The organism is Solidesulfovibrio carbinoliphilus subsp. oakridgensis, assembly GCF_000177215.2.
Taxonomy (GTDB): domain Bacteria; phylum Desulfobacterota; class Desulfovibrionia; order Desulfovibrionales; family Desulfovibrionaceae; genus Solidesulfovibrio; species Solidesulfovibrio carbinoliphilus.
In genome coordinates this window covers 1-227,799 of record NZ_CM001368.1, presented here as the reverse complement: position 1 = coordinate 227,799, position 227,799 = coordinate 1, and the positions used below count along the sequence as shown (strand labels likewise).

General features: G+C 67.5%; 194 protein-coding genes, 2 tRNA genes and 1 pseudogene (1 of these 197 only partly in view). 81 read left to right on the top strand and 116 right to left on the bottom strand.

Going from position 1 to position 227,799, the window contains the following annotated elements; all coding sequences use genetic code 11:
* Positions 1-250, bottom strand: partial view of a hypothetical protein gene (locus DFW101_RS00970; protein ID WP_009179666.1) — the 5' portion only. Its footprint begins 125 nt before the window's first position; only the first 250 of its 375 coding nucleotides appear in the window; the start codon lies at positions 248-250; the stop codon falls past the left edge of the window.
* 221 nt (positions 251-471) lie between these two features.
* On the opposite strand from DFW101_RS00970, the gene gatB reads away from it, so the two are divergent.
* The 4 genes from gatB (at position 472) to der (ending at position 5,704) form a co-directional block, all read left to right on the top strand.
* Complete coding sequence (gene gatB / locus DFW101_RS00965) at positions 472-1,902, top strand: Asp-tRNA(Asn)/Glu-tRNA(Gln) amidotransferase subunit GatB (protein WP_009179665.1); 1,431 nt, start codon at positions 472-474, stop codon at positions 1,900-1,902.
* 128 nt (positions 1,903-2,030) lie between these two features.
* The gene (gene mtnA / locus DFW101_RS00960; RefSeq protein WP_009179664.1) at positions 2,031-3,083 is read left to right on the top strand and encodes an S-methyl-5-thioribose-1-phosphate isomerase; all 1,053 of its coding nucleotides are present in this window, start codon (positions 2,031-2,033) and stop codon (positions 3,081-3,083) included.
* A gap of 42 nt (positions 3,084-3,125) precedes the next feature.
* Positions 3,126-3,917: a sulfide-dependent adenosine diphosphate thiazole synthase gene (locus tag DFW101_RS00955; RefSeq protein WP_009179663.1), complete on the top strand. Its 792-nt coding sequence runs from the start codon at positions 3,126-3,128 to the stop codon at positions 3,915-3,917.
* Between the two features lie 452 nt (positions 3,918-4,369).
* Positions 4,370-5,704, top strand: a complete 1,335-nt coding sequence (gene der, locus DFW101_RS00950) for a ribosome biogenesis GTPase Der (protein ID WP_009179662.1) — start codon at positions 4,370-4,372, stop codon at positions 5,702-5,704.
* A 268-nt stretch (positions 5,705-5,972) separates the two neighbouring features.
* On the opposite strand, the gene DFW101_RS00945 is transcribed toward der, so the two are convergent.
* Positions 5,973-7,733, bottom strand: a complete 1,761-nt coding sequence (locus DFW101_RS00945; protein WP_009179661.1) for an ARMT1-like domain-containing protein — start codon at positions 7,731-7,733, stop codon at positions 5,973-5,975.
* Positions 7,730-8,593, bottom strand: coding sequence for an NAD(+)/NADH kinase (locus tag DFW101_RS00940; protein WP_009179660.1), 864 nt, complete (start codon positions 8,591-8,593; stop codon positions 7,730-7,732). Before DFW101_RS00940 ends, DFW101_RS00945 begins: the two co-directional genes overlap by 4 nt.
* Positions 8,594-8,780: 187 nt before the next feature.
* Between DFW101_RS00940 and DFW101_RS00935 the strand changes: the two genes are divergently transcribed.
* A complete protein-coding gene (locus tag DFW101_RS00935) occupies positions 8,781-9,200 on the top strand; it encodes a DVU0524 family FlgM-associated protein (RefSeq protein WP_043642605.1) in 420 nt (139 codons plus the stop codon).
* Between the two features lie 60 nt (positions 9,201-9,260).
* Positions 9,261-9,578, top strand: a complete 318-nt coding sequence (gene flgM / locus DFW101_RS00930; RefSeq protein ID WP_009179658.1) for a flagellar biosynthesis anti-sigma factor FlgM — start codon at positions 9,261-9,263, stop codon at positions 9,576-9,578.
* Between the two features lie 100 nt (positions 9,579-9,678).
* On the opposite strand, the gene fliW is transcribed toward flgM, so the two are convergent.
* The 11 genes from fliW to flgF form a co-directional block, all read right to left on the bottom strand.
* Positions 9,679-10,134 (bottom strand): flagellar assembly protein FliW, encoded by a 456-nt coding sequence (fliW, locus tag DFW101_RS00925; RefSeq protein ID WP_009179657.1) that lies wholly within the window; start codon positions 10,132-10,134, stop codon positions 9,679-9,681.
* Positions 10,110-10,349: a carbon storage regulator CsrA gene (gene csrA, locus DFW101_RS00920; protein ID WP_009108947.1), complete on the bottom strand. Its 240-nt coding sequence runs from the start codon at positions 10,347-10,349 to the stop codon at positions 10,110-10,112. The genes fliW and csrA overlap by 25 nt, the downstream gene beginning before the upstream one ends.
* 119 nt (positions 10,350-10,468) lie before the next feature.
* A complete protein-coding gene (gene flgL, locus DFW101_RS00915; RefSeq protein WP_009179656.1) occupies positions 10,469-12,025 on the bottom strand; it encodes a flagellar hook-associated protein FlgL in 1,557 nt (518 codons plus the stop codon).
* A 13-nt stretch (positions 12,026-12,038) separates the two neighbouring features.
* Positions 12,039-14,168, bottom strand: coding sequence for a flagellar hook-associated protein FlgK (flgK, locus tag DFW101_RS00910; RefSeq protein ID WP_009179655.1), 2,130 nt, complete (start codon positions 14,166-14,168; stop codon positions 12,039-12,041).
* Entirely contained in the window at positions 14,168-14,644 is a 477-nt protein-coding gene (gene flgN, locus DFW101_RS00905) for a flagellar export chaperone FlgN (protein WP_009179654.1), read from the bottom strand. Before flgN ends, flgK begins: the two co-directional genes overlap by 1 nt.
* Positions 14,645-14,680: 36 nt before the next feature.
* Complete coding sequence (locus DFW101_RS00900; RefSeq protein WP_009179653.1) at positions 14,681-15,721, bottom strand: peptidoglycan DD-metalloendopeptidase family protein; 1,041 nt, start codon at positions 15,719-15,721, stop codon at positions 14,681-14,683.
* A 2-nt stretch (positions 15,722-15,723) separates the two neighbouring features.
* A complete protein-coding gene (locus tag DFW101_RS00895; RefSeq protein ID WP_009179652.1) occupies positions 15,724-16,884 on the bottom strand; it encodes a flagellar basal body P-ring protein FlgI in 1,161 nt (386 codons plus the stop codon).
* 25 nt (positions 16,885-16,909) lie between these two features.
* Positions 16,910-17,635, bottom strand: a complete 726-nt coding sequence (locus DFW101_RS00890; RefSeq protein ID WP_009179651.1) for a flagellar basal body L-ring protein FlgH — start codon at positions 17,633-17,635, stop codon at positions 16,910-16,912.
* Between the two features lie 66 nt (positions 17,636-17,701).
* Entirely contained in the window at positions 17,702-18,679 is a 978-nt protein-coding gene (gene flgA / locus DFW101_RS00885; protein WP_009179650.1) for a flagellar basal body P-ring formation chaperone FlgA, read from the bottom strand.
* A 27-nt stretch (positions 18,680-18,706) separates the two neighbouring features.
* Positions 18,707-19,489: a flagellar basal-body rod protein FlgG gene (flgG, locus tag DFW101_RS00880; RefSeq protein ID WP_009179649.1), complete on the bottom strand. Its 783-nt coding sequence runs from the start codon at positions 19,487-19,489 to the stop codon at positions 18,707-18,709.
* A gap of 25 nt (positions 19,490-19,514) precedes the next feature.
* Positions 19,515-20,297, bottom strand: coding sequence for a flagellar basal-body rod protein FlgF (gene flgF, locus DFW101_RS00875; protein WP_009179648.1), 783 nt, complete (start codon positions 20,295-20,297; stop codon positions 19,515-19,517).
* Positions 20,298-20,546: 249 nt separating this feature from the next.
* On the opposite strand from flgF, the gene DFW101_RS00870 reads away from it, so the two are divergent.
* From DFW101_RS00870 to DFW101_RS00815, 13 genes are all read left to right on the top strand, one after another.
* Positions 20,547-20,622: transfer RNA gene (locus tag DFW101_RS00870), tRNA-Gly, on the top strand.
* An 85-nt stretch (positions 20,623-20,707) separates the two neighbouring features.
* Positions 20,708-21,253 (top strand): ribosome maturation factor RimP, encoded by a 546-nt coding sequence (locus DFW101_RS00865; protein ID WP_009179647.1) that lies wholly within the window; start codon positions 20,708-20,710, stop codon positions 21,251-21,253.
* A gap of 17 nt (positions 21,254-21,270) precedes the next feature.
* Positions 21,271-22,761: a transcription termination factor NusA gene (gene nusA / locus DFW101_RS00860; RefSeq protein WP_009179646.1), complete on the top strand. Its 1,491-nt coding sequence runs from the start codon at positions 21,271-21,273 to the stop codon at positions 22,759-22,761.
* A complete protein-coding gene (locus DFW101_RS18830; protein ID WP_009108959.1) occupies positions 22,758-23,009 on the top strand; it encodes a YlxR family protein in 252 nt (83 codons plus the stop codon). Before nusA ends, DFW101_RS18830 begins: the two co-directional genes overlap by 4 nt.
* The gene (gene infB / locus DFW101_RS00855) at positions 23,002-25,974 is read left to right on the top strand and encodes a translation initiation factor IF-2 (protein WP_009179645.1); all 2,973 of its coding nucleotides are present in this window, start codon (positions 23,002-23,004) and stop codon (positions 25,972-25,974) included. Before DFW101_RS18830 ends, infB begins: the two co-directional genes overlap by 8 nt.
* Before the next feature lie 96 nt (positions 25,975-26,070).
* Positions 26,071-26,358 (top strand): DUF503 domain-containing protein, encoded by a 288-nt coding sequence (locus DFW101_RS00850; RefSeq protein ID WP_009179644.1) that lies wholly within the window; start codon positions 26,071-26,073, stop codon positions 26,356-26,358.
* Positions 26,359-26,374: 16 nt separating this feature from the next.
* Positions 26,375-26,710, top strand: coding sequence for a 30S ribosome-binding factor RbfA (rbfA, locus tag DFW101_RS00845; RefSeq protein WP_009179643.1), 336 nt, complete (start codon positions 26,375-26,377; stop codon positions 26,708-26,710).
* Positions 26,691-27,665, top strand: a complete 975-nt coding sequence (locus tag DFW101_RS00840) for a DHH family phosphoesterase (RefSeq protein WP_009179642.1) — start codon at positions 26,691-26,693, stop codon at positions 27,663-27,665. The genes rbfA and DFW101_RS00840 overlap by 20 nt, the downstream gene beginning before the upstream one ends.
* Positions 27,655-28,638, top strand: coding sequence for a tRNA pseudouridine(55) synthase TruB (gene truB / locus DFW101_RS00835; protein ID WP_009179641.1), 984 nt, complete (start codon positions 27,655-27,657; stop codon positions 28,636-28,638). Before DFW101_RS00840 ends, truB begins: the two co-directional genes overlap by 11 nt.
* Positions 28,639-28,642: 4 nt before the next feature.
* Positions 28,643-28,912 (top strand): 30S ribosomal protein S15, encoded by a 270-nt coding sequence (gene rpsO, locus DFW101_RS00830; protein WP_009179640.1) that lies wholly within the window; start codon positions 28,643-28,645, stop codon positions 28,910-28,912.
* Positions 28,913-29,076: 164 nt separating this feature from the next.
* A complete protein-coding gene (gene pnp, locus DFW101_RS00825; protein ID WP_009179639.1) occupies positions 29,077-31,365 on the top strand; it encodes a polyribonucleotide nucleotidyltransferase in 2,289 nt (762 codons plus the stop codon).
* Between the two features lie 261 nt (positions 31,366-31,626).
* Positions 31,627-32,061 (top strand): MarR family winged helix-turn-helix transcriptional regulator, encoded by a 435-nt coding sequence (locus DFW101_RS00820; RefSeq protein WP_043642602.1) that lies wholly within the window; start codon positions 31,627-31,629, stop codon positions 32,059-32,061.
* 44 nt (positions 32,062-32,105) lie between these two features.
* Positions 32,106-33,242 (top strand): epoxyqueuosine reductase, encoded by a 1,137-nt coding sequence (locus DFW101_RS00815; protein ID WP_009179637.1) that lies wholly within the window; start codon positions 32,106-32,108, stop codon positions 33,240-33,242.
* 76 nt (positions 33,243-33,318) lie between these two features.
* Here the strand turns inward: DFW101_RS00815 and DFW101_RS00810 are convergent, their stop codons facing one another.
* From DFW101_RS00810 to DFW101_RS00790, 5 genes are all read right to left on the bottom strand, one after another.
* On the bottom strand, positions 33,319-34,068 hold the full coding sequence (locus DFW101_RS00810) for a hypothetical protein (RefSeq protein WP_009179636.1): 750 nt from the start codon (positions 34,066-34,068) through the stop codon (positions 33,319-33,321).
* Positions 34,069-34,196: 128 nt separating this feature from the next.
* Positions 34,197-35,063 (bottom strand): AmmeMemoRadiSam system protein B, encoded by an 867-nt coding sequence (gene amrB, locus DFW101_RS00805; RefSeq protein ID WP_009179635.1) that lies wholly within the window; start codon positions 35,061-35,063, stop codon positions 34,197-34,199.
* Positions 35,064-35,233: 170 nt separating this feature from the next.
* Positions 35,234-38,209, bottom strand: coding sequence for a tetratricopeptide repeat protein (locus tag DFW101_RS00800; protein ID WP_232286116.1), 2,976 nt, complete (start codon positions 38,207-38,209; stop codon positions 35,234-35,236).
* Between the two features lie 170 nt (positions 38,210-38,379).
* Positions 38,380-39,393, bottom strand: a complete 1,014-nt coding sequence (locus DFW101_RS00795; RefSeq protein ID WP_009179633.1) for a sigma-54 interaction domain-containing protein — start codon at positions 39,391-39,393, stop codon at positions 38,380-38,382.
* Positions 39,394-39,597: 204 nt separating this feature from the next.
* Positions 39,598-39,963, bottom strand: coding sequence for a flagellar basal body rod C-terminal domain-containing protein (locus DFW101_RS00790; RefSeq protein ID WP_009179632.1), 366 nt, complete (start codon positions 39,961-39,963; stop codon positions 39,598-39,600).
* A gap of 128 nt (positions 39,964-40,091) precedes the next feature.
* Between DFW101_RS00790 and DFW101_RS00785 the strand changes: the two genes are divergently transcribed.
* Positions 40,092-40,652: a hypothetical protein gene (locus DFW101_RS00785; protein WP_009179631.1), complete on the top strand. Its 561-nt coding sequence runs from the start codon at positions 40,092-40,094 to the stop codon at positions 40,650-40,652.
* Between the two features lie 213 nt (positions 40,653-40,865).
* Here DFW101_RS00785 and DFW101_RS00780 read toward each other — a convergent pair whose 3' ends face one another.
* From DFW101_RS00780 to DFW101_RS00765, 4 genes are all read right to left on the bottom strand, one after another.
* Positions 40,866-42,851, bottom strand: coding sequence for a PAS domain-containing sensor histidine kinase (locus DFW101_RS00780; protein ID WP_009179630.1), 1,986 nt, complete (start codon positions 42,849-42,851; stop codon positions 40,866-40,868).
* Between the two features lie 187 nt (positions 42,852-43,038).
* A complete protein-coding gene (folE2, locus tag DFW101_RS00775; protein WP_009108976.1) occupies positions 43,039-43,830 on the bottom strand; it encodes a GTP cyclohydrolase FolE2 in 792 nt (263 codons plus the stop codon).
* A 308-nt stretch (positions 43,831-44,138) separates the two neighbouring features.
* Positions 44,139-44,558, bottom strand: a complete 420-nt coding sequence (gene nikR / locus DFW101_RS00770) for a nickel-responsive transcriptional regulator NikR (protein WP_009179629.1) — start codon at positions 44,556-44,558, stop codon at positions 44,139-44,141.
* Positions 44,559-44,570: 12 nt separating this feature from the next.
* Positions 44,571-45,266 (bottom strand): class I SAM-dependent methyltransferase, encoded by a 696-nt coding sequence (locus DFW101_RS00765; RefSeq protein ID WP_009179628.1) that lies wholly within the window; start codon positions 45,264-45,266, stop codon positions 44,571-44,573.
* Positions 45,267-45,492: 226 nt separating this feature from the next.
* On the opposite strand from DFW101_RS00765, the gene gcvH reads away from it, so the two are divergent.
* The 6 genes from gcvH (at position 45,493) to DFW101_RS00735 (ending at position 51,793) form a co-directional block, all read left to right on the top strand.
* Complete coding sequence (gene gcvH / locus DFW101_RS00760; protein WP_009179627.1) at positions 45,493-45,867, top strand: glycine cleavage system protein GcvH; 375 nt, start codon at positions 45,493-45,495, stop codon at positions 45,865-45,867.
* Between the two features lie 12 nt (positions 45,868-45,879).
* Positions 45,880-47,211: an aminomethyl-transferring glycine dehydrogenase subunit GcvPA gene (gene gcvPA, locus DFW101_RS00755; RefSeq protein WP_009179626.1), complete on the top strand. Its 1,332-nt coding sequence runs from the start codon at positions 45,880-45,882 to the stop codon at positions 47,209-47,211.
* Positions 47,208-48,656, top strand: a complete 1,449-nt coding sequence (gcvPB, locus tag DFW101_RS00750) for an aminomethyl-transferring glycine dehydrogenase subunit GcvPB (RefSeq protein WP_009179625.1) — start codon at positions 47,208-47,210, stop codon at positions 48,654-48,656. Before gcvPA ends, gcvPB begins: the two co-directional genes overlap by 4 nt.
* On the top strand, positions 48,646-50,031 hold the full coding sequence (locus DFW101_RS00745; RefSeq protein ID WP_009179624.1) for a dihydrolipoyl dehydrogenase family protein: 1,386 nt from the start codon (positions 48,646-48,648) through the stop codon (positions 50,029-50,031). The genes gcvPB and DFW101_RS00745 overlap by 11 nt, the downstream gene beginning before the upstream one ends.
* A gap of 129 nt (positions 50,032-50,160) precedes the next feature.
* On the top strand, positions 50,161-51,006 hold the full coding sequence (locus DFW101_RS00740; protein ID WP_232286114.1) for an L-2-amino-thiazoline-4-carboxylic acid hydrolase: 846 nt from the start codon (positions 50,161-50,163) through the stop codon (positions 51,004-51,006).
* Positions 51,007-51,199: 193 nt separating this feature from the next.
* The gene (locus DFW101_RS00735; protein ID WP_009179622.1) at positions 51,200-51,793 is read left to right on the top strand and encodes a Maf family protein; all 594 of its coding nucleotides are present in this window, start codon (positions 51,200-51,202) and stop codon (positions 51,791-51,793) included.
* Here DFW101_RS00735 and DFW101_RS00730 read toward each other — a convergent pair.
* Positions 51,790-52,629, bottom strand: a complete 840-nt coding sequence (locus tag DFW101_RS00730) for a DMT family transporter (protein ID WP_009179621.1) — start codon at positions 52,627-52,629, stop codon at positions 51,790-51,792. The genes DFW101_RS00735 and DFW101_RS00730 overlap by 4 nt on opposite strands.
* Positions 52,630-52,736: 107 nt before the next feature.
* Here DFW101_RS00730 and DFW101_RS00725 point away from each other — a divergent pair, with 107 nt between their 5' ends.
* The 3 genes from DFW101_RS00725 to DFW101_RS00715 all read left to right on the top strand — a co-directional run bounded on the left by DFW101_RS00725 (position 52,737) and on the right by DFW101_RS00715 (position 55,568).
* Positions 52,737-53,285 carry a class IV adenylate cyclase gene (locus DFW101_RS00725; RefSeq protein ID WP_009179620.1) on the top strand — a complete coding sequence of 183 codons (549 nt, stop codon included), beginning with the start codon at positions 52,737-52,739 and terminating at the stop codon, positions 53,283-53,285.
* Between the two features lie 288 nt (positions 53,286-53,573).
* Positions 53,574-53,891: a hypothetical protein gene (locus tag DFW101_RS00720; protein ID WP_009108988.1), complete on the top strand. Its 318-nt coding sequence runs from the start codon at positions 53,574-53,576 to the stop codon at positions 53,889-53,891.
* 159 nt (positions 53,892-54,050) lie between these two features.
* Positions 54,051-55,568, top strand: coding sequence for a sigma-54-dependent Fis family transcriptional regulator (locus tag DFW101_RS00715; protein ID WP_009179619.1), 1,518 nt, complete (start codon positions 54,051-54,053; stop codon positions 55,566-55,568).
* A gap of 89 nt (positions 55,569-55,657) precedes the next feature.
* On the opposite strand, the gene DFW101_RS00710 is transcribed toward DFW101_RS00715, so the two are convergent.
* The 3 genes from DFW101_RS00710 to DFW101_RS00700 form a co-directional block, all read right to left on the bottom strand.
* A complete protein-coding gene (locus tag DFW101_RS00710) occupies positions 55,658-56,419 on the bottom strand; it encodes a DUF6125 family protein (protein ID WP_009179618.1) in 762 nt (253 codons plus the stop codon).
* 322 nt (positions 56,420-56,741) lie between these two features.
* Entirely contained in the window at positions 56,742-58,559 is a 1,818-nt protein-coding gene (locus tag DFW101_RS00705) for a methyl-accepting chemotaxis protein (protein WP_232286113.1), read from the bottom strand.
* Positions 58,560-58,633: 74 nt separating this feature from the next.
* Positions 58,634-58,927 carry a hypothetical protein gene (locus DFW101_RS00700; RefSeq protein ID WP_009179616.1) on the bottom strand — a complete coding sequence of 98 codons (294 nt, stop codon included), beginning with the start codon at positions 58,925-58,927 and terminating at the stop codon, positions 58,634-58,636.
* A 156-nt stretch (positions 58,928-59,083) separates the two neighbouring features.
* Here DFW101_RS00700 and DFW101_RS00695 point away from each other — a divergent pair, with 156 nt between their 5' ends.
* From DFW101_RS00695 to DFW101_RS00665, 8 genes are all read left to right on the top strand, one after another.
* On the top strand, positions 59,084-59,548 hold the full coding sequence (locus DFW101_RS00695; RefSeq protein ID WP_009179615.1) for a phosphatidylglycerophosphatase A family protein: 465 nt from the start codon (positions 59,084-59,086) through the stop codon (positions 59,546-59,548).
* Between the two features lie 63 nt (positions 59,549-59,611).
* A complete protein-coding gene (thiL, locus tag DFW101_RS00690; protein WP_009179614.1) occupies positions 59,612-60,574 on the top strand; it encodes a thiamine-phosphate kinase in 963 nt (320 codons plus the stop codon).
* A gap of 2 nt (positions 60,575-60,576) precedes the next feature.
* On the top strand, positions 60,577-60,753 hold the full coding sequence (locus DFW101_RS19355) for a hypothetical protein (RefSeq protein ID WP_009179613.1): 177 nt from the start codon (positions 60,577-60,579) through the stop codon (positions 60,751-60,753).
* 12 nt (positions 60,754-60,765) lie between these two features.
* Positions 60,766-61,173 (top strand): tRNA (N6-threonylcarbamoyladenosine(37)-N6)-methyltransferase TrmO, encoded by a 408-nt coding sequence (gene tsaA / locus DFW101_RS00685; protein ID WP_009179612.1) that lies wholly within the window; start codon positions 60,766-60,768, stop codon positions 61,171-61,173.
* A gap of 124 nt (positions 61,174-61,297) precedes the next feature.
* Positions 61,298-61,558 (top strand): hypothetical protein, encoded by a 261-nt coding sequence (locus tag DFW101_RS00680; RefSeq protein WP_009179611.1) that lies wholly within the window; start codon positions 61,298-61,300, stop codon positions 61,556-61,558.
* A gap of 61 nt (positions 61,559-61,619) precedes the next feature.
* A complete protein-coding gene (locus DFW101_RS00675) occupies positions 61,620-62,975 on the top strand; it encodes a YihY/virulence factor BrkB family protein (RefSeq protein WP_009179610.1) in 1,356 nt (451 codons plus the stop codon).
* A 73-nt stretch (positions 62,976-63,048) separates the two neighbouring features.
* Positions 63,049-63,852, top strand: coding sequence for a sulfite exporter TauE/SafE family protein (locus tag DFW101_RS00670; protein ID WP_009179609.1), 804 nt, complete (start codon positions 63,049-63,051; stop codon positions 63,850-63,852).
* Positions 63,853-63,873: 21 nt separating this feature from the next.
* Positions 63,874-65,118 carry a NupC/NupG family nucleoside CNT transporter gene (locus tag DFW101_RS00665; protein WP_009179608.1) on the top strand — a complete coding sequence of 415 codons (1,245 nt, stop codon included), beginning with the start codon at positions 63,874-63,876 and terminating at the stop codon, positions 65,116-65,118.
* Here the strand turns inward: DFW101_RS00665 and DFW101_RS00660 are convergent.
* The 3 genes from DFW101_RS00660 to DFW101_RS00650 all read right to left on the bottom strand — a co-directional run bounded on the left by DFW101_RS00660 (position 65,115) and on the right by DFW101_RS00650 (position 67,631).
* The gene (locus tag DFW101_RS00660; protein WP_009179607.1) at positions 65,115-65,723 is read right to left on the bottom strand and encodes a PHP domain-containing protein; all 609 of its coding nucleotides are present in this window, start codon (positions 65,721-65,723) and stop codon (positions 65,115-65,117) included. The two genes, DFW101_RS00665 and DFW101_RS00660, sit on opposite strands and share 4 nt — an antisense overlap.
* A 183-nt stretch (positions 65,724-65,906) precedes the next feature.
* Positions 65,907-66,587 carry an ion channel gene (locus DFW101_RS00655; protein ID WP_009179606.1) on the bottom strand — a complete coding sequence of 227 codons (681 nt, stop codon included), beginning with the start codon at positions 66,585-66,587 and terminating at the stop codon, positions 65,907-65,909.
* 54 nt (positions 66,588-66,641) lie between these two features.
* Positions 66,642-67,631, bottom strand: a complete 990-nt coding sequence (locus DFW101_RS00650; RefSeq protein ID WP_009179605.1) for an HD-GYP domain-containing protein — start codon at positions 67,629-67,631, stop codon at positions 66,642-66,644.
* Positions 67,632-67,819: 188 nt separating this feature from the next.
* Here DFW101_RS00650 and DFW101_RS00645 point away from each other — a divergent pair, with 188 nt between their 5' ends.
* Together DFW101_RS00645 and DFW101_RS00640 are read left to right on the top strand one after the other, a co-directional pair.
* Positions 67,820-68,485: an SOS response-associated peptidase gene (locus DFW101_RS00645; protein ID WP_009179604.1), complete on the top strand. Its 666-nt coding sequence runs from the start codon at positions 67,820-67,822 to the stop codon at positions 68,483-68,485.
* Between the two features lie 52 nt (positions 68,486-68,537).
* A complete protein-coding gene (locus DFW101_RS00640; RefSeq protein ID WP_043642597.1) occupies positions 68,538-69,638 on the top strand; it encodes a beta/alpha barrel domain-containing protein in 1,101 nt (366 codons plus the stop codon).
* Between the two features lie 16 nt (positions 69,639-69,654).
* On the opposite strand, the gene recQ is transcribed toward DFW101_RS00640, so the two are convergent.
* The 19 genes and pseudogenes from recQ to DFW101_RS00550 all read right to left on the bottom strand — a co-directional run bounded on the left by recQ (position 69,655) and on the right by DFW101_RS00550 (position 95,361).
* The gene (recQ, locus tag DFW101_RS00635; protein WP_009179602.1) at positions 69,655-71,913 is read right to left on the bottom strand and encodes a DNA helicase RecQ; all 2,259 of its coding nucleotides are present in this window, start codon (positions 71,911-71,913) and stop codon (positions 69,655-69,657) included.
* A 97-nt stretch (positions 71,914-72,010) separates the two neighbouring features.
* Entirely contained in the window at positions 72,011-73,237 is a 1,227-nt protein-coding gene (locus DFW101_RS00630; RefSeq protein WP_009179601.1) for a glycosyltransferase family 4 protein, read from the bottom strand.
* Positions 73,234-74,358, bottom strand: coding sequence for a glycosyltransferase family 4 protein (locus DFW101_RS00625; protein WP_009179600.1), 1,125 nt, complete (start codon positions 74,356-74,358; stop codon positions 73,234-73,236). Before DFW101_RS00625 ends, DFW101_RS00630 begins: the two co-directional genes overlap by 4 nt.
* A 3-nt stretch (positions 74,359-74,361) precedes the next feature.
* A complete protein-coding gene (locus tag DFW101_RS00620; protein ID WP_009179599.1) occupies positions 74,362-77,265 on the bottom strand; it encodes a glycosyltransferase in 2,904 nt (967 codons plus the stop codon).
* Positions 77,262-78,470 carry a glycosyltransferase gene (locus DFW101_RS00615; protein ID WP_009179598.1) on the bottom strand — a complete coding sequence of 403 codons (1,209 nt, stop codon included), beginning with the start codon at positions 78,468-78,470 and terminating at the stop codon, positions 77,262-77,264. Before DFW101_RS00615 ends, DFW101_RS00620 begins: the two co-directional genes overlap by 4 nt.
* On the bottom strand, positions 78,467-79,462 hold the full coding sequence (locus DFW101_RS00610) for a GNAT family N-acetyltransferase (RefSeq protein WP_009179597.1): 996 nt from the start codon (positions 79,460-79,462) through the stop codon (positions 78,467-78,469). The genes DFW101_RS00615 and DFW101_RS00610 overlap by 4 nt, the downstream gene beginning before the upstream one ends.
* 1 nt (position 79,463) lies before the next feature.
* Entirely contained in the window at positions 79,464-80,498 is a 1,035-nt protein-coding gene (locus DFW101_RS00605; RefSeq protein WP_009179596.1) for a polysaccharide deacetylase family protein, read from the bottom strand.
* Complete coding sequence (locus DFW101_RS00600; protein ID WP_009179595.1) at positions 80,495-83,308, bottom strand: glycosyltransferase; 2,814 nt, start codon at positions 83,306-83,308, stop codon at positions 80,495-80,497. The genes DFW101_RS00605 and DFW101_RS00600 overlap by 4 nt, the downstream gene beginning before the upstream one ends.
* Positions 83,305-84,897, bottom strand: coding sequence for a PBS lyase (locus DFW101_RS00595; protein WP_009179594.1), 1,593 nt, complete (start codon positions 84,895-84,897; stop codon positions 83,305-83,307). The genes DFW101_RS00600 and DFW101_RS00595 overlap by 4 nt, the downstream gene beginning before the upstream one ends.
* Complete coding sequence (locus DFW101_RS00590) at positions 84,894-86,282, bottom strand: glycosyltransferase (protein WP_009179593.1); 1,389 nt, start codon at positions 86,280-86,282, stop codon at positions 84,894-84,896. Before DFW101_RS00590 ends, DFW101_RS00595 begins: the two co-directional genes overlap by 4 nt.
* Positions 86,279-87,514 carry a glycosyltransferase family 4 protein gene (locus tag DFW101_RS00585; RefSeq protein WP_009179592.1) on the bottom strand — a complete coding sequence of 412 codons (1,236 nt, stop codon included), beginning with the start codon at positions 87,512-87,514 and terminating at the stop codon, positions 86,279-86,281. The genes DFW101_RS00590 and DFW101_RS00585 overlap by 4 nt, the downstream gene beginning before the upstream one ends.
* Positions 87,511-88,836 (bottom strand): glycosyltransferase family 4 protein, encoded by a 1,326-nt coding sequence (locus DFW101_RS00580; protein ID WP_009179591.1) that lies wholly within the window; start codon positions 88,834-88,836, stop codon positions 87,511-87,513. The genes DFW101_RS00585 and DFW101_RS00580 overlap by 4 nt, the downstream gene beginning before the upstream one ends.
* Before the next feature lie 12 nt (positions 88,837-88,848).
* Positions 88,849-89,871 carry a polysaccharide deacetylase family protein gene (locus DFW101_RS00575; protein WP_009179590.1) on the bottom strand — a complete coding sequence of 341 codons (1,023 nt, stop codon included), beginning with the start codon at positions 89,869-89,871 and terminating at the stop codon, positions 88,849-88,851.
* Positions 89,872-89,896: 25 nt separating this feature from the next.
* Positions 89,897-90,946 (bottom strand): GNAT family N-acetyltransferase, encoded by a 1,050-nt coding sequence (locus tag DFW101_RS00570; RefSeq protein ID WP_009179589.1) that lies wholly within the window; start codon positions 90,944-90,946, stop codon positions 89,897-89,899.
* A 34-nt stretch (positions 90,947-90,980) separates the two neighbouring features.
* On the bottom strand, positions 90,981-91,628 hold the full coding sequence (locus DFW101_RS20260) for a Wzt carbohydrate-binding domain-containing protein (RefSeq protein WP_419187168.1): 648 nt from the start codon (positions 91,626-91,628) through the stop codon (positions 90,981-90,983).
* Between the two features lie 57 nt (positions 91,629-91,685).
* A pseudogene (locus tag DFW101_RS20255) lies at positions 91,686-92,060 on the bottom strand (ABC transporter ATP-binding protein); the annotation flags it as partial.
* A 169-nt stretch (positions 92,061-92,229) separates the two neighbouring features.
* Positions 92,230-93,054, bottom strand: a complete 825-nt coding sequence (locus tag DFW101_RS00560; protein ID WP_009179587.1) for an ABC transporter permease — start codon at positions 93,052-93,054, stop codon at positions 92,230-92,232.
* A 13-nt stretch (positions 93,055-93,067) separates the two neighbouring features.
* Entirely contained in the window at positions 93,068-94,099 is a 1,032-nt protein-coding gene (locus DFW101_RS00555; RefSeq protein WP_009179586.1) for a FemAB family XrtA/PEP-CTERM system-associated protein, read from the bottom strand.
* Between the two features lie 5 nt (positions 94,100-94,104).
* On the bottom strand, positions 94,105-95,361 hold the full coding sequence (locus DFW101_RS00550; RefSeq protein WP_009179585.1) for a TIGR03087 family PEP-CTERM/XrtA system glycosyltransferase: 1,257 nt from the start codon (positions 95,359-95,361) through the stop codon (positions 94,105-94,107).
* Between the two features lie 645 nt (positions 95,362-96,006).
* Between DFW101_RS00550 and DFW101_RS00545 the strand changes: the two genes are divergently transcribed.
* Positions 96,007-96,978, top strand: coding sequence for an NAD-dependent epimerase/dehydratase family protein (locus DFW101_RS00545; RefSeq protein WP_009179584.1), 972 nt, complete (start codon positions 96,007-96,009; stop codon positions 96,976-96,978).
* Positions 96,979-97,096: 118 nt separating this feature from the next.
* On the opposite strand, the gene DFW101_RS00540 is transcribed toward DFW101_RS00545, so the two are convergent.
* From DFW101_RS00540 to DFW101_RS00480, 13 genes are all read right to left on the bottom strand, one after another.
* The gene (locus tag DFW101_RS00540; protein ID WP_009179583.1) at positions 97,097-98,257 is read right to left on the bottom strand and encodes a glycosyltransferase family 4 protein; all 1,161 of its coding nucleotides are present in this window, start codon (positions 98,255-98,257) and stop codon (positions 97,097-97,099) included.
* Positions 98,247-99,275 carry a right-handed parallel beta-helix repeat-containing protein gene (locus tag DFW101_RS00535; RefSeq protein ID WP_009179582.1) on the bottom strand — a complete coding sequence of 343 codons (1,029 nt, stop codon included), beginning with the start codon at positions 99,273-99,275 and terminating at the stop codon, positions 98,247-98,249. The genes DFW101_RS00540 and DFW101_RS00535 overlap by 11 nt, the downstream gene beginning before the upstream one ends.
* Complete coding sequence (locus DFW101_RS00530; RefSeq protein ID WP_009179581.1) at positions 99,220-100,446, bottom strand: glycosyltransferase; 1,227 nt, start codon at positions 100,444-100,446, stop codon at positions 99,220-99,222. Before DFW101_RS00530 ends, DFW101_RS00535 begins: the two co-directional genes overlap by 56 nt.
* Positions 100,447-100,454: 8 nt before the next feature.
* The gene (locus DFW101_RS00525; RefSeq protein WP_009179580.1) at positions 100,455-101,225 is read right to left on the bottom strand and encodes a class I SAM-dependent methyltransferase; all 771 of its coding nucleotides are present in this window, start codon (positions 101,223-101,225) and stop codon (positions 100,455-100,457) included.
* On the bottom strand, positions 101,222-102,631 hold the full coding sequence (locus DFW101_RS00520) for an O-antigen ligase family protein (RefSeq protein WP_009179579.1): 1,410 nt from the start codon (positions 102,629-102,631) through the stop codon (positions 101,222-101,224). The genes DFW101_RS00525 and DFW101_RS00520 overlap by 4 nt, the downstream gene beginning before the upstream one ends.
* A 37-nt stretch (positions 102,632-102,668) precedes the next feature.
* On the bottom strand, positions 102,669-103,580 hold the full coding sequence (locus DFW101_RS00515; RefSeq protein WP_009179578.1) for an XrtA system polysaccharide deacetylase: 912 nt from the start codon (positions 103,578-103,580) through the stop codon (positions 102,669-102,671).
* A gap of 7 nt (positions 103,581-103,587) precedes the next feature.
* Positions 103,588-104,805 carry a porin family protein gene (locus DFW101_RS00510; protein ID WP_009179577.1) on the bottom strand — a complete coding sequence of 406 codons (1,218 nt, stop codon included), beginning with the start codon at positions 104,803-104,805 and terminating at the stop codon, positions 103,588-103,590.
* Positions 104,806-104,884: 79 nt separating this feature from the next.
* Positions 104,885-106,108 (bottom strand): XrtA/PEP-CTERM system-associated ATPase, encoded by a 1,224-nt coding sequence (locus DFW101_RS00505; RefSeq protein WP_009179576.1) that lies wholly within the window; start codon positions 106,106-106,108, stop codon positions 104,885-104,887.
* 17 nt (positions 106,109-106,125) lie between these two features.
* Positions 106,126-106,947, bottom strand: a complete 822-nt coding sequence (locus tag DFW101_RS00500; protein WP_009179575.1) for an XrtA-associated tyrosine autokinase — start codon at positions 106,945-106,947, stop codon at positions 106,126-106,128.
* 99 nt (positions 106,948-107,046) lie between these two features.
* A complete protein-coding gene (locus DFW101_RS00495) occupies positions 107,047-108,549 on the bottom strand; it encodes an XrtA system polysaccharide chain length determinant (protein ID WP_009179574.1) in 1,503 nt (500 codons plus the stop codon).
* 17 nt (positions 108,550-108,566) lie between these two features.
* Complete coding sequence (locus DFW101_RS00490) at positions 108,567-109,367, bottom strand: polysaccharide biosynthesis/export family protein (protein ID WP_009179573.1); 801 nt, start codon at positions 109,365-109,367, stop codon at positions 108,567-108,569.
* Positions 109,368-109,720: 353 nt separating this feature from the next.
* Positions 109,721-111,082: a TIGR03013 family XrtA/PEP-CTERM system glycosyltransferase gene (locus tag DFW101_RS00485; protein ID WP_419187123.1), complete on the bottom strand. Its 1,362-nt coding sequence runs from the start codon at positions 111,080-111,082 to the stop codon at positions 109,721-109,723.
* A gap of 51 nt (positions 111,083-111,133) precedes the next feature.
* Positions 111,134-113,731 carry a tetratricopeptide repeat protein gene (locus DFW101_RS00480; RefSeq protein WP_009179571.1) on the bottom strand — a complete coding sequence of 866 codons (2,598 nt, stop codon included), beginning with the start codon at positions 113,729-113,731 and terminating at the stop codon, positions 111,134-111,136.
* A gap of 311 nt (positions 113,732-114,042) precedes the next feature.
* Between DFW101_RS00480 and DFW101_RS00475 the strand changes: the two genes are divergently transcribed.
* Positions 114,043-114,846: a class I SAM-dependent methyltransferase gene (locus DFW101_RS00475; RefSeq protein ID WP_009179570.1), complete on the top strand. Its 804-nt coding sequence runs from the start codon at positions 114,043-114,045 to the stop codon at positions 114,844-114,846.
* Positions 114,847-114,903: 57 nt separating this feature from the next.
* On the opposite strand, the gene prsR is transcribed toward DFW101_RS00475, so the two are convergent.
* From prsR to DFW101_RS00450, 5 genes are all read right to left on the bottom strand, one after another.
* A complete protein-coding gene (gene prsR / locus DFW101_RS00470; protein WP_009179569.1) occupies positions 114,904-116,289 on the bottom strand; it encodes a PEP-CTERM-box response regulator transcription factor in 1,386 nt (461 codons plus the stop codon).
* A gap of 17 nt (positions 116,290-116,306) precedes the next feature.
* Complete coding sequence (gene prsK, locus DFW101_RS00465) at positions 116,307-118,340, bottom strand: XrtA/PEP-CTERM system histidine kinase PrsK (protein WP_009179568.1); 2,034 nt, start codon at positions 118,338-118,340, stop codon at positions 116,307-116,309.
* A 17-nt stretch (positions 118,341-118,357) separates the two neighbouring features.
* Entirely contained in the window at positions 118,358-118,993 is a 636-nt protein-coding gene (locus DFW101_RS00460) for an exosortase C-terminal domain/associated protein EpsI (protein WP_009179567.1), read from the bottom strand.
* Positions 118,990-119,886 carry an exosortase A gene (xrtA, locus tag DFW101_RS00455; protein ID WP_009179566.1) on the bottom strand — a complete coding sequence of 299 codons (897 nt, stop codon included), beginning with the start codon at positions 119,884-119,886 and terminating at the stop codon, positions 118,990-118,992. Before xrtA ends, DFW101_RS00460 begins: the two co-directional genes overlap by 4 nt.
* A gap of 685 nt (positions 119,887-120,571) precedes the next feature.
* A complete protein-coding gene (locus DFW101_RS00450; protein WP_009179565.1) occupies positions 120,572-121,237 on the bottom strand; it encodes a response regulator in 666 nt (221 codons plus the stop codon).
* 420 nt (positions 121,238-121,657) lie between these two features.
* On the opposite strand from DFW101_RS00450, the gene DFW101_RS00445 reads away from it, so the two are divergent.
* Entirely contained in the window at positions 121,658-122,458 is an 801-nt protein-coding gene (locus tag DFW101_RS00445; protein ID WP_009179564.1) for a 2-amino-3,7-dideoxy-D-threo-hept-6-ulosonate synthase, read from the top strand.
* Between the two features lie 135 nt (positions 122,459-122,593).
* Here the strand turns inward: DFW101_RS00445 and bioD are convergent, their stop codons facing one another.
* Both bioD and bioA read right to left on the bottom strand, forming a co-directional pair.
* Positions 122,594-123,211, bottom strand: a complete 618-nt coding sequence (bioD, locus tag DFW101_RS00440) for a dethiobiotin synthase (protein ID WP_009179563.1) — start codon at positions 123,209-123,211, stop codon at positions 122,594-122,596.
* Positions 123,208-124,551, bottom strand: coding sequence for an adenosylmethionine--8-amino-7-oxononanoate transaminase (bioA, locus tag DFW101_RS00435; protein WP_232286111.1), 1,344 nt, complete (start codon positions 124,549-124,551; stop codon positions 123,208-123,210). The genes bioD and bioA overlap by 4 nt, the downstream gene beginning before the upstream one ends.
* Here bioA and bioF point away from each other — a divergent pair.
* From bioF to DFW101_RS00420, 3 genes are read left to right on the top strand one after another with little or no spacing between them, the layout of a single operon-like run.
* A complete protein-coding gene (gene bioF / locus DFW101_RS00430) occupies positions 124,550-125,728 on the top strand; it encodes an 8-amino-7-oxononanoate synthase (protein ID WP_009179561.1) in 1,179 nt (392 codons plus the stop codon). The two genes, bioA and bioF, sit on opposite strands and share 2 nt — an antisense overlap.
* A complete protein-coding gene (locus tag DFW101_RS00425) occupies positions 125,725-126,339 on the top strand; it encodes an alpha/beta fold hydrolase domain-containing protein (RefSeq protein WP_009179560.1) in 615 nt (204 codons plus the stop codon). Before bioF ends, DFW101_RS00425 begins: the two co-directional genes overlap by 4 nt.
* Positions 126,336-127,094: a methyltransferase domain-containing protein gene (locus DFW101_RS00420; protein WP_009179559.1), complete on the top strand. Its 759-nt coding sequence runs from the start codon at positions 126,336-126,338 to the stop codon at positions 127,092-127,094. Before DFW101_RS00425 ends, DFW101_RS00420 begins: the two co-directional genes overlap by 4 nt.
* On the opposite strand, the gene DFW101_RS00415 is transcribed toward DFW101_RS00420, so the two are convergent.
* Entirely contained in the window at positions 127,095-127,529 is a 435-nt protein-coding gene (locus DFW101_RS00415) for a hypothetical protein (RefSeq protein ID WP_009179558.1), read from the bottom strand.
* Between the two features lie 131 nt (positions 127,530-127,660).
* On the opposite strand from DFW101_RS00415, the gene DFW101_RS00410 reads away from it, so the two are divergent.
* Entirely contained in the window at positions 127,661-129,079 is a 1,419-nt protein-coding gene (locus DFW101_RS00410) for a sigma-54-dependent transcriptional regulator (protein WP_009179557.1), read from the top strand.
* A 165-nt stretch (positions 129,080-129,244) separates the two neighbouring features.
* Here DFW101_RS00410 and alr read toward each other — a convergent pair whose 3' ends face one another.
* Positions 129,245-130,366: an alanine racemase gene (gene alr / locus DFW101_RS00405; protein WP_009179556.1), complete on the bottom strand. Its 1,122-nt coding sequence runs from the start codon at positions 130,364-130,366 to the stop codon at positions 129,245-129,247.
* Between the two features lie 111 nt (positions 130,367-130,477).
* Between alr and mutL the strand changes: the two genes are divergently transcribed.
* The 3 genes from mutL (at position 130,478) to hisF (ending at position 134,097) form a co-directional block, all read left to right on the top strand.
* Positions 130,478-132,445, top strand: a complete 1,968-nt coding sequence (gene mutL / locus DFW101_RS00400) for a DNA mismatch repair endonuclease MutL (protein ID WP_009179555.1) — start codon at positions 130,478-130,480, stop codon at positions 132,443-132,445.
* Between the two features lie 239 nt (positions 132,446-132,684).
* The gene (hisH, locus tag DFW101_RS00395; protein ID WP_009179554.1) at positions 132,685-133,314 is read left to right on the top strand and encodes an imidazole glycerol phosphate synthase subunit HisH; all 630 of its coding nucleotides are present in this window, start codon (positions 132,685-132,687) and stop codon (positions 133,312-133,314) included.
* A gap of 3 nt (positions 133,315-133,317) precedes the next feature.
* Positions 133,318-134,097: an imidazole glycerol phosphate synthase subunit HisF gene (gene hisF / locus DFW101_RS00390; protein ID WP_009179553.1), complete on the top strand. Its 780-nt coding sequence runs from the start codon at positions 133,318-133,320 to the stop codon at positions 134,095-134,097.
* A 263-nt stretch (positions 134,098-134,360) separates the two neighbouring features.
* Here hisF and moaC read toward each other — a convergent pair whose 3' ends face one another.
* The 15 genes from moaC to DFW101_RS00315 all read right to left on the bottom strand — a co-directional run bounded on the left by moaC (position 134,361) and on the right by DFW101_RS00315 (position 154,498).
* A complete protein-coding gene (gene moaC, locus DFW101_RS00385) occupies positions 134,361-134,870 on the bottom strand; it encodes a cyclic pyranopterin monophosphate synthase MoaC (protein WP_009179552.1) in 510 nt (169 codons plus the stop codon).
* 6 nt (positions 134,871-134,876) lie between these two features.
* Positions 134,877-135,293 (bottom strand): tetratricopeptide repeat protein, encoded by a 417-nt coding sequence (locus DFW101_RS00380; protein WP_009179551.1) that lies wholly within the window; start codon positions 135,291-135,293, stop codon positions 134,877-134,879.
* Position 135,294: 1 nt separating this feature from the next.
* Positions 135,295-136,404, bottom strand: coding sequence for a molecular chaperone DnaJ (gene dnaJ / locus DFW101_RS00375; RefSeq protein ID WP_009179550.1), 1,110 nt, complete (start codon positions 136,402-136,404; stop codon positions 135,295-135,297).
* A 9-nt stretch (positions 136,405-136,413) separates the two neighbouring features.
* A complete protein-coding gene (gene rpoZ, locus DFW101_RS00370; protein ID WP_009109062.1) occupies positions 136,414-136,638 on the bottom strand; it encodes a DNA-directed RNA polymerase subunit omega in 225 nt (74 codons plus the stop codon).
* A gap of 145 nt (positions 136,639-136,783) precedes the next feature.
* Complete coding sequence (locus DFW101_RS00365) at positions 136,784-138,184, bottom strand: PP2C family protein-serine/threonine phosphatase (protein WP_009179549.1); 1,401 nt, start codon at positions 138,182-138,184, stop codon at positions 136,784-136,786.
* Between the two features lie 12 nt (positions 138,185-138,196).
* On the bottom strand, positions 138,197-140,155 hold the full coding sequence (locus tag DFW101_RS00360; RefSeq protein ID WP_009179548.1) for an OPT family oligopeptide transporter: 1,959 nt from the start codon (positions 140,153-140,155) through the stop codon (positions 138,197-138,199).
* Positions 140,156-140,263: 108 nt separating this feature from the next.
* Positions 140,264-142,330, bottom strand: a complete 2,067-nt coding sequence (locus tag DFW101_RS00355; protein ID WP_009179547.1) for a DUF6785 family protein — start codon at positions 142,328-142,330, stop codon at positions 140,264-140,266.
* Positions 142,327-147,504, bottom strand: coding sequence for an FtsX-like permease family protein (locus tag DFW101_RS00350; protein ID WP_009179546.1), 5,178 nt, complete (start codon positions 147,502-147,504; stop codon positions 142,327-142,329). Before DFW101_RS00350 ends, DFW101_RS00355 begins: the two co-directional genes overlap by 4 nt.
* A 6-nt stretch (positions 147,505-147,510) precedes the next feature.
* On the bottom strand, positions 147,511-148,251 hold the full coding sequence (locus tag DFW101_RS00345) for an ABC transporter ATP-binding protein (RefSeq protein ID WP_009179545.1): 741 nt from the start codon (positions 148,249-148,251) through the stop codon (positions 147,511-147,513).
* 53 nt (positions 148,252-148,304) lie between these two features.
* Positions 148,305-148,955, bottom strand: coding sequence for an ABC transporter permease (locus DFW101_RS00340; protein WP_232286109.1), 651 nt, complete (start codon positions 148,953-148,955; stop codon positions 148,305-148,307).
* 283 nt (positions 148,956-149,238) lie between these two features.
* Positions 149,239-150,600 carry a sigma-54-dependent transcriptional regulator gene (locus tag DFW101_RS00335; RefSeq protein ID WP_009179543.1) on the bottom strand — a complete coding sequence of 454 codons (1,362 nt, stop codon included), beginning with the start codon at positions 150,598-150,600 and terminating at the stop codon, positions 149,239-149,241.
* A gap of 30 nt (positions 150,601-150,630) precedes the next feature.
* On the bottom strand, positions 150,631-151,257 hold the full coding sequence (locus DFW101_RS00330; RefSeq protein WP_009179542.1) for a hypothetical protein: 627 nt from the start codon (positions 151,255-151,257) through the stop codon (positions 150,631-150,633).
* Position 151,258: 1 nt separating this feature from the next.
* Positions 151,259-152,713 carry a HAMP domain-containing sensor histidine kinase gene (locus tag DFW101_RS00325; protein WP_009179541.1) on the bottom strand — a complete coding sequence of 485 codons (1,455 nt, stop codon included), beginning with the start codon at positions 152,711-152,713 and terminating at the stop codon, positions 151,259-151,261.
* 66 nt (positions 152,714-152,779) lie between these two features.
* A complete protein-coding gene (locus DFW101_RS00320) occupies positions 152,780-153,283 on the bottom strand; it encodes a PH domain-containing protein (protein WP_009179540.1) in 504 nt (167 codons plus the stop codon).
* 138 nt (positions 153,284-153,421) lie between these two features.
* Entirely contained in the window at positions 153,422-154,498 is a 1,077-nt protein-coding gene (locus DFW101_RS00315) for a rhomboid family intramembrane serine protease (protein WP_009179539.1), read from the bottom strand.
* 142 nt (positions 154,499-154,640) lie between these two features.
* Between DFW101_RS00315 and DFW101_RS00310 the strand changes: the two genes are divergently transcribed.
* A complete protein-coding gene (locus tag DFW101_RS00310) occupies positions 154,641-155,855 on the top strand; it encodes an AI-2E family transporter (RefSeq protein WP_009179538.1) in 1,215 nt (404 codons plus the stop codon).
* Between the two features lie 323 nt (positions 155,856-156,178).
* Here the strand turns inward: DFW101_RS00310 and DFW101_RS00305 are convergent, their stop codons facing one another.
* From DFW101_RS00305 to DFW101_RS00250, 12 genes are all read right to left on the bottom strand, one after another.
* On the bottom strand, positions 156,179-156,394 hold the full coding sequence (locus DFW101_RS00305) for a rubredoxin (RefSeq protein ID WP_009179537.1): 216 nt from the start codon (positions 156,392-156,394) through the stop codon (positions 156,179-156,181).
* A gap of 43 nt (positions 156,395-156,437) precedes the next feature.
* On the bottom strand, positions 156,438-156,932 hold the full coding sequence (locus DFW101_RS00300; RefSeq protein WP_009179536.1) for a rubrerythrin family protein: 495 nt from the start codon (positions 156,930-156,932) through the stop codon (positions 156,438-156,440).
* Positions 156,929-157,393, bottom strand: coding sequence for a Fur family transcriptional regulator (locus tag DFW101_RS00295; protein ID WP_009179535.1), 465 nt, complete (start codon positions 157,391-157,393; stop codon positions 156,929-156,931). Before DFW101_RS00295 ends, DFW101_RS00300 begins: the two co-directional genes overlap by 4 nt.
* Before the next feature lie 84 nt (positions 157,394-157,477).
* On the bottom strand, positions 157,478-158,227 hold the full coding sequence (locus DFW101_RS00290) for a 3'-5' exonuclease (protein ID WP_009179534.1): 750 nt from the start codon (positions 158,225-158,227) through the stop codon (positions 157,478-157,480).
* Positions 158,224-160,230, bottom strand: a complete 2,007-nt coding sequence (locus tag DFW101_RS00285) for a putative nucleotidyltransferase substrate binding domain-containing protein (RefSeq protein ID WP_009179533.1) — start codon at positions 160,228-160,230, stop codon at positions 158,224-158,226. The genes DFW101_RS00290 and DFW101_RS00285 overlap by 4 nt, the downstream gene beginning before the upstream one ends.
* Positions 160,231-160,241: 11 nt before the next feature.
* Positions 160,242-161,333: a DUF294 nucleotidyltransferase-like domain-containing protein gene (locus tag DFW101_RS00280; RefSeq protein ID WP_009179532.1), complete on the bottom strand. Its 1,092-nt coding sequence runs from the start codon at positions 161,331-161,333 to the stop codon at positions 160,242-160,244.
* 94 nt (positions 161,334-161,427) lie between these two features.
* Positions 161,428-162,975, bottom strand: a complete 1,548-nt coding sequence (locus DFW101_RS00275; protein WP_009179531.1) for a sodium:solute symporter family transporter — start codon at positions 162,973-162,975, stop codon at positions 161,428-161,430.
* Entirely contained in the window at positions 162,972-163,283 is a 312-nt protein-coding gene (locus DFW101_RS00270; RefSeq protein WP_009179530.1) for a DUF485 domain-containing protein, read from the bottom strand. The genes DFW101_RS00275 and DFW101_RS00270 overlap by 4 nt, the downstream gene beginning before the upstream one ends.
* A gap of 335 nt (positions 163,284-163,618) precedes the next feature.
* Positions 163,619-163,972: a hypothetical protein gene (locus tag DFW101_RS00265; RefSeq protein WP_009179529.1), complete on the bottom strand. Its 354-nt coding sequence runs from the start codon at positions 163,970-163,972 to the stop codon at positions 163,619-163,621.
* Between the two features lie 171 nt (positions 163,973-164,143).
* Positions 164,144-164,959 (bottom strand): potassium channel family protein, encoded by an 816-nt coding sequence (locus DFW101_RS00260; protein WP_009179528.1) that lies wholly within the window; start codon positions 164,957-164,959, stop codon positions 164,144-164,146.
* A 212-nt stretch (positions 164,960-165,171) separates the two neighbouring features.
* Positions 165,172-166,824, bottom strand: a complete 1,653-nt coding sequence (locus DFW101_RS00255) for an AMP-binding protein (RefSeq protein ID WP_009179527.1) — start codon at positions 166,822-166,824, stop codon at positions 165,172-165,174.
* A gap of 22 nt (positions 166,825-166,846) precedes the next feature.
* Positions 166,847-167,407, bottom strand: coding sequence for a helix-turn-helix domain-containing protein (locus DFW101_RS00250; protein WP_009179526.1), 561 nt, complete (start codon positions 167,405-167,407; stop codon positions 166,847-166,849).
* A gap of 200 nt (positions 167,408-167,607) precedes the next feature.
* On the opposite strand from DFW101_RS00250, the gene DFW101_RS00245 reads away from it, so the two are divergent.
* Positions 167,608-168,186 (top strand): helix-turn-helix domain-containing protein, encoded by a 579-nt coding sequence (locus DFW101_RS00245; protein WP_009179525.1) that lies wholly within the window; start codon positions 167,608-167,610, stop codon positions 168,184-168,186.
* Between the two features lie 14 nt (positions 168,187-168,200).
* Entirely contained in the window at positions 168,201-169,874 is a 1,674-nt protein-coding gene (locus DFW101_RS00240) for an AMP-binding protein (protein WP_009179524.1), read from the top strand.
* A 253-nt stretch (positions 169,875-170,127) separates the two neighbouring features.
* Here DFW101_RS00240 and DFW101_RS18825 read toward each other — a convergent pair whose 3' ends face one another.
* From DFW101_RS18825 to DFW101_RS00215, 6 genes are all read right to left on the bottom strand, one after another.
* Positions 170,128-171,300, bottom strand: a complete 1,173-nt coding sequence (locus tag DFW101_RS18825; protein WP_009179523.1) for an integrase core domain-containing protein — start codon at positions 171,298-171,300, stop codon at positions 170,128-170,130.
* 127 nt (positions 171,301-171,427) lie between these two features.
* Positions 171,428-171,841: a MarR family winged helix-turn-helix transcriptional regulator gene (locus DFW101_RS00235; protein WP_009179522.1), complete on the bottom strand. Its 414-nt coding sequence runs from the start codon at positions 171,839-171,841 to the stop codon at positions 171,428-171,430.
* 7 nt (positions 171,842-171,848) lie between these two features.
* Positions 171,849-173,756, bottom strand: coding sequence for a heavy metal translocating P-type ATPase (locus DFW101_RS00230; protein WP_009179521.1), 1,908 nt, complete (start codon positions 173,754-173,756; stop codon positions 171,849-171,851).
* A 302-nt stretch (positions 173,757-174,058) separates the two neighbouring features.
* Entirely contained in the window at positions 174,059-175,075 is a 1,017-nt protein-coding gene (gap, locus tag DFW101_RS00225) for a type I glyceraldehyde-3-phosphate dehydrogenase (protein ID WP_009179520.1), read from the bottom strand.
* A gap of 15 nt (positions 175,076-175,090) precedes the next feature.
* Positions 175,091-175,651 carry a GAF domain-containing protein gene (locus DFW101_RS00220; protein WP_009179519.1) on the bottom strand — a complete coding sequence of 187 codons (561 nt, stop codon included), beginning with the start codon at positions 175,649-175,651 and terminating at the stop codon, positions 175,091-175,093.
* Positions 175,652-175,818: 167 nt separating this feature from the next.
* Positions 175,819-176,889, bottom strand: coding sequence for a GGDEF domain-containing protein (locus DFW101_RS00215; RefSeq protein ID WP_009179518.1), 1,071 nt, complete (start codon positions 176,887-176,889; stop codon positions 175,819-175,821).
* Between the two features lie 231 nt (positions 176,890-177,120).
* On the opposite strand from DFW101_RS00215, the gene dksA reads away from it, so the two are divergent.
* From dksA to ybeY, 5 genes are all read left to right on the top strand, one after another.
* Positions 177,121-177,483 (top strand): RNA polymerase-binding protein DksA, encoded by a 363-nt coding sequence (gene dksA / locus DFW101_RS00210; protein ID WP_009179517.1) that lies wholly within the window; start codon positions 177,121-177,123, stop codon positions 177,481-177,483.
* Positions 177,484-177,576: 93 nt separating this feature from the next.
* Entirely contained in the window at positions 177,577-179,115 is a 1,539-nt protein-coding gene (locus tag DFW101_RS00205; protein WP_009179516.1) for an NFACT RNA binding domain-containing protein, read from the top strand.
* 94 nt (positions 179,116-179,209) lie between these two features.
* A complete protein-coding gene (locus tag DFW101_RS00200; RefSeq protein ID WP_009179515.1) occupies positions 179,210-180,196 on the top strand; it encodes a PhoH family protein in 987 nt (328 codons plus the stop codon).
* Positions 180,159-182,474 carry an HD family phosphohydrolase gene (locus tag DFW101_RS00195; protein WP_009179514.1) on the top strand — a complete coding sequence of 772 codons (2,316 nt, stop codon included), beginning with the start codon at positions 180,159-180,161 and terminating at the stop codon, positions 182,472-182,474. The genes DFW101_RS00200 and DFW101_RS00195 overlap by 38 nt, the downstream gene beginning before the upstream one ends.
* Positions 182,471-182,902, top strand: a complete 432-nt coding sequence (ybeY, locus tag DFW101_RS00190) for an rRNA maturation RNase YbeY (protein ID WP_009179513.1) — start codon at positions 182,471-182,473, stop codon at positions 182,900-182,902. Before DFW101_RS00195 ends, ybeY begins: the two co-directional genes overlap by 4 nt.
* Before the next feature lie 31 nt (positions 182,903-182,933).
* On the opposite strand, the gene DFW101_RS00185 is transcribed toward ybeY, so the two are convergent.
* Positions 182,934-184,571, bottom strand: a complete 1,638-nt coding sequence (locus DFW101_RS00185) for a PAS domain-containing sensor histidine kinase (protein WP_009179512.1) — start codon at positions 184,569-184,571, stop codon at positions 182,934-182,936.
* Positions 184,572-184,744: 173 nt separating this feature from the next.
* On the opposite strand from DFW101_RS00185, the gene DFW101_RS00180 reads away from it, so the two are divergent.
* Entirely contained in the window at positions 184,745-185,077 is a 333-nt protein-coding gene (locus DFW101_RS00180) for a hypothetical protein (protein ID WP_009179511.1), read from the top strand.
* A gap of 93 nt (positions 185,078-185,170) precedes the next feature.
* Here DFW101_RS00180 and DFW101_RS00175 read toward each other — a convergent pair whose 3' ends face one another.
* From DFW101_RS00175 to DFW101_RS00155, 5 genes are all read right to left on the bottom strand, one after another.
* A complete protein-coding gene (locus DFW101_RS00175) occupies positions 185,171-187,285 on the bottom strand; it encodes an ATP-grasp domain-containing protein (RefSeq protein ID WP_009179510.1) in 2,115 nt (704 codons plus the stop codon).
* A 116-nt stretch (positions 187,286-187,401) separates the two neighbouring features.
* A complete protein-coding gene (locus tag DFW101_RS00170) occupies positions 187,402-188,046 on the bottom strand; it encodes a 2-oxoacid:acceptor oxidoreductase family protein (RefSeq protein ID WP_009179509.1) in 645 nt (214 codons plus the stop codon).
* On the bottom strand, positions 188,043-188,879 hold the full coding sequence (locus DFW101_RS00165; RefSeq protein WP_009179508.1) for a 2-oxoacid:ferredoxin oxidoreductase subunit beta: 837 nt from the start codon (positions 188,877-188,879) through the stop codon (positions 188,043-188,045). The genes DFW101_RS00170 and DFW101_RS00165 overlap by 4 nt, the downstream gene beginning before the upstream one ends.
* 1 nt (position 188,880) lies before the next feature.
* Positions 188,881-190,026: a 2-oxoacid:acceptor oxidoreductase subunit alpha gene (locus DFW101_RS00160; protein ID WP_009179507.1), complete on the bottom strand. Its 1,146-nt coding sequence runs from the start codon at positions 190,024-190,026 to the stop codon at positions 188,881-188,883.
* Positions 190,023-190,412, bottom strand: coding sequence for a 4Fe-4S dicluster domain-containing protein (locus DFW101_RS00155; RefSeq protein ID WP_009179506.1), 390 nt, complete (start codon positions 190,410-190,412; stop codon positions 190,023-190,025). The genes DFW101_RS00160 and DFW101_RS00155 overlap by 4 nt, the downstream gene beginning before the upstream one ends.
* Positions 190,413-190,562: 150 nt before the next feature.
* Here DFW101_RS00155 and DFW101_RS00150 point away from each other — a divergent pair, with 150 nt between their 5' ends.
* Positions 190,563-191,171, top strand: a complete 609-nt coding sequence (locus DFW101_RS00150; protein ID WP_009179505.1) for a peptidylprolyl isomerase — start codon at positions 190,563-190,565, stop codon at positions 191,169-191,171.
* A 92-nt stretch (positions 191,172-191,263) separates the two neighbouring features.
* Here the strand turns inward: DFW101_RS00150 and DFW101_RS00145 are convergent, their stop codons facing one another.
* Entirely contained in the window at positions 191,264-192,499 is a 1,236-nt protein-coding gene (locus tag DFW101_RS00145) for an ISL3 family transposase (protein ID WP_009179504.1), read from the bottom strand.
* Positions 192,500-192,680: 181 nt separating this feature from the next.
* Between DFW101_RS00145 and DFW101_RS00140 the strand changes: the two genes are divergently transcribed.
* The 21 genes from DFW101_RS00140 (at position 192,681) to DFW101_RS00040 (ending at position 219,812) form a co-directional block, all read left to right on the top strand.
* Positions 192,681-192,757: transfer RNA gene (locus DFW101_RS00140), tRNA-Arg, on the top strand.
* A gap of 177 nt (positions 192,758-192,934) precedes the next feature.
* Complete coding sequence (locus DFW101_RS19350; RefSeq protein ID WP_157137604.1) at positions 192,935-194,818, top strand: hypothetical protein; 1,884 nt, start codon at positions 192,935-192,937, stop codon at positions 194,816-194,818.
* A gap of 191 nt (positions 194,819-195,009) precedes the next feature.
* Positions 195,010-196,137 carry a PQQ-dependent sugar dehydrogenase gene (locus DFW101_RS00130; RefSeq protein WP_009179502.1) on the top strand — a complete coding sequence of 376 codons (1,128 nt, stop codon included), beginning with the start codon at positions 195,010-195,012 and terminating at the stop codon, positions 196,135-196,137.
* A gap of 215 nt (positions 196,138-196,352) precedes the next feature.
* Complete coding sequence (locus DFW101_RS00125) at positions 196,353-199,775, top strand: trifunctional glycoside hydrolase family 18/polysaccharide deacetylase/glycosyltransferase family 2 protein (protein ID WP_009179501.1); 3,423 nt, start codon at positions 196,353-196,355, stop codon at positions 199,773-199,775.
* A 218-nt stretch (positions 199,776-199,993) separates the two neighbouring features.
* Entirely contained in the window at positions 199,994-200,620 is a 627-nt protein-coding gene (locus tag DFW101_RS00120; RefSeq protein ID WP_009179500.1) for a (2Fe-2S)-binding protein, read from the top strand.
* 5 nt (positions 200,621-200,625) lie between these two features.
* Positions 200,626-203,133, top strand: coding sequence for a xanthine dehydrogenase family protein molybdopterin-binding subunit (locus DFW101_RS00115; protein WP_009179499.1), 2,508 nt, complete (start codon positions 200,626-200,628; stop codon positions 203,131-203,133).
* Positions 203,134-203,172: 39 nt separating this feature from the next.
* On the top strand, positions 203,173-204,177 hold the full coding sequence (locus DFW101_RS00110; RefSeq protein ID WP_009179498.1) for an FAD binding domain-containing protein: 1,005 nt from the start codon (positions 203,173-203,175) through the stop codon (positions 204,175-204,177).
* Complete coding sequence (locus tag DFW101_RS00105) at positions 204,174-204,980, top strand: cytochrome b/b6 domain-containing protein (RefSeq protein ID WP_009179497.1); 807 nt, start codon at positions 204,174-204,176, stop codon at positions 204,978-204,980. Before DFW101_RS00110 ends, DFW101_RS00105 begins: the two co-directional genes overlap by 4 nt.
* Positions 204,977-205,477 (top strand): hypothetical protein, encoded by a 501-nt coding sequence (locus DFW101_RS00100; protein WP_009179496.1) that lies wholly within the window; start codon positions 204,977-204,979, stop codon positions 205,475-205,477. The genes DFW101_RS00105 and DFW101_RS00100 overlap by 4 nt, the downstream gene beginning before the upstream one ends.
* On the top strand, positions 205,401-206,060 hold the full coding sequence (locus tag DFW101_RS18820) for an AraC family transcriptional regulator (RefSeq protein ID WP_083838465.1): 660 nt from the start codon (positions 205,401-205,403) through the stop codon (positions 206,058-206,060). Before DFW101_RS00100 ends, DFW101_RS18820 begins: the two co-directional genes overlap by 77 nt.
* A 214-nt stretch (positions 206,061-206,274) precedes the next feature.
* On the top strand, positions 206,275-206,730 hold the full coding sequence (locus tag DFW101_RS00090; protein ID WP_009179493.1) for a CreA family protein: 456 nt from the start codon (positions 206,275-206,277) through the stop codon (positions 206,728-206,730).
* Between the two features lie 122 nt (positions 206,731-206,852).
* Positions 206,853-209,627, top strand: a complete 2,775-nt coding sequence (locus DFW101_RS00085) for a PAS domain S-box protein (protein WP_009179492.1) — start codon at positions 206,853-206,855, stop codon at positions 209,625-209,627.
* Positions 209,628-209,972: 345 nt separating this feature from the next.
* Positions 209,973-211,340: a C4-dicarboxylate transporter DctA gene (dctA, locus tag DFW101_RS00080; protein WP_009179491.1), complete on the top strand. Its 1,368-nt coding sequence runs from the start codon at positions 209,973-209,975 to the stop codon at positions 211,338-211,340.
* Positions 211,341-211,356: 16 nt separating this feature from the next.
* The gene (locus tag DFW101_RS00075) at positions 211,357-212,016 is read left to right on the top strand and encodes a succinate dehydrogenase/fumarate reductase transmembrane subunit (protein ID WP_009179490.1); all 660 of its coding nucleotides are present in this window, start codon (positions 211,357-211,359) and stop codon (positions 212,014-212,016) included.
* Between the two features lie 10 nt (positions 212,017-212,026).
* A complete protein-coding gene (locus tag DFW101_RS00070; RefSeq protein ID WP_009179489.1) occupies positions 212,027-213,853 on the top strand; it encodes a fumarate reductase flavoprotein subunit in 1,827 nt (608 codons plus the stop codon).
* 125 nt (positions 213,854-213,978) lie between these two features.
* Positions 213,979-214,734, top strand: a complete 756-nt coding sequence (locus tag DFW101_RS00065; protein WP_009179488.1) for a fumarate reductase iron-sulfur subunit — start codon at positions 213,979-213,981, stop codon at positions 214,732-214,734.
* A 1-nt stretch (position 214,735) separates the two neighbouring features.
* A complete protein-coding gene (locus tag DFW101_RS00060) occupies positions 214,736-215,575 on the top strand; it encodes a fumarate hydratase (RefSeq protein WP_009179487.1) in 840 nt (279 codons plus the stop codon).
* Positions 215,575-216,117 carry a Fe-S-containing hydro-lyase gene (locus DFW101_RS00055; protein WP_009179486.1) on the top strand — a complete coding sequence of 181 codons (543 nt, stop codon included), beginning with the start codon at positions 215,575-215,577 and terminating at the stop codon, positions 216,115-216,117. Before DFW101_RS00060 ends, DFW101_RS00055 begins: the two co-directional genes overlap by 1 nt.
* 35 nt (positions 216,118-216,152) lie before the next feature.
* Positions 216,153-217,007 carry a sulfide/dihydroorotate dehydrogenase-like FAD/NAD-binding protein gene (locus DFW101_RS00050; RefSeq protein ID WP_009179485.1) on the top strand — a complete coding sequence of 285 codons (855 nt, stop codon included), beginning with the start codon at positions 216,153-216,155 and terminating at the stop codon, positions 217,005-217,007.
* On the top strand, positions 216,985-218,463 hold the full coding sequence (gene gltA / locus DFW101_RS00045) for an NADPH-dependent glutamate synthase (RefSeq protein ID WP_009179484.1): 1,479 nt from the start codon (positions 216,985-216,987) through the stop codon (positions 218,461-218,463). The genes DFW101_RS00050 and gltA overlap by 23 nt, the downstream gene beginning before the upstream one ends.
* Positions 218,464-218,492: 29 nt before the next feature.
* Positions 218,493-219,812 carry a malic enzyme-like NAD(P)-binding protein gene (locus tag DFW101_RS00040; protein WP_009179483.1) on the top strand — a complete coding sequence of 440 codons (1,320 nt, stop codon included), beginning with the start codon at positions 218,493-218,495 and terminating at the stop codon, positions 219,810-219,812.
* A gap of 231 nt (positions 219,813-220,043) precedes the next feature.
* On the opposite strand, the gene DFW101_RS00035 is transcribed toward DFW101_RS00040, so the two are convergent.
* From DFW101_RS00035 to DFW101_RS00020, 4 genes are all read right to left on the bottom strand, one after another.
* A complete protein-coding gene (locus DFW101_RS00035; protein WP_009179482.1) occupies positions 220,044-220,349 on the bottom strand; it encodes a hypothetical protein in 306 nt (101 codons plus the stop codon).
* Positions 220,350-220,372: 23 nt separating this feature from the next.
* The gene (locus DFW101_RS00030) at positions 220,373-221,290 is read right to left on the bottom strand and encodes a universal stress protein (protein ID WP_009179481.1); all 918 of its coding nucleotides are present in this window, start codon (positions 221,288-221,290) and stop codon (positions 220,373-220,375) included.
* 227 nt (positions 221,291-221,517) lie between these two features.
* Entirely contained in the window at positions 221,518-222,558 is a 1,041-nt protein-coding gene (locus DFW101_RS00025; RefSeq protein ID WP_009179480.1) for a sulfite exporter TauE/SafE family protein, read from the bottom strand.
* 110 nt (positions 222,559-222,668) lie between these two features.
* A complete protein-coding gene (locus DFW101_RS00020; RefSeq protein WP_009179479.1) occupies positions 222,669-223,472 on the bottom strand; it encodes a universal stress protein in 804 nt (267 codons plus the stop codon).
* 353 nt (positions 223,473-223,825) lie between these two features.
* Here DFW101_RS00020 and DFW101_RS00015 point away from each other — a divergent pair, with 353 nt between their 5' ends.
* Positions 223,826-225,892, top strand: coding sequence for a S16 family serine protease (locus DFW101_RS00015; protein WP_009179478.1), 2,067 nt, complete (start codon positions 223,826-223,828; stop codon positions 225,890-225,892).
* Between the two features lie 279 nt (positions 225,893-226,171).
* Here DFW101_RS00015 and DFW101_RS00010 read toward each other — a convergent pair whose 3' ends face one another.
* Positions 226,172-227,533 (bottom strand): chromosomal replication initiator protein DnaA, encoded by a 1,362-nt coding sequence (locus DFW101_RS00010; RefSeq protein WP_009179477.1) that lies wholly within the window; start codon positions 227,531-227,533, stop codon positions 226,172-226,174.
* Between the last annotated feature and the right edge of the window lie 266 nt (positions 227,534-227,799).

Here is a 227,799-nt window from a genome sequence, read left to right as displayed (position 1 = left end):
CCTCGGCCGCGCCGGCCGCCTGCCTGGCCAGGCGCTCGGTCTCGGCGGCGTTGACCGCCCGGATGCCCTCGCGATACTCGCTTTCAACCTTGTGCAGCTCCCGCTGCAAGGTGTTGGGCAGCATGGCCTCATACTCCTGGGCCATGGCCACGGCCGGTTGCAAACCGACCAAGGCTCCGGAAAAAAGCAGTCCGGAGACAACACACGCGACGCCGATGCCGCGACCCGTCGACAAAAGGAAACTGCCCATGGCATGCCTCGTCTTGGTAAAAGTGCCGCCCGGCGGGCCCCTCGATGCGGGCCAGTCCCAGGCGCCATCCTTTTAGCCCCCCGCTTCCAGAAAAACAACCACTTGGGACCAATCCCCCGGCCCAGGCGCGCCATTGACCCCCCTGCCGGAAGCAGGGTACACCCCCCGTCGGAAATTTCGCGGCGCGCCAGGACAGGAGCTGCCGTGCGAAGGAGCGTTTCATGGCCAGGTACGAGACCGTCATCGGCATCGAGGTGCACGCGCAGCTGAAAACTGCCAGCAAGATCTTCTGCGGCTGTTCCACCCGCTTCGGCAACGAGCCCAACGAAAACGTCTGCCCGGTCTGCGCCGGCATGCCCGGCGTGCTGCCGGTCTTAAACGCCACGGCCGTGGAGTACGCCGCCAAGATGGGTCTGGCCACGGGATGCGTCGTCAACCCGGTTTCGGTCTTCGCCCGCAAGAACTATTTCTATCCGGACCTGCCCAAGGGCTACCAGATCTCCCAGTACGAGCAGCCCATCTGCGAGCACGGCCACATCGACATCACCGTGGGCGGCGCGGCCAAGCGCATCGGCATCACCCGCATCCACATGGAAGAGGACGCCGGGAAAAACATCCACAGCGTGGCCGAGGGGGTCAGCTACGTGGACCTGAACCGGGCCTGCGTGCCGCTGATCGAGATCGTGTCCGAGCCGGACATGCGCAACGCCGAAGAGGTCGTGGCTTATCTCAAAGCCCTGCGCGCCATCCTGGTCTACCTCGACATCTGCGACGGCAACATGGAAGAGGGCTCGTTTCGCTGCGACGCCAACGTGAGCCTGCGCCCGGTCGGACGGGAGGCCTTTGGCACGCGCACGGAACTCAAAAACTTAAACAGCTTCCGCCACGTCCAAAAGGCCATCGAATACGAGGTGAACCGGCAGGCCGACGTCCTCGACGACGGCGGAGCCGTCATCCAGGAAACCCGGCTTTACGACGCCGGCAAAAACGTCACCGTGTCCATGCGCGGCAAGGAAGAGGCCAACGACTACCGCTACTTTCCGGACCCGGATCTGGTGCCGCTCTCCCTCGACCCGGTCCTGCTCGCCCGCTGGCAGGACGAGCTGCCGGAGCTGCCCGTGGCCCGCCGGGACCGCTTCGTCACGGCCCTTGGCCTGTCCGAATACGACGCCGAGGTCCTGACCGCCGAACGCGACATGGCCGATTATTTCGAGGCGACCCTGGCCGCCGGGGCCGACCCCAAAAAGGCGGCCAACTGGGTCCAGACCGAGCTCTTGCGCGAACTGAACCAAGCCGGCATCGCCGCCCGGGACTGCAAACTCACGCCCGACAAGCTGGCCGGGCTCATGCGCCTCGTGGACGAGGGCGCCATCTCCGGCAAGATCGCCAAGCAGATCTTCCCGGACCTGTGCGCCACGGGCCTTGACCCGGCCGCCTACGTGCGCGACAAGGGGCTGGTCCAGATTTCCGACTCCGGGGCTCTGGAATCGGCCGTGGACGCGGTCATCGCCGCCAATCCGGCCGAGGCCGAGGCCTACCGGGGCGGCAAGACCAAGCTCATGGGATTTTTCGTCGGCCAGATCATGAAGGCCACCAAGGGACAGGCCAATCCGGGCCTGGTCAACGAACTGCTGCGCAAAAAGCTGGGATAAGGAAAGCCCGGGAGGCCCCACCTCTCCTCCTGCGCCCTCCCCCCGAGGGGGAATCGTTCCCCCGGCCGCCCCGCTTTGGCGGGTCGGCGTGGAACCGTGTTTCGCACCCGGATGACGGATACCGCACAATGACCGACCATATCGCCTTTTCCGCCGACAGGCATGCCCTGATCCTCCTCGACCAACGCTTCCTCCCGGACCGGGAGGAGTATTTCGTGTGCCGCAACACTGCCGACACGGTCTACGCCCTCCAGACCATGGTGGTGCGCGGGGCCCCGGCCATCGGCGTCACCGCGGCCTACGGCTGCTACCTGGCCGCCCGCGAGGCGGCCGAGGCCGCCGCTTCCGACGGCGCCTGGAAGGACCGCCTGGCCGCCCTTCTCACCGAACTGGAAGAGGCGCGGCCGACAGCCGTCAACCTGCGCTGGGCCGTCTCCCGCCTGCGCGGCCAGTGGCAGGCCATGAGCGATCCCTCCCTGGACGCCCTGGCCTCGGCCTGGCTCTGCACGGCCCAGGACATGCACGCCGAGGACATCGAAATCAACAAGGCCATGGGCAAAAACGGCGCCGATTGCATCGCCGACGGCGACACGGTCATGACCCACTGCAACGCCGGGGCCCTGGCCACGGCCGGCTACGGCACGGCCCTTGGCGTCATCCGCGCCGCCTTCGAGCAGGGCAAGCGCATCCGGGTCATCGCCAACGAGACGCGGCCCTTTCTCCAGGGTGCGCGCTTGACGGCCTACGAGCTGTCCAAGGAAGGCATCCCGGTCACGGTCGCCTGCGACAACGCCGTCGGCCACCTCATGAAGCAGGGCATGGTGCAAAAGGTCGTGGTCGGCGCGGACCGGATCGCGGCCAACGGCGACGCGGCCAACAAGATCGGCACCTACACCGTGGCCCTCATCGCCAAGGCCCACGGCGTGCCCTTCTACGTGGCCGCCCCGGCCTCGACCTTCGACCTCTCCCTGGCCTCGGGCGACCTGATCCCCATCGAGAACCGCACCCCCCGCGAAGTCACCCACGTGGGCGAGCACCGCATCATCCCGGAGAACGTGCCGGTCTACAACTATGCCTTCGACGTGACCCCGGCCGACCTCATCAGTGGCATCATCACGGAAAAAGGCGTGTTGACCGCGCCCTATGCCGCGTCCATCCGCGCCGCCATCGGCGGGAAATAACCCATAAACCCTTTCAGGCCGCACGCAGCAAAGGACCTTTTCATGCCTCTGGACGAACGCATCATCACCGAAGCCATTTTCGACGAATATGCCCTCAAGTTCAAATCGAGCCTCGACCTCGACGTCGCCATCGTCGGCGGCGGTCCTTCGGGCCTGACCGCCGCCCGGCTCCTGGCCGCGGACGGCTTCAACGTCGCCCTGTTCGAACGCAAGCTGTCCCTTGGCGGCGGCATGTGGGGCGGCGGCATGCTGTACAACATCATCGTCGTGCAGGAAGAGAGCGTGCACCTCCTGACCGATGTCGGCATTCCGGTCAAACGCTACAAGGACAACTACTTCACGGCCGACGCCGTGACCGCGACCACCGCGCTCGCCGCCGCAGCCTGCCTGGCCGGGGCCAAGGTCTTCAACTGCCTCTCGGTCGAGGACGTGGTCCTGCGCGAAGTGGACGGCGCCAAGCAGGTGACCGGTCTTGTCGTCAACTCCTCGCCCGTGGAGATGGCCGGCCTGCACGTGGATCCCATCGTCCTTGGCTGCAAATATCTGGTCGAGGCCACGGGCCACGCCGTCGAGGTCTTAAAGACCCTCGTGCGCAAAAACGACGTGAAGCTCAACACCCCGTCCGGCAAGATCGAGGGCGAGCAGTCCATGTGGGCCGAGGTGGCCGAGACCAACACCGTCACCAACACCCGCGAGATCTTCCCGGGCGTGTACGTGGCCGGCATGGCCGCCAACGCCAGCTTCGGCTCCTACCGTATGGGCCCCATCTTCGGCGGCATGCTGCTGTCGGGCGAAAAGGTCGCGGCCGACATCGCCAAGAAGCTGCGGGGATAGAGGGAAGATTAAGAGGCCTCCGGCGGGGTCCGGGGCTCTGCCCCGGACCCCGCCGGGGGGGATCATCCCCCCCGGCCCCCCCGAAAGGGGGAAGTCGGAGAACCGCGACGCCGGTTGCCTGGTGGCTTCCTGCCGTCGTTTTTTTCTGTCCGGCTGGCCGCATTTTTGGTGAACGGGCCGACTGTTGCGGTCATGCGCGGCGCGGCCCCACAGAGACCCCTTGCGTCGCGGACGCGACTGTGTTTTTCTACCGAACGGGCGTGAAGACGCCCGGGGCTTTTTATATTGGTTGACAAGCGCCGCTCCTCATGATCCTGTGGCGGGTTCGCGTCCGTTGACGTGGCCTTGGTTCGCGTCCTCCGGCGTCCCCGACGTCCGGCGGCCCGCACGCGGATACGGCCAATCCGGACCTCCCGCTCGCACTTCATCCCCGTCGAGGAGACAACATACCCATGCCCCCTATCGTGGCTATCGTCGGACGGCCGAACGTCGGCAAGTCCACCCTTTTCAACCGGCTGGCCAAGCGCCCCAAGGCCATCACCCACGACCGTCCGGGCGTCACCCGCGACCGTCTGGAAGCGACCGTGGAGCTCGACGACCGGATCGTCACCCTGATCGACACCGGCGGCATGGACTTCGACGCCCCCGAGGGCCTGGAGCGCCAGATCGTGGTCCAGGCCGAAATCGCGCTCAATATGGCCGACGTGGTCCTTTTTCTCGTGGACGGCAAGGCCGGCCGCACCGCCCTGGACGACGAAATGGCCGAGCGCCTGCGCCGCACCGACAAGCCGGTGGTGGTGGCGGTCAACAAGGTCGATGGCGCGGAAAAGATCAACGCCCTGACCAACGACTTCCACGCCTGGGGCTTCGCCATGATGCCCATTTCCGCGGCCCACGGCCACGGCGTGAACGATCTGGCCGGGGCACTGGCCGAACTTTTGCCCGAGGTTTCCGAGAACAAGGACGAGCCCCGGGCCGAGCCCGTGGAGGCCGGCATCCGGCTGGCCGTGCTCGGCCGGCCCAACGCCGGCAAGTCCTCGCTGGTCAACGCCCTTTTGGGCGAGGATCGGATGATCGTCAGCGAGGTGCCCGGCACCACCCGCGACGCCGTGGACGTGGCCGTCATCCGCAACGGCCGGCGCTACGTGTTCGTGGACACGGCCGGCGTCAGGAAGCGCACCCGCATCACCGACGGCGTGGAGCGCTACAGCGTCAACAAGGCCCTCGGCAGCGCCAAGCGGGCCGACGTGGCCGTGGTGGTGGTCGACGCCACCGGCGGCGTCGGCGTCCAGGACAAGCGGCTCATTTCCTACCTGGACAAGGAGCGCACACCCTTTCTGGTCGCGGTCAACAAGGTGGACCTCGTTGCCCAGCAGGACATGCTGACCCTCAAAAAGGACATCGAGGAAGAGCTGCGCATGTGTTCCCACGTGCCGGTGCTCTACCTTTCCGCCGCCAAGGGCAAGGGCGTCGCCAAGGTCCTGCCCCTGGCCGAGACAATCTGGAAGGAGTGTGGCATCCGCGTCGGCACGGGCGCCCTCAACCGAGCCATGCGCGAGGTCCTCGACAAGCACCAGCCGCCCCTGGTCAACGGCCGGCGGGCCAAGTTCTACTACCTGACCCAGGCGGCCACGCCGCCCCCGACCTTCGTCTTTTTCGTCAGCGATACCGAGCGGGTCCGCGATTCCTACGCCAAGTACCTGGAAAACGCCCTGCGCAAGCTCTTCAAGATCAGCATGGCCCCGGTCAAGGTCGTCTGCCGGGCCAGCCACAAGCCCAAGGAATAGAAGATGCCTCCGGCGGCCGGGAGGGGGTCACCCCCTCCCGGACCTTCCCGTCCCAAAACAGGAGCATCCAGCAAAGGCCGGCCACACGTCCCCCTCAGCCTTCCAAGCAAAAGACTCCCCATCCCTTTCGCCCGCTCCCGGGATGAAGACACGCCAGCGTGCGACCACGACCACGGGTCCTCTCGCCGCCCCTGGCCCCGCACACCCCGTTCGGGTGGGTCTGGGAGGGGGTGCCCCCTCCCAGCCGCCGGAGGCATCTTATCCTTTCTTACCGGCACTCGATGCCGGCGTCGCAGAACTTGCCGACGCCGTACTCGCGGCGGCGGAAGAACTTCTCCGGGTCCGGGCCGATGATCTGGAGCTCGGGCTGGCGGGACTGCATGGAAAGCGCGATGTGCATCTCCTTGGTGCAGCCCGTGGAAAAGGTGGCGTCCTTGCCGGACCAGGCCGGCGGCACCTTGCGCCCCAGGAGTTCGAAGCTTTTTTCGATGTCGAAGTGGGTCTGAAACCGCCACACGTCGATCAGCCCGCTGCGCTGCACCTTCTCCCACATGAACATCAGGTCGTCGGCGTCCATGCCCTCTTCGAAGTGCTCGGCCGGGTTGATGACGTAGGTCTCGGACAGCTTCTCGCGGAGATAGGCCACAAAGGCCGTGACAAGGCCGATGGCCGTCTTGGTCTGGCCCGGGATGGAGCCGATGACCGCGCTGTAGAACATGACCGACTTGCCGGCGGCCTTGGCCGCGCGCATGCCGCTTATGATCTCCTCGGCCTTGGCCATGATGTCGGCTTCGGTGAAGGACCGGGCGCCCGGGGCCCGGGGCTTGAAATCCAGGCGCAGGCCGGCGGCCGGGTCGCTGTAAAACGAGGCCACGTCCCGGGTGAAAAGGTGGCGCGTCTCGATCAGCCGCCGATGGTTGAGGATGCCTTTGGCCATGACCAGATCGGCCTCTTTCCAGGCCCTGGCGAAGGTGACCGAGACCCGGTAGAGGTTCAGGCGCTCGCGCGTGCCGTCGGAGATGACGGTGAGCGGGTTTTCGCGCATGACCTGGAGCAGGCCGTTTTTGCCGATGCGGGCGTCGGCCAGGAAATGCGACCCGGCCAGGGCGGCGTCGAGGACCGGATCGCCGTCCGCGTCCCAGATGGTCGGGGCGTCGTAGTAGAAACCGTCCTTGAGGGCCACGATCACCCGGTGCCCCAGGCGCAGGAGCGTGCGCACGGCGAGCAGGTCGAAGACGATGCCCCCGGCCGCGTCCGGCAGAAAAAGGATCTTGAGCGGCCCGCCCCGCCTGGGGTCGAGCAGCCCGGCCAGACGTTCGAACTCCTCGGGAAAATGGGTCAGGGCGGCGTCCAGGTCCTCGCGGCCCGGAACCTTCCCCTCCCCTTCCCAGATGGCGGACATGGAACCGAGGACCAGCAGGCGCTTTAATTCCAGCATGTCCAGGGCGAAGCGCAGTTCCGGAATGGCCCGGCAACCGGGCAGCTCGGCCGGGCAGGCGTAGAGCATTTCCGTGAATGCCGTGCCCTGGATGAAGGCCTGGGCCCGGCGGTTCATGAGCCGCTTGCGCTCCCGGTGGGGGTCGTCGAGCCCGGACTGGGTCAGGAAGATGGTGCACAGCCGCTTGGCCAGGCGCGACGGGATGAGCGTCGGCGCGACCAGCGCCTGACGGTACTTGAGTTCGCACAGGATGCGGATCTTCTGCCCGGTGTAGGCGTCCGGCACGTAGGCGTCGATGAGCCGGCCGATGCGGGCCAGGCGCTCGTTGTACTCGGCCACGACCATGGGATCGGCCCGTTCGCTGACCAGATGGGAGAACATGGTGTCCGAGCAGGGCACGTAGATCTCTTCCGGACCGAGGGCCACCATGAACCGCAGCTGCTCCGGGGAGGCGTTTTTCTCCGGCGCGATGGCGTGGTCCAGGTTGTTTTCGGTCATGAAATGCAGGAGCCAGGCGTCCTGGACCGGGTCCGAGCCGTAGCGCGGAGCAGGGCCGGGAGCGGGCGGAGAGGCGGCGGGAATCCGGGTCATGGCTTGTTGATGAATCCCTTGAGGCGCAGGCGGCCGAAGTAGCTGTCCTTGGCCCGCTTGGCCAGTTTGAGGCTGCGGGTGGATTTCCTGACCACCACCACGTCGTTGTCGTCCAGGGGAAAAAGCTCCTGCCCGTCGCAGGTGAGGTACATGTTGGTCTCCGGAGCCGACAGGGCGAGCCGGACCGGCGAATCGGCCGGCACCACCACCGGCTTGAAATCGCTCAGAAACGGGCAGATCGGCACCACGCACAGGACGTCCAGGCCCGGATAGATGAGCGGGCCGCCGGCCGAGACGCAGTAGGCCGTGGACCCGGTCGGGGTGGAGACGACCACACCGTCGGCCCGCAGCGTGCAGACGTCGGCGTCGCCGAGCGTCACCTTGAAGGCGGCCAGCCGGGCCATGGCCCCCCGGCTGATGACGGCGTCATTGAGCGCCGTCGTGGTGTAGACGGTCTCGCTTCCCCGGATGACCGACACCTCGATCATGATGCGCCGGGCCTCGATGAAGCCGTTCTCCAGGATTTCGGCCAGTACTTCCCGCCAATTGTCGGGCCCGGCCGAGGTCATGAAGCCGACCCGGCCGAGGTTGATGCCGAAAAAGGGGATGCCGTCGGCCGCGCGTTGGCGGGCGGCCGAGAGCATGGTGCCGTCGCCGCCGAGGATGAGCGCCAGTTGCGGCGGCCCGGTCACCACCGTGCCGACCGGGACCACGGCCGTGGGGCCCTCGGGGATATTCTCCCGCAAAAGGACGGTGATGCCCCGCGCGGCCAGCCAGTCGGCCACGGTCCAGGCCATGCCCCGGACCTGTTCGTGGTCGGCCTTGTAAATGATGAGAATGGTTTTGATGTCGCGGTGCATGCTGGGTTCCGTTGCGGGTTTATCCCCTTCCGGCGCGAGGAGGAAGGGTCTTATAAGGCAAAGCCGGAGCCGGCACAAGAAAGACCCGGGCTTGGGGGCCGCCCCTTTGGCGTGGATTTTTTTCGAGGAAGGCCCTAAAGGTATGGTCTTAGCGTCCGATAAGTGCCGTGAGAAGGAGTTATACGCCGTGACCGCCCTCCCCTACCAGGTCCGCGCCATGCTGCGCACCTACGGACGGCAGGTGACCACGGCCAGGCGCCTGGCCCGCTACCGACGCTCGCTCGTGGCCGCCGAGGCCGAGGACGACGTCCGGATCTCCCGGGAGGCCAAACGCCGGGAACTGGTCGGCCGGGTGGCGGCGGAGATCGTGGAAAACTGCCTTGTGACCGGATCGGACACGCCGGTGGTGGAGGAGATCAAGGCCGAACTGGAAGAGGAACTCGGATTCCCGCTCCTTTTCGCCTATCCTCCGGAAGACCAGGAGATGCGCATTTTCATAGTCCGCGACGAAAGCGCGCCCGAGGAACTGACCGGAGAGGTCAAGGCCGCGACATTCAAGCGGTTATGGGAATTGGCCCTGGAAAAAGTAGACGAGACAATGCTCTAAATTTCGGTCCCCCCGCTGCCGATAGGTATGATGCGACGGAGAATGCGGGAGGGGGTAGCCATGGACATCAAGACGGTACTGGGCATCAACCAATCCTACGGCCAAAGCCGGGTCGGCCGGGGCGAAGCCGGCGAGACGGCTGGCGCCGGACGCGGCAAGAGTGCCGAATCCGGCGGCGCCGTCGGCTCCGACCGGGTGACCCTGTCCGACGGCGCCAAGCTGGTCTCCCTGGCCGCCAGCCAGGCCAAGGACGCCCCGGAGGTGCGCTCGGACCGGGTGGCCGCCCTCAAGGCCCAGGTGGATGCCGGCACCTACCAGCCGGACTCCAAAAAGATCGCGGAAAAAATGCTGACCATGGAGTCGGACCTGTTCGGCTAGAACCGATCCGCCTTCCCGGCAAAAAAGCCTTCCAGGCCGGCAACCGGTCTGGAAGGCTTTTCTTTTTGCGGGGACCCGACGGCGGGGGCCGGCCGGGCGCTTATTTCCTGGTCGGGACCATGCCCGGCGTGTAGTGGGCCGGGTAGCGGGAGTCGGTCTGGGGGATTTGCAGGCCGATGCGGGCCTCGTTGTTGAGCACGATGGGGCCGCTCAGATTGAGGGTGGTCCGCTCGGGCATGCCCTGGGGAATGGTCACGGTCACGAGGAGGGTGGCCTGTTCCCGGGTTTCGATGCCGAGAAGCCGCCGGTCGGCGTCGCCGATGACGACCTCGTATTCGGTCATGAAACTGTAGGGATCGGCCACGAGCAGGCCGAGCTTGGGATCATCGAGGCTTTGCAGGACCAGAAACGGCGATTCCTCGCGTACCTGGATCAGGGTGAATTCCCGGTGGCCCATGAAACCGATCAGACCCCGTGGAAAGGTCAGCACGCGGTCCTCGGGCAGACTCATGCGCCCAAGGCGCGTTTCCACTACTCGTTCGTTTTTTTTGGCCATAACTTCGCCGCTGCCAGGACATCGGAATCCGAGGCGCAAAGCGCCTGCCGATTCTGCTCGAGCACCCGCAGATAAACCTCTTCGCGATACACCTGCATATCGTCGGGCACTTCGAGGCCGATTTTGATCTGCTTGCCCTGGACGCCAAGGACAGTGATCTTGATGTGGTCGCCGAGGTGCAGGCTCTCGCCCGGCCTTCGGGTCAAAATGAGCATGAACGCCCACGCCCCCAATTAGTGTTCCGGGCGGGAAAAATTCCGTCTTCGCGCCCTGTTAGGATGGGTCTTACGCGGCGGGGGCACCCCTTGTCAACGGGTGGGCGGCCGCCGGCCATCTAAATGTAGCTGACCAGCGACAGATTCATGACCATGCTCGAGGACTTGAGCACGGCCTGGTAGGCCAGCTCCTGCTCGGAAAGCTTGGTGATGAGCGTGGTCAGGTCCGCGTCCTCCACCTTGCTCAAGGTGGTGGTGGAATTCTCCGCCAGGGTGTCGACCATGGTCCCGGCCGAGGTGACCCGGTTTTCCTTGGCGCCGACCGAGGCCGCGGTGGTCAGGATCTGCTGCTGGGAGGCGGTCAGGTTGTCGAGGGCCTCCTGGCAGCCGGCCTGGTTGTTGGTTTCCAGGTAGCCGACCAGCTTGCCCACGGTCTCGAACAGGTTGGCGGCGTCGGAACCGTTGAAGGTGGCGGCCTGGTTGAGCTTGACGTTCGCCGGCGGCGGAGTCGGGTTGGCGACCGTTTTTTCGTAGATGCCGCCGAAGATGTCCTTGCCGACCCCGTTGACCACGACCGAATCGGTCGGGGAAATGGCCAGGCTGATATCGGTCGTGCTCGGCTGGATGAAGAACTGGTCGCCGTCAGCCGGGGTGCCGGAGAGGGTCAGGACCCCGCCGGGAACGGACAGGGACGTCGGCGGCCCGGGCAGGCCGGACTTGTTGCCGGTCATCCAGCTCGTGCCGCCGTCGGTGCTGTAGGAATAGGAATAAGTGGGCCCGCTGGTGGTGTCGTCGACACGGACCATGACGTTGCCGGAAAAAGTGCCCTCGGCCGACGCGACGACGGCATTGTTGGCGCTGGTCACCGCGATGTCTTCTTTGGTGTTGCCCTGATAGTAGGCCGCCGGACGAATCCACAGCCAGGTGCCGCTCGAATCCTCGTGGTTGGCGCTGGCTTTCGCGGCGGCCAGCGCTCCGTCCGACATGGTCAGGTTGACGCCGCCCATTTGGAGGGTTTGCGTCCCGGCCGCGGGCGTGGCCGAATAGGTGCCGGCGGTCCAGGTCTGGCCGCCATCGGCAGTGTACTCGAAGGCGGGCGGGCTGGCCGTGGTGTCGGTGAACTGCACGAGCACGGTCGAGTCGGTGTCGCCCTCGACGGTGTAGCCGGGGTTCGGCCAGGCGGCCAGGGCCGTGTCGAAGGCGGTGTCGTTGGAGGTCATGCCGAGTCCTTCGGTAAAGGCCTCGGTGTCGGTCTTCTGGCCCGCGAACAGCGAGTTGCCGCTGTAGGTGGTGTTGGCCTGGGAGATGAGCTGCTGGAAATACTGCCTGACGGCCGAGGCGATCTCGCCCCGGTTCTCGTCCGTGATCGTGCCGGTGGCCCCCTGCTCGGCGTAGCCCTTGATGGTGGTAATGAGCGTGCTGACCGAAGTGAGCGTGCTGTCGGCCTGGTTGAGCCAGCCGTTGGCCGTGGTGATGTTGCGCTTGTACTGGCCGAGCTGGTCGATGTCGGCCCGCGTATTGAGCACCGTCACCGCGCCGTTGGGGTCGTCGGAGGGGGCGTTGATGCGCTTTTGGGTGGAGGCCTGGTTGTTGGTCTCCATCAGCCGGGACAGGGCGGCGTTGTTCTGGCTGATGACGTTGCCGTAGATGAGCTGCTGGGTGACGCGCATGGCCATGGGGACCTCCGGGCTAGTTTTTCAGCCCAAGCACCGTCTCCATCAGCTGGTCGGCCGTGCTGATGAGCTTGGCCGCGGCCTGATAGGAGTGCTGAAACTTGATCATGTTCGTCAATTCCTCGTCCAGGTTGACGCCCGAGGCAGACAGCTGGGCCGCGTCGAGTTGGGCGGCCAGGGTGCTCTGGTAGGAGGCCTGGTACGAGGCGTTGGCCGTATCCGAGCCGATCTTGCCGACCAGGCCGCTGTAGTATTCGCCGAGGGTCTGGCTGACCGGAGCCTGGCCGGTCACGTAAAAGGAGATGTCCTTGTCCTCGAGGGCCGCGAGGGCCTTGGCCGTGGTGTTGTCGCCCGAGGCCAGCAGGCCGTCGGCGCCCACATGGCCGACGCAGACCTTGTTGGTGTCGCTGGCCACGACGCTGTTGACCGCCACATCCCCGGCCGTGGATCCGGTCAGGAGCGTGTTGACGCCAAGAGCGGCCAGGGCCCCGGAGGAATCGTCGCCGAACCGGAAACTGCTGCCCGTGGCCGAGGCGATCGAAAGCCGGCCGTTGACCACCGAGGCGGTCAGGTAGGTCGGCGAAAAGGCGGTGTTGATCGAGGCCACGATGTCGTCCAGGGAATCGTGGGCGAGATCGCCCGTATCGACCTGGATGGCCGCCTGGATCGGCTCGCCGGTCGCGGCGTCCGTGGCCAGCTTCCCGTCGGCGTCGTAGACGTACATCATGAAGGACCCGGCTTCCAGGCGGTCGCCGAAGGCCAGGCCGGCCCCGGCGCTCGACAGGGCGGCCGTGGAATCGTTGACGCTGTAGCTTCCCTGGACCTCGGTGAAGGGGGTCAGGCCCGCGCCCTGGGAGTGGATGCGGTTGACTTCCCAGACCAGGGACTTGGCCATGGCGTCGAGGGTCTTCTGGTAGCTGCCGAGTTCCTCGTCGCGGAAAAGAAAGGTGCCGGTCAGCGAGCCGCCGGTCAGGCGCGAGGGGTTGTCCGTGCCGTCGCCGTACTGCTGGGGGGTGACGTTCACCGGCGTGCCGGCCGTGGTGTACCAGTACAGGGCCTTTTTGGGGACCAGGGTGAAGGTGTCGCCCTCCTCCAGGGTGCCCGTGGCGTCGGTCGGATCGGTGGTCGAGCCGAACCAGACGTCGAGGTCGCCGACCTTGACCTTGCCGGTGTCGCCGTCGGCCTGGAAGGTGGCGACAGTGCCGTCGTCGTTGGTCAGCCAGGTCTTGCCGCCGTCAAGCGACGCCTCGAAAGTCGCGCCGCCGACGCCGCCGAGGCCGCCGCTCGTCTTCACCCGGAGCGTATATTCGGACGTGTCGCTGCCTTCGTAATAGGCCTGGACGTCGGAGCCGGCCGTGATCGAGTCACTGGAGAGCTGGCGCACGGTCTTGCCCTGCTCGTACTTGAATTCGTAGGACACCATGCCGTCGACGATGGTCTGGCCGGCATTGGTGTTGACCGTGAGGTTGCCCCGGCCGTTGTCGATGACGTTGACGTCGACCAGGGCCGAGAGCTCGCGGATCTTCTTGTCGCGGGCATCGTAGAGGCCGTTTGGGATATTCTGGCCGTCGACCTGGGTCGAGTTGATCTGCTTGTTGAGGTCCGCGATGTCCTTGGCCAGCTGGTTGACGGTTTCGACGTCGGCGGCGATGGCCTGGTCGGCCTGGCTCCGGAGCTGTTCGATGGAGGAGGACATGGACCGGTAGAGGCCAAGGAGCGTGTTGGTGTCGTCGAGCATGGTCTGGCGCGTGGCCGCGCTGTCCGTGTTGCCCGTCAGATCGCCCCAGTCGCCGAACAGGTTCGACAGGGAGGCGTTCACGCCTTTGCTGTTGGACTCGTTGACCAGGTTCTGCATGCTGGACAGGCCCGCGTACAGGGTCTGGAACCGGTCCCGGGCCGTGCCCCGCTGCAGGTACTGGGCCTCGATGAACTGGTCGTGGGAGCGGACCACCTCCTGGGCCACCACGCCCGAACCGAGCTGTCCGGCCGAGCCGCTGACGTAGCTCCCGTCCTTGGTGATGAGGGTCTGCTTGCTGTAGCCCTCGGTGTCGACGTTGGCGATGTTGTTGCCCGTGACCTGCAGGGCGGCCTGGGACGTGGACAGGGCCGAACGCCCGATGGACAGGAGGGAGCTCAGGCTCGACATCAGAGCCTCCCGCTAAAAAGGCTGGCCCCGGGCGCGGCCCGGCCGATGCGGCCCTTGGCTCCGTAGACGGTCTTTTTGGGAATGAGCAGATTCTGGAGGTTGTCCAGGCTGCTTTTGGTCACGTCGTAGAGACCAAGGGCCATGGCGTAGTTGCGGCCGGCCTGCTTGGCGCACCGCTGCTCGGTGGCGTCGATGCCGGCAAAGAGCTTGCCCGCCTGTTCGGCCTGCTCCGGGGAAAACCGGCCGATGACGTCGGCCAGGCGCTTCGCCGCCGGATCCAGGGCCGCGTACAGGGCGTGCAGGGAGCGGCGCTCGGTGGCCAGCTGGCGCAACAGCTCCTGGATGGAAAATTCGATGGAGGCCACGCCGCCGGGGTTGCGGGCCGTCAGGTGGGAAAATTCTTCCTTTTGCAGGACTTCCAGAAGCATCACGGCCCGCTGCTGCCGCAGGAGATTGGAAAGAATTCTCACGATCATGGCCGTTTCCCCTTCATCACAAACGATTACGGCTGTTTACATCACACCTTGAAGCAGTCCCGACCCGGCCAGCAGGGTTTCCGGGTCCACCGTCTCGCCGCCCCGGCGCAGCTCGAAGTGTAGATGCGGCCCGGTGGAACGCCCGGTGCTGCCTACCTCTGCAATTTTTCCGCCAGCCGCGACGGTCTCGCCGGCCTTGACGGAATAACCGCGCAAGTGCCCGTAAACACTCTTCCATCCTCCCGGATGCTCGATCTCGACCACGTTGCCGTAGCCCCCCTTGGTGCCGGCAAAAACGACCGTGCCGTCCCAGCAGGCCGAGACCTGGCTGCCGCTGGTGGCCGCGATGTCCATGCCCGCGTGCCAGGCCCGCTTGCCCTTGAAGGGATCGCTGCGCCAGCCGTACTCCGAGGTGATGTCCCCCGTGACCGGGGCGCTTAAGGGCACGGCGGCCTGGGCCTGGGCCGCGGCCGGGTCCACGGGCGTCGCGGTCGCCGGGGCATGGGAGGCGGCCAGGGCATCGACGCCGGGCCGGGCCAGGGCCGTGGCCAGGCTCGGATCGGCGGCCGCCGCCCCGTCGTCATCCTCGTCATCCTCGGAAAGGCCGGCGGCGCCGGCCTTACCGGACGCGGCCAGGGCGGGATCGGCATGGCCGGCCTGGCCGGCCGGGATGTGGGCGGGCGCCAGCCGGTTGGCCGGCACGATGTCGCCCTTTCCGGCCACACCCTCGTCCTGGCCGAGGACCTTGCCCTTCAGCTGCCGGTACATCATATCGGCCAGGCCGATGCCGCCGTCGGCCGCCATCTTGTCGCTCATGGCCTTGTCGAACATGGAATAGTACTGGTCCTCGTATTGGCCGTGGAGGATGCCGTCCTTGGGCACGGTGGCCCGCATCTTGGCGAAAAGCTGGGAAATGAAGACCGATTCGAAACCCTGGCAGGCCTCGCGCAGCTTGGCTTCCTTGGTCTTGCCGCCGGCCAGGCTCTTTTGCAGGGCGTCCACGCGCAGCTTCTGCGCGACGTCGTCCTGCATGGCCGCGGTGGCGGCCAGATCGCCCATGCCGTCCGGGAGGCTCACGGCTAGTTGACCTCCAGGTCGGCGGCCAGGGCCCCGGACGATTCCAGGGTCCGCAGGATGCTGATGAGGTCCCGGGGCGTGGCGCCGAGGGCGTTTAAGCCCTCGACCAGTTCCTGCAACGTCGCGCCCTCGATCATCTTGAGCTTTCTGTTCTCCTCGTTGACCCCGATGTTGGTCTGGGGCGTGACCACGGTCTGGCCGCCCGAGAACGGCAGGGGCTGGGACACGTCGGCCGATTCCTGGACCTGGATCTGGAGGTTGCCGTGGGTGACGGCCACAGGCGAGATCTGGACGTTCTGGCCAAGGACGACGGTGCCGGTCTTCTCGTCCACCACCACCCGGGCCCGGCTGTCGGGCGTCACCTCGATGTTCTCGATGGCGGCCATGAGCGGGGTCAGGTTGCCCTGGTTTTCCGGGGCCACGGCCAGCCGGATGGTGCCGGCGTCCACGGCCGTGGCCATGGCCGCGCCCATGGTCTCGTTGACCCGCTTGGCCACCCGGGTGGCGGTGGAGAAATCGGGATTGCGCAGGGAAAGCGTCAGGTCGGTCTGGTCGTTGAACGAGAAGGCGACGGCCCGCTCCACATTGGCCCCGCCCGGCAGAATGCCGACGGTGGTGATGTTCTTGGACACCGACGCCCCGGCCCCCTGGGCCGACACGCCGCCGACCAGGACCGAGCCCTGGGCGATGGCGTAGATGTTGCCGTCAACGCCCTTTAACGGCGTGACGAGCAGGACCCCGCCAAGCAGGCTCGTGGAGTCGCCAAGGGAGGAGACCGTAACGTCGATGCGGCTGCCCGGCTTGGCCGAGACCGGCATCTGGGCCGTGACCATGACCGCAGCCACGTTTTTGGGCTTGAGCGTCGCCCGGTCCACGCGCACGCCCATCTTGTCCAGCATGTTGAAGATGGACTGGACCGTGAAGTCCGAGCCGCGCTGGTCGCCCGTGCCCGAAAGCCCGACCACCAGGCCGTAGCCGACGAGCTGGTTTTTGCGCATGCCGGAGACGCTCGCGATGTCCTTGATGCGGGCGCCGTGGGCCGGCCGGGCCAGGCAGAAAAGGATCGCCGCCAGAACCAGCAGGCTCGTCAGAAAAATGACCGCCGGGTCGGGCTTGGCCAGGACGCCCTGGCGGCCGGCATCGCATGCGTGACGTGGGTGCATGTCCATACGCTCCCTGGAAAATCCCTTAAAACGGCCAGACGTTGTCGAGGATGCGGGTCAGCCAGCCGCTCTTCTGGCGGTCGGCCAGGTCGCCCTCGCCGTAGTATTCGATCTGGCAGTCGGCCAGCTGGGTCGAGGGCACGGTGTTGTCCGGGCCGACGTCGATGGGCCGCACGAGTCCCCGGACCACGATGATCTGGTTTTCGTTGTTGACGCGCGTCTGCCTGGCCCCTTCGACCTGCATGACGCCGCCGGGCAGGATGTTGACGATGCGGCAGCCGATGGCCGCGGTCACGGCCGACTCGCGCTTGGTCTCGCCCTTGCTCTGGAACTTTTCGGCCGTGTTGGTGCTGACCATGGGATCGGAGCCGACCAGGCCCTTCATGCCGAAATTGGGGCCGCCGAGCTGGCCGGACAGGTTGCCGGCCAGGTCCTTGTTGCCGAAGTAGCTGCCGACGCCAAGGACGTTGCTCGCGGTCTTGTCGTTTTTGGTCTCGGCCTTGAGGTCGGACTTGGAGGTGTCCACGATGTTGATGGTCAGGATGTCGCCAATGCGCCGGGCCCGGGTGTCGTCGAAAAGAAAAGTGGGCTGGTTCTGGCTGAAGACCGAGCCCGGATTTTCGGCCGGCGGCGGGGCCTTGGCCACGGTCGGCGTGACCTGCGGCATGGGCGCGGCCTTTTTCGAGGCCGGGGCGCAGGCAGCCAGGGAACATCCGGCCAATACCAGGAGAAAAAGTGTGTTGCGTTTCATTTCGGTTCCATCCTTTGGGCTCGGGGCGCTCATGCCGGACACATCCCTGTGGCCGGCCCCATCCGGCTACTGCACCACCACCGTGGACCTGTCCCGGACGATCCCGGTGATTTCCCGGGTGCTTTTGGGGTTTTTGACCGTGATCCTGCCGCCCGGGGCCCCGTCGCTCAAGGCCTCGCCAAGGAGGGTCAGGCGCAGGGACCGGCCCTCGTAGACCACCTTGACCTGATCGCCCCGAAGGACCAGCGGCATGGGCTCCATCTCGTCGGCCATGATGACCTGGCCCGCGCCGACCCCCCGCCTGGCCCGCCACTGGCTGTCGCCGGGCTCGAAAATCCGGCCCTTGATTCCGGCCATGTTGCGGCGTTCGTACACGTAGGCGCTCTGTTCCACGGCAGCTCCGTCCTTGGGCATGATCGGTTTGATGGCCACGGGCACGCGGGCGAAATATTCGACCACGGCTTCCGCCGGGACCTGTTGCAATATCCTTGCCCCGGAGCCGGCGACCACGAACTTGAACGGCATTTTTCCGGCGCCGGCCTCCCCGGCCTCGACCGTCACGCCCGTGGACTGGTCATCGACAAAAAGGTGGTCCGGCACGGACACCGACACCAGCCTGGCCTCGGGTCCAAGGGCCGCGATCTTCGGCGTCAAGGTTTCGACGGCCATGGCCCGAAGCTCCTCGCCCGGGACCACCCTGCCCCCGCGCATGAGGGTCAGCTGGTTTGGCAGGACGTATTCCACGGGCGCGTCGCGCAGGTAGTAGCGCAGGCCCTCCAGGACCTTGGAAGCGGCGATGACCGTCTGCTTGCCCACGGTCTCCGGGGAATACCACAGCGGCGTGGCCCCGAGCGCGGCCCAGGCCTCGGCCGGGAACTCGCCCTGGGGCGAGGCGATTTCGGACAAGAGCACCCGTTCGCCCGCGGCCGTGGCCGCCTCCCTGACGGAGAGCCGCCACAGGGCGGCCCCGGCCGGCCAGGCGGCCAGGAACACGGACAGACACATGACGGCGGCGAGCGCCGAGCGGAGCATGCGGCGTTTCATGGCGTTCTCCTGGGTCCCGGGGTCCGGTTACCGCTTCACGTTGACGGCGGTCTGAAGCATGCCGTCGGCCGTGGTGATGGCCTTGGAGTTGGCCTCGTAGGCCCGTTGGCCGACGATGAGCCCGACCATTTCGTCCACGAGCTCCACGTTTGACATCTCGAGAAACCCCTGGGCCAGGGTGCCGGCATTCTGGTCGCCGGGGGTCACTTCCTGGGCGTCGCCCGAGGCCTGGGTGGTGGAATAGAGGTTTCTGCCCTCGGCGGTCAGGCCGGGGCTGTTGATGAAGGTATAAAGCGGGATGTCGGTCTCCCCTTGCGCGGCCCCGTTCTGGTCGAGGCAGGACAGGTGGCCGTTTTCCGTGATGGTGATGGACTTGGTGCCGGCCGGCACGGAAAAGGCCGGCTGGAGCGGATAGCCGTTGGCCGTGACGATGGTGCCGTCCTGGTTGAGCTTGAACGAGCCGGCCCGGGTGTAGAGGTCGCGGCCGTTGACGTCGACCTTGAAAAAGCCCTCGCCCTGGATGGCGATGTCGAGCTGGTTGCCGGTGTTTTGCAGGTCGCCCTGGGTGAAGAACTTGTGGACCGTCGTCGGCTTGACGCCAAGGCCGACCTGCAGGCCCGTGGGCAGGCGGTTGCCGCCCACGGTCTCGGTGCCGGCCACCTGCTGGGTCTGGTACATCAGGTCCTCGAACTCGGCCCGGCTCTTCTTGAAGCCGACCGTGTTCACGTTGGCCAGGTTGTTGGACATGGTGTCTATCTGCATCTGCATGGCCACCATGCCGGTGGTGGCCGTCCAAAGGGAACGCATCATGATGTTCTTCCTCCCTTACGCCTTGCTATTTTTCCGTGCCCATGCGGATGGCCTTGGTGTCGAGCTCGTTCGAGTTGGTCATGACCTTCTGGTAGGCCTCGAAGGTCCGCTGGGTTTCGATCATGGTGACCATCTCCTCCACCACCTCGACATTGGGTTTTTCCAGGTAGCCCTGGGCCACCTGGGTGGTGCCGCCCTCGGCCGGGCCTTCCTGGACGGTGGCACCGTCCGCGGCCGTGTAGAGGTTGGCCCCGTATTTCCGGAGGGCGTCGGGGTTTTGCACATTGACCACGTCGATTTGCGCCACCTGGCCGCCGTCGACGTAGACCGCGCCCGTGGCGTCGACCGAAAAGCTCCGCCCGTCCGGGATCTGGATGGGGCCGCCGTTGCCGAGGACCGGGTAGTCCTGGTCGGTGACGAGCATGCCCTGGGAGGAGCGGTGGAAGGCGCCGTTTCGGGTGTAGTAGGTGCCGCCGGCGTTCGAGACCTTGAAGAATCCCGGCCCCTGGATGGCCAGGTCGAGCGGATTGCCGGTCAGCTGGAGCGCGCCCTGGGAGAAGTCGATGGTCTGCATGGCCAGGCGCGGCTTGGCGATCAAATCGGCCCGGGGAAAGATCTCCTTCTCGCGGAGGTCGCCGCGCGGGTCGACATGGTAGTCGTGGGCGTAGCGCTTGAAGGTGTCCTCGAAGGCCACCCGGTCGCGCTTGTAGCCGGTGGTGTTGATGTTCGCCAAATTATTGGCGGACAAATTCAGGCGCGTTTCCGTGGACAAGGCCCCGAACAGGGCGCTGTACATGCTCATTTCCATGGGACGCAGTCCTCCTCGGCCCGGGCTTTGCAACATGCGGGCCAGGGGGAGGCGGCGGCCGGGGACAGGGCCGTGGCCGCCCCGGCCGGCGCACGGCGTGTTTGACAATCCGGCGAAACAGGGATCTACTCCCAATCCCCGCCACAGCCGGAAGCGTCGGGAGCCGCCCTGGCCCGGGCTTGGTTTTTTCCTCAGCCCGCCCAACTTGTCTTGACAAATGCGGGTGAAGTGGTATTTCCTTCCATTCGAGCGGGCGTAGCTCAGCTGGTAGAGTACAAGCTTCCCAAGCTTGGTGTCGCGAGTTCGATCCTCGTCGCCCGCTCCAAAACCTGAGTCTCCCAACCGAACGGTTGTCGTGACAAGGTGGGCCTGACGATCGGTCCACTTTTTTTTTGCTGACAAAGGACGCCATGCACCGAACACACGTCGTGCCGGATAAAATACGGGAGCTCATCTCCCCCTTCCTCGCCTCCATGGGCCTTGTGGTCTGGGGTGTGGAACTGGCTGCGTCGGGCCATCGCCAGTTGGTGCGCCTTTACCTCGACTTGGCCGCGGATACGCCGCGTACGCCCGAGCGCCGGGGCGTGACCATCGACGAGTGCGCCCGGGCCAGCCGGCACCTGGCTACGCTGCTGGAGATGGAAGACCTCTTCCACGATCCCTATGTCCTGGAAGTCTCCTCGCCGGGCCTCGGACGGCGCTTTTTCGAGCCGGCCCAGCTTCCCGCCTACGTCGGCCAGGTCATCGAGGCCAAGCTGACCGTGCCCCGCGACGGCCGCAAGCGGTTTAAGGGGGTGCTGACGGCGGTCGAGGGCGAACGCGTCACCATACTGGTCGACGCGGCCCCCGAAGCCTTCCCGCTTTCGTTTGATTTTGAAGAGGCGGAAAAAGTCCGCCTCATCCACGCCTTTGACGCCATTTCCGAAGGAGGGGCCGGGGACGACGCGTCGTCCTGAGCCTCGGAGGTAACCCCATGACGGAACTGAAAAAAGCTATCGATCAGATCAGCAAGGACCGGGGCATAGACCGTGACCTGCTGGTCGATACCCTGGAGGAAGCCGTCCGCTCGTCCGTGATCCGCAAATACGGCGAAAACCTCGACGTCGAGGTCAGCTACAACGACGAGCAGGGTGAGATCGAAGTCTACCAGTTCAAAGTCGTGGTGGAAGACGACGACGTGGCCGATCCGGCCGCCGAGATCTGCCTGGCCGACGCCCGGGCCATCGACCCCAACGTGGCCCTGGAAGACGAGATGGGCTTCAAGCTCACGGTCGAGGACCTCGGGCGCATCGCGGCCCAGTCCGCCAAGCAGGTGATCATCCAGCGCATGCGCGACGCCGAGCAGGAGATCATCTACGAGGAATACAAGGACAGGAAGGGCGAGATCATTTCCGGCATCATCCAGCGCCGCGACCGGTCGGGCTGGATCATCAACCTCGGCCGCACCGAGGCCCTTTTGCCCAAGGAAGAGCAGATCCCGCGCGAGCGCTACAAGCGCGGCGACCGGGTCCAGGCCTATATCATCGAGGTCCTGCCTTCCGGCCGCGGCCCCCAGATCATCGTGTCGCGCACCCACGCCGACTACATGAAGGCCCTTTTCGCCCGCGAGGTGCCGGAAGTCTCCGACGGCACGGTCAAGATCGTGGGCGTGGCCCGCGATCCCGGCTCCCGGGCCAAGGTGGCGGTCATCTCCAAGGACCGGGACGTGGATCCGGTCGGCGCCTGCGTCGGCATCCGGGGTTCGCGCATCCAGAACATCGTGCAGGAACTGCGCGGCGAGCGGATCGACATCGTGGTCTGGAATCCGGAAATCGCCACCTACGCCGCCAACGCCCTGTCCCCGGCCCGGGTCACCCGGATTTCCGTGGACGAGGACGACAAGGCCCTCGAGGTGGTGGTCACCGACGACCAGCTCAATCTGGCCATCGGCCGCAAGGGACAAAACGTCAAGCTGGCGGCCAAGCTTCTTGGCTGGAAGATCGACATTTTCACCGAATCCCGCTTCCGCGAGGTCAACGCGTCCAAGAAGTTCCTGGAGCAGTTGGCGAGCGTGGCCGAGATTCCGGTGGACAACATCATCTCCGCCGGCTTCGAGTCCATGGAACAGCTGGCCGACGCGCCCGACGAAGCCATCGACGCCATAAGCGGCATGACGCCGTCCAAACGCAACGACCTGCGCGCGGCCCTCAAGCTCATGGGCGTGGTGGCCACCCGGGACGCGGCGGCGGAAGGCGAGGACGCCGAGGCGTCGGAAGCACAAGACGCCGAGGCATCGGAAGCGCAAGACGTCGAGGCGACCGATGGACAAGGCGCCGAAGCGGCGGATGGACAGGACGCCGAGGCGGATGGACAAGACGCCGCGCCGGCCGTCCCCCAGGACGTCGAAACGGCAGACCCCCAGGATATTTCCAAGGAAGGCGACGACGCCGCACCGCATACCCCGGAGACGGATACCACCCGATGACGCAACACGATACGCCGGGACGTCCCGCCATTCCCACGCGCATGTGCGTGATCTGCCGCACCCGTTTTTCCAAGAGCGACCTGCTGCGCCACGTGGCCGCGCCCGGTGACAGACAATGCCTCGTGCCCGATCCCCGGGCCCACATGCCCGGACGGGGGCACTATCTCTGCGCCAACCCCGCATGCGCCGAGAAATTTTCGAAATACTCCGGGCGGTCCAGGCGCCGGAGGGGGGGTCAAGGTGAATAAGATCAGAATCAAGGACATTACCAAGGATCTGGGCGTCGGCAACAAAGAGATGCTCCAAATCCTGCGCGAGCTCGGCATCCAGGTCAAAAGCCAGATGGGCACGCTCTCCGACGAGGAAGCGAGCCAGGTTCGGGCCCGGGTGCGCCAGGGCGACTCCGGCCGCGCCCAGATCATCGACACCGAGGTCCAACCCGGCGTCATCGTCCGCCGCCGCAAGGCCGCCCCGCCCCCGCCCCCCCAGGCGACGGCCGCCCCCGTGACTCCGGAACCCGAGGCCGCGGCCGAGGCGACACCCGTGGCCAGCCACGAGGCGATGCCCGTCGACAGCCCGGAACCCGAAACGGCGCCGGAAACGGCGTCCGTGGCCGAGGAGCCCGTGGCCGCGAAACCGGCCTCGCAAGCAGAGGCTCCGGCCGCCCGGCCCGTCATCATGGAAACCGCCCGGGTCATCCGGCCGGCCCATGTCCCGGCGCCGGAAAAAGCGCCCGAGCCCGCCCCGGCCGAAGAACCGGTCGCTCCGGCCCCGGAAGCCGCCGAGGAGAAAACCGCCGCTCCCGAGCGCGCGGAAGACGCCTCCGCCCCGGCCGAAACGGCCGCTCCCGAGGCCCCGGCAGCGGCCGAAGCCCAGGCCGGCGAACCGACCGGAGCAACCGGGGACACGACCGCCCCGGTCGCCGCCGACGCAGCCGGTGAAGCCGCCGCCCCGACGGACCAGGCCCAGGCCGACGCCGCGGCCGACCGCCGCCGCAAGCCTCGGCGGCCCGAGCCGACCGCACCCAAGGTCCGCATCATTTCCATGCCCGATCCGAAAAAGGAGCCGACCCCCGCTCCCCGTCCGGCCGGACGCGAGGCCCCGCGTCCGGGCGCCCGTCCGGCTCCCGGCGGCGCGCCCCGGTTCACGCCCGGCGGCGCGCCGGGCGGCGCTCCCCGCCCGGCCGGCCGGCCCGTGCCCGGGGCACCCCCGGCACCGACCGACGACGCCAAGAAGCGCAAGAAAGACCGTCGGGTCGTCGAGTTCACGCCCCAGAGCGCCGAAGAGGAAGCCCGCCGCAAGGGCGGCCTCGGCGCCGGCAAGGGCGGCGGCAAGAAGAAGCCCGGCGACGTCCAGGACCGCACCGGCGGCCGCATGGGCGGCAAATTCAAGCGCAAGAAAAATCGCGACGACTTCCTCCAGACCAAGGTCGACGCCGGTGCCCAGCCCATGAAGCAGGCCAAGCGCAAGATCCGCATGGAAGAGACCATCCGCGTCTCGGACCTGGCCAAGCAGATGGGAGCCAAGGCCCAGGACCTGATCAAGGTCCTGCTCGGCCTCGGGGCCCTCGTCACCATCAACCAGTCCCTGGACGTGGAAACCGCGACCCTGGCCGCGTCGGAATTCGGCTTCGAGGTCGAGAAGTTCGGCTTCTCCGAGGACGCCTACCTGATCGCGGCCGAGGCGGACAAGCCGGAAGACTTGAAGCCCCGTCCCCCGGTCGTCACCATCATGGGCCACGTCGACCACGGCAAGACGTCGCTTTTGGACGCCATCCGCTTCTCCAACGTGGTGTCCGGCGAGGCCGGCGGCATCACCCAGCACATCGGCGCCTACCACGTGTCCACGGCCCGGGGCGACATCGTCTTCCTCGACACCCCCGGTCACGAGGCCTTCACCGCCATGCGCGCCCGCGGCGCCCAGGTGACCGACATCGTGGTCCTGGTCGTGGCCGCCGACGACGGCGTCATGGACCAGACCCGCGAGGCGGTCAACCACTCCCGGGCCGCCGGCGTGCCCATCGTGGTCGCGGTCAACAAGATCGACAAGCCCGACGCCAACCCGGACCGGGTCAAGCGCGAACTGGGCGAACTCGGCCTTGTGCCCGAGGAATGGGGCGGCGAGACCATTTTCGCCAACGTCTCGGCCAAGCAGAAAATCGGCCTCGACGAACTGCTCGAAATGATCCTGTTGCAGGCCGAAGTGCTGCAGCTCAAGGCCAACCCGGACAAGCTGGCCCGGGGCCATATCGTCGAGGCGCGCCTCGACAAGGGCCGCGGCCCCGTGGCCACGGTGCTCATCCAGGAAGGCACCCTGCACCAGGGCGACGCCTTTGTCTGCGGCGTCTTCTCCGGCCGCGTGCGGGCCGTGTTCGACGACCAGGGCAAGAAGATCAAGGAAGCCGGACCGGCCATCCCGGTCGAGGTCCAGGGCTTCGAGGGCGTGCCCGAGGCCGGCGACGAGTTCGTCGGACTCGAGGACGACAAGGTCGCCCGCCGCATTGCCGACGCCCGCTCCATCAAACAGCGCGAACGCGAACTCGGCAAGGCCTCCAAGGTGACCCTCGAGACCTTCCTGGCCAGCAAGCCCGACGCCGAAGCCCAGACGCTCAACCTGGTGCTGAAAACCGACGTCCAGGGTTCCCTTGAGGCGATTTCCGACGCCGTCAACAAGCTGTCCACGGAAAAGGTCAAGGTCAACATCATCCACACGGGTGCCGGGGCCATCACCGAGTCCGACATCCTGCTGGCCTCGGCCTCCCAGGCCATCATCATCGGCTTCAACGTCCGGCCGACCATCAAGGTCAAGGAAATGGCCGAGCGCGAGAGCGTTGACATCCGCTTCTACGACATCATCTACAAGCTGGTCAGCGAGATCAAGGACGCCATGTCCGGCATGCTCGCCCCGCTGATCCGCGAGCAGTATCTCGGCCAGGCCGAGGTCCGCGACACCTTCAGCGTGCCGAAGGTCGGCATGGTGGCCGGTTGCGGCGTGCTCGACGGCAAGCTGACCCGAAATGCCGGGGTGCGGCTTGTGCGCGACGGCGTGGTGGTCTACACCGGCAAGCTGGCTTCGCTTCGCCGCTTCAAGGACGATGTCAAGGAAGTCACCAAGGGTTATGAATGCGGCGTGGGACTTGAAAACTACAACGACATCAAGGTCGGCGACGTGATCGAGGCCTTCGAGTCGGTGGAAGAGAAAGCCACGCTGTAACGGACGATACGGTGCGGGGGGCGGCCCACGCCCCCCGTTTCCGAAGCCGGCCGGCCAGCCGGCCAGGCACCCCCCGGCGACGGGGGAAGGCACACCATGGTCGTAGGCGTCCTCACGCTCCAATTCGCCCTCCACGGCAACGACTCCCTCAAGGGCAAGCGCCGCGTGGCCCAGAGCCTCAAACGGAAGCTTCGCAACAAATTCAACGTGGCCGCGGCCGAGACCGCCATGCAGGAATCCCTGGACACCCTTGTCCTTGCCGCCGTCACCATTTCCGCCGACGCCACCTATGCCCGGGGCCTGCTCCAGAAGGCCCTCAACATGGTCGTGGCCACGGCCGAGGCCGAACTCGTGGACGACGACATCGAGATACTCACGCTTTGAACCACCGGAACAGTCTATGAAGCGCCCCGAATCACGCCGGTCCACGAAACTTGCCGACCAGATCGCCCGCGAAATGGCCACGGCCCTCCTTGAGGACGTCCAGGACCCCCGCCTGGAACTCGTCACCATTTCCGGCGTGGCCCTCAATGCCGATATGTCCATCGCCCGGGTCTATTACACGTTAAGCGGCGACGAGGCCCGGATGGCCGCGGCGGCCAAGGGCCTCGAACAGGCCAAGGGTTTTTTGCGCACCCTCCTTGGCCAACGGTTGCGCATGAAGTTCGTGCCCGAACTGCGCTTCGCCCGCGACACCTACCTTGAGGACATGGTCTATGCCCACCCCGAGGCATGAGATCGTCCGCCGCATCCGGGAAGGCCGGACCTTCCTGGTGGCCGCCCACGCCTCGCCGGACGGCGACGCCCTGGGCTCCACCGCGGCCATGGGCTTTGTCCTCGAGGCGCTCGGCAAGACGTTCACCCTTTTAAACGACTCGCCGGTGCCGCCCCAGTACGGCTGGATGGAGCTGCCCGGACCGCTTTTGGCCGCCCCGGCCTCCGACGACTACGACCTGGCCATCGTCCTCGACTGCGGCGACGCCCCGCGCCTGGGCAGGCTCCGGGACATCCTCGATCCGGCCCGCATGGCCGTCATCGACCACCACCTCGGCAACCCGGGATTCGGGGCCGTCAACTGGGTTTCGCCCGGCCACTGCGCCACGGGCGAGATGGTGGCCCTGCTCGCCAAGGACCTTGGCGTGCCGCTTACCGGCCCCCTGGCCGAGGCCCTCTATACGGCCATGGCCACGGACACGGGCTTTTTCAGCTTCAGCGGCACCACGGCCACCTGCATGGAACTCGGAGCCGAGCTCATCCGGGGCGGGCTCGACGTGGGCGCGACCGGGGCCCGCATCAAGAACCAGTGGACTGTCGGCCGGGTGCGGTTGTGGTCCGAGGCCCTGGGCGAGCTTTCCCTGCGTGACCATGGACAGGTCGGCCTGATCAGGGTATCGCAGGAAATGCTCAAGCGGGCCGGAGCCGGCCCCGAGGACTGCGAGGGGCTTATCAACAACGCCCTGCGCATCAAGGGCGTGGACGCGGCCATCCTGGTGCGCGAACTGCCGGCCGGCGGGCTCAAATTTTCCCTGCGTTCGGTCGGCGCGGTCGACATCCAGGCCGTGGCCGCCGCGTTCGGCGGGGGCGGCCACAAAAACGCCGCCGGCGGCACGCTGTCCCTGCCCCTGGCCGAGGCCGAGGACGTCCTGGCCGCAGCCGTGGCCCAGGCCGTGGAGGCTGTCCGTGGGGCGTAGGAAGATTTCGGCCTGCCAGCTCCACGGGGTGCTGGTCCTCAACAAACCGAGCGGGCCCACGTCCAACGCTTGCCTGACGGCCATAAAAAGGCTCGGCCAGTCGAAGATCGGCCATGCCGGGACGCTCGATCCCCTGGCCGCCGGGGTGCTGGTCGTGCTCCTTGGCGAGGCGACCAAGATCGCGCCCTATGTGATGGAAGGCGAGAAGACCTATCTCGGCGGCCTCTGCCTCGGGCAGACCACGGACACCTACGACATCCAGGGGGCCGTGACGGCCGAGGCTCCGTGGGAGCACGTCACTCCCGAGCTCCTGGCCGAGGCCGTTGCGGCCTGGACCGGGGAGACGAGCCAGGAAGTGCCGGCCTATTCGGCGGCCAAACACCAGGGACGGCCCCTCTACGAACTGGCCCGAAAGGGCCTGGACGTTCCGGTCAAGCACAAGGAAATTTCCGTTTTCGACGCGCGGATCGTGACGAACGAACCGCCGTCGGCGACTTTCCGGGTTCGGGTCTCTTCAGGCGTCTATATACGCTCCCTGGTCCACAGCTTGGGGAAGCGACTTGGATGCGGCGCCGTCATGACCGCCCTGACCCGGGAAGCAAGCCGTCCCTTCGACCTGACGCAGGCGCACGACTTGGCCGACATCCTGGACGCCCCGGGAACGCTGCCCGATCGGATCATTCCCATCGAGGCGGCGCTTCCCCACTGGCCGACGGTGTCGCTGACGGCCGCCGAGGCCGCCCTGGTGCGCCAGGGCGTGCGCGTTCCCGCCGACCCGGCCCTGCCGGCCGGCACGAACGCCCTGCTGACGGACGAGGCGAAAAGGCCCCTGGCCCTGGCCAGGGCCGAAGGAACGGACGGCGGGCGCAGCAGGTGGGCCATCGTGCGCGGTCTCTTCGGCGACCCGCAACCGGCCCGGCCCGGCGGACAGACCGTCCCCGAGCGAACATCCACCCCCAACTCTGGAGGATAGCGCTGTGGTTATGACTGCCGAAGACAAGGCACAGGTCATCACGGATCACAAAAAGCACGAAGGCGACACCGGTTCCCCCGAGGTCCAGGTCGCCCTGCTGACGTCGCGCATCACCTACCTGACCGGGCATTTCAAGTCCCACCCCAAGGACTACCATTCCCGGACCGGTCTTTTGAAGCTCGTCGGCCAGCGCCGCAAACTTTTAAACTACCTGAAGAAGAAGGACGTGCAACGCTATCGCGATCTGATCGCGAAGCTTGGCCTTCGCAAGTAGGACGTCGAATCGGGGGCCGGTCCTTGGGGCCGGCCCCCTCCTTCCCGCGCATGCATTATGCGCGCCCGCTCTCGGGACGCACGTCCCGGCAGCCGTCGCGCCTGCTGCATGTCGGGAGGGTCGGCCACCATACTCTGCCCATCCCTTTCTCCAGCGAGGTGTCCATGACAATGTCTTTTGATCCCATTCGTCTCGAAACCACCGTCGGCGGCAATGCCATCATCCTGGAAACCGGCCGCCTGGCCAACCAGGCAGACGGCGCCGTCTGGATCCAGTCCGGCGGCACGGTCGTCCTGGTCACGGCCTGCACCCAGGCCCTGGCCGAGGAAAAAGGCTTTTTCCCGCTGGTCGTCGACTACCAGGAAATGTCCTACGCCGCCGGCCGCATCCCGGGCTCGTATTTCCGCCGCGAGATCGGCCGCCCGTCCGAGCGCGAAGTGCTCGTGTGCCGGCTGATCGACCGTCCCTGCCGGCCGCTGTTCCCCAAGGGCTTCCGCGACGAGGTCCAGATCATCGCCACGGTCCTGTCGGCCGACGGCCAGGTCGAGCCGGACGTCCTGGCCCTGACCGCCGCCTCCACGGCCCTGCACATTTCGAAGATCCCCTTCCACGGCCCCATCGCCGGCGGCCGGGTGGGGTATATCGACGGCCAGTTCGTGCTGAACCCGACCGTGCCCATGATCAACGCCGGGGCCGTGCTCAACCTGACCTTCGCCGCCTCGCGCGACGCCGTGGTCATGGTCGAGGGCGGCGGCCGCTTCGTTTCCGAAGACCTGCTGGCCGACGCCCTGGAATGGGGGCACAAGGCCGTGCAGCCGCTCCTCGACCTTCAGGAGGAGATGCGGGAAAAGGCCGGCAAGCCCAAGATCGCCTTCACCCCGCCGGCTCCCAACGAGGAGCTTGAGGCCGTGGTGCGTCAGGCGGCCGAAGCAGGCCTCAAGGAAGCTTTCACCATCAAGGACAAGATGCCCCGCCGCGATGCCCGGCGCGCTGTCAAGCAGGCCGTCATGGCCGCCGTGGTCGAAGCCTTCCCGGACCAGCCCACCTACAAGATGAAGGCCGGCGAAGTCCTTGAGGCCATGGAGAAAAAGCTCCTGCGCGCCCTTATCAAGGAAACCGGCATCCGCCTCGACGGCCGCGACACCAAGTCGGTTCGCCCGATCGGCATCCAGGTCGGCGTCCTGCCCCGGACCCACGGATCCACGTTGTTCGCCCGGGGCGAGACCAAGGCCCTTTGCGTGGCCACGCTCGGTTCCACCGGGGACGAGCAGAAGATCGAGACGCTTAACGGCGAAACGTACAAGCGTTTCATGCTCCACTACAACTTCCCGCCCTACTGCGTCGGTGAAGTGAAAATGCTTCGCGGCCCGTCGCGCCGGGATATCGGCCACGGCGCCCTGGCCGAGCGTTCCGTCCTGCCGGTCCTGCCCGGTCCGGAGGAATTCCCGTTCACCATGCGCGTGGTCTCCCAGGTCATGGAGTCCAACGGCTCCTCGTCCATGGCTTCGGTCTGCGGCGCGTCGCTCGCCCTTATGGACGCGGGCGTGCCCATCAAGCAGCCGGTCGCGGGCATCGCCATGGGTCTGATCAAGGAAGGCGACGACTTCCTGATCCTGACCGACATCCTCGGCGACGAGGACGCCATGGGCGACATGGACTTCAAGGTGGCCGGCACCGCCGACGGCATCACCGGCATCCAGATGGACATCAAAATCACGGGCATCCCCCAGGCCGTCATGCGCCAGGCCCTCAACCAGGCCAAGGAAGCCCGCCTGCACATCCTCGGCCGCATGGCCGAAGTGCTGGCCGCCCCCCGGCCCGAACTGTCGCCCCTGGCCCCGCAGCTGGCCGTGGTGCACATCAATCCGGAAAAGATCCGTGAAGTGATCGGACCCGGCGGCAAGAACATCAAGGCCATCACGGCCGAAACCGGCGCCTCCATCGACATCGAGGACACGGGCAAGATCTCGATTTTCGCCCCGACCCTCGAATCCATGGAAAAGGCCCGGGCCCGGGTCGAGTACTACGACCAGCACGCCGACGTCGGCGCCAACTACAAGGGCAAGGTCAAAAAGATCATCGACTGCGGCGTCATCGTCGAGATCCTGCCCGGCCTCGAAGGTCTCGTGCACGTCTCCCAGCTCGACATCGAGCGGGTCGAGAGCCCCTTTGACGTGGTCAAGATGGGCCAGGAGCTGGAGGTCAAGGTTCTGGAACAGGAACCCTCCGGCCGTATCCGCCTGTCGCGCAAGGCCGTCATGAATGAAGAAAAGGGCATCGCCTTCGACCCGGCCGACTACGCCAAGACCGGCGGCCCCGGACGCGGCGGCGATCGCGGCGGACGTGGCTTCGACCGCGGCGGCGACCGCCGGGGCGGCTACGACCGCGACCGCGGCGGCGACCGTGGCGGACGCGGCGGCGACCGCGGGGGTGATCGCGGCGGACGCAGCTAGGGAATCGGGGCTCCGCCCCGAACCCCGCCAGGGCCCTGCCCTGGACCCGCCGGGGGGATGATCCCCCCGGACCCCCTCGACGGGGGTGGGCCATCCGCGCCGCGCGCCTTGGTATCGCTTTATGGGGGGCCTTCCTTGGGGGAGGTCCCCTTTTTTATGGCCAAGTCCTGGAGGGGAGGGGAAGGGCTTGACGCGTCGGCCGGTGGCCTCATAGGATACGTGCATATGCACGAATCGTCGCCGACAGCCAACGGGAAGCCCATGAACGCAACCACTCCCCTGCTCTCCCCCTGCCACTGTGCCAAACTGCGCCGGGCCACCCGGGCCGTCACCCGCCTCTACGACGAGCGGCTGGCCCCAAGCGGCCTGGCCGTCACCCAGTATTCGCTCCTGCGCGCCCTCTCCCGGCTGGAACCGGCCACGGCCGGGGACCTCGGCGCGGCCATGGGCCTGGACCGCACGACCCTGGTCCGAAACCTGAAGGTCCTGTCCGACCGGGACTTGGTGGCCGCGAGCCCGGATCCGGCCGACGGCCGCGTCCGGCACCTGCGCCTGACCGAGGCCGGACGTCTGGCCCTCGCAAAGGCCGAGCCCCTATGGCGGACGGCCCAGGCCGAACTGGAAGACCGCCTCGGCCGCCCCGGCCTGGACGGGCTGGCCGCCGTCCTGGCCGGGCTCCAGACTTTCGGCGGCTGATTTTTTTTGCCGAAAAGTGTGTACCTACACTCAAAGGAGCCTTCATGTCCCTGACCGAGAACATCAAGGAATACGCCCTGGACATCGGCTACGCCGCCGTCGGCTTCACAGCGGCCGACGCCTTTGCGGACTACCGGGCCGAGCTTTCGGCCCGAAACGACCAGTATGATTTCCTCATGAAGCGTCCGGCCGGTCCCTTTGCCGGGGCCGAGCCCCGGACGCTTATGCCCGGGGCCCGCTCCATCGTGGTCGTGGCCTACGACTTCGGCTGCACGGCCTTTCCCGAAAGCTTGGTCGGCGTCATCGGCCGCATCTACCAGGCCCGGTGCTACACCCCGCCGCCAAACCGCCTCCACGGCGCGCGCCGGGAGCTTCTGGCCTCGTTTCTGCGGCAAAACGGCTGCGCCGTGGGCCAGGGCTTCATGGTCCCGCTGCGGCCGGCAGCCACAAGGGCCGGGGTGGCGACCGTCGGCCGCAACACCTTCGCCTATGCGGCCAGGGCCGGCTCGTTCATCTGTCTCGAAGCCTTTGTGGTGGACGCGGAACTGGCCTGCGACGCGCCGACGGAAAGGGTCAATTGTCCGCCCAACTGTCGGGCCTGTATCGACGCCTGCCCGACCGGTGCCCTGTACGAGCCGCTCCACATGAACCCCAGGCGCTGCATCACCTTCAATACCTGCTTTGCCAGGGACGGCCTCGGCCCGGGCGTGTCCGACTCCATCCCCCACGACATCCGCGAGGCGATGAGCACCCGCGTCCACGGCTGCGACGCCTGCCAGGAGGCCTGCCCCCGAAACCGGGCGCGCCTGGAGGCCAAGCTGCCCGAAGACCCGTTTCTCGAACGCCACGCCCGGGAGTTCTCCTTGAATCGGATGGTCAACATGGACGAGGCGTATTTCGAAACCACGGCCCAGCTCCTCCTGTACAACTACATCCGCGAGAAAAAATACCACCAGCGAAACGCGGCCATCGCCCTCGGCAATCTTGGCGACAGGGCCGCCGTGCCGGACTTGCGCCAGGCCCTTGGCGACCCCGAGGCCGTGGTCCGGGAACACGCGGCCTGGGCTCTCGGCAAGATTGGCGGAACGGAAGCCAAGCGGGCCCTGGAAGGAGCCCGGGGAACCGAGCCCGTGGCCCTGGTCGCGGCCGCCATCGAAGAGGCGCTGGCCCGGTCGGCCTAGCACCGGCCGCCAAAGGAAAACCGGCCCACGGGACTTGCCCGGGGCCGGTTTGAAGGCGCGTTCGCCCGGGAGGCCGCTACCAGGCCGGGTTGCTGACCGGCACGATGAAGGTCTGGGCCTGGTTGTCCACGCGAAGGACCACCCGGACCGAGTGGATGCCGGCGTTGATCGGGAAGTAGAGGTAGCCCGGGACCAGCGCGCCCGGGGCGATGGGGGCCGGCCGCCAGGCGTAGGTCGCCATCTCCTGGTAGAGCGAGGCCCGGTACTGCTCCATGGACGGCCGCTGGGACAGGGCCGCGCCGCCGAGGGCCCCGGCGCCGGCGCCGATGAGGGCCCCAGGCCCGGCGCCCCAGCCGTGGTTGAAGCCCGAGCCGATCAACGCCCCAAGGCCCGCGCCGACGGCCGCGCCGGTCAGGCCTCCGACAATGGCCGCCTCGGCGCTCTTCTTGTAGGCCGTGGAGGCGAACACCACCTCGGCCGCCTGCTCCATGGCGTACGGCGGGTATTCCGCGCCGCCCGCGCCGATGCCCCGGCACTCCTCGGCGTAGATGACGGGGTAGCGGCCCGAATGGTTGTTGACCAGGAGCAGGACCGGCAGGAGGCCGGCCTCGTTGTAGTTGATGCCTTGCCCCTGCCAGACGTAGCGCATGGCGCCGATGTCCCACTCGGCCGTACGCACGGCGCCGGGCAGGGAGGCCGGGTTGACGACGTTGGTCATCTGCGGCCGGGGCGGCGTGTAGACCGCGCAGGAGGCCAGCAGGCAGACCAGCAGGACCAGGGACAGGGCCATCCGGCCGACGGAAGGGACGATTGCGGTGTGTTTCATACGACCTCTTCGTGGTATGCGCGCCCCCCTTGCGGAGCGGGCGCGGTGCATTCCTACCGGCACAGCCGGATCGAGTCCATGGCCTGGCGCAAGGTTGCCCCGGCCGCTTGCGGTTGGTGGTCGCGGGGTCAGCGCACCAGGATTCCGGCGTATCCCACGACCTGGTTGTAGTCGCCGCTGGCCTCGCCCGAGGTGGCATAGGCGGCCAGGACCGCCTCCCGCGCCCCAAGGGCTTTGGCCAGATACAGGCCAAGCACCATGGGCAGCACCCCGCACATGGTGATGCCGGCCTCCCGCACCACCCGGTAGAGCCCGTCCGGGTCCAGGGCCAGGACGCGGTCCAGGGCCAGGGCGTCCCGCCGCTTGGCCGTCTCGTGGGGCACGTAGTGGCTCATGTCCGAACTGACCACGAGGGAGACCGGTTCGGACCGCTGCCCGAGCACCCCGGCCATGGTCCCGGCCACCTGCCGCAGGACGTCGGGATCGGGCTCGGCCACGGCAATGGGCACAATGCGCACGGCCGGGTTTTTGACGCACAGAAACGGCAGCAGCACCTCCAGGGAATGCTCTTCCAGGTGGGCGGCCGCATCCGGCGACAGCCGCGCCTCGGCGCGCAGGAGGTCCCGGGCCAGGTCGGCCGCCACCGGCACGTCGCAGCCCGGCACGGCCCAGGCCCCGGACGGCCACACGGCCAGCCGTTTGCCGCGCCCGGTGTGGTTGGGGCCCAAAAGCAGCACCGTGCCGGCGAGCCGGGCCGCGCCAAGGGTCCGGCCGGCCACGGAACCGCTGTAGACGTAGCCGGCGTGGGGAACCATGGCCAGAAGCGTCGGTCCGTCGGCCTCGGCCGGGACCTCGGCCTCGGCCAGAAAGGCTCCGGCCTCCCGGCGCAGCGCGGGCGCGGCGCCAGGGTAGAACCGGCCCGCGACCACGGGCTGGCGGCTTTGGAATTCAAGGGACTCCAGGGATTCCTCGGAACCGGTCGTCTGGCGGGACATGGCGTCACCTTCCTTCGGCTCCCTGGGGCGTCCCCGGACCGCCCGGGCCACGTGACAAGGGGCCAGCCTGGACAATCTAGCCTGTTTCCGGCCGCGTTGACAAGAGCGGGGCAGCCTGCCCGGCCTGCCGGCCTCCGGCTTTCCGGGGTGGATTCGGAGGGAAGGCGGGGCTACTGGGCCTGGGTCAGGGCGTTGAGGCGATTTTGCAGGCCGTTCGTGGCCAGATCCGAGGCGGCCATCCGGCCGTAGAAGGAGTCGGGCGCGCTGTCGCGCATGGCGGAGAGGGTCTTGCGCCAGCCGTCCATGTCGCCCATGGCCCGCTGGATGGCGGCGGTTCGCAGGCGATTGCTGGCCCAGTCGTCGTCGCCCTCCTTGCACAGGGCCGCATAGTCCTCGGCCCAGCGCAGGGCTTTGGAAAACTGGCCAAGCCCGCGCGTGGATTCGACCAGGATGTTGAGCGAGGCCTTCAGCTTGTCCGGGTCCTTGCCCGATTCCCGGAAGAGAAACGCGGCCTCCCCGGCGTACAGCTCGGCCTTTTCCAGCTCCTTTCTGGCCATGGCCTCCTTGGCCATGAAATACAGGGCATAGCACCGCTTGCCGGCCTCCAGGGCCTGGTCGCCGGCCAGCTTGCGCCAGATCTGCCGGGCCCGGTCCGCATCGCCGAGGTTCTCCAGGGCATCGGCCACGGCGAACTCCAGGTTGCGGCGCTGGCTCGGGCCGAACTTCCAGCCCTGGACCTTGCGCGCCAGCTCCACGATCTCGCGCCAGTTCCGCTCGTCCTGGTAGATGGACATGGCCATGGCCAGGGCCATGCTGCCGTTGTCGTTCTCCCGGGGGCCAAGAAACGGCAAGGCCTCGGCCAGGGCCTGCCGGGTCTGGCCGGTCCGCAGGTAGGCCAGCGCCAGTCCGAGCCGCGTCTGCTCCGACAGCATGCCCCGGTTGGCGGCCAGGATCGGATTGTCCTTATAGGCCGCGACCAGCCGCTCGTAGTCCTTGTGGGCAATGAGGTCCCCGGCCATCTTCTCGAAGGCCGTGACCGCCACTTCCTCGGCCTTGGGGGCCAGTTCGTTTTTCGGGTAGCGTTCCAGGAACCGGGCCGCGGATTTGAGGCTCTCGGGATAGTTCTGGCGGTAGAGCTGCCACATGGCCAGCTTGATCTGGGCCAGGGGGGCCAGCGGGCTGTTGGGGTGGTCGCGGATGATGCCCTCGTAGATGTCGTCCGGGCTGCCGTACTGGGGCTTGTCGAACAGCGAGAACATCTCGGAGATGGTCGGCTGGTCGTGGACGCCCTGCTCGGCCAGCCGCATCTTGGAAATGAGCCCGCCTTCCTCGTTGGGATAGTCCTTGACGGCCATGTTGTAGAAATCGACCGCCGCCGGCCGGTTGCCGAGCTTGGCGTAGATGTCGCCCAGCCGGGCCAGGACCAGGTCGGCGTCCTTGACCTTGGGGGTCATGTTGTAAAAGGTCAGGTAGTCGTCGCGGGCTTTTTTAACGTCCCCGTTCCTGTAGGCGATGTCGCCGTCGATGCGCAAAATTCCCGGGAATTCGACGTAGTAGCGCGGCCACCGCTTGCCGATGTAGTCCGCGATCTGGGCCGCCTCCTTGTAGCGGCCGAGCTTGACCAGGGTCTTGGCTAGGCCCATGGCCCCCTCGCGCACGTACTTGCTCTCCGGGAACTTCTCGATCAGCCCCTGGTATTCCTCGGCCGCCTTCTTGTAGTCGCCCCGGTCGAAATAGTATTCGCCCCAGTAGAAGTTGATGAGCGGCACATTGGCGTCGGCCGGGTACTTCTTGGTCAGCACGTTGAAATAGCCCTTGGCCTCGGGCAGGTTGCCGACGCGCAGGTTCAGCATGCCGAGGTGGAGCAGGGCTTCGGGCACGCGGTAGGAATTGGTGTCCGTGTTGATGGCTTCCTGGAGCGCGCCCTGGATCTCGTCGTAGTGGGCGGCCGGCTCGTCCTTGTACATGTCGACCAGGACCCCGGCCAGGGAATGGAGCACTTCCTCGCGCAGGTCCTTGGCCAGATCCTTTTTGTTCTTGAGATCGGTCATCATGGTGCGGGCGGCCCCGAAGTTGCCGGCCAGCTTCTCGGCCTGGGCGGCGACGAGGGTGTTGGCGTCGTGGTCCTCCTCCTTGGCCGGCGGGGTGGCGGCCTCGGCCCCGGTTGCCGATGCGGCGGGCGGCAAAGCGTCGGCGGCGCTCCCGATTGGAGCCACAGGGGGAGCGGCCGCCGCCTTGCCCTCGGCCTTGGCCACGGCCCGCGGCGCGGGCGGGGGCGGGCTGACGGCTCCCCGGGCCCCGCCGGCGTCGGCCACGGCCGGCGGGATCGGCGGCAATTTGACGCGGTATTCCCCCGCCCCGCCGCCGGCTCCGGCTGCGGCCCCGGAAGGAGACGCAACGGGCGCGTCCCCCGTGGCTGCCGCCGCCCGGACATCGCCCGGGGCGGCGGCATCCAGGCCGGCCGGCCGCAGGATCGGCGCCTTGTCCGCCGCCACGTTCATGGCCGAGGCCCGCAGCGAATACGGCACCGCGTAAAACGGTTCCTTGGCCCCGTCGGCCTTGGCCGGCGGCGCGGCCGGGCCCGTGGCCGGATTTCCGGCAAGGGCCGGCGGCAGGGGCGGCAGTTCCAGGGGGCCGGGCTTGTTGTTTTGCGGGGTGACGGGCAGGGTCACGGCCGAGGCCGGTTTGGCGGCCGCCTCGGCCGGCGGCCAGGTGGTGTTCTGGCCGGGCGCGCCGGCCGGGGGCGTCCAGTTGGCCCCGGCCGGATCGCGGTACACCTGGAGCTTCAGTTCCTTCTCGCCCTGGGGCCAGCCCACGAAGCCGAAGGCGTCGGTCTTAAGGCGCACCACCACGTTGTCCCCGGCCACGGCCATGGCGTCGATCAGCCGCGAGGAGCGGAAATCCACGTCTTCGGGCGGTTGCTCCCCGTCGAGGGCCCCGGGCGGAAACGTCAGGGTGATCTCGGCCGGGCCGGTGCGGGCCATGGTCGGCGAGGCGCCGGGCTTGGAGAAATCGAGGATCAGCGAGTCCATGTCCGGCCGGGTGACCGAGGACACGGTCAGGGCCTCGGCCGGGCCGGCCGTGAGGACGGCGAGCAGGGCCGCCGCGAGGAGACGCCGGATGCCGGCGCAAAAGAGGGAGCTCACGCCGCTTCGCATTGCAAGGAACATGCTAGTGTCGCGCTCTCGAAATTCGTGCATACGAATTTCGAGAGTAACATATTTAAATAATTATTTTTTTCTAAAAAATATCAACCTATTTTTTAGCGAACGCCACACTAGGGCGGCAAGCGGCCGGGCCGACGCCGTCCGGCCGGTCATTCCCCGGCCATGTTGCGCTTTTTGAGCTTCTCGATCAGCGTGGTCCGCTTGATGCCGAGGAGCTCGGCAGCCTGGTTTTTGACACCGCCGGCCCGCTCCAGGGCCTCTACCAGCAGCTTCTCCTCCATGGCGTCGAGAAATTCCTTGAGTCCCATGGCCCGTTCCGTCAGGTCGGACAGGCGCGGCCAGCGGAATCCGGCCGTGGCGCAGGCGGACGGGGCCACGGGCAGGGACACGCCGGCGGTGTCGAGGATCTTGCGGGGCAGGTCGACCGGCCCGATGACCTCGTGTTCGCACAGGATCGAGAGCCGCTCCATGAAGTTTTCGAGTTCGCGCACGTTGCCCGGCCACGGGTAGGAGAGGACGAGCCTCTGGGCCTCGGAGGAGAAGGTCAGCGGGGTGCGGCCTTTCTGGCGGCAGAACCGGCGCAGGAAATGCTCGGCCAGAAGCAGCACGTCGTCGCCCCGCTCCCGAAGCGGCGGCAGGTGGAGCGGGATGACATTCAGGCGGTAGTAGAGGTCCTCGCGGAACCGGCCGGCCTGGACCTCGGTCTCGAGATCCCGGTTGGTGGCAGCCACGATGCGGACGTCGGCCTTGAGGGTCTTGCCGCCGCCGACCCGCTCGAACTCCTTTTCCTGGAGGGCGCGCAGGATCTTGACCTGCAGGCTGAGATCCATTTCGCCGATCTCGTCCAGAAAGATGGTGCCGCCTTCGGCCAGCTCGAACCGCCCCTGCCGGGTGCGGATGGCCGAGGTGAAGGCCCCTTTTTCGTGGCCGAAGAGTTCGCTTTCGAGGAGTTCGCGGGGGATGGCCCCGCAGTTGACCGGTACGAAAGGCTTGCCGGCCCGGCGGCTGTTGGCATGCAGGGCCCGCACGAGCAGTTCCTTGCCCGTGCCGGATTCACCCGTCACGAGCACCGTGCTGTCGGTCGGGGCCACCTTGCCGAGCACCCGAAAGACCTCGTCCAGACACGGGCTCTGGCCTACCATGCCGGAAAGGTTCAGTTCCATCTGGCCTCCGGAAAAAAGCCGCATTCCTGGCGGGTTCCCGAACTTTATAGCTTCACCCGGAGGCTGTCAATTTCCTGACGGAAAAGACACATAAATAACGCGGGCCCCCGCATCCCGGGCCGGGGCCTCAGGAACGCCCCGGAGCCGGCCCCTGCGGCACGGAGACCGACACCCCGGAAAGGGGCGCGACCAGGAAAAAACGGGCTAGATCCGCAGGTCGAGCAGCGTGCCGGCCATGTCGTCGGCCGTGCGGATGACGGCCGCATTGGCCTCGAAGGTCCGGGACGCGAGGGTCATGGACACGACCTGGCCGGCCAGGTCCACGTCGCTCACGGCGGCCAGGTCCACGCCGGGCCGGGCCGGCCCGCCCTCGGCAGGCAATCCGGCCGGCGGGGCGTCCGGGGCGATGTCCGCCACCCGCACGCCCTGCCCGTCCGGGCCGGTCTCGAGGCGGGCCTCCCTGGACCGGTAGCCGTCGGTAGCGGCGTTGGCCACGTTGTTGGCGGCAACGGCCATGGTCGTGCCCATGGCGCTTAAGGCCGACTGGGCTATGGAAAGGGCGTCGGTCATGGCCCACCTTCCTTGGCGGCGATGGCTGGAGAGGTTTTGACGGTAGCGCAGCCCGGTCCGGCCGGCAAGGGCCGGGAAAGGGACGGCCCCGCGGTTGAAGGGGCCGGGGCGGCATGCTAGAGGCGGGCATGCGCCTTTTCGCCCTCCTCCTGGCGGCCGCCCTTTTGTGCGGCTGCAACGAACCGACGCTCACGCGCTATGTGGACAAGCGGTATCTGTTCAGCTTCGTGCCGCCCCGGGGCTGGCGGGTGACGGCCGAGCAGACCCCCTCGTGCCTGACCTCGGTTTCCGCCGGAAACGGCGCATGCGGCTTTTACGTCTGCGTGAGCGAACGGCCGGAGGACTTCCTGCCGACAACCTCGGATTTCGCCAACTGCGAGCTGGTCAAGGACTATGTGGCGGAAAAGCTCAAGGGGTACGGCGTCCAGTGCAAGCCGTCCCTGCTCCAGGGCCGGCGCACCTACGACGCCATCTACCTGCGCAACGTGGCCGACGCGGCCGGCGCGGTCAGATTCCAGCTCGTGCGCCAGACGTTTCTTGCCCGGGGCCGGCTCCTTTACACCATCACGTCCTACGTCTTCGGCCATTCGGAAGCGGAACTCAAAGCCGCCACCTCGCCCTGCGACGACGACATCCTGCGCTCGGAAGGCACCTTCTTCCTGCACCAGCCCCCGACCCGGAACGACTGAGCCGTCCCGCCTCCCTGTCCTTCAGGCGGACTTCGAAACAAGGCCCTTCAATACTTCTCTTCCTTGAAATATTCCCCTCTCGAGGCCTTCCCAAAAATCGGGCGGTGCGGAAAAACCGCCGGCGTTGCGACGGCCATCCGCGGCGGACTTCCACGGGCCAAGCCCTTTGGCCGCCGGAGGCTTTCCCCCCGCTCGTTTCCATGCCCCTCTTTTCTAGTCGGCCACGCCGGTCGGCCCTTGCGGCCGGGCGGCGGCCTCCCTCTCGCGCTTGAGGCTGACCTCGAGGACCTCGCCGAGCTGCTCGATGGTGTGCGGCTTGGCCAGGTAGTCGTTCATACCCAGGCGCAAAAACCGCTCCCGGTCCTTTTCGCTGGCATAGGCGGTGAGCGCCACGATGGGGATGCGCTTGCTGACCCCGGGCACCTCGCCGTTTCGAATGTGGTGCGTGCATTCGATGCCGTCCATGACCGGCATCTGGATGTCCATGAGGATGAGATCCACCGGTTCCCGGGCCAGGACGGAGAGGGCCTCCTGGCCGTTTGTCGCCTCGAGGGCCTTGTAGCCGAGCTTGGTCAGGGTCCGGCCGGTGGTCAGGCGGTTGATGCGCTCGTCCTCGACCAGAAGCACGGTGTACCCGGCCGGGAAGAACACCGGGTCCTCGCTGGCGTAGACGACCGTCTCACCGAGGCATTCGTAGTCCGGCAGGGCGAAGGGAACGGTAAAATAAAAGGTGCTGCCGCACTTGGGCGCGCTTTTGACCCAGATCTGGCCGCCGAGCATCTCGACCAGATGCCGGGCGATGCTAAGGCCCAGGCCCGCCCCGCTGACCCGCTTGGTCAGATAGTGCTCGGCCAGTTCGAAATCCTCGAAAATCTTGCTTTGCAGGTCCTTCGAGATGCCGATGCCGGTGTCGCGGACCATGAAAAGGAGCGTGCAGTAGTGGGGGGCAAAGGCTACCCGGCTGGTGGAGATTTTCTTGACCCGGATCTCGATGGAGCCCGCTCCGGTGCATTTGAGGGCATTGTCCACCAGGTTCGACAGGATCTGGCGCAACCGGAACACGTCCCCCACCAGCCGGTGGGGGATGCGGGGATCGACGGTCGTCACGAACCGGATGTCTTTCACCTTGGCCCGGACCGAATAGCTCCTGACCAGGGCGGCGAGCAGGTCGCGGGCATCGCACACCGAGAGCACGGGCTCGATGGCCGCGGCGTCGATGTCGGCCAATTCCAGAACGTTGTTGACGATCGACAGCAGGCGTTTGCCCGAGTCCTCCACGATGCCCCACAGTTCTTCCTGGTCCTCGCCGCTGCCGCCCTGCAAGGCGAGCTGGGTGGCCCCGATGATGCCGTTTAGGGGCGTGCGCAGCTCGTGGGTGATGTTGCCGAGAAACTGCGACTTGGCCTGGCTGGCGGAAAAAACCAGCTCCTTTTCCTTTCGCAGCTGGCTTTCGGTTTCCTTGAGCGCGGTGATGTCCCGGGAGTAGCTGGCCATGTAGATGACGCGGCCCGAGTCGTCGGCAATGGGGCACAGGCTGATCAGGTAATAGCGGTTCTCCTGCCGCTCCTCGTAACACAGGAGCTCGTTGCGGCGGGCCGCCTCCAGGAGGTGGGCCCGCCGCTCCTCGGCCAGTTCGGCCGCCATGTAGCGGTAAAGGCTGGCCCCGATCAGGGCGTCCACGGTCTGGCCGCGCCGCCGGGCCGCCTCCTCGTTCAGGATCAGGATGTAGCCGTCGAGGTCGGACAGGATGATGGAATCGTGGGTGGCGTCGAGCAGGGCCTTGAAGATGGCCTGGTTTTCCGAAAGCAGGTGTTGGGACAGAACGAGCTTGGTCACGTCCTCGCGGATGACGATGCCGCCGGTCACGACCCCGTCCTCCAGGATGGGAATGCCCCGGATGTTCTGGTAGGCCGACTGGCCGCCGCTGCACTCGTCGGTGTAGACGGCTTCCAGATGGATGGTGCGGCCCGACAGGATGGACTGTATGTCTTCCGCGATGCCGGCCGACACGATGCCAGGCAGGCACTGGAGCTTTTTGCCGAGAAAAAATTCCAGGTCGCGCTTGCCCCTGGCGAAATTGGCCAGATGCCACTCATTGACGAAGGTGATGACGCCCGAGGCGTCTATCGTCATGATGGACACCGGCGCAAACTGGAGTATCTGCTCGCAATTGGCGGCAATCAGGCCTTGGCCGAACATGGGATATCCTTAACCGGGCCGCCAACGCCCCGCAAGGGGATTGGCCGTCACCATCGCCTTATTCGCAGCCCGATCTCCGGCCGCCCGTTGCCCCGGCCGGAAATTCCTCCACCAGCCTGTCGATATCGTCCGACCCAACAGGAGGCGGATATATGCGAAAAACCGATCGACTCCAAGCGAAAACAGGTCAGGCGGCCGGCGGCGGCCCATTGCGGCCCTCGATGCCGGCAAAGGCGCTGTGGTTGTGGATGGACTCGAAACTTTCCACCTCCACCCGGTACCAGGTCACCTTGGGGTGGGCGGCCAGGGCGCTGGCCACCCGCCGGGCCACGTCCTCCACAAAGGTCGGATTGGCAAAGGCCTGCTCGGTGACGTGCTTCTCGTCCTCGCGCTTTAAAAGCGCGTAGACCGGCGACGATCCGGCGGCCTCGGCCATCTCGATCAGCTCCTCCAGCCAGACGAACCCGGAAAACCGGCAGCGGATGGACACCACCGCCCGCTGGCTGTGGGCCCCCTGGTCGGAGATGGCCAGCGAACACGGGCAGACCGTCATGACCGGCACCTCGACCCCAAGGGTCTGCCGGAACTTCTCGCCCTCGAATTCGCCGGACACCTGGCAGACGTAGTCCATGAGCGAGGCCGCGCCGGAGGATGGCGAGGACTTGGCCAGAAAATAGGGAAAGGTCAGGGTCATGTGGGCGTTTTCCGCCTCCAGGCGGGCGCGCACGTCCGAAAGGAGGGCCCGGAACGAAACCAGATCCAGTTCGCCGGTAAACCCCGACAGGGCCTCCACGAACCGGCTCATGTGCGTGCCCTTGAACCGGGCCGGCAGGTCCACGGACAGCTCGACCTCGGCCACGGTGTGCTGCCGTCCCTTGCTCGCCCGGTCGCGCACGGAAAGCGGCAGCCGGAAATTCTTGATGCCGACCCGGTCCACGGCAATGGCCACGTCGGGCGGCCCGCTTTGGATGTCTCGCATGGTGGGATGTGCCTCCGGCGGCCGGGGCTCTGCCCCGGACCCCGCCGGGGGGAATGATTCCCCCCGGCCCCCCCCGATGGATTGAGGGGTTTGGGGAGGTCGTCAGTACGTTTTGACGCCCCGCCCTGTAAAGGGAAAGAAAAAGGGCAACAAAATCAATCTGCCAACCCGAAAATGTCCGTTGCCATCCGTTTCCGGGGCCTCATCGGCACGTGGGCGGAAGTCCCATCCCCCCCTCCAGGGGGTTCGGGGGGGATGATCCCCCCCCGATGGGGAGGGTTTGGGAGGGGCGACGCCCCTCCCAACTCTTAAACGATCTCCTGGCCGGTGGTGGCCAGGGTCAGCTTGCCGTATTTGACGCCGCGCGTGGAGATGAGCTTCTGGGAGAGCTTTTGCACGGCTTCGCCCGGCCCTTTGAGGGTCAGTGCCTCCAGGCAGTTGTTGTGGTCGAGGTGCACGTGCATGGAGCACAGGATCACGTCGTGGTCGTCGTGCTGGATCTCGATCAGCCGCTGGGCCAGGTCGGAGGTGTGGTGGTCGTAGACCAGCGTCAGGACGCCGGCCACCTCCTTGTCGGACTGCTCCCACTCCTTTTGCACCAGCACCCCCCGGATGAGGTCCCGGATGGCTTCGGAACGGGTCTGATAGCTTTTTTCGTCGCAAAGCGCGTCAAATTTCTCCAAAAGCTCGGAATTGAGCGAAACGCCGAAGCGGATGGTCTGGCCCATGCGCCCTCCTGGTTAGAGACGGATCTCGTAAAGGCTCACCGTACTGCGGTACGTGGAAAAAGACACGGATTCCTCGTGCAGCTTGGCCACCCGGAAGCCGTCGGCGGCCAGCCGGCCCCAGACGGGCTGGGAGACCTGCCGCCACGGCTCGGACAGCCAGATGCGTCCGCCGGGCGCGAGGAGGGTGCGGAAAAGCGGCACAAGGGGCTCGTAAAAACGGTTCTCGTAGAGGATGTCGCTGCCCCAGATGACGTCGAAGGCGGCCGGGACGAAGCACGGCCGCCGCCAGTCCATGACGGCCAGGTCCACGGCCAGGCCGTTCGTCCGGGCATTGCGGGCCGCGTGGGCCAGGGCCGCCTCCTCGTAATCCACGGCCGCGACCCGGGCCCCGGCCGCCGCCCCGGCCAGGGCCGAGAGCCCCATGCCGCAGCCGAGGTCCAGGCACCGCCGGCCGATGATATCGCCCGCGCGGGCCGTCAGCCAGGCGGAAAGAAGGAGGCTTGCCGGCCAGATTTCGGCCCAGTACGGCATGTGCTCGTCCGCGCCGAAATGCTCCTGGCCAAGGCTCTCCCACAACGCCTCCATGTCCTGGTCCCGGCAAAGCGTGAACTCGCGGTCCGCGATCCGCAGCCGCAACCGTCCCGCAATCCAGTCCGGCGGCGTGGATGTGGCGGCCAGAAGCGGTGTGGAGGCATGTTTGACAGGCACGTAAAACTCCCTGACGGATCAAAAGCGCGATTTGGCGCATCAAGCGTGTTACCGCGAAAGGGCAAACCGCGCAACCCGGAGATACGGCCGACGATTGTTCGGTATGGTGAGCGGGCGGACGCCGGCCCCGGCTTGCCCGACGCCACGCAAAGGGGTATTTGAGGCCAGCCCGCCGTCCGCCGGACGGCCAAGGCAAAGAGCAGCCTATCATCGAGGGAGACGCGCCATGCAAAAGGACCTTCTCTACACCAAAACCCACGAATGGGTCCGGGTCGAGGATGCCATCGCCGTGATCGGCATCACCGATTTCGCCCAGGAACAGCTCGGCGACATCACGTATGTGGAACTGCCGGCCGTCGGCACGGTGCTCGAAGCCGGCCAGGAAATGGGTTCGGTCGAATCCGTCAAGGCCGCCAGCGAACTCTACTGCCCGGTCTCCGGCGAAGTCGTGGCCATAAACGAGGAGCTCGAAGCCACCCCGGAGAAGGTCAACACCGACCCCTTCGGCGAGGGCTGGATGCTTCGGGTGCGCCTGTCGGCCGAGCCGGCGGGGCTCCTCTCGCCCGAGGAATACGAGGAAATCGCCAAGGCCGAGCATTAATCCGGAGACGCCATGCCCTATATTCCCCACACCCCGGACGAAGTCCGGGCCATGCTCGACGTCATCGGCGTCAGGAATGTGGCCGACCTTTTCGCCGACATCCCCGAGGATCTGCGCCCGAAGAGCTTCGACCTGCCCCGGGGCGCCACGGAAATGGCCGTTCGCGAGACCATGGAGCGCCTGGCCGAAAAGAACCGCACCGACATGGTCAGCTTCCTCGGCGGCGGCTTCTACGACCACTACGTGCCGGCCGCCTCGGACCTGCTCCTTTCGCGCGGGGAATTCTACACCGCCTACACGCCGTACCAGCCCGAGGCGTCCCAGGGCACCCTCCAGGCCATCTTCGAATTCCAGACCGCCGCCTGCCGCCTGCTCGACATGGAGTGCGCCAACGCCGGGGTCTACGACGGCGGCACGGCCCTGTACGAGGCCCTCATGATGGCCGTGCGCCACACCCGGCGCCGCAAGGTGGTGGTCAGCGAGACGGTCAGCCCCATCTACCGCATCGTGCTGGCCACCTACACCAAAAACCTCCACCTGGAGCTCGTCACCGTGCCCCACGCCGAAGGCCTGGACGACATGGCGGCCCTCGGCGCGGCCCTGGACGACAAGACGGCGGCGGTCGTGGTGCAAAACCCGAACTTTCTCGGCCAGATCCAGGATTTCACCGAGCTTTTCGCCAAGGCCGCCACGGCCGGAGCCGTGTCCGTGCTGTCGTGCTACCCGGTGCTCCAGACCGTGCTCAAGACCCCCGGCGCCATGGGCGCGGACATCGCCACGGCCGAGGGCCAGAGCCTCGGGCTGCCGCTCTCCTTCGGCGGGCCGTATCTTGGCATCATGACCTGCAAAAAATCGCTTGTCCGCCAGATGCCCGGCCGCATCGCCGGCCGCACCAGGGACGCCGCCGGCCGCACGGGCTACGTCCTGACCTTGCAGGCCCGGGAGCAGCACATCCGCCGCCAGAAGGCCACGTCCAACATCTGCTCCAACCAGGCCCTTTGCGCCCTGCGGGCGCTCATAAACGTCTGCCTGACCGGCGACGAGGGCCTGGCGCGCCAGGCCGCCCTGTCCATCGAGAACGCCCACTACGCGGCCATGAAGCTGGCCGCCATCCCGGGCGTGCGGCTCTTAAACGACGCGCCGTTTGGCAACGAGTTCACCGCCGTCTTCCCGGTCAACGCCAAGCTCGCGGCCCGAAAGCTCATGGACGAGGGCATCATTCCGGGCTTTCCGCTCGGCCGCTACTACCAGGGCATGCAAAACGCCCTACTCATCTGCTGCACCGAAAAGCACGGCCGCGCCGACATCGACCGTCTGGCCCGGCGGCTGGGGAAAATCCTATGAGCACCGTTTTTTCCAAATCCAGGCCCGGCCGCGAAGGCGTGTGGCCGGACGCGCCCAAGACCGAGCCCCTGGACTTCATCCCGGGCAACCTCCTGCGCGGTGGCAAAAGCCGGCTGCCCTCCCTGTCCGAGCTCGACGTGGTGCGCCATTTCACCGGCCTTTCCCGCAAGAACTTCGGGGTGGACTCCAACTTCTATCCGCTGGGGTCGTGCACCATGAAGTACAACCCCAAGTTCACCGAGGAAGTGGCCGCCCTGCCGGGGTTCGCGAGGCTCCATCCGCTCACGCCCCAGCTGCCGGGCGGCGGCGACATGACGGCCGGGGCCCTCGAGGTCATGTACGAGACCGAGCGGATGCTCGGCGAGATCACGGGCATGGCCGCCTTCACCCTCCATCCCATGGCCGGGGCCCACGGCGAACTGACCGGCGCCCTCATGATCGCCGCCTACCACGCGGACCGGGGCAACAAGAAGACCAAGATCATCTGTCCGGACTCGGCCCACGGCACCAATCCGGCCTCGGCCCACATCGCCGGGTTCGAGGTGGTCACCATCGAGTCCAAGGACGGCATCATCGACCCGGCCGCCCTGGCCGCGGCCATTGACGACGAGACGGCCGGCGTCATGATGACCGTGCCGAACACGCTTGGCCTGTTCGAGGCCCACCTGCCCGAGATCGTGGCCCTTTGCCGCAAGGTCGACGCGCTGCTCTACTACGACGGCGCGAACCTGAACGCCATCCTCGGCAAGCTTCGGGTCGGGGACGCCGGCTTCGACGTGGTGCACCTCAATCTCCACAAGACCTTTGCCACGCCCCACGGCGGCGGCGGCCCGGGCGCCGGGCCGGTCGGGGTGTCGGAAAAGCTCATCCCCTACCTCCCCATTTCCCGGGTGGAAAAGGACGAGGCCGGCCGGTATTCGCTCAGCTACGACCACCCCAAGTCCATCGGCTACGTGGCCCCTTTCTACGGCAACTTCGGCATCGTGCTGCGGGCCTACGCCTACATGCTGCGCCTGGGGCGCGAGGGGCTGGTCCGGGTGTCGGAAGCGGCGGTCCTGGCCGCCAACTACCTGCGAAAGCGGCTCGACGCGGCCATCGAGGTCCCCTACGACCGGATCTGCATGCACGAGTTCGTGGCCTCGGCCGCCACGCTCGCGGCCACGAAAAACGTCCGGGCCCTGGACATCGCCAAGGCGCTCCTCGATCGCGGCTACCACGCCCCGACCATCTACTTCCCGCTCATCGTCAAGGAAGCGCTCATGATCGAGCCGACCGAGACCGAGAGCAAGGACACGCTCGACGCCTTCGTGGACGATCTGCTCGCCATCCTGGCCCTGGCCGAGACCGATCCCGAGGCCGTGCGCGCCTGCCCGACCACCCTGCCCGTCGGCCGGCTGGACGAGACCTACGCCGCCCGGGCCATGGAGATCACCGATGACCTCTAGCCCGGCCAAACGCCTCGTGGTGGTCGGCTCCGGGCCCGGCGGCTACGAAGCGGCCCTTACCGGCGCGGCAGCGGGCTTGCTTGTGACCCTGGTCGAGCGCGGCAAGCTCGGCGGGGTGTGCCTCAACTGGGGCTGCGTCCCGACCAAGCATCTCCTGGCCACCACGCTGGCCGTGGACGCCCTGGAAGCCCAGGCCAGGCAGAAGCTCGCGTCCGGCACGGTCGTGCCGGACTTGGCCGCCATTCAGGCCAAGAAGAAAAAGCTCTTGGCCGCCACCCAGTCGGCCATGGCCAAGACCCTGGAAAAGGCCGGGGTCCGGCTCGTGACCGGCAACCTGACCGGCGTGTCGGGCGACGGGGCCGGCCGGGTGGCCCACGTGTCCGTGGGCACGGGCGCCGAGGCCCTGCCCTTTGACGCCCTGATCCTGGCGTTGGGGTCCCGGGCCGCCTCGTTTCCCGGGGTCAAGCCGGACGGCCAGGCCGTGCTCGGCGTCTCGCCGGTCCTCGACCTGACCGAGGCCCCGGAGAGCCTCATCATCGTCGGCGCCGGGGCCATCGGCCTCGAATTCTCCGAAGTCTTCCACCGGCTCGGCACCAAGGTGACCATGGTCGACGCCGCCCCGCGCCTGGCACCGCTCGAAGATCCGGACGTGTCCAAGGTGGTGGCCCAAGTCATGCGCCGGCGCGGCATCGACGCCCGGGCCGGGGTGTCGGTCACCTCGCTTGTGACCGAGGACGGCAAGGCCAGGATGACCCTGGCCGGCGGCGAGGTCTTCGTGGCGGACAAGGCGCTGGTGGCCATCGGCCGCTTCGCGCCCACGGCCGTGCCGGGCCTGGCCGAACTCGGCGCGGCCTTTGCCAGCCCCTCGCCCAACAAGGCCTGGATCAGCACCGACGACACCTTGCAGGCCGCGCCCGGCATCTATGCCGTGGGCGACTGCAACGGCCGCCTGCTCCTGGCCCACGCCGCCTCCAGCCAGGGGGCCTACGCCGCCCGCCACGCCGCCGGCCTCGTGACCAGTCCTTACGCGCCGGGACCGATCCCGGGCTGCTACTACGGCGTGCCCGAGATCATGCGCGTGGGCGACATCGCCGCCCCGGGCGAGGCCATGTCCGAAGCTGCCTTCGTGGCCAACCCCATCGCCCAGGCCCATGCCGACACGGCCGGTTTCGCCCGGGTCACCTGGAAGGACGGCAAGGTGGCCGGCATCACGGCTGTCGGCCACGGCGCCTCGGCCATGGGCACGCTGGCCACGGTCATCGTGGCCCAGGCCTGGACGCGCGAGCAGGCCGAAGCCCTCGTCTTCCCCCACCCGGGCCTGGACGAGACCCTGCGCGCGGCGCTGCTCGCGGACGTGAAAACAAGAGAAGCATAAAGGCGAAGATGCGGGGGAAAACTTCTTGAAAGAAGTTTTCCCCCGCGCCCCCTTTCAAGAACTTTCCATGGGGACGGCCAGGTGCGTAAACAAGGGCAGGCGGTGGCAATGCGCGGCGAGGACGATTCGATGCGGCAGGGTGTGACCAGACGGATGGTGTTGCGGGCGGGTCTGGTCGGAGCCTGCGCCTGTTTCCTGCCCTGGCCGGCCCTGGCCAAAAATACCGGGCCGCAAGCCGCGCCGGCCGCTCCCGTCGCGCCCCCGGCCGGCTTTTACGTGACCAACCGCGACCGGCTGCTGGCCGATTTCAAGGGCGTGTGCGCCGGGGCCGAAACCTGGCTGGCCGCCCGGACTTCCGGGCCCACGGCCAAGACCGTGGCCGCCGACGCCCTGCGCCGCTACGAAACGCTTCTCCCCGGCATCCCGGACATCGGCGGCCAGTCCAACCGCAACCAGCCGTTTCTGACCATGGCCGGCTGGCTGACCGCCCTGACCCAGGCCATGCGCGAAAAAAGCCTGCCCGCCAAGGACGCCGGCCGGCTTCTCTACGACCTCTACGCCGCGGACTGGGCCGCCGTGCCGCCGCAGAAAGCCAAGGCCATGGGCGCGTCCCTTTTCTCCCCGGCCTACTTCGCCTCCCTGGAGGACTGGGCCGCGACCAGCCAGAAGCGCCAGCATCCCGGCGACTGGGTGGGCAAGGCCGTGCCCGGCGACGGCAAGACCTTCGACCTCGGCTACGACTACACCGAGTGCGGCGCGGTCAAATACTTCAAGGCCCAGGGCGTGGCCGAGGTGGCCCCGTACTACTGCCTGAACGACTTCCTGGCCTCCCGGGCCCAGGGCACGGGACTCGTGCGCACAGGCACCATCGCCCAGGGCGCGCCGGTCTGCGACTTCCGCTACAAACGCGACCGCCCCGTCACCCAGAACTGGGACACCGAAGTCCCCAAGTTCGCCGCCCCAAAGCCGGCCTGACGTGTAACAAAGCAGGAAGATGCCTCCGGCGGCCGGGAGGGGGTCACCCCCTCCCGGACCCTCCCGAATGGGGTGGCGCCCACCATATGGCCTCGCGTTCCTTTGTCCTTCACCATTGAGGGGTCCGGGGGGAATCATTCCCCCCGGCGGCGTTCGGGGCAGAGCCCCGATTCTTCATTACGACAAGGTGCTTATGTACGTTACGAACAAAACTCTCGTCCTGGCCTCGGCTTCGCCGCGTCGCCGGGAATTGCTCTCCTTGACCGGCATCGCCTTCACGGTCCTGCCGAGCCCGGCCGAGGAGCCGGCTCCGGACATGGGCGAGACGCCGGCCGCCTATGCCGCCCGCATGGCGAGGCTCAAGGCCGCCGCCATGGCCACGGACCATCCCGAGGCTGTGGTCCTTGGCGCGGACTCCATCGTGGCCGTCGGCGACATCATCCTCGGCAAACCGGAAGATGCCGCCCATGCCCGGCGCATGCTGACGCTCTTGTCGGGCCGCACCCACCAGGTGGTCACGGGCTGTGCCCTCTTCGGCCTCGGTCCCGACCCGGAAGTCTTCACCGTGTCCACGGACGTGACCATGGCGGAGATTCCCGAAGCGGCCATCGCCGCCTACGTGGCCACCGGCGAACCCATGGACAAGGCCGGCGCCTACGCCATCCAGGGCGGGGCGGCCGCGTTCGTGACCAGCATTTGCGGGTCGTATACCAACGTGGTGGGATTGCCGTTGGCCGAGGTGCTGGCCAGACTGCGCCAGGCCGGCGCGGTCGCGACCGGCGTCTAACGCGTGAGGCCCCGGCTACCGAGGACACCCCGTAGCGTCACCGCGCCAACCACCACCAGGCCGCCGGCCATGGCCCAGGGTCCCGGCACCTCGCCGTAGCCGAGGGCGACGAGCACCGGATTCAGGATCGGCTCCAGCGTCATGAGGAGGATGGCTTCCAGGGCGCGCAGCCGCTGGATGCACCAGACATAGGCGCAAAGCGACAGGCCCTGCTGCACCAGCCCCAGGTAGCCGAGGCCGAGCCAGTCGCCGGGCGAAAGCGGCAGTTCGGCCACGAGAAACGGCAGGCCGACCGCAGCCGTCAGCACGTGCCCGGCGATGACGGCCGCCACCGGCGACCCGTCCCGGCCGGCCCGCATGGCCAGCGTGAAGACGGCGTAGGAAAGCCCGGTGCCGACGGCGAGGAGATTTCCCCCCAGCCCGGCCGGCGACAGCCGGTCCAAGAAGAAAAGGACCATGCCGCCAAGGACCGCGCCGATGAACAGCCAGTCCGACCGCCGGGTCTTCTCCCCGAGCACGGCCGGGGCGAGCAGGGCCACGTAGACCGGCGCGGTGTAGGCAAGCAGGATGGCGTTGGCCGCCGTCGTCATCCGGGTGGCGGCCACGTTGGTGACGAGGAGCCCGGCATAGCCGAGGGCCCCGGCGACAAAGGCCCGGGTCAGGCGAAACCGGGCCCGGCCCCGGAAAAGGGCCAGCAGGACCAGGGCCGCAAGCAGGCTCCGGCCGCCCGTGACCGCCAGGGGAGACAGGGTCACGAGCTTGATGGCCAGGCCGCCGGTGCTCCAGAGGAGGGCCGTGACGGCCATGAGGACCGCCGCGCGGCCGTGGTCGGACATGGGGACGCTTCCTGTGTTCAGGCTGAGGCCAAGAGGAAAACGGGCACGGAACGGCCCGGAACCATGAACCCAAACGCGCCGGGTTTCAAGCCGCCCGCCACGCCACCATGTTCGAAGCCGAAATCAAATACCTCGCCCCGCCGTCCTTCGATCCGCCGGGAGAACGGCTCCCGGACGCGGTCTATCGCGACGTCTATTTCGATTCCCCGGACGGCAGCTTCTACGCCTCCGGCCGGGAGCTGCGCCTGCGCCAAGCCGGCGGCCGGACCACCCTCACCTACAAGAATCCGTCCTTCGACCCGGCCACGGTCTCCAAGGAAGAACTGGAGACGGACGTGACCGACGGCCCGGCCATGGGCGCCGTCCTCGCAAACCTCGGCTATGTGCCGCGTCTGGCCTTTGCCAAAACCTGCCGCCGCTCCCGGTGCGCCCACGCCGGGTTGGTTCTGGCCGTCACCGTGGTCACGGTCGATTTCGCTCCCGAAACCTTCGTCGAGATCGAGCACCTGGCCGCCACGCGCCAGGCCGCCCTGGCCGCCCTGGCCGTCCTGCGCGCCTTTGCCGCCGACCTTGGACTCAGGCGCGAATATCCGACCGCCTACACCGACCTCTTCCTGGCCGCCCGGCCCGGCGCGGTACCTCTCCGGAACGGCTGACCGCCGGGCAGGCCTGCCCGGCCGCCTTCGACGCTCCGGCTGCCTCGCGTGGGACAAATTTGTCGCTCTTCCTTCTTTTTTGCAGGTTCCGTGATCCCTGGCAAAAACGTCCCCTTTTCGGACAAGGGCGCATCAAGAAAATTAACTCAATAAATACATATTATTAAAAAATGCCGCAATCGTTTGTCCACTCCACAGGTGTACATTGCACGGGAATTGCTTATAACTAGACACAGCCCGAGCCCGATGATCCGATCCGGCGAGGGCCACTTTCACCAGGAGGTCGCCATGGAATCAGCTTTGACGCTGCGAAAAACCGCCCCTCCCGAACTGTCCGACGAGTCGTTGGCCATCCACCATGTCTCGATCCTGGAAGTGGAGTTCGGCCATGGGGCCCTGTCCACCATGCAGCGGGCCATGAAGGAAGTGGCCGCCCAGACGGGCGTCAGCTACGACGACGTCATGCACCGCTTAAACGGCCATATGTACTGGGTCGAATCCACAGGCACGCTCCTGTGCGTCATCCCGCTGCCCGACAACGACCTCTATCTGGAAATCCCCGAGGATTTCTGGCGCATCCGCGAACGCTCCTATTCCACGCATTAGTCCTTCCCCGGCAGGCGGCCCGCGAAGCCACGCGGCCGCCGCCTGCCGCTTCCAAGCCTTGCCCCGCATCCGCTTTTCCGGCATGGTCGCCGGCGGCAAGCCTTTTGCCGCGTGATCCCGCACGCTTCGCACGCAACCACGACCCGGCCGGTACGCACCATGGCGCCCCAAATACCCGACTTTCCAAAGGCCCTGTTCGAGGAACTGGAGACCGAAAAGCTCCAGCGCCGCTTTCTCGAATCCCTGCTCGAATTCCAGAAGGTGGAACGCGGCTCGCTTTGGATCAAGCGCCCGGACGGCTACCAGTGCATCGAAGCCAAGGGCGGCCAGAGCGAACAGCTCATCGGCTTTCTCGTGCCCAAGGACAAGCCGAGCATCGTCGGCTGGGTGATCGAGAACGGCAGGATGACCATTGCCGAGCCCGGCAAGGACAAGCGCCATTTCAAGGAAGCCGAGACCGACTTCGACGTCAAGTCCACGCTGATTCTCTGCTATCCGCTGGTCCTCAAAAACGGCGATGTCTACGGCGCGGTCGAGATCATCGACACGGCCCACGGCGGCAGCCGCCTGAACCTCGGCCGCGAATACCTGGAACTGCTCGAAGAGTTCGTGGCCATCGGTTCCATCGCCCTGGGTAACGCCCTGGCCTTTGCCGACCAGAAAAAGGAAACGCAAAAGCTTCGAAAGCTCCTCGGGGGGCTTACCGGCGAAACGCCGCTGGTCGGCAAGAGCCCGGCCTTCCGCACGGCCCTGGAGGCCGCGCGCAATTACGCCCGCACCGATTTCCCGGTCTGCATCACCGGCGAGTCCGGCACCGGCAAGGAACTCTTCGCCCGGGAGATCCACCGTTTAAGCGCCCGCAAGGACAAGCCGTTCCTGGTCCAGAACGTCTCGGCCATCCCGGAGACGCTCCTTGAATCCGAACTGTTCGGCTACCGGAAAGGGGCGTTCACCGGCGCGGACAAGGACAAGGTGGGCCTCTTTGAAGCGGCCGGCGGCGGCACGGTCTTTCTCGACGAGATCGGCGACATGGCCCTGGCCCTGCAATCCCGCATCCTGCGCGTGCTCCAGGAAAACGAGGTCAAGCCGCTCGGCGGCACCGAAACCCGGGCCGTGGACGTGCGCATCATCTCGGCCACCAACCGCGACCTGACCCGGGCCATCGCCGCCGGCACCTTTCGCGAAGACCTCTTCTATCGCCTGAATGTCCTGCCGCTCGCCCTGCCCGCCCTGCGCGACCGGCCCGAGGACATCCCGGAACTCTTGGACTATTTCCTCACCCGCGACGCAGCCCGCCTGCGCATCCCGGCCAAGGCCCTCTCGGCCCAGGCCCTTCGCGAACTGCGCCAGCGGCCCTTTCAGGGCAATGTCCGGGAAATGGAAAACCTCGTGCGCTATCTCCTGGCCACCGTGCCCGGCGAGGTCATCGAGGTCGGCGACATCCCGCCGCCCCAGGGCATCGCCGCCCGCCACGCCGCCCCGGCCGCCTGCCCCGACCCGGCCGCCAACACGGCCCCGGACCTGGCAGCCTACTCCTGGGACGAACTGGAACGGGCCTACGCCCTGGCCCTGCTCGAAAGGCACAAGTGGAACGTCACCAAGGCCGCCCGCGCCGCCGGCGTCAACCGCTCGACCTTCGATTCGCGGCTGCGGAAGCTGGGGATCAGTAAAGAGTAGGATGCCTCCGGCGGCCAGGATAGGCTCTGCCTCTCCTGGACCTCTCCGCCGGGGGGGATCATCCCCCCCCGGACCCCCCAAAAGGGAAATCAGGCTTTGGCGGCGGGCACGGAGAAGCGCCAGGCGCAGGAACAGTCGTCGCGTGTGATTTCCGGCGGGCAGCTCACGCAGGCGACCTTGATGGCCGGATCGATGCCGGCGGCAAAAGCCGTATATTCCACCGTGCCGCCGGACTGGCAGGGATAGGGCGGCAGGCCCTGGCGCGTCCGCGACGACTGGACCCGGCATTTGACCATGCGAAAGACGAAGGAATCCGCCGTCTCCTCCACGATGTCCCACTGGTTGATCCGGGAGATGAGCCGGGCCCCGAAAGCCGCCTGCAAGGCCGGCAGGCCGCCCGCCTCGGGCAGCCCCAGCGCCGCCTTGGCCCGGATGGCCTCGTAGTACCCGAGCCGCGACCAGCACGAATCGTTGACCCGCTTGGCGTCGTGCATGCCGCGCGCCTCCTCGACCTCCCGGAACCAGACCCCGTCCGCCGCCAGCCACGACACGGACAGGGCGTCCAGAAGCTTCCCCAGCCGCTCCTCGCCAAGGCCGGCCAAGAGCCCCGGCACGTCGCCCGGCAGGTCGAGCGCCCGCTCGATGCGGCGCGAGAGCAGCGGCAAATAGGCGTCCCCGACCCGCGACTCCATGGCCACGGCCGCCTCCGGCCCGAACTGGTGCGCCGCCTCGGCCAGCCACAAGCCGTAATGCACCGCGATCTGCCGCACCGCCTCCATCACCTGCGAAGGCAGGGATAACAATGCCTCCGGCGGCCAGGGCGCTGCCCTGGACCCGTCGGGGGGGATCATCCCCCCCGAACCCCCTGGAAGGGGGGACTGGTCATCTTTCATAATTTTTTTCCCCTCATCCGCCATAGCGTTTCCCCTTATCGAGAACCATCTTCGAGACGAAGCTCAAGGAACGATCAAAGTTCCATTCCTCCAAAAATGCTACGCAAGCTCTCCTCGAACCCTGCGGCGCTTCGCCGCTGGCGCTTAATTCCCGCAGCACCGCCACCCGACCGTCCCGACCCAGACTCCCGCACGCCCCGTTCAGGGGGTCCGGGGGGATGATCCCCCCGGCGGGGTCCGGGGCAGAGCCCCGGCCGCCGGAGGCATCTTCCCTCCCCCCTTACCCGTCCAAACTCCCAAGCTGCTTGATCAGCCCCGAGAGCGCGCCGGTCTGGTCGGAGAGGTTCTGGAAGTGCTGGGAGGCGTCCTTGGCCCGGCCGGCGTTGTCCCGGGCGATGTCGCTGACCTGGGCGACGCTTTCCATGATGGCCTGGGCCGAGGCGGCCTGCTGGTCGGCGGCCGAGGCGATGGCCCGGACCTGGGAGGCCGAGTGCTCGGCGGCTTCGAGAATCTGGCGCAGCATTTCGCCGGACTGTTCGGCGAGCCTGGCCGTGGCGTCCACGGACTGCATGGTATTGTCCACGCCATCCATGTTTTCGCGGGTCATGGCCTGGATGGCCTTGATGTTCTGGCCGACTTCGCCGGTGGCGGCCATGGTTTTCTCGGCGAGCTTTCTGACCTCGTCGGCGACCACGGCGAAGCCGCGTCCGGCCTCGCCGGCCCGGGCCGCCTCGATGGCGGCATTGAGGGCCAGAAGGTTGGTCTGGTCCGCGATGTCGGAGATGACCTGGATGACCGCGCCGATGCCTTCGGACTTGGTGCCGAGCTGGCCCATGTTGGTTTTGAGCGAATCGGCCATGGATTTGAGTTCGGTCATGGCCTGGGCGGTCTTTTTGGCGATACCCGCGCCTTCGAGGGCGATTTCGCGGGTCTGGCCCGTGGCCTTGGAGGCTTCGGCCGCGTTTCGGGCCACTTCGCCCACGGCGTCGCGCATCTCGCCCATGGCCTGGGCGGTGTTTTCCAGGCGTTCCTGCTGCTGCCTGGCCCCCTGGTGGATGTCCTGGCCGAGGCTGGTCAAATCGTGGGTGGCCGCGCCGACCTCGGATACGACGCCGGTCAGGCCGTGGACGGCCCCGAGCATGGCGGCGTTGGCGGCTTCGACCCTGCCGGCCGCCTCACGCGCCTCTTCGGCGGCCTGGGCCGACCGCCCGGCCTCGCGTTTGGCCTCGGCCTCTTTTTCGGTCAGGGCGTCGAGATTGCGTTTGAGGGAGCCGGCCATGCTGTCGAGGGCCTGCTGGAGCTGGCCGGCCTCGTCGTCGCCGGTGGCGGCGAGACGCACGTCGAGGTCGCCGGCGGCGATGCGGCGGGCCGCCTCGGTGGTCTCGCGGATGGGACGGACGATGCCGCGCGAGATCATGATACTCAGCGGCAGGAGCACGAGCAGGAACATGACGGCGAAGACCGCGCCGTCGATATACATCATGCGGTCGCCTTCGGCCTGCATGTGGGCGACGATGTTCGCCGCCGCCTCGTTGACGTTGTCCACGTACACGCCCGTGCCGATCCAGTAGTCGGAGCCCGGGATCCTGGTGGCGTAGCCGATTTTCGGCATGTCGCCCTTGCCGGGCTTGGCCCAGCTGAAGGTGACGAAGCCGCCGCCGGCCGCGGCCGCCCGGGCGAGATCCCGCACCGAATAGACGCCGTCGGGGCCTTTGAGCTCGGCCAGGTCCTTGCCTTGCAGGGTCGGGTTGACCGGGTGGGCCACGTTGGTCGTGCCGGTGTAGACGAAATAGTAGCCGGACCGGTCCTCTTCGAAGAAGGCGTCCTTGACGGCCTGGCGCAGGAAGGCGGTCCGGGCCGCCTCGCCTTCGAGGGACGACAGGGACTTGGACAGGACCGAGGCCAGGGAGTCCGTGGCCACTTTGATCTTGGCCCGTTCGCCGGCCATCATGGCCTCGGCGGCCTCACGTGCCCCGGTCTCGGCCAGCCGCCGGGAGGAATAGGCGCCCACGCCGAAGAGGACGGCCGCCGACAGGGTGGAAATGAGAAAAAGAAGCAACAGTTTGGTTCTGATGTGGAGGTTTTTCAAGGCCGACACTCCTTGTTGGGAACGGGGAAAAGGGACGCCGGCCCGAAAATCGGGCCGGCCGTCCTCAAGCTGGCGGAATGGGATTACAGGGAGGAGCCGAAAACGAGCAGGATCACGTAAATGGCGGTCACCGTGAAGACGAATTGGCGCATGTTGCGGACGAATCGCTTGCGCTTGGCCAGCATGAACTCGATCATGCCGAGCCGTTCGTCGGGCCTGTCCCGCATATGCGGCAACCGGTCGATATAATGGTCCATGTAGGCGTGTTCCGACAACAGCAGCAGGTAGATACGTGATCGGAAATAGAGACGGTAGTACAGATAGAAGAGCAGAAAGTAGGCTACGAAGAGCACCAGGGCGTAACGCAGGCTGAGCATCGAGACCATCCTTTGGGGTTCCGGCGCGCCAATTCGCTGCCAAGGGCTCTTTCCCATACTTCGGCCCCGAACTCAAGGCCACGCCGGCCTTGCCCCGCCCCCGGGGCCGGTGTAACGTCCCCAAGCTCTTCAAATTCCCTGACGGAGGCCTCGACCATGACCACGGGCGACCGGCTGTCCCTTCTCGTCTCCGGGCTTGGCCCCATCGGCAAGATCCCCCACGCGGCCGGCACCTGGGGCTCGGCCGTGGCCGTGCTGGCCGCGCCGGCCCTGTTCGTGCCCCTGCCCGGCTTCTGGCGCGTGGTTGTCCTGGCCGCGCTTTTCTACGTCGGCGGCGTCACGGCCACCCGCACCGAAAAGCTGCTCGACAAAAAAGACCCGGGCCACGTGGTCATCGACGAGCTGATCGGCCAGTGGCTCACCTTCCTGCCCTTTGCCGCGCCGACCACCTTCGAGCTGGCGGCCGGATTCGTCTTTTTCCGGGCTTTCGACATCCTGAAGCCGCCGCCGGTGCGGGCCTCGGAGCACTGGCTGCCCGGCGGCTACGGCGTCATGATCGACGACGTCTTGGCCGGCATCTACGCCTGCCTGTGCCTGGCCGTGCTCCACTGGCTGCGCTGACCGGACCCGCCCTCGAAAATCCGTGTCTCCGAATTGCAAAAACAAACGAGGGTCTTGCATACTATGACGCGACTGCGCTCCGAAGACGACTTCCTGGCCCTGATCGACCGGCACTTCCCCCGCGAGGGCGACGGCATCGTGCTGCCGCGCGGCGACGACGCGGCGGTGGTGGCCTGTCCGGGCCCGGTCTGCCTGACCACGGACCTGTTCCTGGAGGACGTGCACTTCCGGCGCGGCTATTTTGCGCCCGAAGACACCGGCTACAAGGCCCTGGCCGTCAACATCAGCGACGTGGCCGCCATGGGCTGCCGGCCCACGGGATTTGTCCTCGGGCTCGTGAGCCCCGAGGATGCCGACCGGGAATACTGGGACGGGGTCCTGGCCGGCATGGCCACCCTTGCCGCCCGGTTCGACCTGCCCCTGGCCGGCGGGGATCTCAGCCGGGGGGACAAGGTCGGCCTCTCGGTCACCCTCTGGGGAACGCCCGGCCCCTCGGGCCGGTTCCTGACCCGGGGCGCGGCCACGCCCGGGGACGTGCTTTTTGTCGTCGGCGACATCGGCCTGGCCCGGGTCGGGCTTACTGTGCTGGAAAAGGACGGCCCGGACGCGGCCGCCCGTTTCCCGGACGCCGTGGCCGCCCACCTGCGGCCCGAGCCGCAGGTGGCGGCCGGGCTGGCGCTGGCCGGCCTGTCCCGGGTCACGGCCTGCATGGACGTCTCCGACGGCCTGGCCCGGGACCTGCCGCGCCTTCTCCCGCCCGGGCTCGGGGCGGACCTTTTCCTGACGCCGGCCCTGCTCCATCCCGAGGTCACGGCCCATGCCGCCGGCCACGGCCGCAAGCCGGAAAAGGAAGCCGTCTTCGGCGGCGAGGACTATGCGCTCCTCGCGGCCGTGTCCCCGGCCGGCTGGCCCGAGGTCAGGGCCGCCCTGCCCCAGGCCAAGGCCATCGGCCTGGTGGCCGGGAACGCCGCCTCTACGTTAAACGGCGCGCCCTTTGACCCGCGCGGCTTCGACCACTTCGGCTAGGCATGGGGCGGCTCTTTTTCGGGGCCGTCTGCATCGGCTTCTCCGCCGTTTTCGTCAAGCTGGCCGGGGTCGCGCCTTCGGTATCGGCCTTTTGCCGGCTTGGCATCGGCGGCGTGGCCCTGGCCCTTGGCGGCATCTCCCTCGGTTCGGTCCACTCCGGCCCGGACCGGCCAACCTGAAGGAGGATTTCCATGGACCTGACCCTTCGCGTCCTTGGCCTGGTGCGCTCGCCCCTTGACGATCCGGCCACGGCCCCGCGTGTCGAGACCGACAACGCGCCCCAGGCCGATCTGGTCATGGCCCCGGCCTATCGCACGGCGGCCGGCTCCCTCGAAGTCGGCCAGACCATCCTGGTCTTCACCTGGTTCCACCTGGCCGACCGGTCCTGCCAGGAGGTCCATCCCCGCCACGACCTGAGCCGGCCGCTGACCGGGGTCTTCAATACCCGCTCCCCGGACCGCCCCAACCCCATCGGCCTGCACCAGGTCCGCATCACGGCCATAAACGGCGACGTCATCACCGTGGACGGGATCGAGGCGGTAAACGGCACCCCGGTCATCGACATAAAGCCCCTGCCCGACCGCGCGCCGCGGACCTGACCGCCGGCCCGGGCGGCCGCCCGCCGGGGACCTTGGTTTTTTTCCGGCCCAAGGCTTGCCTTGGGGCAGACAAATGCTTTAGTTGTTTCAGGATCGTCCACCCATTCCACCAAAGGAGCCCCGCATGTCCAACAAGGAACACGTCAAAAAGGTCAATGCCGTCGTTTGCGCCTACTTTGCCCATACCGGCTATCTGACCCGTGAGGAAGCCAAGGAATTGTGCGGCTTAGACGAGTCCCTCTTCGAGGAGGCCTATGGCAAGGCCGGCAAGATATTCAGCCGGATCGGCTCGGAACCGGACAAGGGCGTCAGCAAGCTCTTCCAGAACATGTCCCAGGAAGTGGACGAATACATGAAGCATATCAGCGGGTACGGCATCGCCTAGCCCGGAGAAGCCGCGTCGCCGGCCCGGAGGCCCTCCGGGTCGGGACGCTCCAAAGCCGCCCATGCCCGATCCCCACGCCAGCCCCGCCCGGGCCCGGCCCGGCCTCTTGGCCGCCCTGGCCACGGCCTTTGAAACCGGCCACCTGCCGGCGGAAAGCCCCCTGCCCGCCTGGCTTGGCCCCGTTTTCGCCATCAGCCGCTCGTTTCTCGACACCCGAGGCATCTTGCAGGCCTCGGCCCTGTCCTATACCACGGTGCTTTCCATCGTCCCGTTCCTGGCCGTGGCCTTTTCCCTGGCCAAGGGCCTCGGGCTCTACAACTCGCCCCAGGTGCGCGGGCTTTTGCTGCGCCTTTTCGCCGGCCGCGAGGACGTGGCCGACCAGATCCTGCTCTACATCCAGAACACCAACCTCCAGACGCTCGGGGCCGTGGGCACGATCCTGCTCCTTTTTACGGCCGTCTCGCTCCTTTTCAACATCGAGGTGGCGGTCAACGCGGCCTGGGGCATGGCGCCAAAGGCCACGGTCTGGAGCCGGTTCACCAACTATTTCGTCTTCATCGTCCTGTGCCCGCCGCTCCTTTTCGCCGCCTTAAGCGTCACGGCCACCCTGCAGGCCCTGGACGTGACCCACCGCCTGCTGGCGATTTCTTTCATTTCCGGCCTGGAAAAGGCCCTGCTGACCATTGCCCCGGTGGTGGTCATCTGGGGCGTCTTTTACCTCCTCTACCAGTTTTTGCCCAACACCCGGGTCAAACCCGCCTCGGCCCTCCTCGGGGCCGTGACGGCCGGCACGGTCTGGCAGGTCGTGCAGTGGGCCTATCTCAAATTCCAGTTCGGCTCGGCCAGCTACAACGCCATCTACGGCAGCTTCGCCCAGATTCCCCTGCTTCTGGTCTGGCTCTACGTGAGCTGGGTCATCGTGCTTCTTGGCGCCCAGATCAGCCACACCAGCCAGTGCTACCGCCAGTTTTTGCTCGAGGACCGGGCCCGCCGCCTGACCCAGGCCCAGCGGCACGGGCTGGCCCTTTTCCTGGCCCTGCTCGCCGCCCGGGCCGCCGCGGCCCGTCGCCTGCCCCCGCCCGTCTCCCGGCTGGCCGGGCTCTTCGGCCTGCCGGAGCCGGTCCTGGCCGGCCTGTGGGAGGACCTGGCCACGGCCGGCCTCGTGGTCGAGGCCGCCTCGCCGGACGGACGGGCCTTCACCTCCCTGGCCCGGCCCGAGGACGTGACCGTGGCCGAGGTGGCCCGGGCCCTGGACAGCCGCCGGGACGGCCATGCCCCGCCGGCCCTGGCCGAGTCCTTCCCCAAGTTCGCCCCCCTTTTCGAGGCGGCGGACGCGAGCGACCGGCAGGCAACCCTGGCCGGCCTGCTCGCCCGGTTCGGGCCGGACCTCGACGCCGTGCTCGCCGATCCCGCCTGAACCTGCGCCTTCCTTTTCCTTCACTTTTCCGATACAGCCAACCGGATCGCAACGTACGATCCGGGAGCAGTCCATGCCCTCTCTGACCTATTGGCTGGCCTATCTGGCCTTTGGCGGCGTGGCCGGCATCATCGCCGGCCTGCTCGGCGTCGGCGGCGGCATCGTGGTGGTGCCGGCCCTGGTCTGGTTTTTCACGGCCCAAGGCTTTCCCGCGGAAACGATCATGCAGATGGCCCTTGGCACGTCGCTTGCCGCCATCGCCTTCACCTCGATTTCGAGCTGCCGGGCCCACCACTGCCGGGGCGCGGTCCTTTGGCCCGTGGTCAAGCGCATCACCCCGGGCATCCTCATCGGCACCTTTGCCGGCACCTGCCTGGCCGCCAGGCTTTCCACCGGGTTTCTCAAGGGCTTTTTCGTCTGCTTCCTCTATTATGTTTCCGTCCAGATGCTCCTGAACATCAGGCCCAAGCCCACGCGTCAGATTCCCGGGGGGCCCGGGATGTCCGCCATGGGCTTTGCCATCGGCGCGGTGTCGAGCCTGGTCGGCATCGGCGGCGGCACCATGTCCGTGCCGTTTCTGGTCTGGTGCAACGTGCCCATCCACATGGCGGTCGGCACCTCGGCGGCCATCGGCTTTCCCATCGCCGTGGCCGGATCGGTCGGCTACATCGTAAACGGCCTGGGCGCGGCCAACCTCCCGCCCCTGTCCTTTGGCTACGTCTCCCTGCCCGCCCTTGTGGGCGTGGCCGCGGTCAGCATCCTGACCGCGCCCTACGGCGCGCGCCTGGCCCACAAGCTGCCCGTCGCCGCCCTCAAGCGCTTTTTCGCCGTCTTCCTGCTGGCCATGGCCACGCGCATGCTGTGGAGCCTGTTCTAGATCCGGGACAAGGAGACCGTCGTGGCCCAAAGCCTTTTCGGACTGGCCGTGTTCCTGGCCCTGGCCGCCGCGGTCAGCGAACGCCGGGGGGTGATCCCCTGGCGCATGGTGGTCGGGGGCCTGGGGCTCCAGGTGGCCATTGCCGCCTTCATGCTCAAGGCCCCCTTCCTGCGCGGGGTGTTTCTCGGCCTCAACGCCCTGGTCGCGGCCATGGATACGGCCACCCGGGCCGGCACGGCCTTCGTCTTCGGCTACGTGGGCGGCGGCCCGGCCCCGTTTACGGTCACCGATCCCGGATCGAGCTTCATCCTCGGCTTCCAGGCCCTGCCCCTGGTCATCGTCATCGCCGCCCTGACCGCGCTCCTTTATTACTGGAACATCCTGCCGCGCGTGGTGCGGGGCTTTTCCTGCGTGCTGGAAAAAACCATGGGCATCGGCGGCGTGCTCGGGGTGGGGGCCGGGGGCTGCATTTTTCTCGGCATGATCGAATCGCCGCTTTTGATCCGCCCCTACATGGAGCGCATGACCCGAAGCGAGCTCTTCGCCATGATGGCGACGGGCATGTCGTGCATCGCCGGCACCATGCTCATGCTCTACGCCACGGTCCTTGCGGCCGTCATCCCGGACGCGGTGGGGCATATCCTCACGGCCTCGGTCATCCACGCCCCGGCGGCGCTCCTGGTGGCCGCGCTCATGGTGCCGGAGACCGGGGCCCCGACCCTTGGCCGGGTGCTGCCCGCCTCGCCGGCCACCGGGGCCATGGACGCCGTGGTCTCGGGCACGGCCGACGGGTTGAAACTTTTCTGGAGCATCGTGGCCACGCTCCTGGTGTTCGTGGCCCTGGTCAAGCTCGCCAACATCGTGCTCGGCGTCCTGCCGGCCGTCGGCGGCGGGCCTGTGACCCTGGAGCGGATGCTGGGCCTGGCCATGGCGCCGGTGGCCTGGCTCCTTGGCGTGCCCTGGGCCGAGGCGGCCACGGCCGGAAGCCTCCTTGGCACCAAGATCGTGCTCAACGAATTCATCGCCTTCATCGACATGGCCAAACTTCCGGCCGACGCCCTCTCGCCCCACGCCCGGCTCATCCTCACCTACGCCATGTGCAGCTTCGCCAATTGCGGCAGTGTCGGCATCCTGCTCGCCGGCATGGGCTCGCTGTGCCCGGAGCGCAAGGCCGAGATCACGGCCCTGGGTGGCCGGGCCCTGCTCGCCGGGGTGATCGCCTCGCTCATGACCGGCACGGTGGTTGGCATCCTTACCTCGTTCTAGACCCACTTCCTTCCCGGGGCCGAACCGCCCAGGCAGCAGCGGCCGGCGCGCAAGGCGGCCACGAAAGCGGCCCGGCCGCAAACCGGCGTCTCGATCCGGACCGTCACCCGGCCGAGTTCGGACAGGTCGTGGGCGTCGGAACCGCCGAGGCAGCACTTCCCGTGCCGCCCGGCAAAAGCCTTGGCGGCCGCGTTTTCCACCGGGCTGTTGCGCCCGTTTTCCACTTCCACGGCCCGAAGGAGCGGATGGTCGAGGAGGTCCGGCCAGGCCGGCTGCCGGGCCCGGAAAGGATGGGCGGCCACGGCCAGGCCGCCAAGGGCCTCGGCCGCTTCGAGGACCTCCGGGGCCGAAAGGCCGGGGCCGAGGTCCTCGAACGGTCCGTAGAGCAGGATATCCCCCTCGGGCGTGGTGTATTCCATGCCGATAAGGACGCATAGCCCGTCGTCCTGGACGCCTTCCCGGACCTTCTGGGCCATGTCCATGGTGTCGTGGTCGGTCAGGCACACGCCGTCGAGGCCAAGGCTCCGGGCGTTTTCGAGGATCGCCGACAGGGCCAGCCGGCTGCAGGCGGAAAAACGGGTATGGACGTGCAGGTCGAATCGCATAGCTTTCCCCTTGCCGCGCGGGAGGCGGCACCGTGGTCCTACCATGCCCCGGGGGAATGTCCATGCCCGGGCTCCCGCCGCCGGCCGGACAGGGCCGCGGACCGGCCGCTTCCAGGAGCGGCCCGGGAGCCCGGCTCCGCCAAGAACGATCAGCGGCACCGGCACCCGGGGGACGATGCCGGCTCACTCCCTGGACGCGACATGGAGTCCCACCAGACGGGCCATGAAAAAGACCAGGTAGAACTGGCCGGCGATGCCTTCGAGCATGGCCAGGGTCTGGGCCACCGGAGCGAGCGGCACGATGTCGCCGTAGCCGGTGGTCAGAAGCGTCACGTAGCTGAAAAAAAAGAGCAACCCGTTGATGTCGCGGGGCGCGAGGTCCCGCCCGTGGAGGGTGAAGGCAAAGGCGTCCGGCACCAGGCTGTAGACCAGGCCGTAGAGCGAATACCACAGGGTACCCAGGAAGAGGTAGACGCAAAGGCCGCCAAGGACCGTATCGAGGTCCACCCGCCGCTGGGCCGCCAGGTACTTCGAGACCTGGACCACGGTCAAAAGGATCACCGCCATGCCGAGGACCTCGCTGGCAAGCCCGGTCCCGGGCCAGCCGGCCAGGTACTTGGCCACCAGGGCCAGGCCGCACAGCACGGTCAGGACGAGGATCAACGAGAAGACCCGGCTTTGGCGCACTCCTTTGAGGGCGGCGAAGAGGATGGCCAGGAAGATGAGGTCCTGGAGGATGTTGGCGGTCGGGCCCCGCAGAAACGGCGACACCACCAGCTGGCCGACCAGGGCGGCCAAGAGGAAATGGAAGCGCCGGCGGACGGGCGGGACGGCCGCAACGGCCGGTGACGCGGATGGGGCCATGGGATTCTCCTTGGCCCCGGGCGAAGCCAGCCGGGGCGGTCGCAGGGCAAAGGCCTAGAGCAGGGCCGCGCCGCTTAGAAGCATGACGAAGCGCTTGTAAAGCTCCAGGTCGAAGGAGCCGGCCATTTCGTGGCGCATGATGCGAAGGGCCTCGAAGGGCCGGACCGCGTCGGCGTAGACGCGCCTGGAGGTCAGGGCGTCGTAGACGTCGGCCAGGGACACCACCCGGGCGTGGAGCGGGATGTCCGCGCCGGCGAGCCCCCGCGGATAGCCCGTGCCGTCGAGCTTCTCGTGGTGCATGAGGATGCACTCCTCGGCCAGCCGGGACAGGGACAGGGCCCGGCAAAGCCGCACCCCGCGCGCCGGATGCTCCCGGATGGCCAGGAATTCCTCCGGAGCCAGCCGGCCGGGCTTTTTGAGGATCGAGGCGTCGACCGCCTCCTTGCCGCTGTCGTGCAGGAGGGCCCCTACCCCGGCCTGGACAATGGCCGGAGACGGCAGGCCAAGGGACTTGAGGAGAAAGACGGTGTAGACAAAGACGTGGACGCCGTGGCTGTAGACCTCGTAGTCGTGGGCCATGAGCGAACCCATGCGCGAAAGCCCGGCCTCGGTGCACAAAAAGGCCACCGAGTCCCGGGCATAGGCCACAAAGAGCCGGCCGTGCATGTCGGAGACGCCCTGGGGCAGCTTGTCGCGGATGAGATCGCGCACGATGTCGCAGCAGTTGTGGTAGAAAACGGCCGCCTTTTCCGCAGCCGGCATCTCCGGGCCGAGCAGTGCCCCGGCCAGATGCCGGCGCATGTAGCGCCGGTAGCGGTCCCGCTCCTCCCGGTGGATGTAGACCACGCGCACGCCGTGGTCTTCGAGCAGGCCGCGCCGGTCCGGAGTGAGGGCCTCGCCGCTGGGGGCAAAAAGCGTGTGCTTGTCGCCGTGGCGCAAATAGATTTCAAAATCCCCGGGCGCGTGCGAAAAGAGATGCCCGACCGGTATGGGCTGGTAGTCGCTCGCGGGATCGCGGGCCGGGGGAGGCGGCAGCGGCGTCATGCGGCGTTTGAGTTTGTTACAAATTCACTCCCGCCGGCTGAGCCCCCGCTGGTTGCAGGCCACAAAGAGACTGGGTTTTCTGCGGCTTGGCTCATTTCCCTGCCCGGCGGTCGGTTTTGCTTTTCCGGGTTTAGCAAAAGCCGGGCCTGACCGGGCGGCCGCCCCGCCCCAAACAAGGAGGAACCGCCATGTGCGGCAGATTCGCCCTGGCCGTCCCGCGCCGGCTGGTGGCCGAGGCCATGGGCCTGCCCGGGATGCCCGACGTTCCGGCCCGGCCGGAAATCTTTCCGTCGGAGCTGATCGAAGCCGTCTTCGTCGACCGGCAGGCGGGCCGGCGGATGGCCGGCCTTTTCCGCTGGGGTTTCGTGCCCGCCTTCATCTTCATGAAAAACCCGCAGGCCGCCCGGCCCATGATCAACGCCCGGGCCGAGACGGTCCTCGACAAGCCGTCCTTCCGGGCCGCGGCCCGCTACCGCCGCTGCCTGATCCCGGCCCAGGGTTTTTTTGAATGGCGCAAGGAGCCGGACGGGTCCAAGACCCGTTTTTTCCTGACCCTGCCGGACGCGCCGGTCATGGCCCTGGCCGGCATCTACGAACGGGCCGCCACGCCGGCGGGCGAGGTCCTGGACTCGGCCGCCATCCTGACCCGCGAGGCGTCTCCGGCCATGGCCGGCATCCACGACCGGATGCCGCTCATCCTGCCGCCCCACACCTTTGCCGCCTGGCTCGACCCGCTCCTGACCGAACGGCGGGACATCGCCTCGCTCCTCACCGTGCCGCCGCCGGAGCGATTCAACATGGAAGCGGGTGGAGCGCCCCAGGCCCCGCCCCCGGACGCCGTCGGCCGGGAGTGATCCCGGCCGGCGACCGCCTTGAAGGCCATGGCGAGGAATGGTAGCCTCGGCCATGTGCAACCTGCCCCCGGACCACCGGCCCTACACGGACAAGTATTTCCTGCGCTCGCGCCTGATCCTCGAACGCGAAGGCCTAAATCCCCTGGTCACCATGCAGGTGTTTTTCCGGGACGGGCCGGGTGTCTTCGCTGGCGGCGCGGAAGCGGCCGCCATCCTCAACGCCTATTCGCCCCTGGCCGGCCACGGCGGCACGGTCCGCATCCTGCCCGAAGGCGCGCCGTTTGCGCCGCTCGAGCCGGTCCTGCACATCGAGGGACCGCTTAAGGACTTCATCGAACTGGAGACCCTGTACCTCGGGGTCATGAGCGCGGCCACTTCGCTGGCAAACGGCCAGCCCGAGCCCACCCCCGAGGGTGTGGCGGCCAAGGCCCGGGCCATCCGGGCGGCCGTGCCGGACCGGCATCTCATGTATTTCGGAGCCCGGCACTGGCACTTCGCGGCCGAGGAGGCCTTTTGCCGGGCGGCCGTCTCGGCCGGGTTCGACTCCTGCGCCACGGACGCCGGGGCCCGGGCGGCGGGCCGCCCGTCCGGGGTCGGCACCATCCCCCACGCCCTGGTCCTGGCCTTTGCGGGAAAACTCGGCAAGGAGCAGGCCACCCGGGAGGCCACCCTGGCCTTTGACCGCCACATCGAGCCGGACTGCCCGCGCGTGGCCCTGGTCGACACCTTCAACCACGAGGTGGACGACGCCCTGGACACGGCCCGGGCCCTGGGAAGCCGGCTTTCGGCCGTGCGCCTGGACACGGCCGGCGAACTCGTCGGCCAGGGCGGAGTGCCGGACGACGGCCGGCCCTACCTGACCGGCCGGGGCGTCACCGTGGCCGGAACCCTGGCCGTGCGCCAGGCCCTGGACGCGGCCGGGTTTTCGGAGGTGGGCATCGTGCTGTCGAGCGGGTTCGGCAACCTGGAGAAGATAAAAGCCTTTGTCGCGGCCGAGAAGCAATACGGCCGCCGGCTTTTCTCGTCGCTTGGCATCGGCGGGCTGTATAAAAGCTGGAGCGCCACGGCCGACATCGTGCGCGTGGACGGGCGCGACCTGGCCAAAAACGGCCGGCACTACCGCCCCAATCCCCGGCTCAAGGACATTTGGTAGGCGGGCGGCCGCCCGGCTAGGCCCTGTCCCCGTTCCCGGGCCGCCGGGCCGCCAAGAGGCCGGCCTCCAGGCACCGCAGGACGTCGTAGTCGATGCCGCCGGCCAGGGCCTCGTGGACCGGCCCGAGCCCGACCTGGCCGGCCTGGCGCAGGGCCGTGATGGTCTCCTCCACGCAGGCGGCCACCGCGTCCGGCAGCCCGGCCACGGCCCGGGCCGAAAGTTTTCCCCAACGGACGTAGGCCAGCAGATGGGATTGGACGGTCCCCGGCCGAAGCCCCCGCCTGGCGGCCACGGCCGCAACCGATCCGAGCTCCCGGAAAAGGGCCAGGCTCTCGGCCGCCGTCTCGCCGGGCTCCCGGACAGGAGGGGCGGACTCGGCCTCGGCCGCCAGCGGCTCCCGGGCCGGACCTCGGCCATGGGCGGCATAGTGCCCGGCCAGGATCTCGAGCAGGGCCGGGCCGTATTTTTCGAGCTTGGCCCGGCCCATGCCCCCGGCCCGGGCCAGATCGGCTTCCTTCCCGGGCTTGAGAAGCACGACATCGAGAAGCGTCCGGTCGTGAAAGACCACGTAGGGGGGCACCTCGGCCGCCTTGGCCGTTTCCGAGCGCCAGGCCCGCAGCCGGTCCCACAGGGCCGCGTCCCCGGCATCGGCGAGATGTTCGTGGACCCAGCTCTTGCGGCCCTCCGACGTCCGGGACTTGCGGGAGGCGCGGCGCTCGGGCTCGGCGGGCAGGCGCATGGCGAAGCGCCGCCGGCCCTTCAGGATGTCCCAGGCCGTGTCGGTCAAAACCAGGCTGCCGTGGCCCGCGGCGTCCGGGGCAAGGGCCCCCATGGCCGCAAGCCTGCGGTAGACGGCCTGCCACTGCCACTCGGAAGCCTCGCCGCCGATGCCGAACGTGCTGACCGCGTCGTGGCCGAAGCGCACGACCCGGGTGGTGTTTTTCCCAAGAAGCACGTCGACCAGATGCCGGGCCCCGAACCGCTGGCCGGTGCGAAAGACGCAGGACAGGGCTTTCTGGGCCAGGACGGTGGCGTCCACGGGTTCGGTCGGATCGTCGCACACGTCGCAGTTGCCGCAGGGCTCGGGAAGATCCTGGCCGAAGTAGCCGAGCAGGATCTGGCGGCGGCAGGCGTCGGTCTCGCAGTAGCCGGCCAGGGCGGTCAGCTTGGCCAGCTCGATCCGCTTTCGCGGCGACTCCCCCCCGCCCGGGCCGTCCGGCCCGTCCCCCCCGTCCTGCGGCGCGATCAGCCGGCGAAGGGCCGCGAAATCGGCCGGCGCGTAGAGCATGAGCGCCTCGGCCGGGGCCCCGTCCCGGCCGGCCCGGCCGGTCTCCTGGTGGTAGGCCTCCATGCTCTTGGGCGGGTCGAGGTGGGCCACGAACCGGACATCGGGCTTGTCCACGCCCATGCCGAAGGCCACGGTCGCCACCATGACCAGCCCTTCCTCGCGCATGAACCGGTCCTGCCGGCGGTCCCGCTCGGCCGGGGGGAGGCCGGCGTGGTAGGCCAGGGCCGCAACGCCCTGGGCAGTGAGCCACTCGGCCAGATCCTCGACCTTCTTGCGCGACAGGCGGTAGACGATGCCGGACTGGCCGGGGTGCTCGTCGGTGATCCAGCGCAGGAGCCGGCGGCGGGGGTGGTCCTTGGGCTCGACGCGGTAGCGGATGTTGGGGCGGTCGAAGCCGGTGGCAAAGACCCGGGCCTCTTCCAGATGGAGCCGGGCCTGGATGTCCTTTCGGGTCGGGCCGTCGGCCGTGGCGGTCAGCGCCATGCGCGGCACGCCCGGAAACCGTTCGGCGATGACCGCGAGCTGCAAGTATTCGGGCCGAAAATCATGGCCCCACTGGGACACGCAGTGGGCCTCGTCGATGGCGAACAGGGCGAGCCGGATTTCCCCGAGCACCTGCTGGAAGCCCGGGGTCATGAACCGTTCCGGCGCGGCGTAGAGGATGTCGAGGGTTCCTGCCCGCAGCCGGGAAAGGACGTCGCGGGCCTCGGCCGGGGCGAGGCCCGAATGGAGGCAGGCGGCCCGGGCCCCCAGGGCGTCCAGGGCCCGGACCTGGTCGCGCATGAGCGCGATGAGCGGCGAGAGGACCACGGCCGTGCCCGGCCGGGCCATGGCCGGAATCTGGTAGCAAAGGGACTTGCCGCCGCCGGTCGGCATGAGGACCAGCGCGTCCCCGCCGGCCACGACGTGGCTGATGATTTCCTCCTGCGGCCCGAGGAAACGGTCGTGTCCGAAGACTTCTTTGAGAATCTGGCGGGGATTTGGCATGACGGCAACGGTCGCCTCCCGGGCGGACCGGCTTTCGGGATAATCGCTTGGCCCCGGAAAGGCAATGCGCCCCCCTGCCCCTTGCCGGAGCCGGGCGTCAGCCGACGCCGCCGGTCCCGAAACGCCGCCCCCGGGCCGCGCCGGGCGCAAGCTCCTCCCAGACCCCGGCCACCGTGTCCACGTGGGCGGCCAGGGTGTAGCGCTCCCGGACCTTTCGCCGGCCGGCGAGGCCGAGCCTTTCCCGCAGCCCGGCGTCGGCGAGGAGCCGGCCCATGGCCCCGGCCATGGCCGGGGCGTCGCCCGGCGGCACCAGCAGGCCGTCGGTATCCGGCTCGATGACTTCCCTGGGACCGCCGGCCCCGGTGGCGATGACCGGCCGGCCAAGGGCCATGGCTTCGAGCAGCACCCGGCCAAAGGGCTCCGGGCTCGTGGAGGCGTGGACCACCACCTGGCAGGCGTCCATGGCCGAGGCCACGTCCGTCTCGTGGCCCGTGAACCAGACCCGCTCCCCAAGGCCGAGGGTCCGGGCCTTTTCCCGCAGCCGGGCCAGTTCCCGGCCCGAGCCGTCCGGCTCGGCCCCGACCACCACGGCTCCGGCTCCGCTCCCGGGCAGGGCCTCGGCGCAGGCCTCCAGGAACACGTCCTGCCCCTTCCAATCGACCAGGCAGGCCACCAGCCCGACGAGCGGCAGGTCGGCCGGCAGGCCGTGGCGGGCCCGGAAGGCCCGGCCGTCGGCCCCGCGCGCGAAGGCCGCCGCGTCGAGCCCCTCGGGAACGGCCACGATGCGGTCGGCCGGCAGGCCGAGGGCGGCCACGGTTTCGGCCACATAGCCCGACACGGCCAGGACCCGGGCCACGCTTTCCGCCAGCCAGCTCCCGAGCCGGCTCGGGTATTCGCCGCCCCGGGCGTGGACCACGCAGGGCAGGCCGGCCCGGCGGGCGGCCAGGATCACGGCGTCGTTGATGAGGATGCCGTTATTGCCCTGGATGATGTCGATGCCGTGGAGCCGGGCGTAGGCGGCCACGGACGCGGCGAACCGGCGGCCCGTGGTGGTGAGGTCGACCAGAAAGGCGGCGTTGCCGGCCCGGCGGCCGAGGACCGGACGCAGGGCCGCCTCCACCACGGTTCCGGGGCCGTAGCGGCGTTCCCGGGGCAGGACTTCCACCCGCCCCACCGCTCCCCCGGGCCGGATGCAGTCCTGGGGATAGGCCGTCAGCAGGTGGACCTCGAAGCGGGACGCGTCCAGAAGCGACAGCAGGCTGGCCAGGCTCGTCAGGGCCCCGCCGAATCCCGCGCCGGTCTCGACCACCAAAATACGTTTCATGCGTGCGCGCACTCCGTAAAAAGGTCCCGGTGGGCCGTGGCCGCTTCGGTCCAGCGGAACCGTCCGATATTATCCCGGCCGGCCGCGACGAGCCGGCGGCCGAGGTCCGGGGAGCCGAGCACCCGCAGGATGGCCCGGGCCAGGGCCTCGGGATCGGCGGCATCGGCCAGAAGCGCCGCCTCCCCCACCACTTCGGGGATGGCCGCCGCCCGCGAGGCCACGACCGGCGTCCCGAGGGCCATGGCCTCGAGCGGGGGCAGGCCGAAGCCCTCGAAGAGGGAAGGATACACGAAAACCTCGGCCCCCTGATAGAGGGCGTCCCGGTCGGCCGGGGCCACGAATCCGGGCAGGCGCAACCGGCCGGCAAGCCCCAGTTCCCGGGCCAGGGAGGCAAACCGCTCCCGGGCCCGCTCCTGCACCCCGGCCACCACGAAGTCCATCCCTTCGGCCTCGCGGCCGACCAGGGCAAAGGCGCGCAGGGCCCCTTCGGTATTTTTCCAGGAGCTTTCCGCGCCAAGGGCCAGGACATAGGGCCGGTCGACCAGCCCCTTGGCCCGCACGTGGGCGCGGGCCTCGTCCCGGCCGGCAAAGGGACGGCCGGGCAGGCTCGCGCCGTTTCGGATCACCCGGATGCCGGCCGGATCGCAGCCGAGGACCGTCTCGATGCGCCGGGCCGAAAAGGCGCTCACCGTGACGATGCGGGTGGCAAAGCGCCGCAGCCACCACGGCGTGACCAAATGGTGGAAGACCCGCTCGGCCAGGCCGTCGTGGCGGACCAGTTCCTGCAAGAGCGTGTCGTGGACGGTCACGGCCTGGGGCAGGCCGGCAAGCGGCGCGGCGACATTGGCCGGACTCCAGAAGAGGTCCGGGGCGAACCGGCGCGCGGCCCGGGGCAGGGACCACCACTGCCAGACGTGAAACCGGCTGCCGCGCGGCTCCGGCACCACCCGGACCTCCAGGCCGGCCGGCCCGGCCAGCCGGTCGGCCGCAATGGGCCCGGGCGCAAGGAGGAGAAACGTGTCGTCCGGCTCGGGCCAGGCGGCCAGAACCTCGCACAGATACGAGCCGATGCCCCGCAGCTCCGGCAAGGCGAGCACGGTCGCGTCCACGGCGATGCGCATGGCCTACCCGTCCTCCGGGAAAAACCGTTCCAGGAGGTCCGCCGCTTCCGTGGCCCGGGCCGCCCAGGTATGGGCCATGGCCGCCGCGCGGCGTCGGTCCGCCTCGCCGGCCGGCTCGGCCAGGGCCGCTTCCACAGCCCGGATGAAGGCCTTTGGCCCGCTGGCCACCCGGACGAAGCCGGCCAGGGCCGGATGCATGGCCACCTCCGTGGACACGATGGGCCGGCCCGTGGCCAGGTAGTCGTAGAGCTTTATCGGATCAAGCGAGCGCGTCAGGGCGTCCTCCTTGTGGGGCAGCAGGCAGACGTCGGCCTGGGCCGCCAGCCCGGCCGCCTCCTCGTAGGCCAGGGGGCCGGCCAGGATGACGTTATCACACTTTTCAAGCGGCGCGACCACCTCCGGCGGACAGGCCAGCGGCCCGGCCAGGACCACGGTCCAGTCGGGCCGCTCCCGGGCCATGTCCCGGACGAGATCCACGTCCAGGCGCTCGGTGATCTGGGACAGATAGACCAGGACCGGCCGGCGGGCGGCCAGGGCATGGCCGGGCCGGGACGGATCGAAGGGCCTGAAGACCTCGGGATCGGTGGCGTTCGGCAGGTGGCGGACTTCGGGACAGCATTTCGCCGCCCGCTTTGCCAGGGCCGTCGAGACCGCGAAGACCACATCGGCCCGGCAAAGGAGCTCGTGCTGCCGCGCTTCGAGCCGCCGCCGCTCCTCCTCACCGTGGCTCTCCGGCAGGGCGGCCGGCCAGTCGTCGGTCCAGTCGTAGACCACCAGCTCCGCGTCGTCCCCGAGCACGTCCAGAGCGTCGATCTGGGAAGGATGGTAGAGCCACAGGACGTAGCCGTCCGGGAAGCCCACGTCCCTGACGGAGCGGCGCAGTTGGTTGCGCCAGGCCTGGCGGTTGGCCCGGGCCAGCCGGTCGAAGGTCCGCTGCCCGGGCCAGGGCCACAGCGGCGAGGCCAGGTGGAAACCGTGGCCGAGGTGGGCCGGCCGGGACCGCAGGCAGCGGCGCAGCCGGTCGCCAGCCGGCCTGAAAAACCGCCCTGCCCCTTCGATGACGTCGGTGATGGATGTCGGCGGTTCCACGTACAGGGTTCGCGGCGACCGGCCCGAGCGGGACAGTTCGAAAAGAAGCCGCTGCTTGCGTTTCCACAGGGACGACCAGGGGTCCCAGCTCAGGCAGACGATGCCCGGCAGTTTCCCGCCGGTCCGGGCCGGGCCCTGGCGCAGGCGCCAGCCGGAATCCACGCGGGTCCCGGAGCCGGAAGCGGCCAGGATGTCGGTCTCATCCCAGGCCGTGGCCACGGTTCCGGCCGGGGCCAGGGCACCGTCGCCAAAGGTCCGAAGGACCGCCCCGCTGGCCAGGTCCCGGACGAAGGCCGGCCCGGCCTCCCGGGCCCGGCCGGCCGCCCAGGCGAAATTGCGGCTCCGAACCGTCCGGGTTTCGGCCCCGGCCGGGGCTTCGGGCAGCGTCAGCCTGTCCCGGGCCGCAAGGAACCGGCGGCCGAGCACCAGCTCCCGCTGCCAGACCGCGCCGTCCCGCTCCAGGCGCAGTTGCCACCGGTTGTGCCCCGGTCCGGGAACAAGCGTCCCCTCAGCCCCGGCCGGGGCCTGCCAGGGCCCGTCCCCGTCCCGCCACAAGGGCGACCAGCAGTTGGCCTCCTGGCCCTGGTTTCTCGCTCCCTCACCGTACTTCCCGGCCCCCGGGCCCAAGGGATAGCGGAAAAGGTCATGGCCCTCCCAGACAAGCTGGTGCGGCGTGATCCCGGCCTCGGTGGCGTAGCCCGCACCTTGGCTGCCGGCGGCAAAGAGCGCGAACCAGCGCTTTCGCCGCACGGCCAGGAGCCCGGAATCCTTGAGCCACACAACGCCCGGCTCCGGGGCCTCCTCCGGACCCGGCGACAGGGGGATCCCGGAGGCCAGCGTCAGCCAGAGGGCGGCAAAGGCGTTGTAGACGCTTTGGTGGTGGTAGTCGTACCAGCCGGCCCGGCGGGCGACCGGCAGGCGATTAGTGACCAGGGGCCACCAGCCCTCCGGGTCCTGGAACCGGGCCAGGCGTTCGAGCACCTTGGCCGAGGCCCACCGGCACCGGGGGGCCAGCTCCGGGTCCAGGGCGGCCGCGGCCCGAAAGAGGTAGACCGCACAGGCGTAGCCGAAGATCTGGCCCTGGCCCCGGCCGAAGGCGTTGCACTCCCCGTCCGGGCCGATAAGGGCCAAAAGCCACAGGGCGGCGCTCCTGACCGTCTGGGGCACGGCCGGGTGGCGGGCGAGCATCCGGTGGAGCAGGCAGGCGGTGTAGGCGTGGTACTGGCTCGGCAGGCTTTTGCCCTTCACGTCCTCGATGCCGCCGTCCGGAAGCTGGGCGTCAAGGACGTATTCCAGCCACTTCCTGGCGGTCAGCAGATCGCGCCGGCGGCCAAACAGGTCGTGGCGGCGGAAATGGGCCAGGGCCCGCATGGCCACCCAGTTGACGGCCCAGTGGGCATTGGTCTTCCAGATGTGGAGGCTGCCGCGCCAGTCTTCGTCCAGGGACCCGGGCTCCGCCTTCGCGGCCCCCTCCAGCAGGACGTAGGTTTCGATGGAGGCCAGGTTGTTGAAATCCCAGTGGTAGGACCAGGTTCCGGGCGCGTACTCGTCCTTGGACGTCCGCACGTGAAAGGTCATGGCGGCCAGGGCGGCGGCGCGGCGGCCGGCATCGGGCCGGACGGCCTGGCGCAGGGCACAGGCCCAGGCGAAGTGGGTGGCGGCGTAGTGGTCCCCGACCACCCGGCCGTCCAGGGGATCGCGGATGCCGCCCTGGTCGTAGCCCGGCTCCGTGACCTGGCAGCGGGCCAGCCAGGCCAGGGCCGGATCGGCCAGGGCCAGGGGATCGGCAACGGCCGGGCTGGCGAATGGCGGCATCATAGGCCGCCCCGCCCCGCCAGCACCCGGCGGTAGACCGTCTGGTAATCGCGCACCATGACCCGCTGGTCGTAGCGCCGCTCCACGAAATCCCGGGCCGTGCCGCCAAGGCGCAGGCGAAGGGCCGCATCGGCCAGCAGCGAGGCCAGGGCCCCGGCCAGGGCCGCCGCGTCGCCGGGGGGCACGAGGAGCCCGTTTGGCGGCCCCTCTGCCGGTTTGACAAGCCCGGGCACCCGGCCGACGGCCGTGGCGGCCACGGCCCGTCCGGCGGCCATGCCTTCGAGCAGGGCGAAGGGCAGCCCTTCGGACCGGGACGGCAGGGCCAGGACGTCGAGCCCGGCCATGACGTCCGGGATGTCGGCCCGGGAGCCCAGGAAATGGACCCGGTCCGAAAGGCCCAGGGCCAGGGCCTGCCGCCGCAGGCCGGGCTCGAGGGTGCCCTCGCCAGCAAAGGCGAGCCGGGCCTCGGGGAACCGGGAGGCCAGCCCGGCAAAAGCGGCCAAGAGCACGTCCGGGCCCTTGATCGTCTCCAGCCGGCCGACCATGCCGACCAGGAGGGCGTCGTCGGCAAGCGCGAGTTCCTGCCGCAGGACCTGCCGGCAGGCGCAGGCGAAGCGCTCGGCGTCCACCCCGTTTTCGATGACCGTCACCTTGTCCGGCCGGACGCCGTCGCGGCTGGCGCTGGCCGCGGCCAGTTCCGGCGACACGGTGACGAGCCGGCCGACGCCGAGGCACAAAAGCCGTTTTTCCAGCCGGCGCAACCGCCGCTCCTCGATGTAGTGGCGGCTGTGCTCGGTCATGACCACCGGGATGCCGAGCACCCGTCCGGCGGCCACGGCGTAGGCCAGGCTGGCCAGGTCGTGGGCGTGGAGGAGGCCGATGCCGAGGGCTCTTAACCGCCGCACGAGGCGCAGGCACACGACCGGATCAAAGGGGACGGGCCTGCGCTTGACCAGTTCGACCGGGATGCCGTGTCGGGCGAGGGGCTCGGTATTGCCGGAAACGGCGTCCAGGCACAGGACATGGCACCTGGCCCCGCATTTCCCCATGGCAATGGCCAGGTTCTGGGCCAGTCGCTCGGCCCCGCCAAATCCCATGTCCAGAATGAGATGGGCCAGGCCCAGGCCGTCGAACGAAGGCGCCGGACCGGCTGGCCGGCCGGCCTCCCGGTGAAGGGGCGCTTGGTAGCCGGAGGAAAAGGCGTTCATGCGGTTGCCCCGCCCTTGCAGAGGGCCGCCACCTGCCACCGCGTCTTCTGATAGCCAAGGGCCAGCCACCCCTTCCAGGTGAGCGGCACCATGACCCGCCACAGCGGATGGGAACGGCACTGCCAGGCATACTTGTGCGGGGTCTCGCCCACGCCGAAATCAAGCGTGGTCAGGCCCTCGTCTATGGCCCCGGCCATGATGTGGTAGTTGAGGATATGGCCGGGCTGGTATTTGGCGTATCCGGCGTGGTATTCATGGGCATAGATGAGGATGTGGCCGTGGTCTTCCATGGTGACGGCCACGGCCGCGACCTCCTCGCCCAAGGCGTAGAAATGCAGCTTCACCGCCATGCCGTTTCGCTGCAACCGAGAGAGAAACCTCCTTTTCTCCGGATTGGCCAGGACCGAGACCCCCGCCTGCCCCTGCCAGCTGTTTCGGGCAAAGGCCTCGGCCCTGGCCCAGGCCGCGTCCCTATTATCCCCGTCCAGGCGGACGGTTTGCCGGGTGATTCCTTCCTTTCCGAACGTCTTTTCCACCCGGCGAAGGACGTACCGGAGGTCTTTTTGCGTGCCCTTGGACAGGGAGGCCAGAAAGGCCTCCCCGCTCGCCTCCAGGGGCCGGTCGAAGTGCAGGATGTCGGGCCGGGCCAGCCGGGCTGGGCTCGACGGGAGCACGGCTTCCACGAAGGCCCGGGGAAAGCGCCGGAGATCGACCAGATCGACCTCTCCGGGCAGGTCGCCGGGCTCAAGCGCCGGCATGGCCGCGCCGCCCTCCAGGATCGGGCCGGCCACGGACCGGTGGGCCTGGCCGAGCCCCCGGGCCACGGTCAGGCCCTGGCGCCTGGTCAGGCTAAGCGGCAGGAATCCCTCGCCGCAGCAAAGGACGAGGGGGGTGCCGTATTCGACGTCGGCGCAGGCCTTGAGCCAGGCCGGCCTGTCCGTCAGGGCCGTGCCCGCCCGGACCGTTTCGAGGGGAACCGTCGACCAGGCCATCTCACGCCTCCTTCGTCCCGTGGAGCCAGTCCAGGCACCCGGAACAGACCGCCAGAAAATACGACGGATCAAACGTTTCCCCGGCCAGGCACAGCCGGGCATCCACCCGCCGCAGGAGCAGCGGGTCGGTGGCGGCGCCATTGCCGCCGAACCGGGTGGTGACGGCCAGGCCGATGCCGGCCCGGGCGAGCATCTGCCGGTGGTAGGGCGGCACGCAGCCCGAGGGATAGGCAAACGAGGTGACGGTCCGGCCCGTCTCCTCCTCGATGCGCCGCTTGGACGTGGCCACTTCCTGGAGGGCCGGCTCGAGGTCCACCTCGTCGAGGAGCGGGTGGGTGACGCCGTGGGCCCCGAATTCGACCAGCCCCGTGGCGGCCAGCTCCCGGACCGCGTCCCAGTCGAGCATGGCCGGCCGCCGGACCGGCGGGGGGGCGAGTCTATCCACGAACCGGGCCCGATCCCGGGGGGCCAGTCGGCGAAGGGGCCCCCGGATAAACGCCTCCACCTTGTCCGGACCCGGATCGACGGCCAGGGCGAAGACCGCGTCCGCGAACGCCGCCGGCAGGCCGGCCGCGTCGAACCGGCCTTTTTCCGGGCGCGAGGAGAAAAAGGCCTCCACCGCGTCCCACCAGAAAAACCGGTCTTCCTCGTCCAGAAAGCCCGTCGGCAGGTACATGGTGGCCGGCAGGCCGAACCGCCGCAGGATGGGAAAGGCCTTGTCCCGAAAATCGCCGTACCCGTCGTCAAAGGTGAGGGCCACCACGGGCCGCACGGAAGCCCCGTCCGTCCCGGCCCAGGCCATGGCCTCGGTGAGCGGCAGGCAGCGGCACTCGCTGGCCAGGGTCTCGGCCATGTCGCGGAAAAGCCCCTCCTCCAGCATCAAGGGCGCGTTGGCGCTGGCGCGCAGGGTCGGGCCGTCCACGATCCGGTGGAACATGAGGACCGTGAACCGGCCGGGCCCCAGCCGGTCCGCCAGCCGGGCGAAGCCGAGGCTGGCGCAGCCCTTGCCCAATATCCGCTTCAACATCGCCTTCATGATCCGCTCCGTCCCGTCGCCAGGCTGGCGAGCTGCGTTTTAAAGGCCCGAAGCGCGTCGGCTCCGGCCAGGCCGGCCAGCCGCGCCCGAAGGCCTGCCGCCAGGTCGGGCCGGCGGGCGCAGGCCAGGGAGAGGTAATCGAGGAGGTTTAGGCCCTCGCGCAGGGCGAAAAGCCGCAGCGACGGGAGTGGCCCCGGCAAACCGAAAAACGTTCCCGGCCAGATGAAATCCCGGGCTCCCGAGGCGCTCGAATAAAAAAACGGCACCGCTTCCCGCGGCAGGTCCGGCATGTCCCGTTCCTGCCACCGGTCGACCTGCCACTGGGCGTAGCCGTCAAGGCCCCGGGCCTCGAAACGGGCCAGGAGCAGGGGAAACCGCCACCACGGCGTGGATTGGCCCCCGGCGGCGAAGCCGGGGAGCTCGCCGTAGGCCACCAGCCACTGGGCGCCGAGTCCCCGGAAAAAGGCCACCGCCTCCCGGTCCAGATAGGCCGGCTCGGCCGAGACCGACCAGTCCGTGACTTGCCGGCCGGCCAGGCGGCGCAGGCGGGCGCGCAGCGGCTGCCAGGCCGAGATGTCGATGCGGTAGGAAATCGGGCTCGGCCCGGCCAGGACCCGGCCGGCCGTCCGGTTGAAGCCGGCAAAAAGGTCGTGGCCGGCCATGTCCAGGGCGGTGACCGGCTCGTCGAGCCGCCAGGGAACCCTGGCCCCGTGTTCCGGATTCTCGTTGTGAAACTCCTGGAACCGGGTGGAACACCAGCCCCTCTCCCGGATATGCCGGGCCAGGGCCAGGCGCAGGCCGATGTTGCGCCGGGCGTAGGCGGCCCGGTCCGTGCCCCAGGCGGCCGGCCAGCCGGTCGCAAAGGGCAGGACGAAATGGTCGACCGGCTCCCCGTCGTCAAAGGCCGTGCCGTCGAAAAGCCCGGACAGGACGGCGTCGAAGGCGGCGAAGTCCGGACTGCCGTCGGAGGCCAGGGGCGGGACCAGGAAGTCCTCGACCGGGCTGCCGTCGTGGCGGTAGGGAACCAGGGTGAAGGTGGCGCGAAACCTTCTGAAAAGCCGGTGGATGCGCAAAAACGTCTCCGGTCCGGCCGGCAGGCGCTTCTGGTAGTCGCCGTAGGAATTCATCTCCAGGGAGAAGGACGGACGACGGGGCAGATCGAGCGGCAGCACGGTCAGGGCCAGGGGCAGAGCCACCCCGCCGCCGTTCCAGGCCACCCGGACTTCGCCGGTTGCGGCTCCGGCCGCCGCCGTCCGGGGCACGGCCAGTTCCACCACCGTGGCAAAGGCCGCATAGCCGGAAGTCGTTGCCCGCTCGGCCGGGGACGCGGCCGGGATGGCGAAGGGGGCCCCATCCGGCCCGAGCGGCACGGCCACTTCCGGCACGTCCCAGATATGCCAGGCCCGGTAGGCCCGGGAGGACACGCCGCCTGGCAGGTCCACAATGATGCGGATATCCTCCAGACGCTCGCCCGGGTCCGGCACGAGGACCAGCTGGAAGGCCGTGGCCTCGCCCCGGGCCGCCGCCACCCGGACCGTCCGGCCGTCCCACACGGCGCTCGCCTCCCGCCACTGGCCGTCCTCCCCGGCCACGGCCTGCCCGGTGCGGGGATCGACCATGGCCAGGATGTCGGCCGGAAAAACCCGGGCCGCCTCGGCCGGCCGGCCAAGCCAGGCCAGGCCGAGCAGACAGGCCAGGAAAACGGCCAGGGCCAGCCGGTAGGCCTGCTCGATGCGGCCGGCCACCAGCGGCCAGGCGAAACGCCGGCCGGCCTTTTCCCGGCCGGCCCGGCCCATGGCCCCGGCTTCCCGGGGATGCTCGGCCAGCCACCGGACGGCGTCGGCCAGGGCCCGGGCGTCGTTCGGGGGAATCAACAGTCCCGTGCCGCCGTGGTCGATGATCTCCGGCGTGCCGCCGACCCGCGAGCCGACGCAGGGCAGGCCCGTGGCCATGGCTTCGAGGAGGGCCGTGGAAAAGGCCTCGGCCCGGGACGGGGCCACCACCAGCCCGGCCCGGCGGTAGAGGGCCGGCATGTCGGACCGGTCCACCCGGCCGAGGAAATGGGCCACTTCCCCCACCCCGGCCGCCACGGCCGCCCGCCTGGCCCGGGGGAGGTCCGGTCCGTCGCCGCACAGGAGCCACCGGGCCCGGGGCAGGCTTTTTCGCAGCAGGCCAGCGGCCGCCACCACTTCCAGGATGCCCTTGTTTGCTTCCATGGCTCCGACGAAAAGCACCGGGAAGGTGTCCTCCCCGCCGCCACCCGCCTCGCCGGGGAAAAACACGTCCGTGTCCACGGCGTTGGGGATGCGGACCAGCCGGCCGGCCGGAACGCCGGCGGCCAGGGCGTCCGCTTCCTCCCCGGCATTGAGCGCGATGACCGTCCCGGCCCCGCGCAAGAGCCGGGGCCACAGGACCCGCCGTTGCCACAGGCCCCAGCGCAGCCGCTCCCACCACGGGCCTGCGGCCAGGGTCCCGGCCAGGAGGTGCCAGGTGCCGTGGGCGGTGACCACGTAGGGCCGGCCCAGGCGGCGGGCGGTCCGGGCGGCGGCGTGGGAGACGTCCCAGACGGAATGGGCGTGCAAGACGTCCGGTTCGAAGTCCGCCATGAGCCGCCTGAGGCCTTCCCGGTCGCCGGGCCGGGCACGAAGGACGGAGAGGCCCTGCCGCGTTTCCTCGCCGGCCGCCTCGCCCCAGGTGGCCACGGCCACGGCATGGCCGGCCCGGACCTGTTCCCGGGCAAGGTGCTCCACGTGGGCCGTGACGCCGGTCACCCGGGGGTAGAAATGCTTGCAGGCGTGGAGGATCTTCACGGCCGCTCCCCCACGGCCAGCCGGGCCAGAAGCTCCAGGGCCCCGGCATAGGCGCAGACCACGGGCCGGTCCCGGAAATAGACGATGCAGCCCTCGCCCGAGGTGTCGACCGGCATTCCGGCCAGTTCCGGCGGCACCACGTCCGGCCGGCGGCAGGTTTCCAGGTAGCCGAGGGCCCGGGACACGGCGGGGAGCGGCCCGGCGTCGCCGGAAGCCTTGGACCATTCGGCCAGGGCCAGGGCCAGGGCGGCGGTGGTCTTGGCGCAGGCGCCGAGTTCCGGCTGGTTCTGGCTGTAGCGCCAGGAGCCGTCGGCCTGCTGGGCGGCCAGGACGAAATCGGCCAGTTGCCTGGCCCCGTCCGCGAGCGCCCTGTTCGCGCCAAGCCGCACCGCACCGGCAAGGCCCATGAGCACCCAGGCCTGGCCGCGCAGGAAGACCTTGGCCACCATCCGGCCGGGGTGCTTGGCCCATTCCGGGAAAAGCGGCGCGCCGGCCGGCCGTGCCCCGTCCGGATCCCACCAGGCCCGGCCGATGTGGCCGTCGGGCCGGGCCGCCTTGCCAAGGATGTAGGCCCCGGCCCGGGCGGCGGCAGTGGATGCCCAGGCCTCGTCCGGGAAAAGGGCCAGGCCCCGGCCGAGGACGCCGGAATCGTTTATCTGGCCGAGGTAGCGCCACTGCCGGGCGTCCTCGAAATAGTAGCCGGCCACCCCGCCGGCCGGGGTCAGGCCGGAAGCGGCCGCCAGGAGCAGGCTCTCCCGGGCGGCCTCCCGGTAGGCGGCCAGGCCGGTCAGGTCGGCCAGCCGCATGAGGCCGGCGGCGACAAAGGCGGCGTTAAACGGCACGACCCACTGGCAGACCTGCCGGGGGGACGGAAAATACCGCAGGTCCGTCCACTCCGGGAATCCGCCCGGACAGGCCGGGTCAGCCAGGCGCACGGCCAGCAACCGGTCGCCCACGGTCCGGGCGGCCGTGGCCGAGCCGGCGCCGATCCCGGCCGCAGCCGCGGCCGCCAGGCCTTCCAGCACGATGCCCGTATCCCACCGCCAGCCGGACAGGCGAAACGTGGCCGCCTCCAGGTCGTAAAACGACCAGACCTCGCCGTCCGGGGCCACCATGGCCCCAAGCCCCCGGGCCAGGCCGTCGAGAAGGCCCGGGGCACAAACGGGAGCGTGGCTCCGGGCCGGAGCCGGCCCCAGGTCCGCGCCGGAAAGGGTCTGCATGCGCCAGGCCGTCTCGGGCCAGAGATCCAGGTCGCGGACACGGCCGGCGTCGGCCACCACCGGAGCGAGCCTCGGCTCCCCGGCGCCACGGCCAAGGGCCACGACGTTCTCGTGGCGGCGAAAGAGTTCCGGCGAAAAGAGCAGGCGGCCGCCGCGTCGCCACAGGGGCGTGGCCGGCCGGCCGTTGACCGTGACCGTTCCCGGCCGGCCCGGGGTCAGAAGCAGCACGCCGGCCAATCCGGCCGGGTCCGCCCCGAGCGGAGGGAAAGCCAGACGCTCCCGGCCGGCCAGGCCGGCCAGCCGGTCGGCCAGCCCCGGGCCGACCGCACCCGCCTCGTCCTCCGGCACCAGGGCCACATAGTCCGTCATGCCCACTTGCCACCTCCGGCCACCCGGGCCTCGAAACAGGCTTCGATTTCCCGCTCCACCAGCCGGGCGTTGCCAAGCCAGGTCGGCCCGGCCATGGCCTGCTCCCTGGCCCCGGCCCCCAGGCGCGCCCGCAGATCGGGGTCGCGGCAAAGGCCGACGAGGGCCCTGGCAAAGGCGCCGGGGGCGTCCGGGTCCACAAGCAGGCCGCTCACCCCGTCCGTTACCGCCTGGTCCGCCCGGCCCGTCCGGCCGACGGCCACGGCCAGGCCGCAGGCCAGGTATTCGGCCACCTTCATGGGCGAAAAGTAGAAATCGGCCTGGGGCGGGTAGCAGGCCACGGCCATGTCCAGGTCCACGAGCAAGTCCGGCACCCGGTCGTGGGCGACCGGACCGGTGAAATGAACCCGGTCCGCCAGGCCAAGCTCCCGGGCGAGCGTGCGGCAGGTCCCGTCGAGGGGCCCGCCGCCGATGACCACGCCCCGGGCTTGCGGGACCTGGGGGAGCGTCTGTCCGAGCAGGCGCACAAACTCCTCTGCCCCCCGGCCCGGGGACAGGGCTCCGAGCCAGCCGATGAGGACCGCGCCGTCGCCAAGGCCGAGGAGCCGGCGCAGGGCTCCCTTGGGCCGGTCCGGGCTGAAGGCCTCGGCGTCGACACCGTTTGGCACCACGCGAACCCGGTCCGGGTCGGCCCCGGCCTCGGCTATCCGGCGGCCAAGGGCCTCGGAGACGCACACCACCCGGTCCGCCCCGCGCCACAGCCGGGCCTCCTGCCGGCCGGCGAACAAGCGCCAGGGGCCGGCCAGCCAGTCGTCGGCCTTCTCGGTCCGTTCCCGGGCCAGGGAGGCGTTGACCTCCAGGATGTGGGGCACGCGGCCCTCGCCGGCCCGGGCCAGGGCCCCGGCCGCGCCGGTCTGGCACAGGGCGTAGCGCTCGTACACGGCCTCGGGCGCGAAATCGGCCAGCATCCGGGACACGGCCCGGCCAAAAGCGATCGGATGGACAAGGCATTCCTCCACCCGGTCGGCCAGGGCGGGCAGGGTCTCGTAATAGAGCCGGGTCTTTAAGGAGACGGCTCCCGGGGCCGGGGCATCGGTCACGGCCCCGGGAGCCGGGACGGTCGAAACGCCCCCGGTTTCAAGGGCGGCCGGGGCCGGACAACCCCGGGCCCGCTCGACCAGGCCGAAAATCGCCGGCCAAAGCCGCCGGTGGGGCACGGTCGCCACCGACAGGCCGGGCGGACAGGGGCCGGCGCCGTTACTGACCAGCAGCCGGACCTCGTGGCCGAGGCGGGAAAGGGCCGCAGCCATGGCCCGCAGGTGGACCGAGGAGCCGGCGCTGCCGCCGACCGGCACGCCCCAGTCGGCGCAGCAGACAAGGATTCTCATGCCTGGCCCTCCGGGCCGCGACCGGCCGCCAGTTCGAGGATGCGCCGGGCCTGGCCGTCCAACGTGAAGGCCTCCTCCACCCGTTGCCGTCCGGCGGCGGCCAGCCGTCCGGCCAGATCCTTTTCCGAAAGAACCCGCCGCAACGCTTCGGCCAGGGACCGGGGATCGCCCGGGGCGGCGAGGAGGCCGCAGCCGTCCGCGACCAGCTCCGGGATGCCGCTGAGAAGGGTGGAGACCACGGGCCGGCCCAGGGCCATGGCTTCCATGAGGGCCACCGGGATGCCGTCCATGTCCCCGTCCGGCCCCTTTTGGCAGGCCAGGACAAAGACGCTTCCCCGGCCCAGCCGACAGGCGGCCTCGGACGGCTCCAGGGTCCCGGTGAAGGTGACCGCGTCCGCAAGGCCCAGTTGGCCGGCCAGACGGGCAAGGTCGGAGCGCAACGGCCCGTCCCCGACCAGTTCGGCCGCAAAGGCCACCCCGTCGTCCCGCAAGAGGGCCAGGGCGCGCAGCAAAACGTCGAAGCCCTTTTTGGGCACCATCCGGCCGATGGACACCAGGCGCGGCGGCGAGGCTTCGGGCGCCGGGCCAAAGGGAAAGGTGGGCAGGTCCACGCCGCAGCGGACCACGTGGACCCGCTCCCCGGGCAGGCCCAGGCGGTCCAGAAGCAGGGCCTTGTTGTAGTCGCTTATGGTGGCTACGAAGGCCGCGTCGGCCAGCCGTTGGCGCAGGCAGTCCGGGGAGACGAAGATGTCGGCGGCGTGAAGCGTGAGGCTAAAAGGCAGGCCGGTCAGCCGGTGCAGGTGGGCCAGCATGTCGGCCTGCTCCCAGCCGAAATGGCTGTGCAGATGGGTGACGCCATGGTCGAGGAAAAACCGGGCCAGGGCCGGGGCCTTGATCCGGTCCTTCAGGGCCAGGCGCCCCGGTCCCGGCCAGAGCAGACAGTCGAGGCACCGGGCCGGGGCCTTGGCCAGAAGCCCGGCGTGGGCCAGGGCCAACCCGCCCAAGTGGCGCTTGTCGATGTCGTTCCAGTACCGGAGCGCGTCCCCGGGGGCCGGGCTCCAGCCCCCTGCCTGGCCAGGACCCGGCCGGTAGAGGGCCGCGACCACGGGTGCCTGTCCGGTCAGGGCGGCCACGCTCCGTATCTCGCCGGCCACGAAGGTCTCGGACAGGACCGGAAAGGTCCGCAGCAGATAGCCCAGGCGCGGGGCATCGGGCGTGGGGCGCGGTTTCATGCCTCCTCCCCTGCCGTCGGTCCGGCGATGCGGGTTGCCGGCGCCTTGCGCCTGGAGCCGGCGGCAGCCGCCACGGCCGCGTAGAAATCCAGAAAGGCGCCGGACCGGCTGGCCACGGAAAACGTCCGGGCGGCGTGCCGGGCGGCGGCTTCACCCATGCGCCGGCCGAGCTCCCGGTCTCCGGCCAGGCGTAAGAGGCCGGCGGCAACGGCCTCGTGGTCGTTGGGATCGACCAGAAAGCCGGTTTCTCCGTCCACCGCCACCTCGGCCAGGCCGCCGGTTCGGGACACGATGACCGGCAGGCCGCAGGCCTGCGCCTCCAGGGCCGTGTAGCCGAAGGTCTCGTAGGCCGAGAGGAAAAGGCCGACGGTCGCGGCCCGAAGCTCCGCCACCAGCGCCCCTTCGCCCAGGTGGCCGAGAAACGTGACCCGCTCCCGCACGGCCGGCTCCAGGGCGGCCAGGAGCCAGGCCTTCATGGACGTTTGGCCCGGGGCCGTGGCCGTGTCGCCGCCGGCCAGCCGGACCCGGAAGTCCACGCCCCGGGCGGCCAGACGGGACAGGATGCCCGGAAAATGGGGCAGGCCTTTGAGCCGCTCCAGACGGCCGGAATAGAAGATGGTGAAGGCCCCGGCCCGGCCTTCCTCTGTGGCGGGTGAAAAAATGTTCCCGTCGTAGAGATTCGGCAGGACGGCCGGCTCCGTGGCGGCCAGCCGCCACGCGCCCGCGGCCAGGTCGGCGGCCGAGGAGCCCGGCGCCGTGACGGCGTCGGCCCGCCGGGCGGCCAGGCGTTCGAGGCGGACCAAGAGCCGCTTGCCGGGGGCCACCCGGTCGAAGTTTTTTTCGATGAGGAGCTGGGTCGGGCAGTGGATGCGGACCGCGCAAGGCGGCCGGTTGCGGCGGCGCAGGTAGAAAAGGCCCTCGGCGCCGCACTCCGCGAATTCCACCACGTCGAAGGCCTCGCCCCAGGCCTCCTCCAGGCGCGGCAGCCAGCGGTTGACGAGCAGGGCCCGCCGGACCTTGCCGGCCAGATCGGCCCACAGGGCCCGGCCGGGCCGGGTACGCAAGAACGCCTCCTCCATCCGCCGCAGCCGCCAGGACAGGCCGGACGCGTCTTCCCATTTCGGCAGCCAGGCCAGGCGCAGGCCGCCCGCGTCCTGCACGCGAAACGTGGCGTCCGGGCTTTGGCCGACAAGCGCGACGCGGGCTCCCCGGGCGGCCAGGCCGGCGGCCAGGGTGGCGGCGTACCGGCCGATGCCCCCGGCCTGGCCCGGGCCGCCCGGACCGGCGGCTTCCCTGGCCACAAACGCGATGTGCATCGCCATCTGCCTCGCTCCTCACTGCCTGGGGTGGATAAAGGTGTAGGGCTCGCGAAAGCTTTCGAGAAACCCCGCGTAGGGGTGTCCCCGGAAGGTCCGCCGGATGTCGTAGGGATCGATGCCGCCGGCCGGGTCGTTGACCCCGGAATAGAAAGAAAAGGCCAGGGAGAACCCGTGGTCCCGGACGAGCTTTTTGGTCCCGTCGTCAAAGGAATGAGCCGTGCCGACCGGATAGGCGAAGGAGCGGACCGCGACGCCGAGCCCTTCTTCCAGCAGCTGCTTGGAGGTGCCGATCTCCCGGTCCTGGGCCTGCCTGTCCAGGGTGGAGAGCACCTTGTGGGAATGGGTGTGGGCCCCAACGGCCATGCCGTGGTCCAGCATCTCCCGGATCTCCGCCGTGGTCATGAGCTCCCGGCTCTGGACGTCCGTGTCCGGCAGGGCCACGTCCAGGTCGCGGGAAAGAGTTTCAAGAAGATCCCGGGTCTCGGCGTCCGGCAGCCGGTAGAACTTTTGGAGCAGCCGGGTGATGGCGGCCGCCTTTTCGGCCGTGGTCCCGAGGGGCCGGGCCTCGCCGTCGATCGTAACGGTCGGCCTGTCGGTTTTCTTGACACACCAGGCGATCAGGTCCCACCAGCCAAGTTGCCGCGTCGACCAAGGCAGGGTGGGAATGAAAAAAAGGGCCGGCAGGCGCAGGCCCTGCAGCACCGGATAGGCCAGGGTGTAGTTGTCCTTGTACCCGTCATCGAAGGTGAGGAGCAGCGCTTTTCGCGGGAAACGGCCCTTCCCGCCCAGGCAGTCGATCACCTCGCCCTCGCTCAGGACGTCGTAGTCCCGGGCCAGGTGGGCAAGCTGCCTGCGGAAATACTCCTCCGAGATGCCGCCGAAGACGCCCTCGTCAAAGTCCGTGGTAAGCGTGTCCCGAAAGAGCCGGTGGTAGTTCTGGACGATAAAGACCGGCCGGTAGCGGCTGACGTACCGGGTGACCGGCCGCATCCGCCAGGCCAGGCCGTCCCGTATCCGTTTACGTATCGATGGTTCCATGGCTGCACCCCTACAGAGAGGTTTCCTACAGGGCCGGACGCAGCCGGCGGTGCACGCGCCGCAGCAGGGAGGCCACGGGTCCGGGAGGGGGAGCCTGCCTTTCAAACCGCGACAGGACCGTGGCCCCGGTGGCCACCGAATCCTTGTAGGCCTCCTCGCCGCGCAGGAGGTCGAATTCGCGGCATCCGTTCTCGTGGGCCCACCGGATGAGATCGAGCATCAACAGCCGCCCCGGGGCGAACCGCTTCCAGGCGTAGTTCCAGGAGCCCAGGTAATAGTGGTAGCGGCCGTTGCCGACGAACGACAGGTACCGGGCGATGCCCTGGCCGCCGCAGGTCAGGGCGGCCGGATGGGCCATGCCGGCCGGCATGCCGCGGACGGCGTCGGCCAAAAACCGTTCGCCGGCCTTGGAGCACAAGAGGTTCCCCGCGCCCCGGCGGTCGAGCCACTCCCGCTTGTCCGCGACAAGCGCCCCCACGAACGGGGCCACGGCCGAGGCCTCGGCCACTTCCGTCAGCCCCACGTCCCCGATCTCTCCGAGCCGCCGCCGCAGCCGGTTGGCGTCGGCCATGTCCTTGCGGTTGGCGGTCCCCGCCCATCCGGCGTAGCCGGCCGCGTGGAGGACGAGATGGGGGCAGGCGACATCCCCGGCCCGGGAGAACCGCTTGTTCCCGGCCAGGATGGCCAGGGCCCGGCTTTCCGGCCGCAGTTGCCGCAGGCGCACGGCGTCGCCCCGGAACCGGGAAAATGCCTTGTCCATGGCCGTTGCCGCCACGTCCCCGGCCCCTTCCGCCTGGACCAGGTCGCAGTAGTCCGAGACTTCGGCCGCCGACCACTGGAGCACGCTTCCCTCTTTGGCGGCCGCCAGGGGCACCACCGCCCGCAGCCGCCCGCCCTCCCAGGCCGTCATGAAAAAGGGCGTCTGGCCGAGCCCCGGCCCGAGGTGCTCCCACCAGGCCCGATGCCAGCTCCACTCCTGGAACGGGGTATGGCCCCCCTGGCGCGAAAGTTCCGGCCAGGCGTCCGACAGGGCGGACAGATCCGCCGGCGTCTCGATCAGTTCGTAGGTGACCATGTCCCGGGGCTCCCTTTGCGGCCGTTTGGCCGGCCTAGGCCAGTTGCTGCCACTTGGCGTCGAGGAGGATCAGCCCTTCCGAGCCGGCCACGTTGCGAAACCGCTCCTCCCCGACCACCTGGAAATTGAGCAGGTTCTCGCCGTAGAAAATGGTCTTCTCCACTCCGCCGCTGCTGACCCCGAGCCGCAGGGAGTAGACGCCCGGGGTGAAGGGCAGGCGCGTGATGTGGCACACGGCCTCGTGCTCGCCCGGCTCCACGGTTTCCATCTGGATCTCGTGGCGGCTGTCGTAGGTGGTCAGGTAGAGAAAGTCGGAGGTGTGCACGCCGATGCCGAACTTCGGCTGGTCCAGGGCGTCGGTGTTGCGGTAGTGGATGCGGATATTGACGGGCTCGTTGACACGTACCCGGGTCAGCCGCCGGCCGTCGGGACTGTGCATGGAAAGGGAGAGCAGCTCGAAGCCGTTGACGATCTGGAACCCGCCGCCGTGGGCCGCCTCCCGGTCGTAGATCTCCTGGTCGCTTTTCTCGAAAAACGTCTGGCAGACCTCCTGGGTCGGGCCGTCGGCAAGGAGCCGGCCGTCTTCGAAAAGAAGGACCCGGGTGCAGATGCGCTGGACCTGGCGGATGTTGTGGCTGACCAGCAGCACGGTCTTTTTCTGCTTGAGGATCAGGTCCTCCATCTTGTCGAAGCACTTGCGCTGGAAGGCGATGTCGCCGACGGCCAACACCTCGTCCACGATCAGGATGTCGGCCTCGATGTTGGTGGCGATGGCGAACCCCAGGCGCACCTTCATGCCGGAACTGTATTTTTTCACCGGCGTGTCCGCGAAGGGCTTTATTTCCGCGAACTCCAGAATGGGATCGACCAGTTTCTCGATCCGACGGTGGGAGACGCCGAGGATGGAGGCGTTTAAAAAAATGTTTTCCCGGCCGGTCAATTCATGGTGGAGCCCGGCCCCCACCTCGATCAGGGGGGCCACCCGGCCGTTGACCCGGGCCGTGCCCCGGGTCGGGGTGGTGATGCCGGACAGGATTTTAAGGAGCGTGGATTTTCCCGCCCCGTTGGAGCCGATGACCCCGACCACCTCGCCGGCCTCCACGGAAAAGCCGATATCCCGGAGGGCCTGGAAAAGCCGCGGCCCCTCCACGGCCCGCCCCGAGACCCGGCGCATCAGGTTCTGCACGCCGGTTTTGAGGGTGTGGAACTGGCCCAGTTGAAACTCTTTCGTCATATCCGAGACTTCGATCACGGCCATAACCGCTTCCCCCCTCTGCAGCTTGTTAGATGACGTCCGCAAAAGACGCTTCCGCGTGTTTGAAATATCCGTAACTGAGGGGCAAAAGCACGGCCACGAGCAGGGCCCCGGGCCAGATGACCTGCATGTCCGGCGGCCGGTTGTGGAGCAGGACGTTCTGAAAGGCGTCGATGATGCCGACCAGGGGATTGACGGTGTAGAGCATGTAGAGCTGCTTGGAATAGGGGCCGGCGGCCTGGGATTCGAGCAGCACCCGTTTGACCAGGGACAGGGGATAGATGATGGGCGAGGCGTACATGACAAGCGAGATGGCCACGGGCAGAAACTGGGCCACGTCGCGGTAAAAGACATTGAGGGCCGCGCCGACGAGGTTCACGGCCAGGGCGGCCAGGACCAGATAGAGGAGCAGCACCGGCAGCCACAGGATCTGGAACGACGGGTACATGCCGTACCAGGCCATAAGGCCGAACAGGACGGCGATATCCACGAAAAATTCCACGCCCTTGGTCAGCACGGCCACCACCGGAAAGACTTCCCTGGGAAAATAGATCTTTTTGACCAGGGCCGAGTTGAGCACGATGCTCACCACCCCAAGGGCCACGCCCTCCTGGAAAAAGACCCAGGGAATGAGCGCCGCGAACGTCAGGACCGGATAGGGGATGTCCCCGCTGTCGATGCCGATGAAGCCGCGCATGAGCGTGAAGACCAGGGTGAGCATGACTGGTTTGAGTACGGTCCAGATGACGCCGAGATAGGCCTGCTTGTAGCGGACCACGATCTCCTTCCAGACCAGCGTCCACATGAGTTCCCTGTAGTCCCAGAGGCGAAGGGCCGATTTCAGCTGCAGCATGCCAACCACCTTTTCACAGTGAGATGTACCGGCGCAAAAGCGTCCCCATGTCATTGGCCAGGCCCACCGGCAAACGCCGCCAGCAGGCCGCGAGCAATTGGCGCGGCCGCCCGGGCCCGCTGTTCGTCAGAGCCGGCCGGCGCTGCCGCGTGCTCGCATCGAACCGTTGCCAGGAAAGCCCCACTTCCCGGGCGCCCCACTGCTCCTTGAACCGGTAGGTGCCCTCGCCCCGGGTCGAACGGCCCATGTCGAACATCTGCCGGCCCTCCTCGGCCGCCTGGGAGAAAAGCGTCCAGTAAAGGAGCATGTTCGGGCTGTGGCGGTTGTGGCGCCTGAGCGACGAGGCCCAGGGCACCGCGATGTTGCGGCCCTGGGCCAGGGTCACGGCGCCGGCGGCAGGCGTTCCGTCCGGCAGGAAGACCACCGTGATCCGGGCCCGCCCGCCGAAGCCGGCCAGCACGGCCCGGAACCAGGCAAGGGAATGGGTCGGGGAGCCGAGGTCGCGCATGTTGCGGGAAAAGACCTTGTAGAAAGCCTCCAGGAGTTCCAGGCCGCCGGTCCTGGCCGTCAGCCCGTCCCGGGACGGCTTTCGGATCTGGCTGCGCAGCTTGGCCGGAAAGGAGGCCATCAGCCGCTCGGCTCCGTCCGGCAGGGCCAGGCGCATGAGGACCTTGGCCGAGGCCCCGGCATCGGCCGCCTGCTCCCTTATTTCGAGGCCCGTCGCGCCGAGGCTGGCGGCCAGATCCAGGGCCTGGTCCAAAAGGCCCTGGCGCACGTCGGCCTCGGCGGCCAGCGGACCGGCCCAGTCGCAATACGGCAGGGAAACAAGCCTGCCGCGAAGGCCGGGCAGGCGCAGCCGGACCAGGGGCAAAAGGCCGGCCACCGCGCCGTCCCGAAGGGCCAGAAGCGGGAAGACCTGGAAGCCGTAAGCCCGGCGCACGGCCTCGAGCCAGGCCCAGGCGTGGTACGGCCCGGCCCCGGCCTGTCCGGCCACGAAGGCGTCCCAGGCCTGGCTGCGGGTGGAATCGGCGACAACGATCCGCATGGCGGCTACCCCAAAAGCTCCTCAAGGGTTTGAAGGCGGGCGGCCCAGGCGTAGCGGCGCTCCATGCACCGCCTGGCCCGACGCCCCATGGCCGCGGCCCCGGCCGGATCGGCGAGCAAGCCGGCCACGGCCGCGGCAAAGGCCTCCGGCTCGTCCGGGACCACGCACAAATCCTCGCCGGCCACGGCCTCGATGCCCTCGAAGGCCTGCTCCGTGGCCACCACCGCCTTGCCCATGGCCATGGCCTCGAGGACCTTGTTCTGCACCCCCCGGGCGATCCGCATGGGCGCGACCGACACGGCGGCCTCGGCCACAAACGGCCGGACGTCCGGCACCGGGCCCGTCACCCGCACCCCGGCCAGCCCGGCCAGGGCCCGGACCCGGGGGGCCGGGTTGGACCCCACGATGGAAAAAGAGGCTGGCCCGGGCAGCCGCTCGCCGAGGCGCGGCAGGACGGCTTCGGCAAACCAGGCCACGGCGTCGATATTGGGCGGATAGTCCATGGCCCCGCAAAAGACCGTGGACGGACTGGCGGAAGGCCCCTGCCGGTCCGGGGCCGGGGAGAAATAGTCGAGGTCCACGCCGTTGGACACGGTTCTGACCTGGCCGCCCCGGCCGCCAAGCGAGCGGAAGAGCGAGGCTTCGGCTTCCGAGACCAGGAGCACGGCCTCGAAGAGGTCGGCGGCGCGCTGTTCGTAGCGGCCAAGGAGCTTTGCCTCCAGGCCGTAAATCCGGCTGGCCGGCCAGGCGGCCCGGCCGGCATAGGCCCGCCATTTTTCGGAATCCACATCCACCAGATCGAGGATCCGCCGCCCGGGGAGCGGCGAGGCGGCGCAGCGGAGGTATTCGGCCATGGGGGCGCTGACGGCCAGGGCGGCGGATACCGTTCCCGAGGCCAGGACCTTGTCCACATAGGCCTGCAACCGCCGGTTGCGGAAACACTCCACGGACAGGGACGTGCCCCGGATCGCGCCGAGGGGGGAGCAGAACTTGCGCCAGGCCGGCAGAGGTTCGACGGCGAGGCTCGCACACAGCGGACGCAGGCTGTCCCGATAGGCCATGTCGTCCGGCGTGTCGGCCAGGGCCCCGAGGTGGACGCGCCAGCCCCGCTCGGCCAGATGGCGCACGAGATGGTAGGACCGGACCTTGTCCCCCTTGTTGGGCGGATAGGGGATGCGGTGGCAAAGGACGAGGATTTCCCGGCCAAGGGCTCCCTCCGCCACGGCCACGGCCGTCCGTGGCCCGGCCATGGCGCCGCTCATCGCCGCCCTCCCCCCGGATGGGGTGCGGCCCTGCCGTGCGTGCCCCCAGGGGCCGGACGGTTTGCCGCCTGGACCCGCCGCGGCAGGCCGGCAAACGCCCCCGGCGACGGCTTGGGCCCGGCTCTCCCCGCCCCTGGCCGACGACGCCGATCTTCTCGGAATCCCTGTATCCACAAGCAAGGCGATAAATTGACCGGGGTTTTCATATACTATTTCCATACCATGGTTTTTTTGAAATGCAACGCCATTTCTCCATGCAAACGGGAAGTCCTCCTATGGGGGCTTGCCCCCATTCCACTACCGGAGCAGCCCCCATCATCGGGTATGAGCCACGCCTGATCCTCGTCACGATGTAAGGAACTTCGACAAGATCTGTCGGAGAATGCTACGAACCAATCGAAACAGTCTTCACAACGTCAAATTTATCAATGGAATTTGGCGATGTTATGGAATTCATTGCAAGGCACGGCCCTTGCTTAACCTGCGTGGCGCATTACGGCGCTGCATTGAAAAAAGGAAGGGACCGTCTTCCGGCCAGACCGCATAGAGGGAAAAAGAGCGGTCCAAAAGGAGTGAAGCGCGCGAGGCGCTTTCCGGCGCGCCGGGAAGGAAGGCGGTGCAACGAGTTTACAACAGGGAGGAGCTATGGCCCGAAAGACGATGCCGACATGCCTGGTGACCGGTTGTGCGGGAAATGTGGGCTCCCAGTTGACCCAACGGCTGCTCGAAGCGGGCTATGCCGTGGTCGGCGTGGACAACTTCTTCTCGGGTGCGCCTGAGAACATGCGGGACTTCAACGACCACCCGGCCTTCGAGTTCCATGAGCGGTCCATCACGGACAAGGCCTCCATGGCCGGACTCCTGGCCGAAAACGCCCCGCTCGTGGCCACCTTCCACCTGGCGGCCATCATCAGCGTCCCCTATTCCATGGACCATGCCGCAGAGACCATGGAGATCAATTACGACGCCTCGCTGTCCCTGCACACCCTGGCCCGGGCCTTTCGGTGCGGGGCCTTCGTGTTCGCCGGTTCGGCCGCCGAATACGGCAAGCCGCTGTCCCGGCCGGCCACGGAAGAGGACGCCGGCGACCCCCTGAGCCCCTACGGGCTGTCCAAACACCTGATGTCGACGGCCATCCAGAAATCCGGCTACGGCTGCTCGTTGCGTTTTTTCAACATCTACGGGCCGACCCGGGCCAAGCCCGGCCCCTACGACGGCGTGGTCCGGCAGTTTCTGGCCAGGGCCGAGCAGGGGCTCTCCCCGGTCATCCACGGGGACGGGTCGCAGATGCGGGACTTCCTGTTTCTCGGCGACGCGGTGCGGGCCCTCCTGACGGCGGCCGGGATCCTGCCCGGCGGACCGCTGACCGGCGTCTTCAACGTGGGCACCGGCCGGGGCTCCTCCATCCGGGACCTGGCCGACCTCAGCCTGCGTCTGGCCCACGTGCCCAAGAAACCGGAATTCAGCCCCGTGCGCCAGGGCGACATCCACTTTTCCGTGGCCGAGAATTCCAAGCTCCTGCGCCATGCCGGCTGGATCCCGAGCACGCCCCTGGAACAGGGGCTGGCCCTGACCCTGGAGGGGATGCGCCGGCTGGCCGGCAAGACGGACCACTGATTTTCCGGAGAGGCGGGCGAAACGGGGCGGCGGGACCGGTATCCGGTTCCGCCGCCCCGTTTTTTGCGGAGGATACAAAAGGCGCGGAGACGAGAAGACGGGAACGGCGGGCGATGGCTCAGGCGGCGGGGGCGGCCACCAGCGCCGCGACCCGGGCGGCGTTTTCCTCCCAGGTCCGCCTGCCCGCGGCCATGGACCGGCGGCCGGCCTCGCCGAGCCGTTGCCGCAGGCCAGGGTCCTTGGCGAGTTCCTCCACCCGCCGGGCGAAACCGGCAAAATCACCCGGGGGAAAGAGCACGGCCTCCACTCCGTCCCGGACCACCTCGCGGATGTTGTCCTGGTCCGGGGCCACCACGGCCTTGCCGGCAGCCAGGTATTCGAAAAGCTTCATGGGCGAGGCATAGGCCGTGGCCGCCGGCTGGACCGCGATGTCCATGGCGGCCAGATGCCCGACCAGCGTCTCCCGGTCGACCGGGCCGGTGATGGCCACCCGCCCTTCCAGGGACCGCTCCCGTACCAGCCGCTCAAGCTCCGGCCGCACCGGCCCATCGCCGACCAGGACCACCTCCAGGCCGGAGGCGAAAAGCCCCTGGTCGTCCAGGGCCGCGACCATCTCCGCCAGCCCGTGCCACGGCCGAAACCAGCCCGTGAACCCGACCCGGACCGTGGCCCGGCCGGCCGGTTCCCGTATCTCCAGGCCGGCGAAATCCTCGGGATTGACCCCGTTGTGCATGACCGTGATCCTTGCGGCGTCGGCGCCCTTTTCCACGAGCATCCGCCGTAGCACCTCCGAGACCGCCACCGTCCGGTCGGCGTGGTTGACGATCCAGGTCTCGAGGGCCTGGGCCAGGCGCGGAAACGCCAGCCCGCCGTGGGCGGCCTTCTCCCGGGCCAGGGGCGAATTGACCTCCAGGACCAGGGGCACGCCCGTCAGGCGGGAGACCACCACCCCGCTCAGGTTGGACAGGCAATAGCGTTCGTAGAGAAAGGCCGGCCGCTCCCGGCGCACGGTCCGGTAGAGCCTCGGAATGCCGACCAGGTTGTAGCCCAGTTCCAGCAGCTCGTAGGCCAGGGGCGGCAGCCGGGAGACCAGGCGGCTTAAAAGGCCCGGCCGGCTGTCCCGGCCGACCTGTTCGTCGGCATGGAGGGCCACCTTGGCCACCCGGTAGCCGATCCTCGCAAAGGCCCGGCACATCTCGCGGACGTGGATGCCCTGGGCGTCCACGCCCTGGGTGCGGTGGTGGTAGACGACAACGGGCCTTCCCGTGTCAGCGGACATCCTTGCCCATCCCCTGCCAGTCCTTGAGGCCAAGCTTCCGCTGTCCGTCGCCGACCTCGCACACGGGCTGGTTGGCGGCGTACCGGTTGCCGGAGGCGGTGATCGAGCCGAGGATGCCGGGGGGGAACTGGAGGGGGATGACGCCCGTGTCCTTGAAGACGTTGTCCGTCATACGCAGGTTGGTGCCGTGGGGCAGGCCCAGGATGGCGCTCCAGGAGCAGGCCTCGAAGGTGTTGCCCGTGATCGTCGCGTTCGGGGCGTCGAGGGTGATGCCCTGGCCGTGGATATGGCTGAACCGGTTGCCTTCGACCACGGGTGCGGTGGTCCCGCCGATCAGCGTCAGGCCGGCGCCGCCTTCCTTGGTCGGAAAGGAACCCGTCCGCTCGAGCCGGTTGCCGGAGATGACCGGCCCGGCCACGGCGCCGTTGATGTGGATGCCGTTTATGTGGGTGTCGCGGATGGTGTTTTTCGTAATGACGATCCTGGCGGCCACGTCGCTTATGTAGATCCCGTGTTCGCTGGAGGCCCGCTCGATGGTGTTGCCCTCAATCGTCGTGCCGTTGCTGCGGTAGGACATGATGCCGTAGCTGACCACGTCGGTGATGGTGCTGTCCTTTATGGTCACGTCCTGGCAGCTGCCGAGCGTCACGCCCCGTTCGAACCCGGCGATGGTCACGCCCTCGATGACCACGTGGCTCGATTTCTCAAGCAGGATGCCCGCGCCATGGCCGAATGCCTTGGCCTTCTTGTCCCGCCATCCCTCCATGCCGGCGCCGCCCGGGTCGGCGGTGATGCGGATGGGCGCGGCCGGGGTGCCGCGCAGTGCCGAGAGCTGGATGCCTTGCGGATAGAGGCCGGGGGCGATCCGAAGCACCGTGCCCGGCGGCACGGACCGAAGCCGGGCTTCCAGGCCGGCCGGCGCGTCCGTGGGCCGGATCTGGATGTCCGCGGCCAGGGCGGCCTCAACGAGCAGAAGCGGTCCGAGGACCGCAAGCAGGATCCGGCGCAACAGCGACATGGGGGGAAACCTCCTTTTCGGGGGACGGGGACAGGCCGAGGACCTCGGCGTAAAGCGCCAGGTGCCGCCCGGCCACGGCCGACCAGCCATGGGCCTCGGCCGCCCGGCGAAGCGCGGCGGCGTCCCAGGGCCGCGCCAAGGCCTGCCGGATGCCCTCGGCCAGGGGAGCGGGTTCGGCCGAGGCGACCAGGACCCCGAGGCCGGGTTCGGCCAGGGCCTCGGGAATGCCGCCAACGGCCGGGGCCACCACCGGCGTGCCGCAGGCGAGTCCCTCGTGGATCACGGTCGGCCAGCCCTCGCTGTGGCTGGCGAGGACCAGGGCGTCGGCGGCCTGGTAATACGGGGCGAGGGCCTCGTGGGGCACGGCCCCGGCGAAACGCACGCGCCCGGAAATGCCGCATTCCCGGGCCAGACGCGCAAGCGCCTGGCCCAGGCTGCCGTCGCCGGCCAGGACCAGCCGGACGCCGGGAAGGAGGGCCAGGGCCCGCAGCAGCCGGTCGTAGCCCTTGACCGGCTCCAGGCGGCCGACGGCCACAAGAAGGGGCCCGTCCTCGGCAAGACCGAGGGCTCGCCGGGCCGCGGCCTTCCCGGCCAGGGGAAAACGGGACAGGTCCACGCCATTGGGAATGTGATGGATGCGCCCGGGATCGACGCCAAGTTCGGCGATCCGGCCGGCCAGATCCCGCGAGACCGCGACCACGGCCGCGGCCTGGCCAAGGGCTGCGGCAATGGGCCCGCGCCGGGCCGGATCCCTGGCCAGGACATGGATGTCCGAACCATGGCAGGTGACGACCAGGGGCAGGCCGGCCCCGGCGGCGAGCCGGGCCGCCGCCGCGCCGTCCGGATAGGCGTAGTGGGCGTGGACCAGATCCGGTTCGAAGCCTGCCGCCCGCTCGAAGGCCCCCCGGCTCCAGGCGGCCAGGAGGCGGCCGTCCAGGTGCTTGAACAGTTTCGGCACGGTCCAGAACCGGCAGCGGTCCACGTGGGCTTCCGGCCTCGGGGGGCCGGCGGTCCCGGCCGGACGGGCCAGCAGGCTTCGAAGGCCGTTTTCCGGGGCCACCACCCGGACCTCGGCCAGCCGGGCCACCTCCCGGGCCAGTTCGCGCACGAAAATGCCGTGCACGGGATTTTTGGCCGTGGGATAGAGGGAGGAGTAAAAAAGAATCCGCATGGGAGGGGTCACGGGCGTCCGGACGGTTTGACAGGGCCGCGCATGTCCATGAAGACCACCCAGGAATAGCGGCCAAGCCAGGGGAACGCACCCAGAAGCCAGCCGTCGAGCCGGCCGCACAGGGAAAAGACCGTATCGAACGTTTCCCCGTCGCCAAACGGCAGGGCGCAGAGGGTGGTCAGGTTGAAATAGGTGAACTTGACGTCCTGGAAATAGGTCCGGACCCGATCCAGGTCCGTGGCCCGAAGCGGCCGTTCGTCCGGGGTGCGGGCCTCGGGCGTGCGGCGCCGGTACCAGTTGATGAAGGGATTGTGCCCGAGCGGCTCGATAAAGACGGCCCGGCCGGCCGGCGTCAGGACCCGGCCGATTTCGGACAACGCCCGATCGAGGTTCAGGTGGTGCAGGATGCCCTTGCCGGACACGGCCGCAAACGTGTTGTCCGGAAAATCCAGGTCCTCGGCGTCCATGACCTGAAACTCCGTATCGAGCCCCACCCGCGCCGCCTCGGCCCGGGCGTGCTCCACCCCGCTTCGGGAGATGTCGATGCCGGTGATGTCCAGGCCCCGCCGGGCAAAGACCAGGGCGTTGTCGCCGTTGCCGCAGCCGTAGTCGAGGACCCGGCCAAGGGGACGCACAGCCTCCATGGCCTGGTGGTAGCGCCGGTTGGCGGGGAGCATCAGGCGGTAGGCGGTCTCGAGCACCGGACGCGACCCGTCCGCGACGCCAAACCGCCGGTCGTGAAACGCCCGCTCGCGCATCTTGCGTTCTTCCGCGATCATGCCAGGCTCTCCTTTTTGGCCGCCCGTGGCCGGGGGAGCAGGCCCCCGGCCACGGACCGGCCGGCCTTGACCACGGCCACGGCCTGCTCCTGGGGCGCCAGCCGGGCCAGGATGGCCGACATGGCCAGGTAGATGAACAGGAATTCGGAGTTTTCCCGGCTCAGAAACGTCGCGCCGATGCAAAAGGCGACCACCCCGCAAAAGACGGCCCGGGCCTGCCACTCCCGCCAGCGGTCCCCGCCCCTGCGGGCGCGCCACCAGGTCCGAAAGGCCGAAGCCAGGGCGCAAAGGATCATGAGGACATAGGTGGAGAGGCTTATGACCCCCGCTTCCGAGCCGACCTGAAACCAGGTGCTGTGGGCCACCACGCCTTCGGCCAGGTTTTCCCGGCGTTCGAATTCCTTGATGAAATTTCCCCATCCCACGCCGGTCAGGGGATGCTCCAACATGATCTCGTAGGCGATCCTCCAGTAGAACACCCGCTCCGCGCCGGTGTACTCCTGGTCCTCGTCCATCTGCTTCTCCCAGGCCGATTCCGCCGTTCCGCCGAGGCCGAAAATGGTCTGCACCTTGTCGACGTAGGATGTGGGCATGTAAAAGGAGACCACCACCGCGATCAGGCCCCCGACCAGCACGGACCGCCAGGGCTTGCGGTCCATGAGCAGGAATACCCCGCCGGAGACGACCGCGGCCAGAAAACCGCCCCGGGACGAGGTCAGGGTCAGGGTCAACAGCGCGCCGATGGCGGCCAGGCCGAACACGGTCCGGGCCTTCCATCCCCGGTCCCAGTTGAGGGCCAGGGCGGTGTAGAAAAGCGGCATGCCCATGGCCAGGGCCAGGGCCCAGTCATTGGAATCGCTGATCCAGCCGGCCACGCCGCTGACGGAAACCCAGGCCTCCTTGGTCTGGGTCTCCACCAGGTTTTTGAGGACATCGTAGGACACGCTGCCGAGGATGCCCCAGAAAAAGAAGGTGTAGTCCCGGCGGGTGGTGACGGCCCAGACCGTCAGGAACGTCATCAGCCCCACCTTGAGGAATTCCTCGAAACGCTGGTCCGCCAGTTCCGGCCGCAGGGCCGAGGAGGCGCTGACCACAACCGTGACCAGGAAGGCGACCATGGGGAAAAGCGCCAGCGGCACCCGCACGGAGATCTTGTTGAAATTGATCAGACAGGCCAGAAGCCCCACCCCGGCCGCGATCTTGGCCAGGGGGATATTCATGAGAAAGGGGTAGCTCGCCTGGGGGTTCATGATGGAGGTGCCGAAATAAAGGACCATGGCGGCCACGGGCCGTGTCAGGGCGAGCAGGCCGAGCACCAGGTAGAAGGCCACGAACAGCAGGGTCATGATCCAGGGCTGGCTGAAGGTGGCGTAGCCGAAAATTCCAAGCAGCGTATTGATGCCCATGAGCTCCGTCCTGGCCGCCTCCACGCAGGGATGCGGTTCACCGCTCCATGCGGGCGGGTGTTGGGGATTGGTCCAGGGAAATGGCCGGCAGCGGACCGAGGCCGGCCAGCAGGAGGCCCATGGGCCCGAAAGAAAGTCCCTCGAACAGGGTGCGCAGCCGGTCTTCCGTCTTGTCCAGGTTGAGGTAGTGGCGAAACCGGGATTTCAGGCAGGCGGGTATCCGGGGCTGGCCGGGATCGATCTCCCAGGGGTGGAAGTAAAGGACGCACGGCTGGCCTTCGCGGCGGTTGACGCGGGCCAGGCCCCACCGCAAAAAACAGGCCGGGAAAAGGCGCAGATAGCCGCCGCCGGAAATGGGCAGGGCCAGCGACCGGCCAAGGAGGCGCAGGCGCAGGGTGGTGGGAGGAAATTCCAGGATCTCCCCGGCCGGACGCCGGATGCGGTGGGGATGCGGCGAGGCCCCGGGAAAGCCGTACAGATCGTGGACGATGGGAAAGATGCTCGAATCGTAGGCGAATCCTTCCTCGATCAGGACGTCCAGGGCCCAGGCGGTCTCGGGCGTGATGGAATAGCTCGGTGCCCGGTAGCCGAGGACCGGCCGGCCGGCGATGTCTTCCAGCAGGGCCTTGGACGCGGCCACGTCGCGGCGAAAGGCCTTGGGCGTCTGGAAGCGGATGCGCTTGTGGCCGAACCCATGACAGGCGATCTCGTGGCCGGCGGCCGCGATGTCCCGTACCAGGTCCGGATGGCGCCTGGCCACCCAGCCGAGGACGAAAAACGTGGCCGTAAGATCGTATTCGTCAAAGAGAGCGAGGATGCGGCGGGTATTGGCCGCCACCCGGCAATCGAACCCGCCCCACTGCCCCGGCCGGATGACGCCTTCGAAGGCGCTGACGTGGAAGTAGTCTTCCACGTCCACGGTCAGGGCATTGCGGCTCTCTTGCGGCATGGCGGCCTCAAAACGACTTGCTGAGGGCCAGGCCGATGATGTTCACGTTGTAGGAGGATTCCCCGCTGCTTGCGGCCTCGTTGCGTTTGTACTGGTAGTAGAGCTTGACCGAGGCGTCCTTCGGCAGCTGGTAGCGCATTTCCGCGGTCAGGTAATACCGGTCGGCGCTGTCGCCGCTGGCCACGGAACCGATGCGGCTGAGGGAAAGGGTCGATCCCAGGCGGGGCGTCAGTTCGTAGGTGCCCTGGAGGGTGGTGGTCAGGTCGTTGGTCTGGTTCGTGTCCTGGCCGGAATAATTGGAGTAGCCGGCATAGGCCGACACGGTGCCCCGTTCGAAGGTCCGGGTGACGGTGGCGGAATAGAGGGTCTTGTAGGAGTTGTAGACCGAGGACGGGTTGTCCACATAGTCCGCCTGGGCCTGGAGCAGGAAGGTGGTCCGGCCGAGGGTGTGGGTGAGGCCGGCCGAGGCCACGGGCAAAAGCGTGCTGCTGCCGACGTTGTAGACCGATTGCACCGCCCCGACCCGGCCGAAGACGTAGCAGCCATCCCCGTAGGTGTAGCGCGCCACGCCCGAAGCCATGTACCGCGAGACATCGCCCTCGGAGGTGTTCTGGTACTGGTACTGGAGGGTGCCGCCGATATCCATGCGCGGCGTCAGGGCATGGAGGACCTCGGCATAGGCGGTCTGCGTCATCTTGTTGACCGCGTCGTTGCTGTCGTAGAGGGAGCTGCTGACCCGATAGCCGAGGCTGGTCGTGGTCCGGTCGTTGATGCGGGGCGTGAGGATCAGTCCGCCGGACAGGATGTTCTGGTTGACCTGGTCCTCGGTCGAATCGGCCGAATGGGTGTCCCCCTTGGCGGCATTGTAGTAGACCATGTGGTTGCTGTCCGCCACCTCAAGGAGCAGCAGTTCCTTTATGACCTGGAAGGAGGCCTTGGCCTCCAGGCTGTTTAAGAGCTCATCCTGCCGCTGGCCGGTATCGTACAGGCGCAGGTCGCCCTGGTAGTCCACGGAGGTGTTGAGCCGGGGACCGGCATAGAGCGCCTGGACCGAAGTGCTCATGATGGTGATGAAATCGGCTTTCGGATTGGAACTTTCATTGACGTTGCTGTTGTATTCCTGGCCGGCCGAGACCGAGGCCCGGTACTCGAATTCCGCCCGGCAGGGCACGGACGACAAAAGGGAAAAGGCGAGGACGGGGATGAGGAGGAAGCGCTGTCGCATGGGAGCCTTTCCGTAAGGTTTGTTCTGGTTGCCTGATGTCCATGACCGTCGGTTGCCAACGCGTGGCCCCAGGATATACTCAACAGTGTCCGAAAAAAAGGCGTTTGAGCCATGACTCGTGCTTGCCGTCCGGCTGCGGCACTGGAAGCGCTTCCTTGTCCGGGTCCGATTCGGATTCTTCCAGCTCGATCACGGGCACGTTTCTCATATCGGCATAGGCCACTTCCGGCTGGGGGGCGGCCCGGACAATCTCGCTGAGGGCGTCGAGCGTCTGGCCCATGTCGTCCATCCGCTGGCTTATGGCGCCAAGGAGGGCGCGCAGCTCGCCGCTGTGGTCCGGGGGACGGCTGGCCGTGGCTATTTCCAGGTTCTGCAGCCGGGTGTTGAAATTGAGCAACACGCCGTGGAGCTTGCCGGGGCTTTGCCGGCCGCGGTCCCGTCGCGACGCCTTCTCCTCGATCCCGGGCAAATCCGGGGGCAGGCTTTCCCAGTACTGGCTGTTGAAACTCAGGTCCTGGGCGATTTCCTGGATGGCGGCCGCGGTGACCGTCCGAGTCTCGTTGGCGAAGGCATCGAGGAGAATGTAGTCGCACAGGATATTGATGAGCCTCGGGATGCCCCGGCTGTAGCCGTGGATGATGGAAAAGCACTCCGGCGCGAGTTCGATGGCGTTCCTGTTGCCGGCAGCCTCCAGGCGGTACTGGATGTAGTGCTCGACCTCGTCCTCGGACAGGGGCTCGATGTTGCAGACGATCTGGATGCGCTGGCGAAATTGCAAGAGCTCCGGCGAGGCCAGGACCCGGCGCAGTTCGGGCTGGCCGACCAGGATGATATGGAGCAGCTTGTTGTTTTCGGTTTCGAGGTTCGAGAGCATCCGGACCTCTTCCAGCACGTCCGGGGAAAGGTTCTGGGCCTCGTCGATGATGAGCACCACCGGCCGGCCCTTGGCGTACTGGGCGATGAGGAAATCCTGGAGGTCGCGCAGGAGCGTGGGCTTGTCCTTGTCCTCGGTTTCAAGGCCCAGGTCGGCGTTGATCATGGCCAGCAGGTGGAGGGAATCCACCTTGGTGTGGAAGACCCGGGCCAAAAGGACGTCGCGCAGGTGCTTCTGGATCAATTGGCGGATGAGGGTGGTCTTGCCGGTGCCGACTTCGCCGGTCAAGAGGATGAAGCCCGAGTGCTCCCGGATGCCGTAGTCGAGGTAGGCCAGAACTTTTTTGTGCGACCGGCTCGGGTACAGGAACTCGGGATTCGGCAACAGCTCGAAGGGCTTTCGCCGCAGATTGAAAAAGGCTTCGTACACGTCCTGTCCTCTGTTTCTCAGTCGTTACAGGCGGCGTAATAACTGCTGTAATAGCTGCTGCAGGGCTTGACGTAATCCGTGGCATTGTACACGAGGCCAAGGACTTTGTTGTTGAGAAGGGTCAGGCTTTCCTGGACGTCCTCAAGGGAGGTCTTGCCCTCCCGGACCACCAGGACCGCGCCGTCGGCCACGTCGGCCAGGGACCGGGTTTCCGCGAAAAGCAGCACCGGCGGCGTGTCGACCAGGATGATCCGGTCGCGGTAGCGCTGTTTGATCTCCGTCATGAGCCGCCGCATGGAATTGGAGGACAACAACTCCATGGGGTTTTTGACCGCCTTTCCCGCCGGCAGGAGCACGAGTTTGCCGATGCCGGTATTGATGAGCGCCTGGCCCACGTCGAGGCCATCGAGGAGGCAGTCGGACAGTCCCCGCTCCGGCGCCACCTCCAGGTAGCGGTGGCAGGTCGGGGCCCGCAGGTCCGCGTCCACGACCAGCACGGTGTGGTCGAATTCCTGGGCCAGGCTGATGGCCAGGTTGACGACGAGCAGGGACTTGCCCTCGCCGTGGTGGGCGCTGGTGACCAGGATGATATTATTAAAGTTGTCGGGGTCGCGGATCGCCTTGACCAGCGCCTCCTTGAGCTTGCGGAACTCCTCCGCCTCGGGCGAGGCGGGCGATTTGAGCACGACCAGCTTTTCCTCGGACAGCCGCGCCGGATCGATGGCCTGCGACGGCGGCGGCAACGTGGCTTCCTGGCGGAAAAAGAGGCGGGCCTCGGGCCGGGGCATGCCGGCCTGCCGTTCGGCGGCCTTGCCCAGGGCTTCTTCGATTCTGCTCATGATGCGATCAACCTCTCTGGCCCCTCTGGCGCGTTACACAGGTTCGGGATCGTCTGCGGCCGGACGGCCGGCACCCTCGGGCGGTCCGCCAAGCCCACGCTACAAAATGGAGTGCGCGATTTTTTGCAGCCAGGCTGTGCCCACGCCCTGGGCCCGCAACGTCTCGAGCACCAACACCCCGACGACCAGGGCGAAATACCCGCCGGCCACGGCCATGACGAGGTGGTCCCGCCGGGCCTGCCGCCGGATCTCCTTTTCGCTCGAGATGCGGGGAATGACCGCGAAGACCGGAAGGCCGAGCGTGCGCAGTTCATGGAGGGACCGGATCGAGTGGTTGAAACGGTCGGCCAGGTAGGTGGCGCCGGCGCCGGCGCCAAGGCCGAGCACGATGCCGATCAGGATGATGACCGGGCGGTTGGGACTGACCGGCACTTCGGGGATCACGGCCGGATCCACGATGCGAAACATGACGGACTTGTCCTTGAGCTCCATCTCCTTGGAGATCTCGGACTGGCCGTAACGGTTGACGAGCTGGTTGTAGATGGCCGCCTCCTGATCCTTCTTGTTGACCAGCTCGGCCAGGGTGGCCTTCACCCGGGGCAGGTCCCGCAGCGCCCCCTTGTTTTCCCCGATGATCTTGTTCTGATAGTCTTCCATGGCCTTGATGGAATCGAGCTGGTACTGGAGGATCTGGGCATTGCGGGTGCCCTCGGCCACGCCTTCGCCGGCCGACTCCCCGCCGCCGCCACCGCTCGGACGCCATGCCTTGGCGGCGGCCCGGGCCTTTATGACCTTGGGATTTTTTTCGGTGTACACGGCCAGAAGCCGCCGCAGCTCGGCTTCCCGCGGATTGCCGCCCGACGAGGCGCGGCTGGCCTTGGCCGGCCCCTTGCCCGAAGCCAGCATCTTGCGCTGGGCTTCCAGTTGGGCCCGGCGCAGGGACAGTTCTTCGAGCTTTTGCTCCGCCGCCTTTATTTCGCTGCGGATAAACGCGCCGTCGCTGCTAAGGAGCATGCCCCTTTCGCTCCTGAAGGCATTGATGGCCTCGTCAGCCGCGTCCACCCGCTTCTTGAACGTCTCGATCTGCTCGGCCAGAAACTTGGTCGCTTCCGTGGATTCCTCGCGCTTGGTCGAGGTATTGCGCTCGATATAGACGCGAGCCATGGTGTTGATGAAATCCCGGGCGAAACGCGGATCCTTGTCCGAAAAGTTGAGGACGATCAGGCCCTGCCGTTCATTCAGATTGACCATGATGCGGCGCTGCAGGTCCTTGATATAGACTTCCTGGTCATAGGCGGTCTTCAGCGTGATGTCCTTGTCCAGCTGCTTGATGACCGGGAGCAGGAGGTTGCGGCTGGTCAGACTGACGGCCAGGTTCTGGATCTTCTGCTGCATGGAGGGCGAGATGGCGATGCCCTTGACCAGGTCGGTGATGACGTTCTGCTCGATGAATATGGTGGACTTGGCCTCGTATTTCTTGGGCGACAGGTAGCCCACGGCGATGGCCCCGGTCATGATCAGGAGCGATACGGCCAGAAACAGCTCCTTATAAAGATAGATGAGCTGCTTGTAATGGTGGAATTCTTTCAAGAAGGCAGACATGGACACCCTCCTTGGGCCTAGAAGAAGCTTTCTTCCACGATAATGAGGTCGCCGCCCTGCAGGACCACGTTCTGCTTCAGATCGCCGTCGCGGATCAGCTTTTTGGCCTTGACCTTGATGACCTGCTCCTGGCCGTCGAGCTGGCGGACGATCCGGGTGTCGTTGGGGCTTGCGAACTTGGAGAAGCCGCCGGCCTCGAGCACGGCCTCAAGGAGCGTCATGCCCTCGCGGTAGACGACCAGGCGCGGGCTGTTGACCGCGCCGACCACGTAGATGCCGCGGTTGGAGGCGGTTGGCGGCAGGAGGATGGTGTCGCCGCCGAGAAGGGGGATGTCCTGGGACGTGTCGCTGCCGACGATCAGGTCGTGGAAGTCCTTCTTGATTTCCTTGCCGTCGCGCACGACGGTGGCGTTCCTGAGGTCGGCACCGCTGATGTCGCCAAGGCTCGTCAGCACGTTGAGCAGGGTCGCGTGCTGCGTCGCGTCGATCACGGTCGGCTTGACGCCCCCGCCCATGACGAACACCTTGCTGTTGCCGCCGAGCACCGTGACCGTGACCGTGGGATTGCGGATGTACTCCTTGAGCCGGGCGGTGATCGCCTCCTTGAGCTGGTCCGTGGTCAGCCCCACGGCCTGCACCTCCCCGCTGTTGGGGACGGTGACCTTGCCGTCGGGGCGGACCATGACATCGGCCGAGTAGTCGGGTTCGTCGGCCACGCCGATATGGATCTTGTCGCCCGGCGCCACGGTGTATTCCTTGGCCTGGGCCGCAAAAGGCAAAAAGACAGCCAACACGAGCAGCAGCATGGTTTTGAGCATCGCTTTCTCCATCCGGGGCTGAAGGTCTGTGCCAAACGACTGGTGAACACGGGGGACACTTCCGATTGAACCAGACCCTGCGGCATCCGTCTGTGCGAGCCGACCGTTGATCGGTCGATAAAAAGCACAAACCATGCCAGGATTTCCCTGGCCCGGCTCCGCCCACCGCCCGGCGGGCGCACCGGCGCCGGGATGCGCCGGTGCGCCGGCAAGCGGCCCTTTGCCGCAGGACGGGAAAGAGCCGGAACATGCCGCCTGTTTATGACTTTCAATCGGAGTCTTCCAGGATTTCAACCAACGCAGGAAAGTGGTCGGGCAGACCGAATCCCCGTTGCCGTGGCCGGAAAAAAAGTTCATCGCGCGCCCTTTCGCAGAAGCACCACGGCGACGGTCCGCAAAATGATGCTAAGATCAAGGAACATGGAGATGTTCTTGATGTAATAGAGGTCGTAGCGAAGCTTTTCGAGAGCGTCCTCCACCGACGCGCCGTAGGGGTAGCGGACCTGGGCCCAGCCGGTGACCCCGGGCTTCACGAAGTGGCGCTCCGAATAATACGGGATGATCTCCTTGAGCTTTTGCACGAACTCGGGACGTTCCGGCCGGGGCCCGACCAGGCTCATCTCGCCCCGAAGCACGTTTATGAGCTGGGGGATCTCGTCGATCCGGCTCTTTCGCAAAAACTGCCCCAGCCGCGTCACCCGGGGGTCGGACTGGGAGGCCCAGACCGCGCCGGTTCCCTGCTCCGCGTCCTGGCGCATGGTGCGCAGCTTGTAGAGCACAAAGGGCTTGTCCCCCTGGCCCACCCGCTCCTGCCGGAAAAAGACCGGACCCGGGGAATCCAGCCGGATGGCCAGGAGCACGAAGGGCGCAAAGGGCAGGCTGAGAAGCAGCCCGAGGACGGAACAGACGATGTCCACCAGCCGTTTGACGGCCCGCAGGACGAAGGTGATCTTAAAGCCGCTGCAGAAGATGAACCAGCTCGGGTTGATGTTTTCAAGCAGCAGCTTGCCCGTGATCCGCTCGTAGATGCCCGGCGCGTCCAGGACCTCGATGCCGGAAAGCTTGCAGTTGAGCATGTCCTGGAGGGGAAACACCCCCCGCCGCTCGGCCAGGGAAATGACGACCTTGTCGGCCCGCAACGCCTTGGCCGTGGCGAAGATGTCCTCGACCTGGCTGGCCGCCGGTTCCGGCCGGGGACCGGGGAACGGATACGTCCCGGCCACCTGGAAATGCCGGTTGGACCCGCCGATCAGGTTTTCCATCTCCTTCATGAACCCGTCGTTGCCGACCACCAGCACCCGGTTGACCAGGCCCGGCAGGGCCAGCGGGATGTTCCTGACGATATCCCGGGCCAGCATGATGCAGGTGAAGGCGCCGAGGGAATACAGGACCACGTCCAGGTCCTCCCGGAAGAGCGGCTTGACGTCGCTTGTCAGGGCCACAAGCGTCAGGGACAGGCCGCAGGAGACCGACACCTTGAGCAGGATGTTGGTCAGATTCATTCTGAACTGGGTCAGCGAGTAGAGAAGATTGACCAGGATATAGGGCAGGGCGATGGTGGTGACATAGCTCCCCATCCTGTCATAATGCAGGGCCCCCTCGAATCCTTTCTGGATGAAGGACTCCGCCATCACGCCGCCGGAGGTCGCCAGGGCGGCGAACAGCAGATAGGACCCGAACCATCTGGAAAAGGATTCGTACTCCGGCGTTTTCATGCAACTTGAAGTCATCTCGCACCCCCTTGACTCCCTGCCAACGGTTGGTACCTACTTCGAGTCGGAACTGGCCATCTCAAGGTGCTTGGCGATGTCCTTGCTTTGCGGCGCCAGAGCGGCGGCCCGTTTGAGCACGGCGGCGGCGTCGTTGCGGCGCCCGTTTTTCAGCAAGGCGTACCCGAGCGTATCAAGGATGAAGGGATTGTTTTCCACCAGGGCATTGGCGGCCATGGCGTACTCCAGGCCCTTGCCGGCCAGGGCCGGCTTTTCGGCATAGATCATGGAGAGGTTGTTGAGCACCACGGGCAGATTTCTCTGCAGGCCAATCGCCGCCTCGTAGTCCCTGACCGCGGCGTCGGTCTGGCCGGCGGCCTGCCAGGCCATTCCCCGGGCGGCGTAGGCCTCGGCCGGCTTCGGGGATTTGGCGATGGCCTCGGCGAAATAGCGGTTCGCTTCCTCGACCTGGCCGGCGCGCATGAGGAGGGCCCCCAGGTCCAGCCGGGCCCCGATGCTTGCCGGCTCCACTTCCAGGGCCTGGCGCAGCAGGCGTTCCGCCCCGGGCACATCCTCCCGCTGCAGCTTGACCGAGGCCAGGGTGATGTAGCCGCCGGCCGCTGCGGGAGCGAGCTCGATGAATTTGGTGGCCTCCGCCTCGGCCTGGTCCCAGCGTTTGGCGGCCGTTTCCCGGCGCAGCCTCTCGGCGATGGCCGCCTTCTGGTCGATGGCCGCGACATCCCGGAGGGTGGCCAGGCTTTTCGTCTCGTCCCCGGCGGCCAGCTGCAGCCTGGACAGGGTGACCAGGGCAGGGATGGATTTGCTGTTCTCCTTCAGGCACTGGCCAAGGGTCTGCTCGGCCAGGTCGATCTTGTTGCGGCGGGCCAGGAATCCGGCCAGGCGAAGGTAGGCGTCGGCCTGCTTGGAGGCGGCGGCCTGCTCCAGGTGCTGCTGCGCTTCGTCGAAATTTCCCCTGGCTTCGAGCGCCGCGGCCAGGGCCGTGTGGGCGGACGGGGACTGGGGCTGCTGGATAAGCAGCTGCCGGTACTGGTCCATGGCCTTTTCCGGCTCCATCCGCTGGGAATAGAACTTGGCCAGGGTGTAATAGGGCGTGGCCAGCTTGGGATTGAGCGTCTTGGCCTTCTCGAGCAGGGCCACGGCCTCGTCGGTCCGGCCCTGCTGCAGGAAGATGGCGGCCCGGATGGTATGGGCCTGGGCGACGTCCGGCTGGCTGAGCCCCGGCGCCTCCAGGACCGACGCCGCCTCGTCCAGGCGCTGCTGCTGCTTGTACAGGGCGACCAGCGCTATCCGCGCCTCCAGAAATTCCGGCGACTGGCCGATCGTTTGGCGCAGTTCCGCCTCGGCCTGCTCCGGTTTGCCCGTGTCGCCGAAGATGAGCCCCTTTTTGAGGTGCGCGGTCGCGGACTGCTCCACCCCGTCGGGGATGGCTTCGTAAAAGGCGAGGCTCTTGGCGAAATCCTTGCGGGACAGGTACAGGTCGCCGAGCAGGAGTTTGTCCTCGTAACTGTCCGGATGGTAGGTGAGGACCCGCTGGAGCTCGTCGATGGCCTCGTCGGTCCGATCCATCTTCAGGTTCATGTTGGCCAGCATCTGCCGGGCCTTGAGGTGGCGGGGACTGGCGTCGAGCACTTGGCGCAGTTCGCTTATGGCCAATTCCAGGTTGCCGTTGCGCTCATAGGCCTGGGCCAGGAAGAAGTGGGTTTCCGATTCCGGCCGCAGGCGCAGGGCCCGCTCGAAGTTGGTGACGGCCTGGGCCGTCGTTCCCCGGGTCAGGTCCATGAGGCCGAGCAGTTTGTAGCCTTCGGGCAGGTTGGGATAGTCGGCGGCCAGGCTTTTGGCGGTCTGGGCGACTTGCTCGGACGCTCCCTGGGTGACCAGGAGGATGAAGGCCTCGTTGTAGCGGGACTTGATGTCCGTGGGGTATTTGGCGTTCAGGGTCCTGTAGGTGGCCAGGGCCGCATCCATGTCATTGTTCATGGTCTGGATCTGGGCCAGGAGATGCAGTCCGCCCTGGTTGTCGGGATTGGCGGCCAGGAGGGCCTCGACCTGGGCCTGGGCCTCGGGAATCTGGTTCTGCAGGACCCGCGTGGCCACAAGCTCGATCCAGACGCCGACCCGCTTCCGGTCGAGGGCCAGGGAGTGGGCGTAGGCCTCGGCCGCCTCGTCCAGATCCTTGGTCCGGGCATGGGCGTGGCCCACATATTCCCAGGCCTCGGCCGAATCCGGATCGATCGCCAGGTGGGCCGAAAGCTCCTGCAAGGCCTCCTCGGTCTTGGCCTGGGCCACCAGCGCCTTGCCGAGCAGGAGGTGGATCCCGGCCGGCGGATCGGCCAGCGCGGCCAGCTGCTCGGCTTCCCGGGCGGACTGGTCGGGTTTGCCGAGCACGAAATAGGCCTTGGCCAACTCGACGCGGGCTTCCTTGTCCTCGGAGTCGCGTTCCAGAAGGCTTTTATAGATGACCACCGCGCCCTTGGCGTTGCCTTCGGCGACAAGCTTGGCCGCTTCGGCCATGGAGTCGGTCCGCGACTGCTCCCGGCAGGAGGCCAGGGCCAGGAGAAGCGCCATCGTCACGACCATCATTCCCGTGGAAAGCCGAGGCATTGTCTTGCCCTTTTCCCTGGTCACAGGCTGCATCTTCCCCTCCCCTTGCGGACCGTGGGCGTGTCCGATCGATTGTTGCGGTTGCGGCGTCTGTCGTCCGAGAAATACGCCATGGTCCTCGTTTAAGGGGCTCGCAGACGGGAAGGAATGGGGGGAACGCCCCATTTCCCTTGGGGGGTTCCCTACCTGTCGGGACGCCGGTCCGGCCCTGAAGGCGTCCGTGATCTTTTGGCGGAAAAATGCGCTTCCCGGTTGCCGCAGGCCCGTTTTTTGGCGTAGGATCGTCCGGGATCAGAACCGCGGCCGTCCACCGGCGCCCGGCATGTCCCGTCCCGGGAGGCCCCATGAGCAACTACGATCCGGCCAACGCCAAGGCGTACAACGATGCCATCGTCATCCGGTACTACACCAGGCTGTCCGGCCTGACGCCGCAGGAGCGGGCGGTCCTTGAACCCCTTGTGCCCGAGATCCGCGACAAGCCCCTCCTCGACCTCGGCATCGGCGCGGGCAGGACGGTGCCGGAGCTCACCGCGATAAGCCGCGACTACGTGGGGGTCGATTACTCCCAGGGCATGGTGGACTTTTGCCGGGCCAAGTATCCGGACATCGACATCCGGCTGGGCGACGCCAGGGACATGGCCTGTTTCGAAACCGGCCGGTTTCGGTTCGTGCTCTTTTCCTTCAACGGCATCGACACGGTCAATCACGCCGACAGGCTGCGCATCCTCAAGGAAATCCACCGGGTGCTCGAACCGGGCGGCTCCTTCGTCTTCTCGAGCCACAGCCGGACCCCCTACGAGGCCCGGGCGCGAGCGGAAAAAGCCAGGCCCATCGGAGAAAAACTGCGGTCCGCCCGGGACAGCCTGATACGGATCCTGGCTTCGCCGCGACCCTCCAATCCCGAAGTCCGCAAGCTCGCCAACCGCCTGCGAAACAACCCCCGGGAAGAACGGACCGGGGAGTACGCCATTGTCAACGATCCCGGCCACGACTACTCGCTGCTGACCTACTACATCCACCCCGACCGGCAGCGGCGGCAACTGCTCGAAGCGGGATTCCGCGACCTCGGGCCGGCCATCGACGGACAGGGCCGTCCCGTCACGGACTGCGCCGAAACGCCCTGGCTCTACTACCGGGCACGAAAATAGCGACAGAAAGGAAGGGGGAGTCCCGCTCCACGAAGGCCCCCACACAGGGCGGCCGCCCTACCCGGCACTCAGGGCCTTGGGGTCGATCTCGTGCTTGCGGAGCAAGTCGTAGAAGGTCGGGCGGCTGACGCCCAGGGCTTCGGAGGCCTTGACGATGTTGCCTTCAAAGCGCCGCAGGGCCTGCAGCATCATCTGGCGTTCGAGCTGGGTGCGGGCCTCGCGCAGGGTCGTCTCCGCCCTGGCCGGCCCGGGAGACGACGCCTCCCCGGCCAGTCCCAGGGACTGCGGGGTGATGCGCGAACCCTCCACCAGGATGATGGCGCGGCGGACCTTGTTTTCGAGCTCCCGGACATTGCCCGGCCAGGGGTAGTTGCGGATGGCCTCCATGGCCTCCGGGGAAAAGCCCTGGATCTTTTTCGGCAGCTGTTTGCCGTGGATCTCCAGGAAGTGGTTGGCCAGAAGCACCACGTCCTCGCCCCGGTCCCGAAGCGGCGGCAGGTGGATGCCGACCACGCCGATGCGGTAGTAGAGGTCCTCGCGGAACTGCCCCAGGCGCATGGCCTCCTGGATGTTCACGTTGGTCGCGGCCAGCACCCGGACATTGACTTCCAGGGTCTTTCTCCCGCCGACCCGCTGGAACCGCATGTCCTGCAGGAAGCGCAGGAGCTTCACCTGGAGGTTGACCGGCAGCTCGCCGATTTCGTCGAGGAAAAGCGTGCCGTTTTCCGCGTATTCCACCTTGCCCTTGACCGTGTTGGTGGCCCCGGTGAAGGCCCCGCGCTCGTGGCCGAAAAATTCCGATTCCAGGAGATTTTCCGGAATGGCCCCGCAGTTGATGGACACGAGCGGCTGCTGCCGCCGGGGGCTCGCCTGGTGGATGGCCATGGCCACAAGCTCCTTGCCGGTGCCGGATTCGCCGTGCACGAGCACGGGCGCGTCCGACGCGGCCACCTTGTCGATCATGGCGTACACGTCGCGCATGGCCGGACAGTCGCCGACAATGCCGTGCCGCAGCCTGGGGGCGGCCGGCTTCTTCGGGGTTTCGGCCGGGGCCACGCGTTCGATTTCAAGCAGATGGAAGGCCCTGTTGATCATGACCTTGAGCTCGCCGAGATCAAGCGGTTTTCGAAAAAAATCATAGGCTCCCAGTTCCACGGCCCGCCGGGCGTTCTCCTGGCCGTCAAAGCCGGTGATGACGATGACCTTGGTGGAAGGCCTGGCCGCGATCATCTGTTCCAGGCAGGCCAGGCCCTGGGACGCGTCCTCGGGATGGGGCGGGAGGCCGAGGTCGAGGGTGACCACCCCGGGCGTGACCGCCTGGAAGACCTGCAAGGCCTCCTCCACGTGGGTGGCGAAATGCAGGGCATAGGGAGCCTTGGACAGGCCCCATTTGAGTTGCCGGCGGATGTCCCCGTTGTCGTCGACGATAAGGAGGTCTGTCATGGAACTTGCCCTGGTGGTTATGAGGGTTGGGCGTCGGGCAAAAGGACGGTGAAGGTCGAGCCCCGGCCGGGCTGGCTTTCCACCATGAGCCGGCCGCCATGGGCCTCGACGATCTGCTTGCTCTGGTAGAGGCCGATCCCCATGCCGTGCCCCTTGTCCTTGGTGGTGGCAAAGGGGACGAAAAGCCGCTTGCGGATGAACTCCTCGTCCATGCCGCACCCGGAATCGCTGACCTTGACGTAGGGCTGGCCCTCGCGTCCGACCTCCACCTCCACGGGACGATTCCCCTGGCTCGCCTCCATGGCGTTGCGAAACAGGTTGACCAGCACCTTGGACATTTCGGCCCGGTCCACGGTGGCGGGCACGGAATCGCCGTGGACCGAAAGGACGCCGTCCGGCACGGACTTGGAGGATTCCCGGGCCAGCTCCAGCAGGTCCGTGTCCTCGCAGCGCAGGGCCTCGCTGCTCGGCACCCCCCGCAGCCGATGGATAAGGGCCATCATCTTGGACATGGAGTTGTCGAGGGCCTCGAGCATGTCCTGCTGAAATTCCGGCATCTGGATGTAGTTCTTGGCGTTTTCCACAATGAGCGACAGGGTGTGGACCAGGTTTTTGAGGTCGTGGAGCACAAAGGCCGAGACCTTGCCCATGGCCTCCATTTCCCGGGCCGCGGACAGTTCGTCGGCCAGGCGCATGAGCAGGATGGCCGAGGTCGCCTGGTGGGCCAGGGCCTCCATGAGCTCGAAGTCCTCCTCGTCGTAGGCTTCCCGGGAATTGAACGGATGGTCGAGGAGGATGAATCCCTCGAAAAGGGGCCCGTGCATGAGGGGCACCAGAAAACTGGCCGCCGGGGCCGGCGGGGGCGGGGGCACATGGCGCAGGTCGCTGACCTCGCCGGCGAACGACGGCGGCTGGCACCAGGGATGGTCGGGCGGCAGGGGGGTGTTGGCCGCGCCCATCTCCCATTGGTGGATCGGTTCGAAACTCCCGGTCCGGGCGTCGCGCAGGTAGAGGGCCGCCTGGCCCATGCCCAGGTTTTCGCAAAACCCGAGGAGCACGGCCTGGTAGAGGTCCTTCAGATCGCCGACGTCGACCAGGCGGCGGATGAAATCCAGCCACTGGAGCCGGTAGTCGTACTTGTCCTTGTAGAAATACTTGCACATGTCCGTCTTGACCTTGCGGCGGACGGTCTCGGACAAAAAGAGCGTGAGCACGCCGACCCCGCCGAGAAGGGACAGGGACATGATGACCGTGGACTTGTTCAAGTCGTCGAACTGGCGCATGGCCTGGCCGAGGAGCCCGATGCTGACGAGGTAGACGCCGACGGCGAAGAGCACCAGGGACTTGTAGGCCAGCCGCCGCGAGAAGACGATCTTCTCCTCCCCGCCCCGGGTGGCCAGGGAATAGCCCATCAAGAGGACGCCGAGCAGAAAGCCGATCTGCCGGGTGGGACTGAGGGTCAGGTCGAGCTCGCGGTAAAGGAGCACTTCGCTGATGACCAGGAGCTGGGAGGCCAGCATGGCCATGAGGCCGAGCACGAAGAACTTGATGCGCCACCGTTTGACATGGGTGGCGCTCGTCAGGGTCCCCTCCAGGTTGTAGAGGGAAAAGAGCACGGCCAGAAGGAGGCCCAGCTGATGGTAGAACCCGAGCCGGGTCAGCGGAATGACCCAGGGGGCGTGGAGGGCCGGGGCGAAAAACAGGCTCGGCGCCGGCAGGACGAGGGGCAGGGTGGGCAGGGCCGCGCAGGCCGTGAGGAGAAGGAGCTGGAACCTCGAGAGGGAGTGCGGCTGCAGGATTCTGGCATAGACCAGGCTGAAACCGGCCAGGGCCCAGAAAGCCAGGCCGTGGGCCGCCAGGCTCCACCGTTCGAAGGCCAGGACGTCGGCCGAGGAGGCCAGCGCCTGGGCGTTGAGCAGTTCGGCGGCCGACAGCCCGAGCAGGCCGATCAGGAGCAGGCCGTCGCTCGGCACGAACTGGCTGCGAAACAGGATCATGATGCAAAGCGCCAGCCCAAGGGTGAGGGACGCGGCGACGAGAATGGTGTGCATGGCAATGCCTTCCCCGCTTAGGGCGCCAGAAAGAAGTGGATGACCGGATAGGCTTGCTTGATGAAGGCTTCGGCGACGGACGCGGCCTCGGCCGGATCGTTTTGCGTGCCAAGGTTCAGGCGCACGAAGCTTGCGCCCCGCTGGCCGTGTTGCACCGAGTTGGCGATCTCCGCCAGCTTGAGACCGATTTCGGTGGACAGGACCTCCCCCCGGACCATGAACCAGTACACGAACAATTCCTGGCGCTCGCCCTGGCGGTAGATGGCCTGGGTCAGGCGAACGCGTTCCCCGCCGACGTCGAATTCGACCGGCCGCGACACGACCTCGAACCAGCCGCTGCCCGGCAGGCAGTTCTTGGGGGAATGGATGGGCCCGGACCCTTGGGCCCCGTCGTGGTAGCCGATGTAGAGGTTGACGGTTTTCCCGTCAGGTCCCAGATAGCGCCGCGACAGGTAGTCGCTTGGCCGCAGCACCTCCAGGAGCTCCCGGCTGAACTGCTCCTGGTGGACCGTGCGCCAGGCTCCGACCCGGGCGGGAAAGTCCGCCAGGGGCCGGGCCAGGGGCTCGGCCGTCTCCCGGTGCAGGGCGATGTAGCCGGCCGTGGCCAGGAAGAGGCAATAGATTGCCAGATACCGATACCAGGGTGTCTTCACCGGAACCTCCGCAGGACCTGGTGCAGGCCGGCCAGGGCGACAAGCGCCAAGGCGAATGTCGCCAATCCGGCGAATTCGTGGAAAAAGCCCTCCGCCGCCGCGGCCCCGATGTGGCGGGCCAGCACGCCCGTGACCACCACCCGCAGGACATTGGCGAAAACGGCGATGGGGACGGCGGCGGCGATCAGGATCAGGCGCTGCCAGGGCGACCGCACGAGGACCAGGGCGTAGGCCGTGGCCAAGGCCAGGAGCGAGGTCAGGGAACGCAGGCCGCTGCAGGCCTCCACCACCTCCAGGGTGACGTTGGGGAACAGGATGACGTTGCCCTCGCGAACCACCATGAGGCCCATGAGCTTGAGCACGCCGACCGAAAACCAGCTCACGAAGAGCTTGAGCGGAAAGGCGGCGGCATCGTAGACCACGGCCGGAATGGGAATCATGAACACCAGGAAGAGCAAGGGCGTCAGCAGCTTCGAGAAGACTTCCCGGCCCAGCCAGTAGAGCACGCACCCGGCCAGGGCCACGAGGAGCGACAGGCGCATGGTGAAAAATTCCGTGGCCAGCCAGCCGGCCACGAGCATGAGGGCCGCGGCCACGGCCACGCCGAGCCCGGCCGGACTCGAACCGGTCGGCACGGCGGCCAGCTCCTCCCGGCGCGTCCAGACGAGGTAGCCGGCAATGAGCGGAATGAGAAAGCCGTGGGAGGCATTGTCGTCCACATACCAGTCATGGACCATGGCCGCGACGACCTGATGGTAGGCCACGGCCAGGGCCACGAGCCCCAGGAGGAGGGGAAGCCGGAAGGCCGTCAAGGCCTCCCCCAGCGGCAGTACGGCGGCCTGCCCGGCTCCCGGAGCGGTCGGCGGGAAGAAAGGTTCCCGTGATGGCGGCATCGGCCCCGTGTCCTTCATGTGTATCCCCTTTGTTGCCTGCGTTGCTGTTCCGGAGGGAAGCTCCAACGCTTGGCTGGCACTTTCCTGCCTCGCGTGCGCCCGCACCGGGCGCTTTCGCCCAGGGCGCCCGCTTGAAGCTTCCACCGCGGCCCAGGCTTCCTTCCCTTTCCGCCCTCTTCTGTCGTTGCCCCGTCCCCCGCTTGCGGCACACGGCCTCTTATTTTTTGATATTTTACTCTTTGCTGCGGTTTGCGACCGAGCGGAATGGGGGCGATCCCCCATTTGCCATAGGTGGATCGCCCATGTCGCCGACCCTTTGCCCCAACCGTGCCAAATGGCGGCGCAAAGGCGCTTTGGCCGGCGTTTCGCCCCAGGCGGGCAGCCAAGGCCCCGGCCACGGGCCGTCACCGGCGGTCCGGCCGGCCGTCCCCGGAACGGAAAAAGCCGCCTGGCCCGACACGGAACCGGGGGCGGTGGATGGCGGCGGGAAAAGCGAACGGAAGCAAGGGGAACCGAGGCTCCCGGGGGAGGCGAGGGACCCTGTCCCGGCGACCGGGCTCGGCGGGAACGGACGGGCTCGGCGGGAAAGGACGGGCTCGGCGGGAACGGACGGGCTCGGCGGGAACGGACGGGAACGGACGGGCAGGCCCGGGAGAAGCCCTGCCCGTTTCAATGCGAGAGCGGCTTACAGAATATCGTTTTTCATGCAGTAGATGGCCAGTTCCACATCCGTATCGCACAGAAGTTTCTTTTTCAGGCTGGCCTTGTGCTTTTCCACGGTCCGATGACTGATGAAAAGCAGCTCCCCGATTTCCTTGTTGCCTCTGCTTTCCATGACAAACCGCAGCACTTCCCGTTCCCGGCGCGACAAATTGACTTTGCTGCCATGCGATCCGCCGTCAGGGTTGACAAACCCGTCCACCACATTGGCCGACACGTCCGGACTCAGGTACTTCTTGCCTGTGGCCACGGCCATGATGGCGGTGGCCAGTTCGTCGGTGGATGCGGTTTTGAGGAGATAGCCATCCGCCCCGGCGGCCAGGGAACTGTGGATGGCCAAGGCATCCTCGTGCGCGGTGAAAGCCAGTATCTTGACCCGGGGATGGTGGGCTTTGATGTCCTCGATCAGGCCCCGGCCGATCTCCAGAGACGGCAGGCCGAGGTCCACCAGGGCCACGTCCGGATAATACCTGGCCACGAGTTGCAGGGCTTCGCCGGGGGTGGCGGCCATGCCAACGACCCGGACCGTGGGAATGCCGCTCAGGAAATACCGCGTGCCTTCCCGAACGATTTCATGATCATCGACGATGATGAGACTGATCATATTCATGGCGACAGATAGATTGGCCACTACAAAAAATCCTCTTTCATGTCTTTTGGCACTACACGCGACTCTGGTTCACCTTACACCATTTCTTTCGCCCTACAAGACGAACATGGCCTGACTGTGAAAAATATTCCGGCACCGGGACACGGCCGGCGCAAGGCCATGGACGCATTGCCGGGCACATTGCCGGACGGCTCTTGACGGGCCGGCCGGGCCTTTGGTAGCGTATCGCCATGACACGCCGCATGACCGCCAAGCGCCCCCTTTTTTCCAGCTCGTATTATTACGGGTATCGCGCTCGCGGCCAGGCGGAGGGCGCGGCCGGATAGGCCGCATCCCACAACACCGCCGCCAAGGGCCGCGGGCGCAATGCCCGGCGGCCCTTTTTCATGAGTCGCCGCCGGGGTCCCGGCTCCTTCGCGCAAAAAGCCAAGGAGAAGCACCATGACCATCGGCAAATCCATCCGCCTCGAACGCATCCTCAACCGCGACACCGGCCGCACCATCATCGTGCCCCTCGACCACGGCGTTTCCGTCGGCCCCATCGAGGGCATTGCGGACATGCGCGAGGCGGTCACCAACATCGTGGCCGGCGGCGCCAACGCCGTGCTCATGCACAAGGGGGTGGTGCGGTGCGGCCACCGGGCCCGGGGCCGGGACGTGGGGCTCATCATCCACCTGTCCGCCTCGACCAACCTGTCGCCCTACCCCAACGCCAAGACGCTTGTCTGCACCGTGGAAGAGGCCATCCGGCTCGGGGCCGACGCCGTGTCCGTGCACGTGAACCTCGGCGACGAGACCGAGGCCCGGATGCTCGACGACTTGGGGATGGTGACCGAGGCGGCGGCCTCGTGGAGCGTGCCGGTCCTGGCCATGGTCTACGCCCGGGGACCGAAGGTCCGAAACGAGTTCGACGCGGACGTGGTGGCCCACTGCGCCCGGGTGGGCAACGAGCTCGGCGCGGACATGGTGAAGGTGCCCTACACCGGCGATCCGGACAGCTTCGCCCGGGTCGTGGCCGGCTGCTGCGTGCCGGTCGTCATCGCCGGCGGCCCCAAGACCGACTCCACGCGCGGCTTTCTGACCATGATCGCGGACAGCGTCATGGCCGGCGGCACCGGCCTCTCGGTCGGCCGCAACATCTTCCAGGACCCGGACCCGGCCAGGCTCTTGCAGGCCGTGACGGCCATCGTGCACGAAAACGCGAGTGTGGACGCGGCCATGAAAATGCTGGGACGGGAATAAGCGGGGGACGGGGAAAAAGAGGCCTCCGGCGGCCGGGGGGATCATCCCCCCCGGACCCCCCGAAAGGGGATATGGTATGACGCGCTCAGGCGCTGCGACGCGGATGTTGGGAAGGGGGTCTGGGGGGAACCGCTTTCAAAGCGGTTCCCCCCAGGCTCTCAATGTCTCGGCGTCATACCGCCAGGCCACCTTGCCCGGGAACTCCCCTTCGAGCACGCCTGCGTTGCGGTCGGCGTGGCGCGGCGATTCGGCAAAGTGGTCGTTTAGGGCGATGGCGGCCAGCGGCAGCTTGTGGCGCAGGGCAAAGTGGCCGTAGACGAGGGCGTCGGACAGGCAGCCGAGCCTGTTGGGCACGACCAGGATGGTTTGGAGGCCAAGGGCCAGGGCGAAGTGGTAGTTGTAGCGCCGCCCGCCGAGCGGCACGGCCAGGCCGCCGGCGCTTTCGACGAGAAGGACGTCGCGGTCGGTCCCGAGGGCCTCGATGCGCGAGACGCACTCCGCAAACGGAAAGGGGTCGAACACGAAGCACGGGGAAGCCGGCTCGGCCGCCGTGTAGAGCGTGACCGCGTCCTCGGGAGCCAGCCCGGCCCGGCCGGCCACGAAGGCCGCGTCGTCGTCCTCGGGATAGCCCGTGGCCACGGGCTTGACGTACCGGACGGTCTTGCCCTCGGCCTTGAGCCTGGCCGCGAAAAAAGCCGAAAACCAGGATTTGCCGATGCCCGTGCCCGTGCCGGTGATGAAATAGCCTGTCATCCGAGCACCGCCTTGGTCGCCTCCAGGGCGATGTCCGTCAGTTTGTCGATCTCATCCGTGGTGATCACATAGGGCGGCATGAAGTAGAGGGTGTCGCCGAGGTTTCGCAGCCACGCGCCCCGTTTGACCGCCTCCTGGAAGATGCGAAACCCGGTCCGGTCCCGCCAGTCGAAAGGCGTCCCCCGCTCCGGGTCGGCGTAAAGCTCCACGGCCGTGATCCAGCCCGTGGAGCGGATGTCCGCCACGTGCTTGTAGCCGGCGAACCGTTCCCGCACGGCGGCTTGCAGGTGGGCGATCTTCGGCCGGTTGGCGTTTATGACGTCGTCGTCCTCGAAAATGCGCAACGTCTCCACGGCCGCGGCACAGGCCAGCGGATTTCCGGTGTAGCTGTGGGAGTGGAGAAAAGCCTTGTCGTCGGCGTAGTCGTGGTAAAAGGCGTCGAAGACCGCGTCCGTGGTCAGCACGCAGGAAAGCGGCAAGGTGCCGCTGGTGATTCCCTTGGACAGGCACATGAAATCCGGGGACACGCCGGCCTGTTCGCAGGCGAACATGGTGCCCGTGCGGCCGAACCCGACCGCGATCTCGTCGGCGATGCAGTGGATGCCGGCCTCAAGGGTGGCCCGGCGCAGCTTGGCCAGATACACTGGCGGGTACATGCGGAAGTTGCCGGCGCACTGGACCAGCGGCTCGACAATGACCCCGGCGAGGACATCCTTGTGGGTGTCGATGGCCGCCTGCATGGACGCGAAGCAGGCCGCGTCGCAAGTCTCCCGGGCCTGGCCGTGGGGGCAGCGCTGGCAGTCCGGCCCCGCAACCTCGATCTGGGGCACGAAAAGGGGCACAAAGGGCGCGGCGTAGAGCCTGTCGCCGCACACGCCCAGGGCCCCGGCCGTCTCGCCGTGGTAGCCGTTGGCCAGGTAGAGGAAGCGGCATTTTTCCGGCCGGCCGTGGTTGCGCCAGAAGGCGTGGCTCATTTTGAGGGCTGCTTCCACGGCGCAGGAGCCGTTGTCCGCGAAAAATATTTTCGTCAGCCCCGGCAGGGCCACGGCCAGCAGCCGCTCGGCCAGTTCCTCGGCCGGGGCGTGGGTGCAGCCGGCGAAAATAACGTGTTCCAGGCGCGAAAGCTGGTCGGTCACGGCCCGGGCGATGCGGGGATTGGCGTGGCCGAAAAGGTTCACCCACCACGAGGAAATGGCGTCGATGTAGGCCTTGCCCTGGCGGTCGAAGAGGTAAATCCCTTGACCGCGCTCCATAAAGACGGGAGGATACGTTTCGTGGTCCTTCATCTGGGTGCAGGGATGCCAGATACGCATGGCCTCCCTTCCGGAACGCTGCGACATGAGCACATCCTTTTTCGGCAAATACATCGTGCCCGAAGCGGCAGCGCTTCGAAACACGGACAGCTATCGGACCATCCCGCCCATCGACGACGGCGCGGCCCGGGAAATCCTCTATGGCGGCACACGGCTTTTGAACCTGGCCTCCAACAACTACCTCGGCCTCTCCGCCCACCCGGACCTGATCGAGGCCTCGGCCAAGGCGCTTTCCCGCCACGGCTGCTCGTCCGGGGCCTCCCGGCTCGTCACCGGCAACTTCGCCCTGGCCGAGACCCTGGAAGCGGAACTGGCCACCTTCAAATACCAGGAGGCGGCGCTCGTCACCGGCAGCGGCTACGCCGCCAACCTGGCCGTGTTTTCCGCCCTGGCCGACCGCCACACCGTCGTTTTCTCCGACCGCCTGAACCATGCCAGCATCCTGGACGGCATTGCCCTGTCCGGGGCCAGGCTCGTGCGCTACCGCCACCTGGACATGGAGCATCTGGAACAGCTGCTTGGGCGGGAGCGGCAGGTCGCGAAAAAGATCATCGTCACGGACACGGTTTTCAGCATGGACGGCGACGTGGCTCCCTTAGCGCGATTGGTCGAGCTTGGCAAAGCCCACGGCGCGCTCACCGTGGTCGACGAGGCCCACGCCACGGGCATCCTCGGCCGGGGACGCGGCCTTGCCGCCGCGCTCGGGCTGTCCGAGGACGTGGACGTCCACGTGGGGACCCTGAGCAAGGCCCTCGGGTCCCAGGGCGGCTACGTGGCCGGCCGGCTCGAAACCATCGAGCTCTTGCGCAACCGGGGCCGGTCGTTCGTCTTTTCCACCGCCCTGCCGCCGGCCGTGCTGGGCGCGTCGCTGGCTGCCCTGCGCCACCTGAAGGCCAATCCCGGCGAGGGGGCCCGGCTCATGCGCATGGCCAAGGCCATCCGCGACCATTTAAGCGGCCTCGGCTTCGACACCATGGGCTCGACCACCCAGATCATCCCCGTGGCCTGCGGCCGCAACCGAGTGGCGCTCCACGCCCAGGCCCTCCTTCGGGCCGAGGGCCTCCTTGTCGCCGCCGTCCGGCCCCCCACCGTGCCCCAGGGCACGGCCCGGCTGCGCCTGTCCCTGCGGGCCGATCTGACCGAAGACGACCTGCGCCGGGTGCGGCTCGGGTTCTCGAGGCTGCGGGTCTCCTTTTTCCCATGACCGACGTTTTCTTCCTGTCCGGCTGGGCCGGTCCCGAAACGCTCTTCCCCGGGTTTTCGGGCCGGTGGACGTTTGCCGCGCCCTTTCTGGACGGGGACGAGGCCGCCCTGCTCGCCCGTATCGAGGCCAGCCCGGCCCGGATTCTTGGCGGCTGGTCCACGGGCGCGCACATGCTCGTCAGGCACGCGGCCGGGCTTTTCCCCCGGTTCGAGCGGGTGGTCCTTTTCGCGCCGTTCCTGCGCTTTGCCGACAGCCTGCCCGCCCGGATCACCCGGGCCATGGCGGCCGGCCTGGCCACGGACGCCGAGGCCGTCACACGGGGCTTCTGGAAAAACTGCGGCCTGTCCGAGGCGGCCGTCCAGGCCCTGGACTTTGACCCGGCCTGGGCCGGCCGGCTCTCCGAGGGCCTGGCCTATCTCCTGGCCTCGGCCGCCCCGGACAGGCCCGTGCCGGCCGGAAACGTCACCGTCGTCCACGGCGCGGCCGACCGCATCGTGCGGCCCGCGGCCGTGGAGGCGGTCCTCTCCGTCCTTGACGGCGCGGCGGTCGTGGGGCACCACGGCGGCCACTGGCCCGATCCCACCCTTCTCGGAGAACACCTTTTCCCATGAAACGTCCCCTCCAACGCCGCTTCGAACAGGCCGCCGCCACCTACGAGGCCGCGGCCCAGGTCCAGCGGCTGGTGGCCGCCCGGTTGGCCGCCCTGTGTCCGGCCACCCTCGGCGCTCCCGTCCTCGAAATCGGCGCGGGCAGCGGCCTGCTCACGCGCGCGCTTTTGCCCCGGACCCGGGGCCCGTACCTGGCCCTCGACCTGGCGCCGGGCATGTTGGCCCGGGCCGCCATGCCCGGCGCCCGCAAGGTCGCGGCCGACGGCGAACGGCCGCCCTTCCGGGACGGCGCCTTCGCCTTCCTGGCCTCGGCCTCGGCCATGCACTGGTACGCCGATCCGGCCGCGTCCATCCCGGCCGACCTGCGGCTCGTGCGGCCGGGCGGCGGCTTCGCCATCGCCCTCTATGTGGAAGGGACGCTTGCGGAGCTGGCCGAGGCCGCGGCGGCCACGGGCTTCGGCTCGGTCTATCCCATGCGGCCGGCGGCCTTTTACCGGGAGCTTTTCGCCGCAATACCGGGCATCGAGTGGAGCATGGAGGAGGCGCGCCAGGTGGTGACGCACGAGAGCGTGCCCACCCTTCTTCGCAGCCTCAAGGGTGCGGGCGTGACCCACACGGAAGGCCGGCGGGCGGGCAGCCCGGCCAGGTATCGGGAATTTCGGAAGTATTACGCCGAACGGTTCGGCACGGTGGAAGGCATGCCGGCCAGCTACGCCGTGCTCTACTGCTGCGGCCGCCGCACCGGCGGCGCGGGCTGATCACCGGTAGAGCACGCCCCGCTTCAAAAGCCGCCAGGAGTAGTAAACCACCGCGCCGAAGAGCGCGATGCCGACCGCCTGGGCCAGGAGCCCGGTCGGCGCGATGACGGAGGCAGGATCGGTCTTCACCCAGACCACGGCCGTGGAAAAGAGGTTCAGGGCAAAGGCCAGGGCCAATACGTTCACCGCCTGCCGGCGCTGAGCGAAAAGGAGCGTCACCCCGACCAGGGTCACGGCGGCATTCACGTAGCCGATCACCCGGTCCATGACGGTGAATTTGGCCAGATAGGCCTGGCCCTCGGGCGTCATCTCCACCCCGCCGGCGGTCACGAAGAAAAGCCCCACGATCACCTGGACCGAGCTGACCAGGTAAAAAAGAAAGATGACCCAGACCAGGATCGGGCGTTTGGGCTTGGCTGCGTTTTCCTCGGTCATGACCGCCTCCTTGGCTGCGGCCACTTTACGGGGCCGGGCATCGGGCGTCAAACGCTCCCGCCCGCCCCGTCTCGACAAAATGGCCTGTTCGCCTTACACAAATGTCCGTCAGGGGACACCAGGGAGGTGGCATGGCGAAAATTCTGGTCATCGACGACGACACCCATATCCGCGAGGTCTGCCGGCTGGTCATCGAGGGCATGGACCACGAGGTCGAAACCCGGCCGAATCTGACCAAGGGCCTCGAAGCCCTGGATAAAGACGCCTTTGACGTGGTCTACCTGGACGTGGACCTGCCGGACGGCAACGGGCTTCTCTCCATCCCGAGGATCACCGAGCGGGAGCGGGCCCCGGAAGTCATCATCTTCACCGGCGCGAGCTACCCCAACGGCGCGGAACTGGCCATCAAAAACGGCGCCTGGGACTACATCGAAAAACCGGCCACCGCCGAATCCATGACCCTGCCGCTCATTCGCGCCCTGCAGTACCGCAAGGAGAAATTCGCCCACCGACCGCCCACCGTGGCCCTGAAGCGCGAAGGCATCATCGGCAACAGCCCGCGCGTGGCAAGCTGCCTCGATCTCGTGGCCCAGGCCGCCAACTCCGACGCCAACACGCTCATTACCGGCGAGACCGGCACGGGCAAGGAACTCTTCGCCCGGGCCATCCACGACAACAGCGACCGGGCCGAGGGGCCGTTCGTGGTGGTCGACTGTTCGAGCCTGACCGAGACGCTGATCGAATCCGTGCTCTTCGGCCACGCCAAGGGGGCTTTCACGGGCGCGGAGAAAAAGCAGGAAGGGCTGATCAAGCAGGCCGACAAGGGAACGCTCTTCCTCGACGAGGTGGGCGAGCTGCCCTTTTCCCAGCAAAAGGCCTTTTTGCGCGTGCTCCAGGAGCGCCGCTTCCGGCCGGTCGGGGCCAAGGAGGAGGAGACCAGCGATTTCAGGCTCGTCGCCGCCACCAACAGGGACCTCGAAGCCCTGGTCGCCTCGGGCACGTTTCGAAACGACCTGCTCTTTCGCCTGCGCACCATGCACATCCACATCCCGGCCCTGCGCCAGCGCGACGCGGACATCCGGGAGCTGACCATCCACTACATGAACGCCTTTTGCCTCAAGTACAAGGTGCCGCTCAAGGGCTTTTCCCCGGAATTCCTCGACACCCTCCAGGCCTACGACTGGCCGGGCAACGTGCGCGAGCTGGTCAACCTCATGGAAAACATCATCGTGCGGGCCCAGTTCGAGCCGACCCTCTACCCCAAGCACCTGCCGCCGGAAGTCCGCATCCGCATCATGAGCGGCAAACGGCAGGAGGCCGCCAACGGCCAGGAAATGGAGCTCCTGCCGCCCATCGAACCGGCCCCGGCCCAGCCGGAACTCGTGCTCACGCCCTTTGACGACTACAAGAAGGAAACCGAGCACCGGTATTTCAAGACGCTCATGCAGGCGACCGGCGGCGACATCCACAAGGCCTGCGACCTGTCCCAGCTCGGCAAGCAAAGCCTCTACCGCTACCTGCGTATCCACGGCATCCCGACCAGGGCCTAATGTTGCACCCTTAAAAATACGTCCGTATTTTTAAGATAGAAATGGATTTTTTGCGTTCAAGGACAGGACGCGGGCCGGACGGAGAAGATGCCTCCGGCGGCCGGGAGGGGATGATCCCCTCCCGGACCCTCCTCGATGGGGGCGCGCCCCCTGGGATGGTGGGTGTTAGACGTATTCCCGGGGGTTCAGGCCAAAGAGGCATAGGACTTCGTAGGGAATGGTCCCCCACCAGCCGGCCACGTCGTTGGCCGTGACCGCTTCCGGCCCCTGGCCGCCGAGCAGATGGATGACGTCGCCGGGCGCGCAGGCGATGCCCGTCACGTCCACGGCTGTCAACTGCATGCAGACCCGTCCGACGATCGGCACCCGCTTGCCGGCCAGGCACATGGCCCCGGCGTTGGACAGCCCCCGGCTGTAGGCGTCGGCATAGCCGGCGGCCACCACCGCCACCCGCATGTCGCGCTCGGCCGTGAACGTCCGGCCGTAGCTGACCGACCGGCCGGCGGCCACGTCGTGGACCGAGACGATGCGCGTCACCGTCTCCATGGCCGCGACCAGCCCCTGGCCGAGCGTCTCCCGGTCGGTTCCGAGAAACGGATTGACGCCGTACAGCGCGATGCCGGCCCGGCGGGTCTCGAAGCCGAACCGGTCGGCGTGGGCCATGATGCCGGCGGAATTGCACAGCGACCCCTCGAAGGCGAGGCCCGCCCGGCGCAGGGCCGCGCAGATCCGGCCGAACCCCTCGCCCTGCTCGGCCACGAACGCAAACGCCGCCGGATCGTCGGCCGTGGCCAGGTGTGAGCCGACCATGGCCACCTCGATGGCCGGCATGTCCTCCAGGCGTTTTAGAAGCTCCGGCACGTCGGCCTCGACAAAGCCGAGCCGGGCCATGCCGGTGTCGAACTTGAGGGCCACCCGGGCCTTGACCCGTTTCCTGGCCGCGCGCCCGGCCAGCCGTTCGAGCTGCCCGAAGTCGTGGATGAAGGGGATGATGCTGTGGCCGAGGATCATGGCGTCGTCCTCGGGCAGGACCGGCCCCAGAAGCGACACGATGGCGGCCCGGGGAATGGCGGCCCGCAGGGCCGCGCCCTCGGCCACCGAACCCACGGCAAAGCCGTCGCACCCGGCCCCGGTCAGCACCCGGGCCGTTTCGAGCAGTCCGTGGCCGTAGGCGTCGGCCTTGATGACGGCCAGGACCCGGCCGCCAAGCCCGGCCAGGCGTTTGTAGTTGGCGGCGATATGGTCCAGGCGCACCCGGGTGCGCAGGTAGTTGTGGGCAATGGGCATGGGAAATCTCCTTGGGCGAGCGGCCCGGCCCGGGTCTACCCCCATTGCCCCGGGTTTTCCAGCCCGGCCGGCCGGCTTTGCCTGGCGGCCGAGTTGGCGTAGGGTCGGGCCATGCCAAACGCCGTCAAACACCGCACCATCCGCGTCCTGCCGCCGGAACTGCAAAACCAGATCGCCGCCGGCGAGGTGGTGGAGCGGCCGGCCAGCGTGCTCAAGGAACTGGTGGAAAACAGCCTCGACGCCGGAGCCGCGCGCATCGACGTGGCCATCGAGGGCGGCGGCCGCACGCTCCTCTCCGTGGCCGACGACGGCTGGGGCATGACGCCCGAGGAACTGCCGCTGGCCGTCACGCGCCACGCCACGAGCAAGATCGCCTCCATGGCCGAACTGGCCAGCATCGCGAGCTTCGGCTTTCGCGGCGAGGCCCTGCCGAGCATCGCCTCGGTCTCGACCTTTACCCTCACCTCCCGCCACGAGGCCTTTGACGAGGGGGCGATCATCAAGGTCGAAAGCGGCCGCATCGTCGAGCGCGGCCCGGCCGCCCTGGCCAAGGGCACGCGCATCGAGGTCCGGGACCTCTTCGCCGCCGTGCCGGCCCGGCTCAAATTCCTGAAATCCGAGCCCACCGAGACCAAGCGGGCCACGGACGTCTTTTGCCGCACCGCCCTGGCCCGGCTGGACGTGGCCATGAAACTTTCGGTCGGCGGCAAAACCAGCCTGCGCTTTCCGGCCGGCCAGACGCTTCTCGCCCGCCTGTCCGGCATCTGGCCGCCGGCCGTCACCGACGACCTCTTCGAGGTGGACTACGCCCTGGGCCCGATCCGGGTCCATGGCATCCTCGGCAAGCCGCTCAAGGCCCAGGCCAAGGCCGACCGGATGCTTTTCTACGTCAACGGCCGGGCCGTCCTCGACCGGGTGCTCCTGGCCGCCGTGCGCGAGGCCTACAAGGGCCGGCTGCTCTCCCGCGAATACCCGCAAGCCGTCCTTTTCCTGGAGATCCCGCCCGAGGACCTGGACGTGAACGTCCATCCGGCCAAGACCGAGGTCCGGTTTCGCGACGAGCAGGCCGTGTTTGTAAACCTCCGCCGGGCGGTCGGCCAGGCCCTGGACAAAAACCTCGTCCTTCGCACCGTGCCCGCGCCCGAGCCGTGGGTCCGGCAGGACGCCGAAGGGCCGAAGTTTGCCTCGCGCCTGGATTTCCTCGGCGAACTGGCCCGGGCCGACGCTCCGAGCCCGAAGGAAACCACGCCCATGGCCGGCTCCGGCCGGGAGGACTCCCTCCGGCCCTGGTCCGACGCGCCGGCCCCTCCGGCCCGCCCGGGCGGTCCAGGCAGTTCGGGCGGTCCGTCATCAGGGCCGGCCGAGGCCTCCGGGCCGCACGTCGCCGAAGGCGCGCCCCCGGTCCGGCAGGCCCCCCTGCGCCATCCCGATCCGCCGGCCGTGGTCCGCCACGAGCGCGGCGAAGAGGCTGCCGGACCGGCGCCGGAAATCCTCCGTGCCCGGACCGTGGAGGAGCTGGAGCCGGCCCTGCCGCCCGGGGTCCGCTACCTGGGCCAGTTCGCGGACACCTACCTCATCGTGGACCTCGGCCGGGAACTGGTCCTCGTTGACCAGCACGCGGCCCACGAGCGCATCCTGTTCGCGGCCATGGAGGCGTCCGGCCACCGGGGCCACAGCCGGCCGGTCGGCATCCCGGTCGAGGTGCCGCTCCATGCCTCGGAAGCGGCCCGGCTGCGGGAGCTTTTCCCCGAGCTTCGGGCCATGGGCTTTGTGCTCGAAACGCCCCGGCCCGGCCTGGTGGCCATGACCGGCGCGCCGCCGGCGCTGTCCGTGGGCCAGGCCCGGGAGTACCTGTCCGCCGCCCTGGCCGGGCAGTCCAAGACCCTGCGCGACCTGTGGATTCTCATGAGCTGCAAGACGGCCGTCAAGGCCGGCACCCCGCTTGCCGACGACGAGGCCGTGGCGCTCTTGGCCCAGTGGGCCAAGGCGCCGGACCGGGACTACTGCCCCCACGGCCGGCCGGTAACGGTCCGCTTCGGGCCGCGCGAAATGGAGAAGATGTTCAAGCGCCGGAAATAGGGCCTCCCCGCCTAGACCGCCCTGGCGACGTCCCTTGCCAAAATTCCCCAAAATGTTCACAACCGGCTTTCGCCAAATGCGACGCCTTCTCGACCGTCGCATCCATGAACCATTTATGACGCCATTCCCCCCTCACCTTTCAGGGGGTCCGGGGGGGATGATCCCCCCCGGCGGAGAGGTCCAGGAGAGGCAGCGCCTCTCCTGGCCGCCGGAGGCAAGGGGCCAAGGAGAAAGACGCCATGCTTGCCATTTTGGACTACAAGGCCGGGAACCAGACGAGCGTTTTACGGGCCCTGACCCACCTCGGCATCCCGTGCCGCATCACGGCCGATCCGTCGATCCTCGCCGACGCCTCGGGCATCATCTTTCCGGGCGTGGGCGCGGCCGGCCAGGCCATGCTGGAGCTGACCTCCACCGGGCTCGACGCCGTCTTGACCGGGCAGGTCGCGGCCGGAAAGCCCCTGCTCGGCATCTGCGTCGGCTGCCAGATCCTCCTCGACTACAGCGCCGAGAACGACACCACGGCCCTTGGCATCGTGCCCGGCCAGTGCGCCATGTTCACCCCGGCCCTGACCGACGAGGACGGCATCCCCATCCGCATCCCGCACATGGGCTGGAACCAGGTGGCCCTCAAGGCGCCGTGCGAACTCTTCGACGGCATCGCGCCCGAAGCGGAATTCTATTTCGTCCACAGCTACTACCCGGTGCCGGCCGACGAATACGTCCTTGGCACCACGGTCTACGGCCTGCCGTTCTGTTCGGTGCACGGCCGCAAGGGGCTTTGGGCGGTCCAGTTTCACCCGGAAAAAAGCGGCCGGCCGGGCCTGTCCCTGCTGCGCAATTTCGCCGCCTACTGCCAGGAGGCCTGATCCATGCTCTCCAAACGCGTCATTCCCTGCCTGGACGTCCGCGACGGCAAGCTCACCAAGGGCATCAAGTTCAAGGGCAACGTGGACATCGGCGACCCGGTCGAGACCGCCCGCCTCTACTACGAGGCCGGGGCCGACGAGCTGGTCTTTTACGACATCACGGCTTCGAGCGAAGGCCGGGGCATCATGCTCGATGTGGTCGACAAGGTGGCGAGGGAGATATTTATCCCCTTCTCGGTCGGCGGCGGCATCTCCACGGTCGAGGACATGCGGGCGGTGCTCTTGGCCGGCGCGGAAAAGATCTCGGTCAATTCCGCGGCCGTCAAAAACCCGGACATCATCAGCCAGGGCGCGGCCGCCTTCGGCTCCCAGTGCGTGGTGGTCGGCATGGACGTCAAAAAGGTGCCCGTGTCCAAAGAGATCCCGTCCGGCTACGAAATCGTCATCCACGGCGGCCGCAAGGCCATGGGCCTCGACGCCATCGACTGGGCCAAGACCGTGGAGGCGCTCGGGGCCGGGGAAATCTGCTGCAACTCCATCGACGCCGACGGGGCCAAGACGGGCTACGAACTGACGCTGACGCGCCTTATCTGCGAAGCCGTGACCATCCCGGTCATCGCCTCCGGCGGTGCCGGCAACCCCGACCACATGGCCGACGCCGTGACCACCGGCAAAGCCTCGGCCGCACTCATCGCCTCCATCGTCCACTACGGCGAGTACACCATCAAGCAGTGCAAAGACCACATGGCCGCCCGCGGCGTCAAAGTACGCAGCGTGTGGTAGGAAGAAGATAAGATAAGATAAGAAAAGATGCCTCCGGCGGCCGGGGGGAATGATTCCCCCCGGACCCCCCCGATGGTTCAAAGGGGGTAAAGCTGCGGGACGTCGTCCGTCTCAGTAAATATGAAAGCCCGGAAGCAATTGCTTCCGGGCTTTTCTATTCCCGCTGCTCTTCCCAGCCCATGCGCCACCGGAAAAATCACCTTGCCCATTCAGGGGGTCCGGGGGGGTGTGCCCCCCGGCCGCCGGAGGCATCTTAATCTTCATCACGCCGGCAACGGGCGGTCCGTGGGCCATTCGGGGGCGACGTAGGTGCCGGACTTGCCGCCGGACTTGAAGAGGAGCCGGATCTCGCCGAGGACGATGTCCTTCTGCACGGCCTTGCACATGTCGTAAATGGTGAGCGCGGCCACCGAGGCGGCGGTCAGGGCCTCCATCTCCACGCCGGTCTCGGCCGTGGTCGAGGCTTCGGCCTCGATGCGGACGATGGCCGCGGCCTCGTCCACGAAGAACCGGACGTCGGCAAAGGCCAGGGGCAGCGGATGGCACAGGGGAATCAGGTCGGCCGTGCGCTTGGCGGCGAGGATTCCGGCAATCTTGGCCGTGGCCAGAGCGTCACCCTTGGGCAGGGCGGCGGTGGCCAAAAGCTGCATGGTTTTGGGCGCAAGCCGGACTTCGCCGCCGGCAATGGCCAGGCGGCGCGTCTTGGACTTGGCCCCGACATCGACCATGCGGGTGCGGCCGTCGGCGTCGATATGGGTGAAGGTTTCGCTCATGGCGGCCTACTCGAAGGTCGGGACTTTGACCTTGCGGTCGATGCGCTTGGCCGACGTGGCGTCCGCCTTGGCCTTGTCCACCTGCCCGAGCTTCATGTAGGCCATGGCCCGGTTGCCGAAGGCCTCGGCCAGCTTGGAATCGGTCTCCACGGCCTTGGTGTAGTCGGCGATGGCCGCTTCGGTCTCATTCTTGGCGTCGTGGCACATGCCGCGCAGGTTGTAGGCGCTGGCCAGGTTTTTCGGGTCGATGCCCGCGCCGGCGTCGATGATGCGCGTGAAGGCCGCGATGGCCGTGTCCATGTCGCCCTTGGTGGCGGCGGCCACGCCGTCCCGGTAGTCGAGCGTCGGATCGGCCAGGGCCAGGGCCGGCAGGGCCAGGGTCAGGGCCAGCGCCAGAGGCGCGAAGCGCAAAAGTGTTCCCATCTCAGTTCCCCATGACTTCCTTGGCTTTACGGAAGAAATCCTTGACCTTCTTCATGGGCTTTTGCTCGTCGAGCTTCTCGAATTCCTGCAAAAGCTCTTCCTGCTTCTTGGTCAGGTTTTTGGGGGTGAGCACCGTCACCTCGACCAAGAGGTCGCCGCTGCGGCTCGATCCCGGCACGGGCAGCCCCAGGCCGCGAAGCGAGAAGACCTCGCCGCTTTGCGTGCCCTTGGGGATGTCCATCATCTCGTGCCCGTCCAGGGTCGGCACCTCGATCTTGTGACCAAGGGCCGCCTGCACGAAGCTGATGTCGGCCCGAAGGACCAGGTTCTGGCCCTGGCGCTCGAAGACCTTGTCCGGCTCGACCCGCAGGATGACGTACAGGTCGCCCGGCGGCCCGCCGTGGAGCCCGGGCTCGCCCTCGCCGCGAAGCCGCAGCCGGCTGCCGTCGTCCACGCCGGCCGGCACCCGGACCTTGAGCTCCCGGACTTGGCGGGTGACGCCCCGTCCCCGGCATTCCTTGCACGGCGACGTGACCACCCGGCCCTCGCCCCGGCAGACGGGACAGGTCACGGCGATGCGGAAAAAGCCCTGGCTCTGGACCACCTGGCCCGAGCCGCCGCACTGCTTGCAGGTCTCGGGCGCGGTGCCGGGCTCGGCTCCGGAGCCGTCGCAGACGTGGCACTGCACGTTTTTCGGGATCTTGAGCGTGACCTCGGTCCCCTTGGCGGCGTCGCGGAAGGAGACGGTCAGGTCATAGCGCAGGTCGTTTCCGGACTGGGGGCGCGGACCGCGCGAGGTCCGGCCGGCGAAGCCGAAAAACTCCCCGAAGATGTCGGAAAAGGCGCTGAAAACGTCGTCGGTGGAGTTGAATCCGCCAAAGCCGTTGCCGCCAAGCCCCTCCTGGCCGAACCGGTCGTACCGGGCCCGGGTCTCGGGGTTTCGCAGCACCTCGTAGGCCTCGGCCGCTTCCTTGAACTTGGATTCGGACTCGGGATCGTCGGGGTTGCGGTCGGGGTGGAACTTGAAGGCCAGCTGGCGGTAGGCCTTCTTGATGGCCTCATCGTCGGCGTCCCGCTCAACGCCGAGAACTTCGTAGTAATCCCGGGGCATTGTGTCCAGCTATTCGTTTTCGGGCAGCAGCACGCCCGCTTCGACGATGGGCTCGCTCGGCAACACTTCACCGGCGGCGATCTCGCGAAGGGCGGTGACCACTTCCTTGTTTTTGCACTCGACCAGGGGCTCGTAGCCTTCGCGGTACTGGTGCACACGCTTGATGGCCATCTGCACGATGAGGAAACGGTTGTTGATTTTTTCCAGGCAGTCTTCGACGGTAATGCGCGCCATGCGTTTCTCCTTGCGCGTTGGAAGGGTGCGGCGCCGACCAGATTGGAGTTCGCCACCCTGGTAAGACGTTTTTTTCCGGAGTCAAGGGCAGACCCCATGGCGCCGGACACGACCGGGCCGCTACGACCCAACGCGAAACCGAAGTTTATATTCCAAGACCCGCGACTGCGTCAAGGGGCAAGGTGGGGGCGCCTCCTCCCTGGTAGCGGACGGCCAGCAGGGTGATGTCGTCGGACTGGGGAGCGGTCCCGGCAAAGGCCCGCACCGCCGCGATCACGGCCTCGACCACGATTTTCGGGGCCCGACGGCGCTCGGGCAGGCAGGCCGCAAGCAGCCGGGCTTCGCCGAAAAGCGTGTCCGACGCGTCCATGGCTTCGGTCACGCCGTCGGTATAAAGGACCAGGGTGTCGCCCGGGTCCAGGGTCAGGCTGCCGGTGCGGTAGGCGTACTCGGGCATGGCTCCGAGGACCAGCCCGCCCTGGCGCGGCAAGAATCCCGACTCGCCCGAGGCCCGCAGCACCACCGGCGGATTGTGGCCGGCGTTGGCGTAGCGCAGGGAGCCGGTGCGCACGTCGAGCACGGCGCAAAAGGCGGTGACGAAAAGGCCGGTGTCGTTGCCCTCGGCCAGCTTGGCGTTGACCCGGGCCGCCACTTCGGCCGGGCTCCGGTTGGCCCGGGCATAGGCCTTGAAAAGCGTCATCGTGACGGCCATGACCAGCGACGCCGGCACGCCCTTGCCCGAGACGTCGCCGATGACCAGGAAGATCCGGTCCGCGTCCAGGGCGTAGTAGTCGTAGAAATCGCCGCCCACTTCCTTGGCCGAGTCGAGGACGGCGAAGAGTTCGACTTCCGGCCGGTCCGGGAAGGCCGGGAAGATCCGGGGCACGATGCCCATCTGAATGTCCCGGGCGACACGGAGTTCCCCTTCGATGGCCTCCTTGGCCCGCCGCGTGTCCCGGGCCTCGATGACGTTTCGCATGATGCAGACGAAGACCGCCATGCCGGCGGCGTTGGACACGAGCATGGGCACCACGGCGGCCCGGACCACGGCCAGGGCCGTGTCAAAGGGCTGGCCCAGGGCCAGGCCGGCCAGCATGTGGAAGGCCTCGATGGCGAGGGCCAGGGCCGCGGCCTGGCCCGTGGACGGCAGCCGGCCGTGAAGCCGGGTGTTGACCAGCCCGCCGGCCAGGCCCGCCACCACGGTCGAGAGCACGCAGCCGTGGCAGGTCGGGCCGCCCAGGGTGTAGCGGTGGGCTCCACCGATCAGGCCGGCCCCGAGCCCGGCCAGGGGACCGGCCAGCAGGCCGGCCAGGGCCGGGCCGAGGTCGCGGATGTTGATCACCGACCCGAGGAGCGGGATGCCGGAAAGGGTGCCGTAGATGGAAAAAAGCCCGAAGAGGACGATCACCGCGGCCAGATTCCCGGGCGTGCGCCGGCCGTCGAGGAGTTGGGCGAAAAGCCGCGTCCGGGCCAGCACGTAGGCCAGGACCATGACCACGCACACGCTCTGGAGCAGGCTTATGAGGATCGACAGGTCGTCTTCCACGGCAGCCCCCGGCTAATAGGCCAACTTGCCAAGCGATTTGAGGATCAAGGTCGCGCCCATGGCGAACATGCCCATAAGGCCCATGCCGCAGGAAAACCCGGCCAGGAGAACCGGCGCGTACTGCCGCCACCGCTTCCCGTAGCGCTTGAGGAAATAGTAGCGGCCAAGGAGCGCGCCCACGACTTCGAGAATGAGCCCATGGGGCACGCTCTGCCCGAGCCCGCGCACGATGCCGTAGACCAGGAGCACGGGCAGGCCGAAGATCATAAGGAAGATGTAGGTGACCAGGCCAAGGCCGATGCCTGCGGTCACGTACCAGCCGTTTAGGGCCTGAAAAAAGAGCGAATTGCCCTCCAGGGTCGAGGTCTGCATGAGCAGCGTATTGAGGGCCTGCAGGTGCCACAGCTCCTGGGCGTAGGGGTAGCTGGCCGAGGGGATGGGGGCCAGCTGCCAGATGAACTGGGAGAAAAGCAGGCTTGCCACCATGACCACCGGGAAGACCACGATCTCGGCCTTGATGATGCCGCGAAGGCTGGTGCCGGTCAGCTCGATCTCGCGGAAATCGACCGTCGCCTTGCCGTAGTTGTGGATGGGGATGGGGGCGTACCAGATCTCGATGCCCTGGTAGCCGAAAAACCGGGCCCCGGCGATGAAGCTGGCCTCGCGCACCAGGGGGAGGCTCACGAACTGGCCGGCGATGCCCTCCATCCGGGCCGTGATGTAGGAGATGACCGGGGTGTAGAGGAAGCCGTAGAGCACGAAAAAGAGCCAGGGGAACTGGGGCACGAGAAAGAGGCACATGCCGACGTAGGACAGGGTGGAAAAGACGTAGATGGCGATGGAAACCCAGAAGTTGATGTCCCCGCGCACCTTGTTGGTGGTGAAAAGGGCCTTGTAGGCCGAGCCCCCCACCCCGCCCTTTCGAAGCGACTTGGCCACCTGCCACACGCCGATGACGCCGATGGCCAGGCCAAGGCCGATGCCAAAGGACATGTAGAAGTCGAAGTTGTTGGCAAAGACCGTCTCCACCGTGCCCATGCCCTGGCGCCAGCGGTGGAGGATGCCGTGCTGGTAGAGCATGGGGTTGGCGACGAACGTGATGGCAAGGCCGGCCAGGCCGCCGATGACGGCCCAGAAGGGCAGGACCATGCCGGTGAAGACCAGGCCCAGGTCGAGCTGGATGCCCGTGGCCACGGCCGGCAGCCACTGTTCGGTGTTGCGGGTGAAATCGGCCCAGGGAATGGGCAGGAGCCTGACCGGCTCGGTGAAGACCAGACCCGAGACCACGGGGAAAAGCACGTAGACGGCCCCGAAGGCCAGGCCTATCATGCCGCCGATGGAAAAGACCCGCCACTTCCAGCCGGTCTTTCTGTCCTCGGTGGATTCGGCCAGGGCCATGGTGCCGAGGGCCCCGACCGGGGCCATGGGAAAGGGCAGCTTCTCCACGTCGGAGGTGATGCGGTAGAGGGCGTAGCCAAGCCCGAAGTGGTCGATGCGCTGCACGATCTGGGAGCCGACCAGGAGCAGGATCGGCACCAGCCAGTCCCGGTGGAAAAAGGTGCGCGCCACCAGGGATTCGGATTCGGGCCCAGGCGCGATCCAGGTCGGGATGAGGTCGGTCAGGCCCAGCATCTTGGCCGCGTCGGACTGGACCAGGTACTGGCTCCAGAGCAGGCCGTGAAACGGCGAGGCCATGGCCGCGCCGGCCATGTAATAGAGGAGGAAGATCTCCTGCTGCTTGAGCTCGGTGTAGGCCCGCTTGGCGATCTCGGCGAAGAGGATGATGGTGACCCACCGGGCGGCCGGGCCGATGCCCGTGCCGATGACCAGTTGCAGGTACATGCTGCCCGGCATCATGAGAAAGCCGATGAAGACCGCGCCGACGATGGTCTTCCAGTCGAAGCCCTCTTCGAAGTGGGTGGGGGCCGGGAGCAGGTCCCGGTATTCGGCCAACTCTTTGTCGTCGTACATCGGCCCGTCCTGGTGTCGTGTTCGTGTGCAGGAAACCGGGGCTCCGCCCCGGACCCCGCCGGGGGGAATCATTCCCCCCGGTCCCCCCGTCCTGTCGGCGCCTCGTGCTCAGTTGGGCAGCACGAGATAGCTCTGCCCGGTCCACAGGCCAATGAGCGCGAACACCCCGCCCATCAGGAAATCCCCAAGAATAAGGCCCACGAAAAGGAGCCGCACCCGCTTCATGAGCACGATGCCGCCGTAGCGCAGGGTCAGGTGGTTGCAGAGCCACCCCAGGAAAAAGGAGAACCACATGATGCGCATGGCCGAGGAATACATGGTCAGGTAGCCGATGGGGTGGATCGGCCACCAGTAGAACCGCTGGTAGGCCACGACCAGGGCGAACATGACGGCCGCGCCGAGGATGGTGTAGCCGATGATGACCTTGTTGGCCCCGGCCGGCGCCTCGATCAGGCGCTGGACGTTCTCGTAGGTGGAGCTCACCGTCTGGGTCTCCCAGTCCACTTGCAGGTCGCGAAGCCCGTACTTGTGGCACACGGCCAGCATGGCCGCAAACGACACGACCACGGCCAGCCCCAGGGCGACGAGGATGGCGGCCAGATAGAGGGGCTTGGGGCGCCTGCCCTCCCCCACCTTGGCCGCGTGGAAAAGCGACGGCAAAAGCGATTCGCGAAGGTCGACGAAAAGCATCTTCTGCATGACCGCGGCCATAAGGAGCGCCATGCGGCTCAAAAACCCGGACCCGAGAAAGGCCAGCAACCCGTCGGTCGGGGCGGCGGTCAGGGTGAAATAGGCGATGCCGCCCTGGCAGATGATGCGGCTGGCCACCAGCATGACCATGAAAAAAGTGCCCAAAAGGAGCACGGCCTGGAAGAGCGGCATGCCAAAGGAGACGCTCCAGGCGGTCAGCGCCGCGCCGCCGAGGAAAAGCCCCCACAGGGAGGTGGGGGCCCCCACCCACTCGGCCTCGTCGGCCGGCCGCAGCCGGAACCGGGCCGCATCCCGGGCCGTTTCCCATAGATGGTGGCGGGCCAGCCACAGGAGGAACAGGAAAAAGACGCCGTAGGCCCCGAGCATCTGGGTTTCCTCGGGTGTGGTCAGGGTCGGGCCGAAGGTGACGCCCAGGGCCGAAGACGGCACCTGCTGGCCGATCAGTTCCAAGAACCCGTAAAAAAGGCCGCCCCCCAGGAAAAACACCCAGAAGCTCAAGGAAATCTGCCGGGCCGTCAGATAGGCGAAGCCGACAAAGGCCGGATAGAAGTAGATCTTGAGCTTGGTGAACCCGGAAAAAAGCCCGGTTTTCGGAAAATACGGCCCGGCCAGGATCAGCGTCGGAATCTGGGGCACCGACGGGTCGTAGAAACCAATGCCGTTTATGGTGTGGAGGAGCACGCTTACAAGCAGGCCCGACAGCAGGAACCGGTCGGTCAGGAAAGCGGCCAGCCCGCCCTGGTCCACGGCGTCGGTCAGCATCTCCGGCAGGCGCAGGAGCGGAAAATTCATGCGCTCGTTGGAGATCCACTGCCGAGCGAAAAGATTGGTCAGGCACAGGAGCACGAAATAGCAAAGCCCGATGAAAACGCCCCACACGGCCAGGGGACCGGCCCAGGCCGCCCAGGGAATGGCGGCCAGCACCTGGCCCCAGCCCATGGTGTAGCCGCCGGCAAGGCCGCTATAAAGCGTCTCCACGGCCTCGGGATCGGTCGGATACCAGCCCTTGGGCAGAAGCGGCGCCAGCACGGCGTTCCACTGGTTGCCTTCGCTGGCGAAATGCAGCGGCGCGGTCAGGTTGATGAAAAAGGTCCGGGCCAGCCCCGTGTGGGCCACGCCCGAGACCACGACCATGAGCATCCAGCACACGAGCAGGTCCGTGCCGGACAGGACGGCCCGGCCGCGCGCCAGACGGCCGAGGCCGGCGGCCAGCAGGGTCAGCCAGGCCAGCAGGAAAAACGGGGCCAGGGGAAAATGGCCGCCGCCAAGGGGGGTCGCGCCGTAGTAGAGGTTGTTGAGCGGCGTGACGGCGCAGACAGCCAGGCCAAGGACGAGGCCAAGGCCCACGGCCCGCTTGCGGATCCGCCGGGGAACCGGCCGGGAGGCCGGGCGGGAAGGCGCCCCGGGAGCCGTTTGGGAAGCCGCCTGGGATGCCGTCTCGGATGGCATGTGGGGAGCCGTCATGCCCGCTCCTCCCCCGCCGGCCGGCCGTCGTGGAGCCTGGCGTTGTAGTCGTTGACCACCTTGTCCTCGTAGGCCGTGCGCACGGATTCCTCAAGGGACCGCCAGATCAAAAGCTGCTTGCGCAGGTCGTTTAAAAAGCCCTTGTTGAGCCGCTTCCACATGCCGGCCTCGCCGGCCTGGCGCGTCAGTTCCACATCGATTTCCATGTAGCCGGGCGTCTCCTCGGCCGGAATAAAATAGATGGTCACGGCCTGCTTGATGCCGAAATCAAAGGGCGCCAGCCAGACCGTGGCCGAAAGCCGCATGCAGGCTTTGAGGTCGCAGAACTCCGGATGGCGTTCCTTGGGATGCGGGTTCGCGCCCGGCCCGTCCCAGGGGCACTCGAACACGTAGTCCACGTCGGCCGTGGCAAAGAGGCCGTGGGACACGTCCTGGTGGGTCCGGTAGTAGTCGAAAAGAAACCCGCCGGCGCACTCCTGTTCCCGGACCCGGACCAGAAACGGCAGCCGGGTCTTGATGGTCCCGTCCACGGGATCGGGCAGGGACCAGGACCGGTTGACGTCCGGGATGGCGATCTGGCTGGCCACCCGGGACGGGTAGAGGACCGAGAGGAGCACCACGCCGATGACCAAGAGCATGGCCGCCACCCCGGCCATGGAGGAATAGTTGGCCGTCATGCCGGCCCAGAGGCTGGTGCCGGAAAGAAGTCCGGCCGAGATCTGGGCCAACAGATAGCCAAGGACGACGCTGATGACGGCAAAGGCCAGCGCCTCGGCGATGAAGAGAAACGAGACGTGGGACGGGGCCAGCCCCACGGCGGTATAGACGCCGATCTCGCGCTTTCGTTCGTAGACCGCGCCGATCATGGTGTTAAGGACGATGAGGACCGAGATGACCAGGGGCACCAGGATGTTGGGCACCCCGGCATAGCCCAGGGCGTCGCCGGAATGGTAGACGAAGACCCCGCCCGGCTGTCCGGAAAAGACGGCCAGGCCGAACCGGTCGGCCAGGGCCCCGGCCATGGCCGAGCCGTCGTCGGCCTGCACCTTGCCCATGGCCAGCCGGTCGGCCGGCGGGGCAACGACCACGGACTTGAGTTGGCCGCCGAGGCCGACCAGGGTCTCGTAGGGCACGACCACGGTCAGGTCGTCGTCGATGTGCTGGTAGCGGCTCTGGGTGGTCTTGATGTCCTCGCCCGTGTCCGCGGCCTCCTTTTCGGCTTCCGAGACCTCGACCGAGGCTTCCGACGGATAGACCACCGGGGTCACGGATTCGCCGTCCAGGTCCACCCGCTCATCCAGGGCGTTTTTGCGGAAAAGCCCGGCCACGGTGAAGGGCCGGCCGAAAAAGATGACCGTGTCGCCGGGCCCGACCCCCAGGCGCTCGGCCATGGGACCCGGAAGCAGGACCGCGTCGCGCTCGCCCGGGGCGAACCAGCGGCCGGCGGTCAAAAGCCCGCGCAGCCGGCCGATCTGCTGTTCCTCGGACGAAAGGCCCAGAAAGCTCTGCACGGTTTCGGCCTTCCCGCCGGCCCGGATGCTGGTGGCCGGGGAAAGCGTCTTTTCCGGCAACTCCAGCCAGGCCAGGGGGGCCACCACGTCGCCGCTGCCGGCGTAGGCGTCGCGGACCACGGACAGGGCCTCGGGCGGCAGGGTACGCCAGCCCACGTTTTTAAGGAGCACGCCCCGGTAGGGCGCCACGTCGGCGAACTTGGCCGCGCCCTCCTCGCGGCTCGATTTGACGCTCGTGAAACTCATGATGGTAAAGGTCAGGATGATGAGCGTCAGGCAGGTGAGCGCGGTGCGGACCTTTCTGCGGCGCAGGTTGCTGACCCCGATGACGAAGGCGGCGGCAAAGGCGCGCATGCCGCCGATTTCGGACGATTTGACGTGGGAGGCCCGCCGCTGGAGCGCCGTCATCTCCCGCTCGAAGCGCATGAAGATGATGAGCGCCACCATGACCGACAGGCCGAGGATGAAAAAGGCCAGGATGACCACCAGCGGGCTGTAGGTCAGTTTGAAGGCCGGGTGGACCTCGTAGACCACGGCGATGACCGCGGCCAGGATGCCGAGAAAGGCCGCGATGCGCTTGTGGATGTCCGCGAAGTTGAAGACCACCCGCTCCACGCAGTAGGCGAAGGGAATGAAAAGGGCGATGTAGAAAAGGACGCCCAGGAGCACGTCGCGCTGGGTCTTTTCCACGTCGTTGTAGACCCGCACGGCCAGCCCCCAGCTCGACCGGGCGGAAGCGACCATGGCGTCGTAGCGCCGGGCCTCGCCGTCGGCCACGGCCTTGGCGTAGAGGGCCCGGCCGCGCTCCTCGATGTCGCGGATGCGGTGGCTGACGATGCCGTGGTCCTCCAGGTTCTTGACGCGCGGCCGCAACAGCTCCCACATGTCCCTGGCGCCGAGGAGTTCGGTCACCGGCAGCACGGGCCAGGCGTCGATGAGATAGCCGGTGCCGGCCGGGTCCCTGGGCGTGGCATTGAGCAGGATAAGCTTTCGGGCCAGGACGGTATCGGACAGGATGGCCTTGAACGGCGTGCCGGGTTCGAGGAAAAGCGACACGATGGTGGAATCGAGCGTGTCCAGGCGGCTGAACCAGGACCGCATGGGCGGAGCCTCGCGCCGGGCGTCGAGCAGGTCGATGCGGGTGAAGTAGCGGAAGGTCCGGGGGTCGAAGGCGGAGAAAAGCGAGGTCTGCTCGCAGCCGAACATGATCAGGTCGGTTTCCATGGCGTTGCGGTTCATCTTGACCCGATACGCGTCCTTGCCGGTCTGCTTCTTGTCGATGGCCCACACGGCCGCACCGGTGTCCGGGTCGAAACGGAAGCCCTCGATCACGGCCTTGTCGAGCACATACTTCTTGTTGGCCAGCCCCTGGACCCGAAAGCCCCCCTTGGCGTCGGTCACGGCGTAGAACCGGGTCTTGCCCTGGTAGACGCAAAGGACGGTGCCCGGGGCCGGGCGCTCGGGGAAAAGCTCACCCTGGCGAATGAAGTTGACCCGGCCGGTGAGCGTCGAAAAGACGTTTCGCGGCCGCTTCTCCCCGACTTCGAACCCGGGCGAGGCCATGGCGGCCGCGACGTCCGAGACGAACCGGGCCTGGCGGCCGAGAGCGGCGAAATCCACCCGGTCCGGGGTGTCGGCCGGCGTGCCCCAGAGAAGCCGGGCATCGCCCGTGGTCGCGAGCGTCAGACCAAGGACGCCGGCGATGTTGCCGATCTCGCCGCCAAGGGGCGGCCGGTCGGGCAAAAGCCCCTGCCACGGGTGCTGGCGGTCCTCGCGCATGCCGTCGCGGTAGTAGCCGGCCGGCAGGCCGCCGGCGCTTGCCGCCTCTTCGGCCGCGCGGGCCAGGGACCGGTTGATGCGGCCGTAGGCCTGGCCCGGCTTGACGTCGGGTTTGACATCAAAGGCGAAGCCCTCCGAAAAGCTTCCCACCCCGTCGCCGTGGCTGGAAAGGAACAGCGAGGCCTGGGCCACGATGTCCCGGTCGCCGACGAGCTTGCGCAGGTCCCGGGCGCTGCCTACGCACCGCTCCTCGGCCTCGGCCGAGGCCCTGGCCGCCCGGAGCCGGGCCGTGGCCGAGGGGATGAGGGCCAGCAGTTCGGCGGCCTCGCCCGGGGCGATGGCGGCAAGGTCCTCGCGCCACATGAGCCGCCGCAGCCCGGCCTGGCGCGCGGCCAGGGCCTCGATGGCGGCCGCGTCCTTTTCGCCCGGGGCCAGGCGCAGGCGCATGAGCCGGGTGGTGACGCCGTCCACTTCGTCCTTGAGGCTCTCGACCAGGGCGGCCCGGACGCCGGGTGCGTCGAGGGGCGCCGGCCCTGCCCCCTGGTCCGACGACGGAGCCTGGCCGCGGAGCCCGGAGACGCCGGCCGCACCCAGGCGGCCGAGGCCGGCCAGGGTGTCGTCGATCTTTTGGATGTCGTCTTTGAGTTCCCGGGCCTGGCCGCGCAGGTCCTTGCCCTTGGCCCGAAGGGCGGCGTAGAATTCGCGCAGCCCGGCCAGGGACTGGGCATGGCCGGAGGTGGCGACCAGGAGCGTCGGCCGGGCCGGCGGCGTGGCGGCCAGCCGGCGGGCCAGGTGCAAAAGCGTCGCCACCGAGGCGGCCTCGTCGGCGCCGGGGGCGTGGCCCGGGGCATAAGCCGTGGCGTCGTAGGGAGCCTCGATGACGAGCAGCTCGCCGGCCAGGGCCGGGTCGGTGCCGGGGAAAAGGAGGTGCACGTTGCTGGCCACGGCCGGCTCCCAGGCGGCCCGGGCCGTGAGCGTTGCCACGGGTCCGCCGGGATCGCCGGAGAGGGAGGCGTAGTCGCCGAGCAGCGACCGGGCCGCCGCGGCCGTCATCAGAAACCTCGGGAACCGGACCGGGGTCAGTTCGAACTTGTCCCGGAACCGGCCGGCGTCGGCCGGCTGGTCCGGGCCGCCCGCATCGATGTAGACGAGGGCCTTGGCCCCGAGTTCGGCCGCGGCCTGCCAGTTGCGTCCCGAAGCCAGGTCCATGAGCACGATGGATCCGTCCGGGAGTTTGCCGTTGAAATCGCGGTACTCGCCGCCGCCGGCCCAGACGAGCGGTCCGGTCAGGCCGGCCGGGGGCACGGCCCCGGGGGTCAGGGCGTTTAAGGCCAGCGGGGCGAGGGCCGACTGACCACCGGCGGCCACGGCCGACTGTCCATCAACGGCCACGGCCGACTGCCCATCAGCGGCCACGGCCGGTTGTCCATCAGCGGCCACGGCCGCTTGGCCACCACCGGCCACGGCCGCTGGGGCGCCACCGGACACGGCCAGGGCGGCCGGACCGTGGGCCATGACCGGCACCTGGTAGTACAGCCGCCCCACTTCGCCCGCCCCGAGCCCCCGGAAAAAGCCCTCCACCGCGTCCGCCGCCGTGCGGCAGCCGGCCGTGCCCGTCAGCCGGCCGCCCAGGCCGGCCAGTCCGGTCGCGACCGTGCGCTCGAAGGCCCCCTCGCCGTCCGGGGCAGCCAGCCAGGCCGCAGCCAGGGCCGCCCCGGCCGGGTCCGCCGTCCCAGCCGCCTCGGCGGCGCCGGCCCTGGTCCGCTTGGCCACGGCCGGCCCGGCCCACAGGACCAGGACGGCACAGGCGGCCAAGGCCAGAAAAAAGGCCCCCAGGCGCGCGAGGCGGGCGTTTCGGACGAAGGGAGTGCTGGCGTCCTGCATGCCGGCCTATTCCTCTTTGGTCCCGATGGTTCCGACGGAAATGTTGAGCTGGTCGCGTTCCTCGATCTTGTCGATGCGGCCGTCCCGGATCCAGACCACGCGGTCGGAGACGTTGAGCATTTTGTAATCGTGGGTGGCCGAGATGACCGTGACCCCGCGCTCGCTGCTCAGGCGCTTAAGGAGCGTGATGATCTCCTCGCCGGTCGTGAGGTCGAGGTTGCCGGTCGGCTCGTCGGCCAGGATGATGGCCGGCGTGTTGGCGAGCGACCGGGCGATGGCCACCCGCTGCTGCTGGCCGCCGGAAAGCTCCTGGGGCTTGTGGGCGTGCCGCTCGCGCAACCCGACCAGGGCCAGGAGCCCGAGCCCCTTTTCGGCGGCCTCGTCCTGGGACACGCCGGCGAAGGTCATGGGCAGGGTGACGTTTTCGAGCGCCGTCATGACCTGGATCAGGTTGAACGTCTGGAAGATGTAGCCGATCTTGCGGTTTCGCAGCCAGGCCAGCTCGTAGGCGTCGAGCTGGGCGATGTCCACCTCGTCGATGAAGACCTTGCCCGAAGAGGGCTTGTCGAGGCCGCCGATCATGTTAAAAAGCGTGGACTTGCCAGACCCCGACGGCCCCATGATGGACAGGTATTCCCCGGCCCTGATGGTCAGGTCCACGCCGCGAAGGGCCGTCACCACCTGGCTGCCCATGGTGAAGGTCTTGGCCACGCCGGATACCCGGACAATGTTGTGCGCCTCGGCCATGTCCCGCCATCCCCCTCGTTTGGTCGCTTATGCCGCCCAAATGGCCGGTTCCGTCACTCCTGGGCCCGCATGGCCTCCACGGGCCGCATCCTGGCGGCCACCACCGCCGGGTAGACCACGCCCAAAAGGCTCAACCCCGCGCCCACGGCCATGGAAACCAGCATGACCCGGCCGAGGCCGGCCACGGACACCTGGGCCACGGCCGCGGTGCCGTACCGGACAAGGCCCGCAAGCAGGCCGACGCCAATGCCGGCCACGGCCCCGACCAGGGACCCGGCCAGCCCCTGCACCCCGGCTTCAAGCAGAAAAAGGCGCAGGATGAACCGGTCCAGGGCGCCCAGGCACTTCATGGTGCCGATCTCCCGGAACCGCTCGGTCACGGCCATGAGCTGGGCGTTCACGATGCCGACCGTGCAGACCAGAAGCGACAGGATGACGATCCAGCGCTCCTTGGGCCCGGCCCCGAGCCGGGCGGCCTCGGCAGCGGCCTGCCCGGCCGGCGGCGCCATGGCCGGCAGGTCGAACCCGGCTTCGATGAGCGCCGCGCGAAGGGCCGGGTCGCCGGAACGCAAAAGCCCGGCCGCCACCTCGGACCCGGACAGGATGAAGCTCAGAAAGGCCACGGCCAAAACGAGGCTGGCCACCGTGACCATGGAGCGGAAAAACCGGACCCGGATGCTTTTGAGGCTTATCTCCAAGGACATGCGAAAGGGCAGGACCACCTGCCGGGCGATCCTGGCCTTTTTCGCGGAAGCCGGGGGGCCGGGCAACGGAGGCCCGGAAGACGATGGGCCCGGGGTGGGAAGACCCGAAGCGGCTTTCTTGGCCCCGTTTGCGTGCGGCATGTGACAAAACCCGTTTCCGGCTCCCGCGCCGGTGCCTCCCCTCTCCCCGGCAGGGGAAGAGGGCTTCCTTGCGTGTCTGACAGAAAGCACGCCCCTTGCCAAGGCGCAAGACCTCGGCCGGGGCGGGCCGGAAAGCCGGGGCCTATTTCTTGGGGCGGCGCTTGGGAATCTCGATGCCGTACTTCTGGATCTTGTAGTTGAGGGCCCGCCGGCTGACGCCTAAAAGCGGCGCGGCCGCCTTCTGGACCCAGTTCGCCTGCTCCAGGGCCCGGACGATGGCCGTTTTCTCGCTTTCGTCCAGGGACAGGGATTCGCCCGCCCGGTCCGGCCCCTTGCCGGCCAGCGGCAGCTGCAGGTCCTTGGGGGCCAGGACGCCGCCGGTGCAAAGGACCACCCCGGCCTCCAGGGCGTTTCGCAGTTGCCGCACGTTGCCGGGCCAGGGGTAGGCCATGAGATAGGCCATGGTCTCGGCCGGCACGGTGACGGGCGGCATGCCCTGGGCGGCGCAGAACTGGCGGGTGAAATGCTCGGCCAGGATGGGAATGTCCTCGCGCCGCTCGCGAAGGGGCGGCACGTTGATGGTCACGACCTTCAGGCGGTAGAGCAGATCCTCGCGAAAGACCCCTTCGGCCACCTGCTCGAAGATGTCGGCGTTGGTGGCCGCGATGACCCGGCAGTCGACCTGGATCTCGCGCACGTCGCCGATGCGCCGGATGCGGTGGTTTTCGAGAAACCGCAGCAGCCGGATCTGCATCTCGGTGGAGATGTTGCCGATCTCGTCCAGAAAAAGCGTGCCCTGGTTGGCCTGCTCGATGAGCCCCTTCTTGTCCTTGACCGCGTGGGTAAAGGAGCCCTTGACGTGGCCGAAGAGTTCGGACTCCAGGAGGCCGGCCGGGGTCGAGCCGCAGTCGACCGTGACCAGGGGGCCGTTTTTGCGCGGGCTTCGGCGGTGGATCAGGTTGGCCACCAGCTCCTTGCCGGTGCCGGATTCGCCAAGGACCAGGACGTTGACGTCGCGGGGGGCCACCCGCTCGATCATGGCGGCCAGGTCGCGCATGGCTTCGCTCTGGCCGACCAGGCCGGACTCGCCGAGGTCCCGCTCCCGGGTGGCGTCGTTGCCGGCCGCCCGGGCGAAGACCTCGGTCACCCGGGTCAGGAGTTCCTGGCCGTCAAAGGGCTTGGTGAGGTAATCCACGGCCCCGTGCTTGATGGCCTCGACCGCGCCGGGGATGCTGCCGTGGGCCGTCAGAAAGATGATGGGGAGCCTTATGCCCCGGCGCTCCATCTCTTCGAGCAGGCGCATGCCGTCCATGCCGGGCATGCGGATGTCGGAGATGACGAGCTTGACCGGGCGCTTGGCCAGGACCTCCAGGGCCTCGGCTCCGTCGCCGGCCGTGACCACGTCGTAGCCGGCCGAGACCAGCCGCACCTCCAGCACCTCCAGGATGTGGGGATCGTCGTCCACGGCGAGGATGGTCTTTCGGGTCTGTGCGGCGCTTTTCATGGGCGTCCCGGGATCGCTTGGGGCTGGTTGCTAGTAATTGGTCAGGCCCTTTTTCTTTTCCTGGATCTGCTGGTGGATGGTTTCCAGGGCCTTGACCTGCTGCTGCAGGCTTTTTTTCACCTGCTCCTCGCGTTCGGCGAGCTTCTTGCCGCAGTCGCGCTCCAGGGTGGTCCGCATCTCCTTGACGGCAAAGGCCGGCTTGAAGGTCCGAAAGGCGGGCAAAAGAAAGCGCGGGTCCTCGCCGCTGCCGCCCGGCGGCGAGGATTTGGCCCAGGCGTCGAGCAGGTCCTGGGCAGTCGACAGTTCGGACTCGCTGCCGGCCTGGGTCAACTTGACCGCGGCCAGGGCGAACATGGCCCGGCGGCGCACGGCCGGATCCGGATTATTGGTCGCGGCTTCCCGCCAAAGGGTTGCGGCGCGCTTGAGCTCGCCGGCGTCATAGGCCCGCACGCCGAGATCGTAGGACGTCAGCCGCCGGTCCGCCCGGGCCGGGGCCTCGGGCGCGACCGCGGGAGCCGCCGCCGGGACCGCCGGCTCGGGCAGCGGGGCCACCGGAGCCGGTTCGTGCCGGGCGCAGCCGAGGCAGGCGGCCAGGGCCAGGCCGCAAACGCCCTGGATCACTTTCTTGCCGTAGAGATGCGACACTTCGTGGGCCATGTCAGATTCTTGCCCCATCCACTGGAATGGTAAAGTAAAACGTACATCCCTTGCCGGGAAGGCTCGACAGCCAGATGTTGCCGCCGTGGGCCTCGACGATGGTCCTGGCGATGGAAAGGCCAAGGCCGATGCCGTCGGTCGTCCGCTTGGTGCGCGCCCCCCGGTAGTACTTGCTGAAGACGTGGGACTGCTCTTCCTCCGGAATGCCGGGACCTTCGTCGGTGATGCTGAAAAGGAGTTTCTGGCCGCCGTCGGCCATTTCCAGGCCGACCAGCACCGACCGTTCGACCGGGGAGAACTTCACGGCATTGCCGATCAGATTGTAGAGCGCCTGGCCGAGAAGCTCCCGGTCCCCCATGACGGACACGATGTCGCGACCGACGCGCGGCGTCAAGCGCAGGTCCTTGGCCTCGGCCGCCGGGCCGGCCTTTTCCAGGGTCTCGCGCAGGAGCTCCTCGGGGTTGAACGTGGTCGGCGACAGGTCCACGATCTGGGAGGCCATGCTCGAGACCTTGAGCAGGCTCGTCAGCATGGTGGAAATCCGCTGCAACTCGTCGCTGGCGATGTCCAGGAACCGCTTCTGGCGCTCGTTGACCTCGCCGAGCACCCGCTCGCGCATGAGGTTGACCGACTCGCGGATGGAGGTCAGCGGCGTGCGGATCTCGTGGCTGACCATGTCGATGAAGTCCGTGCGCATCCGCTCCTCTTCCTTGAGCCGCACCGTCATGTCGTTGAAGGCCGCGCCAAGCTCGCCGAGCTCGTCCTGGGACAGGACCCGGATCGGCTCCAGCCGGCCGTCGCGGGTGTAGGCCCGGATGCCCTTTCGAAGCTCCCGAAGCGGACGGCTGAGCGAATAGGTGAGAAAAAGGATGCCCAAAAGCCCCACGCCGATGGAAATGGCCAGGCCCGACACGCCCCGGCTGACCGCCACCTCGCTGATGCGGAAAAGCTCCCGCATGCCCGATTCCAGGACCCGTTCGTTGTCCTGCCGGGCGCTGACCACGATGCGCATCCACTGGTTCAACTTTTCCTGGTCGATCCACGGTTCCCGGGCCAGGTCCCGGCCCTGGGCCAGGTCGGGAAAGACCTGGCGGAACTCGGCATGCAGCTCTTCCCAGGCGGAAAACCCCTCGTAGCGGAACCACAGGATGCTCCAGATGGCATTTTTGTATTCGTTCAGGGCCGCCAGGAAGTTTTTGCGGTACTCGTCGGAATGGAGGATCTCGAACTTCTTCTGGTTCTCCTCCATGGCCAGCAAGCTGTCCACCAGCCGCTGGGAGATGGACAGGACCTCGAAGCGGACCTTGACGATGTCCCGGGAGATGTTGACCGATTCCTTGATGTAGATCAAAAGCGTCGAGGTGGTGAAGTAGGCCACCACCATGATGCCGATATAGACCACGAGCATCTTGAAAAGGATGCCGTAGTGCTTGATGGGTTTTCGGTACAGATACATGGTCGGCGGTTCTCGGCGGGAAGGGAGGGCCTGGCCGGAAGGGCCGGACGCCCCGCCGCTCCAAAGCTATTTGGCCGCGAAGAGTTCCTGTTCCAGGGCGTGGGGGCGGCGGATGTTGGTCAGCACCAGCCGCTGGCTGCTCGACGCCGTCAAGACCATCTTGCCGTAGCCGAGAAGACCGCCGAAAACCCCGGGCTCGCACTTGACGGACTCGATCTTGCCGATGTCCAGGGAGAAGGTGCCGAAAAGCGCGTCGTCGCACAAAAGGCGCTTGTCCGTGACCCCGATCCGCAGGGTGAAAAAGGAAAAGAGCCGGACCAGGGCCAGAAGCGTCAGCAAGAGGAAAAAGACGTAGCGGAAGACCCAGATGGCGGCGGCGATGATCTTCGGCAGGAATTTTTCAAGTTCTTCCGGGGCCTTGAACTGGGCGAGCTTGAGCAGGGCCGGTTCGCTCGACCACACGGCCACGGCCAGGGCGAAGAGGATCACCGCCTTGGCCAGCACCACCCAGTGCTTGCCGGTCCTGTACCGGATGTCCTCTCCCTCGAAAACGAGGCCCGTAAGGCTCATGGCGCTCCCACCCCCAAACGACGTTGAAACCCCCGCCCGGCCCGTGGGCGCAAGGCGGCGGCAATCCGGGGGCTTATCCGAAATCGCCGTCCAAGGCAAAGGCTTCCTCGGTCCCGGCCTCCGGGCCGGCGCCGGGGCTCAGCCCTGCCCGAAGGCCAGGGCCAGCCCCAGGGCTCCCAGCGCGACAGCGGCGGCCAGGGCCCCGAAAAGGGCCTGGGCCGCGCCGCCCGGCCGGCCCCGCCGATCCACCAGCCAGCCGGCCCCAAGCCCGAGCAAGGCCCCGGACAGGAAGCCGAACAGGTGGCCGGCCAGGTCCACGGCCCCGCCGGCTCCCGGGCCCCCGTCCTCTCCCGGCCCGGCCCCGAGCATGGCCAGGAGCATCAGCGCCGCCCCGGCCGTGGCCGCCCGTTTGGCCGAAAGGGGATTTAGGCGGCTGACGAGCCGCACCCCGCCAAGGACGCCCAAGGCCCCGAAGACCGCGGTGGACGCGCCGAGGAAATGGAGGCCCGGGCCCTGGATGAGCACCTTGGCCACATTGCCCGCCACCCCGGCGCCAAGGGCCAGGGCAAAGCCGAGGCCGACCCCGGTTTCCCGGCACAGAAGCACCAGAAAGAGCGTGCCGCAGGCCGCGTTGCCGAAAAGATGCGCCGGATCGGCGTGCAGGCACAGGGAAGTGACCGCCCGCCACCACTGGCCGGCCAGCATGGCCGCCGAATCGCCGGCCCCGATGTCCCGCCACCGGACGTGACGGCCGAAAAAAGGCGCCCCGCCGAGGAGAAATCCCCAGAATCCGGTCACCACGCCCATCCAGGCCAGGACCGCCAGCCCCACCGGGGGCCGGTCTGGCCCGGCTTCGGGATCGTAGAGGACCACATCGGACCGCTCGGCGGCATAGGCCCGGATTTCGGCCAGCCCCTCCTCGGCCCGGCGGCGCGGCACGTAAAGCCGCCAGCCGCTCCCCTCCCGGCGCAGCACGTGGGGAATGCCGCGCGCGGCCAGCACATAGGCCCATTCCCGGGCCCGTATTTCCGTGGCCGAGACGCGGCCGTCGCCGAGGAGCGCCGGGGTCAGGTCGCGCTGGCCGGGGCGCGGCCACAGGGAGGGACGGCGCCCGGGCACGGACGGCGGGCCGGGCCTCGACGGCCGGGCCGGCGTTTCGGGCGCGTCGGGAGCATCGGGAGCGTCGGGAGGGCCCGACCGGGAATCGCCGGTCATGGCGCCCTCCCCGGCCCGGAGACGACAGTGCGTGCAAACGTCATACGGGCCACGGTATACGACAGAGGGGCGAGAAGGCGCAACGTCGCGCCGGCTCCATTTCCCTTGCGGCCGGGCCCGCCATTTTGATAGAGCCGGGGGCATGAACCGAGAACGCAAGCATTTCTATTCCATCTTCCTGCTTCTGATCCTGGCCGTGGCCCTGGTCATGGCCTATATCGTGCTGCGCCCCTTCGTGGACATCCTTATCATCGGGGTGGTCCTGGCCGCCCTTTTCAAGCCCGTCCAGCGCCGGCTCGACCCCCTGTGCGGCCACCGCCCCACCCTGTCCGCCCTCCTGACCACGGGGCTTATCTTCACGTGCCTCATCATCCCCATCTTCTTTTTCCTGGGCTCGCTCCTGGCCCAGGGCGTCCAGTCGGTCAACGCCCTGCAGCACCAACTGTCCGTCACGGACTTCAACACGCTCTTAAGCCGCGACGCCCTGGCCCCCTACGTGGGCTGGGTCCAGGAGCACCTGCCGTTTCTGGACGTGAAGAAACTGGCCTTCCAGGCCGACCTGCTGGACATCTCCAAAAACGCCGGCCAGCTCCTGCTCGACAGCGGCACCAAGATCGTCGGCAACGTCTTTGTCCTGACCATGAACTTCGTGATCCTCATCTTCGTGCTCTTTTTCCTCATCCGCGACGGCGACGCCATGCTGGCCCAGGCCCGCTACCTCCTGCCGCTGTCCACGGACCAGGAGAACAGGATCTTCCGCCAGCTCGACGACGTGGCCAAGTCCGTGATCCTCGGCGCCTTCGTCATCGCCCTGGCCCAGGGCCTGGCCGGGGGGATCGGGCTTTTCATCGTGGGCATCAACCCCTTTTTCTGGGGCTTCATGATGGGGTTCGCCTCGCTCATCCCGGTGGTCGGCACGGCCATCATCTGGCTGCCGGTCTCGATCTACCTCATGCTGACCGGCGACTGGCAGTGGGGACTTTTCCTGGCCGTCTGGGGGGCGGTGGTCATCTCCAGCATCGATTCCGTCATCCGGCCGCTTTTGATGCAAAACAGGTCCAAGATGTCGACCTTCTGGGTCTTTCTGGCCATCATCGGCGGCATCAAGTTCTTCGGGGCCCTCGGCATCCTCTACGGGCCGCTGATCCTCGGCTTCGCCATGGTCATGCTGACGCTCTACGCCGAGGACTACCGCCACGTGCTGGAGGAACGAAACCTGGTGACCACGCCCGGTCCCGGCCTGGAGACGCCGCTGGCCACGCCGACCCTGATCAAATCCTCCACGGAGCCGCCGGTCCAGTCGCCCGCCTCGCCGCTCATCCAATCGCCCGCGGCACCAGACGGCAAGGACCGTTGACGCGCGCCCCAACGGGCGGTCCTTGCGACTCCCCCCTCGCCCCGCCAAACGCCGGGCCGGCCGTCGCCAGGAAGCGGCGTCCGCCTTTCCGCCCGGCCGGGTGGAAGAGGTGGCCCGGACGCAGGAAAAAACACGGCCCCGCTCCGGAGTTGCCGGAGCGGGGCCGTGCCAGGAAGAGCCTGGGCCAGTGTCGCGTCCTCGAAATTCGCGCATACGAATATCGAGAACAACACGTTGAAACAGCTATTTTTTTCTAAAAAATATCAGCATATTTTCTAGCGAAGGCCGCACTGGCCGGGCGGCCCTTGCGGGCCGCCCGGCCGTCAGACGGGACACTTGACCTCTTTGGTCGAGCCCGGGCCGGCCAGCGGGCGAAAGCACTTCTTGCCGCCGCCGCAGATCGGGCACTTCCAATCCTCGGGCAGGTCCTCGAAGGACGTGCCGGCCGGGATCTTGCCTTTGCGGTCGCCCCGGTCCGGGTCGTAGATGTAGCCACAGTTGGTGGTCTGGCATTGCCACATGTTCTCAGGGGCGGCCATGGGCGCTCCTTGTCGTCCCGGGGCCTTGCGGCCCGGACGCCGTTTAGTCGACCTTGAAAAAGGACTTGGCCAGGGCCTGGCAGACCGGGCACTTGTCCGGGGCCCCGCCGGCCACGGTGTAGCCGCACACCGAGCAGACGTACCAGTCCTTGGCCGGGTAGCCGGCCACGTCCTTGGCCGCTTCGGCGTACAGGTTGGCGTGGAGCTCTTCCACGGCGTTGGCAAAGGTGAAGCCGCGCTCGGCCGCCTTGTCGCCCTCGGCCTTGGCGTCCTCGATCATGCCGGGATACATGCTCTTGAATTCATGGGTCTCCCCGGCGATGGCATCCTGCAAATTGGCGGCCGTGTCGCCGATGCCCTTCATGTTGCGCAGGTGGCCGTGGGCGTGGACGGTCTCGGCGGCGGCCGCGGCCTTGAAGAGCTTGGCCACGCCGACGTGGCCCTCTTTTTCGGCCTGGGCGGCATAGGCGAGGTACTTGCGGTTGGCCTGGGATTCGCCGGCAAAAGCTTCCTTGAGGTTATCCATGGTCTTGCTCATCGACATTCGCTCCTTTGATTCGCATCCGGTTGTTGGTTTTCCACTTGGCAAAGGCAGCGGCGACATACGCCTCGCACCAACACCTGGGCATCCCTGACCCGCCCCCAGGCCGAAACCTCGGGCGGCAGATCGGCCAGCCCGGCGCCGGGCATGGAAAAATCCTCGATGGCCCCGCACGACAGGCACACCAGGTGGTGGTGCGGCGTGGCGTCGCCGTCAAAGCGCCCCTCGTCCCCGCCGCCCGGCACCCGGGCCACCAGCCCCCGGGTCTCGAAAGCGGCCAGGGTCCGGTAGACCGTGTCCAGGGAAATGGCCGGCGCCTCGCCGCGCACCCGCCGCCAGACCGTCTCGGCCGAGGGGTGGTCCCTGGCTGCGGCCATGGTCCGGTAGACCAGGTAGCGCTGGTTGGTGAACTTCAGGCCGTGTTCGGCGAAGAGTTCCTTGAGGGTGGCGATCAACATACGTTTTATTCCTAGTTGCTGTTGATTCCTATCTAGAGAAGGCGGGCCGGCCCGTCAACCCTTTTTTTCGCTTTTGCCGAAAACTCACCGCCACCACAGGCGGCCGGCCCGCCACAGGCCGGACAGGGTGAGGGGGCGGGCGCGGCCGCAATGGCGGGCGAGGTAGAGGAAAAGGTAGGCCGTGGCCAGGGCGTCGGCCCGGGCGTCGTGGGCCGCGAACCCGGGCAGGCCGTAACGGCGGCACAGGGCCGGCAACCGGTAGTCCACCCGCTCGAAGCCGTCCGGCCCCCCCGCCCCGCCCGCCACGGCCAGCCGCTTCTCCTCCAGGGCCATGGCCAGGCGCAGGGTGTCGATGCAGGGCGCGGCCAGCTCGCCGCCCATGTGGCGTCTGGCCGCGGCGTTTAAAAAGCCCATGTCCAGGTCCACGTGGTGGCCGACCACCACGGCCGGGCCGAGAAAGTCCAGGAACGCGGCCAGGGCCTCGGCCACGGGCGGCGCGTCAGCCAGGGCGGCCCCGGTCAGGCGGTGGATGAGGGTGGCGTCGCGCGGCACCGCGGCCGGCGGGCGGACCAGGGTGTAAAAGGCCTCCCCGGGCAGGATCGAAAGCCCGCGCAGGCGGACCGCGCCGATGGAGACCAGGGCGTGGCGGCGGGGATCGAAGCCGGTCAGCTCGGTGTCCACGGCCACGAAGTCGAGGTCGGCGAGCCCGGCGGCCGGATCGCGGCCGGCCTGGGCGCGCCGGTGGGCGGCCAGGGCCGGGGCCGGGTCGTTGGCCGCGAAAAGCCCGGCCCACCGTCCGGGCAGCCGACGGGCCAGCCGGGCGGGCCAGGTCACGGGATGCCCTCCCCGGTCCAGGCCCGATCGGCCAGGATCCGGCGCAGGGCCTCCAGCCCGGCAAAGGCGGCCCGGAACCCCTGGCGGCGGCGCGGCGACAGGCCGGCCGGCCGCAGCGGCGCCTCGTCCTCCCCGGTCCGGCCGGCCGCGTCCAGGCGCAAAAGCAGCCGCTCGCCCTCGAAAAAGGCGAAGGCGTCCACGGCGGCCCGGGCCACGTCCCCGGGCAGATGCCCGTCCCGGGCCAGCCGGCCCAGGCGCGCGGCCGTGCCGGTCTCCCCCACCCCGGCAAGGAGCGCGGCCAGCCGGACCAGGGCCAGCAAGGGCCGCGAGCCCCGGCCGGCGATGTGAAGGACCGGCGACGCCGTGCCGTCGCGCTCCATGAGCCGGCCCTGGTAGAGGCCGAGGGGAACCGGCCGGGCGGCCAGGGACCGCAGCAGCCCGGCCAGGATTGGAGTTGGAGGGACGGGAATGGAAGACGTCTCTCGAGGAATGGAGGATGTCTCTATAAGAAGGGAAGAGGCCTCCGGCGGCCGGGGGGCGCCATCAAACCCTGGCCCCCCGGCCCCCCCGGAGGGGGGGCTGTGGTGGTGTTCCGCTCCCGCACGGTCGCAGCCGGCCACAAGGCGGGCGTCGAAGGCTTCGAGGGAGGCTTCCAGGGCCAGAGGATCGTCGTCGGCGGCGCAACCGGCCGGATCGAACAGGACGCGCGGGTCGCCAAGGGAGAGGGCAGCGCCGCCAAGGCCCAGCCGGCCGAGCTCCTCGGCCAGCCGGGGCAGGAACGCGGCCAGGTAGGTGCGCGCGGCCCGGCCGACGACGGGATCGTTGCCGTCCTGGGGCGCGACGGCCAGGGACAGGCCCATGCCCGGCAGCATCTCCCGCCGGCCGGCCGCGCCGAGCACCCACCACGCGCACGGAGCCGGACATGGGCCGAAAGCCTTTTCGAGAAGCTCCAGCAGCCGGCCCAGCACCCGCTCGGCCAGCATGGTCACGATGCCGCCGACCGTGCCGCTGCCCGCCCCGCGCGCGGCCAGGGCCGCGGCCAGGGGATGGATCCTCTGGCACAGGGCGCGCAGATCGGAAAAATCCCCGGCCCGGCGGATGGCGCGCAAAAGCGCCATGGGCGAACGGCCGTGGGCCAGGAGCAGGTCGCTTACGGTGACCATGCCGGAAGGCTCGCCGTCCCGGGTCACGAGCAGGTGGCGGATGCCGGCCCCGGTCATGCGGATAAGCCCTTCGAAACAGGGCGTGTCGGCGTCGATGTCGGCCACGGGCGCGGACATGAGGGTCTCGACCGGGGCGGACAGGGCCAGCCCCCGGGCCACGGCCCGGCGCAGGTCCCGGTCCGTCACGATGCCGATGACCAGCCCCGAGGCCTCGCGGACCACCACCGAGCCCACCTGCCCGTCCTCCATGACCCGGGCCGTCTGGCGCAGGTCCATGCCGCGCGTCACCCCGGCCAGGGTCCGGGAGGCCACCTCCCCGGCCAGCCGGGTGAAGAGGTAGTCTCCGTCGTCGGCCTCCCGGGCCGGGCATTCTCCGGTCGCTGCCGCCGGCTCCGGGCCGGTGTCGCCGGGCAGGGCCAAGGCCTGCCCGAACCAGGCGGCCATGGGGGGATGGCGCCGGGCCAAGGCGGCGCACAGGGTCCCTGGCAGGCGGACCAGGAAGGTGTCCTCCAGGGCCCGGACCTCGTCCCCGGACGCGGCAGGCAGACCGAAGCACTCGCCCTCGCCGCGCACGTCGAAGGTCTCGGGCGTCCCGGAACCGTCCAGCGCACCGGCCGGCCGGCCGAGGCGTACGCCGCCGCGCTGAACGCAGCAGATCCAGGCACTGCCGGTTCCGCCGCAACCGTCCGGTTCCACGACTTCGCCGGAAAGGGAAAAGGCCACCCGGCTGGCGGCGGCCAGGGTGGCCAGATCGGCGGCGGGAAGCCGGTCAAAGGGCGGCACCGTGGCCAGGAAGGCTTCCACGGCCTCGGGCTGGCAGGCAGGATCGCAGGCTCGCATGGGCGTCTCCGTCAGGTCAGGTAGCGCAGGCCGAAGTGGTGTTCGAGGATGGCCCGCAGTTCGTCGATGGCGTGCAGGGCTTCGCGGAAGCCGTGCATGGTGTCCGTGTCCAGGCGGCCGAGGTCCACGCGGTTGTCGGGCGGCCGGCCGTGGGCAAAGGCCTCGGCCTGGGCCAGCAAGCGCACGGACTGGATGCGGGAGAGGGCCGCGCCCAGGCGGGCGGCCAGCCCTTCGCCAAGCACCCCCCGCTCGGCCAGGCCGGCCAGACGCTCGTCGGTGCCGGTCACGCCGGTGGCGGCCAGACCGGCGTCCAGGGCCAGGGCCTTGACCCCGATGGTCAGGGGAAAGACGGCCGCCCGCTTGAGGTCCACAATGGGGGCCCCGAACCGGAACCATTCCACGGGCAGATGGCCGAAAAGAAACGCGGGCGGCCCGAAGTTCAAGGCTTCCCGGGCCAGGCCCCGGACGAGGAGCGGCGCCTCGGCCAGGCGCAGGGACAAGTGCCTGGCCACGGCCGCGACTCGGGCCGGATCACCGGCCACGGGGCGCAGGTCAGCCAGGAGCGAGACGAAAAGGACCGCCGCCGCATCGGGCCGGGCCGCGGCCATGTCGATGGCCGCGCGCCAGGCGGCGACCGATTTGCGCCAGGCAGGCGTTGCGGCCATGATGCCCTTGGGACAGAGGGGGACGCCGGCCGCCTGGAGGATGGCGGAGAGCTTGGCGGCGAACAGGGCGTACCGACCCGCCTCCCCCGCTCCGTCGTCCTCCTTTTCCAGAATAAGCGCATTGTCCTGGTCCGTGGCCAGAAACTGCTCCCGCCGGCCCTGGCTGCCGAGCACGGCCAGGGTGCAGCCCGGCGGCAGCCCGTCCTCCCCTTCCGGCCCATCCCGGGCCAGCCAGGCCGCCCGGGCCAGGAGCCCGTCGTAGAGCCGGCTCGCCAGCCGGCCGACCCGCACCCCGTCTGCATCGGCTCCGGCCAAGCCGGCCACCAGCCGGCGGATGGCCCCCACGAGCCCGGCCAAGTCTTCCGGGTCCCGGGCCCCATCCAAGGCCTCAGCCAGCTCCCTCACATCCCGATCCTTCTCCACCACATCCACTGCCATATCGACCTCCCGACCTTCCCCCTTTCGGGGGGTCCGGGGGGGATGATCCCCCCCGGTGGGGTGGGTTTGGGAGGGGCGACGCCCCTCCCAACTCTTACTCGGCGCCGACGCCGAGGTAGTTGCGGATCTGCTGGGCGGCGTAGAGGGACCGGGCCTTGGCGTCCGGCACCAGGACCGAGCCGAGCCAGCCGGCGACAAAGGCGGCGGGCATGGAGAGGAGGGCCGGGTTTTTCCAGGGGAAGATCGGGGCGGCGTTGCCGAAAACGTCCACCCAGACGGTGGGGGACAGGAGAATCAGGCCCACGGCGGCGACGGTGCCGGTGACGATGCTCGCGGCCGCGCCGAAGGTGCTGGTACCCTTCCAGAGGATGGAGAGGATGAGCGCCGGGAAATTGGCGCTGGCCGCGATGGCGAAGGCCAGGCCGACCATGAAGGCCACGTTCTGGCCCTTGAAGGCCAGGCCGAGCAGCACGGCCACCACGCCGAGGGCGACGGTCGCCCGCTTGGCCACCTTCACCTCGTCCTCCTCGGAGGACCGGCCGGAACGGAAGACGTTGACGTAGAGGTCATGGGACAGGGTGGTGGCTCCGGCCAGGGTCAGGCCGGCCACCACGGCCAGGATGGTGGCAAAGGCGACGGCTGCGATGAAGCCGAGAAAGACCGTGCCGCCCGTCACTTCGGCCAGAAGCAGGGCCGCCATGTTGCCGCCGGCATCCACCCGGGCCACCACGTCGCGGCCGACCAGGACCATGGCGGCAAAACCGATGATGAAGGTGAGGACGTAGAAGTAGCCGATGAGTCCCGTGGCGTAGAAGACGGATTTGCGGGCGGTCTTGGCGTCGGGCACGGTGTAGAAGCGCATGAGGATGTGCGGCAGGCCGGCCGTGCCGAACATGAGGGCTATGCCAAGGGACAGGGCGTCCAACGGATTGGCGACCAGGCCGCCTGGGTTCAGCACCTTGTCGCCGTAGGTGGCGGCGGCGGCGTTAAAAAGCGAGGCCACGCTGAAATCGAAGCGGGAAAGGGCCATGACGACCATGGCCGTGGCCCCGGCCAGGAGCAGCATGGCTTTTATGATCTGCACCCAGGTGGTGGCCAGCATGCCGCCGAAAAGCACGTAGGCGATCATGACCGCGCCGACGGCAATGATGGCCGTCTCGTAAGGCAGGCCGAACATCATCTTGATGAGTGCCCCTGAGCCGACCATCTGGGCGATGAGGTAGAAGCAGACGGTCAGAAGCGAGCCGATGGACGCGGCGATGCGGATGGGCTTTTGCGACAGGCGGTAGGCCACCACGTCGGCGAAGGTGTACTTGCCGAGGTTTCGCAGCGGCTCGGCGATCAGGAACATGATGATGGGCCAGCCGACCAGAAAGCCGATGGAATAGATGAGGCCGTCGTAGCCCTTGAGCGAGACCAGGCCGGCGATGCCGAGAAACGAGGCGGCGGACATGTAGTCCCCGGCCAGGGCCAGGCCGTTTTGCCAGCCCGTGACCGAACGGCCGGCGGCGTAGAACTGGGAGGCGCTGCGGCTTTTTTTGGCCGCGAACCAGGTGATGGCCAGGGTGCCGAGGATGAAAAAGAAGAAAAAGAGGATGGAGGTGGCGTTTGGCTGGCCGATGGTGGTGGTGAACGTGTTCATGCCTGCCCCTCCCGCATGGCGTGTTTGAGGTTGGTGACGGCCGTGTCGTAGCCGGCGTTGGCCCAGCGGACATAGATGCCGGTCAGGAGCCAGGACACGAGGATGACGCCCAGGCCGACCGGAATGCCGAGCGTCATGTGCTCGCCGACGCGGGTGGCGAAGAGGTCGGCCCGGAAGGCCAGGATACTGATAAAACCGTAGTAGATGGTGAGCATGAGCGCGGTGAGCGTCAGGGAGACGGTCCAACGCTTGCGCACCAGGGCCGAAAACTGCCTGGCCTGTAAATCGGCGGCCGCTTGGGTTTCCATGGGACACTCCTTGTTGCCGGCGGGCAGCCGGGGTTTTTCCGGGGCGGCCGGTGGCCGCCCGTCCCGGCGGAGGAACGCTCCGGCCCGGGATGGGCCTTTTCTGGCGGCCCGCGACGGAAAACGCCCGCGGATTTCGGCGGACGGCGGAAACGGTCCCATGGAGGGCGGAAGGGATGAGAAAAGGAGATGCCGCCGTTTGCCGGCGGCCTTTGACCGTTTACCGGGACAAGCGGCCGGGAAACGGCCTTCGAAGCGTCAGGAACGATGCCCCAAAAGGCCTCTGTCTCGGCGACAGAGGAGCGGCATTGCAAGGACGGATGGAAGCGGCCCGCCGGCTAGAGGGGCAGGCCGAGCTGTTTGGGGCGGCGCTTTTCCGCGATGAGCCGTTTGAGCTTTTTGGGGGAGACGCCCACACGGTAGGCCCAGACCGGGCAGGTCTCGTTTTCCGTGCACAGGCGGATGGCGATCCGGTCGCCCACGGTGCAGCGCAGGCAAAACCGTCGGACCACCCGCACCACCCGCAGGCCGAAGCCTTCGGGGATCTCCTTCATGCGCAGGGGATGAAACGGGCAGTCGCCATCGACACAACCGGCGACCAGGCTCCGCTGGCCGCCCATGCAGGCGAACAGGCAATAGCGGCGCACGGCTTCCAGGGGGGGGAAAAGTTTGGGGGATTCGGCCTGGCGCATGGAACCTCGCGGGAACAGGCGGCGGGGACTCCCCCGCGCCGGTCGGGCTTTTCATAGACCGGGCCGGGGCCGGTGGCAACCGCCCGGGACAGCGTTTTTTCCGGGAAATTTCCCGCCGGCAGCGCGGTCGGCCGGCCTTTCGCCCGCCGTCCCCTTTGGGGCAAGGCCCCCCTACTCCCGCACGGTGGCGTCCTCCCCGGCCAGAAACGGCGTCACCCGGCACTGGAAGGAAAAAAAGTAGGGAAAGTTTTCCTTGATGTGGTCCAGGTAATGGAGCCACTGGATGAGGATCTGGGAATAGATGCGCCGCACGTCCACGCGCAGGTGTTCGAGGTCGGCCCGGGGCAGGTGTTCCAGGTCGCGCCGGTGGGCCAGCTCCTCTTTCAGGTGAAAGACCGCCTGCAAAAGCGACGTGAAGGCCTCGTGCTCCAGGATGTTGGGGTTTTCCAGGAGCCGGACCAGAAATTCCGAGTTGTCGGACAGGAGCTTGCCCAGGGCCGGCAGGTCCAGGGCGGCCATGTCCACGTCATAGGCGTAGTCGCGCAGGATAGCCTGGGCCTTGCGGAAATTTTCCTTGTCCCAGCGCAGCGAGACGTCGAGGTTCTCCTTTAAAAACGCCACCCCGGCGTCGGCCCGGATCAGCCGGCGCACAAGGGTCGAGCCGACCTGGCTGAAAAAAAGCCCGATGATCATGTCGAGCTTTTGCCCGCGCACCCGCTTCTCCCGGCGGCCGAGAAACATCTCCACGGCCGCGGCCAGGATGCCGAAAAACGTGCCGCCGCCGGACAAAATAAGGGCCATGGCCAAAAGCTTTCCCGTGGCCGTGACCGGATGGATGTCGCCGTAGCCGACGGTGGTGATGGTGACGACGGAAAAGTACAGGGCGTCCAGGGCCCCGAGCCCCTCCACGTGCATGAAGCCCAGGGTGCCGGCCAGGGCCACGCCGAAAAAGACGGCGGCAAAGATGTAGAGGCGGGTGCGTTCCATTCTTTTTTCTAAGATGCCTCCGGCGGCCGGGAGGGGGTAACCCCCTCCCGGACCCTCCCTGTCCGGGTGCTCGTCCGGTCGGGCCGCAAAGCCGGCCCGACCGGACGAGCACCCGAACAAGGGGATACGACAGCCGCGCCCGCTTCCCCCGCTCCCCCGTCCAGGGGGTCCGGGGGGGATGATCCCCCCCGGCCGCCGGAGGCATCCCCCTCTTATATCTCCCTGTTCGCATCCTTGGCGCGGATCTCGGCGCGTTTGATCTTGCCGCTGATGGTCTTCGGCAGTTCGGGGACGAAGTCGATGATGCGCGGGTACTTGTAGGGGGCGGTTTCCTTCTTGACGTGGTTCTGCAGTTCCTTGGCCAGCTCTTCCGAGGCTTCGTAGCCCGGGGCCAGGACGACCGTGGCCTTGACGGCCTGGCCGCGCACCGGATCGGGCACGCCGGTCACGGCCGCCTCGACCACGGCCTTGTGGGTGATGAGCGCGCTTTCCACTTCAAAGGGTCCGATGCGGTAGCCGCTCGACTTGATGAGATCGTCGGTGCGGCCGAGGAACCAGTAGTAGCCGTCCTCGTCCATCCAGGCCTTGTCCCCGGTGTGGTAGTAGCCGTCCACCATGACGCTGGCGGTCTTTTCCGGCTCGAGCAGGTAGCCGGTAAAAAGCCCGAGGTTCTTGCCGTCCTCGAGCCTGAGGCAGATTTCGCCTTCCACGCCCGGGGCGCAGACCTTGCCCTCCTCGTCGAGGATGGCCACGTTCCAGCCCGGCGTCGGCCGGCCGATGGAGCCGGGCTTGGGCGTCATGCAGGGGAAGGTGGCGATCTGCAGGCAGGTTTCGGTCTGGCCGTAGCCTTCGTAGATGGGAAGGCCCGTGATTTCCTTCCAGGCCCGGAACACGCCGTCGTTTAGGAGTTCGCCGGCGGTGGTGCAGTACCTGAGGGCCGAGAGGTCGTATTTTTTGAGGTCCTCGCGCACCAGGAAACGGTAGACCGTGGGCGGGGCGCAGAAGGTGGTCACCTTGTGGGCGCACATGACGTCGAGGAGTTCGGCCGGCGCGAACTTGCCCCGGAAGTCCCAGGTAAAGACCGTGGCCCCGGCCATCCACTGGCCGTAGAACTTGCCCCAGACCGCCTTGCCCCAGCCGGTGTCGGCCACGGTGAGGTGGATGTCGCCGGGCTCCAGGTTGTGCCAGTAGACGCCGGTGGCCAGGTGGCCCAGGGCGTAGCCGTGGTTGTGCTCGACCATCTTCGGCATGCCGGTGGTGCCGGAGGAGAAAAAGATGAGCAGGGTGTCGTTGCCGCCCGGGCACTGGCAGGTGCGGGGGAAGGATTCCGACGCCGCGGCGCGGATGGTTTCGTAGTCGAGCCAGCCGGCCGGCAGGGGGGACTCCCCGACCTGGACGCACAGGGCGAGCGTCGGGCAGGTGGGCCGGGCGGCCTCGACCCGGGCGGCCACCGAGTCCTCGGCGATGACGGCCTTGATGCCGGCATAGTTGACACGGAAATCGATGTCGTGGGGGGTGAGCAGGTTCGGGGACGGGACCGGCACGGCGCCAAGCTTGTGCAGGGCCAGCATGGTCACCCACCACTCCACCCGGCGGTAGAGGATGACCATGACCCGGTCGCCCTTGGCCAGGCCGGCCGCCTGGAAGGCATTGGCCATCCTGGCCGATTCGCGGCTGAACCAGGCCAGGTCGAAGTCCCGGCGGGTGCCGTCCGGGCCGATATGGATCATGGCCGGCCGGGTCGGGTCCGCGGCGGCCTCGGCGTCGAGGAAATCGAAGGCGAAATTGTAGTTCTCGGGCACGGAGACGTGGATGGTCTCGAGCATTTCACGATAGCTTTTGGGCCGCAGTTTGGCGACAGGCATGAATGGCTCCGGCTGCAAGGGGTTAGATGATCACGTCCAGGAACTCGGCCTCTTCCCCGTCCAGGCCGCGCATGGCGTGGGGCGTGCGGGAGGAGAAATAGAGGGAGTCGTGGGGGTTTAGCGTCACCACGTCGTCGCCCAGGCGCACTTCCAGGCGGCCGCGCAGCATGTAGATGAATTCCTCGCCCAGGTGCCGGTTGAATTCCAGCTCGGATTCCTGCTTGGCCGGCACCGTGACGATGAAAGGCTCCATGGACGGCTTGTGGAAACGATAGGCCAACGCCTGGTACTTGTAGGCCTTGCGCCGGTCCACGGACAGGCCCTGGCCGGCCGGCACCAGGGAATAGGCGAGCAGATGGGCCTCGTCGCCGGTCAGAAGCGCGGTCAGGTCCACGCCGCAGGCCTTGGCCACTTCGTACAGGTAGCTGACCGGAATCTCCGTTTCCCCGGTCTCGTACTGGAGGACCTGCGCCGGCGACACGCCGGTGGCCTCGGCCAGGGCCTCGGCGGAAAAGCCCGTCACCTCGCGGATGCCCCGCAGGCGCATGGCGATTTCCCGCACCGGTCCGATTTCCTTGCTCATGGGAACCCCTGCTCTGTTTTTGGGTTGGAAGGTCGTTTCCCCGTCATTTCGCACGAAAGCCGGGCTTGTCAATTTCTTTCGCCGGCCCGACGGCCACGAAAACGCTGGAATTCCACCGCGTCCTGGGATATGGGAAAACTTTCACGGGGCCGTGCCGTCATTCCGCCCCAGCCCACCATATTTTTCCCAACGAGGTAGCCATGAGCGACAAAAAGCTTGGTGATCGCATTCGCACTTACCGGGAAGCCCAGGAACTTTCCCGCGAGGAACTCTCCGCCCGTACCGGCCTGTCCGTGGACTTCCTGGCTGCCCTGGAAGAGGAGGACGTCACCCCGTCGCTCGGGCCCCTCCTCAAGATCGCCCTGGCCCTTGGCCAGCGCCTCGGCACCTTCATGGACGACCAGATTGGCGGCGACCTGTGCATGACCTGCCGGGCCGAGCTGACCGAGGACGACACCGTGCTCCGGAAGGCCCGGGGCAAGCGGGCCGCCTTCCGCTACCATTCGCTCGGCAAGGGCAAGACCGACCGGCACATGGAGCCCTTTTTCATCGAGGTCTACCCCGACGAGGAGGCCGGCGGCGAGAAGCCCCTCTCCTCCCACGAGGGCGAGGAGTTCATCGTGGTCATGTCCGGCGAGCTCGAAGTGATCGTCGGGTCCGACCGCCACATCCTCGGACCCGGCGACTCCATCTATTACAACTCGGTGGTGCCCCACTACGTCGGCTGCGGCAACGCGCCCAAAGCCGACATCTACGCCGTGCTCTACATCCCGCAGTAAGCAAGGAGCCGCCCATGACCTTCGTGCCTCCTCCGTTGCACCAGCCCCCGCTGTTCGACCTGACGCTCGGCGAATTGCTCCACCAGACGGCCACCCGGTTTCCGGACCAGGACGCCGTGGTCTACGTGGACCGGGATTACCGGCTCACCTGGCGGCAGTTCGACGAACTGACCGACGAGCTGGCCAAGGGGCTCATGGCCCTTGGCATCCAGAAAGGCGAAAAGGTCGCAGTCTGGGCCACCAACGTTCCCTTCTGGGTGGCGCTCATGTTCGCCACGGCCAAGATGGGGGCCTGGCTCTTGACGGTCAACACCGCCTACAAGCGCAACGAGCTCAAATACCTGATGACCAATTCCGACGCGGAAAACATCTTCATCATAAACGGCTTCCGCGACTCGGACTACATCGAGATCCTCTACGACCTGGCCCCGGAGCTGCGCACCATGCAGCGCGGGGCCGTCAAAAGCGAGACCTTCCCGCACCTCAAGCGCGTCTGCTTTCTCGGCGTGGAAAAACACCGGGGCATGTACTCCATCCCCGAGATCCTGGGCCTGGCCCGGACCGTCTCGGACGAGGACCTGCGCGCTCGCCAAGCCACCTTCACCTGCCACGACGTGGTGAACATGCAGTACACCTCGGGAACCACCGGCTTTCCCAAGGGCGTCATGCTGAGCCACCACAACATCGTCAACAACGGCTACTCCATCGGCCAACGCCAGCGGTTCACGGAAAAGGACAAGCTGTGCATCCAGGTGCCGTTGTTCCACTGCTTCGGCTGCGTGCTCGCGGTCATGGCCTGCGTCAACCACGGCACCACCATGGTCTTCACCGAGGTCTTCAACCCGGTCCATTCCATGATGAGCATCGAGCAGGAGCAGTGCACGGCCATCTACGGCGTGCCCACCATGTTCATCGCCATGCTGGAACACAAGCTCTTCCCGAAGTTCGACTTCTCGTCCTTGCGCACCGGCATCATGGCCGGCGCGGTCTGCCCCATCCAGACCATGCGGCAAGTGACCGAGAAGATGTACATGAAGGAAATCACGAGCGTGTACGGGCTGACCGAAAGCTCGCCCGGCATGACCCAGACCGACGTGACCGACCCCTTCCACTACCGGGTCGAGGGCGTGGGCCGGGCCTTCCCCCACGTCGAGGTCAAGGTGGCCGATCCGGAAACGGGCGCGGAAGTGGAACGCGGCAAGCAGGGGGAACTGTGCTGCCGGGGCTACAATTCCATGAAAGGCTACTACAACAACCCCGAGGCCACGGCCAAATGCATCGACGCGGACGGCTGGCTGCACTCCGGCGACCTCGGCGTCATGGACGAGTACGGCTACGTGGCCATCACCGGCCGCATCAAGGACATGATCATCCGCGGCGGCGAGAACATCTACCCGCGCGAGATCGAGGAGTACCTCTACACCATGCCCGGCATCGCCGACGTCCAGGTGGCCGGCGTGCCGAGCCGCAAGTACGGCGAGGAAGTGGGGGCCTTCATCATCCTCAGAAAGGACGTGGAGATGGCTCCCGAGGAGGTGCGCGATTACTGCCGGGGGCAGATCGCCTGGCACAAGATCCCGAAGTACATCGCCTTCGTCAAGGAATTCCCGCTGACCACCAGCGGCAAGGTCCAGAAGTACAAGCTGCGCGAGCTTGGGGCCAAGCTCTTCCCGGAAGCCATGCGGTAATAATGCAGGGGGATGCCTCCGGCGGCCGGGAGGGGGTCACCCCCTCCCGGACCCACCCGAACGGGGCAGGCCGGCAGACGGACGCGGCGCGGCAATGGAAACGCAAAAGCCGGCAGGGCGGACCCTGCCGGCTTTTTTATTAGGCGTCATGCCTTATGGAATCGACTCGACGAGCCCCCTTTGAGGGGGTCCGGGGGGATGTGCAACCGGGAACATCGTTGACAGTTTGGACCGGGTACATCCCTGACACTTTTTAGCTGATCAGGGATCGAACCGGAACCACCCGTTTGGGGTCTTTGGGGCAAAACCCGCCGAGCAGGTGCTCTCCAAGATAAACCAGCCAACGATCATCATAATTTCTGGTCAGGCCGATGCGACATTTCGCAAATGCCTCGCCGAGAAAAATCTGCCTGCCTTCCCAGTTGAACATCCCATCCCGGCGAACCGTCCGACTTTCGAAAGAGGAGGGATACTCAAAGCATGGTTCGTTTCGAGGCAGCCGCCGGGACGAAGGCCGGTAGATTGAAGCCGGCGTGGCCTGATCAAGTGCTTCATGGGGACGATGGCTATTAAATCGCTCCCGCCAGGACTCCAATCGTTCTTGTTGCTCCCGCAGATTCGCCGAAGGCGGGATAGTGGCTTCCAGTTTCAAGGTCCGATGCATTCTTTCGTGGCAGCCATTTTGCTCGGGCTTTCCAGGCGCGATGAAGTCCACGACAATACCCAGCTGGAGCCACCAGACGCTTAAGCCGGTCAAACCTGCGATCCCGGTCGAACCAAACGGAGTCCCATTGTCCACGCGGATGGCGCGTGGCAGGCCGTATCGCATAAACACCCGCCGCATCGCCTCTTTTGTTCGTTCAAGCGTCTGCGTAGGAAAGACGTAACACCCTAAGACATAGCGGCTAAAGATGTCACTGATTGTCAAAGGATGGCAAATGCTCCTGTCCTCCAGGCGAAACCAGCCCTTGTAATCCGCACTCCAAACATCATTTGCCTGTTTGGGCTGCCGGAGATCCTCTCGCCGCAACCGGCCTCCTGACTGACGGCGCTTTGCTTTTGTGGCGGTGATCAATCCGTGCCGTTTCAAAATGTCGCCGGCTGTACTTTTGGCCGGTGGGTACTCTATGCCGTGCACATCTTGCAGAAGCCTGACGAGCTTTTTGGGACCCCAGTAGGGATTCTCCTGTCGCAATGCGAGTAATAACGTGACGACTGCATCAGGTGTTTTGTGCGGGCAATGCCGGGCAACGCGGCTTCGTTCCCCAAGCCCTTCCCCTGCCTGATAGCGGCGCAGCCACTTGTAACCCGTTTCGCGACTGATCCCATACTTGCGGCACAAGGCTGCAAATGATTCCCGTCGCTGCGACAACTCCACAATGAACCGGGCGCGTTCTTCCATCGGATTGACCTTTTTCCAGGGCATTGGAGCTTCCTCCTCTGCCCAAAAGTGTCAACCATGTACCCGGTCCGTTCTGTCAATCATGTACCCGGTTCATACCGGAATCATTCCCCCCGGCCGCCGGAGGCATCTTCGCCTTCTCCCCTCCTGTTTACAAACACGTCGTTATCTTCCCCAGCATGGCTGCGAGTTGTCCGGCTTCCTCGGGGGTCAGCGCGCAGACGATCTCCTGGGTCAGGTGCTCGTGGAGCTGGTGGTGCTCCCTGGACAGGCGCTCGCCCTCGGGAGTGAGGCCGACGCGGATGGAGCGGCGGTCGGTCTCGTGGGGCCGGCGCGACACGAAGCCGCCCCGCTCCAGGCGATCGACCAGCACGGTCAGGGAGCCGGTAGTGACGCCCATCTTGGCGGCAAGCTCGGTCATGCGGAGATCCCCGGCCGTGCCGAGGATCTCGAGCGTGTGCATCTGGGGCAGGGTCAGCCCGCTTTCCTTGACCACGCCGTGCTCCCACGAGGAGAACTTCTCGTAGAACTCGATCAGAAGCCGGGTGAGGTGTTCGGTATCCATGGCCGGCTCAGGATGCCCGGGCCGGCGCGGCGGGCTCGGCCGTGAAGGCGAGGCTGGCCGAGGAGAGCACCACCACGATGGAGCCGACGTTGTGGAAGACGGCCGCCGCGATGGGGGACAAAATCCCGTAGGCCCCGCCGAAAATGGCCACGGCGTTGAAAAAAAGCCCGAGGCCGATGTTTATGCCGATCATTTTCACCATCCTGCGGCCCAGATACACCAGAAACGGCAACCGGCCAATATCGTCGTTGGTGAGGGCCACGTCGGCCGTTTCCAGGGCCACGTCCGAGCCGGCCGCGCCCATGGCCACGCCGACGTTGGCCCGGGCCAACGCCGGGGCGTCGTTGACGCCGTCGCCGACGAAAAGGACCCGCCGGCCCTTCTCCTGGAACCGGGACAGGATGTCGAGCTTGCCCTGCGGCTTGAGCCCGGACCAGTATTCGGTGATGCCGACCCGGCCGGCCAGGGTGGCCACGGCCTTTTCGTGGTCTCCGGACAGGATGCCGACCGTGGCGATGCCGAGTTCCCGCAGGGCGGCGACGGCTCGGGCAGCCGTGTCCTTGGTGGTGTCCGAGACGCCGATGACGCCAATGACCGTCCCTTCCCGGCGCACGACCAGCCCGGTCGCCCCGCGCTCGCGGATCTCCGCCAGACACCGGCGCAGTTCCGGCGACAGGGCCTCCTCGCCGCCCACGAGCTCCGGGCTGCCGACTTCCACCGCCTGGCCGGCCACGGTGCCCCGCACCCCGAGCCCGACCACGGTGGCCATGGCGTCCGGCGCGGCCACGGCCACGCCCGCCGCCTCGGCCGCGGCCACCACGGCCGAGGCCAGCGGATGGGAGCAGTCCCTTTCCAGGCAGGCGGCGCAGCCGATGACGTCGGCCTCGGTCTGCCCGGGCGCCACGGTGACGCCGGTCACGGACGGCCGGCCCAGGGTCAGGGTGCCGGTCTTGTCGAAAAGGACCACGTCGGCCCGGGCCGCCTCTTCCAGGAACTGGCCGCCCTTGACCAGGATGCCACGGCGGGCCGCCCGACCGATGGCCGCCACGGTGGCTGTCGGCGCGGCCATGATGAGGGCGCACGGACAGCCGGCCACGAGCACGGCCACGGCCCGGTCCAGGTCGCCGGAAAAAAGCCAGGTCAGGCCGGCCAGGGACAGGACCGTCGGCGTGAACCAGGCGGCGTAGCGGTCGACGATCCGGGCCGCCCGGGGCTTGCCGGCCTCGGCCGCGACCACGAGGCTGACCACTTTGCCGAAGGTGGAGTCCTCCCCAACCTTGACGGCCCGGGCCTCGACCCGGCCGTCGAAATTGAGCGTGCCGGCCAGGATCGTGTCCCCGGGCCGGCGCTCCCGGGGGAGCGACTCGCCGGTGATGGCCGACTCGTCCACGGCCGTGACCCCGGAAAGGATGACCGCGTCCACGGCGATCCGCTCGCCCGGCCGCACCAGCACCCGGTCCCCGACCCGGACCCCGGCCACGGGCACGGTCCGCTCGGTCCCGTCCTCGCCAAGGACCACCGCCTCCTGGGGAGCCAGGCCGGCCAGCGCCGCGATGGACCGTCTGGCCCCGTCGCTGACCGCCTCCTCGACCAGGGCCCCGAGCGTCATGATAAAGCTGACCGTGGCCGCCGTCAGGACCTCGCCCTGAAAAAGCGACGCCACGATGGCCAGGCTCACCAGCTCGTCCACGTTCACCCGGCGCTCGAGGAGCCCCTTGCCCGCCTCGATGACGATGGGCAGGCCGTTTATGGCCACGGACCCGAGCCCCAGGGCCAGGGCCAGCCAGTGGGCGGCCCCGGGCCGGTCGACCAGGAAGGCGGCCAGGGCCAGCCCCCCGCCGGCCAGACACAGGTAAAACTCCCGCAACGCAAACAGCCCCCGGTAGGCGCCAAGGCTCGAAAAACGACCGATCATGGACACACCTCGTCTCACAGTTTGATGTCGAAGATGCTCTAGTGCATGATATTTTGAATGTCAAACATCTTGATCAACAAAATGCTTCCCGGGCGCAACCGGCGACGCGGCCGAAGGACGAGAGACGAGGGGAGGAACAAGCCCGGCCGATCGAACGGACCAGGAAGACGAGGCAGGCCCGGCGCAATCGACCGGGATCCGTCGCGGCAAGGCGGCAAAGAGGTAGTGGGAAAAGGGGGAATCGCGGTGGCAATGAGCGCGGGAGGGTCGATCGACCCTCCCGCGCGGGAACAGATTCGAGGCTAGAGGCCCTTTTCGGCCATGAAGGCGGCCAGATCGGCCACCCGGCACGAATAGCCCCATTCGTTGTCGTACCAGGCCAGGACCTTGGCCATGTCGCCGTCCTGAACGGTGGTGTATTCCGCGTCCACGATGCTCGAATGGGCATCGGCCTTGAAGTCCATGGACACGAGTGGCTTTTCGCTAAAGGCCAGGATGCCTTCGAGCGGCCCTTCGGCGGCGCTTTTGAGCGTGGCCCGCAGCTCGTCGGTGGTGGTCGGCTTTTGGAGCTGGACCACGAAATCGACCAGGGACACGGTCGGGGTCGGCACGCGCACGGACAGGCCCGAGAACTTGCCCTTGAGGTCCGGAATGACCAGGGACACGGCCTGGGCCGCGCCGGTGGAGGTCGGGATCATGTTGCAGGCCGCGGCCCGGGCCCGGCGCAGGTCCTTGTGGGGCAGGTCGAGAATGCGCTGGTCGTTGGTGTAGGAGTGGATGGTGGTCATCATCCCTTTGACGATGCCGAACCGGTCGTGGATGACCTTGGCCACCGGAGCCAGGCAGTTGGTGGTGCAGGAGGCGTTGGACAGGATGTGGTGCTTTTCCGGATCGTAGGCGTCCTGGTTGACGCCAAGGACGATGGTCAGGTCCTCTTCCTTGGCCGGCGAGGTGATGATGACCTTTTTGGCCCCGGCCTCGATGTGGGCCTGGCATTTGGGGCCGGTGCGGAAGATGCCCGTGGACTCGACCACCACGTCGACGCCGAGGTCGTCCCAGGGCAGTCCCCGGGGGTCGCGCTCGGCAAAGTTTTTGATCCGCCAGTCGCCGACCACCATGATGTCGCCTTCGGCGTGGGAGGGCACGGAGAGCTGGCCGTAGTTGGTGTCGTACTGGAGCAGGTGGAGGTTGGTGGCCACGTCGAAGAGGTCGTTTATGGCCACGACTTCCATGGCGTCGCCGTGGCGTTCGATCATGGCCTTGAGAACCTGGCGGCCGATGCGGCCGAACCCGTTGATGGCTATGCGAAGTTTATCCATATCGGTGTGCTCCCGCTATTCGTGGAAGGTGTAGTCGTAGGCGGTCAGAAGTTCGTAGTCGGTCTTGAGCGCCTGGTGCAGGCGGGCGTTTTCGATGGCAATGGCGCTTAAGTTGGCGATGGCCGTGGCAAAGTCCTTTTCCGACTGGTCGAACTCCCGGAAGCTGTCGCTATAGAGGCGAAGGACGCCGATGGCCCGGCCCTCGACGGTCAGCGGCAGGGCCATGACCGAGGCGATGCCCTCTTCCTTGGCGGCGTCGGGGTATTGGAACCGGGGATCGTTGCCCGCGTCCTTGATCTGCACGATGTCGCCGGCCAGCGTTTCCTGGTCGAGGCGGCTCTTGGCCACCTCGACGGGCCCCTTTCGCAGGTAGCCACGGCTCAGGCCATAGGATGTGCTGGCGAGCAGCGTCTTGCCCTGGCGGTCGAGCAGGCGGATGGAGCAGGCCTTGGCGCCAAGGGCCCTGGCCACCTGCTCCACGATGGCCCGGAGCACGGTGACGGGTTCGAGGCTGGAATTGATGCCTTTGGCCACTTCATACAAGGTGCGGTAATACGCGCATTCCTTTTCGCTCATGGTTCCCTCCTTACGGGGGTGGTTACGGTTCCCGGCCCTCCAGCGGACCCTGACCGGGAAAGGCGATGGTGTCGGTCCATTGCGTACACTTTATGGCAAATACATGGCAACCGGCCCTTTTTCCGAAAAAGGAGGCGTCCGGAAACCGGAAAAAGCGTGTCCGTGGCTCAGGCCGGGGCGGCTGCGGCGAAGCGGGCCACATTGTTGCGGCCCGTTCCCTTGACCCGGTACATGGCCCTGTCGGCCGCGGCCACCAGATCCTCGGCCGTCATGCCGGACTCATAGGCGGCGACGCCGATGGACACGGTGAAACGGATGGGCGTGCCGGCGAACGTGCCGCCGACGCGTGGGCGGAATTCGTACTGCTGCACGGCCAGCCGGATGGCGTCGGCATGGAATTCGGCCGTCTCCCCGTCCAGGCCGCAGGCCAGCACCAGCTCGTCGCCGCCGTAGCGGGCCGCGAACCAGCCGTTTTTGGCCGCGTGGCCGTCGATGATCTTGGCCAGGGCGCGCAGGACGTCGTCGCCCACGGTGTGGCCGTGGACGTCATTGATGCTGGTCTTGAAATTGTCCACGTCGATCATGAGCACGGAAAGCGGCTTTTGGCCGTCCGCGGCCCCGGCGATGGCCTGCCGGAGATGGCTGTCCAGGGCCCGGCGGTTATGGAGCGGCGCCAGGAGCGGATCCACCCGCACGGTCTTTTCGAGCTGGTTGGCCTTTTGCTCCCAGGCCAGGGCCTCCTCCCGGTAGTGGGTGAGCATGTCCGTCACGAGCCCCCGCAACTGGGCCACCATGGCGGCCGGTTCGGACTCGCCCGAAAGGGTGCCCATGGCCTCGCAGCCGAAGCGGCCCAAAAGCTTCCCCCGCTCCCGCTCCGAGGCCAGGGATTCCCGCAAAAAGGCGCTGACCGACTCGGCCAGGGCATGGGTGGCCTTCTTCTCGGCCGCAAGCGCCTGCCTGAGGGCCGCGGTCCGGGAATTTTCCGCCAGAAACCCTTCCAGGCCGGTGACGATCCGGCGCAACTGCCTTTCGGACGGATCGCGCCGGGCCAGTTCGCGAAAGACGAACCGCTGCACCGCCTTTTTCTGGACGTCGCTGAAAAGGGAGAAATGGCGGACCAGATCGCGGACGAAGAGCAGGACCGCGAGCCAGGCCGGGTCTTCCCCGCAGCCGATTTTGTGGAGATCGCCGCACAGGTTTTGCAGGGCGCAGGCGTGATCCTCGGAAGTCTCGACCATGGGCTTGTCCTTTGGAACGGGCCGTTTGGAACCTTTCTCGGAACTGACCCACTATAACCGGTTATGGCTGGCGTGCAAGCGGTTGCCGCCATTTTTCGCGGGGCCTTCCGATCCCGCCGGCCCGGCCGGGCCCCGGCGGCGAGTCCGCCCTCTTTACCTTGGGGCGAGTTTGCATTAGAGGAGTCAATTCCCAAGACGGAGCTGGCAGGGCTCAAGGCAGAGGAGGGCTGCATGGATTCCAAGGATGTCGAATTTTTCCGCGAACTCCTAAACGGCATGCTCCACGATATCCTCAAGAAGGGCGAGGAAACCATCGAGGACATGACCGACACCGTCGAGGTCTACGCCGATCCGGCCGACCGGGCCACGGCCGAGTCCGACCGCGCCTTCACCCTGCGCCTGCGCGACCGGGAGCGCCGGCTGATCAAGAAGATCAAGGAGGCCCTGGACCGCATCGACGAGGGCACCTACGGCGAATGCGTGGAGTGCGGCGAGGACATCAGCGTCGCCCGCATGAAGGCCCGGCCCGTCACCACCCTTTGCATCAAGTGCAAAAGCCGCCAGGAAGCCGACGAGGACCTTCGCGGGGACTAGCCGTCCCCGCGCCACCGCCATGCCCCCCTTCCGTCCCCCCCTGCGCCGGCCCGGCCGGACCGGTTTCTGACCGCTTCGTGAACGACGACCCGCATGGAGGCCGTTTTTTTTCGCTTCCTGGCCGAGGAGCTGGCCGCCGTCCTCCCCGGCTGCCGGGTGGAGAAGGTCTTCCTGCCCGCGCCAAACGTCCTGTCCCTGGCCCTGTACGTCCCCCCGGGGCGCGAACCGGCCGGACTGGCCGGAAAAAGGACCGTCTACCTCCACGCCCGCTACGGCACGGGCCGCTTTTTCCTCTTTCTTTCGGCCATGAAGACGATCCAGCCGGACCGGGCCCCGGAACCGGCCATGCGCCTGCGCAAGCACCTGCGCGGCCGCCGGGTGGCGGGAGTCCTGGCCGACTGGCCGCGCCGCCGGCTGACCCTGGTCCTTGGCGGCGAGGGTCCGTCCCTGGTCCTTGATCCCCGCGCCTTTCCGTCCCTGGCGACCACGCCGCCCGTGCCGCCGGGGGCGGGCGACATCGGCTGGCCGCCGCTCGACGCCGTGCTCGGCGACCCGGACATCTGGCAGGCCCATCCCCACCTGTCGCCGGCCCTGCGCCGCCGGCTGGCCGCCCTGCCCCGGCCCGCGGCCGAGGCCGCCTATGCGGCCCTCCAAAACGGGGAGGCCCGGGAATTTTTCGTGCACTACCGGCAGGGCGAACCGGACGCGGTCTGGCCCCTGGCCTGGCCCGGAACAACGGGCGGGGAGCGGCCGGGAGTCCGCGCCCGGGCCTTTGCCACGGCCCTTGAGGCCGCGGCCGCCTTTGGCGAACCGCTGGCCTTTGGAGAGGTGTCCGGCCGGGAGGCCGCGCCCCGGCGGGCGGCCCAGGCGGCGGGCCAGCGACGGCTGGCCCGGGCCCTGGCCAAACTTGCCGCGGACGAGGAGCGGATGCTGGCATTTATTGCCCGCCGGGCCGAGGCCGACGCCCTGGCCGCCAACCTCCACCGCCTGGACAAAGACGCCAAGATGACTGCACTTTCCCTGCCGGCCGAGGATGGCGGCAACCTGGAGCTGCGCCTCGACCCGGCCCTCTCCGTGGTCCGGAACATGCAAAAGCTTTATCATTTGGCGGCCAAAGGGGAACGGGGCCTTCGCGCCATCGCCAAGCGTCGGGGGGACTTGCAAGATGGGAAAAAATACTTACAAGGTCGGGAACAAACCGCCGGCACCTCTGCGCCCTCCCGGACCCCGCCCGCGCCCCTTGCCGGGGTGGCGGCCCACGTCTACCGCACTTCCGACGGCTTTCTGGTCCTTCGGGGCAAAAACGCCCGGGCCAACGACCAGCTCCTGCGCCTGGCCAGCCCTTTTGATTTCTGGTTTCACGCCGCAGGCGGGCCCGGGGCCCACGTGATCCTGCGCCGGGACCATCCCGGCCGGGAGGTCCCCCGGCAAAGCCTCCTGGAGGCGGCCGGACTGGCCGCCCTGTCGAGCTTCGCGGCCGCGTCCGGGGCCGCGGACGTCATGATGGCCCGGGTGGCCGACGTGCGGCGCGTGAAGGGCGCGGCCGCCGGCCAGGTGTCGGTGGCCACGGTCCTCGAGACGCTGCGGGTGGCCCCGGACCCGCGGCTCGAAGGGTTGCGGGAACCCGCGTGAATCCGCTGATTCGCTTGTAGTTGGCGCGGGGTTGTATTAATTGCGTAACCGGACCATGCTCACGGCATTCGTACCGGGATAGCGTCATGAAATTATGATCGAAACGCTTGGCCACGAACGGCGGCTCGAATTCGACGACTCCGAGCTGGCCAGGGACCTGTTTGGTCCCCACAACGAAAATATCGCCCTGATTGCCGACAAATCCGGGGCGCGTCTCGACACCAGGGGCAGCGCGGTGATTGTGCGCGCCGAGTCCGAGGAGACGCTTTCCCATGTGGCCAATGTGCTGGTGCAGCTCTACGGCCTTTTGCGCCAGGGCAAGCCCGTCTATCCGGCCGACGTGGAACAGGCGCTCAGCGTCCTGGCCCGGGAGCCCGAGGCCAGCCTGCAGCGGGTCTACCGCGAGGAAAGCCTGGCCGTTTCCCCGAAAAAGACCGTCACCCCCAAGACCGCCACCCAGCGGCAGTACCTGGCCTCGATCCGCAAGCACGACCTGGTCTTCGGCATCGGGCCGGCCGGCACGGGCAAGACCTACCTGGCCGTGGCCATGGGCGTCGGGTTCCTGCTGGAGCGCCGGGTCAAGCGGCTGATCCTCACCCGGCCGGCGGTGGAAGCGGGCGAGAAGCTCGGCTTCCTGCCCGGCGACATGGTGGAAAAGGTCAATCCGTACCTGCGTCCGCTCTACGACGCCTTAAACGACATGCTCGACTTCCGGAAAGTCCGGGAGATGCTCGACACCGGGGTCATCGAGGTGGCCCCCCTGGCCTTCATGCGCGGCCGGACCTTAAACGACGCGCTCATCATCCTGGACGAGGCCCAGAACACCACGCCCGAACAGATGAAGATGTTCCTGACCCGGCTTGGGCTCGCGTCCAAGGCCGTGGTCACGGGCGACGTGACCCAGATCGACCTGCCCCCCCGCTCGGTATCCGGCCTGGTTGAGGCCAAACGGGTGCTGGACGGGGTGCACGGCATTGATTTCGTCTCTTTTACCGACGCGGACGTCATCCGCCATCCCCTCGTGGGAAGGATCGTACAGGCCTATGAGCGAGATAGTAGACAAGGTAAAACGGAAAATTAAGGGCCAGCAGCCGTCCCAGGCCTCCCAGGGGAGCCGTTGCTGTCCGGCGCCCCATGGGTTGCCGGGATTCGTTTTTTTCCTGGCCGCCGTTTTCACCTTGAGTTTCGTGGCCCGGCTCGGGCTCGACAATTCGGTCCGGCTGTTTACGGCCGGCGAGATCGCGACCCAGGACGTGGCCGCGGACCAGAGCCTCCAGATCGAGGATGTGGAAGCCACCAGCCGCAAGCGCGACCAGGTGGCCGATTCCCAGCCCCCGGTCTTCGACGTCAGCCCCCTGCCCTACGAGGCCCTGGCCAAAAGCGCCGAGGACATCCTGGCCTCGGTCCGCGCCGCCGGCGGCGAGGACCTGGAAAAGCTGCGGTGGCAGATCGCGGAGAACCTCAACACCGAAATCGGCAGTGACATCATCGAGGTCTGGCGGCAGGACGACTTCAAGGCCCTGCTCCAGGGGGAGGTCCTGCCCTGGCTCAAGCAGAACTACGAGCCCGGGGTCGTGGCCTCGACCGCGCTTTTCGCGCCGTTTAAAAACGGCGTGCTCATGCGCGATCTGCCCTCCATGATGGAGACGCTGCGCGTGGACACGCGCGACGTCAGGGACTTGAAGCAGATAAAAGACGACCTGGAGCACAAGCTCAAGGTGTCCATGAACAAGCCCTTTCGCCTGCGAAAGGCGGTCTATACCCTCATCTATCCCCTGCTCGCGCCGAACATGACCTTCAACCAGGACATCACCCAGGCCAGGAAGCGCGAGATCACCCGGGCCGTGGAACCGCTCTACTACATCATCAAGAAAGGCGAGGTCATCGTACGCCAGGGCGAGCGCGTGGGGCCGATCCAGCAGTTAAAGCTCCAGGCCCTCTATTCGCACCGCAAAGGGCCCTACAACCTGCTGCGCGCGTTCGGCGTGTTCGGCATGTGCCTCATGTTCCTGGCCGTGCTCTACATCTCGCTTGAACGCTCGGGCATAAAGCGCATCCGCAGCACGGACTGGGTCTTTCTCGGCGTCATCCTGCTCATTTTCGGCATGCTGGCCAAGGTGGCCGACGTGGTCACCCTGCCGGGCGGAGGGGGGCTGCCCGAGGCCACGCGCTCGATCTACTTCGCCTTCAGCCTGCCCATGGCCGGCGCGGCCGGCATCCTGGCCCTTTTTTTCTCCAAGCGGCTATGCATCCTGGTCAGCCTCATCCTGTCGTTTCTGGCCGCCAACATGGTCTACGGCGGCATCGGCATCTTCTGTTATTATTTCGTCGGCTCCATGATCTACATCTACCTCATGAAGCGTTCCGAAACCCGGTCCCAGGTCCTTAAAAGCGTGCTGCCGCTCCTGGCCTCGCTGTGCGCCATCTGGCTGTCGGTCAACCTCATGGAGCTGGGCGACCCGGCCATGGCCGGCACGGGCCTGGTCTTCGTGGCCCTGTCCTCGTTCCTGTCGCTTTTGGCCGTGGTCGGCATCGCCCCGATCATGGAACTCATCTTCGGCTACACCTCGCGGTTTCGCCTGATGGAACTCCTGAACCTGGAGCAACCCCTGCTCCAGGAGCTGATGGTCAAGGCGCCCGGCACCTACCACCATGCGCTCATCGTCTCCAACATGGTCGAGGCCGGGGCAAGGGCCATCGGGGCCAATCCGCTCCTCGGCAAGGTGGCGGCCCTGTACCACGACATCGGCAAGCTCAAAAATCCCCATTATTTCATCGAAAACATCTCCTGCAAGGAGAACCGCCACAACAAGCTCGCCCCGTCCATGAGCGCGCTCATTTTGATCGCCCACGTCAAAAAGGGCGTGGAGCTGGCCCGGGAGCACCGGCTCGGCCAGCAGATCACGGATCTGATCGGCCAGCACCACGGCACCACGCTCATCGCCTACTTCCACCACAAGGCCAAGGAACTGGCCGAATCCAAGGGCGACGACCCGGTGCGCGAAGAGGACTACCGTTATCCCGGCCCCAAGCCCCAGAGCAAGGAAGCGGGCCTCATTCTCCTGGCCGACGCCATCGAGGCCTCGAGCCGGACCCTGGTCGATCCGACGCCGAGCCGCATCAAGGGACACATCCAGAACATCGTGCGCAAGATCTACACCGAGGGCGAACTCGACGAATCCCAGTTGACGCTCAAGGACCTGACGCTTTTGACCGACACCTTCCACCGCATCCTGACCGGCATCTTCCACCAGCGGATCGAATACCCGAGCGCCAAGGCCGTGGAGGCCAAAAACGGCAAGCCCCGCGAGGAGCCGGTCTGCGCCGTGGATCCCAAGACCGCGGAACACGCCGCATGATCGGGGTGGCGCGCGGGCTTTTCGCGCCCGGCCTTCCGGGGACGCGCTTCGAGATCGGGGCGCTTTGCGGCCGGGTGCTGCGTGCCCTCGACCTTGACGGCCGGGAGTACGACCTGCGGCTGGTCGGGGATGGGGAGATGGCGGCGCTCAACCGGGACTATCTCGGCCTTGTCGGCCCGACCAACGTCCTGAGCTTTCCGGCCGACGATCCGGGCCGGCCGGAGTATCTCGGGGAAATGGCCGTCAGTCTCGACACGGTGGCCCGGGAGGCCTTTCTCTACGGCCAGGAGCCGGCCACCCATCTGGCCCGGCTCCTGGCCCACGGATTTTTGCACCTGGCCGGCCTCGACCACGGCCCGGTCATGGAAGCCCTGACCGAGCAGGCGGTGGAGGCGGTTGCGGCCGACGGCCAAAGCTTGCCGGCCTGATCCGCCGGCCGTCCCGGACGCTTCCCCCTGCTCAGGCCGTGGCGGGCAGGAGGTCGAAGGGGGCGGTGAAGCAAAACACGCTCCCCTTGCCCGGTTCGCTGCGGACCTCGAGGGTGCCGCCCATGGCGGCGGCCAGCTTGCGGGCGATGGCGAGCCCCAGGCCCGCGCCGCCGAAACGGCGGGTCATGCTGCCGTCGGCCTGCCGAAACGGCTCGAAAATGGTTTCGAGCTGGTCCGGGGCCAGGCCGATGCCCGTGTCCCCCACGGCAACCGTCAGCAGCACCGGCGAATCCCCCTCCCCGGTCCGGCCGGCGGACACCTCGCCCAACGGGCCAAGGCCCACCACCACTTCCACCATTCCCTCGTTCGTGAACTTGATGGCGTTGCTTATAAGCGCGGCCAGCACCTGGCGCAGGCCGCCGCCGTCCCCGACCACCGTGTCCGGGGCCTGCGGGCTGATCTGCCAGCGCAGGGACAGGCCCTTTTTGAGGGCCGCGGAGCCGAAGGAATTGACGGCCCCCTGGATGATGTTGTTGAGACTGAACGGCGTGCGCCGGGTCTCCGTGTCGCCGGAATCCAGGCGCGAGAAATCGAGGATGCTCTCAAGGAGGTCCATCAGGATGTGGGCGGCCTCCTGCAAGGTTTCCACCTGCCCGCGCTGCTCGGGAGGCAGGGCGGCGGCCTGGAGCAGTTCGGCCATGCCGAGGATGCCGTTTAGGGGCGTGCGGATCTCGTGGGACATGTTGTCCATGAACTCGCGCTTGAGGCGTTCGGCGGCCAGCGTCGCCTCCTCGGCCAGCCGCCTGTCGGTCACGTCCTCCATGAGCCAGATGGAGCCGGCCTGGGGCCGGTCCGGAAAAAGGACCTGGCCGATGATGCGGCACCAGAAATCCGTGCCGTCGGCCCGGCGCATGACCCGCACCGTGTCCACCCGCTCGCCCCGGCCGAGAATCGGATAGAACTCCCGGCCGAACGCCTCGAAGGCCTCCCGGTCGGGATAGAAGGCCGCGGTGGAAAGGCCGAGGATGGAGCCGCCGGGCCGGGCGAACAGCTCGTGGAAACGGGGGTTGGCCCGTTGCACCACGCGTTCGGAAACGAAGGCGATGCCGATGGGGCTGTTTTCCAGAATCAGGTTGACGGTCCGCAGGGATTGTTCCAGGGCCTGTTCGGCCTTGTGCCGCTCCTCGATCTGGCGGCGCAACTCCTGGTTGGCCTGGCGCAGGTCCTCGGCCTGTTCGCTGACGTCCTTTTCCAGTTCGTTGCGGGTGAGCCGGGCCTGGGCTTCCCGCTGCTTGTGCCCGGTGATGTTGCGGGCGGTGCAAAAAAGGCCGGCCGCCTGCCCGGACGCATCCGCAACCGGGGTTTTGAGCACCTGCAGCCAGACCGTCCGGCCGTTTCGGGCCACCTCGTATTCAAAGGAGTCGGACCGGCCGCCGGCCAGCACCGACCGGTCGGCCCGGGTATGGCGTTCGGCGTTTTCGGGGGGAAAGAGGTCCGCGTCGGTGTGGCCGACAACGGCTTCCCGGGAGAGCCCGAACAGGCGGCAAAAGGCCGTGTTGGCGTACCGGTAGACGCCGGAGGCGTCCTTGAAGAAAAAAAGGTCCGGGGAAGCGTCCATCATGGCCCCGGCAAAAGCCGGGTCGTCCCAGAGGGGTGGCGTGTCCGTCATAGGCCCGGCATACGGCAGCGCCGGCTTTTTGACCAGGGGGTCGCTCCCATGCTCCCGGCCACAGGGACCGCACAGGAAGGAATCGGGGGGTGCCCGCCATTGCCGGGGCAGGCAAAATATGGTTAGTTCCAGCCCGACGTTTTCGCGGCCCGTCCGGCCGCCAGGGAGTCCTCATGGAAAAGGTCCTGCTTTCGATCGTGGTTGCGGCGCTTCTGCTCGCTTCCCCGCTGGCGGCCACGGCGGCCGGACCGGCCCCCCAGCCGGCAGCCGCCGGGGATGGCGCTCCCGAAGCCGCCCCCGCCCCGGCCAAGGCCCGGCCCTCCACCGTCAAGACCGATGCGGCCGAAGCCCGCTACCGGGCCTGGGTGGACCGGGAGCACGCCAAGGACGCGACCGAGTTCGCCAAGGACAAGTCCAAGATCGAGGACAAGTACAAGGGTTACGTCAAGCCCCAGCGGGAGAAAAAGGACGCCAAGACCGGGCAGGCTCCGGCCCCGGGAAACTAGCCAGCCCCGCTTCCCCTTTCCGACGTTCCCCCACCGGGCCGGCCAGGAAAGCCGGCCGGCCCGCCAGACGATGCCGCCGAGTCCAAAGTTCCCCTACGCGCCGCAGAGCGCCCCGGCCATGACGCCGGCCACGTCGCCGAGTTCCGGACACACGGCAATGCCGGCCCGGGCCAGGCAGGCCAGCTTTTCCGTGATGCCGCCCGGCCGGTCGAGAAGGGCCCCGGCATGGCCGAGGGTGCGCCCCGGCGGGGCCGTCAGCCCGGCCACGAAGGCGGCCACCGGCTTGGGATAGCCGGTCGCGGCCACGTGGGCGGCCAAATCCTCCTCGGCGTAGCCGCCGACCTCGCCGACGACCATGACGGCCCGCACCCGCTCGTCATGGCGCACCATTTCGCACAGTTCCACGAATCCCGCCCCGCCGAACGGATCGCCGCCGATGCCGGCCACCACGGCCTGGCCGATGCCGGCGGCGGTAAGCCGTGAGCAGACCTCGTAGGCCAGGGTGCCGCTGCGGGAAAAGACCGCCACCGGGCCGGGCGAAAACGGCTCCCCGGGCATGATGCCGGCCTGCATCCGGCCCGGCAGGCAAAGGCCCGGCGTGTTGGGGCCAAGGAGCAGCGTGCCCTGGCCGGCCAGGGCCGTGCGCACGGCCAGCATGTCCTTCTGGGGCACGCCGTCGGTGATGCACACGATCCGCCGGATGCCGGCCTCGGCCGCCTCCAGGACGGCGTCGGCCGCCCCGGGCGCGGGCACGAAGAGGACGGACAGGGCGATGTCGTGGTGGCGAACCGCCTGGGCCACGGTGCCGTAGACCGGAATCCCGTCCACGGCCGTACCGCCCCGAAACGGCGTCACCCCGCAGGCCACGTTGGTGCCCCCGGCCACCATCCGCCGGGCGTGGAGCCGGCCGGCCCGGCCGGTCAGGCCCTGGACCAGCACGCCGGACGTTTGGTCGAGGTCGAGAAGCGAAGGCAGGGAAGGCGTGGTCCGGCGGGCCATCCCCGCGTCTGTCGGCGCAACGGCCGGCCGGTCCCGGCAGGCCTCGGCCAGGGGGATGGAAAGCGGCCGCCTGGGGCCGACCGGAACGATTTCCGAGAGCAGGGCCATGGCCTCGTCCATGTCCCCGGCGACCAGCAACGACGGCAGCCCGAGCCGGCGCAGGCGGGCCGCCCCGGCAGTCGCCCCGTTGCCGGCAAAGCGCACCACCACCGGCCGTGGCGGCGGCGCGTCGGCCAGGGTCACGGCCAGGGCCTCGGCCACGTCGAGACACGACAGGATGCCGCCGTACATATTGACGCAGCAGGCCGTGACGTTCGGGTCGGCAAAGATCAGGTCAAAGGCGGCCGTGAGGCGCGGGGCGTCGGCCGCGCCGCCGAAATCCAGGAAATTGGCGGCCGAAAGCCCGGCCGTGTCCAGGGCGTCCATGGTGGCCATGGCCAGGCCGGCGCCGTTGGCCACCAGCCCCACCCGGCCGGCCAGGCTCACGAAAGACAGCTTGTGGGCCACGGCCCGCCGCTCCGACGGGGTGGCGAAGCGGTCGTCCCCGAACCGGGCCAGGGCCGGGGTGACGCAGACGGCGTGGTCGTCGACCACCACCTTGGCGTCCAGGGCCACGAACCGGCCGTCCGGAGTCACGGCCAGGGGGTTGATCTCGGCCAGGAGCAGACCGTAGGCGTCGACGGCCGCGAAAAGCCGGGAGAGCAGGGTAAAAAAGGCCTCGAACCGCTCCGGCTCCAGGCCCAGGTGGAAAAAGGCGGCCCGGCCGAGCCTCGGGGTCAGGGCAAAGGGCGGCGGCACGTCGAGGACGAGCAGCTCCTCGGAGCCGGCCAGCCCTTCCACGTCCACCCCGCCCTGCCGGGCCACGGTCAGGCACAGGGCCTTGCGCTCCCGGGAGACGCCCAGGGACAGGTAGACGGCCCGGTCAAAGGGCACCACCGGCTCCAGGCGCAAAAAAGGCGGCGTCTGGCCGCCAAGCGAGAGGCCGAACAACCCTTCGGCCGCGGCTTCGAGCCCGGCCGGATCGTCCAGCCGGACCACCCCGCCGGCCTTGCCCCGGCCGCCGGAAAGGGTCTGGGCCTTCAAGTACCAGGGCGCGGCAAAGGGCGGCACGAACCCGGCCGCCTCGCCCGGACCGAGGGCCAGTCCCGGGGGCGTCTCGATGCCGGCCTCGGCGAAAAGGGCCTTGCCGGCGTGTTCTGTCAAGAGCATGGCCGGTCACTCCTTGGAATTGGGCGGCCGGCCGGTTCGCCCCGGCCGCCGCCCCGGCTTCTCCCGGCCTTCCTATCCTGTTTCCGTGGGAAAAATCCAGGGGTTGCCAGGCGGCTTCAGTCTTCGGCCATGATGTCGGTCAGGTCCATGCGCTCCTCGTCCTGGCCGTTTTCGCCGCCCGTTCCGGGCACGGCGATGGGCTGGCCGAGCTTTTTGCGCGCCTCCTGGTAGCCGAGGTTGAAGGCTCGCAAATTGGCGGCCCGGATCTTTTCCGGCAGCGTCGCCTTGAGGCTTTTGCGCATGGCGTCGGGCCGGGCAAACGGGAGCAAATAGGCCACCGCGCCAAGGGCCACCACATTGGTGGCCTGGGGCACGCCCACCGTGTCCCGGGCCAGGTCCGTGAAGGGGAGGCCCAGAAAGACGTTGGACGGGGTCTGTTTGACCAGCCCGGTGTCGATCAGCAGCGTGCCCCGGGGTTTCAAGTAATGGTAGTAGATGCCGACCGCCTCCTGGGACAGGGCGACGAGCAGGTCCAGGTATTCGGTCTTGGGGTAGCTGATGGGCTCGGAGCTGACCACCAGGTCCGACCGGCTGGCCCCGCCCCGGGCTTCGGGACCGTAGCTCTGGGTCTGGGTGACGTAGTAGCCGTGGTAAAGGGCCAGGGCCTGGCCAAGCAGCTTGCCCATGGTCAGGATCCCCTGGCCGCCCAGGCCCGAGAGCCGGATCTCGTAGCGGGAAAGCGTCAGATCCTCGCCGTTCACGCGGCACCTCCCTTTTTCTCCCGCAGCCGGCCGCACATGGCGGCGTAGCGGGTCTCAAGGCCGGGGGCGTCGCGTTTGACGAACACGCCAAGGGGAATCCTGCCGTCCTTGTTTTCGAGCTTCTCGTAGGCTTCGCGCGGCACGGCCCGGTCTTTGAGCCACTTGAACATCTCCACCGGGCTTTTGAACCCGTTGCCCCGGCCGTACTGGGTGAAGCACGGGGAAAGGGCCTCGACCAGATTGAAGCCCGGCTGGCTTATGGCCGCGGCGATGAGCGCATCGAGGGCCTTGACGTGGTAGACCGTACCCCTGGCCACGCCACTGGCCCCGGCCGCTTTGGTCAGTTCCACGATGTCAAAGGCGCTCTCCAGCTGGCCTTGCGGACTGGTGTGGGACCAGGCCCCCTCGGGCGTGGTCGAGGAGCACTGGCCGCCGGTCATGCCGTAGATGAAATTGTTGAGCACAAGCGCCGTCACGCCGATGTTGCGCCGGGCGGCGTGGATCAGATGGTTGCCGCCGATGGAAAAGGCGTCCCCGTCGCCCATGACCGCGATGACGGTCAGATGGGGGCTTGCCATCTTGATGCCCGTGGCGATGGTGAGTGCCCGGCCGTGGGTGGCGTGGACGGTGTTGAAGTCCACGTAGGCGGCGATGCGGCCGGAGCAGCCGATGCCGGCCACAATGACCACGTCGTCCTTGGAAAGCCCCAGGGCGTGGACGCTTCGAACCAGCGACCCGAGCACAATGCCGTGGCCGCAGCCCGGGCAGAAGACCAGGGGGAATTTCTTGTTGTGGCGCAGGTACTGGTGGATGAGCTGGGTGACTTCGGCCATGTCACGCGATCTCCTTGAGAATTTGCGACGGAGTGATGATCTGGCCGTCGATGCGGTTTATGGTGCGCACGGTGGTCAGGCCCTCGTTGACCCGTTTGACCTCGCGGGAGATCTGGCCGACGTTCAGTTCCGGCACCACCACCAGCCGGCAGGTCCGCATGAGCTTTTCCACGTGGGTCCGGGGAAAGGGATAGAGGGTCTTGAGCACCAAGAGTCCGGCCCGGACCCCGGCCTCCCGGGCCTGCTTCACGGCGAGCCGGGCCGAGCGGGCCACGCAGCCGTAGGCGATGACCAGGACCTCGGCGTCGTCGGTGTCCACGGCGTCCACGAGCTGGATGTCGTGGAAAAACCGGTCGATCTTGCGAAACTGCCGCTCGACCAGGGCCCGGACCTCCTCGGGCCGGGCGGTCGGAAACCCGAGGGGATCGTGGGTCAGGCCCGTGACGTGGAACCGGTAGCCCGTGCCGAGGGGCGGCATGGGCGGCACGCCGCGAAGCGTCTCCTCGTAGGGCTTGTACCACTCGGGCGGCATGGTCGGGACCAGGCGGGAAAAGATCTCGAAATCGCCCGGTTCCGGCAGCTCGATCTTCTCCCGGGTGTGGGCCGTGATCTCGTCCAGAAGCAGGATGACCGGAGTGCGGTATTTCTCCGCAAAGTTGAAGGCCGCCACCGTCATCTCCAGGCACTCCGGCACGTCGGCGGCCGACAGGACGATGATCGGGTGGTCGCCGTGGGCCCCCCACCGGGCCTGCTGCACGTCGCCCTGGCCGGGGCTGGTCGGGAGCCCCGTGCTGGCCCCGCCGCGCATGACGTCAACCACCACAAGCGGCGTCTCGGTCATGGCGGCGTAGCCGATCTGCTCCTGCATGAGCGAAAAGCCCGGGCCCGAGGTGGCGGTCATGGCCTTGCGGCCGGCCAGGGACCCGCCGATGACCGCGCCCATGGAGGCGATCTCGTCTTCCATCTGCAAAAAGACGCCATCCGGCACCGCCGGCAGGCGGCGGGCCATGGTTTCCATGATTTCCGTGGACGGGGTGATGGGATAGCCGGCGTAGAAGGTGCAGCCGGCGGCCAGCGCCCCCTCGACCACGGCCTCGTTGCCGAGCAGAAAGGCCTCGCGCCGTTTCTTGCGGACCTGCTGGGTCACGGCCTGCCCTCCTTGTCGCCGTTAGGGGTCCCGCCCGGCCGGGGGGACGGTTCGGGTGCGGTTTCGGACGCGGGAGGGGGCGCGGCTTCGGGCGCGGCCTCCGAGGGGAACTCGGGCGGCGGCTTGGAGGGCGGTTCGGCCGCCTCGACGGACTTGGGACCGCACCGGCCGTTGCCGTTTGGCGGCACGACCATGACGGCGAAGTCCGGGCAGTGGGGTTCGCAAAAGCCGCAGTTGATGCAAGCCTCTTCGGCAACGACCCGGGCCTTGCCATCGGACCCGAGCGCGAGTACCTGTTTCGGGCAGAATGCCACGCAGATGCCGCAGCCTTTGCACCAGTCGGGGTAGACGATGACGCGGTTTCGACCTGTTTTCGACTCGGTCATGGCACCATCCCGGAAAGAGGATCAACGATTGGACCGGACTGTGCCGTGTTCGTCGAAAAGTGGCAATGCGCGCGGCTGTCTTAATTTTCCGCTCGACGAAATTGAAAAATTCCCATAGGGCGATAAAACTTTTTTTCGGAGGTTGACGTTATGGTGGCAAAAGGCCGGATGTTCTGTCTGCGGGCGCTTGTCGCGCTGTGCTGCGTTCTGGCCGCAACCCTGGGAGGCGTGACCGCCGCCCGGGCCGAGGGAGGAAAACCCATGGTCAAACTGACGACCAGCAAAGGCGACATCGTAATCGAACTGGACAAGGAAAAGGCTCCGGTGACGGTTGAGAACTTCCTCAAGTACGTCAAGGCCGGCCACTACGACGGCACGGTCTTCCACCGGGTGATAAACGGCTTCATGATCCAGGGCGGCGGCATGGACAAGGCCATGAAGGAGCGGTCCACCGAGGCCCCGATCCAGAACGAAGCCGACAACGGCCTGAAAAACAAGGCCTACACCCTGGCCATGGCCCGCACCGGGGATCCGCATTCGGCCACGGCCCAGTTTTTCATCAACGTGGCCGACAACGGCTTCCTGGACCACACCGGCAAGAACCCGCAGGGCTGGGGCTATGCCGTGTTCGGCAAGGTGACCTCCGGCCAGGACGTCGTGGACGCCATCAAGGCCGTGCCGACCATGACCAAGGGCTTTCACGAGAACGTCCCGGTCGTGCCGGTGGTGATCGAAAAGGCCGAAGTGGTCAGCGAGTAGTTTTTCCGCTGCCCGGCTTGAAAAGGCCGTCCCGGGACAACCGGGGCGGCCTTTTCCGTTGGTCCTTCCGGATTTTCCGTGGGTACCCGGGTTCAGGCCTGTCTAGGATAGAGGTCCAGGCCGCCGCAGAAGAAGTAGATAGCGGTCTTGAAGTGCTCCCGATTGCGGTACCCGCACGCCCTGCGCTTGATGGCCATGATCTTGCTGTTGAGTCCCTCGGCCGCGCCGTTGGTGATCCGATGCCGGCAAAAGGTCAGGATGTTGTCCAGATGCCGAGAGAGCATCTCCCCGACCTTGCGCATCGGGGGCAAGTCTGACTTCCTCACCCAGGTCAGCCAGCGTTTCATGAACCGCTTTGCCCAGCCGACGCTGAGGTAGTTCCACAATCCGGCCAGGCTTTCTTTCATCGCCCAGGCCTTGGCCACCTTCAGGTTCGTGGCCTTCAGGGCTTCCAAGGTCGGTCGGTGCTTGTCCGGCAGATTCTCTTCCCGGTAAAGCCAGATGTACTTGGTGCCCTTGAGGCGTTCGTCTTCCTGGCGGAGCAGTTCGCGATGTTCCTGCCGGCGGACCTTGTCCACGGCCTGGCCCACGTGCTGCATGATGTGAAAGCGGTCATGGACGATCTTGTGCGCCGCATCGGGCACGTGCTTGATCGTGGCCTTGAAGTACGGTTCCCACATGTCCATGGCCACGGCCCGGATGCGCTCGAGTTGCTGCGCCGTGAACTGCCGGTAATAGTCCTCGAGGCTCTCGGTCTTGCGATCCTGGGCCACAAACTCCACTGTTCCGCCAAGCAGGTCGCAGACCACGGTCATGTAGTCGTGACCTTTGCGGAAGGCCTTCTCATCGATACCAAGATAGCGTGCGGGGGTGGTCTTCTTCCTGGTTTGCCCTCGCCGGACGGCTCGATCCATGACGTTCCAGGCCTCATCCCAGCTGATCCGCATGAGCCGGCAGGTGCCGGACACGGTGGCGCACTCGCGCAACACATCGATGATCAAGCGCTCCATGAGCAAGGTAAAACGCCCTTTAGCCTCGGCCCAAGGCACTCTCACCTGAAGCACGCCGTGCTCGGGGCACTCGACGCGCGGAATCCGGGCATGAAGGAAGGTCTTGAACTGGCAGGTGTCGAGGTGACGCCATACCCGAGGCTCGGCATGATCCCGACAAGCCAGTTCGCGACCACAGGTCGGACAGCGCCAGCGGACACCGGCAACATGATCAACATGGACGTCCACCCGGCCTCCCGCCGTGTCCAACTCGACGTCGGCAACAAACCACGGGTCACTCAGCCCCAGAATCCGAGAATACAGGTCCGTGTCCTTCATGGTCACCCTCCCGGGGCGGACCATATCCGGTCACCTACCCACGGAAAAGTCGGAAGGACCTTTCCGTTGGCGCCGGGGCCGATTTCCCGGTGCCGGCGGCTGTCCGGTCAGAAAATTCGAAGTTTCCGCAGAAAGTTGTTGACGCTCCCGGGCAAGGTGCGTAGATGTCCTCTTCTCGCGTGCGCCCGTAGCTCAGCTGGATAGAGTGCCGGACTACGAATCCGTAGGTCGCAGGTTCGAATCCTGCCGGGCGCACCAATACTTCCAAGGGGTTAGGTCCAAAAGGCCTGACCCCTTTTTGCGTTTGCCATCCCTGATCTTGGCCATCCGTTCCACCGTTCGAGGAAGGAACGGCTGGTTCTTGATTGCGGGGCCGTTTGCGCCGAAACTGCTTGCCAGCACCCGTCAAAAAGTTCGAGAAGGAAACATGCCCTCATGAGAAGACAAGAACGGCGGACACAAGCGGCACCACGTCCACACAAGGAATTTACATTCCATTTTTATCTTATAGCATTTCTAAGCATCTGCATAGTTTATACTTTCTATTATTACCTTAGTCATTACTTCGGGCGATGGGGAAGCATCAACGTCGATTTCGGCAGAGAACTATATATTCCTTGGCAGATTCTCAAAGGGAAAATATTATACAGGGATGTTGCACACATCAACGGCCCACTTTCTCCGCATCTCAATGCACTTCTCCTGAATATTTTTCGACAATCTATTGCAACACTTCAGGTCATCAATATCTGCATTGCGCTTCTCTTTTCATATTTTGCCTGGCGCCTTGTTTCCCGTCTTTCCGACGGGCTTGTGGCCACGTTTTCCATTCTCTTGTTTTTCTTGTTGTCGGTTTTCAGCGCTGATTACCAAACCGCCATATTCTCTTTCATCGCGCCCTATTCCCATGAAATCACGCATGGCTTGCTCATCGGGTTTGTTTCCCTCTTCTTGGTCGCACGGCACCTAGACAATCCTTCCAACCGTGTTTCGTTCCTCCTTGGGTTGTGTGCCGGAGCAGCGCTCCTGACAAAGCCGGAAATCGCCCTCGCGGTGACTGCCTGCTCCGCCGTCGGTCTAGGATTGTCCCTCTGCCGTACACAGCCCGGCGCCAGGACATACGTCATGCAATTTTCCTTGTTTTCAGCCGGCGCCCTTCTGATATTCGGAGCAGCCCTTGCCTTGCTCTCCATCCGCCAAACGCCATGGGACGCGTTATCGGACATGACGCGGATGTGGAGAATGGTCCTCGATCGGCGGATCACCGGCAATATCTTTTACCGGCATGTCATGGGCACTGCGGATCTGCCGCAAAACCTCAAGGCCATCCTCTTTTCCGGAGTAGTCAATGCCGGCATAGCCATCGTCATTCTGTTTTGTGGTCAGATCGGAAAGATATTTTCCAAGAACAACCAGTGGCTTTGTTACACTTTTATTCTTTCCATGGCACTCTTTCTGGCAACATTTTTGAATTATTCACGGCAGTGCCTATACGCCATCTGGTGGACCAATGCTTGGCCGTTTCTTGTTACTGGAACATGTATTTTTCTATTTGTAATCATCATAAATCATGACAACCGTTCTCAGAAAAACAAAAATTTCATACTCCTTTTTATCCTTAGCCTCTTTTCACTTATCCTGCTTTTAAAAATCCTTTTTTTTGCGCGTTTTTTCCATTACGGAAATTTCCTGCTCGCCCCGGCCCTTTTTCTCTATTGCATCTTTTGCATCCACTACCTGCCGCTTCTTTTTAGAAACGACCTTGTGGCCCGACGGGCTGCGATCATCGGTGGGATGGCGATGATCGCCATTATCGTTTATCCCAGGGTCCAAATGACCAATTTGCGTCTGGCCAGTTACAGCCGGAGCATCCATGCCGACCAGGAAACCGTCTTTTGGGACGGGCAGGCCATAGCCGCGCAACAGCTTGTGGACACCTTGCAGCAACACAAAAAGCCAAACCAGACCCTGGCGGTGCTGCCAGAAGGAGCCATGTTCAATTTTCTGACGAAACTGCCCAACCCCACACCCTATATCAACCTGATGCCCCCGGAATGGACGACGTTTGGCGGCGATACCATTGTGGCGGCCTACGAGAAGACGCCGCCGGACTGGATCGCCTGCATCAGTACCCAGGTGATCGTCTACGGCGTGAATTCCTTTTTCGACGACTACGGGATACCGCTGGCGGATTTCATCCGAGCCAAATACGATTTGGTCCAATCGGTTGAAGCCAGTGGCTTCAGCGTGATGCTGTATAAAAGAAAAAACGCGTCCGGCGCGGATCGAATCACCGGGCAAGCGGGAAAATATCGGTAATATCCGGCTCGCCCCTGTCACCACCGGCCCGGTGGCCGGGCCGGCGCTCCGGCGGGTGCGGCTAAACGGCTTTTACGGTGGCCGCCGACCCGGCCAGAATTCCCTTTTTCCCCCAAAAGCGTCGGCCCGTCTTTGCACGCGGCCGGCGCTCTGGTAGGGTCGCGGCAAAATTCCGACCAAGGAGTTCGCCGATGCCGTACCGCCAAACGAGAACCGCCGCACGTCCGGGGCCGTGGTCCCTGGCCGCCCTGGCCCTTTGCTGCGCCATGCTGGCCGGGTTCGGGCCGGCCTATTGCGCCAGGCCCGATCTCGCCTCCATCAGGTTGCCGCCCGGGTTCGCCATCGAGGTCTACGCCCCGGTGCCCGGGGCCCGTTCCATGGCCCGTGGGGCCAAGGGCACGGTCTTTGTCGGCACCCGGGACGAGGGTAAGGTCTACGCCGTGTCCGGACCGGACCCGGCCCACCGCACCGTGCGCGTCATCGCCTCGGGCCTGACCGAACCCAACGGCGTAGCTTTCAAGGACGGCGACCTGTACGTGGCCGCCCTGGACAAGATCTACCGCTTGCGCGACATCGAATCGCGGCTCGACAATCCGCCCAAGCCGGAATCCGTGCCCGTGCGGCTGCCGAGCGACCGGCACCACGGCTGGAAATACATCGCCTTCGGTCCGGACGGCCGGCTCTATGTGCCGGTCGGCGCGCCCTGCAACATCTGTCCGCGAAAGGACCCCTACGCCGCCATCCTGCGCCTCGACGCGGCCACGGGCGGACAAGAGGTCTTCGCCCGGGGCATCCGCAACACCGTGGGTTTCGACTGGCACCCCGAGACCCGGGAGCTGTGGTTCACGGAAAACGGCCGGGACCGGCTCGGCGACGACGTGCCGCCGGACAGCCTGAACCGCGCCCCCGCGCCCGGCCTCGACTTCGGCTTCCCTTTCTGCAACGCCGGCACGCCCGATCCGGAGTACGGCCAGGGAGCCGACTGCTCGCGCTACGCCAAAAACGCCGCCCACATCCAGGCCCACAGCGCGGCCCTCGGCATGAAGTTCTACACCGGCGCCATGTTTCCCAGGGAATACCGCAACCGCATCTTCCTCGCCGAGCACGGCTCCTGGAACCGCTCCTCCCCGGTCGGCTACCAGGTGTCCACGGCCACCCTCGCCCCGGACGGCACGGCCCGCGTCGAGCCCTTTGCCACGGGCTGGCTCAAGGGCCGGTCCGCCTGGGGCCGGCCCGTCGACGTGCTGGTCATGCCGGACGGGGCGCTCCTCGTCAGCGACGACCGGGCCGGCCTGCTCTACCGGATCACCTACGAGTAGGCGGGCCCGGGAGGTTCTGCCCCGCCCGGCCGGGGAAAGGGCGCCGGGGAAAGGACGCCACGGTTCCGGCCGCGCTCTGCGGCGGGCGCGCCTGCCGCCGGGCTTTTTCCCCTTTTCACCCCCTTGCGCCGGGACACTTCGAAATTGTCATTTGACCCGCTCCCCCTCCTGGCGCACCGTGCCCCCCCAGCCACTTCCAACCCGGCGAGAGAACCGTGTCCCTTCCCCCAAAACGTCCGGTCTTTTTCGATCCCCAGAACAAACGCTGGCCCAGGGTCAAGGCCGGGGCCCTGGTCGCCGCGGCCCTCGTCTCCGCCGTGCTGGTCGTGCTCGTGGCCAGCGTCCTGGTCAATCCGGCCCTGGAATCCCTGTCCCTGCCCTCGGCCCGGTTCCTGCCCCACCCCAACCACACCAGCCCGCCCCTGCCCAAGGAAACGCCGGCCGCCACCGACGCCTGGCTGGCCAAGCTCAAGCGCGTCCTGGCCAAGGAGATCAAGGCCGCCAAGCACGCCTCCCGGGCCACGCCCAAGGCCCAGCCCCAGCAGCCCTACGCCACCAAGGCCATCGGCTTTTTCGTCAACTGGGACGACGCCAGCCTCAGTTCGCTCAAAAAAAACATCGACAACCTCGATATCCTGGTGCCCGAATGGCTGCACCTGACCGACGGCGACGGCACCATCCGCGAGGACAGCCCGGACAAGACCCGGGAAGCCCTGGCCTTCATCCGCGACCGACGGCCCGGCCTGCCGGTCATGCCGCTGGTCAACAACTTTACGGACATGGCCTGGCACGGCGACCAGGTGGCCCGCATGGCGGCCAAAAACGACGCCCGGGCCCGGGTCGTGGCCGCCCTGCTCGACTATGTGGAGAAAAACGGCTTTGCGGGCCTGAGCCTCGATTTCGAGGACATTCCGCCGGCCGGCCAGAAAAACTTCCTGCGGTTCGTCACCGAGCTTGCGGCCGCCTTCCATGCCAAGGGCCTGGCCGTGTCGATCAACGTCCCGGCCGAGGACCCGGCCTTTCCCTACAAGGCCATTGCCGCGCAGGTCGACCAGGTGATCGTCATGGCCTACGACGAGCACTGGGCCGCGGGCAAAGCCGGCCCCATCGCCAGCCTGCCCTGGTACCTCAAGGCCCTGCGCGCCCGGGCGGCCGAAATCCCGGCCCAAAAGCTGGTGGTGGCCCTTGGCAGCTACGCCTACGACTGGCCCAAAGGGAAACCGGCCGAAGAGGCGACGTTCGAGGAGGCGATCCTCACGGCCAAGGAATCCGAGGCCGCAATCACCCTCGATCCCGTGTCGCTCAATCCCCATTTCGACTACCAGGACGAAAAGGACGTCACCCACGACGTCTGGCTCATGGACGCGACCACGGTCTTAAACGGCATGGTCTCGGCCATGCCGCTCATGCCGGCCGGCTTCGCCCTGTGGCGGCTCGGCGGCGAGGACCCGTCCATCTGGACCTTTTTCGGCGTGGACTGGCGGCTTGGGGCCGAAACCGCCAAGCGGCTCGCGGAGATCCGGTTCGACTACGACCTGGACTACGAGGGCCAGGGCGAGATCCTGCGCATCGCCCAGACGCCGCGCGTCGGCCGCCGGACCGTGGCCTTCAACGACAAGACCGGACTGGTGTCCGGCGAGAACTTCGAGGTCTATCCCTCGCCCTACGTCATCGAGCGCCACGGGTTTACGCCCAAAACCGTGGCCCTGACTTTCGACGACGGCCCGGACCCGAAGTTCACCCCCCGGGTCCTCGACATCCTCAAAGAGCAGGACGTCAAGGCCACCTTCTTCATCATCGGCGGCAACGGGGAAAAAAATCCGGAGTTGCTGCGGCGCACCTATGCCGAGGGCCACGACATCGGCAACCACACCTACACCCACCCCAACATCGCCGACGTCTCGGCCACCCAGCTGAACCTCGAAGTCTCGGCCACCCAGCGCCTCCTCGAAAGCGTGCTCGGCCGCCAGACCCACCTTTTCCGCTCGCCCTACGGCGAGGACAGCGAACCGGAAACCCAGGACCAGGTCCGGCCCCTGGAGATCCTCGGCAAGCAGGGCTACGTCTTTGTCGGCATGCGCATCGATCCCTCGGACTGGAAGCAGCCGGGCGTGGACGCCATCGTGGAGGAGGCCGTGCGCCAGGCCGAGACCGGCGAGGGCAACGTGGTCCTGCTCCACGACTCGGGCGGCGACCGGTCCCAGACCTTGGCCGCCCTGCCCAGGATCATCGAAACCTTGCGGGAAAAGGGCTACCGGTTCGCCACGGTGTCCGAGCTTCTCGGCCAGACCCGGGATACCATCATGCCCGAGGTCCGGGGCGAGAACCCGCTGGTGGCCCTTGGCAACCGGGTCGGGTTCTTTCTCCTTTTCGCCTGGTCGGCCGGGCTCCAGTACCTGTTTGTCACCGGTACCATCCTTGGCCTCGGCCGGCTTTTGATCCTGGCGGTCCTGGCGGTCTTCGAAAAGGTCCGGGGCCGGCGGCGGCCGGTTTCCGGCCCGGCCCCGGACCTGTCGGTGGCGGTGGTGGTCCCGGCCTACAACGAGGAAAAGGTCGTGCTCCAGACCGTGCAGTCGCTGCTCGCCTGCCAGCACCCGGCCACCTTCGAGATCATCGTGGTGGACGACGGCTCGACCGACGCCACCTACCGGGTGCTTTGCGAGGCCCTTGCCGGGGAAAAGCTCGTCACCATCGTGACCAAGCCCAATGGCGGCAAGCCGGCGGCGCTCAACCACGGCATCGCCCTGACCAGGGCCGACATCGTGGTGACCCTCGACGCCGACACGGTCTTCGCCCGGGACACCATCCTGCGCCTGGCCGACTGGTTTCGTGATCCCAAGGTCGGGGCCGTGGCCGGCAACGCCAAGGTCGGCAACCGCATCAACTTCCTGACCCGGTGCCAGGCCCTCGAATACGTCACCAGCCAGAACCTGGACCGCCGGGCCCTGACCGTCCTTGACAGCGTGACCGTGGTGCCCGGGGCCGTCGGGGCCTGGCGCCGGGAGGTGGTCGAGGCGGCGGGCGGGTTTTCCGGCGAGACCCTGGCCGAGGACGCGGACCTGACCATCCGCATCCAGCGCATGGGCCACACCGTCGCCTACGAGGACCGGGCCGTGGCCCTGACCGAGGCCCCGGACACCATGCGCGGGTTCCTGCGCCAGCGATTCCGCTGGATGTTCGGCACCCTGCAAGTGGCCTGGAAGCACAAGGACGCGCTTTTTCGCCCCCGCTACGGCCTGCTCGGCTTTTTCGGACTGCCCAACATCTGGCTCTACCAGATCTTTTTTCAGATCATCTCGCCCGTCATGGACCTGTGGCTGGCCTACACCTGCCTCAAGTCCTGGGTCCTGTGGCTGTGGCACCCGGCCACCTGGGACCCGGACGCCTTATTCCGGGTCCTTTTCTACTATGCCCTCTTCATGGCCGCGGACATCCTGGCCGGGCTGGTCGCCTTTCTCCTGGAGCGCGGAGAGGACAAACGGCTTCTGGCCTGGCTGGTGCCCCAACGGTTTTTCTACCGCCAGCTCATGTACGTGGTGGCCCTGCGCACGCTTTTGGCCTCGCTGCGCGGCCGGGAGATGGGCTGGTCCAAGCTCGAGCGCAAGGCCACGGTCGATTCCCGCCGGCTGGCGGAATAAAAAGCCAGGATCAGGCAAAAAGTTTGGAGGATCGGGCTACCCGTTCGTCTCGATTGCACGTAAAAAGCGAGAATCGTGACCGCGCCCCCGGTTCGTGGTATGAGGGGCGCGGCCCCTCCCGCTTTCCGCCGCTTTCGCGGACCATCGGCCAGGGCGGGGGGAAAACGCCTTGCGCCAAGGGCAACGCCCGCTTCGCCAAGGCTTGCGAGGTGCCCGCGATGACGGATGCCACGGACAACGCCACGCCGCGCCAGGGCCTGACCCGGCGGCAATTCATCAAAAGCGTGATCGCGGCCGGGGCCGTCTCGGCCGCCGGCCACCTGATCCCGGGCCTGGCCCTGGCCGGCGGGAAGGCCGGACCGGCCGGGGTCGAACGCCTGCTCACCCTCTCCGTCAACGGCCAGAAGCGGCCGGTGGACGTCCTGCCCCAGGAGACCCTGGCCCAGACCCTGCGCAACAAGCTCGGCCTGACCGGGCTCAAGATCGGCTGCGACCGGGCCGAATGCGGGGCCTGCACCGTGCTCGTCGACGGCGTGCCCCAGTATTCCTGCTCGGTTCTCACCCACTCGGTCAGGGACAAAAAAATCGTCACCATCGAGGGTCTGGCCGCCCCGGACGGCAGGCTCCACCCCCTCCAGCAGGGGGTCCTCGACGAACAGGGCTTCCAGTGCGGCTACTGCGCCCCCGGGTTTCTGATGGCCACCCTCGGCTACCTGCAAACCCATCCCGATCCCAGCCGGGAGGAACTGGCCCGCGGCGTTTCCGGCAACCTCTGCCGCTGCCAGGACTATGACAAGATCCTGACCGGCCTCCTGCGCGGGGCCGAGTATATGAGGAGGGGGTAGCCGCCATGGCCAATGAACAGGTTTCCTTCACGCCCGTCCTCGTCGGCCAGAACTACACCACCCCGGACCAGCGGGCCAAACTGACCGGGCAGGCCCGATACGCCGAGGACTTCCGCGTGGACGGCATGCTGGTGGCCAAGCTCCTTTTGAGCCCCATGCCCCATGCCAGGGTCACGCGCCTGAACCTCGACGCGGCCCGGGCCATCCCCGGGGTCCGGGCCATCCTCACGGCCGACGACCTGCCGCCGCCGGCCGACCTCGTGACCGACACCGGGGCCGTCATCCACGCCAGCCCGTGGGGGGAAAAGGCCCTCACCATGGAGCCGGTCTTCCAGGGCGACCCGGTCCTGGCCGTGGCCGCGGTGGACGAGCAGGCGGCCGCCGCCGCCATCGAGGCCCTGGACATCGAGTTTTCGCCCCTGCCCTTTGTCATCGATCCCCTGGACAGCCTGCGCCCCGGCGGCCCCAATGCCCGGACCGACGGCAACGTCTGGATGCGCCCGCCGGCAAAGCCCGGCGACACGAACGGACCACCGCCGCTCGAAGTGCGCGAGCTCAAATGGAGCGCGGCCGCTTTCGAGGAACTGCAGGAAGGCCGGCTGCCCCTGGGCCAGGCGGCCGACGAGTGGTCCTACGGCGACCTCGCGGCCGGGTTCAAGGACGCGGCCCTCGTCCTCGACGAATCCTTTGCCACCCCAAACGTCAGCCACCAGACCCTGGAGCCCCGCTCGGCCCTGGCCTATTGGCAAAACGGCAAGGTCTTCATCCACACCGGCACCCAGAGCACCATCCAGACCGTGCCGGCCATCTCGCGCTGGCTCGGGGTCGACGTCGAGAAGATCGTTTTCATCAGCGAATACACGGGTGGCGGCTTTGGCGGCAAGATCACGGCCTCGATCCCGGTCATCATTCCGGCGCTTTTGGCCCGAAAGGCCGGGGCCCCGGTCATGATGCGCCTCAGTCGCGAGGACGAGCACTTCGTCGGCCGGGCCCGGCCGGGGCTCCTTGGCCGCATGAAGGTCGGCTTTGGAAAAGACGGCCGCATCCTGGCCTGCGACATGTTCGTCCTCCAGGACAACGGCCCCTACGAGCAAAATAACGACGCCTCGGCCTCCGGGCGCATCGTCTCGCTTCTTTACCAGCCGGCGGCCATGCGTTGGCGGGGGCTGGCCATCCTGACCAACACCCCGACCAGGGCCGCCCAGACCGCGCCCGGCGGCTTGCAAGGCATCACCCTCATGGAGCCGGTCCTGGCCAAGGCGGCGCGGAAGCTCGGCCTCGACCAGGTGGCCGTGCGGCGCATAAACGCCCCCGAAGGCAAGGCCCCGGTCGGCGTATCCCCCACCGGTGGCGACCGGCCCCACGCCACCAGCGCCTTTGTCCGGCAGGCCCTGGACCGGGGCGCGGCCCTTTTCGACTGGCAGGGCCGCCTGGCCCGAAGCGACGGCCAGGCCGGCCCCAAACGGCGCGGCATCGGCGTGTCGCTCGGCTGTTTCGTGGCCGGCACGGTCGGCTTTGACGGCCTTTTCGTCATCACGCCCGAAGGCAGGGCCCGCTTCCACACCGGGGTCGGCAACCTCGGCACGGCGTCTTTTTCCGACGTGCAGCGGGTGGCGGCCGACGCGCTTGGCCTCCCGTGGGACCGGTGCGAGATCGTCTGGGGCGACACCGGGAAAAACCTCGGCTGGAGCTGCGTCTCCGGCGGCAGCCAGACCGTCCACGCCATGAGCCGGGCCGCCCTGGCCGCCGCCCTCGACGCCAAACGCAAGCTCCGGGAGATCGCGGCCAGGACCCACGGCGGCGAGCCCGAGGACTACGACGTGGCCGGCGGCAACGTGGTCCGCACGTCCGGCGGGGTGGCCATGACCTTTGCCGAGGCCGCCCGGCAGGCCATCGCCCTCGGCGGGGCCTACGACGGCCACGAGGCCCCGGAAAACGTCCACAAGCTGACCAAGGCCTCCCTGGCGACCCTGGCCGGGCAAGGGCTCGTGGCCGTGGCCAAGGACACCTTCCCCCGCGACGGCCAGAGCTTTTCCTATGTGGCCAGCTTCGCCGAGGTCGAGGTGGACGTCGAAACCGGCATGTACGCCATCCTCGACTACCTGGTGGTGGCCGACGTCGGCACGGTGGTCCACCCCCGGGCCCTGGGCGGCCAGATCCTCGGCCGGTCCATGCTCGGCATCGGCCACGCCATCGGCCAGAAATGGGCCTACGACCGGCACTACGGCCTGCCCCTGGCCAAGCGGTTCTACCACACCAAGCCCCCGACCATTCTCGATGTGCCCAAACGCATGGCCTGGGAGGCCCTTGGCATTCCCGACCCCGAGACCCCGATCGGGGCCCGGGGGGTCGGCGAACCGCCGACCAGCGCCGGCTGCGCCGCCATCTTAAACGCCCTGTCCGACGCCCTGGGCGACGACCGGTTTCGCCGGGCCCCGGTCACGGCCGACATGGTGCTGGCTTCGCTCGATTCCCTGGCCAGCCCGGACAACCGGCTCGCGACCACGTTTTAACCCCGCGCCGGGGCAGGACTCCGGCAAAGGAGCACGGATATGGCCACCCTTCGCGACGTCATGCCGCCTTTCGAGCTCTACCAGCCCCGGTCCGTGGAGGACGCCCTGGCCCTTGGCGAACGCCTGGGCCAGGGCGGCTGGCTGCTGGCCGGCGGCCTCGACAGCCTGGAGTGGTTCAAGGACCGGACCAAGCGGCCCAAAGCCGTGGTGGACCTCGGCCGCATCGAAGCCCTTCGCGGTGTGCGCGAGGACGGTCCGGATCTCGTGATCGGGGCCATGACCACCCTGACCGAGGTGGAAAACCATCCGCTGGTCAGGGAGCGGTTCGGCCTGCTGGCCCGGGCGGCGGGCCTGGTCGCCTCGCCCCAGATCCGAAACCAGGGCACCCTCGGCGGCAACGTGTCCCAGGACACCCGCTGCTGGTATTACCGCAACGGCTGGACCTGCTACCGGGCCGGCGGCAACACCTGCTACGCCGACACCCCGACCGGCCAGAACCGCGAACACGCCATTTTCGGCGCCGACCGGTGCGTGGCCGTCTCGCCCTCGGACACGGCCCCGGCGCTCCTCGCCCTGGACGCCCGCATGGTCGTGGCCGGCCCCCGGGGCGCCCGCGAGGTTCCGGCCCGGGACTACTGGATCGGGCCGGCCCACGACATCACCCGCATGACCGTCCTCACCCCGGGCGAGATTTTGACCGCCATCCGGATTCCGCCGGACTGGGCCGGGGCCCGGTTTTATTTCGAGAAAGTCCGGGACCGGCAGGTCTGGGATTTTCCCCTGGTCAACATCGCCGCCGCCCTGGTCGTCACGGGCGGCCGGATCGAGCGGGCCCGGCTGGCCGTCGGGGCCGTGGCCGCCCATCCCCTGCGCCTTCCCCGGGTGGAGTCGGCCCTGGCCGGCCGGCCCGTTGACGCGGTCACGGGCGAGACGGCCGGCAATCTGGCCGTCCGGGGGGCGGTGCCGCTGGCGCACAACGCCTACAAGGTGGCCCTGGTCAAAAACCTGGTCAAGCGGGCCGTTGCCGGCCGGGAGGACGCATGAACAGCATCACGTGGGGCACGACCCCGTGGGGACAGCCCGTCCCCCTGCACGCCGCCTGGCACCTCTTGTGGTGGGCCCTGGCCCTCGGGTTCGGCATCCTGGTGGTCCACGCCGTCTGGAAAGCCCTTCAAAAGCCCGGGCCGGCGGCCCCTCCCGCGCCGCCGGCCCTTGCGGCCTGCGTTCCGGCCCGGGTGCCCCGCCACTCCCTGCCGGCCCGGCTCTTCCACTGGTTCATGGCCGCCTGCATGCTGACACTCCTGCTCTCGGCCTTCCTGCCCAAGGCCGGGGTCCTCTTTCCCTGGGTCGGCGTCCACTACGCCGCGGGCCTGCTCCTTATTTTCGCCATCGCCTTTCACATCGTCCACGCCGTCTTTTTCATGGACTTCCGGTCCATCTGGCCGACCGGCGCGGATCTGGCCGGCTTCGGCCAGGGGGAAGACGCCCCGGTCGCGGCCCGGCCCGGCAAATACCCGCTGGCCAACAAGCTCTACCATCTGGCCATCGTCGTGGTCGGCCTGACCATGGTCGTAACCGGCGGCCTCATGCTCTCCCGGATCCGCACGCCCTTTTTCACCCGAAACCCCTACCTCTTCGGCGACGCCGCCTGGGGCGGCATCTACCTGCTCCACGGGCTGGCCGGCATCAGTCTGGTCGCCCTGGTCATCGTCCACATCTACTTCGCGGCCCGGCCCGACGAGCAGCCCATTGCCCGGGCCATGGTCACGGGCTCCATGGACCGGGAGTTCGTCCTCACCCACCACGACCCGGCCAAATGGGGCTGCGAGCCGGCGGAGACCAAATGATGCCAGGACACGACCTGATGACCACGCTGCTTGCCGATATCACGGCCCGGTGCGACGCCATCGAGGAAGGCTACGAATTCATGCTGGCCTACGCGGCCCAGGGCGTTCTCGACGACCAGGGGAGCCCGTCTGGCACCCGGGTGCGCGAACTGCTGACCCGGGCCGCCGCGGCCGCCGCCGGACTGGCCGGGGCCTACGCCGCCATGGCGGCCGGCCTTGGCCTCGAACCGGCCGACCGGTACCGGGCCTTTCTGGACGTCCTGGCTCGCGACGCGGCAAGCGCCCTCGCCGCCATGGAACTGGTCCTGGCCCAGCCGCGACTCTCGTCCCAACTCATCGACAACCTGAACGCCTCGATCCATGTGCGCACCCTTTTGACCGACATTTTCCTCATCGACGAAATCGTCAAGACGCGGCAACATCCGGCCCCGGACGCGGCCGGGCAACGGTCCGGCGCCCCCGACGCCGCCGGCGTCACAGGCAACGGGGCATCCTGAGGCCGAGTGCGCCCGCCCGGAGACCGACCGCCATGGAACACCCGGACCTGCTTCGACCCAAAAGCCGCATGGCCGCCCTCCTGGCCGGACTGGCCGCCCGGGACGGCTTCACCCCGACCCGGCTGCCGGACGTGCAGGTGGTGCGCAATTCCCACCCCTTCCCCCGCCGGCCCGTGGTCTACAGCCCGGGCATCGTCATCGTCGGCCAGGGCAAAAGCACGGCTACGTCGGGGACGCGGTCCACACCTACGACCCGGACCACTACTTCGTCACCTCGGTCCTCCTGCCCTTCGAGTGCGAGGTGAAGGCCGCGAGCCCCGAAGCGCCGCTGCTCGCCCTGTCCGTCAACGTGGACCGGGCCCTCCTCGGCGAACTGCTCCTGGAGATCGGGGACACCGGGCCGGCCGAAGCCATGGCCTCCTGCGGGGCCTATTCCACGCCGCTCACCCGGCACCTGCGGGGCGCGGCCCTGCGGTTGGAGGAGGCGGCCCGCATGCGCTCCCGGGGCCTGCCCGGCGACCGGCAGGACGAGGGAAAATCCCTCCCCAAGGACGCTGTCCCGCCCATGGCCGGTACCGGCTAGCCGGCCTGCCGCGCCCGCCTTCAAACCGCGCCCTCGGCGGGGCGGGGCCGCCGCCGGCCCGCCTCGTGCCGGCGACGCTCCACTTTCCGGTGTCGCAGTAATCCTCTTTGGCCGCCGCGTGGCGGGCAACCCTGTGCTCCTTCTGGCGCAACCCGCGATTTTGCCGTATCGTCTATGGGGTGATATCCGTACCAACCCCAACCGCGAGGACAGCATGCGCCCCATTTTTTTCCTTTTCTGCACCATCGTGGCTCTTTGCGCCGCCGCCCTGCCGGCCGCGGCCGAGGAAATCGACTGCATCACCACCGAGTGGAAGCTCCTTGGCGCCAACCACAAGGTCTGCGTCAATGGCTTCGAGGACCCGGACGTGCCCTGCGTCACCTGCTACATGAGCCAGGCCCGCACCGGCGGCATCTCGGGCTCGGTGGGCCTGGCCGAGGACCCGTCGGAATTCTCCCTCGACTGCAAGCAGACCTGCCCCGTCACGCTGCCCGAAAAGTTTCCCAAGAAAAAGAAAGTCTTCTCCGAAGGAACCTCCGTCCTTTTCAAGGACACCCAGGTCACCCGGTTTTACGATGACAAACGCAAAACTTTGATTTACCTCGCGGTCAGCCGCAAGATCGTGTCCGGGTCCCCCAAGAACTCCATCTCCACCGTGGTCATCCACTAGCGGCCTGGCCGCCGGGAGAAAACGGGTTGCCGCAGAAGCCATGACGCCACGACACGCCCTGACGCCGTCCGCCCCGAAACGGCCGGGAAGAACTCCCGGCCGACGAACTCCGGCCGTTTCCCATGTCGCCTGACGCCCCGCTGGCCGTCGGCGTGGTCCTGGTCGGAGACGACGGCGTGGTGGCCGAGGCCGACGCCGAAGCCCGCCGCATGCTCGACCTGGACCTCTCGGGCGTGGTCTTTCCCCGCTGGCGCGACCTGGGCCTGACCGATTCGGTCCAGCATCCCCCGGCCGGCCGGGGGATGCTCGTGCGCCGCGACGATCCGGACGGCAGCGTCCGCTGGTACCTGCTCTCCAAAAGGCCCCTGCGCCTGGCCGGCGAGCCGCTCTACGTCTTCTCCCTGGCCGATGTCTCCTCGATCAAGAACGACCTCGACCGGTTCAAGGGCTTTTTCACCAATGCCGTGGAAGGCATTTTCCAGTCGAGCCCGGAGGGGCGGTTCCTGGCCGTCAACCCGGCCCTGGCCGCCATCCTCGGCTACGACAGCCCCGAGGACATGATCGGGGCCCTGACCGACCTGCGCTCCGAACTCTACGTGGACCCGGCCGACCGGGACAAGCTCCTGGACCGGCTGTCCCGGGACGGCGTGGTCACGGGCCTCGAGACCCGGTTCTACCGCAAGGACCGGACCATCAAGTGGATTTCCCAGGCGGCCCGGGTGGTCCGGGACGAACGAAACGAGGTCCGCTACATCGAGGGCCTCAACATCGACATCACGGCCCGCAAGCAGGCCGAGGAAGCCTACAACGACATCCTGGAGCGCTACCGCTCCATCGTCACCGGCAGCATCGACGGCGTGATCCTGTGCGGCGCCGGCGGCGAGGTCCTGACCGCCAACCCCGAGACCGAACGGATCTTCGGCCTCTCCGAATCCGATCTGGCCCTGGCCGGGCTGGCCGGCGTCATCAGCGACGCCGACGGCGGCCTGGGCCGGGCCCTGGCCACCTTGTCCGCCACCGGCCGGTTCCGGGGGGAACTGACGGGGATCAAGGCCGGCGGCGAGACCATCCCCCTCGAAGTTTCGGCCAGCGGCTTCCCCCACAAGGGCGGGCCGGACCACAGCGTCTGGATCGTGCGCGACGTGGCCGACCGCAAGAAGGCCGAATCCGTCTTGCGCGAGTCCGAGGAGAAGTTTCGCCGCACCTTTGACCAGTCGCCCATCGGGGCCAGCATCCTGTCGCTGGACTACCGGTTTTTGCGCGTCAACGACGCCCTGTGCCGCATCACCGGCTACGCCGCCGACGAACTCGTCGGCATGTCCATGCTGCACGTCACCCACCCCGACGACGTGGCCGAGACCGTGGCCTGGGCCGAACGGCTCCTGGCCGGGGAATTCGACCGCTACGAGATCGACAAGCGCTACGTCCGCCAGGACGGCGGCACGGTCTGGGTCCACCTGTCCGTGCGGCTGATTCGCGACGTGGCCGGCCGGGGCCTCTATCTCATGCCCATGGTCCAGGACGTGACCGAGCGGGTGCGGGCCGAGCAGGAGATGCGCGAGCTCTTGGCCGAGAAGGAAGGCCTTCGCCTGAACCTGGAAGCCATCTTCCGGGCCATCCCCGACGCCATCGTGGTGGTCGACACCAAGATGCGCGTGGTCAAGACCAACCGGGCCCTCACCGACGTCTGCTTCGTCGGCGACATCCTGACCGGCCCCGGCGGCCAGCAGGTGGTGTCCGGAGCCTGCCGGAGGGGCTGCTTTTCCGCCCTTCGCGAGACGCTCGCCACCCAGCGGCCGGTCATCGAGTACCGGGTGGAGTGCAAGGGCCAGAACCCGGGCCGGGTGGTGGTCATCAACTCCATGCCCCTTTCCGGCGAATCCGGCCAGTTCGTCGGCGCGGTGCTCATCATCCGCGACATCACCCGCCTGGCCGACCTCGAAAAGCGCCTGACCGACCTCCACGGCCACCGGGGGATCATCGGCAAGTCCAAGCTCATGCGCGACGTCTACACCGTCCTCGACCAGCTCGGCGAGGTGGACACCACCGTGCTCATCACCGGCGAGTCGGGCACCGGCAAGGAGCTGGTGGCCGAGGCCATCCACTATGGCGGGGTGCGGGCCAAAAAACCGCTGGTCAAGGTCAACTGCTCGGCCCTGTCCGACGAGCTTCTCGGCAGCGAGCTCTTCGGCCACGTCCGGGGGGCGTTTACCGGCGCCATCCGGGACAAGGTCGGCCGGTTCGAGGCGGCCCAGGGTGGCACCATCTTCCTGGACGAGATCGGCGACGTGTCCCCGCGCCTCCAGCTTGGGCTGTTGCGCGTGCTCGAGTCCAAGGAGTTCGAGCGGGTGGGCGAGGCCAAGACCAGAAAGGCCGACGTCCGGGTCATCGCCGCCACCAACGTGGACCTGCCGGCCCGCATCCGCGCGGGCCTTTTTCGGGCCGACCTCTACTACCGGCTGAAGGTGGTGGAGGTCCGCCTGCCCCCCCTTCGCGACCGGGCCGAGGACATTCCGCTCCTCTCCGAGCACTTCATGCGCCAGTTCGCGGCCAACTTCGGCAAGGCCATCACCAGGTTGTCCGAGGAGGTCATGGGCATCCTCATGGACTACCCGTGGCCGGGCAACGTGCGCGAGCTCAAGTACGCCATGGAACACGGCTGCGTGCTGTGCCCGGGCGGCGAGATCCGGGCCGGGCACCTGCCGCGCGAGCTGTCCGTGCCGTCGTGCCTGCCGCCGCCGGCCGAAGCCTTGCGTCCCTCTCGGGGCGGGCTGTCGCGGGAGACGATCCTCTCTGCGCTACGCGAGGCCCGGGACAACCGGTCGCTGGCCGCCAGGCGCCTTGGCATCGACCGCAAGACGCTCTACCGCAACATGGCCCGCCTCGGCATCGCCTGAGGCCGGTGGGCCTTCCCGGACTGGGGCACATGCCCCACATATGCCACAGGTGTGGCACATGCGCCACACAAAGAGCCACACTTCCGCTCTTTCCTTGCATGTTCTTATTGAACAACTGACTGTTATTCCTTTCTTTTCCTCAATACCGAGTCTGCGCTCATATTGGCATGTTCCTTGCCAACATGTCCGGAAAGCATCCGCGGCGGTCGCCTGCCCCGTCGATGCCGGCGCCCTCGGGCCGCAACCGCGGCGGTTGCGGCCGGGCGCTCCCGTAAAGGCCTTTCCGGCGTAAAGGTGTCGCGCGGCAAAAGCCCGCCGCACGGCCAAGGACCAAGGAGCAGCAGCATGAGCGGCCACAAAGCGATCTACAAGACACTGTATTTCTGGGTCATCACCGGCATCGTCCTCGGCATCGTCATCGGCCTCATACCGGCCACCAAGGGCTTTGCCGAAAGCATGCAGCCCTTTGGAACGGCCTTTATCCGCATGGTCAAGATGATCATCGCGCCGATCATCTTCTGCACCGTGGTCACCGGCATCGCCAAGATGGGCGACATGGGCAAGGTCGGCCGGGTCGGGCTCAAGTGCATGCTCTACTTCTGGACCATGACGCTTTTCGCCCTGGCCATCGGCCTGGTCATCGTCAACCTCTACAAGCCCGGCGCCGGCATGGACGAGTATGCGGCCAAGCTCCAGAACAACCAGGCTGAAATCGCCAAGGTCGAGGCCTACGCCGGCAAAGCCAAGAAGATGTCGACCGTCGACTTCATGATGAACATCATCCCGACTTCGGTCGTGGACGCCTTTGCCAAGGGCGAAATCCTGCAGGTCCTTTTCTTCTCCATCCTCTTCGGCGTGGCCCTGGCCAATCTCGGCGACAAGGCCAAGAACTTCGTGCGGATCATCGACGAATTCGCCAAAGGATTGTTCAGGGTTGTCCACTACATCATGTATTTCGCGCCACTTGGCGCGTTCGGGGCCATGGCCTACGTGGTCGCCTCCCAGGGCGTCGAAGCCCTCTACAAGCTCTTGTTCCTCATGGTCGGCGTCTATTCGACCTGCCTGATCTTCATCTTCGTGGTCCTGGCCATGGTCTGCCGGCTGGCCAAGTTCTCCCTGTGGCGCTACCTCGTCTACATCAAGGAAGAAATCCTGCTCGTCCTTGGCACCTCTTCCTCGGAAGCGGCCCTGCCGCGCATGATGGCCAAGCTCGAAAACGCCGGCGCCGACAAGTCGGTGGTCGGCCTGTGCCTGCCCATGGGCTATTCCTTCAACCTGGACGGCACCTGCATTTATCTCACCATGGCCGCCGTGTTCCTGGCCCAGGCCACCAACACGCCGCTCGATCTCAGCCACCAGCTCTACCTGCTCTTCATCCTGCTTCTGACCTCCAAGGGCGCGGCCGCGGTCACGGGCGGCGGCTTCATTACGCTCGCCGCCACCCTCCAGACGCTCGGCACCATTCCGGTCGCCTCGCTGACCCTCCTGCTCGGCGTCGATCGCTTCATGTCCGAGGCCCGGGCCATCACCAACCTGATCGGCAACGGCATCGCCACGCTTGTGGTCGCCAAGTGGGAGAACGCCCTGGACGAGGCCAAGCTGGCCCGGGTCCTTTCCGGCGCGGACGACGAGTACGCCGATGATCCGGAAGATATGCTGATCCTTGAAGAATCAGCCGAAACTGCCACTGTCGCCGTCACCAGCAAATCCTAAAGGACGGAGGAACAACATGTCCGTACCAACCACGGCAACCCATCAGGGGCTGCCCGTCGGCAAGCTTTCGGCCTACCTCGACTGGGTGCAGATGCTGACCGGCGCCGCGCTCATCCTTTTCATGTGGAGCCACCTGATTCTGGTCTCCAGCATCCTCCTTGGCCCCCGGGTGATGAACGGCCTGGCCTGGTTCTTCGAGGCCACCTACATGGCGCAGGTCGGCGGGCCGCTCGTCTTCCTGGCCTTCCTGGTCCACTTCGCCCTGGCCGCCCGCAAGATCCCCTTTGCCACCCGGGAGCAGCGCGTCATGCTCGCCAACGCCAAGCGCATGCGCCATCCCGACACCTGGCTGTGGATCGTCCAGGCCACCACGGCCATGGGCATCCTCATCATGGGCGGCATCCACATGTGGGTCATCCTGACCAATCTGCCGATCACGGCCGAGAAGTCGGCCGCCCGCATCCAGACCGGCTTCTGGTTCGTCTTCTATCTGTTCCTCTTGCCCATGGTGGAACTGCACGTCGGCATCGGGTTCTACCGCATCCTGGTCAAGTGGGGCTTCCTCGACCGGTCCGGCCGGTGGGCCATCAAGAAGAAGGAGAACCTGCTCACCGCCCTCTTCATTGCCGTCGGCCTGCTGTCGCTGTTGCGTTACTACTTCCTGCCCCTCCAATAAGGATGCCGTCATGAGGATCATACAAACCGATCTGCTGTGTCTGGGCGCGGGCCTGGCCGGCGAACGCGTGGCCATCGAGGCCGCGGACAACGGGTTTTCCGCCATCTGCCTGTCCATCGTCCCGGCCCGCCGCTCCCACTCCTCGGCCGCCCAGGGCGGCATGCAGGCGGCCCTTGGCAACTCGGCCATGGGCGAGGGGGATTCCCCGGACGTCCACTTCGCCGACACGGTCAAAGGCTCGGACTGGGGCTGCGACCAGGAAGTGGCCCGGCTGTTCGTCGACGCCGCCCCCGTCGCCATGCGCCAGATGGCCTTCTGGGGCGTGCCCTGGAACCGCGTCGTGCCGGGCGAACAGACCTATTACAAGGGCGGCAAGCCCTTTACCGCCGTGGAAAAGGCCGAAAACGAGGGCCTGATCCACTCGCGCAACTTCGGCGGCACGGCCAAGTGGCGCACCTGCTACACGTCCGACGGCACCGGGCACTGCGTCCTTTATACGCTGGATAACCGGGCCGCCCAGATGGGCGTCAATGTCGTGGACAAGGTCGAGGCCATAGCCCTCATTCACGACGGCGACACCTGCATGGGCGCCATCGCCCGCTGCCTCAAGACCGGCGAGCTGACCGCGTATCTGGCCCGGGCGACCCTCGTCGCCACCGGCGGTTTCGGCCGCATCTACCGCGAGTCCACCAACGCGGTCATCTGCGACGGCGGCGGCCTCATCACGGCCCTCGATACCGGGGTGGTCTCCCTTGGCAACATGGAGGCCGTGCAGTTCCACCCGACCGGCATCGTGCCGACCGACATCCTGGTCACCGAAGGCTGCCGGGGCGACGGCGGCACCCTTCTCGACAAGAACGAATACCGGTTCATGCCCGACTACGAGCCGGAAAAGGCGGAGCTCGCCTCCCGCGACGTGGTTTCCCGCCGCATGACCGAACACATGCGAAAGGGCCTCGGCGTGCCCTCGCCCTACGGCGACCACCTGTGGCTCGACATCCGCCACCTCGGCGAGCAGCACATCCGCACCAAACTGCGGGAAGTCGACGAGATCTGCCAATCCTTCCTCGGCGTGGACCCGGTCCACCAGCTGATCCCGGTCCGGCCCACCCAGCACTATTCCATGGGCGGCGTGCGGACCAACAAGGACGGCGCGGCCTATGGCCTGAAGGGTCTTTTCGCGGCCGGCGAGGCCTCGTGCTGGGACATGCACGGCTTCAACCGCCTGGGCGGCAACTCCCTGGCCGAGACCGTCGTTGCCGGCATGATCGTCGGCGGCAAGATCGTGGAGTTCCTGAAGGGTTCCGAAACGACCTTCTCCACCGCCGCCGTGCGCGACGCCATGGCCCGGCAGACCGCCCGCATCGCCGATCTCGTGGCCTGCAAAAACGGCAGCGAGAATCCCTACACCGTGCGAAACGCCATGTTCGACTCCATCATGCAGGGCGCCGGCATCTTCCGAAACGGCGCGGACCTGGAGAAGTGCGTGGGCGAACTCCAGGAGATCCTCGGCCGGGCCCGCAAGGTCGGCCTTCGCAGCAACGGCAAGGGCGCCAACCCCGAGCTGACCATGGCGCTCAAGATCGAAGGCATGGTGAAACTCGCCCTGTGTGTGGCCTACGGGGCGCTTCAGCGCACCGAATCGCGCGGGGCCCACACCCGCGAGGACTTCCCGGCCCGAAACGACCGCGATTGGCTCAAACGCACGCTCGCCACCTGGGACGAGGGCGCGGACCTGCCGACGCTCAACTACGAGCCCGCGACCGGCATCTTCGAGATGCCCCCCGGCGACCGCGGCTACGGCGGCGGCCAGATCATCCCCATGGAAGGGAAATAAGGCTGGAGAGGAGTGAAGATGCCTCCGGCGGCCGGGGGGGATCATCCCCCCCGGACCCCCTGAAAGGGAAATCGGCAACCGGAAGGCATTGCCGCAATCGCAAGGACACCAAGGAGACAACGGTCATGGGCAGAACGCTCACCTTCAATATATTCCGCTATAATCCCACGGATGCGGACAGCACGCCGCATATGGATACCATAAAGCTCGACGAAACCGAGCGCATGACGCTTTTCATCGCGCTCAACCGCATTCGGGAGGAGATCGACCCGACCCTCATGTTCGACTTCTGCTGCCGGGCCGGCATCTGCGGCGCCTGCGCCATGGTCATAAACGGCCGCCCGGGCCTGGCCTGCCACACCAAGACCAAGGACCTGCCCGACGAAATCACCCTCATGCCGCTCCCCGTCTTCAAGCTGGTCGGCGACCTCTCGGTCGATACCGGCACCTGGTTTCGGGGCATGTACCAGAAGGTCGAGTCCTGGGTGCACACAAAAAAGGTCTTCGACCCCACGGCCCAGGAAGAGCGCATGGACAACGCGCTTGCCGAGCAGATCTACGAGCTCGACCGCTGCATCGAGTGCGGCTGCTGCGTGGCCGCCTGCGGCACGGCGCTTATGCGTCCGGACTTCCTCGGCGCCGTGGCCTTAAACCGCGTGGCCCGGTTCATCCTCGACCCCCGCGACGAGCGGACCGAAAAGGACTACTTCGACATCGTCGGCACGGACGAGGGCATCTTCGGCTGCATGGGCCTGCTCGCCTGCGAGGACGTCTGCCCCAAGGAGATTCCCCTCCAGGAGCAGCTCGGCAAACTGCGCCGCAAAATGGCGCTGGCCGCCGTCAAAAACATCCTGCCCCGGTTCCTCAGAAAGGACTTCTAAGATGAAGACGATACCGGCAAACGACATCCTCGAAGCCGTGGCCGCCCTGTGCGTCACGGCCAACCACGAGCTGCCCGCCGACGTCCAGGCCGCCTTCGAGGCCTGCCACGCGGCCGAGGAGGCTCCGGCGGCCAAGGAAATCTTCCGGCAGCTGCTGGAAAATTCAAAGCTCTCCCGCGACACCAACCTGCCCCTGTGCCAGGACACCGGCCTTGGCGTCTTTTTCGTCGAGGTCGGCGAGGACGTGAAGGTCGAAGGCGGGAGCCTCCGGCAGGCCATAAACGACGGCATGGTCAAGGGCTATCAGGAAGGGTATCTCCGGAAATCCTCCTGCGACCCGTTTACCCGCAAGAATACCGGCGACAACTCCCCGGCCATCATCCACTTCGACGTGGTGCCGGGCGATGCGCTCAAGATCACCATGATGGCCAAGGGCGGCGGCTCGGAAAACATGTCGCGGGTCACCATGCTGGCTCCGGCCCAGGGCTGGAAGGGCATCAAGGAATTCGTCGTCAACCGCGTGGCCGAGGCCGGCCCCAACCCCTGCCCGCCGACCATCGTCGGCGTCGGCATCGGCGGCAACTTCGAGCTGGCGGCTCTCAATTCCAAAAAGGCCCTCATGCGGCCGCTCGACGACCGCCACCCGGACCCGGCCATCGCCAAGCTCGAGGACGAGCTGATGGAAGCGATAAACGACCTCGGCATCGGACCCATGGGCCTTGGCGGCAAGACCACCAGCCTTGGCGTCAAGATCCTGGTCGCCCCCTGCCATCTGGCCAGCCTGCCCTTGGCCGTCAATATCCAGTGCCACAGCGCCCGCCACAAGGAGGTCACCTTCTAATGGCCGAGTACCATCTCACCACGCCGCTCTCCGATGCCGACGTGGAACAGCTCAAGTCCGGGGACGTGGTTTTCGTCTCCGGCCACATCTACACGGCCCGCGACGCCGCCCACAAGCGGCTGGTCGAATCACTGGACGCCGGGGAAACCCTTCCCTTTGACCTGAAAGGTGCCCTCATCTACTATGTCGGCCCCTCCCCCGCGCCTCCGGGACGTCCCATCGGCGCGGCCGGACCCACCACCAGCTACCGCATGGACACCTACGCCCCCAGGCTCCATTCCCTGGGTCTCAAGGGCTCCATCGGCAAGGGCAAGCGCAACGACGCCGTGAAGGCGGCGCTGGCCGAGCACAAGGCGGTGTATCTGGGGGCCACCGGCGGCGCCGGCGCGCTCTTGTCGCAGCGCATAACGGGCGCCAAGGTCATCGCCTACGAGGACCTGGGGCCGGAGGCCATTCGGGAGCTGGCGGTCAAGGACTTCCCGCTTCTGGTCATAAACGACTGTCACGGCGGGGAGCTGTACGTGAAGCCAAACCTTGGCTAAAGCCGCGCCCCAGGGGGGCGCGCAGCGGAGCACCGATGCCAAGCCGAATCCTGCGCAAGCGAAGACTCATCGAGGGCCAGACCACCGAACTGGTGATCGAGGCCCCGCACATCGCCGCCAAGGCCAAACCCGGGAACTTCGTGATCCTCAGGGTCTGGGAGGAAGGGGAACGCATTCCCCTGACCATTGCCGACGCCGACACCGGGGCCGGGACCATCACCCTGGTCTTTCTCCTCATGGGCAAGACCACGGCCCACCTGGACACCCTGGAGGCCGGCGACGACATCCTGGACCTGTGCGGCCCGCTCGGACGGCCAACCGAGATCCACAAGCTCGACGGACCGGTCATCTGCGTCGGCGGCGGCACCGGCATCGCGGCCATGCACCACATCGCCAAGGGCCATCACGCGGCCGGCAACCATGTGGTCACCATCATCGGCGCCCGTTGCGAGGATCTGCTCCTCTTTCGCGACGAACTCTGCTCGTTTTGCCCCGAAGTCCTCATCAGCACCAACGACGGCAGCTGCGGCCGGCAGGGGTTCGTCACGGACCTCCTGGTCGAGCGCCTGACCGAAGACAAAACCGTGGCCGAGGTGGTGGCCATCGGCCCGGTGCCCATGATGCGGGCCGTGGCCGAGGCCACCCGGCCCTTTGGCGTCAAAACCACGGTCAGCCTCAATTCGATCATGGTCGACGGCATCGGCATGTGCGGGGCCTGCCGGGTCAGCGTCGGCGGCGAAACGAAATTCGCCTGCGTCGACGGCCCGGAATTCGACGGCCACCAGGTGGACTTCGCCGGGCTCGCCGCCCGGCTGACGTCTTTCAAGGAACAAGAACGCCTTTCCTACGAGGAGTTTAAAAAAAGCCATGTCTGCCAATGCTCCAAGTAAGAAGGCCAAGGCCCCCCGCACCCCCATGCCCGAACAGCCGCCCCGCGAGCGGGCCCGCAATTTCCGGGAAGTGGCCCTCGGCTACACCCCGGAAATGGCCCGGACCGAAGCGGCCCGCTGCCTGCAATGCAAGAAACCGGCCTGCCGCAAAGGCTGCCCGGTGGAAGTCGACATCCCCGGCTTTATTAAAAAGGTCCTGGACGAGGACCTCGACGCCTCCTACGGCGTCCTTCGCGACACCAACTCCCTGCCCGCCGTCTGCGGCCGGGTCTGCCCCCAGGAAAACCAGTGCGAAGGGGCCTGCATCCTCGGCAAGAAGGGCCAGCCCGTGGCCATCGGCCGCTTGGAGCGGTTCGTGGCCGACACGTATCTGGCCAAGTCGGCCTGCGAGACCGTGACCGGCGGCCCGGCCTGTGCCATGGCCCGGGACGACCTCAAGGTCGCCTGCATCGGCTCGGGGCCAAGTAGCCTCACCTGCGCCGGCTATCTGGCCGCCCGGGGCATCCCGGTCACGGTCTTCGAGGCCCTGCACGAGGTCGGCGGCGTCCTTGTCTACGGCATCCCGGAATTCCGCCTGCCAAAGGGCGTGGTCCGCCAGGAGGTCGAGGCCTTGAAAGCCCTCGGCGTGGAGCTTCGCACCAACTGGGTGGGAGGGAAGACCATTACCGTGCCGGAACTGCTGGAGTCGGGCTACGACGCCGTCTTTATCGGCGTCGGGGCCGGGCTGCCGCGTTTTATCGGCATCCCCGGCGAAAACCTGATCGGCGTCTTCTCGGCCAACGAATACCTGACCCGGGTCAACCTCGGCCGGGCCTACAAGTTCCCGGCCGCCGACACCCCGACCTTCCCGGCCAGGCATGTCGTGGTCTTCGGCGGCGGCAACGTGGCCATGGACGCGGCCCGCACGGCCATGCGCCTGGGGGCCGAGAAGGTGTCGCTGGCCTACCGGCGGACGGAACACGAGATGCCCTGCCGGCTGGAGGAACTCCACCACGCCAAGGAAGAGGGCCTCGACATCCTGTGCCTGAACGCCCCGCTGGAATTCATTGGCGACGAGAACGGGCGCCTTAAAAGCATTGTCCTGCAGCGGATGGTCCTTGGCGAGCCCGACGCCTCGGGCCGGTGCGCGCCGGTCGCCTGCCAGGGCGACACCTGCGTGGTCGAGGCCGACATGGCCGTGGTGGCCGTCGGCACCGGGGCCAATCCGCTCATCAGCCAGACCACGCCCGGGCTCGAAACCTACCGCCGGGGCTACATCGTGGCCGACGCGGCCACGGGCGAGACCTCGATACGAAACGTCTTCGCCGGGGGCGACATCGTCACCGGCGCGGCCACGGTCATCTCGGCCATGGGCGCCGGCCGCCGGGCGGCCAAGGCCATTGCCGAACGGCTCCTCGGGCCGGCCGCGGCCGGACAAGGACCGGATCTGACGGCGGACGATGCCGCCGACGCATAACGCAAACCAAACCAGTCAAGGAGACGTACATGGCGCTTTTCACCAAGGAAGAGGCCCTTCGCTACCACTCCGTGTGGCGCACCGGCAAGATCGAGACTGTGCCGATTAAGCCCTGCCGCAACCAGAAGGACCTGTCCCTGGCCTACTCGCCGGGCGTGGCCCAGGCCTGCCTGGAAATCGCGGCCGACCCGGAGAACGTCTGGAAATACACCAACCGGGGCAACCTGGTGGCGGTCGTTTCCAACGGCACGGCCGTCCTTGGCCTGGGCAACATCGGCCCCAAGGCCGGCAAGCCGGTCATGGAAGGCAAGGGTGTGCTCTTTAAGATCTTCGCCGACATCGACGTCTACGACATCAACCTCGATACCACCGACCCCGAGAAGATCATCGAGACGGTGAAGCTCCTCGCGCCCACCTTCGGCGCCATCAACCTCGAAGACATCCGGGCCCCGGAGTGCTTCGAGATCGAGCAGCGCCTGATCGAGATCATGGACATCCCGGTGTTCCACGACGACCAGCACGGCACGGCCATCATCTCGGGCGCGGGCATTTTAAATGCCGTGGAGATCGCCGGCAAAAAGATCGAGGACCTCAAAATCGTGGTCTCCGGCGCCGGCGCGGCCGCCATCGCCTGCTCCAAGTTCTACGTCACCCTCGGCGTCGATCCGGCCAACATCAGCATGTTCGACTCCAAGGGCCACATCAACACCGGCCGCACCGGGCTCCACCCGACCAAGGCCCAGTTCGCCCAGAAAAAGGCCTACGCCAGCATGGCCGAGGCCTTCCAGGGCGCCGACGTGTTCCTCGGCCTGTCGACCAAGGGGCTCGTGTCCAAGGACATGGTCAAGTCCATGGGCAAAAACCCGATCATCTTCGCCATGGCCAACCCGGACCCCGAGATCCCCTACAACGACGCCAAGGAAGCCCGTCCCGACGCCATCATGGGCACCGGCCGCTCGGACTTCCCCAACCAGATCAACAACGTCTCCGGCTTCCCGTTCATCTTCCGGGGCGCCCTGGACGTCGGTTCGAAAAAGATCAACGAGGCCATGAAGATGGCCGCCGCCAAGTCGCTGGCCGCCCTGGCCCATGAGCCGGTCCCGACCGAAGTCATGGACATGTACGGCGAAAAGGACGTCACATTCGGCATCGACTACGTCATCCCCAAGGCGCTGGACTTCCGGATGCTCGAGTGGGAAGCCCCGGCCGTGGCCAAGGCGGCCATGGACACGGGCGTGGCCACCCGGACCCTCGACCTCGAGCAGTACAAGAAAGACCTGCGCGCCCGCATCGACGCCTCCCACAAGCGCATCGAGGCCTACGTCGGCACCTACAACTACGACTTCTAGTCCCAGGCCCGCGCGGCCTAAAAAAAGCCCGGAACGGTGCACCGTTCCGGGCTTTTTTTAGGCGAATGCCTCCGGCGGCCGGGAGGGGGTGATCCCCTCCCGGACCCTCCCCGGCGGGGTGTGGCGGATGCGGGGGCGTTTGCGGTCTCCCGGATCATGATGGGATTTCAAAGGGTGGCAGCCCATTGGCCGCCGGAAGCTCCCCCCCGACCATTCTGACTCCCGTATGGCCTAGGCCCGCACCCTTGGCCGGGTGTCCCGGCGGGAAGCGGCCGACGGCGCCCGGAACGTGGGCGACGGTGCCGCGGGAGCAGACCGGACCGGACGGACGGTCTCGCCGGTCAGGTCGCTGCGGTAAAAGTGCACGTACCAGTCGCAGGCCGGGCCGTCGGTCCAGTCGGGCCTGGACGCGGCCGCCCCCGGCCGGGTCCGGCCCCGGGCCGCCAGGAAGCGTTCGGAGAAGCCATAGACGCGATCGGCCAGCACCACGGCGCAAAAGGCAAACAAGAACCCGGTAAAAGCCAGTCGCATATCCATACCGTCCTCCAAGGGAAAAGAGGTTATTCGGCCTCGGCTCCAAGCGCCTCGTCCGCGTCGCCGGCAATGGCGTCCGGGTCGCCGGGGGCGGCCTTGACCACCAGCACCGGGCACGGGGCCAGGGCCAGGACCCGCTCGGCCACGCTGCCAAGGAGCAGCCGGCGCAGGCCGCTTTTGCCGTAGGACCCGAGCACCAGGCAACCGGCGCAGGCGTCCCGGGCAAAGGAGGCGATGCCCCGGTAGGGCGAGCCTTCGAGCAAGAGGACGTCGGCGGCCACGCCCCGGGCCTTGGCCGCCTTGGCCACGGCTCCGGTGGCGACCAAGGCCCGGCGCTTGATGTCCTCGAAAATGCCGTAGATGAGATGGCGGTCCACGGGCACGTCCAGGACCGACACCACGGCGAGCGTCCCGCCGTAGGCGGCGGCCAGGCCCAGGGCCCGGCCGGCGGCGGCCAAGCTCTGCCGGGAGCCGTCCACGGCCGTGACCACCCGGGAAAAATCGAGGGCCGTGCCCTCCGGCACCACCAGCACGTCGCACGGGCTGTAGCCGATGACCTTGGCCACGTTGCGCCCGAGGAGCACCCGCTCCATGTAGGCCCGGCGCGCGTCGCCGATGACCACCAGGCTCGCCTCCTCGGCTTCGGCCACGTCCACCAGCCGCTCGAAGGCCTCGCCGGTCTCGATCACTTTTTTCAGCGGCAGCGAGGCGGCGGCCGCGGCCTCCCCGGCCTCGGCCAGGGCCTCTTCGTAGGGCCGCAACAGCTCCCGGCGCTCGCGCTCCCGGCCGATGCGCTCCAGGCCCCCGAGCCCGGGCACGACCGCCACGGCCACCAGGCGTCCCCGCAGGGAGGCGGCCAGGATCATGGCCTGGGCAAAGGCCCCCCGGGAGGCCGGAGAACCGTCGAGGCCGACGACGAGGGTCTTGGGACGGTGCAGGTACATGGTCCCTCCGGATGGCCGTCCCGGGGAGCGTGGCCGCTCCCCGGGACGGCGCGGCGGATTTGGAAAGGAGCGGTTGCCTTCGCTGCGTCTCTTTCGTGCCACGCGGCGCCCCGTGTCGGGATGCGCCGCCCGTGCCGCGCCCAGGGAACAGGACGTGCTTTTTAATAAAGAACCATCGAAGATGATTATTTTTTATTAAAAAATGCCGCCGTCTTCCTTCTGGGCAGCTAGGCCCGGCTTTCGAGCCGGCGGGCCTTGAACATGGCCGCCAGGATGATGCCGGCGCCAACGAGCAGGGCCACGACCATCACGCCGAAGCTCGTCTGGTTGAGCATGCTAACCACCGTGTCCGAGAAATCGGTCAGGGCGAGCTTGTTCAAGTACTTGGGCATGGCCAGGAAACGGCTGAAGGCCACGATCAGCATGATGATGGCCATGACCATCTTGATCATGTATTCCTTGACATAGGTGGTGCCGATGGCGCCGAGCTGGACGCCGAAAAGCGAGCCGCCGAGGATGATGAGCGTCAGCCGGATGTCGACCATGCCGTAGTAGGCCCAGATGAGGGTGCCGCCAAGGCCCATGACAAAGGCGATGACGAGTTCGGTGGCCGAGGCCACGATGCTGGTCACGCCGATGATGTACATGAGGCCCGGCACGCCGATGAAGCCGCCGACCGCGATGGTCGCGGCCAGCATGCCCGTGGCCAGGGCGACGGGGATGAGAAACCAGACCGAGATGCGCACGCCGGCCCGCTTGAAGGTCATCATGGGCCACAGTTCGATGGCCTGCAGCCGCTGGGCCAGCTTGTTGGGCTTGCCCTGGCCGTCGTTTTTGGCCAGGCGCAGGGCGTCGCGCATGACGAAGCTGCCGACGGTCAGGAGCACGAACACGAACGACAGGCTGACGTAGAGGTTCGAGCCGGCCTCGCCCCATTTCTCCAGGATGATCTGCTGGACGTGGATGCCGGCCTGGACGCCGATTTCCGCGAAAAGGCCCATGATGACGCCGAGCTTGATGTCCACCTGGCCGTAGCGGTAGCGCTTGATGGAACCGACCAGGGCCTTGGGAAACTTGTGGCACATGTTGCTGGCCACGGCCACGGGGCCGGGCACGCCAAGGCTCATCATGCCGGGGGTGAGCACAAAGGCACCGCCCGAACCGATGAAGCCGCTGACCAGGCCGCCGATGAAGCCGACCAGAAACAGGAAAACAATGGAATAGAGATTGAGATCGATGAAGCTGATCATTTCGCCCGCGCCGTGCATATCCGCTCCTCCGCGTTGTTTATGTGCCCAAGTGCCGTCGGACGCATCCGGCCTTCCGGATCGCCCGTTCCAGTGCGAAACAGGATCTTCCCTGGCCGCGCTTCCGCGAATCAGGCGTTGATGCGGGCGGCGGCCCGGCCGTCCTTGCGCTTCTCGGTGTGGGCGGTCGGCTGTTTCTTGGCCGTGGCGCCCTTGGAGGCCTCGATGCCGAGCGCCGACCAGAAGGCGCTGGTGAAGCTGCCGTGCACGTAGGAAAAGAGGAAGACCGTGATCACCGGCACCACGGCGTACATGCCGCCCTTGGCCGACAGGTTGGTGAAAAGTTCCGAATGCGTGAACACCGCGGCGTAGAGGGCCACGGCGCCCGCGCCGAAGACGACCGACCGGACCGCGTTTCGCTTGCGCATCTTCTCGGACATGGACAACCTCCCAGGGGTTTGGTGTTGCGAGGGAAAACGGCCCCGGCGCCCCGCCCTGTCCCCGTCGGCCACATCGAGGCCGAACACGGGGACCGGCGACCGCCTGGCCACCTCTTCAAGCCGTATCGCCGGGTCGAGCACCACGAAATCGATCCGCCGGCCCCCGTGCGTGAGGGCCACCACGGCCTCGGACGCCTTGCCCGAGACCGTGACGTGCTCGAACCCAATGTCCCGCTCTCCGGCCTTTTCCCGGAACGCGGCCGCGTCATGGGCCACGCCGGCGGCGAACCGTTCCCGCCGGGCCTGCCTGTCCCCGAACCGGGGCAGCGTATCGACATAGGCGGCCAGCACCGAAAGCCCCAGCCGCTCGGCCACGCCCAGGGCGTAGTCGGAAAGGGCCTGCCTGGCTCCGCCTCCCCGGATCACCACCAACACCTGGTGGGGACGGTTGGCGGCGGCCTCGGTCGGGCTCGTGGTCGGTCTGGCGTCGTGCATGCGGCTCCCTCGTCTGTTCGGGCCTTGGCGGCCGGATGTGCCTTAAAGAACAAGATGCGTGCCGCTTGAGGAAATATTATAACATACTATTTTAATTTATTATTCTCGCAAAACTGGTCGCCGGCCGGGGCAGGTGGATCGTTGCGATATGCAACGGGAGCGTGTCCGGTGCGCCCAGGGACACCTTGGCAGGCGGATTTCGGGCAAAGGGGAGCAGGCGTTGCAGATTGCAACGAAGGCGATTTTTCGTAACATCCTGCAACACCCGACTGAGCACTCAGTCAGCAGGGGATTTGCCCGGCCCGGTCTTTTGGCGCTAGGGTGGCGGCCAGCCCGGCACCAAGGAGAAGCCCATGTTTTTCCGCAGCAAACCCCGTCCGGCCACGGCCGCCGACCCGGACGCACCGACCGAGGACACCGGCGTCCTCGACACCCTGCGCCGTTCCCTCGACGCCGCCCGACTGCCGGCCCAGGCCGCCGCCGCCGCCGGCCGCGAACTGGCCAGGCTCGAGAAGACCGACCCGTCCGTGGCCGAGTATGCCGTTGGCATCCATTACCTGGAATGCATCCTGAAACTGCCGTGGAACGCCTGCACCCGGGACACCCTCGACCTGACCCGGGCCAGGGACGTGCTGGACGCCCGCCACCACGGCCTGGCCCCGGTCAAGGAGCGCATCCTGGAGTTTTTGGCCGCCCGGGCCCTGCGCGGCGCGGCCCGGCCCCGGCTGCTCGTGGTCGACGACGAGGAGATCGCCCGGACCAACATGGCCCATGTCCTTGGCCGGGAAGGCTACGAGGTGCGGGTGGCCGGGGACGGGCTCGAAGCGCTCGACGTCCTGACCGGCGGCTTCGAGGCCGATGTGGTGGTGACAGATCTCAAGATGGAACGCCTGGACGGCATGGAGCTGTTGCGGCGGCTGCGGCGGGTGGCCCCGGACGCGGCGGTGGTCATGGTCACGGGCTTCGCCACGGTCGGCACGGCCGTGGAGGCCCTGCGGGCCGGGGCGGCCCACTACCTCGGCAAGCCCGTCAATCTGGACGAACTCAAGCGGACCGTGCGCGCGGTCCTGGAGGCCAGGACCGCGTCCAGCCCGGGCCGGGGGCCGGTCCTGTGCTTTTCCGGCCCGCCGGGCGTGGGCAAGACTTCCGTCGGCCAGGCCGTGGCCGAGTCGCTCGGCCGGGAGTTCGTGCGCGTCTCCCTGGCCGGCCTTCGCGACGAGGCCGAGCTTCGCGGCCACCGACGTACCTACGTCGGGGCCATGCCGGGTCGCATCTTAAAGGAACTCACGCGCGTGGGCGTGGCCAACCCGGTCTTCATGCTGGACGAAATCGACAAGATCGGCAGCGATTTTCGCGGCGACGCCGCCTCGGCCCTGCTGGAAATCCTCGATCCCGAGCAGAACGCCCGGTTTTCCGACAATTTTCTCGAAATCCCCTTCGACCTGTCGCGCATCATGTTCCTCGCCACGGCCAACGACGTCTCGCGCCTGCCGGGCCCCCTCCTCGACCGTCTGGAGAACCTGGCCTTCCCGGGCTACACGGACCGGGAAAAATGCGGCATCGCCAAAGATTTCCTCCTGCCCCGCCATTTGCGCGAAAACGGCCTGTCCCAGGCCTCGGTCTCCTTCACCGACCAGGCCCTTTCCCGCATCATCGACGACTACACCCGGGAATCCGGGCTGCGGGGCCTGTCCCGGGAGATCGGCACGGCCTGCCGCCGGCTGGCCAAACTGACCTTCGAGAACGCGGGGCAAGCCCCGGCCCGCATCGACGCCCCGGACATCCCGACGCTCCTTGGCCCCCGCCGCTTCACCCGCGAGGCGGCCGAGGCCGGGGACCGGGTCGGCGTGGTCACGGGCCTGGTGGTCGGCGAGCACGGCGGCGAGATCGTCTTTGTCGAGACCGCCCGGATGCCGGGCACGGGCCAGCTGCTTCTGACGGGCTCTTTGGGCGAGGTGCTGCGAGAATCGGCCCAGGCGGCGCTCAGCCACATCCGCAGCCAGGCCGCCGCGTTGGGTGTGGAACCCGGCTTTTTCGAAAAGACCGACCTGCACATCCACTTTCCGGCCGGGGCCGTCACCAAGGACGGCCCCTCGGCCGGGGTCACCATCTTCTGCGCCCTGCTCTCGCTTTTGACCGGCCGCCCGGCCCGCTGCGACGCGGCCGCGACCGGCGAGATGACGCTGGCCGGCCGCCTTTTGCCCGTGGCCGGCATCCGGGAAAAGTGCCTGGCCGCCAAACGGGCCGGCATCACCACGGTTGTCCTGCCCCGGGCCAACGGCGAAGTGGTCGCGGCCCTGCCGGACGATGTCCTCGAAGGCCTCGACGTGGTCCTGGCCGCCGACGCCGCCGAAGCCGCCCGGGTGGTGTTGCGAGGAGAGAAGGAAAAGGAAGAGGCCTCCGGCGGCCGGGGAGAATGATTCCCCCCGGACCCCCTCGATGGGGAGCCGGGGTGGGATGGCAGCAGGGAAGGATCTAGCGGCGGTGAAAAAAAAAGGCGGGCGTCGGACAATGTCCGACGCCCGCCCGGCCTGATGGCGGCCTCCCCCTAGCTGGTGGCGTCGTGTCGTTTGCGTCCGCTCGCGGCGGCAGGGGACGGCGAACGCGGGTGGAGCGGTCGCCGGCACTGCCGGGCGGGACTGCCCGGAAAGGGGGCTCTCGGGAAAACGTGTGTCACGGCTGCGGGATCGGCGGGCCGCCTAGGCGCGGACGCTCTCGATGGTCCGTTCCAGTTCCCGGCCAAGGGGCGTGCGCAGGGACAGGTGGCGCTCCAGGGACGTGATGCCCTTGACCACGGTGGAATGGCGGCGGTTGAACCGGTTGCCGATGTCGACCAGGGACATGTCCGTGTGCTGGCGGGCCAGTAGAAAAGCCGTGTTGCGGGCCAGGACGTACTGGCGCTTGCGGGATTTGGACACGAGCTGGTCGGCCGAAAGCCGGTAGACGTCGCAGACGTATTCCACGATGTCTTCCAGGGTCAGCGACCGGGCCTCCAGGTCGTAGTGGCGCAGGACGTCCCAGGCCAAATCCACGGAGATGCGGCAGTTGAGAAGCCGGGCCTTCAAGGCCAGGTTCTGCAGGCAGCTCTCGAGCTGGCGCACGTCGGCGTGGAGCCGGTCGGCCAGAAGCGTGGACACCTCGTCCGGCAGCAGGACCTGGTGGACGGCGGCCTTGCGCTCGAGGATGCGCTTTCTGGTGGCCAGGTCCGGCTTGTCGATAACCGTCAAAAACCCGGAACTGATGCGCGACAGGAGCTGGGCGTCGAGGCCGGCCAGGTCGCGGGGCAGAAACGAACTGGTGAAGACCAGCCGGCAGCCCCGGGAATTAAGGGCAATGAGCGTATTTAAGAGTTCGTCCTGGATGCGCGGCTTGTCGCGGAAGAAATGGATGTCCTCCAGAAGCAGCACGTCCACGTTCTCGCGGAAGGCGGCCTTGAACTTCTCGACCTGCCGGGTCTTCAAGGCGATGACCAGCCGGTTGGCGAACTCCTCGGCCGAAAGATAGGCCACCCGCAGGTTGCGGCCGTCTTCGCCGCCGGTGTGGGAGAGGCGCTTGCCCATGGCCTGGATGAGGTGGGTCTTGCCGAGGCCGGGCGCGGAACTGATGAACAGCTGGTCCGCCGACAACGACATGTCACAAATGCCCTGGCTGGCCACATAGGCCAGCTCGTTGGACGGACCGACCACAAATTCGTCGTAACTGAAACGGAAACGGTCGTTGCCGAGATCTGGAGCCTTGGGGGCCATGGGCAGGGTCAGGGACCTGGGCGCCCTGGCCGGACGCGGGGCGGTGGCGGCCGGCGCGGCGGCCGGGGCATCGGCGGTCCGGGCGGCTTCGGTCACCACCAGTTGGGGCCGGGACCCCATGACCACAGCCGCGGCCTCGACCACGGAATCGGCCAGCCGTTCCCGCACCCAGGAGGCCACGAAGGCATTGGGCGCGGCCAGTTCCAAAACGCCGTCGCGGGCCCGGGCGGTAAGGGGTTTTATCCAAAGATTATAGAGCCCTGGACTCAGGGTCTGTTCAAGAAGCTTTTTGATACGGGGCCAGATCGTTTCCATAGCGGCACATTACGGAGAGGTGGCCGGAGGGCAAAGGCTGATTAGCGGCCGCTTTCAGGGGCCGGGGTCTTTGGTTCTCTACAATGCAACCACATGAAATAAAGGAATATTTCTGCGAACCCAGGCAGGACGGGGGGTTTCGGGCACGGCCGCCAGCCCCCGCCGGGCGTGGATTTTGGGACACGGGCCGTCCTTTTGCACACATGTGAAAGCGTTTTCCACAGGTCCATTTTAACGTAGCTTCATTTTCCTCAATCTTAATTTAT

What these genes read in the sequence shown, in the direction of transcription:
- DFW101_RS00100 (WP_009179496.1), top strand. Translation starts at nt 204,977, where the DNA reads ATGATGCCAGGACACGACCTGATGACCACGCTGCTTGCCGATATCACG.
- DFW101_RS00720 (WP_009108988.1), top strand. Translation starts at nt 53,574, where the DNA reads ATGGAATCAGCTTTGACGCTGCGAAAAACCGCCCCTCCCGAACTGTCC.
- DFW101_RS00230 (WP_009179521.1), bottom strand. Translation starts at nt 173,756, where the DNA reads ATGATCGGTCGTTTTTCGAGCCTTGGCGCCTACCGGGGGCTGTTTGCG.
- xrtA (WP_009179566.1), bottom strand. Translation starts at nt 119,886, where the DNA reads ATGCCGCCATCACGGGAACCTTTCTTCCCGCCGACCGCTCCGGGAGCC.
- DFW101_RS00620 (WP_009179599.1), bottom strand. Translation starts at nt 77,265, where the DNA reads ATGATGCCGCCATTCGCCAGCCCGGCCGTTGCCGATCCCCTGGCCCTG.
- tsaA (WP_009179612.1), top strand. Translation starts at nt 60,766, where the DNA reads ATGGACCTGACCCTTCGCGTCCTTGGCCTGGTGCGCTCGCCCCTTGAC.
- DFW101_RS00240 (WP_009179524.1), top strand. Translation starts at nt 168,201, where the DNA reads ATGACCTTCGTGCCTCCTCCGTTGCACCAGCCCCCGCTGTTCGACCTG.
- DFW101_RS00585 (WP_009179592.1), bottom strand. Translation starts at nt 87,514, where the DNA reads ATGAAACCGCGCCCCACGCCCGATGCCCCGCGCCTGGGCTATCTGCTG.
- DFW101_RS00610 (WP_009179597.1), bottom strand. Translation starts at nt 79,462, where the DNA reads ATGGCCTGGTCGACGGTTCCCCTCGAAACGGTCCGGGCGGGCACGGCC.
- DFW101_RS00245 (WP_009179525.1), top strand. Translation starts at nt 167,608, where the DNA reads ATGAGCGACAAAAAGCTTGGTGATCGCATTCGCACTTACCGGGAAGCC.
- flgL (WP_009179656.1), bottom strand. Translation starts at nt 12,025, where the DNA reads ATGGCCATGCGCGTCACCCAGCAGCTCATCTACGGCAACGTCATCAGC.
- hisF (WP_009179553.1), top strand. Translation starts at nt 133,318, where the DNA reads ATGCTCTCCAAACGCGTCATTCCCTGCCTGGACGTCCGCGACGGCAAG.
- nusA (WP_009179646.1), top strand. Translation starts at nt 21,271, where the DNA reads ATGACGGAACTGAAAAAAGCTATCGATCAGATCAGCAAGGACCGGGGC.
- DFW101_RS00865 (WP_009179647.1), top strand. Translation starts at nt 20,708, where the DNA reads ATGCACCGAACACACGTCGTGCCGGATAAAATACGGGAGCTCATCTCC.
- DFW101_RS00625 (WP_009179600.1), bottom strand. Translation starts at nt 74,358, where the DNA reads ATGCGCATCGCCGTGGACGCGACCGTGCTCGCCTTGCCGGAGCTGCGG.
- prsR (WP_009179569.1), bottom strand. Translation starts at nt 116,289, where the DNA reads ATGACAGACCTCCTTATCGTCGACGACAACGGGGACATCCGCCGGCAA.
- moaC (WP_009179552.1), bottom strand. Translation starts at nt 134,870, where the DNA reads ATGAGCGAAACCTTCACCCATATCGACGCCGACGGCCGCACCCGCATG.
- DFW101_RS00715 (WP_009179619.1), top strand. Translation starts at nt 54,051, where the DNA reads ATGGCGCCCCAAATACCCGACTTTCCAAAGGCCCTGTTCGAGGAACTG.
- der (WP_009179662.1), top strand. Translation starts at nt 4,370, where the DNA reads ATGCCCCCTATCGTGGCTATCGTCGGACGGCCGAACGTCGGCAAGTCC.
- DFW101_RS00550 (WP_009179585.1), bottom strand. Translation starts at nt 95,361, where the DNA reads ATGAGCGGCGCCATGGCCGGGCCACGGACGGCCGTGGCCGTGGCGGAG.
- mtnA (WP_009179664.1), top strand. Translation starts at nt 2,031, where the DNA reads ATGACCGACCATATCGCCTTTTCCGCCGACAGGCATGCCCTGATCCTC.
- DFW101_RS19355 (WP_009179613.1), top strand. Translation starts at nt 60,577, where the DNA reads ATGGGGCGGCTCTTTTTCGGGGCCGTCTGCATCGGCTTCTCCGCCGTT.
- DFW101_RS00945 (WP_009179661.1), bottom strand. Translation starts at nt 7,733, where the DNA reads ATGACCCGGATTCCCGCCGCCTCTCCGCCCGCTCCCGGCCCTGCTCCG.
- DFW101_RS00020 (WP_009179479.1), bottom strand. Translation starts at nt 223,472, where the DNA reads ATGCACGACGCCAGACCGACCACGAGCCCGACCGAGGCCGCCGCCAAC.
- DFW101_RS00810 (WP_009179636.1), bottom strand. Translation starts at nt 34,068, where the DNA reads ATGAAACACACCGCAATCGTCCCTTCCGTCGGCCGGATGGCCCTGTCC.
- DFW101_RS00350 (WP_009179546.1), bottom strand. Translation starts at nt 147,504, where the DNA reads ATGCAGGACGCCAGCACTCCCTTCGTCCGAAACGCCCGCCTCGCGCGC.
- DFW101_RS00730 (WP_009179621.1), bottom strand. Translation starts at nt 52,629, where the DNA reads ATGTCCGACCACGGCCGCGCGGCGGTCCTCATGGCCGTCACGGCCCTC.
- DFW101_RS00340 (WP_232286109.1), bottom strand. Translation starts at nt 148,955, where the DNA reads ATGTCCTTGGAGATAAGCCTCAAAAGCATCCGGGTCCGGTTTTTCCGC.
- DFW101_RS00295 (WP_009179535.1), bottom strand. Translation starts at nt 157,393, where the DNA reads ATGTTGATCGCCACCCTCAAGGAACTCTTCGCCGAACACGGCCTGAAG.
- DFW101_RS00680 (WP_009179611.1), top strand. Translation starts at nt 61,298, where the DNA reads ATGTCCAACAAGGAACACGTCAAAAAGGTCAATGCCGTCGTTTGCGCC.
- DFW101_RS00955 (WP_009179663.1), top strand. Translation starts at nt 3,126, where the DNA reads ATGCCTCTGGACGAACGCATCATCACCGAAGCCATTTTCGACGAATAT.
- DFW101_RS00570 (WP_009179589.1), bottom strand. Translation starts at nt 90,946, where the DNA reads ATGGTCACCTACGAACTGATCGAGACGCCGGCGGATCTGTCCGCCCTG.
- amrB (WP_009179635.1), bottom strand. Translation starts at nt 35,063, where the DNA reads ATGTCCCGCCAGACGACCGGTTCCGAGGAATCCCTGGAGTCCCTTGAA.
- gatB (WP_009179665.1), top strand. Translation starts at nt 472, where the DNA reads ATGGCCAGGTACGAGACCGTCATCGGCATCGAGGTGCACGCGCAGCTG.
- DFW101_RS00270 (WP_009179530.1), bottom strand. Translation starts at nt 163,283, where the DNA reads ATGGAAACCCAAGCGGCCGCCGATTTACAGGCCAGGCAGTTTTCGGCC.
- flgK (WP_009179655.1), bottom strand. Translation starts at nt 14,168, where the DNA reads ATGTCGAGCCTGAGCTCCCTCCTGTCCATCGGGCGTTCGGCCCTGTCC.
- DFW101_RS00890 (WP_009179651.1), bottom strand. Translation starts at nt 17,635, where the DNA reads ATGAAACGCAACACACTTTTTCTCCTGGTATTGGCCGGATGTTCCCTG.
- DFW101_RS00360 (WP_009179548.1), bottom strand. Translation starts at nt 140,155, where the DNA reads ATGTACGACGACAAAGAGTTGGCCGAATACCGGGACCTGCTCCCGGCC.
- DFW101_RS00115 (WP_009179499.1), top strand. Translation starts at nt 200,626, where the DNA reads ATGGCCAATGAACAGGTTTCCTTCACGCCCGTCCTCGTCGGCCAGAAC.
- DFW101_RS00070 (WP_009179489.1), top strand. Translation starts at nt 212,027, where the DNA reads ATGAGGATCATACAAACCGATCTGCTGTGTCTGGGCGCGGGCCTGGCC.
- DFW101_RS00630 (WP_009179601.1), bottom strand. Translation starts at nt 73,237, where the DNA reads ATGAAACGTATTTTGGTGGTCGAGACCGGCGCGGGATTCGGCGGGGCC.
- DFW101_RS00510 (WP_009179577.1), bottom strand. Translation starts at nt 104,805, where the DNA reads ATGCGACAGCGCTTCCTCCTCATCCCCGTCCTCGCCTTTTCCCTTTTG.
- DFW101_RS00035 (WP_009179482.1), bottom strand. Translation starts at nt 220,349, where the DNA reads ATGGATATGCGACTGGCTTTTACCGGGTTCTTGTTTGCCTTTTGCGCC.
- DFW101_RS00255 (WP_009179527.1), bottom strand. Translation starts at nt 166,824, where the DNA reads ATGCCTGTCGCCAAACTGCGGCCCAAAAGCTATCGTGAAATGCTCGAG.
- DFW101_RS00260 (WP_009179528.1), bottom strand. Translation starts at nt 164,959, where the DNA reads ATGGAACGCACCCGCCTCTACATCTTTGCCGCCGTCTTTTTCGGCGTG.
- DFW101_RS00185 (WP_009179512.1), bottom strand. Translation starts at nt 184,571, where the DNA reads ATGACGGACACGCCACCCCTCTGGGACGACCCGGCTTTTGCCGGGGCC.
- thiL (WP_009179614.1), top strand. Translation starts at nt 59,612, where the DNA reads ATGACGCGACTGCGCTCCGAAGACGACTTCCTGGCCCTGATCGACCGG.
- mutL (WP_009179555.1), top strand. Translation starts at nt 130,478, where the DNA reads ATGCCAAACGCCGTCAAACACCGCACCATCCGCGTCCTGCCGCCGGAA.
- DFW101_RS00010 (WP_009179477.1), bottom strand. Translation starts at nt 227,533, where the DNA reads ATGGAAACGATCTGGCCCCGTATCAAAAAGCTTCTTGAACAGACCCTG.
- rpoZ (WP_009109062.1), bottom strand. Translation starts at nt 136,638, where the DNA reads ATGGCGCGCATTACCGTCGAAGACTGCCTGGAAAAAATCAACAACCGT.
- DFW101_RS00420 (WP_009179559.1), top strand. Translation starts at nt 126,336, where the DNA reads ATGAAACGTCCCCTCCAACGCCGCTTCGAACAGGCCGCCGCCACCTAC.
- recQ (WP_009179602.1), bottom strand. Translation starts at nt 71,913, where the DNA reads ATGCCAAATCCCCGCCAGATTCTCAAAGAAGTCTTCGGACACGACCGT.
- dnaJ (WP_009179550.1), bottom strand. Translation starts at nt 136,404, where the DNA reads ATGCCCCGGGATTACTACGAAGTTCTCGGCGTTGAGCGGGACGCCGAC.
- DFW101_RS00220 (WP_009179519.1), bottom strand. Translation starts at nt 175,651, where the DNA reads ATGAGCGAAAAGGAATGCGCGTATTACCGCACCTTGTATGAAGTGGCC.
- DFW101_RS00590 (WP_009179593.1), bottom strand. Translation starts at nt 86,282, where the DNA reads ATGAGAATCCTTGTCTGCTGCGCCGACTGGGGCGTGCCGGTCGGCGGC.
- DFW101_RS00475 (WP_009179570.1), top strand. Translation starts at nt 114,043, where the DNA reads ATGAGCAACTACGATCCGGCCAACGCCAAGGCGTACAACGATGCCATC.
- DFW101_RS00320 (WP_009179540.1), bottom strand. Translation starts at nt 153,283, where the DNA reads ATGAGCCTTACGGGCCTCGTTTTCGAGGGAGAGGACATCCGGTACAGG.
- DFW101_RS00300 (WP_009179536.1), bottom strand. Translation starts at nt 156,932, where the DNA reads ATGAGCAAGACCATGGATAACCTCAAGGAAGCTTTTGCCGGCGAATCC.
- DFW101_RS00710 (WP_009179618.1), bottom strand. Translation starts at nt 56,419, where the DNA reads ATGATCCCCCCCGACGGGTCCAGGGCAGCGCCCTGGCCGCCGGAGGCA.
- flgM (WP_009179658.1), top strand. Translation starts at nt 9,261, where the DNA reads ATGGACATCAAGACGGTACTGGGCATCAACCAATCCTACGGCCAAAGC.
- DFW101_RS00175 (WP_009179510.1), bottom strand. Translation starts at nt 187,285, where the DNA reads ATGCTCTTGACAGAACACGCCGGCAAGGCCCTTTTCGCCGAGGCCGGC.
- DFW101_RS00275 (WP_009179531.1), bottom strand. Translation starts at nt 162,975, where the DNA reads ATGAACACGTTCACCACCACCATCGGCCAGCCAAACGCCACCTCCATC.
- DFW101_RS00840 (WP_009179642.1), top strand. Translation starts at nt 26,691, where the DNA reads ATGCCCACCCCGAGGCATGAGATCGTCCGCCGCATCCGGGAAGGCCGG.
- DFW101_RS00280 (WP_009179532.1), bottom strand. Translation starts at nt 161,333, where the DNA reads ATGGCAGTGGATGTGGTGGAGAAGGATCGGGATGTGAGGGAGCTGGCT.
- DFW101_RS00495 (WP_009179574.1), bottom strand. Translation starts at nt 108,549, where the DNA reads ATGTCTGCCTTCTTGAAAGAATTCCACCATTACAAGCAGCTCATCTAT.
- DFW101_RS00130 (WP_009179502.1), top strand. Translation starts at nt 195,010, where the DNA reads ATGCCGTACCGCCAAACGAGAACCGCCGCACGTCCGGGGCCGTGGTCC.
- DFW101_RS00540 (WP_009179583.1), bottom strand. Translation starts at nt 98,257, where the DNA reads ATGTCCGCTGACACGGGAAGGCCCGTTGTCGTCTACCACCACCGCACC.
- DFW101_RS00285 (WP_009179533.1), bottom strand. Translation starts at nt 160,230, where the DNA reads ATGCGAGCCTGCGATCCTGCCTGCCAGCCCGAGGCCGTGGAAGCCTTC.
- DFW101_RS00725 (WP_009179620.1), top strand. Translation starts at nt 52,737, where the DNA reads ATGTTCGAAGCCGAAATCAAATACCTCGCCCCGCCGTCCTTCGATCCG.
- DFW101_RS00205 (WP_009179516.1), top strand. Translation starts at nt 177,577, where the DNA reads ATGGAGGCCGTTTTTTTTCGCTTCCTGGCCGAGGAGCTGGCCGCCGTC.
- DFW101_RS00545 (WP_009179584.1), top strand. Translation starts at nt 96,007, where the DNA reads ATGGCCCGAAAGACGATGCCGACATGCCTGGTGACCGGTTGTGCGGGA.
- DFW101_RS00675 (WP_009179610.1), top strand. Translation starts at nt 61,620, where the DNA reads ATGCCCGATCCCCACGCCAGCCCCGCCCGGGCCCGGCCCGGCCTCTTG.
- DFW101_RS00815 (WP_009179637.1), top strand. Translation starts at nt 32,106, where the DNA reads ATGTCCCTGACCGAGAACATCAAGGAATACGCCCTGGACATCGGCTAC.
- DFW101_RS00555 (WP_009179586.1), bottom strand. Translation starts at nt 94,099, where the DNA reads ATGCGGATCGTTGTCGCCGATTCCACCCGCAGCCAGGCCTGGGACGCC.
- rbfA (WP_009179643.1), top strand. Translation starts at nt 26,375, where the DNA reads ATGAAGCGCCCCGAATCACGCCGGTCCACGAAACTTGCCGACCAGATC.
- DFW101_RS00065 (WP_009179488.1), top strand. Translation starts at nt 213,979, where the DNA reads ATGGGCAGAACGCTCACCTTCAATATATTCCGCTATAATCCCACGGAT.
- DFW101_RS00075 (WP_009179490.1), top strand. Translation starts at nt 211,357, where the DNA reads ATGTCCGTACCAACCACGGCAACCCATCAGGGGCTGCCCGTCGGCAAG.
- DFW101_RS00520 (WP_009179579.1), bottom strand. Translation starts at nt 102,631, where the DNA reads ATGGGCATCAATACGCTGCTTGGAATTTTCGGCTACGCCACCTTCAGC.
- flgA (WP_009179650.1), bottom strand. Translation starts at nt 18,679, where the DNA reads ATGAAACGCCGCATGCTCCGCTCGGCGCTCGCCGCCGTCATGTGTCTG.
- DFW101_RS00040 (WP_009179483.1), top strand. Translation starts at nt 218,493, where the DNA reads ATGGCGCTTTTCACCAAGGAAGAGGCCCTTCGCTACCACTCCGTGTGG.
- DFW101_RS00795 (WP_009179633.1), bottom strand. Translation starts at nt 39,393, where the DNA reads ATGGAACTGAACCTTTCCGGCATGGTAGGCCAGAGCCCGTGTCTGGAC.
- DFW101_RS00155 (WP_009179506.1), bottom strand. Translation starts at nt 190,412, where the DNA reads ATGACCGAGTCGAAAACAGGTCGAAACCGCGTCATCGTCTACCCCGAC.
- flgF (WP_009179648.1), bottom strand. Translation starts at nt 20,297, where the DNA reads ATGGAAATGAGCATGTACAGCGCCCTGTTCGGGGCCTTGTCCACGGAA.
- DFW101_RS00895 (WP_009179652.1), bottom strand. Translation starts at nt 16,884, where the DNA reads ATGCACCCACGTCACGCATGCGATGCCGGCCGCCAGGGCGTCCTGGCC.
- DFW101_RS00105 (WP_009179497.1), top strand. Translation starts at nt 204,174, where the DNA reads ATGAACAGCATCACGTGGGGCACGACCCCGTGGGGACAGCCCGTCCCC.
- DFW101_RS00670 (WP_009179609.1), top strand. Translation starts at nt 63,049, where the DNA reads ATGCCCTCTCTGACCTATTGGCTGGCCTATCTGGCCTTTGGCGGCGTG.
- nikR (WP_009179629.1), bottom strand. Translation starts at nt 44,558, where the DNA reads ATGGGCCAGACCATCCGCTTCGGCGTTTCGCTCAATTCCGAGCTTTTG.
- DFW101_RS00150 (WP_009179505.1), top strand. Translation starts at nt 190,563, where the DNA reads ATGGTGGCAAAAGGCCGGATGTTCTGTCTGCGGGCGCTTGTCGCGCTG.
- folE2 (WP_009108976.1), bottom strand. Translation starts at nt 43,830, where the DNA reads ATGCGAGACATCCAAAGCGGGCCGCCCGACGTGGCCATTGCCGTGGAC.
- DFW101_RS00695 (WP_009179615.1), top strand. Translation starts at nt 59,084, where the DNA reads ATGACCACGGGCGACCGGCTGTCCCTTCTCGTCTCCGGGCTTGGCCCC.
- DFW101_RS18830 (WP_009108959.1), top strand. Translation starts at nt 22,758, where the DNA reads ATGACGCAACACGATACGCCGGGACGTCCCGCCATTCCCACGCGCATG.
- DFW101_RS00650 (WP_009179605.1), bottom strand. Translation starts at nt 67,631, where the DNA reads ATGACGCCGCTGCCGCCTCCCCCGGCCCGCGATCCCGCGAGCGACTAC.
- DFW101_RS00025 (WP_009179480.1), bottom strand. Translation starts at nt 222,558, where the DNA reads ATGCACGGCGCGGGCGAAATGATCAGCTTCATCGATCTCAATCTCTAT.
- DFW101_RS00735 (WP_009179622.1), top strand. Translation starts at nt 51,200, where the DNA reads ATGTACGTTACGAACAAAACTCTCGTCCTGGCCTCGGCTTCGCCGCGT.
- DFW101_RS00425 (WP_009179560.1), top strand. Translation starts at nt 125,725, where the DNA reads ATGACCGACGTTTTCTTCCTGTCCGGCTGGGCCGGTCCCGAAACGCTC.
- DFW101_RS00345 (WP_009179545.1), bottom strand. Translation starts at nt 148,251, where the DNA reads ATGGCCGAGGCGCACAACATTGTCCGGGTATCCGGCGTGGCCAAGACC.
- alr (WP_009179556.1), bottom strand. Translation starts at nt 130,366, where the DNA reads ATGCCCATTGCCCACAACTACCTGCGCACCCGGGTGCGCCTGGACCAT.
- DFW101_RS00595 (WP_009179594.1), bottom strand. Translation starts at nt 84,897, where the DNA reads ATGACGGACTATGTGGCCCTGGTGCCGGAGGACGAGGCGGGTGCGGTC.
- DFW101_RS00605 (WP_009179596.1), bottom strand. Translation starts at nt 80,498, where the DNA reads ATGAAGGCGATGTTGAAGCGGATATTGGGCAAGGGCTGCGCCAGCCTC.
- DFW101_RS20260 (WP_419187168.1), bottom strand. Translation starts at nt 91,628, where the DNA reads ATGGAGGACCTGATCCTCAAGCAGAAAAAGACCGTGCTGCTGGTCAGC.
- DFW101_RS00110 (WP_009179498.1), top strand. Translation starts at nt 203,173, where the DNA reads ATGGCCACCCTTCGCGACGTCATGCCGCCTTTCGAGCTCTACCAGCCC.
- DFW101_RS00015 (WP_009179478.1), top strand. Translation starts at nt 223,826, where the DNA reads ATGTTTTTCCGCAGCAAACCCCGTCCGGCCACGGCCGCCGACCCGGAC.
- DFW101_RS00180 (WP_009179511.1), top strand. Translation starts at nt 184,745, where the DNA reads ATGGAAAAGGTCCTGCTTTCGATCGTGGTTGCGGCGCTTCTGCTCGCT.
- DFW101_RS00580 (WP_009179591.1), bottom strand. Translation starts at nt 88,836, where the DNA reads ATGGCGATGCACATCGCGTTTGTGGCCAGGGAAGCCGCCGGTCCGGGC.
- DFW101_RS00355 (WP_009179547.1), bottom strand. Translation starts at nt 142,330, where the DNA reads ATGACGGCTCCCCACATGCCATCCGAGACGGCATCCCAGGCGGCTTCC.
- DFW101_RS00060 (WP_009179487.1), top strand. Translation starts at nt 214,736, where the DNA reads ATGAAGACGATACCGGCAAACGACATCCTCGAAGCCGTGGCCGCCCTG.
- DFW101_RS00335 (WP_009179543.1), bottom strand. Translation starts at nt 150,600, where the DNA reads ATGAAAAGCGCCGCACAGACCCGAAAGACCATCCTCGCCGTGGACGAC.
- DFW101_RS00090 (WP_009179493.1), top strand. Translation starts at nt 206,275, where the DNA reads ATGCGCCCCATTTTTTTCCTTTTCTGCACCATCGTGGCTCTTTGCGCC.
- DFW101_RS00500 (WP_009179575.1), bottom strand. Translation starts at nt 106,947, where the DNA reads ATGAGCAGAATCGAAGAAGCCCTGGGCAAGGCCGCCGAACGGCAGGCC.
- DFW101_RS00120 (WP_009179500.1), top strand. Translation starts at nt 199,994, where the DNA reads ATGACGGATGCCACGGACAACGCCACGCCGCGCCAGGGCCTGACCCGG.
- DFW101_RS00250 (WP_009179526.1), bottom strand. Translation starts at nt 167,407, where the DNA reads ATGAGCAAGGAAATCGGACCGGTGCGGGAAATCGCCATGCGCCTGCGG.
- gltA (WP_009179484.1), top strand. Translation starts at nt 216,985, where the DNA reads ATGTCTGCCAATGCTCCAAGTAAGAAGGCCAAGGCCCCCCGCACCCCC.
- DFW101_RS00305 (WP_009179537.1), bottom strand. Translation starts at nt 156,394, where the DNA reads ATGGCCGCCCCTGAGAACATGTGGCAATGCCAGACCACCAACTGTGGC.
- DFW101_RS00655 (WP_009179606.1), bottom strand. Translation starts at nt 66,587, where the DNA reads ATGGCCCCATCCGCGTCACCGGCCGTTGCGGCCGTCCCGCCCGTCCGC.
- gcvH (WP_009179627.1), top strand. Translation starts at nt 45,493, where the DNA reads ATGCAAAAGGACCTTCTCTACACCAAAACCCACGAATGGGTCCGGGTC.
- DFW101_RS18825 (WP_009179523.1), bottom strand. Translation starts at nt 171,300, where the DNA reads ATGCCCTGGAAAAAGGTCAATCCGATGGAAGAACGCGCCCGGTTCATT.
- DFW101_RS00790 (WP_009179632.1), bottom strand. Translation starts at nt 39,963, where the DNA reads ATGACCGACGCCCTTTCCATAGCCCAGTCGGCCTTAAGCGCCATGGGC.
- DFW101_RS00055 (WP_009179486.1), top strand. Translation starts at nt 215,575, where the DNA reads ATGGCCGAGTACCATCTCACCACGCCGCTCTCCGATGCCGACGTGGAA.
- DFW101_RS00265 (WP_009179529.1), bottom strand. Translation starts at nt 163,972, where the DNA reads ATGCGCCAGGCCGAATCCCCCAAACTTTTCCCCCCCCTGGAAGCCGTG.
- DFW101_RS00640 (WP_043642597.1), top strand. Translation starts at nt 68,538, where the DNA reads ATGTGCAACCTGCCCCCGGACCACCGGCCCTACACGGACAAGTATTTC.
- prsK (WP_009179568.1), bottom strand. Translation starts at nt 118,340, where the DNA reads ATGCACACCATTCTCGTCGCCGCGTCCCTCACCCTTGGGCTGGCGCTT.
- dctA (WP_009179491.1), top strand. Translation starts at nt 209,973, where the DNA reads ATGAGCGGCCACAAAGCGATCTACAAGACACTGTATTTCTGGGTCATC.
- DFW101_RS00410 (WP_009179557.1), top strand. Translation starts at nt 127,661, where the DNA reads ATGGCGAAAATTCTGGTCATCGACGACGACACCCATATCCGCGAGGTC.
- DFW101_RS00615 (WP_009179598.1), bottom strand. Translation starts at nt 78,470, where the DNA reads ATGAACGCCTTTTCCTCCGGCTACCAAGCGCCCCTTCACCGGGAGGCC.
- DFW101_RS00490 (WP_009179573.1), bottom strand. Translation starts at nt 109,367, where the DNA reads ATGCTCAAAACCATGCTGCTGCTCGTGTTGGCTGTCTTTTTGCCTTTT.
- DFW101_RS00195 (WP_009179514.1), top strand. Translation starts at nt 180,159, where the DNA reads ATGAGCGAGATAGTAGACAAGGTAAAACGGAAAATTAAGGGCCAGCAG.
- DFW101_RS00310 (WP_009179538.1), top strand. Translation starts at nt 154,641, where the DNA reads ATGAACCGAGAACGCAAGCATTTCTATTCCATCTTCCTGCTTCTGATC.
- fliW (WP_009179657.1), bottom strand. Translation starts at nt 10,134, where the DNA reads ATGGCCAAAAAAAACGAACGAGTAGTGGAAACGCGCCTTGGGCGCATG.
- DFW101_RS00235 (WP_009179522.1), bottom strand. Translation starts at nt 171,841, where the DNA reads ATGGATACCGAACACCTCACCCGGCTTCTGATCGAGTTCTACGAGAAG.
- DFW101_RS00745 (WP_009179624.1), top strand. Translation starts at nt 48,646, where the DNA reads ATGACCTCTAGCCCGGCCAAACGCCTCGTGGTGGTCGGCTCCGGGCCC.
- DFW101_RS00445 (WP_009179564.1), top strand. Translation starts at nt 121,658, where the DNA reads ATGACCATCGGCAAATCCATCCGCCTCGAACGCATCCTCAACCGCGAC.
- DFW101_RS00560 (WP_009179587.1), bottom strand. Translation starts at nt 93,054, where the DNA reads ATGCTGCAGCTGAAATCGGCCCTTCGCCTCTGGGACTACAGGGAACTC.
- DFW101_RS00085 (WP_009179492.1), top strand. Translation starts at nt 206,853, where the DNA reads ATGTCGCCTGACGCCCCGCTGGCCGTCGGCGTGGTCCTGGTCGGAGAC.
- DFW101_RS00645 (WP_009179604.1), top strand. Translation starts at nt 67,820, where the DNA reads ATGTGCGGCAGATTCGCCCTGGCCGTCCCGCGCCGGCTGGTGGCCGAG.
- bioF (WP_009179561.1), top strand. Translation starts at nt 124,550, where the DNA reads ATGAGCACATCCTTTTTCGGCAAATACATCGTGCCCGAAGCGGCAGCG.
- DFW101_RS00820 (WP_043642602.1), top strand. Translation starts at nt 31,627, where the DNA reads ATGAACGCAACCACTCCCCTGCTCTCCCCCTGCCACTGTGCCAAACTG.
- DFW101_RS00740 (WP_232286114.1), top strand. Translation starts at nt 50,161, where the DNA reads ATGCGGCAGGGTGTGACCAGACGGATGGTGTTGCGGGCGGGTCTGGTC.
- DFW101_RS00785 (WP_009179631.1), top strand. Translation starts at nt 40,092, where the DNA reads ATGCGCCTTTTCGCCCTCCTCCTGGCGGCCGCCCTTTTGTGCGGCTGC.
- gcvPA (WP_009179626.1), top strand. Translation starts at nt 45,880, where the DNA reads ATGCCCTATATTCCCCACACCCCGGACGAAGTCCGGGCCATGCTCGAC.
- DFW101_RS00050 (WP_009179485.1), top strand. Translation starts at nt 216,153, where the DNA reads ATGCCAAGCCGAATCCTGCGCAAGCGAAGACTCATCGAGGGCCAGACC.
- DFW101_RS00415 (WP_009179558.1), bottom strand. Translation starts at nt 127,529, where the DNA reads ATGACCGAGGAAAACGCAGCCAAGCCCAAACGCCCGATCCTGGTCTGG.
- csrA (WP_009108947.1), bottom strand. Translation starts at nt 10,349, where the DNA reads ATGCTCATTTTGACCCGAAGGCCGGGCGAGAGCCTGCACCTCGGCGAC.
- DFW101_RS19350 (WP_157137604.1), top strand. Translation starts at nt 192,935, where the DNA reads ATGAGAAGACAAGAACGGCGGACACAAGCGGCACCACGTCCACACAAG.
- DFW101_RS00525 (WP_009179580.1), bottom strand. Translation starts at nt 101,225, where the DNA reads ATGATCGCGGAAGAACGCAAGATGCGCGAGCGGGCGTTTCACGACCGG.
- DFW101_RS00700 (WP_009179616.1), bottom strand. Translation starts at nt 58,927, where the DNA reads ATGCTCAGCCTGCGTTACGCCCTGGTGCTCTTCGTAGCCTACTTTCTG.
- DFW101_RS00380 (WP_009179551.1), bottom strand. Translation starts at nt 135,293, where the DNA reads ATGGGAACACTTTTGCGCTTCGCGCCTCTGGCGCTGGCCCTGACCCTG.
- DFW101_RS00325 (WP_009179541.1), bottom strand. Translation starts at nt 152,713, where the DNA reads ATGTATCTGTACCGAAAACCCATCAAGCACTACGGCATCCTTTTCAAG.
- ybeY (WP_009179513.1), top strand. Translation starts at nt 182,471, where the DNA reads ATGATCGGGGTGGCGCGCGGGCTTTTCGCGCCCGGCCTTCCGGGGACG.
- DFW101_RS00165 (WP_009179508.1), bottom strand. Translation starts at nt 188,879, where the DNA reads ATGGCCGAAGTCACCCAGCTCATCCACCAGTACCTGCGCCACAACAAG.
- DFW101_RS00575 (WP_009179590.1), bottom strand. Translation starts at nt 89,871, where the DNA reads ATGGAACCATCGATACGTAAACGGATACGGGACGGCCTGGCCTGGCGG.
- DFW101_RS00030 (WP_009179481.1), bottom strand. Translation starts at nt 221,290, where the DNA reads ATGTACCTGCACCGTCCCAAGACCCTCGTCGTCGGCCTCGACGGTTCT.
- DFW101_RS00660 (WP_009179607.1), bottom strand. Translation starts at nt 65,723, where the DNA reads ATGCGATTCGACCTGCACGTCCATACCCGTTTTTCCGCCTGCAGCCGG.
- gcvPB (WP_009179625.1), top strand. Translation starts at nt 47,208, where the DNA reads ATGAGCACCGTTTTTTCCAAATCCAGGCCCGGCCGCGAAGGCGTGTGG.
- DFW101_RS00485 (WP_419187123.1), bottom strand. Translation starts at nt 111,082, where the DNA reads ATGAAAACGCCGGAGTACGAATCCTTTTCCAGATGGTTCGGGTCCTAT.
- DFW101_RS00315 (WP_009179539.1), bottom strand. Translation starts at nt 154,498, where the DNA reads ATGACCGGCGATTCCCGGTCGGGCCCTCCCGACGCTCCCGATGCTCCC.
- hisH (WP_009179554.1), top strand. Translation starts at nt 132,685, where the DNA reads ATGCTTGCCATTTTGGACTACAAGGCCGGGAACCAGACGAGCGTTTTA.
- DFW101_RS00535 (WP_009179582.1), bottom strand. Translation starts at nt 99,275, where the DNA reads ATGTCGCTGTTGCGCCGGATCCTGCTTGCGGTCCTCGGACCGCTTCTG.
- DFW101_RS00200 (WP_009179515.1), top strand. Translation starts at nt 179,210, where the DNA reads ATGATCGAAACGCTTGGCCACGAACGGCGGCTCGAATTCGACGACTCC.
- dksA (WP_009179517.1), top strand. Translation starts at nt 177,121, where the DNA reads ATGGATTCCAAGGATGTCGAATTTTTCCGCGAACTCCTAAACGGCATG.
- gap (WP_009179520.1), bottom strand. Translation starts at nt 175,075, where the DNA reads ATGGATAAACTTCGCATAGCCATCAACGGGTTCGGCCGCATCGGCCGC.
- flgG (WP_009179649.1), bottom strand. Translation starts at nt 19,489, where the DNA reads ATGATGCGTTCCCTTTGGACGGCCACCACCGGCATGGTGGCCATGCAG.
- bioA (WP_232286111.1), bottom strand. Translation starts at nt 124,551, where the DNA reads ATGTCGCAGCGTTCCGGAAGGGAGGCCATGCGTATCTGGCATCCCTGC.
- DFW101_RS00145 (WP_009179504.1), bottom strand. Translation starts at nt 192,499, where the DNA reads ATGAAGGACACGGACCTGTATTCTCGGATTCTGGGGCTGAGTGACCCG.
- DFW101_RS00780 (WP_009179630.1), bottom strand. Translation starts at nt 42,851, where the DNA reads ATGTTCGGCCAAGGCCTGATTGCCGCCAATTGCGAGCAGATACTCCAG.
- DFW101_RS00215 (WP_009179518.1), bottom strand. Translation starts at nt 176,889, where the DNA reads ATGGTCGAGACTTCCGAGGATCACGCCTGCGCCCTGCAAAACCTGTGC.
- DFW101_RS00480 (WP_009179571.1), bottom strand. Translation starts at nt 113,731, where the DNA reads ATGCAGCCTGTGACCAGGGAAAAGGGCAAGACAATGCCTCGGCTTTCC.
- DFW101_RS00940 (WP_009179660.1), bottom strand. Translation starts at nt 8,593, where the DNA reads ATGCACCGCGACATCAAAACCATTCTCATCATTTACAAGGCCGACCAC.
- flgN (WP_009179654.1), bottom strand. Translation starts at nt 14,644, where the DNA reads ATGATCGTGAGAATTCTTTCCAATCTCCTGCGGCAGCAGCGGGCCGTG.
- pnp (WP_009179639.1), top strand. Translation starts at nt 29,077, where the DNA reads ATGACAATGTCTTTTGATCCCATTCGTCTCGAAACCACCGTCGGCGGC.
- DFW101_RS00515 (WP_009179578.1), bottom strand. Translation starts at nt 103,580, where the DNA reads ATGCCGCAAGAGAGCCGCAATGCCCTGACCGTGGACGTGGAAGACTAC.
- DFW101_RS00850 (WP_009179644.1), top strand. Translation starts at nt 26,071, where the DNA reads ATGGTCGTAGGCGTCCTCACGCTCCAATTCGCCCTCCACGGCAACGAC.
- bioD (WP_009179563.1), bottom strand. Translation starts at nt 123,211, where the DNA reads ATGACAGGCTATTTCATCACCGGCACGGGCACGGGCATCGGCAAATCC.
- DFW101_RS00530 (WP_009179581.1), bottom strand. Translation starts at nt 100,446, where the DNA reads ATGCGGATTCTTTTTTACTCCTCCCTCTATCCCACGGCCAAAAATCCC.
- DFW101_RS00330 (WP_009179542.1), bottom strand. Translation starts at nt 151,257, where the DNA reads ATGGCCCACGAAGTGTCGCATCTCTACGGCAAGAAAGTGATCCAGGGC.